Genomic DNA, 208337 nt, shown 5'->3' with positions numbered 1-208337 from the left:
TGAAGACCACCGGACAGACGGCGTCCAGGGGCCGGTTCTGCCATTCGGCCATGCCGTCCATGACCTTGTCGGTGATCGTGGAGATCGTCTGCCGGGAGACGTCGGCGCCGTAGACCTCGGCCAGGTGTGCCTGGACTTCACCGGTCGTCAGGCCCTTCGCGGACAGCGAGATCACCATCTCGCCCACGCCGGTCAGGCGCTTCTGCCGCTTCTTGACGATCTTCGGCTCGAAGCTGCCCTCGCGGTCGCGGGGCACGGCCATCTCGACCGGGCCGACGTCCGTCAGCACGGCCTTGGCCCGGGTCCCGTTGCGGCTGTTGCCGCCGTTCTTCCCGGCCGGGTCGTGCTTGTCATAGCCGAGGTGGTCGGTGATCTCGCCTTCGAGGGCGGACTCCAGGAGCCGCTTGGTCAGCTGCTGGAGCAACCCGCCGTCGCCGGTCAGCCGCAGTCCCTCGGCCTGGGCCCGGACGACCAACTCATCGAGGAGCTGGTCGTCCACACCCCTCGCCGACTGCGGCTCGACGGCCTTGACGGTCTCGGTCACGTTCCCGCTGGTCATCGATGCATCTTCCTTGATCAGGAGTTACACCGAACGTTTTACAGTCCCCCACGACGCCGCTTACCGTGGGGCAGCTCAGCACCGCACTCTGAGCTGAGATCCGACATCGGACCGCATCCGGAGGTCGAGCCCTCGCGCACGCACTCCGCAGCCCCACTGGATTTCCGAATACGTTCCGAATGCCATGGAGCCATGACCATCGCATCAGGCCTCCCCGTGGCGACTCGGCGCTCCTCGGACCTGAGCAAGCACTCCGCCGAGGTCTTCGCCGAGGCCGAGGACCACCCCGTGACGGTGACCCGGCGCGACGGCGAGGCTCTGGTCCTGATGTCGCAGCGCGAGGCCGAGGGCCGTGCCCGCTTGCTGCACTTTGCCGCGCAGCTCATCGCTGTCACCCTCGACGACCGCGGCTCGCTCGCCGAGCGGATGTCCAAGGCCTTTCCCTGGATGCTCGCGCTGTCGCCAGCTGACCGGGAGTCCTGCGCGCAGGACCTCGTCGATGCGGGGCGCGCGTCGTTCTCCACCGACCAGCCGCACCTCGCGATCGCAGAGCTGACCTCCTGGAAGGAGACGGCCACCGCCGTCGCGGCCGGGCTCAGCAGCGGCAGCGCCGGTCTGGCGTGGCTCGACGACGACGAGACCGTGGAGCGTCCGTAGCCGTGGCGGTCGCCAAGAGGGGCGAGCTGGTTCCTCGCCCTCCGAAGGGGATCGAGTACGAGATCCGCTTCGCCACAGCCGACGCGCAGAAGGGATGGCGCGACCTCGTCGCGACGATCCGCAGCCCCATGACGGAGACCTGGGACTTCCTCACGCGGACGTCACTGTCCTCGACGCCGACGAACTATCGGCTCAAGGGTGAGCTCGGCGTCATCGAGCGTGGCGGCGTGACGCATGAGCGGTGGCAGCACCAACCGACCGCGAAGGGCACCGCGCGTCTGGTCCTACGTCCATGAGCGCACGGTCTTCCTGGAGCAGGTGCACACGAGCCACCCGAACGAGACGAAGTAGGCGCGTTTCGCAGCGTCGCACATCACTGCCACCGGCGGTACGTGCGGGGATGCTGCTGTTCCTGGGCGCGGATCAGGCCATTGCGGGACAGCACGTGGTGGACAGTGGCCCGCGACCGCGCCGACTCCAGCCCGCGGCCGGACAGCTCGGGGGAGACCGGGCGGGCACCCCACCGGGGGTGCCGGCGGCGCAGCGCGCAGATCTCGGCCTCGACCTCGGCGGACAGGCGCGTGGGACTGCTCCGTGGCTGACGGGAGCGATCCAGTAGACCGGGCATGCCCTCCTCCTCGAACCGCCGTCAGCTGTGCAGGGTCTGGCGCCAGGTGCCGTGTCGGGCCGCGACCTCACTGATCGCAGACCCGCCGAGCACTTCGCGGACAGCCCGGTAGCGGTACTCGGCCCACTGCTGTATATCCATGACTCCGACGGAAGCACCTCTGCCGCAAAGGCGGTGGGGGGCGCCGCGGCGGCAGGGCCTCCGCGGCGCCGACGTCCCCCGGGGCTGTGCCCCGCGAACCGCGGGGCACAGCGCTGTGCCGTGTTCCGGAACGGCGCGGCTCCGCGCTCCACGTGTGCCCCGCCGTCCACATCTGAGCACCCGCATCGCTCAAGGTCTTGACGGGAAGAACCGCAGACGGTCCCCTTAGAGTTCATGTGTTGGAAGCAGGCTGGCGCCCCATCGTCGTGGCGCGGCCGACGGTCGCGGCCGGCGCGCCGCACCGTCCAGGCGGGAGTGGATCAGTAGTGGAGACACCGGGGTCGCAGTCGTCGCTGCACCGGGCCAACCTGGAGCGCGTGATCAGGGCCGTGAGGATGGCCGGGTCCCTGACTCAGGCGGAGATCGCGCGGGCGACGGGCCTGTCGGCGGCCACCGTCTCCAACATCGTCAGAGAGCTGAAGGACAGCGGCACGGTGGACGTGACCCCCACCTCGGCCGGCGGGCGGCGAGCGCGCAGCGTCTCCCTCTCGGGTGACGCGGGCATCGTCGTGGGGGTCGATTTCGGCCATTCCCACCTGCGGGTCGCGGTGGGCAATCTGGCGCACAAGGTGCTGGCCGAGGAGTCCGAGCCGATCGACGTGGACGCCTCGGCGGCCCAGGGGTTCGACCGGGCCGAGCAACTGGTCGAGCGCCTGATTGTGTCCACCGGTGCCGCGCGCAGCAAGGTCATCGGCGTGGGGCTGGGCGTCCCGGGGCCGATCGACGTGGAGACCGGCGTGCTCGGCTCCACCGCCATCCTGCCGGGGTGGACCGGGACCAACCCGCGCGACGAGCTGACCGCCCGGCTCGGCGTGCCCGTCCACGTCGACAACGACGCCAACCTCGGCGCGCTCGGGGAGCTGGTCTGGGGGAGCGGGCGCGGGGCGTCCGACCTCGCGTACATCAAGGTGGCCAGCGGTGTCGGCGCGGGGCTCGTCATACGCGGGCAGATCTACCGCGGTCCGGGCGGCACCGCGGGGGAGATCGGGCATATCACTCTGGACGAGTCGGGGCCGGTCTGCCGGTGCGGCAACCGCGGCTGCCTGGAGACGTTCACCGCCGCCCGCTACGTGCTGCCGCTGCTGGCGTCCAGCCACGGCCCCGACCTGACCATGCCCGCGATGGTCGCACTGGCCCGGGAGGGCGACCCCGGCTGCCGCCGGGTGGTCGCGGACATCGGGCGCCACATCGGCAGCGGTGTCGCCAACCTGTGCAACCTGCTCAACCCCGGCCGGGTGGTGCTCGGCGGCGACCTCGCCGAGGCCGGCGGACTGGTGCTCGACCCGATCATGGACTCGGTGTCCCGGTACGCCATCCCCAGCGCGGCCCGCCAGCTCTCGGTGCTCCCGGGGGCCCTGGGCGGCAGGGCCGAGGTGCTGGGGGCGCTGGCCCTGGTGCTCAACGAGATGGGGGACGCCCCGTTGCTGGAGTCCACCGCCGGGACGCCGGTGGTGGCGTCCGCCTGAGACCCGGGAAGGCGTTCGGGCGGCCCGAGGCGGTGGCTGTCCGGACGCCCTCCGGGCCCCTCCGGATGCCGGGGTGGCTGTGCCCCGGAGGGGCATGAGAGCGCTCCCGTCGCCGTCGCCTCTTCCGGGCCGGCCGGCGGCGGGTGGGGCCGGACGGGAATCCGGGAAGCCCGCTGCTGGACACTCTGCGTTCAGGTTGTTCACGCATGGCATCGTTGCCATCTCGTTAATGATTTACTTCTTGACGGAATATCGGGGTGCGGGTTGACTTCACGCCACCTCGGCCGCAACGTCGCGGCCTCGTCAGGGAGGTATTCCTTATGAACGCGACTCTGCGTCGTGCCGCCGTTGCACTGGCCGCCACCGCCATGGCCACCTCACTCGCTGCCTGCGGCAGCGCCAAGGAAGCCGGCGGGGGCAGTGACTCCGCGGAAGAGAAGAAGGACGGTCCGCTCTCCGTCGGCCTGCTGCTGCCGGAGGACCAGACTGCCCGCTACGAGAACTTCGACCGCCCCTTGATCGAAGCGAAGATCAAGGAACTCTGCGACGACTGCGACATCACGTACGTCAACGCGAAGCAGGACGCCTCGGTTCAGCAGCAGCAGATGAACTCGATGATCACCAAGGACGTCGACGTCATCATCCTCGACGCGGTGGACGCCAAGTCCATCGCCGGCTCGGTCAAGAAGGCCGACAGCGAGGGCATCCCGGTCGTCGCCTACGACCGGCTCGCCGAAGGCCCGATCTCCGCCTACACCTCCTTCGACAACGAGGAGGTCGGCAAGGTCCAGGGCCAGGCGCTCCTGGACGAGCTGGGCGACAAGGCCGACGAGGGCCAGATCGTCATGATGAACGGCTCGCCGACGGACCCGAACGCCGCGATGTTCAAGAAGGGCGCGCTGTCCGTCCTGGAGGGCGAGGTGGAGGTCGGCAAGTCCTACGACACCACCGAGTGGAAGCCCAGCGAAGCCAACAAGAACATGAACGGCGCCATCTCCTCGATCGGCAAGGACAAGGTCGTCGGCGTCTACTCGGCCAACGACGGCATGGCGGGCGGCATCATCACCGCGCTCAAGGGCGCGGGTTTCGACCCGCTGCCGCCGGTCACCGGCCAGGACGCGGAACTCGCCGGTGTGCAGCGCATCGTCGCCGGTGAGCAGTTCATGAGTGTCTACAAGCCGTACAAGCCCGAGGCGGACGCGGCGGCCGAGATGGCCATCGCCCTGGCCCGCGGCGAGGACGTCAAGGCCGACACCACGATCGACAGCGCCACCACCGAGGGCATCCCGGCCACGCTGATCACCCCGGTCTCGCTGACCGTCGACAACATCGAGGAGACCGTGCTCAAGGACGGCCTCTACGAGCTGAACGACATCTGCACGACCAAGTACCAGGACGCCTGCGAGAAGGCCGGCTTGAAGTAGGCCCGGCCCGGGGCCGGTGCGGTGCGCCGCACCGGCCCCGGCACGGCAGTTGTGGTCCCGCCCCCGTGCCCCGCGGCATCCGCCCGGGGCACGGGCGGTGCCGGATGTTCCTGTGCACATCTTCTAGGAGTTGGTCCCCATGTCCGCTACGCCTGTCCTGGCGTTGCGCGGAATCTCCAAGCGCTTCGGTGCCGTGCAGGCGCTCACCGAAGTCAGCCTGGAGGTCCATGCCGGTGAGGTGGTCGCGCTGGTCGGCGACAACGGCGCCGGCAAGTCCACCCTCGTCAAGGCGATCGCCGGAGTCGGCCCGGCCGACGAAGGGGTCCTGGAGTGGCAGGGCGAGCCCGCCTCGGTCGGGCGCCCGCACGATGCCCAGGACCTCGGAATCGCCACCGTCTACCAGGACCTCGCGCTCTGCGACAACCTGGACGTCGTCGGCAACCTCTTCCTGGGCCGGGAGATCCAGCGAGCCGGTGTGCTCGACGAGGTCCGGATGGAGCAGCGCAGCCGCGAGCTGCTCGACTCCCTCTCGATCCGCATCCCCAGCGTCCGCATCCCCGTCGCCTCGCTCTCCGGCGGCCAGCGCCAGGTGGTCGCCATCGCCCGCTCGATGCTGGGCGAGCCCAAGCTGGTGATCCTGGACGAGCCGACCGCCGCGCTCGGCGTCGAGCAGACCGCCCAGGTACTCGACCTCGTCGAGCGACTGCGCGAGCGCGGTCACGCCGTGATCCTCATCAGCCACAACATGGCCGATGTCAAGGCGGTCGCCGACAAGGTCGCGGTGCTCCGTCTGGGCCGCAACAACGGCATCTTCGACGTCGCCACGACCTCGCAGGAAGAGGTCATCTCCGCCATCACCGGCGCCACGGAGAATGCCGTGACCCGCCGCAAGGCGCGTACCGCGGAGGGAACGCAGTGAGTACCGAACTCTCTCAGAGCCCCGGGGACGGCACCCCGGGCACCGCTTCCGACAGCACGGCAGCCGTGCCCGAGGCCGGCTTCGTCGACCCGCGGCTGCTCGTCCGCCAGCAGGGCTTCAAGGGCTACTGGACCGACTTCACGCGCAGGATGCGCAGCGGGGAACTCGGTTCGGTCCCCGTCGTCGTCGGCCTGATCGTCATCTGGGCGATCTTCCAGTCGATGGAGCCGAACTTCCTGTCCGCGCAGAACCTGAGCAACCTCTCGATCTACGTGGTGGGCACCGGTCTGATCTCGGTCGGCATCGTCTTCGTCCTGCTCCTCGGCGAGATCGACCTCTCGGTCGGCTCCGTCAGCGGGCTCGCCGGCGCGGTGTTCGCCGTGCTGGCCGTGAACCAGGGCATGAACGAGTGGCTCGCGGTGCTCGCCGCGCTGGTCACCGGTGCGCTGGCCGGTGCGGTGCACGGCTTCTTCTTCGCCCGGGTGGGGGTGCCGGCCTTCGTCGTCACCCTGGCCGGCCTGCTGGCCTGGAACGGACTGATGCTCCAGGTGCTCGACAGCACCGGCACCATCAACCTGGACGACCAGGGCCTGGTCGCCACGCTGTCCAGCCACTACTTCAGCGACGTGGCCGCCGGCTACGGACTGGCCCTGGTGGCCACCGCCGGCTACTTCCTCGCCCAGTTCCTGGACAGCCGCCGCCGCAAGGCCGCGGACATCCCGGCCCGCCCGATGAGCGAGATAGGGGTGCGCACCGCGGTGCTCGGCGTGCTCTCCCTCGTTGCGGCGTACATGCTCAACCAGTACCGGGGACTGCCGCTGGCACTGCTGATCTTCCTGGTGGTGCTGGTCGGCTTCGACCTGCTGCTGCGTCGCACGTCCTACGGCCGCAAGGTCTTCGCGCTGGGCGGCAACACCGAGGCGGCACGGCGGGCCGGCATCAACGTCCCGCTGATCCGCATCTCGGTGTTCAGCATCGCGGGCACCATGGCCGCCTTCGGTGGTCTGCTGATCGCCTCCCGGATCGCCGCGGCGAACCAGGGCGCCGGCAGCGGAAACCTGCTGATGGAGGCCATCGCCGCCGCCGTCATCGGCGGTACCAGCCTCTTCGGCGGTCGCGGCAAGATCTGGTCGGCCCTGCTGGGCATGCTGGTCATCGGCTCCATCGCCAACGGCCTGGCGCTCCTCGGCAGCCCGGCGCACGTCCAGTACATGATCACCGGTGGCGTGCTGCTGGCCGCGGTCGTCATCGACTCGGTCTCGCGGCGGACCCAGAAGACCGCCGGCCGCACCTGAGCCGGGGACGCACCCCGCGCCCGTCCCCGCCGTCGCCCCTCGCGGGGAGAGGACGGCGGGGACGGGCGTATTCGTGCCCGCGTACGACCCGGCACTCCCGCGCGTGACGCATCTCGCTGACCCTGCGGACCACCTCGTTCCGGACAGAACATTAGACTCGGCTGATCGGTTCAGGCCTGTACCGGCTCGAAGCAAGGAGGCTCAGTGCCAAAGGCGCCGCGCGATGCACGTCAGCCCGGAGCGGGGGGTGACGGGTGGGCGTTGCTGACCCGCATCAAGGGACCGCGCGACCTCGACGGGCTCGGCCCCGAGCAGCTCGACCGGCTGGCGGCGGAGATCCGGGAGTTCCTGGTGGACGCCGTGGCCAGGACGGGCGGCCATCTCGGCCCGAATTTGGGCGTGGTGGAACTGACCATAGCCCTGCACCGGGTCTTCGACTCGCCACGGGACAGGGTCCTCTTCGACACCGGGCACCAGAGCTACGTGCACAAACTGCTCACCGGGCGGCAGGACTTCGCCCGGCTGCGCGCCAAGGGCGGCCTCTCCGGCTACCCGTCGCGCGCCGAGTCCGAGCACGACGTCATCGAGAACAGCCACGCCTCCACCGTGCTCGGCTGGGCGGACGGCCTCGCCAAGGCCAACGAGGTGCGCGGCACCGGCCACCAGGTCGCCGCCGTCATCGGGGACGGTGCGCTGACGGGCGGCATGGCCTGGGAGGCGCTGAACAACATCGCCGCCGCGCAGGACCGCCCGCTCGTCATCGTCGTCAACGACAACGAGCGCTCCTACGCGCCGACGATCGGAGGCCTCGCCGACCACCTCGCGACGCTGCGGATGACCGACGGCTACGAGCGCTTCCTCGCCCGCGGCAAGGAGGTCCTCAACCGCACCCCGGTGGTGGGCAGGCCGCTGTACGAGACGCTGCACGGCGCCAAGAAGGGCCTCAAGGACCTGGTGGCCCCCCAGGGCCTCTTCGAGGACCTGGGCCTGAAGTACATCGGCCCGATCGACGGCCACGACATCGCCGCCGTCGAATCCGCGCTGCACCGGGCCAAACGCTTCGCCGGGCCGGTCATCGTGCACTGCCTCACCGAGAAGGGCCGCGGCTACCAGCCCGCGCGCCTGGACGAGGCCGACCAGTTCCACGCCGTCGGGGTGATCCACCCCGACACCGGTCTGCCCGTCTCCTCCTCCGGCGCGGACTGGACCTCGGTGTTCGCCGAGGAGATGGTGCGGCTCGGCCGCGAGCGCGAGGAGATCGTGGCCATCACCGCCGCGATGATGCGCCCCACCGGCCTGCACCGGTTCGCCGCGGAGTTCCCCGACCGCGTCTACGACGTCGGGATCGCCGAGCAGCACGCCGTGGTCTCCGCCGCGGGCCTGGCCACCGGCGGCCTGCACCCGGTGTTCGCCGTCTACGCGACCTTCCTCAACCGGGCCTTCGACCAGGTGCTGATGGACGTCGCGCTGCACGGACTCGGCGTGACCTTCGTCCTGGACCGGGCCGGCGTCACCGGCACCGACGGCGCCTCGCACAACGGGATGTGGGACATGTCGCTCCTCCAGGTCGTCCCCGGCCTGCGGATCGCGGCCCCGCGGGACGCCGAGCAGCTGCGGGCCCAGCTTGACGAGGCCGTCCGGGTGGACGACGCGCCGACGGTGGTGCGCTACTCCAAGGGCGCCGTCGGCCCGGCCGTCCCCGCGATCGGCACCGCGGGCGGCATGGACGTCCTGCACCGCGCCGAGGACGCCGAGCGGCCGGACGTGCTGCTGGTCTCGGTCGGCGCGCTGGCCCCGATGTGCCTGGACATCGCCGGGCTGCTGGACCAGCAGGGCATCACCACCACCGTGGTGGACCCCCGCTGGGTCAAGCCGGTCGACGCCGCGCTCGCCCCGCTCGCCGAACGCCACCGGGTGGTGGTCACCGTCGAGGACAACAGCCGGGCGGGCGGTGTGGGCAGCGCGGTCGCACAGGCTCTCCGGGACGCGGGCGTGGACGTGCCGCTGCGGGACTTCGGCATCCCGTCGCGCTTCCTCGACCACGCCACGCGCAAGGAGGTGCTGGCCGAGATCGGTCTGACCGCTCCGGACATCGCACGGCAGGTCACCGGCCTCGTCGCTCGGATCGACGGGTCGCCCGGATCGACGGGCGCTACGAGGAGCCCCGTCCGCGGGTGAACGGGCGGGGGAGCGCCGCCGCGCCCGAGCGGGAGGCGGCACGCGACTGAGGCCGGGGCGGCCTCCGCCCCGGCGGGGTGGCCATCGGCGCCCCACCGGTCGCCGGGGGGCCCGGCGGTGCCCGATAGGTTGGCCCCATGCCATCCCCCGAGCCGCAGCAGGGCAGGCCGCTTCCCCCGCGTCCCCGGTCGCCCGAGGTGGGCGGTGGCCCGCTGCTGCTGCGGCCGGGGGCCGCGCGTCCCCGCGCCGTGCCCGCGGCTCCGGGCCGCCTGCGCTCCACCGTTGCCCGTGGGGTGTCCGCGGTGGCCGAACCCGGCTCCACCGGCTACTGGCTGAGGCTGCTGCCGGTGCTGGCGGTCGTCGCCGTCACCGTCCGGCTGCCGTCCTTCCAGCGGCCCGTCTGGAACCCCGACGAGGGCTTCCTCGCCACCCAGGCCCGGATGCTGGCCGACGGCGGGACCCTCTACGAGACGGTCGTCGACCGCAAACCGCCGCTGATGCCCTGGATCTACCGGGCCGCGTTCGCCGTGTTCGGTGACTCCTCGCTCCTGCCGCTGCGGGTACTCGCGGTGCTCTCCGTCCTGGCCACCGCCGTGCTGCTCGCCTCCCTCGCACGCCGCCTCTGGGGCGACCGGGCGGGAGCCGCCGCGGGACTGCTCTTCCTGGTGGCCTCCATCGGCCTCAACCCGGAGGACGCCCAGGCGGCCGGGTTCGAGGTCTTCATGCTGCCCTTCACCGCCGCCGCGATGTGGTGCGCGGACCGGCGCCACTGGCTGGGTGCCGGGCTGGCCGTGGCGGGCGCGGTGCTGGTCAAGCAGACCGGCGGCGCCGTCCTGCTGCCGGTGCTGTTCGTGCTGTGGCGCGCCGTGCCGTACGGGCCGCTCCGCCGGCAGGCGCTGGCCCGGACGGCCGCCGGGTTCGCCGTGCCGCTGGTGGCCGCGGCGCTCGTCACCGGGGTCGACCGCTGCCTGTTCTGGACGGTCACCGGCTCCGGCTCGTACGCCTCCTTCACCGGCTCGGAGCTGCACGTGCTCGGCCGCGGCATCGTCAACACCCTGGTCTTCGCCGGAGGCGTCGCGGGCCTGCTGCTGCCCCTCCTCGTCGTGCTGCGCCGGCGGCCGGACCACCGCCGGGTGCTCACCGCGGAGCTGTGGGTGTGGCTGGCCGCCTCCGCGCTGGCCGTACTGACCGGCTTCCACTTCTTCGGCCACTACTACCTGCAACTGCTGCCGCCGCTGGCCCTGTTGAGCGCCGGGTCGCTGCACCTGCTCACCGCGGACTGGCTGCGCGCCACGGCCGTCTGCTCCGCCGCGACGGCCGTTCTCTTCCTGGGCTGGGCCGGGAACGCCGACCGGGGGGAACTCGACCACTCCCAGCGGCTGGCCGAGGCCGTCCAGCAGCGCACCGGTCCGGAGGACGAGGTGCTCTTCTGGGGCATGCACCCCGAGAACTACTGGCTGGCCGACCGCAGACCGGGCTCCCGGTACCTCACCGCCGGGCTGCTCACCAACTTCAGTGGTGGCCGCGACGGCCCCACGGTGGGGGAGCGGTACGGCATGGACGGGAGCTGGCCCACCCTGATGGCCGAACTCACCACCGACCCGCCCAGGGTCATCGTCGACGACTCACGCGGGAAGCCCTTCGCGGCGGCGCGGATGCCCCGGCTGCGCCAGGTGCTCGCCGCCCAGTACGAGCAGGTCGCGGTGGTGGACGGTTCCGTCATCCACGTCCTCGCCGACCCGCCCCGCTGACCGCGCCGGGGCCCGCCACGCCGGCTCCCAGCGCCCGGACCCGCTCCCGCAGACCCCGGTCCGCGGTGACCACGGTGCAGCGGCGCCCCCGCGCCTCGGCCGCGACCAGCGCCACCACGGCGTCATCCCCGCTGCCCTCCGCGGCGACCACCCGCACGCCCTCGACCTGCTCCACGCCGCGCGCCGCGCCTTCCACGACGAGCACGCACTCCCACGGGCCGGGCAGCTCCGGCAACCCCTCGGCCGCGTGGCCGGCGAGCCGGTCGCGGAGGCGGGCCGCGGCGCCCCTGCGGTCCCGCCACCAGCCGTCCGGCACCGAGCCGACGACGTTGGCGGCGTCCACGACGAGCAGGAGCGGCGCGGACACCGTCAGCCCTCCGCGGCGGACGGTGCGGCGGTCGCCGCGGACGGGTGGCGCAGCAGCCAGCCCTCCCAGGCCGAGGCGACCATCGCGCGCACGTCGTGCCGGGCCGTCCAGCCCAGGGCCTCCGTGATCCGCTCGGCGGAGGCGACGGTCCGCGCCGGGTCGCCGGGCCGCCGCGGAGCCACCTCGGCCGGCAGGTCGCCGCGGCCGGTCACCTCGACGACGAGGTCCATCATCTCGCGCACCGAGACGCCCTCGCCGCGGCCGATGTTGAACGTGAGTTCGGTGCCCGCCGGAGAGGGGACCAGCGCGCGGGCGGCGGAGACGTGCGCCGCGGCGAGGTCCTCGACGTGGATGTAGTCCCGGACGCAGGTGCCGTCCGGGGTCGGGTAGTCGTCCCCGAAGATCAGCGGCGGCAGGCCGTCGGTGAGCCGCTCGAAGACCATCGGCACCAGGTTGAAGATCCCGGTGTCGGACAGCTCCGGAGTCGCCGAGCCCGCGACGTTGAAGTAGCGCAGGCAGGCGGTGGAGATACCGTGCGCGCGCCCCGCTGCCCGGGCCAGCCACTCCCCGGCGAGCTTGGTCTCGCCGTAGGGGCTGATCGGGACGCACGGGGTGTCCTCGGTGACCAGTTCGGCTTCCGGCATGCCGTACACGGCCGCGGAGGAGGAGAAGACAAGGCGCGCCACCCCGGCTGCGGCCATCGCCGACAGCAGCACCTGGAGGCCCTGCACGTTCTCGCGGTAGTAGCGCAGCGGCTGCTCCACGGACTCGCCGACCTGCTTCTTCGCCGCCAGGTGCACCACGCAGGTCACGCCGTGCTCCGCCAGCGTCCGCTCCAGCAGTGCCTCGTCCAGTGTGGAGCCCGCGACGAAGGGCACCTCGGCCGGGACGCGCTCGCGCACGCCGGTGGACAGGTCGTCCAGCACGACGACGCGCTCTCCGGCCAGGGTGAGGGCCCGGACGACGTGGGCGCCGATGTAGCCGGCGCCGCCGGTGATGAGGTAGGTCATCCGCGAAGTCTACGGGGGCGGGCGGACACGGGTGGCGCCCGTCCGCACCGGGTGCGAACGGGCGCCGCCGACGGGGCCGACCGCGGTCGGCCCCGTCGGGCTACTCCGGGACGGAGGCGACGCCCGGGGCCAGGAAACGGCGCCCGGTCACGCGCTCGCTGACGCCGGCGCGGTCCAGGTACGGGGTGATCCCGCCCAGGTGGAACGGCCAGCCGGCGCCGGTGATCAGGCACAGGTCGATGTCCTGGGCCTCCGCCACCACGCCCTCGTCCAGCATCAGCCGGATCTCCCGGGCGATCGCGTCCAGCGCGCGGTCGCGGACCTGCTCCTCCGTCAGTTCGGTGTCGCCGACCCGGAACAGCCCGGCGACCTCCGGGTCGATCTCCGGCTTCCCCGTGTCGTGCCGGTAGAGGCTGCGCTTGCCCGCCTCCACGACCCGGCCCAGGTTCTCCGAGACGCCGAAGCGCTCCGGGAACGCGCCGTGCAGGGTGCCGGCCACGTGGTGGGCCACCGCGGGGCCGACCAGGTCCAGCAGCATGATGGGCGACATCGGCAGGCCCAGCGGCGCCAGCGCGCGGTCGGCCTTCTCCACCGGCGTGCCCTCGTCGATCGCGCCGAGCACCTCGCCCATGAAGCGGGTGAGCACCCGGTTGACGACGAACGCGGGGGCGTCCTTGACGAGGACGGCCGTCTTCTTCAGCTTCCTGGCCACACCGAAGGCGGTGGCCAGCGAGGCGTCGTCGGTCCGCTCGGCGCGGACGATCTCCAGCAGGGGCAGGACCGCCACCGGGTTGAAGAAGTGGAACCCGACGACCCGCTCCGGGTGCCTGAGCTGCGAGGCCATCTCGGTGACCGACAGCGAGGAAGTGTTGGTGGCCAGGATCGCGTGCTCCGGCACCACCGACTCCAGTTCGGCGAACACCTTCTGCTTGAGGCCCATCTCCTCGAAGACGGCCTCGATCACGAAGTCCGCGTCGGCGAAGACGGAGGCCTTGTCCAGCGAACCGGTGACCAGTGCCTTGAGCCGGTTGGCCTTGTCCTGGTTCACCCGGCCCTTGAGGAGCAGCGTGTCGATCTCCTCGTGGACCCAGCCGACGCCCTTGTCCACCCGCTCCTGGTCGATGTCGGTCAGGACGACCGGCACCTCCAGGCGCCGGGTGAAGAGCAGCGCCAGCTGCGAGGCCATCAGGCCGGCGCCCACCACTCCGACCTTGGTCACCGGGCGGGCCAGGCTCTTGTCGGGGGCGCCTGCCGGGCGCTTGGCGCGCTTCTGCACCAGGTCGAAGGCGTAGAGGCCGCTGCGGAGCTCACCGCCCATGATCAGGTCGGCGAGCGCGCGGTCCTCGGCGTCGAAGCCGGCGTGCAGGTCGCCGTTCTTCGCCGCGGCGATGATGTCCAGGGCCCGGTAGGCCGCCGGAGCGGCACCGTGCACCTTGCCGTCGGCGACCGCCCGGCCGCGGTCGACGGCCTGGTCCCAGGCCTCGCCGCGGTCGATCTCCGGGCGCTCCACCTGGAGTTCGCCGGAGAGGACGGCCGCCGTCCAGTGCAGGGACTGCTCCAGGAAGTCGGCGCCCTCGAAGAGGGCGTCCGCGATGCCGAGTTCGTGGACCTGCGCGCCCTTCAGCTGCCTGTTCTGGTTGAGCGAGTTCTCCACGACGACCTGCACCGCGCGCTCGGGGCCGATCAGGTTCGGCAGCAGGACGCAACCGCCCCAGCCGGGCACCAGACCGAGGAAGACCTCGGGCAGCGAGAACGCCGGGACGGAGGTCGAGACCGTCCGGTGGTTGCAGTGCAGGCCCACCTCGACCCCGCCGCCCATCGCCGCGCCGTTGTAGTAGGCGAAGGTCGGGACCGCCAGGGTGGCCAGCCGTCTGAAGACCTCGTGGCCGCCCTTGCCGATCGCCAGGGCGTCCTCGTGCCGGTTCAGCAGCTCGACGCCCTTGAGGTCGGCGCCGACGGCGAAGACGAAGGGCTTGCCGGTGACGCCGACACCGACGATGTCGCCGGCCTCGGCCTCGGCCTCGACCTGGTCCAGCGCCGCGTCCAGGTTCGCCAGCGACTGGGGGCCGAAGGTGGTCGGCTTGGTGTGGTCGTGGCCGTTGTCCAGGGTGATCAGCGCGAAACGGCCGGTGTCTGCCGGCAGGTCGAGGTGGCGCACGTGCGCCTGGGTCACGACCTCGTCGGGGAAGAGTTCGGCCGCGCCCTTCAGCAGTTCTGCGGTGCTGCTCACTTGCTTCCTCCGTCGAAGTGCGGGTTCTCCCAGATCACGGTGCCGCCCATGCCGAAGCCGACGCACATGGTGGTGACGCCGTAGCGGACGTGCGGCTGCTGCTCGAACTGGCGGGCCAACTGCGTCATGAGGCGCACGCCGGAGGAGGCCAGCGGGTGGCCGAAGGCGATGGCGCCGCCGTACTGGTTGACGCGGGGGTCGTCGTCGGCGATGCCGTAGTGGTCGAGCAGGGCCAGCACCTGGACCGCGAAGGCCTCGTTGACCTCGAACAGGCCGATGTCGTCGATCGAGAGCCCGGCCTTGGCCAGCGCCTTCTCGGTCGCGGGCACCGGGCCGACGCCCATCACCTCGGGCTCCACGCCGGCGAAGGCGTAGGAGACCAGCCGCATCTTGACCGGCAGCTCCAGCTCGCGGGCCACGTCCTCGGCGGCGATCAGCGAGGCGGTCGCGCCGTCGTTCAGGCCCGCGGCGTTGCCCGGGGTGACCCGGCCGTGCGCCCGGAACGGGGTCTTCAGCGCGGCGAGGTTCTCCAGTGTGGTGCCGGGGCGCATCGGCTCGTCGGCGGTGGCCAGGCCCCAGCCGGTCTCACCGGCCTCCGCGTGGGTGCGGCGAACCGAGACGGGCACCAGGTCGGGCTGGATGTCGGCGTTGGCGTAGGCCTTGGCGGCCTTCTCCTGGCTGCGCACCGCGAAGGCGTCGGCGCGCTCCTTGGTCAGGTGCGGGAAGCGGTCGTGCAGGTTCTCCGCGGTCATGCCCATGAACATCGCGGACTCGTCGACGAGCTTTTCCGAGACGAAGCGCGGGTTGGGGTCCACGCCCTCGCCCATCGGGTGCCGCCCCATGTGCTCGACACCGCCGGCGACGACGAGGTCGTAGGCGCCGAACGCCACCGAGCCGGCCGTGCTGGTCACCGCGGTCATCGCGCCCGCGCACATTCGGTCGACGGAGAACCCGGGGACGGACTGCGGCAGGCCCGCGAGGATCCCCGCGGTGCGTCCGAGGGTCAGACCCTGGTCGCCGATCTGGGTGGTCGCGGCGAGGGCGACCTCGTCGATGCGCTCGGGCGGCAGGCCGGGGTTGCGGCGCAGCAGCTCGCGGATGCACTTGACGACCAGATCGTCGGCGCGGGTCTCGTGGTAGATGCCCTTCGGGCCCGCCTTGCCGAACGGGGTGCGGACGCCGTCGACGAAGACGACGTCCCTTGCGGTACGAGGCACGTTGGCTCTCCTCCTGCAGGTGCGGCCGGGAGTTTCCGGGAGTGTCCCCCCGGGAGAATGCCGCCGGTGTGCGGCGCGCTTCCCGGCCTCCATGCTACTTGTCGGTAACCGGGTGACAAGTGCCCACCCGCCGCGGCTGGTGCGGTCCGTGTCACATCCCGCGGCACCGGACCGGCACTCCCGCGCGGCCCGGACGTCCGCCGGGTCGGACGCGTTCCCCCGGGGAGGCCCGGCATGCCCGCCGGGCGGGCCCTGCGCACGGGCCCGCCCGGATTCACTGTTCCTCGGCCGGCCGGGGCGCGTCAGTCCTGCGGCGGGTCCTCCGCCGGTGCCGCGGCGAGCGCCGGGAGCAGCAGGGGCAGGGTCTGCTCGATCTGCCACGGGCGGGCGCCGTGCCCGCGCAGCGCCTCGCCCACCGCGCTCTCGGTCAGCTCGACCGGCGGCTCCCAGCAGACCCGGCGGACGGTGTCCGGGGTGATCAGGTTCTCCTGCGGCAGGTGCAGCCGCTCGGCGTGACCGGTCACCGCGGCGCGTGCGGCGGCCAGCCGGGTGGCCGCCGCCGGGTCCTTCTCCGCCCAGGAGCGGGGCGGCGGCGGACCGTTCGGGGCCTGGCCGGGGGCGGGGAGGTCGCCCTCCGGCAGGACCCGCGCCCGGTCGAGCGCCTCCTGCCACTGCTCCAGCTGACGCCGGCCCATCCGGGAGCCGTAGCCGCTGAGCGCGGTCAGGGAGGCCAGATCGCGCGGCATCGCCAGGGCGGCCTCGACGATCGCGGCGTCGGTCAGCACCTTGCCGGGGGACACGTCCCGGCGCCGGGCGACCTGGTCGCGGGTGTTCCACAGCTCCCGCACCGCTGCCAGCTGCCTCCGCCGGCGGACCTTGTGCATGCCGGAGGTGCGCCGCCACGGGTCCTTCCGCGGCGGAGGGGGCGGAGCGTCCACGATGGCCCGGAACTCCTGCCGGGCCCAGTCGAGCTTGCCCTGCCGGTCCAGCTCCTCCTCCAGCGCGTCGCGGAGGTCGACCAGCAGCTCGACGTCGAGCGCGGCGTAGCGCAGCCAGGGGTCCGGCAGCGGCCTGGTGGACCAGTCCACTGCGGAGTGGCCCTTCTCCAGGGCGTACCCGAGCATCCCTTCCACCATGGCGCCCAGTCCGACCCGTGGGTAGCCGGCGAGCCGGCCGGCCAGCTCGGTGTCGAAGAGGCGGCGCGGATGCATGCCTATCTCGCGCAGGCACGGCAGGTCCTGGGTTGCCGCGTGCAGGACCCACTCGGTGTCCGCCAGCGCCGCGTCGAGGGCCGCGAGGTCGGGGCAGGGCACCGGGTCGACGAGGGCGGTGCCGGCCCCGGCCCGGCGCAGTTGCACCAGGTAGGCGCGCTGCCCGTAGCGGTAGCCGGAGGCCCGCTCGGCGTCGATCGCGACCGGACCGCTTCCGGCGGCGAACGCGGCCACCACCTCGTCCAGTCCGGCGGCGGAGACCGTCACCGGAGGAACACCCTCGCAGGGTTCCAGCAACGGGACCGGCGCCGGACCGGAGTCCTCGGTGGGGGCCTGAGGGGTGCTGTCTGCTGCGGTTTTCTGGGCGTCGGTCACCGGTCAAGGGTATCTGTGTGCACGCAATGCGCAGCGCCTACCGACGGAACGTTACCTCGGCAGGCGCTGCGGGTGTGTCGGGGCCGGAACCGATGGCCGGACCCGGTGCGGGGACCGCCGGGGGCGATCGTCAGTGGATGATGCCGGTGCGCAGGGCCATGGCGACCATGCCCGCCCGGTCGCCGGTGCCCAGCTTGCGGGCGATGCGCGCCAGGTGGCTCTTGACCGTCAGTGCGGACAGCCCCATCGAGACGCCGATGGCCTTGTTCGACTGCCCCTCCGCCACCAGCCTGAGCACCTCGACCTCGCGGCCGGAGAGCTCGCGGTGCCCGCCGGGGTGGCCCGGGGCACCGGGGGCGCCCGGTGGGCGGCGGTGCATACGGGCGGCGGCGGAGCCGATCGGCGCCGCGCCGGGGCGCGGTGGGAGCCCCAGGTTGTTGCGGGTTCCGGTCACGACGTAGCCCCTGACGCCGCCGGCCAGGGCGTGCCGTACGGCGCCGATGTCGTCGGCCGCGGACAGGGCCAGCCCGTTCGGCCAGCCCGCCGCCCGGGTCTCGGACAGCAGGGTCAGGCCGGAGCCGTCGGGGAGATGGACGTCGGCGACGCAGATGTCGCGCGGGTTGCCCACGCGGGGTCGTGCCTCCGCGATCGACGAGGCCTCGATCACGTCGCGCACGCCGAGGGCCCACAGGTGGCGGGTCACGGTGGAGCGGACGCGGGGGTCGGCCACGACGACCATGGCCGTCGGCTTGTTCGGGCGATAGGCGACCGGGCTTGTGGGGTGCTCGAGGAGAACTGACACCGGGCCTCCAGGGAGTGGAGTGCGAGGGCGACGCCCGGACCTCGGGAAAGAGCCGGAAGCGCCCTCTGGGGAAGAGTCTTTGCCTGCTTCGGCAGCTCTCCGGCCCCGCTTTAGAGGAAGATCACGAACGAGTGAGGATAAGTTTCGCAATTCGGACAGGATGTCGAGTCGTGACGTGCGACTGGGCTGTTCAGGGGACTGTCGGCGGCTTTCCCGTCCGGTCTTCCGTCCGGTCTCCCCTCCGGGCCCTGCCGTGGCCGCCCGGCCACCCGGGAGGGCTTCGGTTTTCGTGCGTGCCGCGGGTGCGGAGGCCGTCCAGGGCCAGATCGAGGAGGCGCGCGGTGCGCGGCTGCCAGTCGCCGGTCGGGTCGATCTGCCAGAGCCCGGCGATGGCCAGCATGAGGTCGTCGGAGGTCACGTCGGGACGGATGGTGCCCGCCTCCTGGTTGGCGCGGAGTAGCCGTTCGAGCGCCTCGACCACCGGCTCGTGCGTCGGTTTCGCCGGTCCGCCCGGGCGGTAGGCGGCTCTGTGCAGGGCATCGCCGAGGCCCGCCTTGGCCATGGCGAAACGGGCGAGCTGGTCCATCCACTCCCGGAGTGCCCGGTGCGGCGGCCGGGTCGCGAGCAGCTCCGGCGCGGACTCGGTGAGCTGCTCGATGCCGTTGCGGTAGATCTCCAGGACCAGGGCGTCGCGGTCGGGGAAGTTCCGGTAGAACGTGGCCTGCCCGACGCCGGCCTTCCGTGCGATGGCGCTGAGCGGGACCTCGGCGTCGCGAGTCAGCTCGCCCAGGGCCACTTCCAGGATGCGCTCGCGGTTGCGCCGGGCGTCCGAGCGGCGCACCGGCGCGTCATGCCCGTTCGTCATACGGCCTCCCCTTCGGTCTCGGCTCGGTCCCGGTGCGGTGGGCGGAGGCCAGTGCATCCGTCGCCAACCGCCCGTGCGCGGACGGGCTTCCTTGTTAAACGGACAGCTGTCCGTTAGATTCGGTGGGGACCGGACAACTGTCCAGTTGAGGCCCATCCTAGTGGATGCGCCCTCCGCGCCGTCCGTGTGCCGCCGTCGAGCAGGCACCCGGGCAGCTCCGGTCGGACCTGACCCTCCGACCGCAGCGCCCGCCATTCTTGGTGAAGGAAGGCTGCACATGGCCCGAACGACATCCAGCGCCATCACACTGCACATCAACGGCCGCGACCACGCGGTGTCCGTGGACCACCGCACCACACTGCTCGACGCCCTGCGGGAGCGCGTCGACCTCACCGGCTCCAAGAAGGGCTGCGACCAGGGTCAGTGCGGCGCCTGCACGGTGCTGGTCGACGGCCGGCGCACGGTGTCCTGCCTCCAGCTCGCCGTCGCCTCCGAGGGGCGCTCGGTCACGACGATCGAGGGCGTGGCCGAGGAGGACGCGCTCCATGCCGTGCAGCAGGCTTTCGTCGACCTCGACGGCTTCCAGTGCGGCTACTGCACCCCGGGCCAGATCTGCTCCGCGCTCGGCGTGATCGAGGAGCACGCGGCGGGCTGGCCGAGCGCCGTCACCGCCGACGTGTGTCCCGAGGCCGGGCCACCACCGCTCACACCGGACGAGATCCGGGAACGGATGAGCGGCAACCTGTGCCGCTGCGCGGCCTACGTGACCATCGTCGAGGCGGTCGCCCGGGCCGCGGGCGTGGACGCCGAGGGGCAGCCCCTCGGCGACGCCGAGCGGCAGTCCCGTGAGGACGACAGCACGGAGGAGGCGGCATGAGGGAGTTCGGCTACGAACGCGCCTCCGACGTATCCGGCGCGGTCGCGCTGCTGAGCGCCGATCCGGAGGCATGCTTCCTCGGCGGGGGCACCAACCTTGTCGACCTGATGAAGAGCGGCGTCGAACGCCCCGCGCACCTCGTCGACCTGCGGGACCTCCCCCTCGACACCGTCGAGCCGACTGACGGCGGGCTGCGTCTCGGTGCGACCGTCACCAACAGCGACCTGGCCGCGCACCCCGACGTGCGGCGGAACTACCCGGCGCTCGCCCAGGCCGTACTGGCAGGCGCGTCCGGCCAGTTGCGCAACATGGCCACCGTCGGCGGGAACCTGCTCCAGCGCACCCGCTGCGGCTACTTCAACGACGTCGCACAGCCGTGCAACAAGCGGGTGCCCGGCTCCGGCTGCCCCGCAGTGAAGGGGGAGCACCACAACCACGCCGTGCTCGGCGCCTCCGAGCACTGCGTGGCCACCAGCCCGTCCGACATGGCCGTGGCGCTCGCCGCGTTCGACGCCGTCGTCACGTACGAGTCGGCCGAAGGGCCCGGCGAACTGCCACTGGAGGACTTCCACCTGCCGGTGGGCGACACCCCGCACCGCGAGACCGCGCTGCCCCGCGGCGCGCTGATCACCGGCGTACGGCTGCCGGCTTCCCCGGTGGCCGCCCTCTCCCGCTACCGCAAGGTGCGCGAGCGCGCGTCCTTCGCGTTCGCCCTCGCCTCGGTCGCCGCCGCGCTCGACGTGCGGGACGGCGCCGTGCACGAGGTACGCCTCGCTTTCGGGGCCGTCGCGTCCCGTCCGTGGCGGGCGGTCACGGCCGAGCGGGCGCTGACCGGCGGTCCGGCCACGGCCGAGGCGTTCGCCGCCGCCGCGGACGCCGAGCTGGCCGCCGCCGCGCCGCTGGCGGACAACGCCTACAAGCTGCCGCTGGTGCGCAACCTGGTCGTCGCGGTGCTCACCGAACTCGCCGAGGAGGCCGCCCGATGACCGCGCCGACCACCGCCACGACCACGGCTGCCACCGCCACGGCGGACACCGTCGCCGCCGCGCCGCCCCGCCCGCTCGCCGCGGCGAGCGGCACCGGTCCCCCGCTGGCCCGCATCGAGGGCCCGGAAAAGGTCACCGGGTCCGCGCGCTACGCCGCGGAGGTGCCGTTCGACAACGTCGCCCACGGATGGCTGGTGGGCTCCACCATCGCCCGCGGCCGCGTCACCGCGATCGAGGCGGACACCGTACGGGCGATGCCCGGTGTCGTCGCCGTCGTCCACCGCGCGAACGCCCCGCGGGTCAACACCGACTACCAGAACCTCCTGGGTACGCCGGACCCGATCCTCGGCCTCTTCCAGCAGGACACCGTGCCGCATGTCGGCTGGCCCGTCGCGCTGGTCGTCGCCGAGACCTCCGAGCAGGCCAGGGAGGCCGCGGAGTCGCTGGTCGTGCGGTACGAGGAGGAGCCGCACGACGTCGTCTTCACGGCGGACAGCCCGGACTTCTCCACGCCGGCGGACAACATGATCGGCCCCGCCGACACCGCCAAGGGCGACCTGGACGCCGAACTCGCCGCGTCCGCCGTCGTGGTGGACGAGGAGTACACGACTCCGGAGGAGCACCACAGCGCGATGGAGCCGCACGCCACGACGGCGCGCTGGGACGGTGGACGGCTCGACGTCATCGACTCCAACCAGAGCACGACGTTCGTCGCGGGCGAACTGGCGAACCTCTTCTCCGTCGAGCCCGCGTCCGTACGGGTCCGCGCCGAGCACGTCGGCGGCGGCTTCGGCTCCAAGATGGTCAAGCCCAACCAGATCGCCGCCGTCATGGGCGCCTCCGTCACCGGCCGCCCCGTGCGGGTCTCGCTGACGCGGCGCCAGATGTTCACCATGGTCGGCTACCGCAGCCCCACGTCCCAGCGCGTACGGCTCGGCGCCGACGCCGACGGCAGGCTGCGCGCGCTCGACCACCGGGCGCGGACGCAGACCTCGCGGGTGGCGGAGTTCCTGGAGCCCTGCGCGTCGATCAGCCGTGTGCTGTACGATGCCCCCGCGCACCACACCTCCCACCGGGTGCTGCGCCTGGACGTGCCGACGCCCACCTTCATGCGGGCCCCGGGCGAGGCTCCCGGCGCGTTCGCCCTGGAGTCGGCGATGGACGAGCTGGCCAACCGCAGTGGCATCGACCCGATCGCGCTCCGGGCCCGCAACGAGCCCGACGCGGGCCCCGTCTCGGGGCTGCCGTTCGCCGGCCGCAACCTCACCGCCTGCTTCGAGGACGGCGCCCGCAGGTTCGGCTGGGCGGACCGCGACCCGCGCCCGGGCGTGCGCCGCGAGGGCCGGTGGCTGCTCGGCACCGGCACGGCCGCCGCCACGTTCCACGCGGGCGTCGGCCCGTCCACGGCCTCCGTGACCGCGGAGGCCGACGGCACCTGGACCGTCCGCATCAACGCCACCGACATCGGCACCGGCGCTCGTACGGCCATGGTGCTCGTCGCCGCCGAGACGCTCGGTGTCGACCCGGGACTGTGCCGCGTGCACATCGCGGACAGCGACCTGGGACCCGCGATGTTCGCGGGCGGCTCCATGGGCACCCGCTCCTGGGCCTGGGCCGTCTCCCGGGCGGCGGGCCACCTGCGGGACGCCCTGGGCGAGGGCGGGGAGATCCCGCCGGAGGGCGTCACGGCGCGCTCCGACACCACCGAGGCCGTCGGCTCGCTGGCGAAAAGGGAACGGCACTCCTTCGGCGCCCAGTTCGCCGAGGTGGCCGTCGACACGACCACCGGCGAGGTGCGCGTACGCCGGATGCTCGGTGTCTTCGCCGCGGGGCGCATCGTCAACCCGCTGACCGCGCGCAGCCAGCTCGTCGGCGGAATGATCTGGGGCCTGTCCATGGCGCTGCACGAGGAAGCCGTACGCGACAGGGCCTCGGGTGCGCAGGTCGGCGCCGACTTCGCCGGATACCACGTCAGCGCCCACGCGGACGTGCCGGCGGTCGAGGCCCACTGGGTCGAGGACACGGACCCGGACGACCCGATCGGGATCAAGGGTGTCGGTGAGATCGGGATCGTGGGCGCGGCGGCGGCGATCGCCAACGCCGTCCGGCACGCCACCGGCGTACGCCACCGCCAGCTGCCGATCCGGCCCGACCGCGTCCTTCTCGCGGGCACGGGCACCGAGCGGGCCGGGACCGCCGATGCTTGACATCGCCGGTGAACTGGACCGGTGGGCCCGCGAGGGCCGGGACTTCGCGGTCGCCACCGTCGTCGCCGTCGAGGGCAGCGCGCCGCGCGGTCCCGGCGCGGCGCTCGCCGTCGACAGCGGGGGCACGGCCCTCGGCTCGGTCTCCGGCGGCTGTGTCGAGGGCGCCGTCTACGAGCTGTGCGAGCGGGTACTCCGCGGTGGCACCCCGGTACGCGAACGCTTCGGCTACAGCGACGAGGACGCCTTCGCGGTCGGACTGACCTGCGGCGGTGCCCTCGACGTCCTGGTCACCCCGGTCACGTCCGGCGCACCGGACCGGACGGTGATCGAGGCGGCGCTGTCCGCCGCCGCGCGCGGCGAGGCCGCCGCCCTCGCCCGGGTCACCGCCGGACCGGACGAACTGCTGGGCAGGGCAGTGCTCGTACGGCCCGACGGCACAGTCGGGGGCACTCTCGGCCGCACGACGGAGCTGGACGAGGCCGCGGCGGCCGGCGCCCGCGCCCTGCTGGACGCCGGCCGGACCGGCGCCGTCACCGTCCCGGCCGGTGCCGCCCACGGTGAGTCGCCCGTGACGCTGCTGGTGGAGACGCGGCTGCCGCCGCCCCGCATGATCGTGTTCGGGGCGATCGACTTCGCCGCGGCGCTGGTGCGGGCGGGCGTGTTCCTCGGCTACCGTGTCGCCGTCTGCGACGCCCGTCCGGTCTTCGCCACCCGCGACCGCTTCCCCGAGGCGGACGAGATCGTCGTGGACTGGCCGCACCGCTACCTGCGGAGCACCGATACGGACGCCCGCACGGTGCTGTGCGTGCTCACCCACGACGCGAAGTTCGACGTACCGCTGCTGGAAGTGGCGCTCCGGCTGCCCGTCGCGTACGTCGGGGCGCTCGGCTCCCGGCGTACGCACGAGGTCCGCGCCGGGCGGCTGCGGGAGGCCGGGCTCACCGAGGAGGAACTGGCCCGGCTGCGCTCGCCGATCGGCCTGGACCTCGGCGCCCGTACGCCCGAGGAGACGGCGCTGTCCATCGCCGCCGAGATCGTCGCCCTGCGGCACGGCGGCTCCGGCGTCCCGCTGACCGGATCGGCCGCCCCGATCCACCGCAAACCGACGGACCGGCCACCGAGCGTGCACGCGACGTGACCCGGGCCCCGCCCGGCCGCGGCTCCTCCCGCTCCTCCCGCTCCTCCCGTCCCGATCCGGCCCGACCGGCGGGAGGAGCGCACCCGGGCCCGCGGGCCCCGGTCCCTGTCGGCCCCCGATGCCCCGGTCCTGCTCAGAGCGGCTGCGGGCCCCTGCGAGGCGGCAGCCGGACGACCCCGTCGCCGTACTCCGGCGGCAGACCGGCGCACTGGCACAGCAGCTCGCACCAGGACACCAGGTGCCCGGCCGCGTCCGGCGGGCCGCCCGAGAGGGCCGGGGGAGTCCAGGAGGCCCGGATCTCGATCTCCGCCTGCGGCGGCCGCTCGGCCAGCTCGCCGAAGTAGTGCGAGGACGCCCGGGTCACCGTCCCTCCCGCCTCCCCGTACGGCGTGCCGTGCGCGTCGAGCGCGCCGGTGAGCCAGGACCACGTCACCTCGGGCAGCAGCGGGTCGGCGGCCATCTCCGCCTCCAGCTCCGCCCGGGCCAGCGTCACCACCCGGAACGTGCCCTGCCACGCCTCCTGCCCCTGCGGGTCGTGCAGCAGGACGAACCGGCCGTCGGCCAGCTCCTCGCCGTCCACCTCGATCGCGGCCTCCACCGCGTGCGCGAACGGGGCGAGCCGCCGGGGGGCCGGCATCGGCTCGATCCGCACCTCCCGCCGGGTCCGCGCGCCGTCCAGTGCCGCCACCGCGTGCCGGAACGCCGCAGGCTGCGCATCGCCGTCATCGGGACCTTTCGCCATGTGTGCTCGCGCCGCTGCCATGGGCGGAACAGTAGGCCGAAGGAGGAGCCGCACCCGGTAGGAACACCCCCGATCAGCGGAGCGGGTGCACGACGGCCGGAACGCGCCCCCGTGCGGAACACCCGTGCGACGGCGGCGGGCGCGGGTTTCCGAGCGGCCCCCGGCCCGTGGGAGACTTCCCCGCGTGAGTGCCGATGACCGCCCCACGGGCCCGCCGAGCAAGACGTACGACTCCGCCTTCCTGAAGGCCTGCCGGCGCGAGCCCGTGCCCCACACCCCCGTGTGGTTCATGCGCCAGGCGGGACGCTCGCTGCCCGAGTACCGGGAGCTGCGCCAGGGCATCGCGATGCTCGACTCCTGCATGCGGCCCGACCTCGTCACCGAGATCACCCTGCAGCCGGTCCGGCGGCACGGCGTGGACGCCGCGATCTACTTCAGCGACATCGTGGTGCCCCTCAAGGCGATCGGTGTCGACCTCGATATCAAGCCGGGTGTCGGCCCGGTCGTCGCCCACCCGATCCGCACCCGGGCCGACCTCGCGCAACTGCGCCCGCTGGAGCCCGGCGACGTCCACTACGTCACCGAGGCGATCGGGATGCTGACCGCGGAGCTCGGCGCCACCCCGCTGATCGGTTTCGCCGGAGCGCCGTTCACCCTGGCGAGCTACCTCGTTGAGGGCGGCCCCTCCCGCAACCACGAGCACACCAAGGCGATGATGTACGGCGAGCCCGAGCTCTGGGCGGAGCTGCTGGACCGGCTCGCCGACATCACGGCCGCCTTCCTGCGGGCCCAGATCGAGGCCGGGGCCAGTGCGGTGCAGCTCTTCGACTCCTGGGTGGGCGCGCTCTCGCCCGCCGACTACCGGGCCCGGGTGCTGCCCGCGTCCACCAAGGTCTTCGACGCCGTCGCCGGCTACGGAGTGCCGCGCATCCACTTCGGAGTCGGCACCGGCGAACTGCTGCGGCTGATGGGCGAGGCGGGCGCGGACGTCGTCGGCGCCGACTGGCGGGTGCCGCTCGACGAGGCCGCACGGCGCATCGGGCCGGGCCGTGCGGTGCAGGGCAACCTCGACCCGGCGGTGCTCTTCGCCCCCGCCGAGGTCGTCGGGACCGAGGCGCGCAAGGTGCTGGACGCTGCGCGCGACCTCCCGGGTCACATCTTCAACCTCGGCCACGGGGTGCTCCCCGAGACCGACCCGGACGCGCTCACCCGGCTCGTCGCCGCCGTCCACGAGCACTCGGCGCGCTGAGGCCCGGCATGCACGTGATCGTCATCGGCGGCGGCATCAGCGGACTGGCCGCTGCTCACCGGCTGGTCGGCGCGGGGACCCGCGTCACCCTGCTGGAGGCCTCGCAGCGGCTCGGCGGCAAGCTGCGGGTCGGCAGCGTCGCGGGTACCGCGGTGGACCAGGGCGCCGAGTCGCTGCTCGCCCGGCGTCCGGAGGCGGTCGAACTGGCCGAGGCGGTCGGACTCGGCCCCTCGCTGGTGGCGCCCGCGGTGGCCGGCGGGGCGCTCTGGACGGGCGGCGCCGTCCGGCCCATGCCCACCGGCCACCTGATGGGTGTGCCCGGCGACCCGGACGCCCTCGGCGAGGTGCTCTCCGCCGAGGGGCGGGCCCGCCTCGCCCGGGAGCCCGAACTGCCGCCCACCGCCCTCGGCGAGGACGTCGCCGTCGGCGCCCTGGTCGCCGAGCGGCTCGGCCGCGAGGTCGTCGACCGGCTCGTCGAACCGCTGCTCGGCGGCGTCTACGCGGGTGACGCCTACCGCATCTCGCTGCGGGCCGCGGTGCCGCAGCTCTACGAGGCGGCCAGGTCCGAGCCGTCTCTGCTCGCCGCGGTGCGCGCCGTCCAGCAGCGCGCCGCCGCCGCGCGGGTGCCCGGCGCGCCGGTCTTCCTCGGTATCGAGGGCGGCGTGGGCCGGCTGCCCGGCGCGGTGGCCGACGCCGTCCGCGCGGGCGGCGGCGAGATCGTCCTGGGCGCCGCCGCGACCGGACTGCGGCGGACCGCGCACGGCTGGCAGGTCACCACCCGGGAGCGGGTGCTGGACGCGGACGCCGTGCTGGTGAGCGCGCCCGCCCCGGCCGCGGCCGGGCTGCTCGACGCGGTCGCGCCGTCGGCAGCCGCCGAACTGCGCACCGTCGCGTACGCGTCGATGGCGCTGTGCACCCTCGTCTTCCGCCGCGCCGACCTCGACCGGCTGCCCGGCGGCAGCGGTTTCCTCGTCCCGCCGGTGGAGGGCCGCACGATCAAGGCGGCCACCTTCGCCGGCAACAAGTGGCGCTGGGTCGCCGAGCAGGACCCGGAACTCTTCACCGTGCGCACCTCCGTGGGCCGCATCGGCGAGGAGGCGGTCCTGGAGCGCACCGACGCGGAACTGCTCGACGCCTCCCGACGCGACTTGGCCGCCGCGGTCGGACTCGACGCGGTGCCCGTCGGCACGGCGGTGACCCGCTGGGACGCGGGCCTGCCGCAGTACCCGGTCGGGCACCTGGACCGGGTGGCCCGGATCAGGTCCGTGGTGCACGAGGTCCCCGGGCTCGCCGTGTGCGGCGCGGCCTTCGACGGGGTCGGTGTGCCGGCCTGCGTCGGGGACGCGCGCCGGGCCGCGGAGCGGATTCTCGCCGAGGCGGACCCTGGCGGGGACGGCGCCGGGGCAGGAGCGAGAATGGGCGCATGACTGCTGCACCGGAGAAGGCCCCGAACGCGGGCAAGAAGGCCAAGGACCTGAACGAGGTCATCCGCTACACCATGTGGTCCGTCTTCCGGCTGCGGGAACCGCTGCCGGAGGACCGCACCGGCTGGGCGGACGAGGTGGAGGAGCTGTTCGCGAAGCTCGCCGCCGGGGACGTCGTCGTCCGCGGCACCTACGATGTCTCCGGCCTGCGGGCCGACGCGGACGTGCTGGTCTGGTGGCACGCCGAGACCCCGGACGTCCTCCAGGACGCCTACAACCTCTTCCGCCGCACCCGGCTGGGCCGGTCGCTGGAGCCGGTGTGGTCGAACATGGCGCTGCACCGCCCGGCCGAGTTCAACAAGTCGCACGTCCCGGCCTTCCTGGTCGACGAGCACCCGCGCGAGTACGTGAGCGTGTACCCGTTCGTCCGCAGCTACGAGTGGTACCTGCTGCCCGACGAGGACCGCCGCCGGATGCTGGCCGACCACGGCAAGATGGCCCGCGGCTTCCCCGACGTCCGCGCCAACACCGTGGCCTCCTTCTCGCTCGGCGACTACGAGTGGATGCTCGCCTTCGAAGCGGACGAGCTGCACCGCATCGTGGACCTGATGCGCCACCTGCGCGCCTCCGAGGCGCGCAGGCACGTACGGGAAGAGGTGCCGTTCTACACCGGCCGCCGCCGGGCACCCGCCGACCTGATCGCCGGCCTCGCCTGAGCCCTGCCCGTCCTGTACGCCCCCGTCCGGCCCCGCCACTGGAAGGACCGGACGGGGGCGCGGTGCTCAGTACCTCCCCGGGCAGGCCGTCCCCGCGCCGGGCGCCCGGCCCCCCGGGAAGTGGCTGCCGGATGCCAGGTCGGGCCTGGCGTCCGGGCCGCCCGCAGCACCGTCGGTGCGGCCGTCCCGGCCGGCCACCGGCACCGCCCTGGCCGGCCCTCCCGTCGTCCGTGGGTCCGCCGCGTTGCGGACTCTGTCGGCAGGGCCACTCGTGGTCCTGCTCCGGCGCTCGCTGCGGAGCCCGTCAGCCGTGCACGGCGGTCTCAGCGATGCTTCCTCCGCGGCGGCGGAACTCGAGCGCCCGGTCGAACGGTTGCGTGTCCGAGCGGAGGCCCGGTAGGTGCGGGCGGCTGTGCCTCCTCGACCGGACGGCGGGTGAGTGCTGCTGACCCGCGCGAACTGAGGGTACGTCACCCTGCGTGCAGGGGCCTCGCAGACAGCTCGGCTGCTGCGGTCGGGCCGTCGTGCCGTGTCTGCGGTCACCGGTGTGCCGCGGCACGAGCACCGTGCCTGCCGGTGTCTCCGAGGGAAGGTGATCTGACGAACCGATTTCCGGGTACCGGAGGCCACGGGGGATGTCGCCGACATCCCCCGGGAGAGCGACCGGGTTGCGCCGACTCCCTCTCCTCGCCCCTGTCCCGGACCGGTCGCGGAGGTCGAAGGCGGCAGGTGACACCGCGTGTCGCGGGCCACCCGTCCCTCCTCGGCGGCGTCACTCCGGTGCGGTAGCGTGCGCCGGTGCGGCCGACGCCGCATACAGGGCAGAAACCCACTGAACCACCCCACTCAGGGACGTGCCGATGCTCGACTTTCTGAACCGGTTGCAACGCAGGCTCGGGCTCAGGACCGACCCGGTCATCTTCTTCACGGCAGCCGCACTCACGTTCGTCTTCGTGGCGACGACCATCGCGTTCACCGACACCGTCGACAGCGTGTTCGGCACCGCGTCGGAGTGGCTGAAACGCAACCTCGGCTGGTTCTACATCCTGGGCGTCACGGTCTTCCTGGTCTTCCTGATCTGGATCGCGCTGAGCCGTTACGGCCACGTCCGGCTCGGCGACCAGGACAGCGAACCCGAGTACAGCAACCGGGCGTGGTTCGGGATGCTGTTCGCGGCCGGCATCGGCACCATCCTGATGTTCTGGGGCGTCGCCGAGCCGATCAGCCACTTCGCGGAGCCGCCGCGGTCCGGGGTGGAACCCGAGTCGGTGGAAGCGGCCGAGATGGCGATGGGGTACTCGCTCTACCACTTCGGACTGCACACCTGGACCATCTTCTGCCTGCCGGCGCTCGCCTTCGCCTACTTCGTGCACCGCCGCGGTCTGCCGTTCCGGGTCAGCTCGATCCTCCAACCGATCCTCGGCGACCGCATCCACGGACCGATGGGCAAGATCGTCGACACCACGGCGGTCCTCGGCACGCTGTTCGGCGTCGCCGTCTCCATCGGTCTGGGCACCATGCAGATCAACAGCGGCCTGGCCGAACTCTTCGGTCTGCCGGAGAACCGCCTGGTGCAGATCGGCATCATCACGGTGGTCACCGCGATCGCCACCGTCTCGGTGGCCTCCGGGCTGGACAAGGGCATCAAGCGGCTGTCCAACCTCAACATCGGCATGGCCATCGCCCTGATGCTCTTCGTGTTCGTCACCGGGTCGACGCTCTTCCTCGCCCGCGGGATCATCGAGACCACCGGAACCTATCTGAGCTGGCTGGTGCCGCTGTCGTTCTGGAACGACACCTTCGGGAACACCGGCTGGCAGGGCAACTGGACGGTCTTCTACTGGGCGTGGACCATCAGCTGGTCCCCGTTCGTGGGCATCTTCATCGCCCGCATCTCCAAGGGCCGCACCATCCGCGACTTCGTCTTCGGCGTGCTGGCGCTGCCGACCGCCTTCACCATCGTCTGGTTCAGCATCTTCGGCCTCTCCGCCATCGACCTCCAGATGAACGGGGACGCGGACCTCGTCGGCGAAGTGGTCGAGCAGAACGACATCCCCGGGGCGTTGTTCGCCTTCCTGGAAGCCTTCCCGCTGGCCACCTTCGTGTCGGCGGTCTCGGTCCTGATCGTGGTCATCTTCTTCACCACCTCCTCCGACTCCGCCTCGTTGGTGGTGGACATGCTCTGCGTGGGCAGCGAGGAGCAGGAGAGCCCCACCCGCCAGCGGATCTTCTGGGCGGTCACCGAGGGGGTGGTGGCCGGAACGCTGATCGCGGCGACCGGAACCGGCGGACTCACCGCACTGGAACAGGTGATCATCGTGGTCGGCCTGCCCTTCTTCGTGCTGGCGTTCATGATGATGTACGCGATCCGCAGAGGGCTCCAGGAGGACTTCCCCGAACTGGGTGGGCCGCCGGAGTCGCTGCTGCGGCGCGAGTCGGTGCAGGTCAAGCGCCGGGCCGTCACCCGCAAGGCCGGGCAGACCCGGCAGAAGGCCGCCCAGCTCAGGCGGCGCGCATCCGGCGGCGGCAACGGCGGCAGGGAGAACGGCGCCGACGGGATCGGCGGCGGAGCCGGGGGCACCGGGCAGGGCCCCGCGGAGCGTCAGGACGACTCCTGACGGTCGGGGGCGTAGCCGGGCTCCCCGCGGGGAGCCCGGCTACGCCCCCGACGGAGCGGTCCGCCACCTGCCGCGGTCCGCCACCTGCCGCGGTGCGTCAGGTGGCCGCGTCGGCGATCATCTCGGAGACCCTGACGAAGCGGTAGCCGCGTTCGCGCAGCTCCGGAACGACCGTGCGCAGCGCCTCCACGGTGGCGGGTGCGGCGCTGCGGGTGCAGTGCATCACCACCACCGAGCCGGGCTGCACGCCGGAGAGCACCTCCTGCGCCACGTCGTCCGCGTCCTCGTTGAAGGGATCGCCGCTCATCACGTCCCACTGCACCGCCGTCACACCGGTGGGAGCGACCGCGCGCAGCGCCCGGTCGTCGTAGCAGCCACCGGGGAAGCGGAAGTAGGGGAGCGGGTCGCGCACCCCGGCCGCGCGCAGTGCGGCGAACCCCTTCTCCACGTCGGCCCGCTGCTCCTCAGGGGCCAGCTCCGGCAGTCCGTAGCAGGGCCCGGTGAAGGCGTAGTGGGCGTAGGAGTGGTTGGCGACCTCGAACAGCTCGTCCGCGTCGATCGAGCGAGCCTGGTCCGGGTAGGTGCGGGCCCACATGCCGGTCATGAAGAAGGTGGCGGGCACCCTCGCCTTGCGCAGGGCCTCCACCAGCTCCGGGTTGTCGAAGCGCTCGCCGTCCGCAGCCCGGTCGGCCTGATCCGCGGTCATGTCCGCGTCGAAGCTCAGTGCGACGGTGCGGTCCTCACGGGAGCGCGGACCGTGCGAGAAGACGGCGGTGCGCCCACTGGCGGACATCGGGAGCGTCACCGGATCGTTCGGGGCCGCGGCGGGCTCCGGGGCCGTCGAGGCGTACGACTGCCCGGCGGCGACCGCGCGGTCCTCCGCGGTTCGATCGTCGCCGTCACCTGCGGTGGTGGCGGTGCCACCGGCGCAGGCTGCGGTGGCGGAGAGGGCGAGGACGAGGAGCGCCGTGGCGACGCTGCGTACTGGTGTGGTCACTCCGTGAATATAAGTCGGATGATCGCTCCGCGCATCGTGGCCACCCCTCCCCGCGGGGACGGCCGCCGGCCCGCTCCGGCGCCGCGTCCGCCGCGGTCCCGGCCGCGGAACCCCGGGCCGTCGCCGCTGCCACGTCGTGCGCTTTCCCCAGCGGGACCGCTCTCACGCAGCGGGGCACACGGGTAACCGGGTGCGGGAGATCCAGCGCCTGCCCGTCAAGCAGTCCGGCGGCGGCGACGTGGTGATCGGCGACGGCATCTCCGGCCCGAACACCGAGGACTGGGTGTGCAGCTACCAGTACTACCGTGGTCCCACCTCGGACGGCCTCGTCGGCGTCACCACCCGGCGGGCGCTGCGCCGGTGAGCCGGTCGACGGGGCGGTGAACCGTCCCGTCGGCTGCCTTGCCGGTGCGGGAGGGGCCCGGCGAGGCAGCCGGCGGACGGGGGCGACCGGCTTCCGCCGTTCCGCCCGCAGTCCGCAGGCGCGCGTCAGCGGCCTCCTCGCGCCGCAGGGCGCGGCAGGGCCCTCTCGGCGCGCGGCGCGACGCCTGCGGGCTCAGTGGCCGGCGGATCCGACCGGCCGGCCGGCGTCGCGCGCCAGGGCGGTCAGCCGGGAGATGGCCCGGAAGTACTTCTTGCGGTAGCCGCCGCGCAGCATCTCCTCGTTGAACAGCGCGTCGAACGGGCGGCCGGAGGCGATCACCGGGACCTCCCGGTCGTACAGCCGGTCTGCGAGTACGACCAGCCGCAGGGCGGTGGACTGGTCCGGCACCGCGGTCACCCCGGTCAGGCAGACCGTGCTCAGGCCGTCGCACAGGGCACCGTACCGGCTGGGATGCACCCGCGACAGGTGCTCCAGGAGGGCGGGGAAGTCGTCGAGTGCGGCGCCGGTCGTCCGGTGTGCCGCCCTGACCACCTCCTCGTCGGTGCACGGCGCCGGCGCGGCCGGGAGCCCGCGGTGCCGGTAGTCCTCGCCGTCGATCCGCACCGGGCGGAACCGGGCGGAGAGGCCCTGGATCTCGCGGAGGAAGTCCGCCGCGGCGAAGCGTCCCTCGCCCAGTTTCCCGGGCAGGGTGTTGGAGGTGGCGGCCAGCGCCACACCGGAGTCCACCAGCCGGCCCAGCAGGCTGGAGACGAGCACGGTGTCCCCGGGGTCGTCGAGTTCGAACTCGTCGATGCACAGCAACTGGTGGTCGCTCAGGGTGCGTACGGTCTGCTGGAAGCCGAGGGCGCCCACCAGATGGGTCAGTTCCACGAAGGTGCAGAACGCCTTCCGCTCCGCGGGCGCGGGCGCGGTGTGCCACAGCGAGGCCAGCAGGTGCGTCTTGCCGACGCCGTACCCGCCGTCGAGGTAGATGCCGCGCGGCCCCTCGGGTCGCGCGGGGGCGGCCGGGCGCCGGAACCACCGGCGCAGTCCGCCCGGCGCCGGCGCGGCGTCGCCGAGACCGGCGGCGAAGCCGCGGAGCACGCTCACCGCCTCGGCCTGGCTGGGCTGCCCGGGGTCGGGTATGTACGTGTCGAAACGGACCGAGCCGAAGCGGGGCGGCGGCACCAGCTCGGCGACGAGCCGCTCGGCGGGTACGTGCGGCTCGCGTTCGGACAGTGAGACGGGAGCCCGGTCGGCGGCCTGGGCGGTGGGGTCGGAGGAGTCAGCGGAGGTCGGCACGCCCTTCACTCTACGGCGCCGGGGTGGTCGGGGACGGCGGTCGGTGGTCCGTGCCACACTGCCGAATATGCGACGCCTGTTCCCCTGCACCGACGGACCGACCGGCCCCTCCCGCGAGTGGAGCCTCGACGAGCTCGCCGAGGCGTACGCCCACCCGGCGCCGTCCGAGGGTGCCTGGCTGCGGGGCAACATGGTCTCCTCGCTGGACGGAGCGGCCCACCACGAGGGCCGCTCGCAGCCGCTCTCCGCCCCCGCCGACATGCGGATCTTCGGCGTGCTGCGGGGGCTCGCGGACGCCGTGGTGGTCGGGGCGGAGACGGTGCGCCGCGAGGGCTACGGCCCGGCGAAGGCCAGGGCCGCCTTCGCCGGGCGCCGCGAGGCGGCCGGGCAGTCGCCGGCCCCGGCCGTCGCGGTCGTCAGCGCGAGTCTGGAGCTGGATTTCACGGCTCCGCTGTTCACCGAACCGGTCACGCCGACCCTCGTCGTCACGGGCGCCGACGCCCCTCGGGGCCGGGTCGAGGCAGCCGTACGGGCCGGGGCCGCGGTGCTCGTCGCCGGGGACGGCGCGGTGGTGGCGCCGGGCCGCGTCCCCTCGGTGCTGGCCGCGCACGGTTTCCGGCGGCTGCTGACCGAGGGCGGGCCTCGGCTGCTGGGCGAGTTCGCCGCGGCGGGCGTGCTCGACGAGCTGTGTCTGACGGTGGCTCCGCGGATCGCCGGTGGCGGTGCGCCGCGGGTCGTGAACGGCCCGGCGCTGCCGGTGCCCGAGGACTTCGCGCTGGAGTCGCTGCTGGAGGAGTCCGGATTTCTGTTCACCCGCTACCGAAAGGCCGTGAACTGAGCGGAATGGTAAGTTCCGCTTTCCTTCACTCGGGCAGACTGAGGGAGGCACGCCCCGTGGGAGCACGGGGCAAAATGGTTTCTGTTCGGGGACTCCCGAACCGCGGAAGAAGGGCACCCGCTGTGTTCACGACGGTACTGATGATCGAGAAGCCGCTGGTGGCCACGGACGTGGAACTCGTGACCACGCTGCACGGCGACGAGCCGGTCTCCTTCGTCGTCCTGATGCAGCCGCGCGGCGACCAGGACCGGTTGCTGCGCTCCCTGGACGACGTCGCGCTCGGCGAGCTGGGCGAGGCCGTCCAGGAGGGGGAGGAGCCGGAGGGCGACGAGGCCCGCGCCCCCGCCCGCCTGGCGCTGGACCACTCGCTGAAGGCGCTGCGCGACGCCGGAGCCGAGGCCGTGGGCCGGCTCATCGAGCGCCACCCGCTGCAACTCCTCACCTCGGTGGTGGAGGGGACCGCGGCGGACGAGGTGATCGTGCTGACGGCTCCGCACCTGGTCGAGGAGTTCTTCCACCGGGACTGGGCCTCCCGGGCACGCCACAAGGTGGGCGTCCCCGTGCTCAAGCTGTTCGCCCACTCGGACTGAGCCCGTCCCGCGGGCCTGCTCGGCCCCGACCCCCGCCCCGACCGTCGTGCGGGGGCGGGAGGCGCCGGGCGCGGCGCGGGAGGACGGAGCCGGGCGGCCCGTCCGGGGTGCGAGAATCGTGCACGGACCGGCCGGTGCGTACCGGCCGCGCACGCAGCGAAACGAGGAGCACCGCAGATGGTTTCGGCTTCCCCGCCCGGCATGGACCGACCGCACTTCATCGGCATCGGCGGCGCCGGGATGTCCGGCATCGCGAAGATTCTCGTGCAGCGGGGCGCGCGGGTGACCGGCAGCGACGGCCGGGACTCGGCCACCGTGCAGGCGCTGCGCGAGCTGGGCGCGGAGGTCCATCTCGGGCACGACGCCGCCCACCTGGCCGCGGACCCCACGGCGGTCGTGGTCTCCTCGGCGATCCGGCCGGACAACCCGGAGGTGCTGGCCGCCACCGAGCGGGGCGTCCCGGTGCTGCACCGGGCGGACGCCCTGGCCGCGCTGATGGACGGACTGCGGACGATCGCCGTCGCCGGCACCCACGGCAAGACCACCACCACGTCGATGCTGGCGGTTGCCCTGCGCAGCCTGGGGCTCGACCCGACCTACGCGATCGGCGGCGACCTGGACGGCCCCTGCTCCAACGCCCACCAGGGCGCCGGTGAGCTGTTCGTGGCGGAGGCGGACGAGAGCGACCGCAGCTTCCACAAGTACCGGCCCGAGGTCGCCGTCATCCTCAACGCCGAGCTGGACCACCACGCAAACTACGAGTCCGTCGAGGAGATCTACACCTCCTTCGAGACCTTCGTCGGCCGGATCCGCCCGGGCGGCACCCTGGTGGTCAACGCGGACCAGGCCGGCGCCCGGGAGCTGGCCGGCCGGGTCCGGGGCCGGGACGGTCTGAGCGTGGTGAGCTACGGCGAGTCCCCGGAGGCGGACGTACGGGTGCGGTCCGTCACCCCGTGTGGGCTCACCAGTGAGGTCACGGTGGAGCAGGAGGGCCGGACCGTCGCGTTCACCGTCTCGGTGCCCGGCCGGCACTACGCCCACAACGCCGCTGCGGCGCTGGCGGCGGGGGCGGCGGCAGGGGTTCCGGTGGACCGCCTGGCCCCCGCGCTGGCCTCGTACACCGGCGTGAAGAGGCGGCTCCAGGTACTCGGTGAGGCGGCCGGCGTACGGGTGATCGACTCGTACGCGCACCACCCCACCGAGATGACCGCCGACCTGGCCGCCCTCCGCCCCGCTGCGGAGGGGCACCGGCTGCTGGTGCTCTTCCAGCCGCACCTGTTCAGCCGCACCCAGGAACTCGGCGCGGAGATGGCGCGGGCGCTGAGCGGGGCCGACGAGTCCGTGGTGCTGGACATCTACCCGGCCAGGGAGGACCCGATCCCGGGCGTGTCCAGCGCGCTGATCGTGGACGCGGCGGCGGCCCTCGGCGCGGACGTCGGTACGGCGCCGGGCCGCTCGGAGGCGGTGAAGGCACTCGCCGGAATCGCCGAGCCAGGCGATCTCGTTGTCACCATGGGAGCCGGGGACGTGACCGAACTCGGTCCGCAGATCCTCTCCCACCTGGAGAACGGAGCACACTGATGGCCTACGAGATCGACAAGCCCGACGAGGAGTGGCGCGCCCAGCTCAGCGAGGAGGAGTACCGGGTGCTGCGCCGTGCGGGCACCGAGCCGGCGTTCACCGGTGAGTACACCGACACCAGCACCGAGGGCGTCTACAGTTGCCGCGCCTGCGGAACGGAGCTCTTCCGCTCGAACACCAAGTTCGCCTCGCACTGCGGCTGGCCCTCGTTCTACGACCCGTCCGACAGCGCGGCCGTCGAGCTGATCGAGGACCGCTCGCACGGCATGGTCCGCGTCGAGGTCCGGTGCGCGCGCTGCGGCTCCCACCTCGGCCACGTCTTCGAGGGGGAGGGCTACTCCACCCCGACGGACCAGCGGTACTGCATCAACTCGCTCTCGCTGCGACTGGAGCCCACCAGCGGGCCGAGCAGCACCTGACGCCGCCGGACGGCACCCGGTGGGCGCGGGCCGGCATGCGGGGCCCGGCGGTCGCGGACGCCGGCCGGGCCCGCGGCGGCCGGCACGGCGCCGACGGACACCGCCCCGGAGCCCGCACCGCGGTCGGCGGCGCACCGCCCACCCGGTCGGCCCGTCCGTGGTTGACGGCCGCTCGCCCGCTTCCAAGAATGGTCCGGTGGCCCTCTCCGTCGCACGCCCCCACACCCTGCCGACCGCCACCTACCGGCTCCAGCTCCAGCCCGCGTACCCGTTCGCCGCGGCGGCCCTGGACGTGCCCTACCTGGCCTCCCTCGGCGTCTCGCACCTGCACCTCTCGCCGGTGCTGGAGGCGGTGCCCGGCTCGACCCACGGGTACGACGTCACCGACCCCGGCCGGGTACGGACGGAGCTGGGCGGGGAGGACGGTCTGCGCGCCCTGGCCCGCACCGCACGCGAGCACGGGCTCGGGATGATCACCGACATCGTGCCCAACCACATGGCGCTGCCCGCGGACACCTCGCTGAACCGGCCGCTGTGGCAGGTGCTGCGGGAGGGCCCTTCCTCGCCCGCGGCCCGGTGGTTCGACATCGACTGGGCGGCCGGCGGCGGCCGGATCCTGCTGCCGGTGCTCGGCGCCCGGCTCGGTTCCTGCCTGGACGTGATGGAGGTGCGCGGCGGCGCTCTGCACTGGGGCCCGCACCGCTTCCCGCTGCGCGCGGGCACCGAGGCGCTGCCGCTGCCTGAACTGCTCGACGCCCAGTACTACCGCCTCGCATGGTGGCGGCTGGCCCGGACCGAGCTGAACTACCGGCGGTTCTTCACCGTCTCCGAACTGATCGGAGTCCGGGTGGAGGACCCCGAGGTCTTCACCGCGACCCACGGCACCGTCCTGCGGTTGCTGGCTGAGGGAGTGATCGACGGATTCCGCGTCGACCACCCGGACGGTCTGGCCGACCCCGGCGCCTATCTGCGCGAGCTCGCCCGGCGTTCGGACGGGGCCTGGACGGTGGTGGAGAAGATCCTCGGTGCCGAGGAGCGGCTGCCCACGGACTGGCCGGTCGCCGGGACCACCGGCTACGACTCGCTGCGCCTGCTCGACGGGCTGTTCACCGATCCTCGCGGCCTGACCGGACTCACGGCCCGCTACCGCGAGTCCACCGAGGTGGCCGACGACGCCGGCGGCGACTGGGAGGCCACCGTGCGGCGGGCGGCGCACGAGGTGATCACACATGAACTGGCCGCCGAGGTGGCCCGGCTGGTGCGCGTCGCGCGGCGCTTCTGCGACGAGTCGGCCGACCGCGAACTGCGCGACCACGCCGACTGGGCGCTCGCCGCCGCAGTCCGCGAACTCCTGGTCCGCATCCCCGTCTACCGCGGCTATCCGTCGGACGGGCCCGGCGGCACGGAGCTCCTGGCCGCGGCGGCGTCGGGAGCCCGGAGCGCCTTCACCGTTCCGGAGGAGGCCGCCACCGTGGACCTGGTCGCCGCGCTCGCCGCGGACCACCCCGAGTTCGCGCCGCGGTTCGCCCAGACGAGCGCAGCCCTGCGGGCCAAGTCGGTCGAGGACACCGCCTTCTACCGCTTCCTGCCGCTGCTCGCCCCGAACGAGGTGGGCGGCGATCCGGGCCGACCCACCACGGATGTCGAGGAGTTCCACCGGCACTGCGCGCACCTCCAGCACCACTGGCCGTACGGCGGCACCGTGCTTTCCACCCACGACGCCAAGCGCAGCGCCGAGGTGCGCGCCATCCTGGCGGCGCTCACCGAGGCGCCCGAGGAGTGGGCGGTGGCCGAGGAGCGGAGGGACCGGTCGGCGCCGGACGGGCACGGCCCGGACCGGCACACCCGGTGGCTGGTGCGGCAGACGGCCCTGGGACTCGGCACGGCCGACATCGGGCGACTGGTCGCGGCCCTGCGGAAGTCGGCCAGGGAGGCCGGACTGCACACCACCTGGACCGAGCAGGATCCGGAGTACGAGGCGGCGCTGGAACGCTGCGCCGAGGAGGCGGTCACCGGCCCGGCGGGGGAGGATCTGGCCGCGCTGGGAGCGAGGTTGGCGCCCGCCGCCCGGGTCGGCTCGCTCGGGAGGGTGCTGCTCCAGCTCACGATGCCCGGCGTTCCGGACCTCTACCAGGGCACCGAGGAGCCGTACCGCGCGCTCGTCGACCCCGACAACCGCGCCCCGGTCCGGTTCCCGCCCCCGCTGCCCAAGGGCCCGCTCACCCGCGGCAGCGAGAAGCTGCGGGTCACCGTGACCGCGCTGCGGCTCCGCCGGGACCACCCCGAGTGGTTCTCCGCAGGCGGCGACTGCGTCCCGCTGCGGGCCGAGGGGCCGGCGGCCGAGCACTGCGTCGCCTTCTCCCGCGCGGGCGAGGCGGTCACCGCCGTGACCCGGCTCTCCCACCGGCTCGCACGCTCCGGAGGCTGGTCGGGCACGGTGCTTCCGCTGCCGCCGGGCCGTTGGCGCGACGCTCTGAGCGGCCGGACGGTGCGCGGGCGCTGCCCGGCGGAGGAGCTGTTCGGCGACCTGCCGGTGGCCCTGCTCGTCCGGGACGAGGCCGAAGGCGCCACCGGTTGACGCCCGCCCCGGTGAGGGGCGCCGGGGAAGGCGGAGGTGGTCCGGCCGCGCGCGGTCCACGGTCAGGGGGCGGTGAGCCGGAAGGCGACCTGGCCGAAACGCACCTGGTCGCCGGGGCGGACCGGCACCGACCCGGTGATACGGCGGCCGTTGACCCATGTGCCGTTGGCGGACCCCAGGTCGCGCAGGTGCCAGCCCCCGCCGCTGTTCCGCAACTGCGCGTGGGACCGGGAGACCGTGCCGTCGTTCAGCCGCAGCACCGAGCCGGGCGCCCGCCCGACGGACAGCGGGTACGGCCCCGGTGCGGGCAGCAGCAGCTCGGGCAGCCGTTCGGCGTACCAGGCGGAGCGCAGCCGCGCCGAGAACGAGGACATCCGTCCGACCGCGCGCACCAGCGCGCCGCGGGAGGACTCGGCCGGGCCGAGGTCGTGGAGCACCGCCCGCAACTCGTCCGGTTGCCGGGCGTGCAGGACGACCTCCATCCGCCGCTCGAAGGTGTGCTGTGACACGCGGCCCAGGACGGCGCTCTCGCGCAGGATGCCGAGGGCGTGCTCCCGATCCGCGTCGGACACCCGCGGAGGGTGCGCACTGGACTCGACGGACGACATGGCACCTGATTCTTCCGGCGGTCGGCAGAGCTGTCCAGATGGCTGTGTCCCCGGACGGTCACAGTCCGCGGGCTGCCCCCGGGCGCCGCCACGCCGCCCGCCACCGGGTGGCCGGTCCCGGTCGGACCGGGCCGCGTCTGCTGGCGCGGGAGGGCGCCGACGGGGAGCATGGCGGTCATGCGCTTCGACGTGTGGGCACCGCAGGCAGGCCGGGTCACCCTGCACCTGGACGGCGAGCCGCACGGCCTCCGCCGGGATCGAGCCCGCCCCGGCTGGTGGTCCGCCGACGCCCCGGCCGGCCCCGGCGCACGCTACGGCTTCGCCCTCGACGGCGGAGCGGTGCTCCCCGACCCCCGGTCACGGAGTCAGCCGGACGGCCCCGAGGGGCTGAGCGCTGTCCTCGACCCCGCAGACCTCGCCCCACCGCCGTCCTCCGCCCCGCCCCCATCCCCCGCGGCGCCGGGCGCGGGCGGGCTGCCCGCCGGTGCGGTGCTGTACGAGCTGCACGTGGGCACCTTCACCCCGGAGGGGACCTTCGCCGCCGCTGCGGTCCGGCTCGGGCACCTTGCCCGGCTCGGGATCACCCATGTGGAGCTGATGCCGGTCTGCCCCTTTCCCGGACGGCACGGCTGGGGGTACGACGGGGTGGCTCCCTGGGCGGTGCACGAGCCCTACGGGGGGCCGGCCGGCCTGGCACGCTTCGTCTCCGCGGCGCACGGGCACGGACTCGGCGTCGTGCTCGACGTGGTGCACAACCACCTCGGACCGTCCGGCAACCACCTGCCCGCCTACGGGCCCTACTTCACCGACACCCGGCAGACGCCGTGGGGAGCCGCGGTCAACCTGGACACGCCCGGCTCCGACGAGGTCAGGGACTACTTCACGGGCAGCGCCCTCGCCCTCCTCCGCGACTACCGCCTGGACGGACTGCGCCTGGACGCCGTGCACGCCCTCGCCGACAGCCGGGCCACGCACTTCCTCGCCGAGCTGTCCGCCGCGGTGGACGCACTCGCCGCCGAACTGGGCCGGCCGCTCTTCCTGATCGCCGAGTCCGACCGCAACGACCCGGCCGACACCGACCCGCGCGACCGGAACGGCCGCGGGCTGCACGCCCAGTGGAACGACGACTTCCACCACGCCCTGCACACGGCGCTCACCGGCGAGTCCCAGGGCTACTACGCGGACTTCGCCCGTGCACCGATGGCCGCGCTGGCGAAGACCCTCACCGACGGCTTCTTCCACGACGGCACCTGGTCGACCTTCCGGGGGCGCAGCCACGGACGTCCGTTCGACCCCGCGGGGACGCCCGTGCACCGCCTGGTCCGCTACGCCCAGACCCATGACCAGATCGGCAACCGGGCCACCGGCGACCGGCTCGCCGCGGGCCTGAGCCCCGACCTGGCCGCCTGCGCCGCCGCCCTGGTGCTCTGCGGCCCGGGAACGCCGATGCTGTTCATGGGAGAGGAGTGGGGGGCGGCGACCCCCTGGCAGTACTTCACCGACCACACCGACCCGGAGCTGGCCGAGGCGGTCCGGCGGGGGCGCCGGCGGGAGTTCGCCCCCCACGGCTGGGCCGAGGAGGACGTCCCCGACCCGCAGGACCCGGCCACCAGGGACCGCTCCTGCCTGGACTGGAGCGAGCCCGGGCGGGAACCGCACCGCATGCTGCTCGACTGGCACCGGCGGCTGCTCGCCGTCCGCCGTGAGCACCTGGCACCGGGCGGACTGCTGTCCGAGGTGGGCGTGGACGTCGACGAGGCGGGCCGTCGGCTCACCGTCCGGCACGGCGGTCTGCTGGTCGCGGTGAACCTCGGCGAGCGTCCGGCCCGGGTACGGGCCCCGTCCGGGGCCGCACTGCTGGCCGCCACGCACGCCGGGGACGGCACGCTGCTGCCTGCCCGGTCCGCGGTGGTACTCGGGACCGGCTGACGGCCTCTCAGGACCCGGGGCCCCCGGCGTCCGGACGCTGGAGCACGGTCAGGCTCCGGCCCGCCAGGGCGATCCGTTCGCCCGCTCCGGGGGCGGGACCCTGCCACGGCGGGTGGCCGTCCTCCCGCTGGGTGTCGACGACCGTCCGCCACGTGCGTCCGTGATCGACGGGTACGGTGAACTCCCGCTCCTCGGAACCGGCGTTGAAGAGGAGCAGGAAGGAGTCGTCGGTCACCCGCTCGCCGCGCTGACCCGGTTCGGAGATGGCGCTGCCGTTGAGGAAGACCGTCAGCGAGCGCGCCTGCGCCTGCTGCCAGTCGTTCTGGTTCATCTCCTCGCCCTCCGGGGTGAACCAGGCGATGTCCGAGAGCTCGTCATGGGTGCCCTCGACGGGGCGGCCGTGGAAGAAGCGCCGGCGGCGGAAGACCGGGTGGTCGCTGCGCAGCCGGACCATGGCCCGCAGGAACTCGCACATCGGATGCCGCTCGTCGGCTTCCGGCCAGCGCACCCAGGAGATCTCGTTGTCCTGGCAGTAGGCGTTGTTGTTGCCGCCCTGGGAGCGGGCGAACTCGTCGCCGTGGCTGAGCATCGGCACGCCCTGCGAGAGCATCAGGGTGGCGAGGAAGTTGCGCATCTGCCGCCTGCGGAGCGCCGGTACCCCGGGGTCGTCCGTCTCGCCCTCGGCACCGCAGTTCCAGGACCGGTTGTGGCTCTCGCCGTCCCGGTTGCCCTCGCCGTTGGCCTCGTTGCGCTTGTGGTGGTACGCGACGAGGTCGTGCAGGGTGAAGCCGTCGTGGCAGGTGACGAAGTTGATCGACGCCAGCGGGCGCCGTCCGTCGTCCTGGTACAGGTCGGAGGAACCGGTCAGCCGGGAGCCGAACTCGGCCAGGGTCCGCTGCTCTCCGCGCCACAGGTCGCGCACGGTGTCCCGGTAGCGGCCGTTCCACTCCGTCCACAGCGGGGGGAAGTTGCCGACCTGGTAGCCGCCCTCGCCCACGTCCCAGGGCTCGGCGATGAGCTTGACCTGGCTGACCACCGGGTCCTGCTGCACGAGGTCGAAGAACGAGGACAGCCGGTCCACCTCGTGGAACTGGCGGGCGAGCGTCGCGGCCAGGTCGAAGCGGAAGCCGTCCACGTGCATGTCCGTCACCCAGTAGCGCAGCGAGTCCATGATCAGTTGCAGCACGTGCGGGCTGCGCATGAGCAGCGAGTTCCCGGTACCGGTGGTGTCGGTGTAGTAGCGGGCGTCCTCGGAGAGGCGGTAGTAGGAGGCGTTGTCCAGTCCGCGGAAGGAGAGGGTCGGCCCGAAGTGGTTCCCCTCGGCGGTGTGGTTGTACACCACGTCCAGGATGACCTCGATGCCCGCCTCGTGCAGCGCCCGCACGGCCTGCTTGAACTCCAGCACCTGCTGCCCGCGGTCGCCCCAGGAGGCGTAGGCGTTGTGCGGGGCGAAGAAGCCGATGGTGTTGTAGCCCCAGTAGTTCGTGAGTCCGGCGTCCGCCAGCCGGTGGTCGGTGACGAACTGGTGCACCGGCATCAGCTCCAGGGCGGTGACCCCGAGCGCGGTCAGGTGGCCGATGATCGCCGGGTGGCCCAGCGCGGCGTAGGTGCCGCGCAGCTCCTCGGGCAGCTCGGGGTGGAGCATCGTGAGGCCCTTCACATGGGCCTCGTAGAGGACGGTGCGGTGGTACTCGGTGCGCGGCGGGCGGTCGTCCCCCCAGTCGAAGTACGGGTTGATGACCACCGAGGCCATGGTGTGCGGCGCCGAGTCGAGGTCGTTGCGCTGATCGGGGCGGTCGAAGTGGTACCCGTACACCGCCTCGTCCCAGTCGACGGAGCCGCTCACCGCCTTCGCGTAGGGGTCGAGCAGCAGCTTGGCGCTGTTGCACCGGTGGCCCTGCTCGGGGGTGTACGGGCCGTGGGCCCGGAAGCCGTACCGCTGCCCGGGCATCACCCCGGGGAGGTAGGCGTGCCGGACGAAGGCGTCGGACTCCCGCAGCTCCACCGCGGTCTCCGAGCCGTCGTCGTGCAGGAGGCACAGCTCCACTCGTTCGGCGGCCTCGGAGAAGACGGCGAAGTTCGTACCGGCGCCGTCGTAGGTGGCGCCCAACGGGTACGCCTGTCCCGGCCAGACCTGCATGGGGTCTCTTTCTGTCGCGGTCTCGTCAGCAGCTACAGCTCATTGCGTACCAGGCCCGGAGCCCTCAGGTGGGTGTTCCCGACCTATCTTCCCCCGGATGGATCGGCGGCGAACGGAAGTTGATGGGAGATACTGCTGCCGCGCCGGGAAGGGGCGAAGTACGCTTCCTTGATCGAACATCCGGGGGGCGGAAGGCGGTGCGCAGGTGAGTTCGGGAGGGCTTGAGCTCCCACCCGGTGACGGCGGCGGGGGCGAGGGCACGGCCGCGGGGACGGCCGACGTGTCGTCGAGCACCGTGTCGCTGACCAGGCCGATGGAGATCGGAGCAGGCCTGGACTGGACCCCGGACATCTGGGCCGAGGTGCGCACCCGTGCACAGCGGGCCGGACGCGCCTACGTCTGGCTGAACCTGGTCGAGCAGCGGCTGCGGTCGGTGGTGGCCGCCGTGCTGCAGCCGATCTACGAGCCGGTGCACGGCGACGAGTGGGTGGTCGCCGCGGCGGGTCCCGCCGGACAGGAGTGGGTGCAGCGTGCGGTCGCCGTCAGGGAGGTCAGCCGCCGCAAGGGATACGTCCTGGACCCGGCGGACGACAACCTGCTCTCCTTCCTCACCCTCCCGCAACTGCGGGAGCTGATGGTGCAGCACTGGCCCTGCTACGAGCCGTACCTCGACGAGCGCCGGGAGGTCGAGCTGGCGCTGGACGAGTTGGAGGTCGCCCGCAGCGCCGTTTCCCGCAACCGGGCGCTGTCCACCGCGGTGCTGGCCCAGGTGGAGCGCACCTCCGCCCGGTTGCTGGAACTGCTCGGCGCGGGCGGCGGCGCCCCCTCGGCCGGCCGGCTGCCGGTGGACGCGGTCGAGGAACTGGTCGGGGACCGGTTCGCGGACGTGGTGGGGGTGCACACGGACCGGGTCAGGCTCCAGCGCCAGTTGCCCGCCGAGGACCTGTTCGGCGACGCCCGGCGCATCGACGCGATCGGGATAGGCCTCAACCTGCTTGTGCAGAACTACTCCGGGCGCAGGCTCGCCCGGCTGGCGGACTCGGGCTGCCGGGTGCGGCTGCTGTTCCTCAACCCGGCGAGCAGCGCCGTCAAGCGCAGGGAGCGTGAACTGGGTCTCAAACGGGGGGAACTCAGCCGCGCGGTGGAGACCAACATCCTCCACATGCGGCGGGTGCGGGCCCGGTTGCGGGACACCGGTGCCTTCCAGATCCACGTCTTCGACGAGACGCCGCGCTTCACGGCCTTCCTGGTCGACGGGGACGGCCCGGACGGCCTCGCGGTCGTCCAGTCGTACCTGCGGAGCGGCCGGGGGATGGAGGCCCCGGTGCTGGTGCTGCGCGGTGGCGTCCGGGACCTGGTGCACGGGCGCGCGGACGGGGCCGGCGACCACGGCCTGTTCGCGACCTACCGGGAGGAGTTCGAGTCGGTCTGGACCGACTCGCGCCCGGTGTCCTGATCCGCGCGCGGTACCGGCCCGGGCTCTGCCCGCTCAAACAGGTGCACGATACGTATCGTCTCGTTACGCTGGACGTATGACCACCAGCCCGCTGGAAGCGGCCCGCCGGCGTCGGGAGGGTGGTACTGGTCTCGCTCGGCTCGACCTTCACCCGGCAGCCCGGGTGCTACCGCGACTGCCTGGGGCGGCCTTCGGCGGGCGGCCCGGGATGCACTGAGTCCGACCCGCAGGCCGGGACGTGCGCACGCCGGGTGCTCCAGCGGCCTCTCCCGGAGTGCTGCGCCTCCTCCGGTCCCTCCGGCGGGCGCGAGCACGCGACGGGGAGGCCGGAGCGCGTCGCGTCCCGGGGGTGGGCCCGCGACTGACGGTCCGTCCGCATGCCGGGGCGCCCTGCAGGGCCGGGCTGCCGAAGAGCACTGGTGCGGTGCCCGGACGACGAGTGGAGAAGGCCGAGGGGGTGGGGAATCACGTCGCGGGTTCACAGGCTGCGGTGCGCACGCTGCTTTCGGGGGATCGGGGGATCGGGGGATCGGGGGATCGGGGGATCGGGGGATGAGACGTGTGCGGACCGCGGTTCGCGGGGCCGGACGGAACGCCCGTGCGGTGCGGGGCAGTCGGGGCCCTGTCGGCGGCTCCGGACGCCCCCGGCGCCCTGAGCGCCCACCACCGCGGCCTCCTCGCAGGCCACGTTCCTCCCCGGTTCCCGTACGGGCCCATGAAGATCTCGACCGCAGTGCGCTGACCTGCACTGCGAACCCATGGACAGTGAAGCGTCACGATGGACGTTCTCCAAGGTGCGCCTCAGCATGCGCAAGAAGACCAAGGAGCGGTCCGCGGTCAGCCGCAAGGCCTGGGTCGGTGCACACGCCCGCGAGCAGCACGGGGAGGGCGACGACCCGGTGTTCGCGGAGGACGTCCTCCGCGAGCGGGAGGAGGCCCGGGACGAGGCCGAGGCAGTGGCGGAGGCGCGGGTCGCGCGGTCGCTCGGCACCGACGAGGACCGAGGCGGACGTCCCTCCGCGTCCACCGACGCGGAGGGACGCGCCGTGGACGCGGAGGGGCGTCGGCCGGAGGGCGAGACCCGGCCGAGCCGGCCCGTCGTCGACCTGCACGTGGAGTTCAAGGGACGCTTTCCCTGGTACGGGCGCTTCCGATGGCCGTCTTCATCATCGGCCCCGCGGCCGGCGCGGTGATCCCGGTGACGATCGGAGCGGCCGCGCTGCTGATGCTGTTCGAACTGGCCATCATCTACAAGCTGCTGCTCTCCACCCGGGACTTCGAGCGGACCCTGGCGACCTTCACGATGCCGCCGGAGACGAACCCGCTGGAGTCCGCGCAGCCGGCGTCCGCCGAGGACGGGCCCCGGGAGCCGGCGGGGGGCCGCGACGGCGGGCTGAGGAACCGCAGTCACGGGTGGGGGCGGGGGCCCGCACCCGTGCCGTCCGCTCAGGCGGGCTGTACCGGGTGCCCGGCCGACGGCAACCGGGTGCCCGGCCGGTGCCCGGCCGCGCCGGTCGCAGCCCGGGTGTCGTACCCGGGCCCTAGGGTGCCGTGCATGGAACGCTATGCGGCGCTGCTGCGCGGGATCAACGTGGGCGGTCACCGGAAGATCCCGATGGCCGGGTTGCGGGACGTGATGGGCGAGCTCGGCTGGGAGCGCCCGGAGACCCACCTGCAAAGCGGCAACGCTGTCTTCTCCGCCCCGGAACCGGACCAGTGGCGGCTGGCGGCCGCCCTGGAGGCAGCCGTCGAGCGGCGCTTCGGCTTCCCCGTGCAGGTACTCGTGCGCTCCGGTGCCGAGCTGCGCGACACGGCGGCCCGCTGCCCGTTCACCCCGGACGAACCCGATCCGGCCAAGGTGCACGTCTTCTTCGCCGACCGTGCCCCGGACCCCGAGCGTCTCGCCCGGCTCGACCCGGCGCGGTTCGCACCGGACGCCTATCACTCCTCGGGCCGCGAGGTGTACTGCCACTTCCCGAACGGATCGGGCCGCAGCCGGCTGCCCGGCGCGCTCGCCACGGCGCTGGGCGCGGCCGTCGTCACCGCCCGGAACCGGCGGACGGTGGACGCGCTCGTCGCGCTGACCCGCTGACCCGCTGACCCGCTGACCCGCTGACCCGCTGACCCGCTGACCCGCTGACCCGCTGACCCGCTGACCCGCTGACCCGAGCCCCGGGCGCGGTCAGCCCCGCCGGGAGGCAGCGGGAGTGCCCCGGCCCGGGAGGGAGGCGTACGAGAAGGCCCGCAGCGCGTACTCGACCGGTCCGTACCGGTGGCGGCCGAGCCACCAGCGGCTCCAGAGCAGTTGCACCGCGAAGAGGGCCGCGGCGATGCCGAGTACACCGGCCGGCGGCACCGAGCCGACCAGCCCGGCCCCGGCCCCGGTGAACAGCAGTACGCAGACCAGTGACTGGCTCAGGTAGTTGGTCAGGGCCATCCGCCCGGCGGGCGCCAGGGCGCCGCGGACCCGCTGCCCGGCGCCGCGGCGGAACACTCGCAGCAGGGTGGTCGCGTAGGCCGCGGACAGCAGGGGCGCCGTCACTGAGGCGATCGCGATCGCGGCGAAGGGACGGGAGCCGTCCAGGACGGCGTACGCCATCGCCCCGGTGCCGCCGACCGCGAGGCCGATCCACTGCACGCGGCGCAGCAGGACCGCGTGGCGGGCGGGTTCGGCGAGCACACCGAGCCGCCCCGCGGCGAGGCCGACGAAGAACATCGCGAGGGCGGTCGGCGCCTGCTGGAACAGCAGCGCGACGGCCATGGCGGGAAGGTTCTCCAGGTGTTCCGCGATGATCGAGGCCGGGCCGCCGGCGAGTGCTTCGGTCGTGGCTCGCCCCGCCTCCAGCGCCGCTTTCTCGTCGACGCCGACCGGGGCGGCGAGTGCCAGGAGTGAGAAGATCAGCACGACCCAGCCGACCAGGACGGCGGCGGCGACGAGAGCCGTCCGGGTGCGGACGTGCCGGAAGGCGTACAGCACCAGGCCGAGCACGGCGTACGTGGCCAGGATGTCACCCTGGAAGAGCAGCACGGCGTGCAGGAGGCCGAGGACGAGCAGTCCCGCCGACCGCCGCAGATGGCGCGGGGCGGGGGCCGCGCCCGCCCGCTCGGAGACGGCGGTCTGAAGGGTGAGGCTGTACCCGAAGAGGAACGAGAACAACACGTAGAACTTCATGGTGAACAGCAGGGTCACCGCGCTGCGCACCGCTTCGTCGGCGGTGGAGCGGAAGGCGGGGTCGGCGGTGCCGTGGAAGGTGTAGCCGGAGGCGAAGTACCCGATGTTCACCATCAGGATCCCCAGCAGAGCGAAGCCGCGCAGGGCGTCGACGTCGTGCAGCCGGGCGGGGGACGGCGCCGGCGCGGGCGCGGCTTCGCTGCGGGTGGCCATGCGACGACTCTAAGCGCCCTTCCGCGGCCGCCGGCAGGGGCCGGGGGCCGCCGCGAGCCCGGCAACGACGGTGCCGCCGCGCCGGTTTCACCCCGGGGCGAGCAGGGCCGCCTCCCGCGCGGGAGTCAGACCGGCACCGCCGCCGCCCGGCGGGCGCTTCGGCGACCACGAGGGGTGCGCGGCGAGCCAGCGCCAGGTGTCCCGGACCGTCTCGTCGAGCGGACGGCAGCGCAGGCCCGCGGCGTGCGCCCGCTCCGTGTCGCCCTGGTGCAGCGTGTCGTGCAGCCCGCCCGGCGGCAGCCACACCGGCAGCTCCGTCCACGGTTCGACGCCGGCCGCCGCGACGTCCTTGGGGGTGACCCAGACCGGCTCCGCCGCGGCGCCGGTGGCCCGCAGGCAGCTCTCGACGAGTCCGCCCATTGTTCCGTGCCCGGGCCTGCTCACCGTGTTGTACGCCCCGCCCAGCCCGGCGGAGGCGGCGTCGAGGGCCCAGGCGGCCAGGTCCCGCACATCGATGAACTGCAATCCCGACTCCGGCGGCCCGGGCACCGGCACCCGGCCGCCGCGGGCGAAGCGCCGCAGCCACCACGGAAGTCGGCCCGCGTTCTCGTACCGGCCGAGGATCAGCCCCGCGCGGAGCAGCAGCGCCCGGTCGCCGAACACCTCGGCCACCGCCAGCTCCGCGCCGCGCTTGTTCTCGGCGTAGGGGCCGGGCCCGGCGTCGGCCGAGGCGGCGACCAGCGGCGCCGTCTCGTCGGCGCCCGGTGGCAGCGGCAACCGGTGCACCGAGCGGCTGGAGACGTACGTCCAGTGCCCGACCCGGTCGGCGAGGCTCCGGACGGCCGCCCGCACGACCCGGGGCGCACCGGACCAGGTGTCGACCGCCAGGTCCCAACTGCCGCCTTCGAGTGCGGCGAGCCCGCCGGCGGGGTCCGCCGCCTCCCGGTCGCCGTGCAGGGTGCGCACGCCGTCCCGTGGCCGCCTGGTGCCCCGGTTGAGCAGGGTCACCTCCCAGCCGCGGTGACGGCTTCCTCCGCCACCACCCGTCCGACGAAGTCCGAGCCGCCGAGCACCAGGAGTCTCATGCGGTTCGGCCTGCCCGAGCCCGGGGCGCCGGGAACGGTTGCTCGCTCAGGGCGCAATCGTCGGAGTATCGGGCGGGCACGCACGGTCGGTGCGCATTCCCGATCCGCTCCCGGCCGGATCTCCCGGGCGGCAGCCGCCCCGGCCGGGAGAAACGAACGCCACCGTGCTCGGGGGTGCGCGCCGGGAAAGCGCGGAACGCCCGCTTCTCCGGGCGCCCGGATGAACGCGGAGGCGAAAGCGGCCCGTGACGCGGAACAGGCGGCCGGGTGGAATGACGGTGTGGGAGGCGAAAGCCTCCGCAGTGGCAGTGGCAGTGGCAGTGGCAGTGGCAGCGGCCCGGCGGGAGCCCATCCGGCGCCGCGGGCGTCACCAGCCGGTCGGGGTCTCCGGCAGCATGTTCGGCTCGGGCTCGGGGGCGGGCGCCGGAAGGCAGGTGAAGCCCAGGCGCTTCATCGCCCGGGTCACCTCGAAGGCGCTGAAGTCCCGCCGGTCCTGCTTGGTCACCACGGCTCCGACCTGCTTGACCGGGTACGTGCGGCGACCGATCTTGACCGCCTCGCCCGTGACGGGTTCTGCCTTGATCCCGGACATCGCCCGCTCCACCTCGCTGGCGGTCAGGTCGAAGGGGTAACCGGCGATGATGCAACGCATGGTGCCTCGGCGGGGGAGTAGGAAGTGAAGCTCTGTCCGTTGTCAGCGTCCCACAGGACGCACCCGCTCGGAAGCGGAGCGCGGCGCCCGGGGACGCGCTCCGCCGATCGTGGCCCTCTTGTGATCTGTGGTAACTTGAGGCTCGTTGCAGTTTTTCGGTACCCATGAATTCTGTGTGCGCCTGAATCTGACTCGTCAGCAGGCGCATATTTCTTGTTCTCGCCGGCTCTCTCCGGATTCGGGTCACCACGGTTGCGCGGCGGTTCCCGGACGTGAATTCCCGCAACCACCTACTGAAGGAGACAGCCATGGCGAACGGCACCGTGAAGTGGTTCAACGCGGAAAAGGGATTCGGCTTCATCGAGCAGGAGGGCGGCGGCCCCGACGTCTTCGCCCACTACTCGAACATCGCCGCCCAGGGATTCCGTGAGCTGCAGGAGGGCCAGAAGGTCTCCTTCGACGTCACCCAGGGACAGAAGGGCCCCCAGGCGGAGAACATCGTCCCCGCCTGACCCCCCTCCGCAGCACCAGGCCGGGGCCCGTACCTTTTCGAGGTGCGGGCCCCGGTCTCGTGCCGTGCCGTCCGCAGTCGAAGAGCGGGTGCTGGCCGCCGTACCCCGGTGCGCGCACTGCGCTCCGCCATCCACCGTTCGCTCGTCCCACCGTCCGAGAAGGGCTCCCCGCTTGAACCGCCGCAGCCGTCCCGCACCCCGCAGCTCGTCGCGTTCCGGAGCGCCTCCCCGGCAGCGGTCCGCCGCCGCGCCGTCCGCCGAGTTCGCCGTCCCGGTGAGCACCGTGCCGGCGCTGCCGCCCGCGGCGTCGTTCGAGGAACTCGGGCTCCCCCCGGCGATGCTGGAGACGCTGGTCGCCCAGGGGGTGCGCGAGCCGTTCCCGATCCAGGCGGCCACCCTGCCCAACTCACTGGCCGGCCGCGACCTGCTCGGCAGAGGGCGGACCGGGTCCGGGAAGACCCTGGCCTTCGGTCTCGCCCTGCTGGCCCGTACCGCAGGGCAGCAGGCCCGGCCCAAGCAGCCGCTCGCGCTCGTCCTGGTGCCCACCCGGGAGCTGGCGCAGCAGGTGACGGAGGCGCTGACCCCCTGCGCCCGCGCCGTCGGCCTGCGCTCGGCGACGGTGGTCGGCGGACTGTCCATCGGACGCCAGGCCGGCGCGCTGCGGGACGGGGCGGAGCTCGTCGTCGCCACACCGGGGAGGCTGCGCGACCTGATCGAGCGCGGGGACTGCCGACTCGACCAGGTGCGCATCACCGTGCTGGACGAGGCCGACCAGATGGCGGACATGGGATTCATGCCGCAGGTCACCGTCCTGTTGAAGCAGGTGCCCGCGGACGGGCAGCGGATGCTGTTCTCCGCCACGTTGGACCGGAACGTGGACCGGCTTGTCCGGCAGTTCCTCAGCGACCCGGTGGTGCACTCGGTCGACCCGTCGGCCGGAGCGGTGACGACGATGGAGCACCACCTGCTGCACGTCGCCGTGGGGGACAAGGCCGCCGTCACCACGCGGATCGCCGCTCGGGACGGCCGGGTGCTGCTCTTCCTGGACACCAAGCACGCCGTCGACCGGCTGACCCGCAGGCTGCTCGCCGACGGGGTGCGGGCCGGAGCGCTGCACGGCGGCAAGTCGCAGTCGCAGCGCAACCGGACGCTGGAGCAGTTCAAGACCGGGGTGCTCTCGGTGCTGGTCGCCACCAACGTGGCCGCCCGCGGGATCCACGTGGACAACCTGGACCTGGTGGTCAACGTCGACCCGCCCACGGACCACAAGGACTACCTGCACCGCGGTGGGCGGACCGCGCGGGCGGGCGAGTCCGGCCGGGTGGTCACGCTCGTACTGCCGGAGCAGCGCCGGGAGATGAGCAGGCTGATGGCCGCGGCCGCGATCACCCCGAGCAGCGCGAACGTCCGCTCCTCGGACCCGGAGCTGACCCGGATCACCGGCGCCAGAGAGCCCTCCGGGGTGCCGGTCGTCCTCCCGCCCCCGGTGGTCCAGCAGCCGCGCCGACCCGCCGCAGCCGGCGGCGCCAGGAGCGGGCAGGGCGGCCGCGGAGGGCAGGGCGGCCGGAGCGGGCAGGGCGGCAGCGCCGGCCGGAGCCGGTCCGCCGGTGCCGCGCGCCGCGGTCGCCGTGCCCCCGGTGGCGGCGACGGCCGCTAGACGCCGTCCGACGGACCGGTGTTCAGGCGCTGTACCGGGGCACCTCGCTCTCGCGCCCGTACACGCGGTCGCGCACCGGGGCGTCCCCGGTACGGGCCTCGGTGCGCAGGCCCCGTGCGAGGTAGTCCCGGACGACGGGTTCGACCCCCTCCTGCGGGTTCCTCGTCCCCGAGAGCACCATCGTCTCGATCGCGAGGTCTGCGTCCAGGGTGACGGTGACGTGTTTCATCGAAACCCCTACCCGTTGCCGACACCATGCCCGGACCGACGGCACTCGCACCCCTGAACGGGTGAACGAGCGCCGTCGGTCCGGGGTGAGGCCGCTCAGGCGGAGAGCGGGACGGCCGTCCGTGCGGCTGCCTCGTCGCAGCGCAGCGCGAGCAACTCGGCGATCTCCCGGGCGTCCCCGATGACGGGCGCCAGCAGGTCGGCTCCCGCCTCCGCGGCTCCGGCGGCGATGCGGTCCGGGAGCCGTCCGGGTGCCAGCATGTACGGTGCCACCGCGACGCGCCGCACACCGGCCGCCCGCAGCGCGCGGACGGCGTCCGCGGTGCGGGGCGGCGATGCGGAGGCGAACGCAGGCCGCACGGCGCACCAACCGGTGCTGCGCCGCCACTCCCGCGCGGTTGCAGCGATCACTGCGTTCGCCTCCGGGTCCGATGAGCCCGCCGAGGCGAGCACCACCCCGGTCGAGCAGGGGTCGGCGGCCGGCAGACCGGCCTCGTGCAGCCGCCGCTCCAGCGCCCGCAGCAGCAGCGGGTGCGGTCCCAGGACGTCGGCCCGCCGCAGTCGCAGTCCCGGCAGTCGCGTGGCCGCCTCGTGCAGCACCGCGGGGATGTCGGACTTGGCGTGGAAGGCGCGGCTGAGCAGCAGCGGCAGGGCGAGGACGTCCCGGGCTCCGTCGGCGTGCAGCCGGTGCAGCAGGCGGGGCACCGAGGGCGTCTGGAAGTCGAGGAAGGCCGCCTCGACCCGCAGCTCGGGGCGTAGGGCACCGAGGCGGCGGGTGAGCGCGTGCACGGTGGCGGCGTGCCGTGGATCGCGGCTGCCGTGGGCGATGACGAGAGCGGTGGTCGCGGGCACGTGAGCGGTCCCTTCCGGTCAGGCGGCGGAGCCGGCCAGGCCGCGGCTGTGCAGGACGCGGCGCTCGATCGGGGTGAACAGCGCGGACTCGACCAGCACGCCCACGGCCAGGATCAGGGCTACCGCGGCGAGCACCTGGCTCATCGACTCGGCGGCGTTGCCCTCCGCGAGGAGCCGGCCGATGCCGGGCAGCGGGGTGGCGGTGATCAGTTCGGCGGTCATCAGGGCGCGCCACCCGAAGGTCCAGCCCTGGCGCAGGGCCGCGATCAGGCCGGGCAGCGCCGCGGGGAGCAGCACGTGCCGGGAGCCCGCGAACCCGCCGGCCCCCATCGAGCGGCCGGCCCGCAGCAGCAGCGGGGGGACCTGGTCCACCCCGGCTGCGACGCCCATCGCGATCGAGGGCACCGCGCCGAGCAGCACCACGGTGTAGACCGAGCCCTCCGAGGGGCCGAGGGCGATGACCGCGATCGGAACCAGCGCGGCCGCCGGGAGCGACTGCACGGCGGACAGGATCGGGCCGAGCACGGTGCGCAGCATGTGGACGCGGGTGAGCAGCAGCCCGAGCGGGACGCCGATCAGCGCGGAGGCGCCGAAACCGACGAGGCAGCGCAGGACGCTGTGGCCCAGGGCGGGCGCCAGCGTTCCGCGGCTGTAGGAAGTGTGCAGCTCGTCCCAGACCGCGCCGGGCGCGGGCAGGGCCGCCGACCAGCTCAGGGAGTGCGCGAGCTGCCACAGCAGCAGTACCGCGGCGACGGCGACCAGGGGGGGCGTCGCCTTGGCGAGCATCCGCCGGGAGGTCTCCTTGACGGCGGCCGGTGTCTCCAGGGCGTCGAGCCCGGAGGCCATCTCGTCCGAGTCGTCGGCCGGGCGGCCGGCGGCTTCAGTGGCGGGCATGGCGGACGATCTCCTCGTGCAGGTGGCCGGTGACCTCCCGGGCGAGCGAGGTGACGCCCCCGTCCTCGATGCGGCGTGGGTACGGCAGGTCCACGTCCCACTCCTTGGCTATCCGCCCCGGTCGGGAGGACAGCAGTACGACCCGCTGGCCGAGCCGGACCGCCTCGCGCACGTTGTGCGTGACGAACAGGACGGTCAGCCCGCGCTCCTGCCAGACCCGGGTCAGCTCGTCGTGCAGCAGGTCGCGGGTGATGGCGTCGAGGGCTGCGAACGGCTCGTCCATCAACAGCACCTCACTGCCCTGGGCGAGCGAGCGGGCCAGCGCCACGCGCTGCCGCATCCCGCCGGACAACTGGTGGACGCGCTTGTCGTAGGCGTCCGGGAGCCGGACCAGCCGCAGCAGTTCCGCGGCCTGCGCCGCCCGCCGCGCCCGGGGGACCCCGGCCAGCTTGAGCGCCAGCTCCACGTTGCGGCCCGCGCTGAGCCACGGGAACAGGGCATGGTCCTGGAACATCAGCGCCGGTCGGCCGAACGGCACCTTCGCACTGCCCGACGTTGGCTGGTCCAGCCCCGCCACCAGGTTGAGCAGGGTCGACTTGCCGCAGCCGGAGGCGCCCAGCAGGCAGAGGAACTCCCCCGGAGCGGCCTCCAGCGTGATGTCGTCCAGGACCGGGTTCCGGCTGCCGGGGCTGCCGAAGGACTTGGAGACGTGGTCGAGCCGCACGGCGTAGGAGTGCTCGCCCCGTGCGGCGGCTGCGGTGCCGGGGGTGGCGAGGTCGGTGCGCACGAGACTGTCCTCTCGTCGTCGCCACCCCGGGTGGGCGGCTATGGCAGGTCGGGCCGGTGGCGGTGGGGGCATGCGGTCAACGGCGGCATCGGCCGACTCCGCCCTGGCCGCTGCCCCGCTCACCGCTGCCGATCCGCCCACCGCGTACCCGGAAGGAGGAGAAAACCTCACCCGTCATGGTCAGAAGTCCCAGCCCTCGTCGGACTCCGGGGCCCGCTCCGCCCGCGCGACCTCGGCGAACGCGTCCCCGGCCATGCCGGCCGAGAGGGTGGTGCCGTCCGAGGGGTCCACCAGCAGGAACGATCCCGTGCGCCGGGAGTCCGCGTAGGCGTCGACCGCCAGCGGCTCCGCGGTGCGGATGACGACCCTGCCGATGTCGTTCGCCACCAGCTCGCCCGGCTCCGGGTGCTGCGAGAGGTCGTCGAGCGTGAGACGGGACGGGATCTGCTTGACGATCGCCTTCACGGTGCGGGTGGTGTGCTTCAGGAACACCCGCTCGCCGACCTTCAGCGGCCGGTCGTGCAGGTGGCAGACGGTCGCGGTGAGGTCCTGACTGGTGCCGAGCCCGGTGTCGGCGGGGACGATCATGTCGCCGCGGGAGATGTCGAGGTCGTCGGTGAGCCGCACGGTCACCGACTGGGGGGCCCACGCCGAGGTGACGGAGTCGCCGAGCGCGTCGATGCCCTCGATGACGCTGGACCTGCCGGAGGGCAGTACGGTGACCCGCTGGCCGACGCGGAGCACCCCGCAAGCGACCTGGCCGGCGTAGCCGCGGTAGTCGGGGTGCTCGGCGGTCTGCGGCCGGATCACGTACTGCACCGGGAAGCGGGCCACGTCCCCGGTCGGGTCGTGGTCGATGGAGACCGTCTCCAGGTGCTCCAGGACCGTCGGGCCGCCGTACCAGTCCATGTTCGCCGAGGCGGTCACGACGTTGTCGCCGGCCAGCGCGGAGATCGGGATGGTGGTGATCTCCGGCACGCCGAGGGAGGCGGCGTACCGGGTGAACTCCTCGGCGATCGCGGCGAAGACCGGCTCCGCGTACTCGACCAGGTCCATCTTGTTCACTGCCAGGACCACGTGCGGCACCCGCAGCAGCGCGGCGACCGCGGCGTGCCGCCGGGTCTGCTCCACGACGCCGTTCCGGGCGTCCACGAGCACCACGGCCAGCTCGGCTGTGGAGGCGCCTGTGACCATGTTGCGGGTGTACTGCACGTGCCCGGGAGTGTCGGCGAGGATGAAGCGCCGATTCGGGGTGGCGAAGTAGCGGTAGGCGACGTCGATCGTGATGCCCTGCTCCCGCTCGGCGCGCAGCCCGTCCGTCAGCAGCGCCAGGTCGGGGGTCTCCTGCCCCCGGTTGCGGGAGGCGTGCTCGACAGCCTCCAGCTGGTCGGTCAGCACCGATTTCGAGTCGTGGAGCAGCCTGCCCACCAGGGTCGACTTGCCGTCGTCGACCGACCCGGCGGTGGCGAAGCGCAGCAGCGAGGTGGCCGCGGCCTGCTCGGTGGCGATCCCGGTCATCAGAAGTATCCCTCGCGCTTGCGGTCTTCCATCGCTGCCTCGGACATCTTGTCGTCCGCCCTGGTCGCACCGCGTTCGGTGAGCCGGGAGGCGGCGATCTCGGTGATGACCTTCTCGATGGTGTCGGCGTCGGAGTCCACCGCGCCGGTGCAGGACATGTCGCCGACGGTGCGGTAGCGCACCTGGCGGCTCTCCACCCGCTCGTCGTCCCTGGGCCCGCCCCACTCGCCGGGGGAGAGCCACATGCCGTTGCGGGAGAAGACCTCCCGGGTGTGGGCGTAGTAGATCGCGGGGAGCTCGATCTTCTCCCGGGCGATGTACTGCCACACGTCCAGTTCGGTCCAGTTGGACAGCGGGAAGACCCGGACGTGCTCGCCGGGGGAGTGCCGGCCGTTGTAGAGCTGCCACAGCTCGGGGCGCTGGCGGCGCGGGTTCCATCCGCCGAACTCGTCGCGCAGCGAGAACACCCGCTCCTTGGCCCGGGCCTTCTCCTCGTCGCGGCGGCCGCCGCCGAAGACCGCGTCGAAGCGGCCCTTCTCGATGGCGTCCAGCAGCGGCACCGTCTGCAGCGGGTTGCGGGTGCCGTCCGGCCGCTCCCGCAGCTTCCCGGCGTCGATGAAGTCCTGCACGGACGCGACGTGCAGCCGCAGCCCGTGCTGGGCGGCGACCCGGTCGCGGTAGTCCAGGACCTCGGGGAAGTTGTGACCGGTGTCGACGTGCAGCAGCGCGAACGGCACCGGCGCGGGCGCGAACGCCTTGAGCGCCAGGTGCAGCATCACGATGGAGTCCTTGCCACCGGAGAAAAGGACCACCGGGCGCTCGAACTCTCCGGCGACCTCCCGGAAGATGTGCACCGCCTCGGATTCGAGGGCGTCCAGGTGCGACAGCGTGAAGTAGCTGTCGTCACCCGGCCCGGTGCCGGCGGGTGCGGTACCGCCCGTCCGGGCGGTGGCGGGTTGCGCGTCGCTCACGCGAGTCCCCTCTCGGTCAGCAGCGCGAGCAGCGCGGCTGCGGATTCCTCGACGGTCTGCTCATGCGCCGCGATCCGCAAGTCGGGATCGCCTGGCGCCTCGTACGGGTCGTCCACCCCGGTGAGCCCCGAAAGCTGCCCTGAGGCCTGTTTCGCGTACAGGCCCTTGACGTCCCTGACCGAGCACACCTCGACCGGAGTGGCGACGTGTACTTCAAGATACGCGGTGCCTTCGTTCGCGTGGCGTTTGCGTACCGCTTGCCTGCTGTCCGCGTACGGAGCGATCACCGGTACCAGCGCCGTCACCCCCTGGGAGGCCAGCAGTTCGGCGACGAAGCCGATCCGCTGCACGTTGGTGTCCCGGTCCGTGCGGGAAAAGCCAAGGCCCGCCGAGAGGAACTCTCGGATCTCGTCGCCGTCCAGCACCTCCACCCGGTTGCCGTTCGCGCGCAGTCGATCCGCCAGCGCGTACGCGATGGTGGTCTTGCCCGCGCTCGGCAGACCGGTGAGCCACACCGTGGCGCCCTGGTCCCTGCCGCTCATCTCCCGCTCCCTGCCTGTCCGTAGACGTGTCTAGCCGTGCAGTCCGCATTCCGTCTTGCTCCGCCCGGACCATCGCCCGGCACGGGCATCCTCTCCCGGGACCACCCGCCGCGTACAAGGCGCGCAGCCCACGGACGGGTATCCGTCCGCAAGCAGGGGGTTGGTCAGCACGCCGTGTTCAGCGACGTAGGCGTCGACGTCGTTCTGTGTCCAACGCGCGATGGGTGAAATCTTTACCTTCTCTTTGCTTTCGTCCCAGCCGACCACCGGGGTCCCGGCCCGCCCGGCGGACTCGTCCCGGCGCAGGCCGGTGGCCCAGGCGTCATATCCTGCCAGGCCCTCCTCCAGCGGCCTGACCTTGCGCAGTGCGCAGCAGAGGTCCGGGTCCCGCTCGTGCAGCCTCGGGCCGTACCGGGCGTCCTGCTCGGCCACCGTCTGCCGGGGAGTGAGGGTGAGGACGCGGACGTCCATCACCGCGTCCACGGCGTCCCTGGTGCCGATCGTCTCGGGGAAGTGGTAGCCGGTGTCGAGGAAGACGACGTCCACGCCGGGCCTGACCCGGGAGGCGAGGTGGGCGACCACGGCGTCCTCCATCGAGGAGGTGACGCAGAACCGGTCGCCGAAGGTCTCCACGGCCCAGCGCACCACCTTCAGGGCCGGCGCGTCCTCCAGTGTCCGCCCGGCGTTCTCAGCGAGCGCGCGCAGATCCACCGCGGTGGTCACGGGGTGCCCCCTTCGTCCGGTCCGGTCGCTTCTGCGGCCTGCCGGGTCCCGGCAGGCCGCGGGGCGGCGGGGCCGTCCAGGGTGCCGCCCGCGGCGGCGCCGGGCCGGAACCCCCTGGAGAGCAGCCCGAGGAACTTCAGCCGGAACGCCCGGTTGCAGGAGAAGCACTCCCAGGCTCCGTGGCCCTCCTCGGAAGGGCGCAGGTCCTCGTCGCCGCAGTACGGGCAGTGGAACGGTGCCGCGCGCTCGCTCACTTCAGTGCCTCTTCCCCGGCCCTGGCCGCCCACTGGGCGAACCGCTCCTCGCCCTTGCGCTCGGCCGTGAAGTTCCGCAGCACCCGCTCGACGTAGTCGGGGAGCTCGGTGGCGCTGACCTTCAGCCCGCGCACCTTGCGGCCGAAGCCCGGTTCCAGGCCGAGCGAACCGCCGAGGTGCACCTGGTAGCCCTCGACCTGGTCGCCGTGCTCGTCGGTGACCAACTGCCCCTTGAGACCGATGTCCGCGATCTGGATACGCGCGCAGGAGTTGGGGCAGCCGTTGATGTTGATGGTGATCGGCTCCTCGAACTCCGGCATCCGGCGTTCGAGTTCCTCGATCAGTGACTGGCCGCGGCCCTTGGTCTCCACGATCGCCAGCTTGCAGAACTCGATCCCGGTGCAGGCCATGGTCCCGCGCCGGAAGGGGGACGGGGCCGTGGTGAGCCCGAGCGCGGCCAGCCCCTCGCTGAGCGGTGCCACCTGCTCCTCGGGCACGTCCAGCACCAGCATCTTCTGCTCGACGGTCGTCCGGACCCGGTCCGAGCCGTGCGCCTCGGCCAGGTCCGCGATCCGGGTCAGCGTCGCCCCGTCGACCCGTCCCACGCGCGGGGCGAAGCCGACGTAGAACCGGCCGTCCTTCTGGCGGTGGACGCCGACGTGGTCGCGCCACTGCTGCACCGGCTTCCCCGGGGCCGGGCCGTCCAGCAGCCTGCGGCCGAGGTAGTCCTCCTCCAGCACCCGGCGGAACTCCTCCGGGCCCCAGTCGGCGACGAGGAACTTCATCCGGGCGCGGGTGCGCAGCCGCCGGTACCCGTGGTCGCGGAAGATCGACACCACCCCCTCGTAGGCGTCGGCGACCTCCTCCAGCGGTACCCAGGCGCCCAGCCGGACGCCGATCTTCGGGTTGGTGGACAGCCCGCCGCCCACCCACAGGTCGAACCCGGGGCCGTGCTCGGGGTGCTCCACCCCGACGAAGGAGACGTCGTTGATCTCGTGCGCGACATCGAGCAGCGGGGAGCCGGAGACGGCGCCCTTGAACTTCCGCGGCAGGTTGGAGAAGGAGGGGTTGCCGACCACGCGGCGCTGGATCTCCTCGACGGCAGGTGTGCCGTCGATGATCTCGTCCGCGGCGATCCCGGCGACCGGCGAGCCGAGGATCACCCGCGGGGTGTCGCCGCAGGCCTCGGTGGTGGACAGTCCGACGCCCTCCAGTCGCCGCCAGATCTCCGGCATGTCCTCGATGCGAATCCAGTGGTACTGCACGTTCTGCCGGTCGGTGATGTCCGCGGTGCCGCGGGCGAACTCCTCGGAGACCTCGCCTATCACCCGCAACTGCTCGGTGGTCAGCCGGCCGCCGTCGATGCGGACGCGCAGCATGAAGTACTCGTCGTCCAGCTCCTCGGGCTCCAGGACGGCCGTCTTCCCGCCGTCGATGCCCGGCTTGCGCTGGGTGTACAGGCCCCACCAGCGCATTCGGCCGCGCAGGTCCGCGCCGTCGATCGAGGCGAAGCCGCGCTGCGCGTAGATCGTCTCGATGCGTGTCCGCACATTGAGACCGTCGTCGTCCTTCTTGGTCTGCTCATTGGCGTTCAGCGGGGTGAAGTGCCCCTTCGCCCACTGGCCCTCGCCGCGGTGACGGCCGGTCCTGCGGCGGTTCGGGGCAGCGGCTGGCTTGGGGGTGTCGGCCATGGCGGTATGTCCTTCGGGCTGACGGTGAGAGCGGTGACGGCTGCGCACGCGGGCACGCGCAGGGCGCGGCGGCGGCGACGGCCGGGAAAGTCAGGAAGACGCCTGCCCGCGGCGGTGCGGGCGGCTGGGAAGCGGCGGTGCTGTGACTGTCAGCCCGCGGGACAGATCGCGCTGGACAGGCGGCCGAGGTCGACGTGGCGCCGACTCACCAAGGCAATTCCAGCTCGAGACATGAGGGAAGCGTGGCACGCGGATTTGGACCCAGTCCACCATTGTCCAATATGTGGACAATAACGTATCGGTGGATGGGACGGTGTGTGCTCGGTCACAGTGCCGGGCGAGGTCCTCCCCGCCGGTCACGCGTGCGCTCCCGGCCAGGGGCCCGGCTGCTCGGCGGGCTCTTCGCGGGTCTCTCTGGTGTCGAAGACCCGGAAACCGCGGCGCTCGTAGTTGCGGCGAGCGTGCGGGCCGTCCTTGGAGCAGGTGTGCAGCCAGACGCGTCGTGTCGCCTCCCGTCCGGGCCACCGCTCGGCCAGGTCCCAGGCGCGCTCGGTGCCCGCCGTGAGCAGCAGCCCGCCGAGCCGTCTGCCGCGGAACGCCGGGAGCAGGCCGAGGTACGCGATCTCCACGACGCCGTCCGGCTGAGCCGACAGCTCCGCGAACCCCGCCGGCGTGCCGCGGTCCCAGGCCGTCCAGGTCTCCGTGCCCGGCCGCTCCAGGTGCTCGCGCCAGCGCGTGTACGACCAGCCGAGCCGGTCCGTCCACGCGACGTCCGCCCCGACCGCGGTGTAGAGGAAGCGGCTGTACTCCGGACTCGGCACCTCCGCCCGTACGACCCGGACGGTGCCGTCCGGCTCCGGTCCCGCGGCGGGGCGAAGGTCGGTCCGCGCGGTCTGCTCCAGTGACCAGGTGGTGACGGTCTCGGTGTCGGTGCTCATGCCGTCGATCCCAGCACACCCGTCCGGACGGCCCGCAGCCGGTCCGGCCGGACCGGCTGCGGGCCGTCCGGACGGGTGTGCTGGGATCGTACGGGCGGTCAGCGCGCCGCCGGGCCGGGCAGCTCCCCCGAGCCGCGGGCGATCAGCCGGACCGGGACGGTCCGTGCGGCCGCCGGGGACGGTTCCCCGTCCAGACGGCGCAGGGCCAGCTCCGCGGCGGTGCCGCCGAGCGCGGCCGGGTCCTGCGCGATCACCGTGAGGCCCGGTTCCAGTACCCCGGACAGCGGCAGGTCGTCGAAGCCGACGAGTGCCACGTCGCGGCGGCCGCCCTCGGCGAGCGCGGTGACCACGCCGAGCGAGGCGAGGTTGTTCGCGGCGAAGACGGCGGTGGGCGGATCCGGGGCCGCCAGCAGGCGGCGGACGGCCGCCGCCGCGGCCGCCGGGTCGTGCGCCTCCGCGGTCAGTGCCGCGTCGAAGGCGGCCCCCGCCTCCGCGAGCGCGGCACGGTAGCCGTGCAGCCGCTCGCTGCGGGTGTGCAGGCGCGCGGGCCGGTCGCCGACGAACGCGATCCGCCGGTGGCCGTGCGCCAGCAGGTGGGCCACGCCCGATCGGGCACCCGCCCGGTTCTCACTGAGCACGCTGTCGGCGGTCAGCCCCGAGGCGGGCCGGTCCAGGAAGACCAGGGGCAGGCCGCCCTCCTGCTCCGCGCGGAGTTCCTCGTGCCGGCTCCCGGGCGCCGGCACGACCATCAGCACCGAGACCCGGCGGGCCAGGAAGGAGGCGATCACCGCGCGCTCCTGCTCGGGCGTCTCCGCCGAGGCCCCCACGAGCAGCGTCAGCCCGCGCTCCCGCACCACCCGCTCGACGCCGCCGGCCACCGTGCCGAAGAAGGGGTTGCCCAGCTCCGGAACGACCAGACCGACCGTGGAGTCGGGTGAGCCGACGCGCATGTTCCGGGCCATCAGGTTGGGCCGGAACCCCAGCTCTGCCACGGCGGCCAGCACCCGCTCGCGCGTACCGGGAGCGACCGGGCCGTCGGAGTTGAGGACCCGGGAGACCGTCTTCGCGCTGACGCCCACCCGCCGGGCGACGTCAGTCAGCGTGGGAGGCCGGACCGACACCCGTGCCCCCTTCCCGTACGCCCGCAGGCGGTGCTTTCCGCTCCCGGAGCCGCCCGGAAGCGGGTACGAAGGTACCGCGACCGGGAGGCGGGCCCGACCGCACCCGAGGTGGACGGGGCTGAGCGCGGCAGTCTATGTCAACGTTGACATACCCGGGCGGCGGATGCTGGAATCCCCGCAGCAGGACGCGCCGTCGCAGCACGGTCCGGGGGAGCCGCCCTCGCCGGCCGGCCCGGACCAAGGGAGAGGTCGCGATGACCCCGAGCACCACCACCGCCCCCGTCCTCGTGCTCGGCGAGTGCGTCGCGGACGCCTTCGTCACCCCCGCACCCGCCGACGCCCCGGGCCCGGCCGTGGGGCTGGAGGTGCTGCCGGGCGGCGGCCCCGCCAACACGGCGGTGGCGCTCGGACGGCTGGGCACCCCCACCCGCTTCCTGGGCCGGCTCTCCGGCGACGTCTTCGGCCGGCTCTTCCGCACGCACCTGCGGGACTCGGGCGTCGACCTGGACGCCGTGGTCGCCGCCGCGCAGTCGAGCACCCTCGCGATCGCCGACCTGGACGACGAGGGGCGGGCCGACTACTCCTTCCACGCCGAGGGCGCGGCGGACTGGCAGTGGACCGACGCCGAGCTGGCCGCCGCCGCGGCCGGTGACGCCGCCTGCCTGCACACCGGCTCCCTGGCCCTCGTCCGGCCGCCCGGCCACGACGCCGTGGAGCGCCTGCTGCTCGCCGTCCGCCCGCGTGCCACCGTCTCCATCGACCCCAACGTGCGGCCGCTGCTGGTGGACCCCGCCGAGTACCGGCGCCGGCTGCCCGGCTGGTGCGCGGCGGCCGACATCCTGCGGCTCTCCGACGACGACCTGGCCCACCTGCTTCCCGGCGCCGGACTGGAGGAGGCGGCCGACGCCTTCCACGGGCACGGGACCCGGCTGGTGGTCATCACCCTCGGGGCCGACGGCGTCCTGGCCTCCCTCGACGGCGTACGCACCCGGGTGGACACCCCGCGCACCGAGGTCGTCGACACCGTCGGCGCCGGCGACGCCTTCATGGCCGGGCTCCTGCACGCGCTGCACGGTGCCGGCGCGCTGGGCGGACGGCTGTCGGAGCTGGACGTCCCCGGCTTGGAGGCGGCGCTCCGCTTCGGCACCCGGGTCGCCGCCGCCACCTGCGCCGTCCGCGGCGCCAACCCCCCGTGGGCCGGACAACTCGCCTGACCGCACGACCGTCCGGCCCTGGCACCCGGCACCCGGCCCCCGGCACCGGCCCGGAGCCTCCCGCACCGGGACGGCGGGGCTCGACCGCTCAGCGGCCGGGGTCAACCGATCTGCGGCCTGGCCCGCTCCACGATCCGGGGAAGGTCCGCTCCGCGCGGCAGCGTGCCGAACGCGGCACCCCAGTCGCGGCCCAGCCGGGAGGCGCAGAAGGCGTCGGCGGTCTCCGGCGGGGCGTGGCGGACCAGCAGTGCCCCTTGGAGCACCAGGGCCATCCGCTCGGCCAGCCGCCGAGCCCGCCCCTCCATGCCGTCCAGATCGGCCAGCTCGGTCAGCAGGTCCTTGATCGCCCCGTCCAGGCGGTGGTCGGCCCCCCGCGCGGCACCCACCTCCCTCAGGTAGGCGTCGAGCGCGGCGGGCTCCCGCCGCAGGGCGCGCAGCACGTCCAGCGCCTGCACGTTGCCCGAGCCCTCCCACAGGGAGTTCAGCGGCGATTCGCGCAGCAGCCGCGGCATGCCGGACTCCTCGACGTACCCGTTGCCGCCCAGGCACTCCAGTGCCTCGGCGACGAGCGGGGTGCAGCGCTTGGTCACCCAGTACTTGGCGGCCGGGAGCGCGAGCCGCAGCAGGTCCCGCTCGGTCGCGTCGCCCGCCGCGGCCCGGTCGTGGGCCGCCGCCAGCCGCAGCGACAGCGCGGTCGCCGCCTCCGACTCCAGCGCCAGGTCGGCCAGTACGTTCCGCATCAGCGGCTGCTCGGAGAGCAGCCGGCCGAAGGCACCGCGGTGCGCCGCGTGGTGGGTGGCCTGGGCGACCGCCTGCCGCATCAGCGCCGCGGACCCGGTGACGCAGTCCAGCCGGGTCGCGGCCACCATGCCGATGATCGTGGCGATGCCCCGGCCCTCCTCCCCGATCCGCCGCGCCCAGGTCGAACCGTCGAACTCGACCTCCGCCGAGGCGTTCGAGCGGTTGCCCAGCTTGTCCTTGAGCCGCTGGATGCGGAAGCCGTTGCGGTTGCCGTCCGGGAGGACCCGGGGCACCAGGAAGCAGGTCGGGTCGCCCGGCCCGTCCACGGGCCCCGTCCGGGCCAGGACGAGGAACACGTCGGACATCGGCGCGGAGCAGAACCACTTGTGCCCGGTGAGCGCGTAGCCGCCCTCCTCGGCCAGGGGTTCGGCACGGGTGGTGTTGGCCCGCACGTCCGAGCCGCCCTGCTTCTCGGTCATCCCCATGCCGGCCAGGGCCCCGCCCTTCCCGGCGGCCGGGAGCAGGCCCGGCCGGTACCGGCGGGAGGTGAGCAGCGGCTCCCACTCCCGGGCCGCCGACGGCTCGACCCGCAGCGCGGGCACCGCGGCGTGCGTCATCGACAGCGGGCAGCCGTGCCCCGCCTCCACCTGCGACCAGACGTGGAACGCCGCGGTCCGGCGGAGCTGCCCGTCCGGCCTGGACCACGGGTCCGTCAGCCCGGCCGCGACCCCGTGCTCCAGCAGGCGGTGCCAGGCGGGGTGGAACTCCACCTCGTCGACCCGGTGCCCGAACCGGCCGTGGGTCCGCAGCGCGGGCGGGTTCTCGTTCGCCTGCGCCCCCCACGTCTGCGCCTCCGGCGAGCCGGCGGCACGGCCCAGCGCGACGAGCTCGGCGTGCACCTCCTCGGCCCGCTCGGGGGCGACGTGGCGGCGGACGCCCTCCACGAGTGCCGGGTCCCGGGCGTAGACGTCGTAGTCCGACAGCGGCGGCGGCTGGTTGGTCACGGTGTGCGTGGTGGCCGGCATGCCGCCAGGCTAAGGGCTGCCCCGCACCAGGGGCAGATGCCTGGCCCGCCGCCTGGTGCGGGCGGGCGTCCGCCGTCCCTCCGGGGGAGGTTCGCCGCTGCGGGCGGACCCGCCGCCCGGGGCGACGGGCCCGTCCGCCCCGGTGAGCGGGCGAACATTCTGCCGGGTCACCGGTGAGCACCGCGGCGCCGAACCCCTATACGTTGAGTGGGTGCAAGCTGCGGCATCATTCCCGAACCGGCGTACCGGCCGCCGGCGTCCCAGGACGCGCCTCCTGTACCGGAACATCCCCAAACGCAGGCTCACCTGGCTGCTCCTGAAGGACACCGTCAACTCCTGCATGGAGTACCGCATCCTCGGCCTCGCGGCGGAGGCGGCGTTCTTCACGCTGCTCTCGCTGCCGCCGCTGCTGCTCGGGCTGATCGGACTGCTCGGCTACCTGGACGCCTGGATCGGCACCGACACCATCGACAGCGTGCGCACCAACATCCTGGAGGCGTCCGCCGCCGTGCTGTCCGAGCGCGGGGTGAACGAGATCGCCGCTCCGCTCATCGACGACGTGATCGAGGGCGGCAGGCCCGACATCGTCTCCTTCGGCTTCGCCCTGGCCCTGTGGTCCGGCTCCCGCGCGGTGAACGTCTTCATCGACACCATCACCGTGATGTACGGCCTCGACGGGCACCGCGGCATCATCAGGACCCGGCTGCTGGCCTTCGTGCTGTACATCGTCGCGCTGCTGATCGGGGCCGTGGCGCTGCCGCTGCTGGTGGTCGGGCCGGACACCGTCATCGGCTGGGTGCCGCAGGCGGAGCTGCTGGTGCGGTTCTTCTACTGGCCGACGGTGCTGCTGCTCTCGGTCGCCTTCCTCACCACGCTCTTCCACGTCTCGGTGCCCGTCCGCTCGCCCTGGCAGGAGGACATCCCCGGCGCGCTCGTCTCGCTGGTGATGTGGGTGGCCGGCTGCTTCCTGCTGCGGATCTACCTCACCTCCACGGTGGAGGGCCCGACCATCTACGGCTCGCTGGCCGCTCCGGTCGCGGTGCTGCTGTGGATCTTCATCTCGGCGTTCGCCGTCCTGGTCGGCGCGGCGGTGAACGCGGCGATCGACCGGGTCTGGCCGTCCGTGGCCACCGCGGCGGCCCGCCGGGCCAAGGAGCGCCGGCGCGAGGCCGAGGCCGCGGAGCTCATCGCCGCCGTCGAGGCCCGTCGCTCCGGCCCCGGGGATGCCGTGGGCCCGGGCGCGGGCTCGTCCGGCACGCCGGACGGTGCCGAGGAGCCCGCGGACGCCGAGGCGGACCCGGAGCGGCGCACCGGGCCGGACGAGCCCGACGAGGGGGACGCCGCCGGGCAGCCCGCCGAGTTCCCCGAGCGCTGGGCCCGGTTCCACCCGCCGGAGGACCTCCGCAGCCGGATCAAGGGTCAGCACCGGGAGTAGGACCGCCACCACTGGTTAGGTACTGCTCGTGCCCATCCGACCTCCCGCGTCCCCGGAGACCGCCCGGCCGTCCCGCAGAGCGCGCGCCGTCCACCGCGACGTGCCCGTGCCCACGCTGGCCCGGCTGATCGCCAAGGACACCTTCCGCTCCTGCGCCGAGTACCGGGTGATCGGCATGTCGGCGGAGGCGGCCTTCTTCACGATGCTCTCGCTGCCCGCCCTGCTGCTGGGCCTCACCGGGCTGCTGAGCGCGGTGGACGACTCGGCCGGCACCGGCGTCCTGCCCGCGGTGCGCGAGCACCTGCTGGAGGCCTCCGCCGTGATGCTGTCGGAGCGCGGCGTCCGGGAGCTGGTCACCCCGCTGGTGGACGACCTGGTGAGCGGGGCCCGCCCGGCGCTGCTGTCCTTCGGCTTCGCCTTCGCCCTGTGGTCCGGTTCCCGGGCGATGAACGTCTTCGTCGGCACCATCACCGTGATGTACGGCCTCGACGGGGTGCGGAACCCGGTGATCACCCGGCTGCTGGCCTTCGCCATGTATCTCGCCGGACTGGTGACGGGGGCGGTGGCGGTGCCGATGACGCTGGTCGGGCCGAGTGTGGTGATCGGCTGGTGGCCGCATCTGGAAACCGCGATCCTGCTCTGCTACTGGCCCCTGGTGCTGCTGCTCGCCGTGGCCTTCCTGGCCACCCTCTACCACGTGTCCGTCCCGGTGCGCTCGCCCTGGCGCGAGGACCTGCCCGGTGCGCTGGTGGCGCTGCTGCTGTGGGTGCTGTGCGCCGTCGGGCTCAAGGCCTACCTCCGGAGCGCCGTCGAGGGCCAGAGCATCTACGGCTCGCTGGCCGCTCCGGTCGCGGTGCTGCTGTGGCTGGGCATGTCGGCGTTCGCCGTCCTGGTGGGAGCGGCGCTCAACGCCGCGGTGGACCGGGTCTGGCCGACCGAGGCGATCGCCGCGGCCCGCCGCGAGAACGAACTGACCCGGGAGGCCGCCGTCGCCGAGATGCTGGCCGCGGCGGAGGCCCGCCGCTCCCGGGCCGACACGGACGGCGGGCACGCCGAGGAGGACGCCAGGTCCCCGCTGGACGGCATCGAGCGGATGCTCCCCGGGGTCTCGCCAATACTGCACCGCCTCCGCAGCCGGGGCAAGACCCGCCCCGCCGAGCCGCCCACTCCTCAGCCCACCGCAGAGTCCCCTCGCGCGACGGAGCCGGGCCGGGACGCGCGCCCGGCCCGGAAGCCGGACGGCTCGGCGCGTCCCACCCGCCCACCGCACCGTGCCGACCCGGAGGAGCCCGGATGACCGTCCCACCGCACGTCCCCGGCACCCGGCATCCCGAGCGGCCGCCCGCCTCCCAGCGACCGTCCGCGCCCGGGACCGAGCCGCCCGCGCAGGCCACCGGGGCCGTTTCCGCCAGTGAGCGGGCCGGGGCACCGCCGCCCCCGCCCTTCGACCCGGAGGTGGCGGCGGTGCTTGACACCTTCGACGCGGCCATGCGCAGCCCCGTGCTGCCGGAGACCATCCCCGTGCTGCGCGCCGCCCCGCGTATCCCGCCGCCGACGCTCGACGAACTGAGCCGTGGCGGCGCCTTCCGGGTCGAGGAGCGTGTGGTCCCCGGCCCGGCGGGCGAACCCGGGATCACCCTGTTGATCTGCCGCCCCGCCACGGCCTCCGCCCCGACCGCCGCCGTCTACCACATCCACGGTGGCGGCATGATCATCGGCGATCGGCGCACCGGGATCACCTCGATGCTGGACTGGGCGGAGGAACTGGAGCTGGCCGTGGTGTCGGTCGAGTACCGGCTCGCCCCCGAGCACCCGTACCCCGCTCCGGTGGAGGACTGCTACGCAGGGCTGTGCTGGACGGCGGCCCACGCGGAGGAACTGGGCATCGATCCGGCGCGTGTCGTGCTGGCCGGGGCCAGCGCCGGCGGGGGACTGGCCGCCGGCGTGGCGCTGCTGGCCCGGGACCGCGGAGGTCCGGCGCTCGCCGGGCAGCTGCTGATGGGCCCGATGCTCGACGACCGTGACGACACCCCGTCGAGTCGGCAGATGGCCGGGCTCGGCACCTGGGACCGGACGTCCAACCGGACGGGCTGGGAGGCGCTGCTCGGCGCGCGCAGGGGCGGTCCGGACGTGCCCGCGTACGCGGCTCCGGCCCGGGCCGAGGACCTGGCCGGGCTGCCGCCCGCGTTCATCGACGTCGGGTCCGCCGAGACGTTCCGGGACGAGGACGTCGCCTACGCCGCGAGGCTGTGGCTGGCCGGGGGGTCGGCCGAACTGCACGTCTGGCCCGGCGCGTGCCACGGCTTCGACCTGCTCATGCCGCGGGCGGCCCTCTCCCGGGAGGCCGGGGCCGCCCGCCTGCACTGGCTCCGCCGCCTGCTCCGCCCGTGACCACGGCACGTGCCGGGTCGTCGGCGAGGTGCCGCGGAGGGGCGCGCACGAGGGGCGCGGCACGGGGGCGGAGGCGGGGCGCCGCTGGAAAAGGAGTGGCGGAGGGGCCGCGCTACGGCTAGCGTCCGGACTGTTCCGCGGCGCCACCGTACGCCGCGCCGTCAGGCCGAACGGGAGGTGAGGACATTGACGACCACGACTGCGCCGGGCAGTGCCCGCATCCGCATGCTCCTCGTGTTCTCCACCCCTGTGGCCCCCGGCTGACCGCACGCGTTTCACCGCGCCTGCGAGCGCGCGGCCGGGCCACTCTGTGAAGGGTTCCCCCGTGACTCTCCCGGCATCTTCTTCGCCGTACCCCGCCGACGGAACCCCGCCGGCGTCCGCGACCTCCGCCCGACCGGAGCCCGCTCCCGCTCTCCCGCCCCGGGGGAGCACCTCCCCGTCCTCCGCGCCACCGCCCTCCCCGCCGCCGCGCGGCCACGGCTGGGACGCGGAACGGACCGTCGAGTTCGCGCCGTACGCGGCGCGGGGCCTGGTGCCCGGACGCGTGGTCCGGGTCGATCGCGGCCAGTGCGAGGCGGCCACCGCCACCGGCACGCTCCTCGCCGGCACCGCCCCCGTCGCCTCGGCCGACCCGACGCGGTCGGTGTGCACCGGCGACTGGGTCGTGCTCGATCCGGCGGCCGATCCTCCGCTGGTCCGCGCGCTGCTGACCCGGCGGACCGCGTTCCTGCGCTCCACCTCGTCGAAGCGATCCGACGGGCAGGTGCTTGCCGCCAACATCGACCATGCCGTCATCTGCGTGTCCCTCGCCGAGGAGTTCGACCTCGGGCGGCTGGAGCGCTTCGTCGCACTGGCCTGGGGGAGCGGCGCCCGGCCGGTGGTCGTCCTGACCAAGTCCGACCTGGTGCCCGCCCTCGCCCCGCTGCTCCAGGACGCAGCCCTGGCCGCCCCCGGTGTGCCGGTGCTGGCCGTCAGTTCCCCCACCGAGGACGGTCTGACCGCCCTCACCGCCGAACTGGGCGGTGGGACCGCCGTCCTCCTCGGCCGCTCCGGGGCGGGGAAGTCCACCCTCGTCAACGCACTCCTGGGCACCCCGGCGATGCGGGTGAACGCCGTCCGGGACCAGGACGGCAAGGGCCGGCACACCACAACGACCCGGGAGCTGTTCCCGCTGCCGGGCGGCGGTGCGCTGATCGACACCCCGGGCTTGCGCGGAGTGGGCCTGTGGGAGGCCGAGGATGGACTGGAGCGCACCTTCGCCGACGTCGAGGACCTCGCGGCGCGTTGCCGGTTCCCCGACTGCGGGCACCGCAGCGAACCGGGCTGCGCCGTCCTCGCGGCGCTGGACGAGGGCACGCTGCCGCACCGGCGGCTGGAGAGCTACCGCAAGCTCCAGCGGGAGAGCGAACGGCTCGCCGCCCGCACCGACGCCCGGCTTCGGGCGGAACGCAGGAAGGAGTTCGCGCAGCGCCAGGCGCTCGGGCGCCACATGGCCGAGCGGAAACGCGGCCGACCCGGACGGTCCTGAGGGCTGCCCCGCCCTCCCCGGCGGGCGCACGGCGTCAGCTACGGTGGCTCGCCGCGTTCGGAATCGTCCCCTCTACGACGCGTAGGCGGAGGTCCCGCCGTCCGCGGCGCACCGCATCCGAAGCCCGGTGGCCCTCCCGCGGGGGCGGCGGGACAGCCCGTAGGCTGGCCCGGTGCCGCACACCTGCTCCGTCCCGCGCCGGGCGGCCCGGTGGTGACCGCACCGCTCGACGCGCTGGACTTCCAACTGGTGCTGCTGCGCCGGATGGCGGACTTCCAGCCCGACCTGGTGGCCGACGCGCTGCGCCGGCTGGGCACCGACCGGGCCCGGATGCGCGAGTCCAACCGGCGCTGGCAGGCGGCGGTCCGCTCGCCGCGGGGCCGTGGGACCCTCGCCCGCTACCGGTCCGTGCTCGGGCCACCGGTGGCCGTCCTGCCGCGGACCATCGGCGACCTGGAGTGCGAGGCGCTGTGCTGGTCGGTGCCGCTGTGGCCGACCCTGTGGTTCGAGGCGCTGGCCGCCCCGGGCGGTGCGGTGTGGAACGAGTGGCTGATCCGGGCTCCCGGCGCGCCGGGCCCGCGGCTGCGTACCGTCGGGGACCTGCGCCCGTGGTCCTGCACGGTGGACGAGGTCGGCCGCGCCTTTCCTCCGGCCCGTCCGCTGGAGGGCTCTGCCCCCACCCGGTGGCGGCTCGCCTTCACGGCTCCGGACGCCTCCGGAACACCGCGACCGGTGGTTGCCGAGTTCGGCGGGGGCCTGCTCCAGCGGCTGCCGCAGAGCTGAACTCCTTCGCGCACTCCCGGCATGGTCCCGGGAGTGCGCGAAGGAGCCGCGGCGGCGGGGAAGTCCGTTCCCCGGGGCAAGGGAGCGGCGTACGATGCCCGTATGAACCGACGACATTGACCCGGCCCGGGGCCCCTTCCAGCCTGTTCGCTCACCCGCAGGCTGTGCCTGTGCGCGTGGTGCGAGGACTTCGTCCTTCTCCACCCGGTCTACGCGGTCCTGTTCACCGAAACGGGACTGTCGGCGGCAGAGACCTCGTCGCTCTTCGTCCTCTGGTCCGTCAGCACCTTCGCCCTACCTGCTGATCGCGGCGTCCGAATCCCGCCAGTGACCGTCCCCGGGCAGGGCGCACACTGGACCCCATGACGGAAGCGGCGCAGGACGACGAGAGCCGGTACCAGGCGGTGCGCAGCCGGGACGGCCGTTTCGACGGCGTGTTCTTCACCGCGGTGCTCACCACCGGCATCTACTGCCGGCCGAGCTGCCCCGCCCGTACGCCGCACCGCCCCCACGTGCGGTTCTTCCGCTCCGCGGCGGCCGCTCAGGGCGCCGGCTTCCGGGCGTGCCGCCGCTGCCGCCCGGACGCGGCGCCCGGCTCGGCCGAGTGGAACGTCCGGGCGGATGCGGTCGGCCGGGCGATGCGGTTGATCGGGGACGGTGTGGTGGACCGCGAGGGGGTCGCCGGACTCGCCCGGCGGCTCGGGTACAGCGCCCGGCAGGTGCAGCGGCAGCTCCGCGCCGAATTGGGCGCCGGACCGGTCGCCCTGGCCCGGGCCCAGCGTGCGCACACCGCCTGCGTACTGCTGCGGAGCACCCGGCTGCCGGTGACCGAGATCGCCTTCGCCGCCGGGTTCGCCAGCGTCCGGCAGTTCAACGACACCGTCCGCGAGGTCTACGCGCTCACCCCGACCGTCCTGCGCGGCAGTGCGCCGAACGCCCCAGCGGGCCCCTCCGCCCGCGGGCGGAGGCCGGACGGGACGACGGGAGCGGGCGAGTCGGAGGGCGGGATCGTGCTGCGGCTGGCCTGCCGCCGTCCCTACGACGCCGCGCAGGTCTTCGGCTTCCTCGCCCGGCGCGCCGTCGCGGGCGTCGAGGAGGTGACCGGTCCGCCGGGAGACCGCCGGTACCGTCGCACGATGCGCCTGCCGTACGGGCACGCCGTCGCCGAGGTCGGCGAGCGGGGCGGGCCCGGGCGGCTCGACTGCCGGCTCCGCCTCACCGACCTGCGCGACCTCACCACCGCCGTGCAGCGGCTGCGCCGGCTGTTCGACCTGGACGCCGACCCCTGCGCGGTGACCGAGCGGCTCGCGGCGGACCCGTTGCTGGCACCCTCGGTGGCGGCCCGCCCCGGACTGCGCTCCCCGGGCAGCACCGACGGACACGAGTCGGCCGTCCGCACGGTACTGGGCCAGCAGGTCACCGTCTCCGCCGCACGCGCGCTGGCCGGCCGCCTCGTCGCCGTGTACGGGAAGCCCCTGCCGCACCCCGACGGCGGTCTCACCCACCTCTTCCCGGAGGCGGACACCCTGGCCGGTGCCGCTTTGGACGAGCTGGGCATGCCCGGTTCCCGACGTGCCGCCCTGCGTACCGTCGCCACCGCGCTGGCCGACGGCACGGTCGTCCTCGACCCCGGTGCGGAGCGGGACGCGGCCGAGGCCGGGCTGCTCGCGCTGCGCGGCGTGGGCCCCTGGACCGCCGGCTGCATCCGGATGCGGGCGCTCGGCGACCCCGACGTCTTCCTGCCCGGCGACGCCGGGGTGCGTCAGGGACTCCGCCTGCTCGGTACGGAGGTCCGGCGTGCGGAACGCTGGCGCCCCTGGCGCAGTTACGCCCTGCACCACCTGTGGAACACCGCCTGCCCCGAGGAGAGCTGACGATGCTGTACACCCGATGCGCGAGCCCGCTGGGCGAGCTGCTGTTCGCGGGCCCGAAGCCGGACGTCCTCGCCTCGGTGAGCATGCCGCGGCAGCGCGGCGCCCTCGCCGCCGGCCCGGACTGGGTCAGGGAGGATGCCGCGTTCGCGGAGGCGGTACGCCAGTTCGAGGCGTACTTCGCGGGCCGGCTGCGGCGGTTCGAGCTGGCGCTGCTCCCGGAGGGCACCGACTTCCGGCGCCGCGTCTGGGCCGCCCTGGACGAGGTGCCGTACGGGGAGACGGTGGCCTACGGGGAACTGGCCCGGCTCGCCGGAGCGCCGACGACCGCCGTCCGCGCGGTCGGCGGAGCGGTCGGCGCCAATCCGCTGCTCGTGGTGCGGCCCTGCCATCGGGTCATCGGCGCGAACGGCACACTGACCGGCTTCGCCGGCGGCCTGGCGGCGAAGCGCACGCTATTGGAGCTGGAGGGCGTCCTGCCCGCGGAGCAACCGGGGCTCTTCGCCGCGGGGGCCTGAACCGCCCCGCGCCACGTCGGGCCCGGACGCTCCCGGGCCGCTCGCACCCCCTGCGGCCGTTCCCCGGCCCGGCCGCCCGGGCTCGGGAACGGCCGCAGGGAGGGGTCAGCCCTCGTCCAGTCCCCAGCTCCGTATCCAGCGGGGGTGGATACGGATGACCTCCTCGCTGAAGTGCGGTCCCAGCTCGTGCGCGCCGACCAGCAGTTCGGCCGTACCGCGGATCTCCACCCCGCGGACCTGCCACGGCGACTCGCTTACCAGGTCGTCCACGACGAGGGCCAGCCGGGGGTTCCCCCGCAGGTTGCGCCACTTCTTCGTGCGGCCCATGGCGAAACCGCCGACCAGGACCGTCCCGTCCTCCTGCGGGAAGAAGCCGACCGGATTGGCCTGCGGCTGTCCGCCGGGGTCCACGGTCGCCAGCCTGCCCAGTCGCCGGCCCGCCAGGTAGGCGCGCTCCGTCTGGCTGAACGGGATGTCCTGGCTCGTATCCGTCATGGCCACAGGGTCACACATCGTGTCGTCGTCTGCGCGGGCCGCCGAAGGCCGCCGCCCGCGCCCGGCCCACCCGCGCCCGGTCGCCGGGCCGCCGCGCGTCCGCCGCGATCCGCGTCCGCGCCGGTGCGTGGCGCCCGGTCGCGGGCTGGCTCGGGGATCACCCGTTGCGGAGGGCGACCACCGCCCACATCCCGGCCACCAGCAGGCAGCCGTAGAGGGCGATCGCCATGTGCAGGCCGCCCGCCCGCAGTGTCGTCCTGGCGGAGGTCGCGGCGGCGCCGTGCGACCCCAGCCGGATCCGCTCGGGGGCGTACAGCCCGGCCAGGGACCCCGGCAGCATGCCCAGCACCGGGAGGAGGCAGAAGCCGGCGATGCCTCCGCAGGCGGCCGACAGCAGGTTCCGCCGCCTGACCGGTGTGCGCGGGAAGGCCCGCTGCGGCAGCAGCCACTGGACGGCCCGGCCGGTGACCAGTACCGCGGTCGCGGCCAGCAGTACCCACCAGCCCGGGGCGTCGGGGTCGGCCGCGGCCCACCAGAACACCGCCGCCCAGACGACCAGCGGGCCGGGGACCCCCGGGATCGCGGTGCCCAGCAGCCCGAGCAGCATCACCAGGGCCATCGGTACGAAGTGCCAGTCCGCCATCGGCCCCTCGTCGGGGAAGGAGCCGCACGGCGCGCGCCGTGCGGCTCCTTCCGGGCAACGGCGGGCGCGAGGCGAGGCTTCCCGGAGCGGTGCACGTGGGGGCGGCGCGGGAAGGGGGCGGCGCGCGTCCGTCGTGCACTCCGGAGTGCACGACGTGCTGGGAGTCCGTTGGCCGCCACGGGGGGGTGATTCCGTCAGCACCACGTTGACGTGCACGGCCCTTCGTCGCCGGCCTGGCGCGGGCCGCCGGCCGCGGAGGGCCGGGGTGATCACGTCCGGGGCCACCCGGGGGTGTGCCCCGTCACGGGCGGCGGGAACAATGAAGGGCATGACAGGTCAGGGCGAACGGGCCGAGCCGCCCGACTGGTGGAGCCAGCTCTATGCCGAGAGCGCCCCCGACACCGGCAGCGCACCGACGGGGGACACCATCGACGACCGCTTCGACTCGGCTTCGCGCACCGTCGGGAGCGGAGGCGGCAACGGCCCCGCCTCCGCTCCCGCGCCGCCCGCCGCCCCCGGGCACACCGGTGCCGTGCCCGGCGGGCGCGCGATCGTGCCCGCGCCGCCGGCGCCGCGCAGGCCGGCGCCGGGCGGCCGGGCGTACGGTGCGGGGCCGGGCGGCTCCGGGCAGCAGGGCCGCCGGGAGCCCGGTACCGCACCGGTTCCGGCGCCCGCTCCGGTCGGGCCCGCGCCGGGCGGGCCCGAGTTCCTGGGGGACCGGCCGCCCACCTACGAGGCCGAGCCGACGGCCCTGCCGACGGCGCACCCCGGCCGGCTCGACGAGCTGGTTCCGGACACGGTCCTGGAGGGCGCCCGGTACGGTCCGCTCACGGCCCGGGCGGTGTCGATGCGCGGCGACTCCGCGCGCTACCGGGGACGCCCTCGCGGGGACGCCCTGCTCGTCGCCCGCTTCGGAACAGGTGACGCGGCGCTGTTGCTGATCGCCGTAGCCTGCGGCGACCGTGCCGCCGAGGACGGGCACCTGGCCGCGCGCGACGCCTGCGAGTGGATCGGCGGAGCCGTCGGCCGCAGCCACGCCCGTCTCGCGGAGGACATCGCCGCGGACCGGCGCGAGGCCCTCAAGTCCGGCCTTGGACGACTCACCGGGCGCAGCATGGGCAAACTCCGGGCGCGGGCCGCCGAGACCGGGCGCGGACCGGAGGAGTACGCCGCCGAACTGCGGTGCCTGCTCCTGCCGGTGGATCCGCGCTGCCGCACCCGGATCCACTTCGGGGTGGGGGAGGGCGGCCTTTTCCGACTGCGCGACGGCGTCTGGGAGAACCTCGATCCGTCCGGCGGCTACCCCTCCGGCCGGGACGGCGGCTCCGGCGCGGACGAGAGGGAAGGCGCTGTCGGCGCCGGGCCGGGTTCCCTGCCGGACCCTCGCTCCGGCGGGGCCCTTGCCGCGCCGGAGCGAGGGCGTCCGGGCGCCTCCACCGGTGCCGGGGCCGAGGGCTTCCCCGGCACCGGCGCGCGCACCGCACCGGACGGGGCGGGCGGGCAGCTGGTCGGTGTCCCGTTCCGGTTCCGGGCCTCGGTCGCCCGGCCGGGGGACGCGCTGGTGCTGTGCAGCCCCGGCTTCGGCGAACCGCTCCGGACCGAGGCGGCCCTCGCCGAGCACCTGGCGGAGCGGTGGTCGGGTCCGGAGGCGCCGGGCCTGGCCGGATTCCTGACGGACGTGCAGACCCGGGTGAAGGGCCATGCCGACGACCGCACCTGCGCGACCGTCTGGGAGAGCTGAACCGACCGCGTGCCCGCGGTCCCCTCCCGGTATTGGTCCCGGCACCGGGAGGGGACCGGCCGACGGATCATCCGCCGTCCCGGCCCCCTTCCCGCTGCCCGGCCGTCCGTGCCGGCTGCGCCGTGCGGCGCGCAGCCGATCCTCAGCCGAACTGCCGCTCGATGGCGGCCAGTTTCTCCTCCAAGGAGTCCAGCCGCGGGCTGGCCTGGCTGGTCTCGTCGCCGAGCGAGTCGGGCTTGGCCGACGAATCGGCCTTCGCCGGTCCGTCGCCGCCCGCGTCCATCACCGCCTGCAACGCGGGACGCCGGCTGACCGGGAGCTGCCCCGGCTCGACGGTCGCGGTGCCGAGTTCCACCTCCAGCGCGGGCTGCGCCGTGCGGTTGCGCGGCCAGCCCCGGTGCTGCCGGTTGAGCGCCTTGATACGCGCGCGCTCCAACTTCCCCTGCTCCTTGCGGCGCTGGCGTTCCTGCTCCTGCTCCCGGCGGTCCTCCCGCACCTCGTCGACCGCCTCGTCCAGGGTGCGCACGCCCTCCAGCAGCATCAGCGACCAGGCGCGGAAGGTCTCCCGCGGTGCGCGCAACCAGCGCACCACCCTGATCTGCGGCAGCGGACGCGGTACCAGGCCCTGCTCGCGCAGCGCGGCCTTCCGGGTCTGCTTCAGCGCCCGGTCGAAGAGGATGGCTGCGGAGAGCGACATCCCGGCGAAGAAGTGCGGTGCCCCGGCGTGGGCCATGCCGCGCGGAGCGTGCACCCAGTTGAACCAGGCCGCGGCCCCCGCGAACGTCCAGACCAGCAGGCGGGAGCCGAGCGACGCGTCCCCGTGGCTGGCCTCCCGGACGGCGATCACCGCGGAGAACATCGCCGCGCCGTCCAACCCGAACGGCACCAGGTACTCCCAGCCGCCCGAGAGATTGAGGTTCTCCCGGCCGAAGCCGACCAGCCCGTGGAAGGAGAGGGCTGCGGCGACCCCTGCGCAGCAGAACAGCAGCAGGTAGGAGGCCGTGGCGTAGACCGTCTCCTTTCGACGGCGGCGGTCCTCCATGCGTTCCCAGGAATCGGCCTGGGCCGGGTCCTCGGGGCGCTTGCGTCCTCGTGCCATCACCACCACCGCGCCGAGGAAGCCGACGAGCATCACCACGCCTGCCAGCACCCAGTTAAGCGATATGTCCGTCAGTCTCATCGGTGCCCCTTGTTCGGCTCTCGGCCGTGGCTTCCCTTTCGGGGAGCATCTTGGCGGAGTTTCGACGCTCCGCAGGGGTTTCCGGGTAAGAGCCCGCCGAACGGGGCACGGGGGGCCGTTCAGGGGGCCCGGGAGTCGAACAGACTAGCTGCGGCCGGTCAGGCGCTCGATTCGGGAGCTGTCGCAGGTGCGTGGGCAGGTGACGCAGGTGTCTTCGGGGCGCAGGGTGTAGAAGAGGCAGCAGCTCGACCGGTCGCGGGTGGTCAGTACCTGGCCACCGGGCGCGGTCAGCTCCCGGAAGGCGGCGCCGCCCGGGTAGCGTTTCGTCGCTCCGGGGAGCAGCCGGGAGGTCTCCGCCACGGCCCGCTCCTCCTCGCCGAGCAGCCGCCCGACGTACCAGAGGCCCTCGACGATCTCGTCCGCGGCAGCGCCCCACAGCGCCCTCGGCCCGCGCCGCATCCGGGGCCGGAAGGCGTCCAGCACCGGCCCGAGGTGGGCGGCGACCGCCTCCCGGACCTCGGCGCGCAGGGCCTCCTCACCCGCGACCACCCGGGCCTGCGGCCGCTGCGCGGCCGGGTCGTCGGGCAGGCAGGCGAACGATTCGGCACGCGCCCGGATACGACCGGTGTCGCGGTGGAAGGAGACGTCACCGGGGCCGAACCTGGGGACCCGGCGCAGCAGGAACCAGGGCGCGGTGATCAGGAGCGTGGCCGGCCAGGCATAGCGGTGCAGGCTGAAGGAGGCGACCACGTCGGGGCGGGCCGTGCGGGCGTAGTCGCGCTCCATCTGCGCGCCGTCCTGGGCGAGGAAGCGGTCCAGGACGGCGGGATCGGAGGCGAGCGCCTCCGCGCTGACCCAGCCCTCACCGCCGGGCAGTGCGCCCGGTTCCGTCACCTCGGTGATCCGCAGCATCGGCAGCACCGACATGAGCCGGGTGTAGGCGGCGGACAGCGGCGGTTCCGCGGTCGACGCGGCGGGCGCGTGAGCGAGGGTGGTGGCGGCCATACGACGTTCCCGTTTCCACGATCATCGAGCAGGTAAGCCTAACCTTATCCGATCGTGGGCGGGTTTGATCTCCGGCACTCTGGGCCTATCGTGCTCTTCGACACCCGGAGGGGACAGGAGCGGACAGATGGAGCGGACCCGAGCAGAGCCGGTCATAGGCGTCGGCGGGGACGGCGCGGCCCTACCCGTCCAGCAGTCCCGATCGGCCCCGTCGCGGAAGCCCTCCGCCGAGCGGCCCCGGCCTGCGGGGCCGGCCCCTTCCGACGGCGGCCCGGGCTCCGCCCGTGGCGAGCACACCCACGGTGAAACCCCCGCACCGCGGATGCCGCAGCGCCACTCGGTGCGTGGCCAGGTGCTGGCGGCCCTGCGTGAGGCGCTGCTCTCCGGCGAGCTGCGCTCCGGGGTCGTCTACTCCGCACCGGCACTCGCCGAGCGCTGGGACGTCTCGCCCACCCCGGTGCGCGAGGCGATGCAGCAGTTGGCCAGCGAGGGCGCGGTGGAGACGGTGCCGAACCGCGGCTTCCGGGTCGCCGAGCACAGCGCTGACGACCTGGCCGAGCTCGCCGAGGTGCGCATCCTGCTGGAGCTCCCGGTGCTGCTGCGGCTGCTGGAGGAGATGCCGTCCGCGCACTGGCAGCGGCTCCGCCCGCTCGCGGAGGCATCCGCCGCGCAGGCCGCGCGCGGCGACCGGGCCGGTTGCGCGGAGGCCGACCGGGAGTTCCACCGGGCGCTGCTCGATCCGGCCGGGAACCGGCAGCTCGTGGCGGTGGCCGAGGATCTGTGGCGCCGCACCTGCCGCCCGGCCGCCCGGCCGGACGACACCGGGGCGGCGGAGCGCGCCCCGGACCTCGCGACACGGGCCGCGGAGCACCAGGCGCTGGTCGAGGCGCTGGTGGCGGGGGACGCGTCCGCCGTCCGCGAGGTTCTGACCCGGCACCTCTCTGCCTGACCGCTGCCTCCCGGGAGCGGAGCCGGGCCGCGGCGCGGCCCGAGGGGGCCGGAGCGTCCGGGACTCAGGCGGCTGCGAGCCGGTCGGCCAGCCAGGTGGGCACCCCGCCCAGCAACCGGAACAGGCGCTCCGCCTCCGCCCGCAGCCGGGCCGCCCGCGGGCCGGTCTCCACGTCCGCCAGTGCCACCAGGGCCGGCGCCATCCCGACCAGAAAGCCGAGCTCCTCGCGCAACCGGAGCGACTCGGTGAAGCCGTGCCGGGCCTCGGTCAGCTCGCCCTCGCGCAGCGCCAGACCGGCCAGGTGGCGCCAGGTGAAGGACTGCAGCAGCGGGTTGCCGTGCGCGGTGGCCCCGGCGTGGGCGCGCCGGTAGGCGGCGCGCGCGGCCTGCGCGTTCTCGGAGATGTGCTCGGCGAGGAGTCCCCGCCGGAAGTCCAGCAGCGCCCGGTGCGGTGCGCCGGGCGGCAGCAGCGCGGCGGCCCGGCCGAGGGCTGCGCGGGCCTCGTCGGTGCGGTCCCGCACCGACAGGACGGTGGAGGCGTACGCGAGGTGGCCGCGTTCGCATGCCGCGACGCCGCGCACGTCGTCCGCGACCGCCAGCGCCTCCGCGTTGCGCAGGGCGTCCTCGGCGGCGGCCCAGCCGCCGGCCGTGAACATGCAGCGTTCCACGAGCAGTGCGGCCCGTCGCACGGCGGCCTCCGGGTCTGTCCCTGCGGTGGGGGCCAGCAGCGCCGCCGCGTCGTCCCAGCACCCCCGGGACCGCAGCCGCCACACCGCCCGTTCGAGCGGATCGTCCCCCTCGCCGTTGTCCAGCCGTACCGAACGAGACATGGCGGATTCCGCCACAGTGCCCTCCCCAAGCGCGCCGTCGAGCCGGATGTGCTCGCATCTCAGCACGGATCGGCCCCCCGGCCAAGGGAAAGGTGTGAATTGCTTCACAATCTTGGTCGGCCGCTCCAGGCACGCTCGCGGAGCATCCGCAGTCCGTTCAGACCGACCAGCACCGTGGAGCCCTCGTGGCCGGCCACGCCCAGCGGAAGGGGCAGGTGGCCGAGCAGGTCCCACGCCACCAGCAGGACGATCGCCGTCCCCGCGATCACGAGGTTCTGCACCACCAGCCGCCGCGCCTGCCGGGACAGCCGCACCACTGACGGCACCGCACCCAGGTCGTCCCGCACCAGGACGGCATCGGCGGTCTCCAGCGTCAGATCGGAGCCGGTCCGGCCCATCGCGACGCCGCAATGGGCACCGGCCAGCGCGGGGGCGTCGTTGACACCGTCGCCGATCGCGAGCACCCGGCGTCCGCTCCGCTCCAGCTCTGTCACCGCGGCCACCTTGTCCTGCGGAAGCAGCGCGCAGTGCACGGCGTCGGCGGCGATACCGCTCTCCGCGGCGAGCCGGGCCGCGGCCGGGCCGCGGTCGCCGGTCAGCAGCAGAGGCGGGCGTCCGGTGAGTCCCTCCAACCGTGCGACGGCGTCCGCCGCGCCGTCGCGGAGCCGGTCGCTCAGCCCGAGCAGCCCGGCCGGTACGCCGTCCAGCCGCACCTCCACCACGGTGAGTCCGCGGTCGTCCAGCTCCGCGGCCTCGGGCCGGGCTTCCGCACCCGGTGCTCCGATCTCGACCCGCCGGCCGTCGACGGTCGCCGCCACCCCGCGGCCCGGCGTCGCCGAGAAGCCGTCGACCACCAGCCCGTGCGGCTCCGCCGGGGCCGCGGCCACCGCCCGGCCGAGCGGGTGTTCGCTGCCCTCCTCCGCGGCGGCCGCCAGTCGCAGCAGACGCTCCCGACCGGGGCTGCCGGCCAGTTCACGGACCTCCACGAGGGCGGGCGTGCCGGTCGTCAGTGTCCCCGTCTTGTCCAGCACGACCTGGTCGACCGCGCCCAGCCGCTCCATGGCGGCGGCCGACCTGACCAGGACGCCGTGCCGGCCCGCGGTGGCGATGGCGGCGAGCAGCGGCGGCATGGTGGCCAGGACGACCGCGCAGGGCGAGGCAACGATCATGAAGGTCATGGCGCGCAGCAGCGCGGACTGCGTGGGATCGCCGAGCAGCAGCGGGACGAGGAAGACGCCCAGGGTGGCGGCCACCATCCCCGCCGCGTAGCGCTGCTCGATTCGTTCGATGAACAGCTGCCGCGGTGCCTTGGTCCGGCTCGCCTCCTCGACGAGTTCCGCCATCCGGGCGATCACGGACTCCGCGGCCGGGCGCCCGACCCGGACCCGCAGCATCCCGCGGGCGTTGAACGTGCCGGCGAACACCTCGTCACCGACCGCCTTGGCCACCGGCAGCGGTTCGCCGGTGATGGACGCCTGGTCGACCTCGCTCGCACCGCTCACGACGCGCCCGTCGGCGCCCACGCGCTCCCCGGGGCGCACCAGGACCAGCTCGCCCACCGACAGTTCCCCGACGCCGACGGACTCCTCCCGGCCGTCCGGACGGAGCCTGCGGGCCTGCTGCGGCGCCAGGTCGAGCAGGCTGCGCACGGAGTCCGCCGTGCAGCGGGTGGCGTACGCCTCCAGGGCTCCGGAGACCGCGAAGATCACGATGAGGAGCCCGCCCTCCAGCGGCTGCCCGAGGGCCGCGGCGGCCAGCGCGGCGACCACCATCAGCAGGTCAACGTCCAGAGTGCGCTCGCGGAGCGCGGCCACTCCCGAGCGGGCGGGCTCCCAGCCGCCGGCCGCGTAGCAGGCGGCCCAGCACGGCCAGACGGCCCATGCCGGGGCGGGCGCGAGGTGCAGCACGAGCCCGCACAGAAAGAGGCCCGCGGCGAGCGTCGCCCAGCGGGCCTCGGGCAGCCGGAGCAGCGGGGTGCGCCCGGTCGGGGCGGGGGACGGGTGCACGGCGCCACCTCGGCAGGAGAGAATGTACATGTGAAGAGTTATTCATGTAATCTGGGGACCGTAGCATGCTCGGCATGGGACACGGAGCCGACGGGCACGGAGCACCGGCCGCCGCACTGGACGCGGAGAGCGCCGCCTCGGTCGCGGCGACACTACAGGCCCTCGCGACCCCGTCCCGGCTGCTGATCCTCTCCCGGCTGAGGAAGAGCCCGATGCCGGTCACCGAACTCGCCGAGTCCGTCGGCATGGAGCAGTCGGCGGTCTCCCACCAGTTGCGCCTGCTGCGGGCGCTGGGCCTGGTCAGCGGAGCACGCGAGGGCCGCCGGATCGTGTACAGCCTGCACGACAGCCATGTCGCCCAACTGCTCGACGAGGCCTTCTACCACGTGGAGCACCTGCGCCTGGGTGACGGCGGGGCCCTTCCGAAGGACGCCCGCTGAGGCGACCGCTTACGGACACCGCCACCCGTTCCGCCCGGCCGACGGGCCGTCCAGCGGACCGGGAGCGGCCCGGTCACCGGCTCCGCACTCCGGTGGTCGGCCCCCGGCGGCTCGTGGCAGGATGCCCGGAGGACCGGCGGGGGCCGGTCCGACATATTCGAGAAGACGGGGTCGAGGGGCGGTGCACGACATGGCAGCCGGGGGCGAAGGACACGACAGGCCGACGGGCAGCCCGCTTTCCGAGCGGCTGGCCTACCTGTTCGCGAACATGCACCCGCCGGGAGCGCCGTACACGAACGCCCACGTGGCGGACGAGATCAGCCGCAACGCGGGGGAGTACGGCGGCGTGCGGCTGACGGAGCAGTACCTGTCCATGCTCCGCAACGGCAAGCGGGCCAACCCGAGCCCGGACCTGCTGCGGGCGCTGGCGAAGTTCTTCGGCGTCCAGGCCGGCTACCTGCTGGGAGACCTCTCCGCCTCCCAGACGCTGCGGCTGGAGGAGGAGGTCCAGTTCCTGGTGGCCATGCGCGACCAGCGGGTGCGGGCGATCGCCCTGCGCTCGGTCGGGCTGCCTCCGGAGGTGCAGGACAGCCTCACGGCCATCATCGGCCAGTTCCGGCAGCAGATGAACCTGCCGCCGGAACCGCCCGAGCCCCCGGGGCCCCCGGGGCCCGCCACGGGCCGGGCCCGCCCGGCACCCGCAGTGAGCGGTGGGGGCGGCGGAACCACGGCCCGGGGGGCCGGAGCCGAGGCACCCCGCCGGGAGGGCTGAGCCCCGCTGCCGGCCGCCGACGGCGACAGGGCACGAACACCGTGGAGGAGTGCGGGGCATGCGGACGAGACGGATGCGGCGGCGGTGCAACCGGCTCATCGCCGAACTCGGCCCCTCTCCCGGCACGGACCCGACCGGCCTGTGCGCACGGGCCGAGCAGCGGCTGGGCCGCCCGGTGCGCCTCGTGCCGATGGACCTCGACGGAGTGGTGTCCGGGGTGACGGCGACCACCGACGAGGCGTACTGGATCTTCCACGAGCGGCGTACCTCCCCGTGGCACCAGGTGCACATCGGCCTCCGCGAAATCGGTCACCTGCTGCTCGGCCACGAACAGCGGGCAGCCGTGACCGAACACGCGCTGGAGGCCTGCGCCCCCACCTGGACGCCGCCACTGCGATGCGCCGGATGGGGCTCACTCCCGACTTCGCCCGGCACAACCGCTACGGCGACCTCGCCGAGCAGGAGCCCGAGATCCTCGGCACGCTCCTGACGGCCCGGGTCGTCCCGCCGCCCGCCGCCGGGAAACCGCGATCGTCCGAGCGTGCCGCCGAACTCGCCGCCGCGCTCCGCCCGGCCCTGGCCCACGTCCGGTGCCGGGGCGGGACGCGGGCCCCGGTCCCGTCCCGGACGGCGACTCCAGCCCCGTCCGGCAGCGGCCGCGGTGTTCGACCTGCTGCACCTGGTCTGCTGCGCCCTCGCCTGGCTGCCCGCCGGGGTCAAGATCCGCGCATGGCTCCGGGACCGCGGCAACACCGACCTCGGACTCACCGCAGGCATGTGCGCCGGAGCGGCCCTCGTCTTCCTCCTCTCCGCCCCAGCGTCCACACCGCGTCCGACCGGGCTCACCGGCGTGGCCAACCTGGCCCTCGCCGTCCTCTGCACCGCCGTGGTCGGCTTCGTGGTCGGCGCGCTGTTGCTGCTGCCGCGCTGGACCGGACACGCGGACCGCTGGAGCCGACCGGTGCTCGGTGGCGCCGCCGCGCTGCGCCACGGCGCGGCGGCGGGCATGACCGAGCGGCGGACGGCCGCACTGGCCGAGGCGGCCGCGCTGCGCCGGGGGCTGAGCAACCGGGCCGCCGGTCACCTCCCGGGCCCTGTCGCCGACACGGTCGTGCTCGGCCGCCGCGGAGGACCCGGCGGCCGAGCACGAGCACCTCGCGCTGGTGGCCGTCTTCTCCCGGATGCCGGTGGTCGAGCGGATACTCGCGTCGGTTCCGCCGAAGCGGGGGTGACCGCGCGGCGGGCCACCGGGACTGCGTGCGAATCCAGCCGAACTCGGCGCCCGCCTGCGGACGGCCGTTGACCGTGAGTCGGGGCGGGTCGGAAACACTCCAGCGGGCTTCCCGGACCCTCGGAGCGGGGGCGGTGTTGTCCGCGAGGCGCGGAGGCGCGGCCCGTCCGTGCCCCGGCGCATTGCCTCGGCGAACCTCCGTCTCCCTCCTCGATCCGGCGTCCGACGGGCCCGCGGTGCTGACCGCAACCCGGAACACGGCGCACGCTGGCCGGGAATCCGTGCCGCGTGGCGACTTTCCGGCTGTGAACGGGAAAGTCGCCCTCAGGGCAATCGGCGGCGCCGCCCCCCGTGCTCACGCGGTCACCGGCCTCCGGCTGGTGGAGCTGCCATGGAACCGGTGGTGCGGCTCCGTGGCTTGATTTCACTGCCGTTCGCCGACGGACGGAAATGCGAACAGGTATCTGATGCATATCCGTTGCCGCATGAGGTACAAAGGTGTTGTGCCCGTCCGGTGTGCATCCCCCGTCGCACCGGGCGGGCCTTCGTCTTGCCGAATGCGGCCACACCCGTCTTCGCTGCTGCTTTGCCCCCGCGATTCCCACTCCGGATAAGCCGCAGCGTGCGGCACCCCTGCAATTGCACGACCCGCTCGGCGGCTCCGCGCAGAGCCCGTGAGCGCCTGCGCCCGCGGGCCCGGGAGATCAGGTCATGCGCAGGGCCAGGAAGAAGTCGAGCTTGTCCTCCAGCCGCGCCAGGTCCCGTCCGGTGAGCTGCTCGATCCGTCCGATCCGGTAGCGCAGGGTGTTCACGTGCAGGTGGAGCCGTCCGGCGCAGCGGGTCCAGGAGCCGTCCGCCTCCAGGAAGGCCTCCAGGGTGGCGACGAGTTCCGCGCGGTGCCGCGAGTCGTACGCGCGCAGCGGGTCCAGCAACCGTGCGGTGAACGCCCGTCGTACGTCGTCGGGGACGAAGGGCAGCAGCAGGACGTGCGAGGCCAGTTCCTCGTGCCCGGCGGCGCACACCCGTCCGGGCCGTGCGGCCGCGACCCGGCGGGCGTGCCGAGCCTCCTCCAGCGCCCCGTGCAGCCCCTCGGCCGAGCGGACCACCGCACTCACTCCGAGGGTCAGCCGCCCGTCCGCGCCCAGCCCGCCCGCCATCGCCTCCCGCACCGAGGCGAGCAGGGCGTCCGCGTGCAGGGCGTCCGCCGTCCCCGCCCCAACGGCCGCGCCCCCGCCCGCCGGCGCCCCGGCCGCGTCGGTCCGGGCGCGAGCGGCGGGGAAGAGCGGCACGAGCGCGACCGCCTCGCCGCCGGTGAGTGCGACGGAGACCCGGTCCGGCGGGCCGCCGCCGGTGCCGCCGGAGCCGCCGGGGTCGACGAGGATCTCCTCCAGTAGCGTCTGCGCGGCCGGACCGCCCGGGGAACCGTCGGCCTCCCACTCCACCGCGGCGACCACCACCTGCCACTGCGGGGCCGCCTCCGCGCCGGGCAGCAGCACCGGAGCAGCCCCCCGCAACCGGGCGGCGACCTCCCCCGGAGCGGCGCCCGACTGGACCAGCTCCAGCACCTCCTGGGCGAGCCTGCGGCGGACGGCGCGGGACGCGTCGGTGCGCTCCCGTTCGACGGCGATCAGTTGTGCCACCCCGTGCAGCAGGTCCAGCCGTTCGTCCGGCCAGTCGCCGGCGTCCGCCTCCACCACCAGCAGCCAGTCGGACAGCACGGTCTCGCGCAGGTCCCGAGCGGCGTCGCGGACCGGGAACAGCGAGTACGCCACCGCCCCCGCGCCCCGGCCCGCCGCGGCCCGGTGGGGGCCGCGCCGGCCGCCGCGGGAGGCGGCGAGGTGCGCGGCGGCCAACTGGGCGCGCACGTCCGCCGGCAGCTCCGGGCCACCGGGGCCGGGGCCCGCGATCCGCCGCCCGGTGGGCGAGAGCACCCAGGCTCGCAGGTCCAGGTCGTTGCCGAGCAGATCGAGCACCACGTCGGGGCCCCCGCCGGCTGGTCCGGCCGACATCATCCGGCGGTGCCGGTCGACGACGGCGGCGAGGTCGCCGGCCCGTTCACCGGATACCTGCCGCACCACGTGCTCGGTGATCGTCGCGAAGGCCACCCTCTCGTCCACGGCGAAGAGCGGCAGCCGGTGCCGGGCGCACGCCTCGACCAGGTCCTCCGGGACGGCGCCCAGCTCGGCCTCGCCCGCGGCGAGTCCGGCCACCGAGGCCGCCGTCAGCGTGCGGACGAACGGCTCGGAGTCCGCGGGCCCTCGGCGCCAGGCGAGCCCGGTGAGGACCAGCTCGCCGCCGGAGAGGTAGCGGCTGGGGTCCCGGAGGTCGGTGGTCATCACGCCGCGGACGGTGCGGTCCAGTTCGCCGTTCCCGCCGAGCATGCGCAGACCCAGCGAGTCGTTCTCCAGCAGTGCGCGCAGCCGCATGTCGTCGATCACCGTTCTGTCGGAAGCGGGGAGGGAGGGGCGTGAGCAGGTGAGGCGGAGGAAGACGTTCCGCGGGTGCGGGGCACCGGAAGGGCCGGCGGGCGGGAGACGGGCGCCGGAGGAGAGCGGGGACCGGGCCCCGGACCGGGAGGCGCCACTCGCCCTCGCCCGCGCCCCGTCCGCCGTTCGTCCGAACCTACAAGACCGGATGCCCGCTCAGCCAGTCGCTTCGTGCCATCGGTGACTGCACGCCCACTGCCCCGGACGGTCTACTGGGGCCACACCGGACGAACCGTTCGCGCCCGTGTCCCGGGGAGCCTCCGGGACCGCCGAGCACCGCTCGGCGACCCTCGGCGGACGGGCCGGAGGCGGCCGGAGCACCCGGACGCCGTCCAGCGCCACGCCGTAACGCAACCCTCGCAGCTCCCGTCCGCACTCCGAGCGCCCCCTCTCCCGGCCGCCCGAGCGTCCCCGTTCCCCGACCGCCCGAGCGTTCCACCGACCTCCGCACGCACGAGTCGACCGCCGCAGCAGCCGTGCGGGGCCCGCCCCGCACCGCGACCGATCCGAGAAGGGGTCCCATGGAGTTCCTGCGTCCCGCCCGCTGGGAGGAGGCGCTCGCCGCGAAGGCCGAGCATTCCGCGGCGGTGCCCCTCGCCGGCGGCACCGACGTGATGGTCGAGATCAACTTCGACCACCGTCGGCCCGCCCACCTGCTGGACCTCAGCCGGGTCGATCTCCTGCACCAGTGGGAGGTCGGCGCGGAGACCGTCCGACTGGGCGCCTCCGTCCCCTACTCCCGCATCATCGACCACCTGCGCGGCGAGCTGCCCGGGCTCGCCCTGGCCGCGCACACCGTCGGCTCCCCGCAGATCCGGAACCGGGGCAGCGTCGGGGGCAACCTGGGAGCCGCCTCGCCCGCCGGGGACGCACACCCCGCCCTGCTGTCCGCCGGTGCCGAGGTCGAGGTCGAGTCGGTGCGCGGCGCGCGTCTCCTGCCGGTCGACGACTTCTTCACCGGGGTCAAGCGCAACGCGCTCGCCCCGGACGAGCTGATCAAGTGGGTGCACATCAGAAGGGCCGCGGGCCCGCAGCAGTTCTCCAAGGTCGGTACGCGCAACGCGATGGTGATCGCGGTCTGCGCCTTCGGCCTCGCCCTCCACCCGGACACCGGGACGGTGCGGACGGGCATCGGCTCCGCCGCGCCCACCCCTGTGCGGGCGAGGGCGGCGGAGGACTTCCTGAACGCCGCACTGGCCGAGGGCGGATTCTGGGAGAGCGGCCGGTCCCTGCCCCCCTCTGTAGCCCGGGAGTTCTCCCAACTCGCCGCCGCGGCCTGCAACCCGATCGACGACGTGCGCGGCAGCGCGCGGTACCGCCGCCACGCGGTGGCCGTGATGGCCCGCCGCACCCTCGGCTGGACCTGGGACGCCTACCGCGGCGCGGGTCCGGCCGGTGACACCGAAGGGGGCACCCAGTGCGCGTGAACCTCACGGTCAACGGCCGTCCGCAGGAGGCCGACGACGTATGGGAGGGCGAGAGCCTGCTCTACGTCCTCCGCGAGCGGATGGGGCTGCCGGGCTCCAAGAACGCCTGCGAGCAGGGGGAGTGCGGTTCCTGCACGGTACGGCTGGACGGTGTGCCGGTGTGCGCCTGCCTGGTCGCTGCCGGCCAGGCCGAGGGACGGGAGGTGGTCACCGTCGAGGGGCTGGCCGACTTCGCCCGGCAGCGAGCCCGGGACTGTGCCTCCGGTGCCTGCGGCACCGACCCCGACGCGGCACGGCGGTGGCAGGCCCGCCCGGAGAACGCCGACGACCCGGACAGCGACCGGCCGGCTGCCGCCGAGCAGCCCCCGGCGCCCCCGCTCTCCCCGGTGCAGCAGGCCTTCATCGACGCCGGCGCCGTGCAGTGCGGGTTCTGCACCCCGGGACTGCTGGTCGCCGCCGACGAACTGATCGAGCGCAACCCGCAGCCCAGCGACGCGGACATCCGCGAGGCGCTGTCCGGCAACCTGTGCCGTTGCACGGGGTACGAGAAGATCCTCGACGCGGTACGGCTGACGGCCGCCCGCGGCGGGACCGACCCCGCGAGTGCGGGAACAGGAGCCTGACCATGGCCGAAGTCACCCGCACACCCACCGACCTGGTGCAGGGCAGCGGCGCCAAGGGCGGCATCGGCGAGTCCACGCTGCGCCCGGACGGCACCCTGAAGGTGACCGGCGAGTTCGCCTACGCGTCGGACATGTGGCACGAGGACATGCTGTGGGGACACACTCTCCGCAGCCCGCACGCGCACGCCGGGATCGTCTCGATCGACACCGCGGCGGCGCTCGCCCAGCCCGGTGTGCGCGCGGTGCTCACCTACGACGACCTGCCCACCGATGTCCGCACCTACGGTCTGGAGATCCAGGACACGCCCGTCCTGGCGCACGGCCGGGTGCGGCACCACGGGGAGCCGGTCGCGATCGTCGCCGCCGACCACCCGGAGACGGCCCGGCGCGCCGCCGAGAAGATCCGGGTCGAGTACGCCGAACTGCCCGTCGTCCACGACGAGGAGTCCGCGACCGCCGCGGACGCGCCGGTGCTGCACCCCGGCCGGGACGACCACCACGCCGCCCATGTCGCGCATCCCAACATCGTGCACCGGCAGCCGATCGTCCGCGGCGACGCGGCGGCGGCCGCCGCCCGGGCGGACGTGGTCGTCACCGGCGCCTACGAGGTCGGCATGCAGGACCAGGCCTTCCTCGGCCCGGAGTCCGGACTCGCGGTGCCGGCCGAGGACGGCGGCGTCGACCTGTACGTGGCCACCCAGTGGCTGCATTCCGACCTGCGGCAGATCGCGCCCGTCCTGGGACTGCCGGCGGAGAAGGTGCGGATGACGCTCTCCGGGGTCGGCGGAGCCTTCGGCGGCCGGGAGGACCTCTCGATGCAGGTCCATGCCTGCCTGCTCGCCCTGCGGACCGGCCGGCCCGTCAAGATGGTCTACAACCGCTTCGAGTCGTTCTTCGGGCACGTCCACCGGCACCCGGCCCGGCTGACCTACGAGCACGGCGCCACCCGGGACGGCCGGCTCACCCACGTGCGGTGCCGGATCGTGCTGGACGGCGGCGCCTACGCGTCCGCCTCCCCGGCGGTCGTCGGCAACGCCTCCTCACTGTCGGTGGGCCCGTACGTGGTCGAGGACGTCGAGATCGAGGCGCTGGCGCTCTACACCAACAACCCGCCGTGCGGAGCGATGCGCGGTTTCGGTGCCGTCCAGGCCTGCTTCGCCTACGAGTCGCAGATGGACCGGCTGGCGGCGGAACTGGACATGGACCCCGTGGAGTTCCGCCGGGTGAACGCCATGTCCCAGGGCACGCGGCTGCCGACCGGGCAGGAGGTGGACTCGCCGGCCCCGGTCGCGGAGATCCTGCGACGGGTCAAGGCGATGCCGATGCCCCCCGAGCGGCAGTGGCAGACCGGCACCGAGGAGCAGGGCACCACGGCCGACGTCCGGGCGCTGCCCGGCGGGCTCTCCAACACCACCCACGGCGAGGGCGTGGTCCGCGGGGTCGGCTACGCGGTCGGCATCAAGAACGTGGGCTTCTCCGAGGGCTTCGACGACTACTCCACCGCCAAGGTGCGGCTGGAGGTGATCGCCGGCGAGCCGGTGGCCCTGGTGCACACCGCGATGGCCGAGGTCGGCCAGGGCGGCGTCACGGTGCACGCCCAGATCGCCCGCACCGAGCTGGGCGTCACCCAGGTGGCCGTCCAGCCCGCCGACACGCGGGTCGGTTCGGCCGGCTCCACCTCCGCGTCCCGGCAGACCTACGTCACCGGCGGCGCCGTCAAGCACTCCTGCGAGCTGGTCCGCGAGCGGGTGCTGGCACGGGGCCGTGACCGGTTCGGCACCCACCACCCGGCCTGGGCGCAGGCGGAACTGCGCTTGGAGGGCGGCACGGTGGTCACCGAGGGCGGCGAGGTGCTGGCCTCCCTCGCGGACGTCCTTGAGGGCGGGGCGATCGAGGTCGAGCAGGAGTGGCGGCACCGGCCGACCGAGGCCTTCGACCTGCGCACCGGCCAGGGCCGGGGCCACGTCCAGTACTCCTTCGCCGCACACCGCGCGGTGGTGGAGGTCGACACCGAGCTGGGCCTCGTCAAGGTGGTCGAGCTCGCCTGCGCGCAGGACGTCGGCAAGGCGCTCAACCCGCAGTCGGTCGTCGGCCAGATCCAGGGCGGCACCACCCAGGGTCTGGGGCTGGCCGTGATGGAGGAGATCGTCGTCGACCCGAGGGCGAAGGTCCGCAACCCCTCCTTCACCGACTACCTGATCCCCACCATCCTCGACACCCCGACGATCCCCGTCGACGTTCTCGAACTGGCCGATCCGCACGCGCCCTACGGAGTGCGGGGCGTGGGCGAGGCGCCGACACTCTCGTCCACCCCGGCGGTGGTGGCCGCCATCCGCCAGGCCACAGGCCTGGCTCTGTCCCGGGTGCCGGTCAGGCCCGAGCACCTCACCGGCACCTGAGAACCGGGGCGGTCCGCCGCCCGCCCCTGCCACGGCCGGGAGGGCCCCGGCCGGGACCGGGCTCCGGTCCGCCCGCTCCGTGCGCCCACCGTGAGGCGCACACGTCCGTCCCTCGTTCGTCACGGGCCGACTCCCCGCGTCGTGCATCCCCAATCCCGTACCGGCGAACGTCGGACGGGTGTCCCTGTGAACCGTGGGAGTTGGCACACATGGCGCAGTCACAACGGGACCCCGGGTCCCCGGCGGGCGCCCCGCCCGCCGCCCCCGGAACCGCCGCGGGCAGAAGCCGGCTCGCCCGCTCTCCACATCTCCGCGCGCGGTTCGACCGTGGGCCGCGAGGTGCGCGGCGGCGTCACGACCTTCATGGCGATGGCGTACATCCTGCTGCTGCGCCCGCTGCTGCTCAGCGTCGAGGACGTCAACGGCGACACCCTCGCCGCCGGAGCGGTGGTGGCCGCGACGGTGTTCGCCGCGGCCGTCACCACCCTCCTGACGGGGTGGTGGGCAAGGCGCCGCTCGCGCTGGCGGCCGGACTCGGCGTCTCCGGCGTCCCGGCCACCCAGGTCGTCCCCGGCATGGCTTGGCCGCGGGCCATGGGGATGTGCGTGATCTACGGCGCCGCCGTCATGCTGCTGGTGATCACCGGCCTCCGGGAGCGGATCACGAACGCGATCCCGAGAGGCCTCAAGCACGCCATCACCATCGGGACCGGCCTCTTCGTCGCGATGATCGGGCTGGAGAAGGCGGGGTTCGTGGGGCGCGGCCCGGAGGGCGGCCCTCCGGCCACCCTGGGCACCGACGGGCAGCTCACCGGTTGGCCGGTGCCGGCGTTCCGCCTCACGCTGCTGGCCGGGCGGGTACCCGGAGCCATCCTGATCGGCATCGGCCTCGGCACGGTGTTCTCGCTCGCCGTCACCGCCCTGGTCGGCGCGGGGCACGTGGACTGGGGGCTCGCCAGCCCGTCGATCCCGGACAGTGTCGTGGACCCGCCGGACTTCAGCCTCTTCGGGCAGATCGAGCCCGGCGGGTTCGCGGCGCTCGGCGCCACCACCGTCACCATGATCGTCTTCACTCTGGTGCTGGCCGGGTTCTTCGGCGCGATGGCGACCATCATCGCCGTCGGGCAGGAGGCCGAGTTCGCCGACGACAAGGGACGGATGCCCGGCCTGAACCGGGCGCTGCTGACCGACGGCGTCGGCGGCGCCACCGGCGGGATGTCCAGCGCCTCGGGCCCGACCGTGTTCATCGAGTCGGCCAGCGGGGTCGGCCAGCGGGGCCGGGACGGGCCTCTCCGCCGTGGTCGCCGGGCTGATCTTCGCCGCGATGCCGCTGTTCACCCCGCTGGCGCAGGTGGTGCCCGGCCAGGTCGCCACCGCCACGCTGGTGGTGATCGGCGCCATGATGATGCAAAGCGCCCGGCACGTGGACTGGCAGGACCGGTCCGTGGCGATCCCGGTCTTCCTCACCGTGATCCTGATGCCGTTCACCTTCTCCCTCCTCAACGGCGTCGCGGCCGGTGTGATCGCCTACTCCGCGATCAAGCTGGCCGAGAGGAAATGGCGGGAGCCGGGCCTCTTCATGTGGCTGCTGACCGCGCTCTTCGTCTTCGACTTCGCCTTCAACCGCATCGGACACTGGCCCCGGCCGGTACCGGTTCCGCGGCTTCGAGAGGAGACCCCGTGCTGGACATCGCCGCAGAACTGGACCGGTGGTGCGCGCAGGGGCGCGACTTCGCCGTCGCCACCGTGGTGGGCACCGACGGCAGCGCCCCGCGGGGGATCGGTGCGGCGCTCGCCGTCGACGCGGACGGCACCGCCATCGGCTCGGTCTCCGGCGGATGCGTGGAGGGTGCGGTGTACGAGCTGTGCCGGGAGGCCCTGGCGACCGGTGAGCCGGTCACCGAGCGCTTCGGCTACAGCGACGAGGACGCCTTCGCCGTCGGCCTCACCTGCGGCGGCACCCTGGACGTGCTGGTCGACCCGGTGCGCGGTGGCGCCACCGGATCGGCGGGCGCCACCGGCACGGCCCGGGCCGGTGGCGCGGGTACGCGGCGCGCCGCGCTCGTCGGAGCGCTGGCCGCCGCGGCCGGGGGAGGGGCGGCGGCGCTGGTCCGGACGGTCTCCGGCCCGCCCGAGCTGCTGGGGCGGTCCCTGCACGTGCGCCCGGACGGCACCGTCGACGGGTCGCTCGGCGGCGCGGGCCTGGACCGGACCGCCGCCGCCGAGGCACGGGCGCTGCTCGACGCGGGCCGCTCGACCACCGTGGAGACCGACGCGGACGGCGGCCGGTGCGGCACCCCTGTGGTGCTGCTCGTCGAGGTGTCGGTGCCACCGCCGCGGATGCTGGTCTTCGGAGCGATCGACTTCGCCGCCGCCCTGGTGCGGGCGGGGGTGTTCCTCGGCTTCCGGGTCACCGTGTGCGACGCCCGTCCGGTCTTCGCCACGGCCGCCCGCTTCCCGGAGGCGGACGAGGTGGTGGCACAGTGGCCGCACCGCTATCTGGAGTCCTGCACGCTCGACGGCCGGTCGGTGCTCTGCGTCCTGACGCACGACGCCAAGTTCGACGTGCCCCTCCTGGAACGCGCGCTGCGGCTCCCGGTCGCCTACGTGGGCGCGATGGGGTCCCGGCGCACCCACCTCGACCGGCTCGCCCGGCTGCGCGAGGCCGGTCTCACGGAGGGGGAGCTGTCCCGGCTCCGCTCGCCCGTCGGGCTGGACCCGGGAGCACGGACGCCGCAGGAGACCGCGCTGTCCATCGCCGCGGAGATCGTCGCCGCCCGGCACGGAGGGTCCGGGCTCCCGCTGACGGGTGTGCACACGCCCATCCACCACGACGGTGCGGCGCCCCTGCGGGGGCGGCTCGGCACGTCGGCGTGAGCCGGGCACCGGACCGAAGCGCTCCGGTCCGGCCCGCAATTGGTCTGGACATGTCGAACGGTCGGCGCTAACTTCTGAGTTGGTCCGGACCACGCGCGCTCTCCGAACTCCCCACGTTCTTCAGGCAGGAGCGAAGCATGCGCAAGAAGCTCACCGCAGCGGCAATCGCCTTGGGTATCGCCGGCGCGACCGCGGTCGCCACCGGCGGTACCGCCTCGGCCCACGGCTACACCACCTCGCCCGTCAGCCGGCAGATGCACTGCAACCAGGGCACCGTCAGCAACTGCGGCGGCATCCAATGGGAGCCGCAGAGCGTCGAGGGGCCCAAGGGCTTCCCCGGCGGCGGTCCCGCCGACGGGCAGATCTGTTCCGGAGGCAACGGCCGATTCGGGCAGCTCGACGACCCCCGGGGCGGGAACTGGCCCACCACACAGCTCAGCGCCGGTCAGAACCACACGTTCAGCTGGAAGAACACGGCGATGCACCGCACCACCGACTACCGGTACTACATCACCAGGAACGGCTGGAACCAGAACCGGGCGCTGACCCGGGCCGACCTGGAACCGGCGCCGTTCCTCACCGTGTCGATGGGCGGACGGCAGCCCGGCACCACGGAGAGCCACACCGGCAGGCTGCCCAGCGGCAAGTCCGGTGACCACGTCATCCTGGCCGTGTGGAACGTGCACGACACCGCGAACGCGTTCTACGCCTGCTCCGACGTGCGGTTCTGAGGCGCAGCACTCCGGCCGGTGAGAGCCGGTGGGGCCGACCGGCGGTTCCGCGGGGACCGCCGGCCGGCCGCGTTCAGAGCGCGGAGCGGTTACCGGTGTCCACCGGCTCGGTGGACGCGTTCCCCTGCTCGGCGGCCTCCCGCACCTGCTCCGCGGTGAGCGCGTAACCCGTGCCCGGGTCGGTGGCCGACCGGGCGAAGACGACGCCGTACACCTGGCCCTCCGGGGTGAGCAGCGGCCCGCCCGAGTTGCCGGGGCGGACCGTGGTGCGCAGCGAGTGGATCTCCCGCGTCACCATGCTCGAACCGTAGATGTCCTGCCCGCGCGCGTCGGTGCGGCCCGCGACGGTCGCCGCCCGCAGGTCCAGCCCGCCGTTCTCCGGGTACCCGGCCACCACGGCGGGCGACCCCCGGGACGGTCCGGAGGCGAACGCCAGAGCCGGAGCCGCCAGCTCGGGGACCCGCAGCACGGCGACGTCCGTGTCGGAGTCGAAGTGCACCACTGTCGCGGACAGCCGGGGACCCGTTCCGCCGACCTGCACCGTCGGTTCGTCGACTCCGGCCACCACGTGCGCGTTGGTCATCACCCGCTTCTCGGCGTAGACGAAGCCGCTGCCCTCCTGGCCCTGCCGGCCGCCGTCCACCTCGGCGATGCCCTGGACCTTGACCGAGCTGCGCCGCGCCGCCTGCGTGGCGGCCTCGGTCACCGAGTCCCCGGACGGCTCGGCCACCCCGGTGACCGGTTCGTTCTCGAAGGGGTTGAAGACCTGCGGGAAGCCGGCGGTGGTGAGCGCGCCCGTCGCCCGGCTGAACCAGGTCGGCGCCTGCTCCGGCATCCGCTCGTGGACGCCCCGCAGCACGGTGGAGTCCCGGATGGCCTGGTTGAAGCCGAGTGAGGGTGAGGTCACCAGCGCACTCGCCGCCACCCAGGAGACGAGCAGCACCGCGACGGCGTTGGCCAGCGCACCGCCGACGCCGTCCACCCAGCGCACCGGGGTCCAGGTCAGCGAGCTGCGCAGCCGCCACGCCAGCCGTGCCGCGAAGGCCTGGCCCGCCGCGGCGGGCAGCAGCACCGTGAGCAGTCCCACCAGGGTCGCACCGGTGGTGCCCCGCTCGACGGAGTCCAGGGTGAACGGCAGCAGCCACACCCCGATCACCGCGCCGCCGACGAAACCGGCCAGCGAGACCAGCCCGGCCACCAGCCCGCGGCGGTAGCCGGACACCGCGAAGGCCAGTACCGCGAGCAGCAGCAAGGCGTCGAGCAGATTCACCCAGGTCCCCTTTCACCGGTCGTTCCCACGGGCCCGTTTCGCGGAGCCTCGGCTGTAGGAGAACGCACCCGGACCGCCACCTGGTTCCCCGTACGACCGGAGGCATGCATGATCGCCCGTCCGGGCGGGTGTCCGGCGGCGGCGGCCCGCGCACCGCTGCGGCGGAGGGGAGCCCGTGCCACGCCCGCGGAGGCGCCCGGGCCGCCCCGGGTCAGTACACCCGGATGTCCGCCAGCAGACCGCGGTGGTCGGTGTCCGCCAGGTCGACGAAGCGCAGCCCGACCGGCACCAGCGAACCGCTCACCAGGATGTGGTCGATCTGGGCGCCCAGCGAGGGAGCGGTACGGGCCGGCCAGGTCGGGGTCCGGGAGTGGCCGAGCAGCCGGGCGGTGTCCCGCAGGCCGGTGTCGAGCACGTCCCGGAAGGCCGCGTGGTCCTGCCCGGCGTTGAAGTCTCCGGCGAACACCGTCCGCATCCCGCCGCGGCTGCGGGCCACCTCCCGCAGTTCCGCCAGTTCCGCCCGCCACACCGGGAGCGAGTCAGGCATCGGAGGCATCGGGTGCACCACCTGCACCCGCAGGTCCACCCCGCCGAGATCGGCCACCGCACTCGGCATCGCCAGCGTCGCCGGGATCTCCCGCTCGTCCCGCAGCGGGTACACGCTCAGCAGCGCGGACCCCTCGGCCGGATCACTGCCGGCCAGCACCCGGTGGGGGTAGGCCCGCTGCACCTCGGCGCCGGAGAGCGCCGAGGCGCAGCGGCGGTCGCACTCCTGGACGGAGACCAGGTGCGGCCGTTCCCTGCGCAGGGTCTCCAGCAGTCCCTCGGTCGCGTTGCCGAATTCCAGGTTCACGCTCAGCACCCGCACCTGGGCCTGCGGCTCGTCCCCCGGGATGGTCAGCGGGGGCCCGTACGGCTGGAGGAACCAGCCGGTGCAGGCCAGCGCGGCCAGTGCCCAGCCGACCAGCAGCAGTCGGCGGGCCAGGGCCGCCGCCGCCAGGGCAAGCCAGCCGGGCACCATCAGCCACGGCAGGAACGCCAGCAGCTGCGGCAGTGGCGGCGGGCCGTCCACGTCCAGCGCCCTGGCCAGCAGCGGCGGGCTGACCACCAGGAGGAGGAGCACGGCGACGCGGGTCGCGAGCGGACGCCGCCGCCGTCCGGCCGACGGGCCGACGGCGTACGGCGGGGCGGGCCGTTCCGGGCCCGTGGTGAGTCGCGTCTGCCCCGTGTGCACCCCATGATGATGCCGTACCCCCGTCCTCCCCCGCGGGAGGCCCCTCCGGGGGAGCGCGCCGGTGCCGTCGCCCCGCGGCTCCGCGTCGTGCGCGCCACACGCCGCGCACGACGGTTGACGGGGGCCGGTCAGCCGGGGATCCCGAGGGCGGTGGGGACATGGCCCGGCTCGGTGGCCAGCTCCTCGCACTCCTGCACCGTGTCGATGCCGCCGCTCATCGCGATGTCGGTGATCCGTTCCAGGATGACCTCCACGACGACCGGGACGCGCCGCTTGGCCGCCAGCTCCCGGGCCTCCTCGAAGGCGGGCAGCAGCCGGTCGGGCTCGGTGACCCGGAGCGCCCGGCAGCCCGGGCCCTCGGCGACCCGGACGTGGTCCACCCCGTAACCGTTCAGCTCGGGGGCGTTGAGGTTCTCGAAGGGCAGGTCGACCTGGTAGTCCATGTCGAAGGTGCGCTGCGCCTGCCGGACCAGCCCCAGACAGGAGTCGTTCACCAGGACGTGCACGCAGGGGATGCGGAACCGGGCCGCCACGGCCAGCTCCTCGATCATGACCTGGAAGTCGTGGTCGCCGGACTGCGCCACCACGGTGGCCTCCGGCTCCGCGATGGCCACGCCCAGTGCCGCCGGGACGGTCCATCCCAGCGGGCCGGCCTGGCCGCAGCTGATCCAGTGCCGCGGCCGGTGGACGTGGAGGAACTGGGCGCCGGCGATCCGGGACAGGCCGATGGTCGACACGTACGGGTTCCTGGCCCGAAGGCCCGGTTCATCTCCTCGTAGACGCGCCGCGGTCTGAGCGGCACGTCGTCGAAGTGGGTGCGCCGCAGCATGTCCGCCTTCCGTCGCCGGGTGGCGGAAGCCCATGCCGGGCGGTCCGGCAGCCTCCCGGCGTCCCGCAGCTCCCCGCCCACCTCGACGAACAGCTCCAGCGCCGCGCCCGCGTCCGAGCCGGCCCCGGTTGCGGCCGGCTCAGGCCCCGGTTGCGGCCGGCTCAGGCCCCGGTGCGCAGCAGGGTGTCGGCGGCCGGATTGACCGGCTGGGGCGTACCGGTGAGGTCCAGGACGAACAGGGGCAGCGCCAACGCGTCCGCTCTGGCCCGCGCCTCGCCCGTGAAGCCCGCCAGCGCGAAGCACACCGGCGCCGAGGACTCGTTGAGCCCGTTCAGCCACAGCGTCTCGATGGCCCGCAGTCCGCTGTGCGCGGTGGTCGGATCGACCAGCGCGACGACGCCCGTGCCGCGCAGATCGACCCCCGACGCCGGGCGGGCGTCGGCCGCGCGCACGTCGGTGAAACCGAGCCAGCGCAGGAAGTGCCCAGCCGCCAGCACCACGTCCCGCGCGGTCCTGATCGTCATCGGACGAAACTCCGGCCGGGTGTCCGGCGGGTCAGCGGGACGGCTCTCCGGAGAGGGCTCCGGGCGGGGCGCCGCCCCTGCCTCGCCGGTCGCGCTGCCCGCGGGAGCGGGCGGCCCCGGCTCTCCGGACCGCCCGCAGTCCTCGGGCGGCCAGGACGGGTCGGTGGGCCCTCCCGGCCGGCTGCGGGCCGCGGAACGGCCGCCGCCGTGCGCGGTGCGCCGGCGCGGGGAGCGGGTCGCCGGATGCCCCTCGTACCCCGCGCCTGCGGCGGGGTCCTCCGCCGGGCCGGGGGACGGGTCGGAGCCCGCGCCGTCGGCAACCGGCAGGCGCAGCAGGGCCCCGCAGTCGCAGCCGAGTTCGGGATGCGGCCAGTCCTCCTGCCGTCCGCACGCCTCGCAGCGCACCGAGACCCAGGAGTCCGCCCAGGTACGCCGCCGCACTTCGGTCGGGGTGGCGTGCGGAACCAGCAGCGGACGCACCGGCGCACCGCACGGGCAGGGGTAGGCCGGTGGTGTGTAGGCGTGCTCGCGCTCGCATGCCGGACAGTGCACCGGCACGTTCTCCGTCATCTGTGCCCTTCTCGCCGCTCGCCCTGCTGTCCCCGATGGCGGCCGGACGGGCAAGCGGCCCCACCGGCTGCTTCCCATGTTCCCCGAAACGGGCGTACGCCACGTCGACTGAGGCACATTTCGCCGTGCGGGTTCTGTGCAGGCGGGCCCGAGGGCGGCGGAGGGTTCCGGGTGGCGGCGCCCGGGCGCGACAGGAGTTGTCGGCGCCGCCACCCGGAAGTGCGGGTCCGGGGCGCGGCGGGGCTGCGCGGGGTCTGTGGGGCGGGCCTCCGCCGACCTTGCTGCCGGAGAGGCTGCCAAGGGGAGCGGGGACGGGTGTCCGCGACGGAGTGCGTGCGCGGCCCGGCGGTGCGGACGGTGTACGGGTTCGGGGGGTGGCGCCGGCGGGGCGCCGGGGTACTTTTGGCCCGTGCGATTGAATGTGGAGTTCACGACCGAGCCGTTCGACCTGGACGAGGCCCCGCCGCACGCCGTGGTGGCGCGGGAGGTCGTCCAGGGTGCCGCGCTGGACACCATGGACGTCGGCCCCTTCGGCAACAGCGCCGAGGGCCCGGCCCCTGCCGTGCTCGCCGCGGTGGGCGAGATGCTCCGCAGGTCGCTGGAGGCCGGTGCCACCCGGGTCTCCGTCCAGGTCAACGTCCTCCCCGACGCGCCGGGGCCCGGGGCTGTGCCGGGTGGGTCCGGGGCCGCGGCTGACGCGGGCGCCGCGCCCGGGCCGGGTGACCGGGGGGTGGCGGGGGCATGACGGGGCCGGTGCCGCACCCCTTCGCCGCGGCCGTGCAGCCGCTGGTGGACGCCCTGGGCGGCCGCGTCGTGCCGCCGGAGCAGGCGGAGGGGGACGATGTCGTTCTCAGGTGGGAGGGCGAGGAGGTGCTGGCCGTCCGGCTGCCGCACCTCTCGGACTCCCTGGACCATCTCCTGCTGGACCTGGAGCGGCGGCACGGGAAGCCCCTGCGGGACCTGGACCGCCGGACGAAGCAGTCCGTGGTGCGGGTGCTGGAGACGCGCGGCGCCTTCTCGGTCCGGCACGGCGTGGAGACGGTCGCGGGTGCCCTCGGGGTCAGCCGTTTCACCGTCTACAACTACCTGAACAGGGAGAACGCGGCGAAGGGGCAGTCCTGAGCGCCGGTTCGCCCCGGCCCGCCTGCCTCGCCGTCGTCCGGATGTCGGGCGGAGCTCTTTTCCCCGACAGACTTTCAACAAACTGTTGACGTCGTGTTCCCGGGCGGTTTAGCTGTTCCCGTCGGCAGCGCACCACAGCCCGAAAGGATCCCGTGAACACGTCGTCCGCCCCGGGCCCGGCCCGGCTCAACGTCGCCGGCGCGCACGAAGCCCGCGCGCTGCTCCGGGAGGTGTGCGCCTCCACTGCCTGGGCGGACGGGCTGCTCACCCGGCGCCCGTTCGCCGACGAGGCGGCGCTGCTCGCCGCGAGCGACGCCGCGACTGCGGAACTCGACCCGGCAGGTCTCGCCGAGGCCATGTCCGGCCATCCCCCCATCGGCCGCCCGCAGCCGGGCGACCCGGCCTCCTCCCGGGAACAGCGCGGCATGGCGGACGCCGACGCCGGACTCCGGGAGGAGATGCTCGCACTCAACCTGGCCTACCAGGAGAAGTTCGGTCATGTCTTCCTGGTCTGCGCGACCGGCCTGACCGCCGAGCAACTGCGTGACGCGGCCCGCGCCAGGCTCGGCAACACACCGGACCGGGAGCGGGAGACCGTCCGCGCCGAACTGGGGAGGATCAACCGCATCCGCCTCGCCCGCCTCTCCGAAGGAGACCGTCGATGAGCGCCGCATCCGCCCCCGCCGTCTCGGTGTCGACGCACATCCTGGACACCAGCCTCGGCCGCCCCGCCGGCGGGGTCGCCGTCACGCTGGAGGTGCGCGGCCCGCGCGAGGAGCGGGGCGGCGGGAACCAGACCGGCGGCGAGCCCGTCTGGACGGCGCACGCCGCCTCGCGGACGGACGCCGACGGACGTTGCAAGGACCTGCCGGCGCTACCGGCGGGCACCGCCGAGGCACGGCTGCACTTCGCGGTGGAGCCGTACCTCTCCGACAAACGAGCCGAGGAACAGCAGGACGCCCCCCGCTCAAGGGACAGCGGCGCGTTCTTCCCGGAGGTGGCGGTCGTCTTCGCCGTCGAACCCGGGGAGCACTACCACGTGCCGCTGCTGCTCAACCCGTTCGGCTACTCCGTGTACCGAGGGAGCTGACACCCCGATGACAGAACGCACCGGTCCTGCCCGTCCCGCCACGCTCGGCCGGAACCAGTACGGCAAAGCGGAGAACCGCGTCGTCCGGATCACCCGCGACGGCGCCACCCACCACATCAAGGACCTCAACGTCTCGGTCGCGCTCTCCGGCGACATGGACGAGGTGCACTACTCCGGGTCCAACGCCAACGTGCTGCCGACGGACACCACCAAGAACACGGTGTTCGCCTTCGCCAAGGAGTACGGCGTCGAGTCCGCCGAGCAGTTCGCCCTCCACCTGGCCCGCCACTTCGTCGCCTCACAGGAGCCCCTCACCCGGGCCCGCATCCGCGTCGAGGAGTACGCCTGGGACCGGATAGCGAGGTCGTCCGAGGGCGGGAGCCCCGCCAGCGGTCCCGAGCAGCCCGCTCACTCGTTCGTGCGCAGCGGCCGGGAGACCCGAACAGCGCAGGTCACCCACGACGGCGAGGGCTGGGAGGTGCTCTCCGGGCTGACCGGACTCACCGTGCTGAACTCCACCGACTCGGAGTTCTGGGGCTACGTCAAGGACCGCTACACCACGCTCCGGGAGACCTACGACCGGATTCTGGCCACCTCGGTCACCGCCGTGTGGCGCCACCGCTGGGACGGTGCCGGATCGGAGGCGCCGGACTGGGAGGACAGCTACGCGCAGACCCGCCGGCACATCCTGGAGGCCTTCGCCGAGAGCTACTCGCTCTCGCTCCAGCAGACCTTGTACCAGATGGGTTCCCGGGTGATCGAGAACCGCCCCGAGACGGACGAGATCCGTTTCTCGCTGCCCAACAAGCACCACTTCCCGGTCGACCTGGAGCCCTTCGGGCTCGACAACGACGTGGCGGACGGTGCCGTCTACCTCGCCGCCGACCGCCCGTACGGGCTGATCGAGGCCACTGTCCTGCGGGACGGCGCCGAGGCGCGTATCCCGGCCGACCTGACCGACCCGTGACGCCTCGGGCCCCGCTCCGGCCCCGGAGCGCCATCGCCCCCAGCGCCATCGCCCCCGACGTCCAGCCGTCCGCCGCCCCCGCGGGCGGGACCCGCACCCCGCGGGCGGAAACCGAGAGGTAGCCCCATGGCCGGTACGCCAGTACGGCGCATCGTCATCGAGAACTGCGCGATCGCCACCGTGGACGGACGCGGCACCGAGTACGACGAGGGCCACCTGGTCGTCGTCGGCAACCTCATCGAGGTGGTCGGGGCGGGTCCGGCGCCGGAGGGCCTGACCGGCGTGGTCCGCCGGGTGGACGGCGCCGGGCACCTGGCCACCCCCGGCCTGGTCAACACCCATCACCACTTCTACCAGTGGCTCACCCGGGGGCTCGCCCAGGACGCCAACCTCTTCGACTGGCTCGTCGCCCTCTATCCCACCTGGGCCCGCATCGACGAGCCCATGGTGCGCGCGGCGGCCCGCGCCTCGCTGGCGATGATGGCCCGGGGCGGTGTCACCACCGCGATGGACCACCACTACGTCTTCCCGCGCGGGGCAGGCGACCTGCTGGGCGCGGAGATAGGCGCGGCCGCCGAACTGGGAGTCCGGTTCACCGCGGCCCGCGGCTCGATGGATCGCGGCTCTTCGGACGGCGGCCTGCCGCCCGACTTCGCCGTGGAGAGCACCGAGGACGCCTTGCTGGCGACCGAGGAGGCGGTGGACACCCACCACGACCCCTCCTTCGGCTCGATGCTGCACATCGCGGTCGCCCCCTGCTCACCGTTCTCTGTCTCCACCGAACTGCTGCGCCGGGGCGCGGAACTGGCCCGCCGCAAGGGGGTCAGACTGCACACGCACGGTTCCGAGACAGCCGAGGAGGAACGCTTCTGCCGTGAACTCTTCGGCATGGGCCCGACCGGGTACTTCGAGTCCACCGGCTGGCTCGGCGAGGACGTGTGGATGGCGCACTGCGTCCACATGGACGACTCCGACCTCGCCGCCTTCGCCCGCAGCGGCACCGGTGTCGCCCACTGCCCGTCCTCCAACGCCCGGCTCGCCGCGGGCACGGCCCGGGTGCCCGACATGCTCGCCGCCGGAGTGCCGGTCGGCCTCGGCGTGGACGGAACCGCGTCCAACGAGTCCGGCGAACTGCACACCGAACTGCGCAACGCCCTGCTGCTCAACCGGTTGGGCAGGCACCGGGAGAAGGCCCTTGACGTCCGGCAGGCCCTGCGGCTCGGCACCCTCGGAGGTGCGCGGGTCCTCGGCCGGGCGGCGGAGATCGGTTCCCTGGAGCCCGGCAAGCTCGCCGACCTGGTGCTGTGGAAGCTGGACGGCCTCGGCCACTCCACCATCGCCGACCCGGTGGCGGCGCTCGTGCTCGGCGCCGCCGCACAGGTGACCCTGTCGCTGGTGAACGGCCGCCCGGTGGTGGAGGACGGCCGCCTGACCACGGTCGACGAGGAGTCCGTGGCCCGCGAGGCCCGGACCGAGGCCCGCCGGCTGGCTCGGACGGCCGCCGGGGACTGAGACCGGAGGCCGCGACCTGGCACCGGCGCCGCCCGCCGGCGGCGGGCCGAAGAGGTGCCTGCCTCAGCCCTCCAGCAGGTCGTAGGCGGGCAGGGTGAGGAACTCCGCGTAGTCCGCGTCGAGCGCCACGCGCAGCAGGAGATCGTGCGCCTGCTGCCAGCGCCCGGCGGCGAAGGCCTCGCCACCCAGCTCGGCGCGGAGCGCCGCCAGGTCCTCGGCCGCGATGCGGCGGACCAGTTCGGCGGTCGCGGTGGTGTCCGGCTGCCCGGAGTCCTGAAGGGCGACCCCGGCGTTCACCCACTGCCAGATCTGCGAGCGGGAGATCTCCGCGGTCGCCGTGTCCTCCATCAGCCCGAAGATGGCCACCGCACCCTGCCCGCGCAACCACGCCTCGGTGTAGCGGATGCCGACCTGCACGGCGTCGACCAGGCCCCGGCGGGTGGGCACCGCGTCCAGCGAGTCGAGGGCGAGCAGGTCGGCCGCCGCCACCCGCACGTCCTCGCGCAGCCGCTCCTTCTGGTGCGGACGGTCGCCGAGGACGGCGTCGAAGGAGGCGCGTGCCACCGGCACCAGGTCGGGGTGCGCCACCCACGATCCGTCGAAGCCGTCCCCCGCCTCCCGGTCCTTGTCCTCCCGCACCTTCGCGAGCGCCTTCCCGTTGGCCTCCGGGTCGCGGCGGTCGGGGATGAAGGCGGCCATGCCGCCGATGGCGTGGGCGCCGCGCCGGTGGCAGGTGCGCACGAGCAGCTCGGTGTAGGCGCGCATGAAGGGAGCGGTCATGGTCACCGCGTTGCGGTCCGGCAGCACGAACCGCTCACCGGCCTCGCGGAAGTTCTTGACCAGGGAGAAGAGGTAGTCCCAGCGCCCCGCGTTCAGCCCCGAGGCGTGCTCGTGGAGTTCGTGGAGGATCTCGTCCATCTCGTAGGCGGCGTTGATCGTCTCGATCAGCACGGTGGCCCGCACCGATCCCCGAGGGATGCCGAGGTAGTCCTGGGCGAAGACGAACACCTCGTTCCACAGCCGGGCTTCGAGGTGCGATTCGGTCTTCGGGAGGTAGAAGTACGGGCCCTTGCCCGACTCCAGCAGCCGTCGGGCGTTGCGGAAGAAGTACAGCCCGAAGTCGACGAGGGCGCCCGGCAGCGGCACCCCGTCGGCCGTCAGATGACGCTCGTCGAGATGCCAGCCGCGCGGCCGCACCACCACGGTGGCCAGCTCCTCGGCGGGCCGCAGGGCGTACGACTTGCCGCGCGCGTCGGTGAAGTCGATCCGGTTCTCGAACGCGTCGGTCAGGTTGAGCTGCCCGCCGATCACGTTCTCCCAGGTGGGAGCGGAGGCATCCTCGAAGTCAGCGAGCCACACCCGGGCACCTGAGTTGAGCGCGTTCACGGTCGTCTTCCGGTCTGTGGGCCCGGTGATCTCCACCCGGCGGTCCTGGAGCGCGGCGGGTGCGGGGGCGACCTGCCAGTCGCCTTCGCGGACGTGTGCCGTCCCGGGCAGGAAGTCCAGGGTGGCGGTCCGGGCGATCTCGGCGCGGCGCTCCGCCCGTCGGGCGAGCAGTTCGTCCCGCCGGGGGGTGAAGTGCGCGTGCAGCGCGGCCAGGAACGCGAGCGCGGGCTCGGTGAGGACCTCGTCCTGCCGGGCAGGCGCCCGGTCCGGGCCGACGTCGACGAGGGCCAGCGGAGACGGCGCTGGTGCGGACATGGGCGGTCACTCCTTCGGCGGCGCGGCCCGGGGCTGCCGGGGACCGCTGCGCTCACGTGCTCGGGGCAAGGCCGTACGCGTCACCCGGTGCCAGGTGACTTCTGCTCAACGGACACTAGTTTTCTTATAGCGGAAATTCAACGGTTTGTTGATGCCAGGAGCGTCGAGAGGGTCGTCCCGGTCGACCTCCGCTCCGGTCCCCCGACCGCCTCCGCGCGCCCGCCGGCGCCCCCGGTCAGCCCGCCGGTGCCCTCCCCGCGGGCTCTCCCGTGCGCGTGCGCTCCGTGCGTTCAGCGGAGCCGGTCGAGGTCCTGCGGGGTGTCGATGTCCGCGGGGTCGGCGACGTCCCCGCACTCGACCGGGACCACCTTCGCCGCACGCGACCGCAGGTAGTCCCGGGCGCCCAGGTCGCCTTCCGCAGCTGAGGCGACGCCGGGCCAGTGCGCCGCGCCGAGCAGGACCGGGTGCCCCCGCCGGCCGTCGTAGGAGGCCGCCGCCAGTGAGCCGGGGGAGCGGTACGCCGCCCGGAGGCGGGCGACCGCCGCTCCGCCGATGCCCGGCTGGTCGACCAGGACCACCAGTGCGGCGCCCGCTCCGGGGGCGGCCGCGGCGAGCGCCCGGAGCCCCGTGCGCAGGGAACTGCCCATGCCCTGCTCCCAGTCGGGGTTGTCGACCACGGTGCAGCCGTCCAGCCCGCCGCCGGTGCCGCCCGCCACGCGCCGCACCTCGGCGGCCCCGGCGCCCAGGACGACCGCGACGGAGTGGCAGCCTCCCGCGTGCAGACCCCGGACGGCGTGCACGACGAGCGGCCGGCCCGCGTGTCGGAGCAGCGCCTTCGGGCGTCCGCCCAGCCGCCGCCCGCCCCCGGCGGCCAGCAGCAGTCCGGCGACGGGCGGGGCGTCCGGGGGCTCCGGGGGGCGCGTCATCCGGCCGAGGGTACGGTCCGTGGCACCGGCCCGCCAGCCGAACGGGCGGCGACCCGCGGGGAAACCCTCCGTTGAATTTCGCCCTCCGTGTAGCGCGGAGCGCGCAGAGTGGCGTTTACTGGGCCGATCCCCGCGCCTGACCGACGCGAGGATCGGGGTGAAGCACGGCGCACGGGGCGAGGGCAGCCGGAAACGGGAAGCTTCTGTGTGGGGGAGAACCGCGTTGCGAGGAAAGCGAACAGAACAGACGGTGGTCCGCCCGCGGCGCTCGGCGGGAGGCGCGCGGGCGGCGGACACGCGGTCGGCGGAGAGACGCGCGGCGGAACTGCGCACCGCCGTAGCGGAGTTGCGTCGCGCCCTGGCCGGATATCCGGCCAGGTTGCCGGATCGGCAGGTGGCGGAGGAGGAACTCGTGGCCCTGGCGGGCCTGGTGGCCGGTGGGATGCCCGAAGCGGCCCGTCTGCAGGGCTCGTTGCTCGTGGTCGTCGGAGCCCTGGGTTCGGTGAGCGCGCTGGCGGGGCCGCTGGCCCAGGTACGCACGGCCGTCGGCTCCTTCGGGGACCCCCCGGTGCGCACCTGACCCGTGTGCGGAGCGGGACGGGTCGTCGGCGCCGCAGCCGGACCCGCTCTGCCCGCCCGCGCCGGGCCGGTCGGGGTCCCGCCCGTTCCGGCCCGGCTGCAGGCGGGCAGCGGTCGTCCGCGCCGTCGGACCGTCAGCCGGCCACCGGATCGGCCAGCGCCCCCGACAGGTCGCGGGCGACCTCCTGGAGCAGCGGCACGATCCTCTCGGTCGCGGCGTCGGTGACCCGGCCCGCCGGTCCCGAGATCGAAACGGCCGTTGCGGTGGGGGAGTCGGGCACCGGCACCGCGAGGCAGCGCACGCCGACCTCCTGCTCGTTGTCGTCCAGGGCCCAGCCGCGTTCCCGGGTCGCCTCCAGTGCCTCCAGGAATGCCTCCGGAGTGGTGAGCGTGCGCTCGGTGGCGGCCGGCATGCCGGTGCGTCCGAGCAGTGCGCGCACCTCCTCGGCCGGGTGGTGGGCGAGCAGCGCCTTGCCCACGCCGGTGGAGTGCGGCAGTACCCGGCGGCCGACCTCGGTGAACATCCGCATCGAGTGCTTCGACGGGACCTGGGCGACGTAGACGACCTCGTCCCCGTCGAGCAGGGCCATGTTCGCCGTCTCCCCGGTCTCCTCCACGAGGCGGGCCAGGTAGGGGCGGGCCCACGTGCCCAGCAGCCGGGCCGAGCTCTCGCCGAGCCGGATGAGCCGAGGACCCAGCGCGTACCGGCGGTTGGGCTGCTGGCGGACGTACCCGCAGGCGACCAGCGTGCGCATCAGCCGGTGGATGGTGGGCAGCGGGAGCCCGCTGCTCTGCGCGAGTTCGCTCAGCCCGACCTCGCCCCCGGCGTCCGCCATCCGCTCCAGCAGGTCGAACGCGCGCTCCAGGGACTGGACGCCCCCGGCGGCCGGGCTGGCGGTATCGGTCTTGGACTCGGACGGCGGCACGTGGGAGTTCCCTTCGGACGGATGGGGCGCATGCTACCGGTCCGCGCCGGGGCGGCGGCGTTCCGCCCGCGCGCTGCGCGGGAGGGCGGCGCCGCAGGAAGGCCGCCGACGAGAACCGCCTGATTTTCTGCTGTCCGGAAGTCTGTTTTCGTATCGAGGAACTCATGATCGGAGGGATGTGCCGCTCCCGCCCGGCGGGGGAGGGCTTGACGGGGTGCGCTGCGGCGGGCAAAACTCATTCAACAGAACGTTGAATTCCGTAGCGCGGAAGCCGCCCGGAGCAACCGCTCCGCGGCGCCCGCCGACGAGGAGGCCCGGTTGACCGTCACCCAGTCCGGCGCCGGGAACCCGCCCGGTACCGAGCTCGTTCTGCGTTCCGCCCGCGTCGTGACCCCGGACGGAGAGCGTCCCGCGGACGTCGCCGTCGCCGCGGGCGCCATCACGGCCGTCCTGCCCCACGGCACCGAGCCACCCGCCACCGCGACGCTCGTCGACCTCGGCACGGACGCGCTGTTGCCCGGCCTCGTCGACACCCACGTCCACGTCAACGACCCCGGCCGCAGCGAGTGGGAGGGCTTCCGCACCGCCACCGCGGCCGCCGCGGGGGGCGGCGTCACCACGCTGATCGACATGCCGCTCAACAGCCTGCCGCCGACGACCACGTCCGGCGGGCTCACCGCCAAACGGGAGGCGGCAGCCGACCGGCTGTACGTGGACACCGGCTTCTGGGGCGGCGCCGTCCCCGGCAACACCGGCGAACTCCGCCCGCTCCACGACGCGGGGGTGTTCGGATTCAAGTGCTTCCTCTCCCCGTCCGGGGTGGAGGAGTTCCCGCCGCTCGACCCTGCGGAACTGGAGACCGCCGCAGCGCGGATCGCCGAGTTCGACGGGCTCCTCATCGTGCACGCCGAGGACCCCGGGCAGTTGGGCCGGGCGCCGCGGGCCGCCGGCCCGCGCTACGCCGACTTCCTCGCCTCCCGCCCCGGAGGCGCCGAGGACGACGCCGTCGCCCGGCTGATCGACCTCGCCGAACGGCTGTGCAGCCGGGTGCACGTCCTTCACCTGTCCTCGGCCGACGCCCTCCCGCGCCTCGCCCGGGCGAGGGCCGCGGGCGTGCGGGTGACGGCGGAGACCTGCCCGCACTTCCTCACCCTGACGGCAGAGGACGTCCCCGACGGCGCGACGGAGTTCAAGTGCTGCCCGCCGATCAGGGAGCGGACCAACCAGGACGCCCTGTGGGCCGGGCTCGCGGACGGCACGATCGACTGCGTGGTCTCCGACCACTCCCCGTGCACCCCGGACCTCAAGACCCCCGACTTCGGGGGGGCCTGGGGCGGCATCTCGTCGCTCCAGCTCGGGCTGCCCGCCGTCTGGACGGAGGCCCGCCGCCGCGGCCACGGCCTCACCGACGTGGCCCGCTGGATGTCCGCGGGCCCGGCCCGGCTCGCCGGTCTCACCCGCAAGGGCGCCATCGCGCCCGGCCGCGACGCGGACTTCGCCGTCCTCGCACCGGAGGAGGCCTTCACCGTCGACCCCGCCGCACTGCACCACCGCAACCCGGTCACCGCCTACGCCGGCCGCACCCTGCACGGCGTGGTCCGGTCGAGCTGGTTGCGCGGCACCCGGGTCACCGACCACGGCCGAACCGTCGAACGGATCGGCCGGATCATCGAGAGGAACGAGGCATGACGGCGGAGAACACCACAGCCCTGCACTTCACCGGCGACGCCGCACCGTACGGCGGCGGCGACCCGTACGCAGACCACCGCACCGCCGACCACGCGTTCACCGCCCGCACCGACCTCGCGGACCGTCGGCTCGGGGCCGGGGTCATGGCCGCCAACGACGAGTTCTTCGCCGAGCGCGAGAACCTGCTGCTGCCCGGCCCGGCCGTCTTCGACCCGGAGCGATTCGGGCACAAGGGCAAGATCATGGACGGCTGGGAGACCCGCCGCAGGCGCGGCACCGGGGCCGACCGGCCGCACCCCGGGCAGGAGGACCACGACTGGGCCCTCGTCCGGCTCGGCGTCCCCGGCGTGGTGCGCGGCATCGTCGTCGACACCGCCCACTTCCGCGGCAACTACCCGCAGGCGGTCTCGATCGAGGCCACCGCGGCCCCCGCCACCGCGTCCCCCGGCGAGCTGCTGGCCGAGGACACGTCGTGGACGGTGCTCGTCCCCCGCACCCCCGTCGGCGGCCACGCCGCCAACGGCTTCCCGGTGGACGTCCCCCGGCGCTTTACCCACCTGCGGGTCAACCAGCACCCCGACGGCGGCATCGCCCGCCTGCGGGTGCACGGCGAGGCCGTCCCCGACCCGGAGTGGCTGGCGGCGCTGGGCACCTTCGACGTGGTCGCGTTGGAGAACGGCGGCGCTGTGCTGGACGCCTCCGACCGCTTCTACTCGCCCGCCGGCAACACCATCATGCCCGGTCGCTCCCGGCAGATGGACGACGGCTGGGAGACCCGCCGCCGCCGCGACCGCGGCCACGACTGGATCCACTATGTCCTCACCGCCCAGTCCCTGCTCCGGGCGGTGGAGATCGACACCGCGTATCTCAAGGGCAACGCGGCCGGCTGGGCCGCGCTATCCGGCCGCGACGGCGCCTCGGGCGAGTGGGTGGAGCTGCTGCCCCGCACCCGGATGCAACCCGACACCGTGCACCGCTTCCTGCTCGCCGACGCCCCGCCGATCAGCGAGGCCAGGATCGACATCTTCCCGGACGGCGGCATCTCCCGGCTCCGGCTGCTGGGATCGCCCACCGGGGCGGGCGCCGCCCGGCTCGCCGCCCGCCACCGCGAACTGTCCGGATGAGAAAACGCGTTCGCGGTCCCGAGGGCCCCGGTGCACCGTCTTCTGAGGCCCGGGTGCGCCGTCGCCCGGGCGGTGCGGCCGGGGTTGCCCGGGGGAGTGGTGGCACGCAGGCCCGGGCGCCGGTCACGGCACGTCCAGCTCCGCCCAGACCGTCTTGCCCGGTGTCTCCTCGTGCGCACGCAGGCCCCAGCGGCTGGCGAAGTGCGCCACGAGGAGCAGTCCACGTCCGGACTCCCGCTCCGGCGGCGGCTCGGTGGCCGCAGCGGAGGGGAGCCCGCCGGTACGGGAGTCGCTCAGCTCGATCCGCAGCGACCCGGGACGTTCGGTGAGCCGCAGCCCGAAGTCCCGTCCGTCCGTGTGAGCGTGGCGCACGGCGTTGGCGGTGAGCTCGGCGGCGAGCAGCACCATCGTCTCGTTCGGCGCGGACGGATAAGGGTAGTGCCAGTCGTGCAGCCGGTGCGAGACCAGCCTGCGGGCGAGTCGGGCCCCGCGGGTGGTGGAGCTGAAGCGCATGGCGAACTCCCGGCGCGGCGGACCGAGGTGGCCGTCCGCGGTGTCGTCCGCGTTCCGGGCCCCGCGCCGGTCCGTCGCCCCGATCAGTGCCGCGAGGTGTGGGTTCTTGCTGTTCATGACGTCAGGTTCGCCCCCGCGCGTGGGCGGCGACCAGCAGGAACGCGCCTACTCCGGGAAGCCGTACGCACCTTCGGGCGCCGTGTACGAGCCGCGCGCCGTGACCTCCTCCGGCCTCGCCCCGTCGCCCGCTGCGGAGGTGGCGCCGGTGCCGGAGCTACGGACCGAGAGCGGAGCACAGTGCCCCTGCGGCTCAGGAGTCGCGGACTGCTTCCCGTACGGCTCGGAACCTGACCCCGTCCCGGGACACGAGGGGCACCGGCGGCCGTCAGGTGACGTGGTCGGTGAGGCGGACGGGGAGGCCGGTGTGCCGGGATTCCTCGCAGGCCTCGGCGACCCGGAGCGCGTGCAGGGCCTCCCGCCCGTCGCACGGGTTGGCGATCTCGCCGCGGGCCACCGCGAGGAAGGCCTCCAGCTCCGCGCGGTAGGCCGTGGCGAAGCGCTCCGTGAAGTCCGGCCAGGGCGCACCCGGCTGCGGCACGGCTGCCGGCTCCACCGATGTCAGAGGGGTGCGGGCGTCCACACCCACGGCGATCTGCTCGCGTTCCCCGGCCAGCTCCAGCCGGATGTCGTACCCGGCGCCGTTCATCCTGGTGGCCGTCGCCGTGACCAGGGTGCCGTCGTCCAGGGTGAGCAGTACGGCGGCGGTGTCCACGTCCCCCGCCTCGCGGAACATCGCCGGTCCGGCGTCCGAGCCGACGGCGTGCACGGTGACCACCTCGCGGCCGGTGACCCAGCGGACGATGTCGAAGTCGTGGACGAGGCAGTCCCGGATCAGTCCGCCCGAGAGCGGCAGGAACGCGGCCGGGGGCGGCGCGGCGTCGGAGGTCACGGCCCGGACGGTGTGCAGCCGGCCGAGCCGTCCGGAGCGGACGGCCTCGCGGGCCGCCGCGTACCCGGGGTCGAAGCGGCGCATGAAGCCGATCTGGAGGGTGGCGCTGGCCGATTCCACCGCCTCCAGGACCGCGAGGGTGCCCGCCAGGTCGAGGGCGATCGGCTTCTCGCAGAAGGCGGGCAGCCCGGCTTGGGCCGCAGCGGTGATCAGCTCGGGGTGCGAGGCGGTGGCGGAGGCGATGACCACCGCGTCCGGTGCGGACTCCAGCAGCGCCGTCGGCGAGTCGGCGACGGTGGCGCCCACGGCGTCGGCGGTCCCGGCGGCCCGGGCGCGGTCCGCGTCCGAGACGAGCAGCTCCGTGACGTCCGGCAGCGCGCGGAGGGTGCGGGCGTGGAAGGAGCCGATACGGCCCGTGCCGATGAGTCCGATGCGCATGGCCTCACGCTCGGCCGTGCGAAGCATCCTGTCAACATTTTGTCCGGACATTTTGATGTCCGGCTTCCCCGGACCCGGACCAGGAACTAGGCTCACCGCGTGGCGAAGAACGAAGCGGCCGACCTCCAGCTCAGCGTGGACCGCAGCAGCCCGGTGCCGTTGTACTTCCAGCTCTCCCAGCAGCTCGAATCCGCCGTCGAGAAGGGCAAGCTCGCGCCCGGCAGCCTGCTGGGCAACGAGATCGACCTGGCGGGCCGGCTCGGACTGTCCCGGCCCACGGTGCGCCAGGCGATCCAGGTGCTCGTCGACAAGGGCCTGCTGGTGCGACGCCGGGGGATCGGCACGCAGGTGGTGCACAGCCAGGTCAAGCGCCCGCTCGAGCTCAGCAGCCTCTACGACGACCTGGAGAGCGCCGGGCAGCGGCCGGCGACCAGGCTGCTACGTCTGGAGACCGAGCGGGCCACCGCCGAGGTGGCCGCGGCCCTGGGTGTCGCAGAGGGCACCGACGTCCGGCTGGTGGAGCGGTTGCGGCTCGCCCACGGGGAGCCGATGGCCTATCTCCGCAACCACATCCCGTGCGAGCTGCTCCGCCTGGACGAGGGCGAGTTGGAGACGACCGGCCTCTACCGGCTGATGCGGACGGCCGGCGTCATCCTGCACAGCGCCCGCCAGTCGGTCGGGGCCCGCGCCGCCGAGGCGGCCGAGGGTGAACTGCTCGGCGAGCCCGTCGGTGCCCCCCTGCTGACCATGCGGCGGACGACCTCCGACGACACCGGGCGGACGGTCGAGTACGGCTCCCACATGTACCGGGCCTCCCGGTATTCCTTCGACTTCCAGCTTCTCGTCCGCAGCTGACCCCGCCCGCGCCGGGGGCTCCCGGTCCCGTCGGCGCAGCTTTCCGTCCGGTCCGGTACCCCGCCGCATCCGGGCCCGCCCCGCCCCCGCTCCCCGCTCCGCCTGCCGCCCCCTCGGCGGCCTCCTGGTGGAGGTGACGGATACTGGTCCGTCGGGCGCCGGCGACAGGGCCGTCGGCCCGCGGCAAGCGAGCAGCGAACGAGAGGGACGTGTGGCCGGCGTGGTGTGGTTTCGCAGGAGGCGACGGACGAGGGCCGCGGTGGCCGCGGCAGTGCTCGCCCTGGCGGTACCGCTGGCCGGGTGCAGCAGCACCGGGGGCAAGCGGGCGGAGGAGGAGCGCGCGAAGGGCGCCGGGGGCAGCGCCGCGGTGGACACCCCGCGCTGGAAGGTGGCCATGGTCACCCACTCGGGGGACGGCGACACCTTCTGGGACATCGTGAAGAGCGGCGCCGAGCAGGCCGCGGTCAAGGACAACATCGACTTCCTCTACTCGCACGACAAGGAAGCCGGTCAGCAGGCGCAGCTCGTCCAGGCCAGGATCGACCAGAAGGTGGACGGTCTGATCGTCACGCTGGCCAAGCCCGAGGCGATGCGCGCGGTGGTCGAGAAGGCGGTCGATGCGGGCATCCCCGTGTTGACCATCAACTCCGGGCAGGACCTCTCCGCGGACTTCGGCGCTCTGGCGCACATCGGCCAGGACGAGGCGACCGCCGGCGAGGCGGTCGGCGAGGAGCTGAACGAGCGCGGCCGGAAGAAGGCCGTCTGCCTCCTGCACGAGCAGGGCAACGTCGGCCACGAGGAGCGCTGCGACGGCGTCCGCAGCACCTTCGAGGGCACGGTGGAGAACCTGTACGTGGACGGCACCAACATGCCCGGCGTCCAGTCCTCACTGGAGGCCGAGCTCCAGACGGACCGCGAGGTGGACTCCGTGGTCACCCTCGGCGCGCCGTTCGCCCCGACGGCGATCAAGGCCGCCGAACAGGCCGGCTCGGACGCGGAGATCAGCACGTTCGACCTCAACCCCCAGGTAGCGCGGGGCCTTGAGGACGGCAGCATCGGCTTCGCCGTCGACCAGCAGCCCTACCTTCAGGGGTACGAGGCCATCGACCTGCTGTGGCTGTACCGGTACAACGCCGACATGCTCGGCGGCGGGCAGCCCGTCCTGACCGGTCCGCAGATCCTGCGCAAGAAAGACGCCGCCGCGCTGGAGGAGTACACCGAGCGGGGCACCCGGTGACCGCCGGCACCCCGCGCACCCCCTCCGCGAAGGGCGCCCCGGCCTCAGCCCCCGAGGCGGCTGAGGGCTGCGCGCCCTCCGCGCCCTCCGCGGACGCCGGGTCCGGCGACGGCAGACTTGAGCGGCGCTCGCTGCCGCGTCGCGCGCTGAGCCGGCCGGAGCTGGGCGCCGTGGTCGGGGCGGTCGCGGTGTTCGTCTTCTTCGCGTTCACCGCCGACAGCTTCCTCCGGGCCGCCGGCGTCTCCACGGTGCTCTACGCGGCCTCCACCCTCGGCATCATGGCCGTCCCGGTGGCACTGCTGATGATCGGCGGTGAGTTCGACCTCTCCACCGGCGTCATGGTCACCAGCTCCGCGCTGTTCTCCTCGATGTTCAGTTACCAGATGACCGCCAACGTCTGGGCGGGGGTCGGGGTCTCGCTGCTGTTCACGCTCGCCCTGGGCTTCTTCAACGGCTGGCTGCTCACCCGCACCGGTCTGCCGAGCTTCATCATCACGCTCGGCACCTTCCTCATGCTCACCGGGCTCAACCTCGGTCTCACCAAGGTGGTCAGCGGCACCGTCTCCACCAGGAGCATCGGCGACATGGAGGGCTTCTCCTCCGCCCGCGCCCTCTTCGCCTCCCAGCTGTCGCTCGGCGGATTCACCCTCCAGATCACCGTCCTGTGGTGGCTGGGGCTCGTCGCGTTGGCGACCTGGATCCTGCTGCGCACCCGCGTCGGCAACTGGATCTTCGCAGTGGGCGGCGGCGCGGACGCCGCCCGCGCGGTCGGCGTGCCGGTCGGCCGCACCAAGATCGGGCTCTACCTCGGGGTCGCGGTCGGGGCGTGGATCTCCGGCCAGCACCTGCTCTTCAACTACGACGTGGTGCAGTCCGGCGAGGGCGTGGGCAACGAGCTGATCTACATCGCCGCGGCGGTGATCGGCGGCTGCCTGCTCACCGGCGGTTACGGGTCCGCGGTCGGCGCCGCGGTCGGCGCGCTGATCTTCGGCATGACGAGCAAGGGCATCGTCTACGCCCAGTGGGACCCGGACTGGTTCAAGTTCTTCCTGGGGGCGATGCTGCTGCTCGCCACCCTGCTCAACCTGTGGATTCGCAAGCGGGCGGAGGCCAGCAGATGAACCGTGCACCCGAGGAACCCGGCCCGGCCGGGAGCGGCCGGCCCCCCGGTACCGATCCCGGCGCCGACCCGCGCCCCGCGGCCGCCGACGCCGACCCGCGCCCCGCGGCCGACTCCGGCTCCGACGCCGCTGCCGAGACGGGCGCCGCCTCGGCGGGCGAGCCGCTGCTGGCGCTGAGCGGGGTGAGCAAGTCCTACGGCAACGTCCGGGCCCTCACCGACGTCTCGCTCCGGGTGGACGCCGGGAGCGTCACCTGCGTGCTCGGCGACAACGGCGCCGGAAAGTCCACCCTCATCAAGATCATCGCCGGGCTGCACCGGCACGACACCGGCAGCTACCGGGTCACGGGGGAGGAGACCCGGCTCGGTTCCCCGCGCGAGGCCCTCGACCGCGGCCTCGCCACCGTCTACCAGGACCTCGCCGTCGTCCCCCTGATGCCGGTGTGGCGCAACTTCTTCCTGGGTTCCGAACCGCGTGTCGGCCGCGGACCGCTGCGCCGGATGGACGTGGGCCTGATGCGGCGGACCACCCATGAGCAACTGCTGCGGATGGGCATCGACCTGCGCGACGTGGACCAGCCGATCGGCACCCTGTCCGGCGGCGAGCGCCAGTGCGTGGCCATCGCCCGCGCCCTGCACTTCGGCGCCCGGGTCCTCGTCCTCGACGAGCCCACCGCCGCGCTCGGCGTCAAGCAGTCCGGGGTGGTGCTCAAGTACGTGGCGGCCGCCCGGGACGCCGGGCTCGGCGTCGTGCTGATCACCCACAACCCCCACCACGCGTACCTGGTCGGCGACCGTTTCGTCCTCCTCAAGCGGGGCGCGATGGCCGGGAGCCACGAGCGGGCGGAGATCTCCCTGGATGCCCTGACCCGGGAGATGGCCGGGGGCAGCGAGCTGGAGCAACTGAGTCACGAGTTGGCTGCAACCGGGGGCACGGCCCGTCCCGGCGCCGGTGCCGGGGCCCCAGAGTAGGGCACAATCGAGCAGATGAGTACGTACCGCGACCGCCCGCAGCGCACCTCCGCACGCGCCACCGTGCTGCGCACCGTCGCAACCCGTGAGCGCAGCTCCCACCTGTCCGCGCCGCGTGTGCCCACCGTGGGCATCGACATCGGCGGTACGAAGGTGATGGCCGGCGTGGTCGGCGCCGACGGCACGATCCTGGAGCAGGCCAGGGCCGAGACCCCGGACAAGTCCAAGAGCCCCAAGGTCGTCGAGGACACCATCACGGAGCTGGTGCTCGACCTCTCCGACCGGCACGACGTGCACGCGGTGGGGATCGGCGCAGCCGGCTGGGTCGACGCACAGCGCTCCCGCGTCCTGTTCGCCCCCCACCTGTCCTGGCGGGACGAGCCGCTGCGGGAGTCCCTCCAGGCGCGGCTGGCCGTCCCGGTACTCATCGACAACGACGCCAACGCGGCGGCCTGGGGCGAGTGGCGGTTCGGCGCGGGGAAGGGCGAGGACCACCTCGTCATGATCACGCTGGGTACCGGCATCGGCGGCGCCATCCTGGAGGACGGCAAGGTCAAGCGGGGCAAGTACGGGGTGGCCGGCGAGTTCGGCCACATGCAGGTGGTGCCCGGCGGGCACCGCTGCCCCTGCGGTAACCGCGGCTGCTGGGAGCAGTACAGCTCGGGCAACGCGCTGGTGCGCGAGGCCAGGGAACTGGCCGCGGCCGAGTCCCCCGTCGCCTACAGCATCATCGACCGGGTGGGCGGCGACATCTCGGAGATCACCGGCCCGCTGATCACCCAACTCGCCCGCGAGGGCGATGCCATGTGCGTGGAACTGCTCCAGGACATCGGGCAGTGGCTCGGTACCGGCATCGCCAACCTCGCCGCCGCGCTGGACCCGTCCTGCTTCGTCATCGGCGGCGGGGTCAGCGCCGCCGACGAGTTGCTGATCAACCCGGCCACCGACTCCTTCCGGCGCCACCTCACCGGCCGCGGCTATCGGCCCGAGGCCCGGATCGTCCGCGCCGAACTCGGCCCCGAGGCCGGGATGGTGGGAGCCGCCGACCTCGCCCGACTGGTCGCCCGGCGGTTCCGGCGCGCGAACCGACGCAGACTCGAACGCTACGAGCGCTACGAGCGGGCCGCCGCCAACCTGCGCCTCGCCCCCCGCAACCGGGTGGCGGACCGGTGACCATGACCCGGCCACCCGGCACCGGCACCATGCCCCGGCTCCCGTCCCGGCGCACCCCGGGGCACTGGATCACCCTGGTCGTCGTGGTCCTGCTGATCGCGATTCCGGCCGGCTACCTGCTGCTCTCCGCCCACCAGAGCCGCACCAGCGGCCGGGACAAGCAGCAGACGGCGTCCGCCACCGGCCTCGTCTGGGAATGGCCGAGCAAGGCCACCCGGCGGATCTACGACGTGCCGATCCCCTCGAAGTCGACCTACGTCGGCTACTTCGAGACCAACACGTGGGAACGCAGCCGCCTGTACGTGCAGTTCCGCACCTCGCCGGAGAAGCTCGGCCGCTTCCTCGACGAGATCGGCAGCAGCCGCGCGGAGCTGCGCCCGGGAGAGCGGACCGTCAGCGAGGGTTTGGCCGACGTGGTCGGCTGGGATCTCCGCGTCCCCGGCCACCGCTACGCGGGCACCTCGGTCCAGCAGCGCGACTACCGGCCCGACCTCTCCGTGATGGTGGACTGGCACAAGGCCGACCGACCCCAGGTCTACGTCGTCTCCGAAGCCGATTTCTGACCGGTTCCGGCCGTCCCTCCCGTCGCGGGGCTGCCACCGGTGCGTCCGGCGACGGACGTCCGGTCCGCCTGCGGGCCTCCGGCCACGGCGGCGATCGAGCGGCCCGCCCAGTCGGGAGCCGGTTCGGTCAGTTCCGTGAAGCGCTGCCGGACCGCTTCCGGGAACGCGGCGGCCCGGCCCTCCTGCTGGTCGACGTGGACCGCGAGCAGTTCCGTCGTCGCCACCGGTGCGGCGTCCTCCGCCGGTCCTGAACCCGGTGCGGACACCGCGTACATCTCGTGCGACAGACGCATTTTGCGCGCCGCTGTCCCCAGGACACGCGTACGGATGGCCAGATGGGCGCCCTCGGGGACGTCCCGGAGGAAGCGGGTGTGGGACTCGACCGTGTAGAGGGAGCAGCCGGTGGACTCGCGGTAGCCGGGGCCCAGACCCGTCCCGCTCATCAGCGCGTCCGTGGCGTGGCCGAAGACCAGGACGTAGAAGGCCTCGCTCATGTGCCCGTTGTAGTCGATCCACTCCGGCCTCACCGTGCTGCGGAACAGCGGAAACACCCTCATCGGGGACCCTCCTCGCGGTCCAGGCGGCCGGTGGCGCGCAGCACCTCGACGACGCCGCGGTCGCGTTCGGCCACCAGGTCCGCGAGGGAGCGGCCGTCCGCCGCCTCGTCGCAGCCCGCCACCACGGCGTCGTACAACTCCCGGTCCAGCTCCGGCGCTTCCAGGCGTGTCCACGGCGACTTCAGGGACGGGCCGAAGTGGTCCAGCATGTGCGCCATGCCGCCCTCGCCTCCGGCGAGGGCGAACGTCAGCATCGGCCCCATCACCGCCCAGCGCAGCCCGGGTCCCTCCGTGATCGACCGGTCGATGTCCCTGACCGTCGCCTCGCCGTTGGCGACCATGTGCAGCGCCTCGCGCCACAGGGCCTCCTGGAGCCGGTTCGCGATGAAGCCGGGTACCTCGTCGTCCATCGTGATCACGGACTTGCCCGCGACCTCGTAGAAGCGGGAGGCCCAGGCGGTCGCCGCCGCGTCGGTGCGCTCGCCGCCGACGACCTCGACGAGCGGGACGAGATAGGGCGGGTTGAAGGGATGGCCGACGACCAGGCGCGACGGGTCCGCCGCGGTCGTCTGCATGGCGGTCATCGGATAGCCGGAGGTGGAGGAGGCGATGACGACGCCGGGGGGTGTCGCCGCGTCCAGGCGGGCCAGCAGGTCCCGCTTGAGATCGAGCTTCTCGGGCGCACTCTCCTGGACGAACTCGGCGTTCCCCACCGCCTGTTCGAGTGTGTCGGTGACGGTGAGCCGGTCGGCCGAGGCGCCCTCGGCGAGGCCGAGCAGGGCGAGCGTCGGCCACGCCGCGTCGACCAGGCGCCGCAGCTTCCGTCCGGCGTCGGGCGCCGGGTCCCAGGCGGTCACGTCGTAGCCGCGTGCCAGGAAGTGGGCGACCCAACCGCCGCCGATGACTCCGGCGCCGGCGCAGGCGACGCGGCGGACGTGCTCCGGCGAGGTGTTCTCGGGTGAGGTCACGAGGGGAGATCCTGTCGTCGTCGGGAGGGGACGCGGGGCTACGGACGAGATCTGAGGCCGAGCACGGCACGGGCCTCGTCCGGTGTCGCGACGCGTGCGCCGAGCGACTCGGTGAGGGTCACGGCCCGCTCGACGAGCTGCGCGTTGGTCGCCTTGTTGCCCTTGCCGAGGTACAGGTTGTCCTCCAGGCCCACACGGACGTGCCCACCGAGCAGGATCGACTGCGCGACCCACGGCATCTGCATCCGGCCGAGCGCGAAGCTGGCCCAGCGGGCGCCGTCCGGCAGCATGTTGACCATCGACTGGAGCACACCGGGGTCCGCGGGCGCGCCCCACGGAATGCCCATGCAGAGCTGGAAGACGGTCGGGTCGTCCAGCAGGCCCTCGGCGAGCAACTGCTTGGCGAACCAGAGCTGCCCCGTGTCGAAGATCTCCAGCTCGGGCCGCACGCCCAGCTCCTGGATGCGCCGCGCGCCCGCGCGCAGCATGTCGGGCGTCGAGACGTAGAGGTTCGAGCCGTCGCCGAAGTTGAGCGAACCGCAGTCCAGCGTGCAGATGTCGGGGAGCAGGTCCTCGACGTGCGGAAGGCGCTCGGGACCACTGACGAGGTCGGTGCCCGGCAGGTGGGTGAGTGGGTCGCCCGGGTCGATGACCAGGTCGCCGCCCATCCCGGCGGTGAGGTTGATGACGACGTCGGCGCCGGTCTCCTTGACGCGCTCGACGACCTCCCGGTACAGCTTCGGGTCGCGTGAGGGAGCGCCGGTCTCCGGGTCGCGTACGTGGATGTGGACGACGGCCGCTCCGGCGGCGGCCGCCGCCACGGCGTTCCCGGCGATCTGCTCCGGGGTGACGGGGACGTGGGGGCTCTTGCGGACGGTGTCACCGGCGCCCGTGAGCGCGCAGGTGATGATGACGTTCTCGGTCACGGACATGCGGGAACCTCCCGAGGTCGTGCCGCTCCGGCGGGAGCGGGGCGGGATGCGGGGCAAGGGACCGGAGTTCCGCGGCATGCGGGCTACGGAGCCAGGATCGAGTGGGTGACGTGGGTGGTCAGCGCGGAGTGCATCTCGTCCGCGGCCGTCGCGGCCGCCAGCCCGCTCACCGAGAGGACGTGCGTCGCGAGGCCGTCGATCAGCGCGGTCAGCGTCAGTGCCGCCGCCTGCGGGTCGAGCCCGGCGCGGAACACGCCTTCCGCGACACCTCGGCGTACCACGTCGGCGACGGTCTCCCGCCACTGCCGGTAGTACTCGGAGTGCAGTCGGCCGACCGTCGTGGAGCGCGCGGCCTCGGCCCACAGGTCGAGCCACACCGCCCACTGGCGGCGTTGTTGTGCGGTGCGCGGCGTCTGCAGCGCGATGAGTCGGCGCAGCTCCGACGCCGCGTCGTCCGCCTCGGCGAGACGGACGGCACGGCGCGCGGTGTCCTCGTCCATGCACCAGCGCACGGCCGCCTCCAGCAGTTCGGCGCGGCCGGGGAAGTGGTAGTGGATCGCGGCGCTGCTGGTGGCGCAGGCGCGGGCGATGTCGGCGACCCGCACCGCGTGGAAGCCGTACTCCGCGATCAGCCGGACCGTCTCGCGGACGATCTGCAACGGTCGCCCGCCCTCGATGCCGACAGCCGGCGCGGTGTGCTCCCCGCGCGGCCGGGTGCCGAGGAGCCGGCCGGCGTCGACCCGGCCCTCGTCGGCGATCCGCGCCAGCTCCGCTGCCGTGAAGCGGCGGGTGCCGCTCAGTGAACGCGAGAGCTTGGACGGGTCCATGACGACACGGCGCGCGAACTCGCGCTGGCTGACGCCCGCGTCCGCGATGACCTCGCGGACGCGGGCGGCGGTGTCGGCGGTCGGTGCGCCGTCGAGGACGTCGTCGGTTTCCACGAGATGCGACCCTAGGACAATGTTGCGATTAACTCAACAAGCACAGCATATAAGTGCAGGTGGAAACGGTGTTGTGCTACTGACTGACATGCTGGTCAGTTGCGTTCGTCCCGGCCGCCCGAGGGAGTACGCGGCGCGTTCCCGGCCCGGACACGGGGGCGGGACGGCGGCCTGAGCGGTGACGGCCGCGCCGCGTCAGCCGCCACCAGGCCGCCCTCGGGCTCTGCCTCCGCCGAGGGCATCATGCCGGAACGGGGGGCCGGCCGCCGACGCTGGTCAGCGCCGGAACCGTGGCGACACTGCTCGACGAGAAGCCGTACGGACAGGGCGGCGGCCCCTGCCTCCAGGCGCTGCGCTCCGGCAAGGAGGTCGTGGTCCACGACATGTTCGAGGAGACGCGATGGGGCGACTGCCCGTCCTGTGCCGCGGCCTGCGGCATCCGCGCCTCGTTCTCGCTGCCGACTGCCGACTGCCGACTGCCGACTGCCGACTGCCGACTGCCGACTGCCGACTGCCGACCGCACCCGCACCGCCAGCGCCCTGAACCTCTACGCGGCCCCGGCCGGAGCCTTCGAGCACGTGGATGAAGGCCGCCATGCAGCCCCGCAGTGTCGTCGACCAGGCCCTCGGCGTGATCATGGGGAAGCGGCGGTGTTCGGCAGACGAGGCCTTCGGTGTCCTGCGTTCCGCGTCGCAGAACCGGAACATGAAGCTCCGCGACCTGTGCGCCGAACTGACCACCAGCATCTCCGGCGGCCCTCCGAAGGAGCCCGAACTGGCCTTCCGCCCCTGACGGGCGCCGGAAGGAGCACGGCCACCGGCCTTCCCCCAGCGGTGTGCGATCCCGTGGGACGTGAGAGGGTCTGACGGGTGAGTGAGACACCGGCGAACCTCCTGCAGTACCGCCTCGAAGGGCCGGAACGCGCCCCGCTGCTCGTCCTGGGCCCCGCGCTCGGCACCACATGGCACATGTGGGACCGGCAGCTCCCCGAACTCACCCGCAACTGGCGGGTGCTGCGCTACGACCTGCCGGGCCACGGCGGCTCGCCCGCCTACCCGGGCTCCTCCGTGCCCGAGCTCGCCGCCCGGCTGCTCGCCACGCTGGACTCCGTGGGCGCGGACCGGTTCGGCTACGCCGGCTGCTCGCTGGGCGGCGCGATCGGCTCCCAACTCGCCCTCACCCAGCCGCACCGGCTGACCTCGCTCGCCCTGATCTCCTCCTCGCCACGCTACGGCACCGCGGACGACTGGCGGCAGCGCGGCGTGGTGGTGCGGACCAACGGCCTGGACCCGATCGCCCGCGCCACCCCGGAACGCTGGTTCACCGACACCTTCCGGCAGGTGCAGACGGCCATCGTCGACTGGGCCGTGCAGATGGTGCGCACCACCGACCCCGGCTGCTACATCGCCGCCTGCGAGGCCCTCGCCGCCTTCGACATCCGCGACGCGCTGCCGCGGATGACGGTGCCCACGCTGGTCGTCGCCGGTGCGGAGGACCAGGCGACGCCTCCCGCGGACGCGCGGGCGCTCGTCGCCGGGATACCGGACGCCCGGCTCGCGATGGTGCCCGCCGCCGCGCACCTCACTCCCGTCGAGCGGCCCGGCGAGGTGTCGGAGCTGCTGCTGAAGCACTTCTCCACCGTCTGGCAGGACGGTTCGGCCAGCGGTGCGCACACCGCAGCGCCCGCGCCCGTCCTGGACCCGGCGCCCCCGCACAGCGCGGCCATAGCCGAACTCACCGCGGCCGACGCCCCCACCGGACGGCCCGACCCGTACGACAGCGGGATGCGAGTGCGCCGCGAGGTGCTGGGCGACGCCCATGTGGACGGCGCCGCCGCCGGCGCCGACGAGTTCACCGCGGACTTCCAGGACTTCCTCACCCGCTACGCCTGGGGCGAGGTCTGGTCCCGGCCCGGACTGGACCGCCGCACGCGCTCGGTGATCACGCTGACCTCCCTCGTCGCTCGCGGGCACCTGGACGAGCTCGCCTTCCACACCCGCGCCGCGCTGCGCAACGGCCTCACCCCGACCGAGATCCGCGAGGTGCTGATGCACACCGCCGTGTACTGCGGCGTCCCCGCAGCGAACGCGGCCTTCGCGGTGGCCCAACGCGTGGTCCGGGAGGAAACCACCCACCGCCAGTAGGACAATGGGGACCATGCGGCTGACGAAACACACCCACGCCTGCGTCCGCCTGGAGAAGGACGGACGCGTACTCGTCATCGACCCCGGCGGTTTCACCGAGGAGGAGGCCGCCGCGGGTGCCGACGCGATCCTGGTCACGCACGAGCACCCCGACCACTTCGACGAGAGGCGGCTGCGCGCCGCCCTGGAGGCCCGCCCCGGGACGGAGCTGTGGACCCTGCACAGCGTGGCGGAGCAGCTCGCGCCGGCCTTTCCGGGGCGGGTGCACACCGTCGGACACGGCGACACCTTCCGCGCGGCCGGGTTCGAGGTGGAGGCCCACGGCGAGCTGCACGCCGTGATCCACCCGGACATCCCGCGGATCTCCAACGTCGGTTACCTCGTCGGCGGCGGGGCCGTCTTCCACCCGGGTGACGCCTTCACCGTGCCGGACCGGACGGTGGACACCCTGCTGCTGCCCTTGCAGGCACCGTGGAGCAAGTTCGCCGAGGTGGTCGAGTACCTGCGCGAGGTCGGCGCCCGCCAGGCGATCGACGTGCACGACGGCCTGCTGTCCGACCTCGCCCGGCCGGTGTACGGGCGGATGCTGTCGTCGGCCGGTCCGGGCATCGGCGGCACCGAGCACCGGAGGCTGGCCCCGGGGGAGTCCGCCGACCTGTGACCCGGGTGCGGCGGGCCCCGGGCCCGCCGCGGGGAAGCCCGCCGACCGCGCCGCCGGGAGGGGCCGCAGCGGGTAGGTTGGGACCATGGGCCTGCGCATCGCCACCTGGAACATCAACGGCATCAACCCCCGGCTGGACCGGCTGCTGGACTGGACGGAGGCCACGGGCGCCGACGTGCTCTGCCTCCAGGAGCTGAAGTGCACCGCGGAGCAGTTCCCGGCGGAGCGACTGCGCGAACGCGGTTACGAGGCCGCGGTCAACGCCTCCGGTCGCTGGAACGGAGTCGCCGTGCTCTCCCGGGTCGGCGTCGAGGACCCCGTCCTCGGACTCCCGGGCGGCCCGTCCTTCGAGGACGTCGAGGAACCGCGCGCGGTCAGCGCCACCTGCGCCGGGGTCCGGGTGTGGTCGGTGTACGTGCCGAACGGGCGCGAGGTGGGCCACCCGCACTACGCCTACAAGCTGCGCTGGCTGGCCGCGCTGAGGGAGGCGGTGGACGGCGAGGCCCGCGGCGACGCGCCCTTCGCTGTGCTGGGTGACTTCAACGTGGCCCCCGCGGACGAGGACGTCTGGGACATCTCCCTCTTCGAGGGCGCCACTCACGTCAGCACGGCGGAGCGGGACGCCCTGGCCGCGCTCGGCGGGGCCGGACTCGCCGAGGTCCGCCCCCGGGCGCTCAAGTACGACGTCCCGTTCACCTTCTGGGACTACCGGATGCTCGGTTTCCCGAAGAACAAGGGCATGCGGATCGACCACGTCTACGGCAACGAACCGTTCCGCACGGCAGTCGCGGACGCCTATGTCGACCGCGAGGCTCGGAAGGGCAAGGGCGCCTCGGACCACGCGCCGCTCGTCGTCGACCTGGACGTCTGAGGATGCCTCGGCCCACCGCCGCCCTCCTCGCCGTTCCGTTCGCCGTTCCGTTCGCCGCATCGGGCGACCGCTCGTCCCCGGTCCGCGGCCTGCACCGGGTGGAACCGCCCTGACCGTAGGCGGCCCCGGGCGCACGCCCTCCGTACCCGGCTCCGCTCCCGTGGCTGGGGCCAGAGGCGTCCCGCGCCCGGGGCGGGGAGCCGAGCCCGCCGGACGTCAGCCGCCGGGGAAGGCCGCTCCGGGTGGGGCGCCGCCGGGGAAGAGCACGTCCGGATCGACCGACTCGCCCAGTGCCCGCAGCCCCGCGTCCCCCGGGTGGAGCCGGTCGCCGCTGTCGAAGCGCGGCAGCAGCCGGTCCGGGTGGTCCGGGTCGCGCAGCACCGTGTCGAAGTCGAGCACGGCATCGAACACGCCGCCGCTGTCCCGGACGAAGGCGTTGACGGAGCGCCGCCGGGCGTCGAGCGCCGGTGTGCACTCGGGCCGCCCTCCGCACGGTGCCAGCGTCGCGCCGACCACCCGCAGTCCCCGTCGGTGCGCCTGGTCCGCCAGCGACCGCATCCCCGCGACCACCTCCGCGGCCGGATGGCCCCAGCGCAGGTCGTTGATGCCCTCGAAGAGCACCAGGGTGCGCACCCCGGTCTGCGCGAGCACGTCCCGCTCCAGCCGGTGCCGGGCGGCCACGCCCGCCGTGTCCGCAGTGGTGCCGTCCCCGTCGTAGCGGTCGGTGATGATCCGGTTGGCCGCGATGCCGTGGTTGAGCACTCCGCGGGCCTCGGCGCCGTCGTGCCGCGCCTCGGACAGCCGGCGGGCCAGCACGTCCGTCCAGCGCCGGTCCGTCCCCGATGTGGACCCGACGCCGTCGGTGACGGAGTCGCCGAGCACCGCCACCGCACCGGCGCCGCCGTCGGTGTCCACCCCGGTCAGGAAGGGCCAGAACCCGAGGGCGGGCCGGAAGCCGCCGCCGAGCCGCTGCGCGCTGCGGTCGCCGGCGCCGTCGGCGGTGCTGTAGGAGCGGGTCAGGGCCACCGCGTGCACCGGGGCCGCCGTCACCGTCCCCGGCAGATGCAGGCTGACCAGCAGTTCGGCGCCGTCCGGCACCGGGAGCCGCACTGGATCGCTGCGGACCAGTGCCCCCGCCGGCACCCGCGGGGAGCCGGCTCCGCCGAAGGTCAGCGGCACCGGCGGTCCGGCGGCGGCGGCGCCCGCGCGGCGGACGGCGACGGACGCCGCCCCCAGGCGCAGCGGCTCGTCCGCGAAGGTGTTCGCCAGCCGGACACGGACCCGTGTCCCGCCGGTGCTCAGCCGCACCACCAGGCGCAGCGTCCGGTCGGTCCACGGTCCGACGGCGGTGTATCCGCCGGTGCTCGCCGCCCAACTGCCCGTCCACCCCGGCTCGGGCCGGTGCACCGCGAGTGCGAAGACGTGCAGGTCGGCCCCGGGCCCCGGGTCGCGGGGGAGCGTGACCGAGGCGAGCGGGCGGCCGGGTTCCACCGGCACGCTCACCGCGTAGAGGCGGGGCCGGCCGCCCGGGCCGCCGTGCGCGCTGTTGATTCGGGGAAGGGTGACGGCGGCGGTGGCCTCCGGGCCGTGGAGCCAGTCGCCCGCGGTGAGCCGGAACGCGGACCGTCCGCCGTCCCGGTAGTGCACCGTGCCGTGGCCGCTCCGCGTCACCGGGTAGCCCCGGTGGCGCGGTGCGGAGGCGGAGTGCGGGGAGGTGCTCGCGGTGAGGAAGGTCAGGGCCCGTCCGGCGCCGGAGAGCAGCACCCGCTGGCCGTCCGCCCGGACGTTGTCGGGATGGCCAGGCCGGGTGGCGGGCAGCCGCAGTGTGCCCGTGTCGAGCCGTACGGCGGTGCCCGGCGTCCAGCCGGCGTCCGCCAGCGCGCCGGCGGGCAGCGAGCTGCCGGCACCGTCGAAGTCGGCCTCGCCGGGACGTTCCCGGGAGCTGATCGCCCGGTTGTCGAAATGCCGCCCCAGCGGCAGTACCGGACGGGCCGCCCCCTGCCGTCCGGCCCGGCCCGCCGGCCCGGGCTCCGCCGGGCCCGTGACCGTGACCGGCCGGGCGTCCACCGGACGGGCTTCCGCGGCCGGGGCGGTCTGAAGCACCGCGAGCAGGGTCAGGGCCGCCGCCACGGCGGCACCGCGAGGACGTGAGGGCACCCGCCACCCCTTCACCGGAGGGACCGGACACGGACGGACAGCGCGGAGCGGTGGAGCTCGGAAAGCGGAAAAGCTCGGAAAGTGGAGAAAACGGGCAGGGATTCGATCCCGCCACGGTAGCGCCGGTACCCGGTGCACCGCTCGTCGGCGCCCTGGACGAGGGTCCGGCGACCCCGTCCGGCCGTCCCCGCCTCCGGCCGCGAGGGGCACGGAACGGCGTGCCTGTGGTGCTCCGTTGCCGGCGGATGCGACCCTGAGGGGTATGAACATCTCCTTCCTGGACAACTGGCGCAAGCGCCACGGTCCCGCGCACGGTACGGCGGTGACGGCCACGGCCCGGGAGGACGGCGCGGGTATCGGCCAGCTCCTGTCCGAGTGCGAGCTGCTGCGCGACCTCGCGGCGGACAGTGGCTTCGCGCTCGACGATTCGCCCGCCTCCCTGGAGGCACTGGACCAGCTGCTGCCGCGCTGGCGCGAGGACCCGGACGTGCAGCCCTGGCTCGGCAACGACGCCGGGCTCTACCTGGGCACGGTGGTGGTGCGCACCCTGGCGGGTGCCCGCTGGCAGGTCTGGCCGAACGGGCACCCGGTCGTCCTCCTCGCCTCGGGCCGGGAGGTGGACGTGGCGGCAGAGGGCCGCTCCTGGGCGGACAGCGGGAGTCCGGAGCTGTCCCAGGTCTACGCCGAGGCCTCCGAGGCCTGACGGAGGCGCTCACCGTGGCCGGTGAGGTCGATCCGGTACTCCAGACGCCACTGGTCGGCCCGGATCACCAGGTCCGAGGTCTCCACCGGGCGGTCGTCCGCGTCGAAGTGCGTGCGCTCCACCACCGTGACGCACTGCCCCGCCGCGCACCCCAGGGCGCCCGCCTCCGGCGTGGTCGCCGGACGCGCGCCGACGAGTTCGGCGGCGCGCACCACCTGGACGCCGATCGCCGCGAACCGCCCCCGCACCCCGCGCCGCGCGTACGGCCCGCGTTCGGGGTGGACCACGTCGGTGTCCGCGGTCACCGCAAGCGGCTCCCAGCTCGTGCAGAGTTGGAGCGGCCGCCGGTTCGCGGTGAACTCGTAGCGGGTGCACATCACCGGCGCCCCGGTCTCGACGCCGAGCCGCGCGGCGATCCGCGGCGGTGCGACGGTGCTGCTGGACCCGGCGTCCCACTGGGTGGCGGGCACGGTGGCCGACTGCCCGCCGGCCCGGATGCGGGCGGCGAACGGGGAGTCGACGGTGCTGGTGTCCCGCAGCAGCGTGCCCAGCGGCGCCCGGTCCGCGACGTACACCCCGCGGCCGAACTGCCCGTCCGCGTAGCCCGCGGCCTTGAGTACCCGGACGGCCCGGTCCACCGTCTGGTCGCTTGCGGCGTACTCCGCCTTGAGTTCCGTCCTGGAGGGGATGCGGGCGCCGACCGGGAGGACGCCCTCGTCGATGCGGCGGCGCAGGTCGTCCGCGATGCGCTGGTAGACCGGCCTGGTGTCGTCCATGCGGGGCCCTCTCCACGAGTGTTCACGGCTCTCCACGGTCCCGGGCGGGCCCGGGGCGCTGCGGTAAGCCTTCCCGCCCGGGCGGGGAATCAGCTCGCCCGCCGCACTTCCGGTCCGCTCACTTCGCGCGGTGGGCGCCTTTGCTGTCGCCGCTCGGTACCGGGGTCGGCGGCGGCATGGTCGCGGTCTTGGTGACGTCGCCCACCAACTCGACCACGTCCGGTCCGTACGCCTGTGAGTTCACCACCTTGAGCAGCAGGCAGAAGCTGCCGTTGACGCCGTGCTTGCGGGCGAGTCGCCGGTGGTTGCGTGCGAGGTAGCGGGTGGCGGCCTGGCTGGTGATGGAGCGCTGGCCGCAGACGAGGAAGACGGGACGGGCGTCCTGACCCGCCGTCAGCCGGGCCAGCAGCACGTGCTCGGCGGTGCCGCTCGCCAGCCGGTAGCGCTCGCTGCCGATGCTGAACGAGCCCCGGTCGGGTCCCTGTCCGGTCTCGGTGTCCACCCGCACGCCCGGCAGGAGCGACTGGAGGTGGGCGGCGGTGCGCCGATTCGACACCGGGCCCCCGACGCAGAACTCCGTCCGCTCCCCGAAACCCTGCTGAGCGGTGTCCGCCGACAGCACCTGCACGTGTGCCTGGCAGTCCTTCACCAGCGCGGACAGCTCCAGCATCGCGAAGGCGTCGTTGCGGGCGATCGCGCCGTCCCCACCGGACTCGCGGTTGACCACCAGCAGGCACTCGGAGTTGTCCGGGAGACCCAGGAAGCGCTGGGTGCGGCGCAGCCCGCGCCGCCAGGTATACGTGCGTATGCACCAGCCCGTGCCGGCGCCGAGCGCGGCGCCGAGCAGGGCGGCACCGAGGAGAAGCAACGTGTCGTCCATGGGGCGGGAGCCTAAGCCCTGTACGGCGGTTTCCGCCCGGCCCGGACCTCCGGGGGCGGCCGGCGGTGGCCCGGGACGGCCGGGTGTGCGCCCCCGCGCGCTCCCGGGGAAAACTCCCTGTTGCCTGTTCGTAACCGGGAACATCACACGCGTGGTGTCGGATGCCCCCATGACGGACGGGCGCAACGGCCACCGACTTCCCGACGCCGTGGTCGGCTTCGCGAGGGAGCTGCGCGCGGTCATCGCGCTGCTCGACTCCTCCGCGGGCTGGTACGGGGTCTTCGTGCAGCGGGACGCGCAGGGGATCGCAGCCTGCCTGGACGGTCGGGAGATACCGCCCTGGGACGTCGTCGACGCCCTGCTCCAGGACGTGGCCGAGCGGCACGGCGCCGACACGGCGGAGCGGACCGCCGCCCGGGTGCGGCCCCGCTGGGCGGAGGCGGTGACCGCGCACGACCGGCAGTTCAGCGGACGAGCCGGACTGCGGGAGCGTCTCACCGCCATGGAGGAGGCGCGCGACCACGCCCGGCGCCGGGTGGGGGAGCTGACGGCGGCCCTCGCCGGGGCCAGGTCCGGCGACGGCACCGCCGAGGCCGACCGGTGCGCCGCCGACCTCGCCTGGACGAGGGACGATCTCCGGCGCGCCGAGGCCCGGTGCACCGAACTCCGGGACCGTCTCGCCGCGTTGCCCGCTGCCGCGAGCACTCCCGCCCGCAGTCCCGCCCCCGGGCCGGCGCCCCCCGGGGCAGACGGGGGGCAGGCGCTGATCCGGCCCCGGGCCCGGCCGCGCGGAGCCCGGTTCGCCGGGCTCGACCCCGCTGAGCCGAAGGGCGCCCCGCGGTCCGTACCGGCCGACGCGGGCGAGCGGCGGACGGGCATGCCGGGCTCCGCCGCAGACAGGCGTCACGGAGCCGCGACGGAACCCGGGACCGCGTCCGCCGCCCCGGAGCCGTACGCCCCCGCACCGCCGCTCGCGGGGCGGGCGCCCCGCGGCGCGCGCTTCGCCGGCGCGGCACCGGCCCAGGACGGCGCCGCCCGTACCGGGACCGCTCCGCCTCCGGTGTCCGAGGAGGCCCGACGCGCGGTCGAGGAGGCCGTGACGCGACTCGCCGGGCTGCGCGCGGCGGGGCGGAGCGGGGAGGCGCACGCGCTGCTGTGCACGGCGGCGCTGTGGCCGGCCGGACGGGTGCCGCTGCTCGCGGCGGCGCTGGAACGGGCCGGACTGGCCCCGGACGTCGCCGCGCTGCTGTGGGAGACCGCCTGTCTGCCGCCGCAGCCGCTGGCCGCCGCCGCGGCGGCGCTCGCGGCGGCGGGACGGCACCGGGACTGCGGCCGGCTGCTGCGGCAGAGCGTGGCCAGGCCGGTGGACGAGGTGGCCGGCACGGCGCTCGCGCTGGACGCCGGCGGGCACCGGGCGGAGGCGACGGAACTGCTCGCGGCGCTGCTGCGGGCCCGTCCCGCGCAGGAGGCCGTCGCGGTGGCGGAGCCGGACCGCCGTGTCCTCGGGCCGCTGCTGCTGGCCGCGGCCGAGTCGGTCGCACCCCAGCACGCCAGGGACGTCGAGGGCCTGCTGTCCCGGGAAACCTGAACGACCCGTGATCGACACGGTGACGTTGCAGCGATGGTCTTGCCACCGAGGGTGACGAGGAATACGGTCGCATCCCCGCGCGGGTCTACCCGCGTAAAGCCTGGCTGACGCCCCGACATAGGAGCAGCTCATGGCCGACGTAGTGCGCGCCGCGCTGGTGCAGGCGAGCTGGACCGGCGACACCGAGTCGATGATTGCCAAACACGAGGAGCACGCCCGGGAGGCGGCCCGCCGGGGTGCCCGGGTGATCGGGTTCCAGGAGGTCTTCAACGCCCCCTACTTCTGCCAGGTGCAGGACCCCGAGCACTACCGCTGGGCGGAGCCGGTACCGGACGGGCCGACCGTCACCCGGATGCGGGAGCTGGCACGGGAGACCGGGATGGTCCTCGTGGTGCCGGTCTTCGAGCGCGAGAGCTCCGGCTTCCACTACAACACCGCCGTCGTCGTCGACGCCGACGGCAGCGTGCTCGGCAGCTACCGGAAGCACCACATCCCGCAGGTGAAGGGGTTCTGGGAGAAGTTCTACTTCAGGCCGGGCAACCTCGGCTGGCCCGTCTTCGACACCGCGGTCGGCCGCGTCGGCGTCTACATCTGCTACGACCGGCACTTCCCCGAGGGCTGGCGCGCGCTCGGCCTGGCCGGAGCCCACCTGGTGTACAACCCGTCCGCCACCTCCCGCGGCCTCTCGGCCCACCTGTGGCAACTGGAGCAGCCCGCCGCCGCCGTCGCGAACGAGTACTTCGTCGCCGCCATCAACCGGGTCGGGTCGGAGCCCTACGGCGACAACGACTTCTACGGCACCAGCTACTTCGTCGATCCGCGCGGTCAGTTCGTCGGAGAGCCGGCCTCCGACAAGGAGGAGGAACTCGTCGTGCGCGACCTGGACTTCGGTTTGATCGACGAGGTCAGACAGCAGTGGGCCTTCTACCGCGACCGACGGCCCGACGCGTACGGGGAGCTGGTGCAGCCGTGAGCGAGCCGCAGCCCCCGCACGACGCCCTGCACGCCCGGCACCGCGCTGTCCTCCCCGAGTGGCTCGCGCTGTATTACGACCGCCCGATCGAGCTCACGCACGGTGAGGGCCGCCACGTGTGGGACGCCGAGGGCCGCCGCTACCTGGACTTCTTCGGCGGCATCCTCACGACCATGACGGCGCACGCGCTGCCCGAGGTGACGAAGGCGGTCGCCGAGCAGGCCGGCCGTCTCGTCCACAGTTCCACGCTCTACCTGAACCGGCAGATGGTCGAACTCGCCGAGCGGATCGCCGCGCTCTCCGGCATCCCGGACGCCCGGGTCTTCTTCACCACCTCCGGCACCGAGGCGAACGACGCCGCCCTGCTGCTCGCCACCGCGCACCGCCGGTCGAACCAGATCCTGGCGATGCGCAACAGCTACCACGGCCGCTCGTTCAGCACCGTCGGCATCACCGGCAACCGCTCCTGGTCGCCGACCAGCCTCTCGCCCCTCCAGACCCTCTGGGTGCACGGCGGGGTCCGCGGCAGCGGACCCTTCGCCCACCTCGACGACGCCGCGTTCATCGAGGCGTGCGTGGCGGACCTGGAGGACCTGCTGGGCCAGACCTCCCGTGGGGTGGCCGCCCTGATCGCCGAACCCGTGCAGGGCGTCGGCGGCTTCACCGCCCCGCCGGACGGACTGTTCGCGGCCTTCCGCACGGTCCTGCGCGACCACGGCATCCTGTGGATCAGCGACGAGGTGCAGACGGGCTGGGGACGCACCGGCGACCACTTCTGGGGCTGGCAGGCGCACGGCGCCAACGGCGCCCCCGATATGCTCACCTTCGCCAAGGGTATCGGGAACGGCATGTCCATCGGCGGTGTCGTCGCCCGTGCCGAGGTGATGAACAGCCTGGACGCCCACTCCATCTCGACCTTCGGCGGCAGCCCCGTCACCATGGCCGCGGGCAACGCCAACCTCGCCCACCTGCTGGAGCACGATCTCCAGGGCAACGCCCGGCGGGTCGGCGGGCTGCTCCTGGAACGGCTCCGCGCCGTCACCGCCGGGCTCGACGACGTCCGGGACGTCCGCGGCCGCGGGCTGATGATCGGCGTGGAACTCGCCGACGCTCACGCCGCCTCGGCGGTGCTGGAGGCCGCCCGCGACCGCGGACTGCTCATCGGCAAGGGCGGCTTGTCCGGCTCGGTGCTGCGCATCGCACCACCGCTGTCCCTGACGGTCGCCGAGGCCGAGGAGGGCGCCCGGCTGCTGGAGGACGCCCTGCACCACGCACTGCCCCGCGCCCGGCCTGAGCAGCCCACCGAGAGGGAGCCGACATGCCCCGCACCGTGATCCGCGGCGGACTGGTGATCACCGCCGCGGAGGAACTTCACGCCGACGTCCTGATCGAGGGCGAGCGGATCGCCGCCCTCGCCGCGCACGGCAGCGCCTACGCCGAGAGCTGGACGGCGGACCGCACCGTCGAGGCCGACGGCAGGTACGTCGTCCCCGGCGGGGTGGACGCCCACACCCACATGGACTTCCCCTTCGGCGGCACCTTCTCCTCGGACACCTTCGAGACCGGCACCCGGGCGGCCGCCTGGGGCGGCACCACCACGCTCGTCGACTTCGCGGTGCAGACCCGCGGCCACGCGCTGCGCGAGGGGCTCGACGCCTGGTACGCCAAGGCCGAGGGCCAGTGCGCTGTGGACTACGGCTTCCACATGATCCTCTCCGACGTGAACGACGACACCCTCAAGGAGATGGACCAGCTGGTGGGGGAGGGGGTGACCTCCTTCAAGATGTTCATGGCCTACCCGGGCGTCTTCTACAGCGACGACGGCCGGATTCTGCGGGCGATGCAGCGCGGCGCCGACAATGGCGGGCTGATCATGATGCACGCGGAGAACGGCCTCGCCATCGACGTGCTCGTGGAGCAGGCGCTCGCCGTCGGCCGCACCGACCCGCGCCACCACGGCGAGGTCCGCCGCGCGCTGCTGGAGGCGGAGGCCACCCACCGGGCCATCCAGCTCGCCCGGGTCGCCGGGGCCCCGCTCTACGTGGTGCACGTCTCGGCCGAGGAAGCCGTGGCGGAACTCGCCCGGGCGCGGGACCTCGGGCTCCCGGTCTTCGGCGAGACCTGCCCGCAGTACCTTTTCCTGTCCACCGACAACCTTGCCGAGCCGGACTTCGAGGGCGCCAAGTACGTCTGCTCCACGCCGCTGCGCCCGAAGGAGCACCAGGCGGCGCTCTGGCGGGGCCTGCGCACCGACGACCTCCAAGTGGTCTCCACCGACCACTGCCCGTTCTGCTTCACCGGCCAGAAGGAGCTGGGCCGTGGCGACTTCTCGAAGATCCCGAACGGGATGCCCGGGGTCGAGCACCGGATGGACCTGCTGCATCAGGGTGTGGTCGACGGCCACCTCTCACGCCGGCGCTGGATCGACGTCGCCTGCGCCACCCCGGCGCGGATGTTCGGCCTCGCCGGCCGCAAGGGGACCCTCGCCCCCGGCGCGGACGCCGACGTGGTGATCTACGACCCGCACGCCCGGCAGACCCTCTCGGCGGCGACCCACCACATGAACGTGGACTACTCCGCCTACGAGGGCAAGCAGATCACCGGGCAGGTGCAGACGGTGTTCTCCCGCGGGGAGCGAATCCTCGACCGCGGCACCTGGACGGGACGCAGCGGCCACGGCCGGTACGTCAAGCGGTCGACCTGCCAGTACCTCGACTAGGCACGAGACGGAGTGAGGGGATCGACCATGGACTTCGGACTCGTCCTGCAGACCGACCCGCCCGGCGTCGCCACCGTCGCGCTGATGCGCCGGGCGGAGGCGAACGGTTTCCGCTACGGCTGGACCTTCGACTCCGCGGTGCTGTGGCAGGAGCCGTACGTCATCCACAGCCGCATCCTGGAGCACACCGAGCGGCTGATCGTCGGTCCGATGGTGACCAACCCGGGCACCCGCACCTGGGAGGTCACCGCCTCCACCTTCGCCACCCTCAACGAGATGTACGGCAACCGCACGGTCTGCGGCATCGGCCGCGGCGACTCCGCGATGCGGGTGGCGGGGCGGCCACCGAACACGCTCGCCCGGCTCGGCGAGGCGATCACCGCGATCCGCGACCTCGCCGAGGGCCGCGAGGCCGTCGTCGACGGGACGGCGCTGACCCTGCCCTGGGTCGAGAACGGACGGCTGCCCGTCTGGATGGCCGCCTACGGGCCCAAGGCCCTGACGATGGCCGGACGGCTGGCCGACGGCTTCATCCTCCAACTCGCCGACCCCTTCCTCACCGAGTGGATGGTCAGAACCGTCCGGGACGCCGCCGCCGACGCCGGCCGTGACCCGGACGGCCTCACCGTCTGCGTGGCCGCCCCCGCGTACGTGGGGGACGACCCGGTGCACGCCCGCGAGCAGTGCCGGTGGTTCGGCGGGATGGTCGGCAACCACGTGGCGGACCTCGTCTCCCGCTACGGCGAGCACTCCGGCCTGGTGCCCGAGGCGCTGACCTCCTACATCAAGGCACGCACCGGCTACGACTACGCGCACCACGGCCGCGCCGACAACCCGGACACCGCTTTCGTGCCCGACGAGATCGTGGACCGGTTCTGCCTGCTGGGTCCGCCCGAGGCGCACCTGGACAAGCTGCGCCTCCTGCGCGACCTCGGCGTCGACCAGTTCGCCGTCTACGCCATGCACGACGCCAAGGAGGCGACCGTCGACGCCTACGGCACCCGGATCATCCCGGCCCTGGCGAACTGACCCGGCCCGCAGCTCCCGGCCCACCCCCGAACCCTCCCACCGAACCCCCCGCAACGCGGCACCGGCACCGGCACCGGCGCCGCGCTGCCGCGGAGGGCCGCGCCGCGACGACCAGACGAGGTGTGCCGATGCCCGGGACCGCTCCCCCCGACCGCAACGAACCCGATCCCGCCGGCGCACCCGCGCCCGAGGACCCGGTCATATCCGCCGAGGGCCGCTTCGCCAACGCCGACCTCCTCCCCGTACCCCTCGCCGAACGCCGCTGGACCACGTACAACTTCGCGGCGCTGTGGATCGGGATGGCCGTCAACATCCCGTCGTGGACGCTCGCCTCCGGGCTCGTGGTGCTGGGCATGGACTGGAAGCAGGCGGTGCTCACCATCGCCCTGGGCAACGTCGTCGTGCTGCTGCCGATGTTGCTGACCGGCCACGCGGGCCCCAAGTACGGGATTCCCTTCCCGGTGCTGGCCCGGGCCTCCTTCGGCGTCCTCGGGGCGAACCTGCCCGCCCTGCTGCGCGGGCTCGTGGCCTGCGCCTGGTTCGGGATCCAGACCTGGATCGGCGGCCAGGCGATCTTCTTCCTCGGCGGCCGGGCCTTCGGCGGCTGGTGGGCGGACGCCGGCCAGTTCCTCTCCTGTCCCTGGACCCGGTGGCTGTGCTTCCTGGCCTTCCTCGCGGTGGAGATCCTGGTGATCGTCCGCGGCATGGAAGCCGTCCGCCGCCTGGAGAACTGGGCGGCGCCGCTGATGCTGCTGGGGGCGGGCACGCTGCTGGTCTGGATCACCGACAAGGCCGGCGGCCTCGGCCCGCTCCTGGACCAGCCCTCGGCGCTCGGTTGGGGGCCCGACTTCTGGAAGGTCTTCTTCCCCGCGCTGATGGGCATGATCGGCTTCTGGTCCACCCTCTCGCTCAACATTCCCGACTTCACCCGGTTCGGCGTCGGCCAACGGGCCCAGGTGTGGGGCCAGACGCTCGGACTGCCCACCACCATGGCCGTGTTCGCGCTGCTCTCGGTGCTCGTCACCTCGGGTTCGCAGGCCGTGTACGGCGAGCCGATCTGGGATCCCAGCCAACTGGCGGCCAGGATGGAGAGCACCCCCGGCGTCCTCTTCGCCCTCTTCGTCGTGCTGATGGCCACCCTCTCCACCAACATCGCCGCCAACCTCGTCAGCCCGGCCTACGACCTCTCCAACCTGGCGCCCCGACTGATCGACTTCCGCACCGGCGCGCTGATCACCTGCGCGATCAGCGTGGTCATCTTCCCCTGGAAGCTGATCGAGAACCCGAGCTTCTACGTCCTCACCTGGCTCGGCACCGTCGGCGGCCTCCTCGGCACCGTCGCCGGCATCCTGATCGCCGACTACTGGGTGCTGCGCCGCACCCGCCTCGACGTGGCCGCCCTCTACCGCAGCAACGGCACCTACTGGTACGCAGGCGGCTGGAACCCGGCGGCGCTGACCGCCTTCGCCGTCGGCGGCCTGCTCGCCGTCGGCGGTTCGTACTCCGCACCAGGCGAGGGCCCGTTCCCGGCGGACGGGCTGATCCCCTTCCTCAGACCGCTGGCCGACTACAGCTGGGCCGTCGGCCTCGGCAGTTCCCTGCTGCTCTACTCCCTGCTGATGCGCGGCCGCATCGAGGGCCGGGGGCCGCGGAGCGCCCCGGCCCGCCGGGGGAGCGGCTGACCCGCCTGCGGCCCCCGGAGCCGTACGGTCCCGGCCCGGGCGCCGACCCTGCGACGTCGTGACGTGTCAGGGGCCGCCCGCGGGCCTGAGCCGGTCCAGGAGCGGGGGCAGCGCGGTGCGAATGGGCTCCCTGACCACCTCGTCGGCGAGCGCGTCGTACGGTGTCGGCTCGGCGTTGACGATCACCAGCCGCGCACCGTGCTCGGCGGCCAGCCCGGCGAGCGAGGCGGCCGGCTGCACCTGGAGGCTGGTGCCGACCGCGAGGAAGACCGAGCACGCCTTGGCGACCGTGAGGGCCTCCGCGAGCACCCGGCGGTCGAGGGACTGCCCGAACATGACGGTGGCGGACTTCAGGATGCCGCCGCAGTCGGTGCAGCGCGGATCGGCCTCGCCCGCCGCGACCCGTTCGAGCGCCTCGGCCATCGCGCCGCGCCACGCGCAGTCGGTGCACTCCGCCGTCCGCGAGTTCCCGTGCAGTTCCAGCACCTTGCGCGCGGGCACCCCCGCCTGCTGGTGCAGCCCGTCCACGTTCTGGGTGATGACCCGCACCGGCGTGCCGGACCGCTCCAGTTCCGCCACCGCCAGGTGCCCCGCGCTGGGCCGGGCCGCCCACACCGGGCTCTCCCGGCGGACCTGCCAGGCCCGCTGCCGCACCTGCGCATCGGACATGTACCAGTCGTAGGTGACGAGCTTCTCGGCCTCCGGGTCGCGCCGCCACACGCCCTGCGGGCCGCGGTAGTCCGGGATGCCCGAGTCGGTCGACACCCCGGCGCCGGTGAGGATGCCCACCAGCGGTCGCCGGTTCTCCGGGTCGCTGTCCATGCGGTCGAGCGTACGCACCCACCGGCCCCGGCGGCGCGCGGGAAGCGCGTGCTCACGGGGGCAGGTCGTCGAGGAGTACCCGGAACGCCTTGTACCGGCCGAGCGGCCGCACGGTGCGGAAGCCCCGGCGGTCGAGGGTGAGCACGGCGTCCATGTGTGGAGCCGGGAGCAGGGACCGTTCCGGGCGCTGGGCCCCCGGGGGCCCAGCGCCGCGGTGGCGGCGGACGGGCGACGCACGCCGGGGGCCCGGGGCGTGCTTCCATGTCCGTATGATCGATGACGCGCTGGTGGCGGCTGTGACCGAGGCGATGCGGAAGGCCGCGGCCGAGGAGATCGTGCCCCGCTGGCGGCAGCTCGCCGCCCACGAGGTGACGCAGAAGTCCGGACCGCACGACCTGGTCACGGTGGCCGACCGGCGGGCCGAGGAGCACCTCACCGCCGCACTGACCGCCTTGCTCCCCGGCTCGGTGGTGGTCGGCGAGGAGGCGGTGCACGCCGACCCCGGCTCCTACCGGGCGCTGCACGGCGACGCGCCGGTGTGGATCGTCGACCCGGTGGACGGCACCCGCCAGTTCGTGCGGGGAGACGACGGCTTCTGCACCCTGGTGGCACTCGCCCGGCACGGCGAACTGCTCGGGTCCTGGACCTACGCCCCCGTCCGCGAGCAGCTTGCCACCGCCCGGCTCGGCGGCGGCGCGCTGCTGAACGGCGAACCGCTGCGCGCGGGCTCGCCGGAGCCCGGCAAGCGCCTGGAGGTGCTCAGCTCGCACCCGGACTTCACCAGCCCCAAGGAGAAGCGGGCGCTGCTCGCACTGCGGGACGGCACCGTCGACGCCCGGCCGTGCGGCTCGGCGGGGCTCGGCTACCTCGCCGTCGCGCGGGGCGAGGTCGACGCGACCGCCTTCTCCTGGGAGCACGCCTGGGACCACGCGGCCGGGCTGCTGCTGGTGACGGAGGCGGGCGGAGCCCAGGCGACCGTCGGAGGGGTGCCGTTCCGGATCGGCGGCGGCAACGAACTCCCCTTCACCGCGGCCAGGGACGCGGAGACGGTCCGGCGTATCCTCGCCTTGCTGGCAGGCGGTGCCGGCTGAGAGTCAGCGGCGAGGGAGATCCTTGATGCGGTCGAAGTCGGCGATCTGCGACGCGGTCGTGGTGGGCGGTGGGCCGAACGGGCTGACGGCGGCGGTGGAGCTGGCCCGGCGCGGCCTGCGGGTGGAGCTGTTCGAGGCGCACGACACCGTCGGCGGCGGTGCCAGGACGGAAGAGCTCACTCTCCCCGGCTTCCGGCACGACCCCTGCTCGGCCGTGCACCCGCTCGGGATCGGCTCGCCCGCCTTCAGCCGGATGCCGCTCGACCGCTACGGCCTGGAGTGGCTCCACCCCGAGCTGCCGATGGCCCACCCCTTCCCGGACGGCAGCGCCGTGACGCTCGCCCGCACCGTGGGCGAGACCGCGATGTCCCTCGGGCCGCGCGACGCGGGCACCTACCGGCGGCTGATGGAGCCCTGGACCGGGCACTGGGACACCCTCGTCGCGGACTTCCTCAAGGTGCCCTGGGACGGACTGCCCAGGGACCCGATCCGGCTCGCCCGGTTCGGGGTCCTCGGCATCCGACCGGTGAGCTGGCTCAACCGCCGCTTCGCGGAGGACAGGGCCCGTGCGCTCTTCGCCGGGCTGGCCGGGCATGTGATGGCGCCGCTCGGCACGGTCGCCACGACCGGCATCGCCCTGGTCTTCGCCCTGGCCGCCCACGCGCGCGGCTGGCCGGTGGCGCGAGGCGGCTCGCAGGCGGTGTCGGACGCGCTCGCCGGCTACCTGCGTGACCTGGGCGGCGTCGTCCACACCGGCGTCGAGGTGCGGCGACTGGACGAGCTGCCGCCCGCCCGGGCCTACGTGTTCGACACCTCGCCCACCGCGCTCGCCCGCATCGCCGGACTCGGGAACGCCTACCGGGGCTTCCGCTACGGCGCCGCCGCCTTCAAGATCGACTATGCGCTGGACGGTCCGATGCCCTGGACCGCCGAGCCGGCCCACCGGGCAGGCACCGTCCATCTCGGTCCGACGAGCGGGGAGATCGGCCGCGCACTGCGTGCGGCCTCCGTCGAGGGCCGGGCGCCCGACCCTCCGTTCCTCATCACCTCCCAGCCCACGACCGTCGATCCGAGCCGGGCGCCCGAGGGCAGACACGTGCTGTGGGCCTACGGCCATGTGCCGCACGGCTGGCGGGGCGACCTGACCGAGGCCGTCGAGCGCCAGCTCGACCGGTTCGCCCCGGGGTTCCGGGACCGGGTCCTGGCCCGGGCCACCGCGGGACCGCCCGAACTCGCCGCCCGCAACGCGAACTACGTCGGCGGGGACATCGCGTGCGGTGCCTTCACCGGCCTCCAGGCGATGCTGCGGCCCAAGCTCGCCCGGGTGCCGCACGGAACCGCGCACCCGGCCGTGTTCCTGTGCTCCGCGGCGAGCTGGCCTGGCCCCGGCGTTCACGGTATGGCGGGGCAGAACGCCGCCAAGGCCGTCTGGCGGCGGCTGCGCGACGCCGGCTGACGGACTCGGGTCCGCCGGGAGCCGCGGCTGCGGCCGCCGATCCGATCCGACCCGGTCCGGACCGCTGTCGCCCGGACACCGGTCCGGATAGGGTCGGATCGGCGCGACTGCCCGCTCGCACGCAAGGGACGACCCGAGATGACACAAGCAGCGCGCGTGCTGATCGCTGCGGACAAGTTCAAAGGATCGCTCACGGCCGTCGAGGTCGCCGACCACGTGGCCGCCGGAATCCGGCGCGCCCGGCCCGGGACGCCCGTCGCGTCGCTGCCGGTGGCGGACGGCGGCGACGGTACCGTCGCCGCCGCGGTCGCCGGCGGCTTCGAGCGCCGCGAAGCCGCGGTGACCGGACCGCTGGGCACCCCGGTGACTGCCGTCTGGGCGTTGCGGGGGGACACCGCGGTGGTGGAGATGGCCGAGGCCTCCGGTCTCCAGCTCCTGCCCCCCGGGACCTTCGCGCCGCTGACCGCCACCACCCGCGGCACCGGGGAACTGCTGCGCGCCGCGCTGGACGCCGGTGCGCGGCGGATCGTCCTCGGCGTGGGCGGCTCGGCCACCACGGACGGCGGGGCAGGCATGCTCGGCGCGCTGGGGGCCCGCTTCCTGGACGGCTCGGGCGCGCCCTCGGCGCCGGGCGGGGGTGCGCTCCGGGAACTGGCCGAGGCCGACCTGTCCGGGCTCGACCCGCGGCTCGCCACCACTGCGATCGTGCTGGCCAGTGACGTGGACAACCCGCTGACCGGCCCCAAGGGCGCCGCCGCCGTCTACGGCCCGCAGAAGGGAGCGGACGCCTCCGACGTGGCCGCCCTCGACGCCGGGCTGGCCCAGCTCGTCCGGGTCCTGGAGCGGACCGAAGGCCCGTCCGCGGCGGAGGCCGCCCTGGCGCCGGGGGCCGGCGCCGCGGGCGGCGTCGGGTTCGGCGCCCTTGTCGGTCTGCGGGCCGCCTTCCGGCCCGGCATCGAGGTGCTCCTCGACGTCCTGGGCTTCGCCCCGGCCCTGGAGCGCGCCGACCTGGTGGTCACCGGTGAGGGTTCGCTGGACGCCCAGACCCTGCACGGCAAGGCGCCCGCCGGTGTCGCGGCGGCCGGACGCGCCGCGGGCAAGCGGGTGGTCGCCGTCTGCGGCCGACTGGCCATCGACGAGGCGGCGCTGCGCTCCGTCGGGATCACCGCCGCGTACCCGCTCACCGACGTGGAGGCGGACGAGTCCGTCTGCGTCGCCGAGGCGGGCCGCCTGTTGGAGCAGGTCGCCGCGCGCCTGGCCCGGGAACATCTCCCCGCCTGATCGCCCGCCCCCGCCCTTGCCGCGCATCCGCTGCCGGCCCTCGGTGGCGATGCGGCTGCGGGGCGTGGGCGGACCCTGAACGTGTTGCGGCCCCCGAGTGCGCTCGCACTCGGGGGCCGCAACACGTGCGTGGCGGGCCGGCTCAGCTCTGGGCCGCCGCCCGGGCCTCCCGGCGGTTGTCGCGGAAGGTGTTCACCCGGCGGGCCGTGGCGAAGAGCGGGATCACCGCGCCCAGTACCAGTTGCAGCGCGCACCCGGTCTGCATGAGCAGCTCGCCGCCGGGGGAGTTGAAGGCCCAGGCGGCCAGCATGCCGATGGCGAGGACGATCCAGCCGAGCATCGCCACTGCGAGCAGCCCCCGGGGCTTGGGGTATTCCACCCGGCTCACCATGAGCCAGGCGACCCCGACGATCGCCAGCAGCGTCGGCACGAAGGGCAGCTCCAGCAGCACGATGGAGACGACCGACAGCGCCCCGAAGGGGCCCGGCATGCCCTGGAAGATGCCGTCGCGCACGGTGACGCAGGAGAACCGGGCGAGCCGCAGCACCACCGCCAGCAGCACCACGATGGCGGCCAGTGCCGAGACGTGCTGGTGGGCGTCCGTGGCGACCATGCCCCAGACCAGGACGAAGTAGGCGGGCGCCAGGCCGAAGCTGATCAGGTCCGAGAGGTTGTCCAGCTCGGCGCCCATCGCGGAACTGCGCAGCTTGCGGGCCACGATCCCGTCGAACAGGTCGAAGATCGAGGCGAGGAGCATCAGCATCACCGCGGTCGCCGCGCTGTGCCGGGCCATGCCGCTGTCCTCGGCCCCGGTGAGATGCGGGATGAGCACCCCGGTGGTGGTGAAGTACACCGCCATGAAACCGCAGGTCGCGTTGCCCAGGGTGAGGGTGTCCGCTATCGACAGCCTCGTCGAGAGCGGCATCTCGTCCTCGTCGTCGCCCTCGTCGTCCAGGCTCCAGGCGGATGTGGTGTCGGAATCACTCACGGTCAAGTCGGGTCACCCCCGCTGTGGTCGTCTGGCCCACCTCGACGTCGACCTCGATGCCTTCCGGGAGGTAGAGGTCCACCCGGGAACCGAAGCGGATCAGCCCGATCCGCTCCCCCTGCTCGACCTTGCTGCCCGTCGGCAGGTACGGAACGATCCGCCGCGCCACGGCACCGGCGATCTGCACCATCTCGATGTCGCCGAGTTCGGTGTCGAAGTGCCACACCACGCGCTCGTTGTGCTCGCTCTCCTTGTTGAACGCCGGGACGAAACCGCCGGGGATGTGCTCGACGTCCGTCACCGTGCCCGCCAGCGGGGCGCGGTTGACGTGCACGTTCAACGGGCTCATGAAGATGGCGACCCGGGTGCGTCCGTCCTTCCACGGCATGATGCTCTGCACCACGCCGTCGGCCGGCGAGATGACTCTGCCGGGAGTGATCTCCCGCTCCGGGTCGCGGAAGAACCAGAGCATGCCGGCGGCGAGCGCCGTGGCGGGCACGGCGAGGGCGGCCGCCTTGCGGGAGCGCCGCGCACGGGCGAGGCTCAGGGCGGCGGTCGCCACCGTCGGCAGGAGCCACGGCGACGCACCGCGCGCGAGGCGGACGCTGCCGCGGGGAGTGGAAGAGGGGCTGTCGGGCATGGATGACCTTCGTAGCGGAGGGTGCCGCGCAGATACGAGTGGACCACGGCTTTACCGAATGGTATCGGCATCCGGTGGCAACTGGGCAAGCCAGAGCCGGGGTCGGCGATGTCGGCCCCGGCTTCCGGTATGAACTTCTGTACGAATCCTTCCCGGCAACGGGCCGGGGAACCGGATCGAAAGCGGGCAATCGCCCCGACCGCGTCGGGCCGGTGGCTTCACGGCCGAATGTAGCCCGTCCGCCCCGGCACGTGCAGGGCTCAGTCCTGCCGGTACTCCTCCAGCAACCGCCGCCCGATGATCATTTTCTGGATCTCGGCCGTACCCTCGCCGATGAGCAGCATCGGGGCCTCCCGGTAGAGCCGCTCGATCTCGTACTCCTTGGAGAAGCCGTAGCCGCCGTGGATGCGGAAGGCGTCCTCCACGACCTCCTTGCAGTACTCGGAGGCGAGGTACTTCGCCATCCCGGCCTCCAGGTCGTTGCGCTGCCCGGAGTCCTTCTTGCGCGCCGCGCCCACCATCAGGGCGTGGGCGGCCTCGACCTTGGTGGCCATCTCGGCCAGTTTGAACTGGATCGCCTGGTGCTGGGCGATCGGCTTCCCGAACGTGTTGCGCTGCTGGGCGTAGGCGACTCCCAGCTCGAACGCGCGCTGGGCGACTCCGCAGCCGCGGGCGGCGACGTTCACCCGGCCGACCTCGACCCCGTCCATCATCTGGTAGAAGCCGCGGCCGGTGGTGCCGCCGAGCACCCGGTCGGCCGGGACCCGCAGTCCGTCCATGATCATCTCGGTGGTGTCGACGCCCTTGTAGCCCATCTTGTCGATCTTGCCGGGGATGGTCAGCCCCGGCCTCACCTCGCCGAAGCCGGGTTCCTTCTCGACCAGGAAGGTGGTCATCGACCGGTGCGGAGGGCTCTCCTCGGGCAGGCCCTCGTCGGTGCGGCAGAGCACCGCCACCAGGTTCGAGGTGCCACCGTTGGTGAGCCACATCTTCTGGCCGGTGAGCAGGTGGCCGCCCTCCGGCCCACCCTCCCGGACCCCTCTGGAGGTGATGGCGGCCACGTCGGAGCCCAGCGCCGGCTCGGACATCGAGAAGGCGCCCCGCACGTCGCCGGTCGCCATCCGCGGCAGGAAGTGCCGCCGCTGCTCCTCGGTGCCGTGCTGTTCGAGCATGTAGGCGACGATGAAGTGGGTGTTGACGATGCCCGACACGCTCATCCAGCCGCGGGCGATCTCCTCCACGCACAGCGCGTACGTCAGCAGCGACTCACCGAGGCCGCCGTACCCCTCCGGGATCATCAGGCCGAAGAGACCGAGTTCCTTGAGCCCCTCGACGATCTCCGCCGGGTACTCGTCCTTGTGTTCCAGCTCGGTCGCGACCGGGATGATCTCCTTGTCGACGAAACCGCGGACGGTGGCGAGGATCTCCCGCTGGATCTCGGTCAGGCCGTCGGTCTGCGCGAGGCGTCCCATGTCACCGGGCTCCGTTCTCGGGGGAGGTGCGGGGTTCCGGGCGGCCGGGCTGCTCGCCGCCGCGCTGCTCGACGTGGGCCGCCGTCGGCACCATCACCTTGCGGCGGAAGAGACACACCACGGTGCCGTCCTGCTTGTAGCCGGTGGTCTCGACGTGGACGATCCCGCGGTCGGACTTCGAGCGGGACGGTGTCTTGCCGAGCACGGTCGTCTCGCCGTAGAGGGTGTCGCCGTGGAAGGTCGGCGCGACGTGCCGCAGCGACTCGATCTCCAGGTTGGCGATCGCCTTGCCCGAGACGTCGGGCACCGACATGCCGAGCAGCAGCGAGTACACGTAGTTGCCCACCACCACGTTGCGCCCGAAGTCGGTGGTGTGCTCGGCGTAGTTGCCGTCGAGGTGCAGCGGATGGTGGTTCATGGTCAGGAGGCAGAACAGGTGGTCGTCGTACTCGGTGACCGTCTTGCCGGGCCAGTGCTTGTACACGGCGCCGACCTCGAACTCCTCGTAGGTGCGGCCGAACTGCATGGGGACTCTCCGGATCCGGTGGGCCCGGGCCCACCAGGGGCCCGGGAGGGGCGGCGCTTCAGCTCTCGGCGGGCGGTTCGAAGCGGGAGGTGCGCCGCATGCCCGCCGCGCGTCCCTTGCCCGCGACCACGAGCGCCATCTTGCGGCTGGCCTCATCGATCATCTCGTCGCCGAGCATCGCCGAGCCCTTGCGGCCGCCCTCCTCGGAGGTGAAGTACTCGTAGGCGTCCAGGATCAGCTCGGCGTGGTCGTAGTCGTCCTGGGACGGCGAGAAGATCTCGTTCGACGCCTCCACCTGGCCCGGGTGCAGCACCCACTTGCCGTCGAAACCGAGCGCGGCGGCCCGGCCGGCCACCTCGCGGTAGCCGTCGAGGTCGCGGATCTGGAGGTAGGGGCCGTCGATGGCCTGGAGGTCGTTGGCGCGGGCGGCCATCAGGATGCGCATCAGGATGTAGTGGTAGGCGTCCGCCGGATAGCCGGGCGGCTGCTCGCCCACCACCAGCGACTTCATGTTGATCGAGGCCATGAAGTCGGCCGGGCCGAAGATGACCGTCTCCAGCCGGGGCGAGGCGGCGGCGATGTCGTCGACGTTCACCAGGCCCTTGGCGTTCTCGATCTGCGCCTCGATGCCGATGCGGCCCTGCTCGAAGCCCATGGTCTTCTCGATCTGGGTGAGCAGCAGGTCGAGCGCCTGCACCTGCTGGGCGTCCTGCACCTTCGGCAGCATCAGGCAGTCCAGGTTCGGCCCGGCGCCCTCGACCACGGTGATCACGTCGCGGTACGTCCAGTGGGTGGTCCAGTCGTTGACCCGGACCACCCGGGTCTTGCCCGTCCAGTCGCCCTCGTTGAGCGCCTTGACGACGGTGTGCCGGGCGCCCTCCTTGGCGAGCGGGGCGCAGGCGTCCTCCAGGTCGAGGAAGACCTGGTCGGCCGGGAGCTGCTGGGCCTTCTCCAGGAAGCGCGGATTGCTGCCGGGTACCGCCAGGCAGGAGCGGCGGGGACGCAGCCGGTTGACCGCGGGGGCGGCGGGGGCAGTCATGCGGTGACCTCCAGGGAGTCGAGCCTGTGCGCGGAGCGGATCTCGTCGACGATACGGCCGATGATCTCCGTGATGCCGAAGTCCTTCGGCGTGAAGACGGCGGCGACACCGGCGGCGCGCAGCGCCTCGGCGTCCGCCGCGGGGATGATGCCGCCGACGACCACAGGCACGTCCTCGGCGCCGGCGCGGCGGAGCCGGGACAGGACGTCCGGCACCAACGCGGCGTGCGAGCCGGAGAGGATCGACAGCCCGACGCAGTGCACGTCCTCGGCCACCGCCGCCGACACGATCTGCTCGGGTGTCAGCCGGATGCCCTGGTAGACGACCTCGAACCCGGCGTCGCGGGCCCGTACCGCGATCTGCTCGGCGCCGTTGCTGTGCCCGTCGAGTCCCGGTTTGCCGACGAGGAGCCGGAGCCTGCCCCCGCCCAGCTCGCGGGCGGTGGCGTCCACCTTGGCGCGGACCCGGGCCAGAGGGGAGTCCGATGCGCCCCCGACCGCGAGCGGGGCGCCGCCGACTCCGGTGGGGGCGCGGAACTCACCGAAGACGTCGCGCAGGGCCCAGGCCCACTCCCCGGTCGTGACGCCCGCCCTGGCGCACGCGACGGTGGCCTCCATCAGGTTGGCGTCCCCGGCCGCGGCCTTCTTCAGCGCGGCCAGCGCGTCCTGCGCCGGCCCCTCGTCCCGCCGGTCGCGCCACGTGTCGAGCGCGGCGACCACGCCCGCCTCGCCGGCCGGGTCGATCGTCAGGACGGCGGTGTCCAGGTCCGCGGTGAGCGGGCTCGGCTCCGTCGTCTCGAAGCAGTTGACGCCGACGATGCGCTCCTCGCCGGACTCGATGCGCGCCCGGCGCTCGGCGTGCGCCGAGACCAGCCGCGACTTCAGGTAGCCGGACTCGACCGCGGCCATCACCCCGCCCATCTCCTCGATCCGCGCCATCTCCTCGCGCGACTCGGCGACCAGCGACGCCACTTCGGCCTCGACCACATGGCTGCCGTCGAAGAGGTCCGCGTACTCCAGCAGATCGCTCTCCTCAGCGAGTACCTGCTGGATGCGCAGCGACCACTGCTGGTCCCAGGGCCTGGGCAGGCCCAGCGCCTCGTTCCAGGCGGGCAGTTGCACGGCGCGGGCCCGGGCGTCCCTGGAGAGGGTGACGGCCAGCATCTCCAGCACGATGCGCTGGACGTTGTTCTCCGGCTGCGACTCGGTGAGACCCAGGGAGTTGACCTGGACGCCGTACCGGAAACGCCGCTGCTTCGGGTCCTCGACGCCGTACCGCTCACGGGTGATCTCGTCCCAGAGGCGGGTGAAGGCCCGCATCTTGCACATCTCCTCGACGAACCGGACCCCGGCGTTGACGAAGAACGACATCCGGGCCACCACGTCGCCCATCCGCTCCGGCGGCACCTGGCCGGAGTCCCGCACCGCGTCCAGGACGGCGATCGCGGTCGACATGGCGTACGAGACCTCCTGGACCGGGGTGGCCCCCGCCTCCTGGAGGTGGTAGCTGCAGATGTTGATGGGGTTCCACTTGGGGAGGCGGTTCACCGTGTAGGTGATCATGTCCGTGGTCAGCCGCAGCGACGGCACCGGCGGGAAGACGTGCGTCCCGCGGGAGAGGTACTCCTTCACGATGTCGTTCTGCGTCGTGCCCTGGAGCTCGCCGATGTCGGCGCCCTGCTCCTCGGCGACCACCTGGTACAGCGCCAGTAGCCACATGGCGGTGGCGTTGATGGTCATCGAGGTGTTCATCCGCTCCAGCGGGATGTCCTGGAACAGCCGGCGCATGTCGCCCAGGTGCGACACCGGCACGCCCACCCGGCCGACCTCGCCGCGGGCCAGCACGTGGTCGGGGTCGTAGCCGGTCTGTGTCGGCAGGTCGAAGGCGACGGACAGCCCGGTCTGGCCCTTGGCGAGGTTGCCGCGGTACAGCGCGTTGGACGCCTCGGCGGTGGAGTGCCCGGCGTACGTCCGCATCAGCCACGGGCGGTCCTTGGGGCGCTTGGTCATGGCACCCGCTCCTCAGAGGTCCCGGCCGGCGGCCGCGGCGGGTGCCGGGGCGTCGTCGCGGAAGCGGTTGATGGCGTCGAGGTGCTCGGCCCGCAGCTTGGGGTCGCGCACCCCCATGCCCTCCTCGGGGGCGAGGCAGAGCACGCCCACCTTGCCCTGGTGGACGTTGCGGTGCACGTCGTGGGCGGCCTGGCCGGTCTCCTCCAGGCGGTAGGTCTTCGACAGGGTGGGGTGGATCAGCCCCTTGCCGACCAGCCGGTTCGCCTCCCACGCCTCGCGGTAGTTGGCGAAGTGTGAGCCGACGATCCGCTTGAGCGACATCCACAGGTAGCGGTTGTCGTACTCGTGGGTGTAACCGGAGGTGGAGGCGCAGGTGACGACGGTGCCGCCCTTGCGGGTGACGTAGACGGAGGCGCCGAAGGTCTCCCGGCCGGGGTGCTCGAAGACGATGTCCACGTCCTCGCCGCCGGTCAGTTCGCGGATCCGCTTGCCGAAGCGCTTCCATTCCCGCGGGTCCTGCTCCTGCTCGTTCCGCCAGAACCGGTAGTCCTCGGCGCTGCGGTCGATGACGGCCCTCGCCCCCATGCGCCGGCACAGCTCGGCCTTCCGCTCGCTGGAGACGACGCAGATCGGATTGGCCCCGCCGGCCAGGGCGAGCTGGGTCGCGTAGGAGCCCAGGCCGCCGCTGGCGCCCCACACGAGGACGTTGTCGCCCTGCTTCATCCCGGCGCCGTTGCCCGAGACGAGCTGGCGGTAGGCGGTGGAGTTGACCAGTCCGGGAGCGGCGGCCTCCTCCCAGCTGAGGTGCCGCGGCTTGGGCATCAGCTGGTTGGACTTCACCAGGGCGATCTCCGCCAGTCCGCCGAAGTTGGTCTCGAAGCCCCAGATGCGCTGCTCCGGGTCGAGCATCGTGTCGTTGTGGCCGTCGGAGGACTCCAACTCGACGGAGAGGCAGTGGGCGACGACCTCGTCGCCCGGGTGCCAGCTGTTCACGCCGGGCCCCGTCCGCAGCACCACGCCGGCGAGGTCGGAACCGATGACGTGGTACGGCAGGTCGTGCCGGGCGGCCAGCGGCGACATCCGGCCGTAGCGCTCCAGGAATCCGAACGTCGGCATCGGCTCGAAGATAGAGGTCCACACCGAGTTGTAGTTCACCGAACTGGCCATCACGGCCACCAGGGCCTCGCCCGGGCCCAGCTCGGGGACGGGCACCTCGTCGAGGTGCAGTGACGTGCGGGGGTCCTTCTCCCGGCTCGGCAGGCCCTGGAACATGTCGGCCTCGTCCTTCCGGACGGTGACCGCCCGGTAGGACTCCGGGACGGGCAGGGAGGCGAAGTCCTCCGCTGTGCTGTCCGGCGCGAGGATCGCGTCAAGAATGGGGTTCACGGTATGCCTCCGGCGAAGCGTGGTGCGGGAAACGCTTGAGGGACGTCGGGTCGAGGCAGTGCCGTCGGTTCGGCGCGGGGTGTTCGGCGGCGCGGGTGAGCGCTCGGGTGCCTGTGACGCAGGCGTCCGGGTGCACGGGCTGACCGTGGGGACACGGCCCGGACTCCGACCAACGTATGACACCCAGTGCCAGCACACAAGACACTCGGTGCCAAAAACTTCTCTCATGTGTCGCGCGGTGTGCACGGATGAGCGGAGAAGGGGGATGCGGACGTACGGACGGGCGGACGTACGGGGCGGGGAGAGGGGCCGCGGGGCAGGGACGCCCGTGGGGGTGCGTGGCGTGACGCGGGGCGCGGGCGCCGCGGGTGGCCCGTCGCGAATCCGCGCCGGCCGTCAGTGCCGGTGGAGGGTGTGCTCGATGCTGCGCATGATGTCCTCGAGCGGGGTGTCGGTGCGGGCGACCGTCACCAGGACCTCGCCGCGGGCCGAGGTGCGGGCCGCCTCGCCCCGGCGAGCGGGCTCCGTGCGGTTGGCGCCGAACCCGGTGCCGAAGGTCTGCCGGACGATGGCGAACGCCCGGTCCAGCTGCCCCTCCACGTCGCCCGCACCGCCGCCGCGCAGCCAGCGCCGGAGCACGTGGTTGTGCGCCGTGACGACGGCGGACGCGGCCACCTCGGCGAGCAGCGGGTCGTTGTCGCCGTCGTGGTGCGCCGACTCGTCGAAGTGGCCCAGGAGGTAGCGGGTGAACAGCCGTTCGTAGCGGGCCACCGAGGCGATCTCCCGCTCGCGCAGCGCGGGCACCTCGCGGGTGAGCTTGTAGCGCTCGACGCTGCCGGCGGGGGAGGCGGCGTACATCCGCATGACCTCCTTGATCCCGCGGCACACCGTGTCCAGCGGGTGCTCGTGCGCGGGGGCGGCGTCCAGCACGGCCCTGGCCCGCTCCAGCGTGTCGTCGTGGTCGGGGAAGATCGCCTCCTCCTTGGCACGGAAGTGCCGGAAGAAGGTGCGCCGGGCCACCCCGGCCGCCGCCGCGATCTCGTCGACGGTGGTCTCCTCGTACCCCTTGGTCGCGAACAGCTCCATTGCCGCGGCGGCCAGCTCCCGCCGCATCCGGAGGCGCTGCTGCGAGGCGGCGGAACGGGCGGGCGTGGCGGGCTGCGACATGCCGCGAACGTTACACGGGAGCGCGTGCTCCGCGGGCGGGCCGCCCGTTCCCGGCTCCAGCAGCCCGCCCCAGCCGGCGGCCGCGTTCACCGACCGGCGTACTCGCGGAAGCCGCGCCCCGTCTTGCGTCCCAGGCAGCCCGCCGCCACCAGGTGCTCCAGCAGCGGAGCCGGGGCCAGACCCGGTTCGCGGAACTCGCGGTGAAGCACTCGCTCGATGGCCAGGGAGACGTCCAGGCCCACCACGTCCAGTAGTTCGAACGGGCCCATCGGGTAGCCGCCGCCGAGCCTCATGGCCGCGTCGATGTCGTCGAGGGTCGCGTAGTGCTCCTCGACCATCCGCACCGCGTTGTTGAGGTAGGGGAACAGCAGGGCGTTCACGATGAACCCGGCCCGGTCCCCGCAGTCCACCGAGACCTTGCGCGTCCGGCGGCAGACCTCGTGCGCGGTGGCGTGCGCCGCGTCGGAGGTGAGGACCGTGCGCACCACCTCGACCAGCTTCATCGCCGGGGCCGGGTTGAAGAAGTGCAGCCCGATCACGTCCTGCGGACGGGCGGTGGCCTTCGCGCACGCGACCACCGGCAGCGAGGACGTGGTGGTGGCCAGCACCGCACCGGGACGGCACACCCGGTCCAGCTCGGCGAAGAGACGCAGCTTGGCCTCCAGGTCCTCCGCGACCGCCTCCACGACCAGATCGACCCCGGCCAGGGCCTCCAGCGAGCCCGCCGGGGTGATCAGGGCGAGTGCGGCCGTCCGGTCCTCCTCGCTCATCCGGCCCCGGTGCACCGAGCGGCCCAGTGAGCCGCCCACCGCTTCCTTGGCGGCGGCCGCCTTCTCCTCGCTGCGTCCGGCCAGCACCACCCGGTAGCCCGCCTTGGCGAAGACCTCGGCGATCCCGGCGGCCATGGTCCCCGACCCGGCGATCCCGACCTGGTGCACCGGCAGCGCCCGGTCGGCGTGGGACGGCTCGGCGGGGGTGAGGGCGTCGGCGATGGTCCCGGTGCTGCCCGGGGCGGCGTAGGTGTAGAAGCCGCGCCCCGCCTTGCGGCCGGTCAGTCCGGCGCGGGTGAGCTGGCCCAGAATCGGGGCCGGGGCGTGCAGCCGGTCGTGTGACTGGGCGTACATGGCCTCCAGCACGGTCCTGGCAGTGTCCACGCCGATCAGGTCCAGCAGGGCGAGCGGTCCCATCGGCAGACCGCAGCCGAGCCGCATCGCGGTGTCGATGTCCTCACGGCCGGCGTAGCGCGACTCGTACATGGCCGCGGCCTGGTTGAGATAGCCGAAGAGCAGGCCGTCGGCGACGAATCCCGGCCGGTCGCCCACCGCGATCGGCTCCTTGCCCAGCTCGACGGCGAGCGCGGTGACCGCGTCCACCGCCTCCGGCGCGGTGAGCACCGAGGAAACCACCTCGACGAGCCTCATGGCCGGCACAGGGGTGAAGAAGTGCATGCCCAGCAGCCGCTCGGGATGGGCGGATTCGGCGGCGAGCCGGGTCACCGAGAGGGCGTTGGTGCCGGTGGCCAGGATCGCCGTCGGCTTCACGATGCCGTCCAGGGCCCGGAAGACCCCCTGCTTCGTCGGGTAGTCCTCGGGGACCACCTCGATCACCAGGTCCGCCTCGGCGGCCGCCTGCAGGTCGGTGCAGGTGCGGAAGCGGGCCAGCAGGTCCTGGCGCTGCCGCCCGGTGAGCCGGTCGCGGTCCACCGACCGGGCGGTGGCGGCCTCCAGGGCGCGCACCGCCCGCTGGGCGGCCGCCTCGCTGATGTCGATGCCGATGACGTCGCGGCCGGCGCGGGCGAGGACTTCGGAGATACCGGTGCCCATGGTGCCGAGGCCGACGACGGCGACGGTGCTGAGAGGGGGACGGTCCATCACGCAACTCCAGGGTGACGACTCGGACGAGGGTGCCCTCGCCGCGGCGGGCGCGCATCGCGGGGTGTTGCCGCCGTGGACCGGCCGCAGGGCGAGGGGGCCGGGCCGGCCCTGTCCCGGGGCCGGGCACCGTACTGATGTGCGCTGAACCGACTGACCTGCGCGGCGGCTGCGTCACCAGGCCGCCTGAGCGGGGGTACCGCTCTGATGAGCAGAGTAACCGGCTGGTAACAAGAATGCCAGGGGCCCGGCCGCCCGATGATGTATGGCACGGGCCACACCGGGAGAGAACTCAACCCATGGGTGAGGACGAGTACTCGGCCCCCGAGACCGGGACCGCCCCCCGCGCGCCGGGGGCGGCCGCACGGCGTGCCGCGACCCCCGGGCGCAGGGGGCAGCGGGTGGGGCGTGCACCGGGTGGCGCCCGCCGCCCCGGAGCCGCCGACGACCTCAAGGTGCTCGCCGAGCGCGCTCGGCGCGCGCCGGATCGGGCGGAGGCCCGCCGCCTGCTGGCGCTGGCCGACGACGGCGGCAGGCCGGCCCGCGACGAGCTCGCCCGCGTCCTGGTGGAGCCGGGCCGCGAGCTGTGGGCCCGCGAACTCGCCGCATGCGCCCTGGGGTTCCGCCGGGACAGCCGGTCCTTCGAGACGCTGGTCTTCCTCCTCAACTACCGGGACCCGGCCAGCGGTGCCCTGGCCGCCCGAGCCCTGGCCCGGCTCGGCGACCCGAGGACGGCCCGGGCCGCCGCGGCCCTGGCCGCCAACGCCCTGCGCACCGCGTACGCCCTGCACCCGGTGCGGCTGCTGGCCCGGCTGAACACCCCGGAGACGGTGCCCGTCCTCGTCTCCACCCTGGACCGGTTGCTGACCGGTCCCGAACGGCACTGGCCGGTGGCCCTGGCGTGCGTGGAGGAGCTGGGCCGGCTCGGTGACGAGCGGGCCGCCCAGGTGCTCATCAGGGCGCGGGACTTCTCCCAGCTCCGCGCGGCCGCCGGTGCCGCCGTCCAGCGGCTGCCGGCCGGCACGGACGGCAGCCGCTGGACGGACGGGGACGGCGGCCGCTGAACCGGGACCCGACGGGCGGACCTCGCCGGCGTGGTGCCGTCCGACTGCGGGAGGCGCGCGGGCGACGCCCCCTTGCCGGAGGCTGCCGGAGGACGTCCCATGGAGAGCGACCGGTGCCGACGGGCGGCACGGGCGACGGCGGACGGAGACGGAGTGAGCGGGCGTACGGTCACCTTCGTGGTCGGCACCGGGCGCAGCGGGTCCAGCGCCCTCTCCCGGGTGCTGCGGGCACATCCGGGCGTCCTCAGCCTCAATGAGATGCTCGCCTCGCTCGGCGGCTCCCCCGGCCGCGACCCGCTGCCGCCGGACCCGCTCGACGGGGCGGAGTTCTGGCGCCTGCTCGCCGAGCCGAACGAGGTCTTCGACCGGATGAGCCGCAGCGGCAGCCCGCTGCCGGAGTTTCTCCACCCCCGCAGCCACGACCCGGCCGCGCTCCGCTTCCGCGGAGTCCCCGCGCTGTCCCTGATGGTGCTCCCGCACCTGACCGACGAGCCCGACGCACTCCTCGACGCCTTGGCGCCGCGGGTGAGCGGCTGGCCCCGTCGCGCGGTGGCGGAGCACTACCTGGCCCTGTTCGACCTGCTGGGCGCCCAGTTCGGTGGTCCTGCGGTGGTCGAACGGTCCGGATACTCGCTCGGGTGGGTGCCGCGGCTGCACGAGACCTTCCCCGAGGCGCGCTTCGTCCATCTCCACCGGGACGGCCCCGACTGCGCGCTGTCGATGAGCCGCCATCCGGGATACCGGATGATCATGCAGCTGCGGGAGATCGAGTACCTCACCGGTGCCGGCTCGCCGGCCGAACTGACCCCGGGCCAGCGGGCGGCCCTGCCCCCGGCACTCGCCGGACTGCTCGCCGAGCGCTTCGATCCCGCCCTGCTGTGGGAGCGTCCCCTGCCGCCGGCCCGCTTCGGCGCGCTGTGGTCCCGCCTCGTCACCGAGGGGGCCGCCGCGCTCGACCGGATTCCCGAGCACCTGCGGACGACCCTGGCCTACGAGGACCTGCTGGACGACCCGGAGGGCGAGCTGGCACGGCTGGCCGCATTCACCCGCGCCGAACCCCTCCCGGAGTGGCTGGCGGCCGGTGCTGCCCATCTGGACGGCAGTCGTCGTGGTGGCGCCGCCGCGCTGCCCGACGCGGAGCGTGCCGCGCTCCGCGCCGCCTGCGCCGAGGGAACCGCGGCCCTGAGGGCCCGCCACCCGGCGCACTGACCTCTTCCGGCCACGCCGCCCCTGCCCGCGCTGCGTCGCCCGTCGTCCGCCAGGGCCGCACGTGTCGGGCGCCCGCCGCCCCGCACCGCTCGCCCCCGCGTCACCGTGCCCGGGCGGGCCGGGAGCGGTCACGACTCGCCGTCAACTGTCACGGGGCGGTAGAGTTCGCTGCCGTCCCGGAACGGTACGGACCCCGCACCGGTCCTGCCGCGGCCTCCGGAGGCCGCGGCAGGACCGGCGGCGGCGCCACCCCCGCCGGGGGAGCGTGCCGCGGCCCTCCTCGCCCGGAGCCGGGCGCGGTCCGGCCACGTGGTCCGGAGGCCGTCCGCGGAGGCGTACCGTCGTGATCCGGCGCTCGTTCGGCGGCGGTCGTGCCGCTGAGGGGGACGGCGCTCCGCGGCGGCACGCGGCCGCCGCAGGTGTCCAGCACGACGACGAACGACTGGTGAAGTGAATTGCGCAGGTTGTGGCAGGACCCAGAGGTGAGGCCCGGGTGCTCCCCGGTCGGCGGGCCGGCGTGTGCGGTCGGCCGCCCGGCGGCGCTCCGCGACGCGGTGACGACGGCGGGCCGGTGGGTGCGATGACCGGCAAGCCGGCCGAGGAGGCCGCCCGTCGCCGCACCTTCGCCGTCATCAGCCACCCGGACGCGGGCAAGTCGACGCTGACCGAGGCGTTGGCCCTGCACGCCCAGGCCATCACGGAGGCGGGCGCCGTGCACGGCAAGGGTGGCCGCCGCGGTGTCGCCTCGGACTGGATGGAGATGGAGCAGGCGCGCGGCATCTCCGTCACCTCCGCGGTGATGCAGTTCGAGCACCGCGGCCAGGTGCTGAACCTCCTGGACACCCCCGGGCACGCCGACTTCTCGGAGGACACCTACCGGGTGCTCGCCGCCGTGGACTGCGCGATCATGCTGATCGACGCGGCCAAGGGCCTGGAGGAGCAGACCCGCAAGCTGTTCGACGTCTGCCGGCACCGCGAGATCCCCGTCATCACCTTCATCAACAAGTGGGACCGGCCCGGTCAGGAGGCGCTCGAACTACTCGACGAGATCGAGCGGGAGTTCCGCCTCGCACCGACCCCGATCACCTGGCCGGTCGGCATCTCCGGCGACCTGCGCGGGCTGATCGACGTCCGCGACACCGAGCGGATGCTCCGCTACGCCCGAATGCCCGGCGGTTCCAAGGAGGCGGCCGAGACGACCGTCGACGCCGACCGGGCGGCGTCGGAGGAGGGCGAGGACTGGACCCGTGCGGTCGAGGAGCTCGCCCTGCTGCGGGAGACGGGCGCCGTTCACGAGCGGGAGACCTTCGAGGCCGGCTACACCACCCCGGTCTTCTTCGGCGCGGCGCTGAGCAACATCGGCGTCCGGCTGCTGCTCGACGCGGTGGTGGACCTCGCGCCGTCCCCGCACGCCCGTCCGCTGGAGGGCGGCGGCGACCGCCCGGTCGGCGCCCCCTTCTCCGGCCTGGTCTTCAAGGTCCAGGCGAACATGGACCGGGCGCACCGGGACCGGATCGCCTTCATGCGGGTGTGCTCCGGAGTCTTCGAGCGCGGGATGACCGTCACCCGGGCCGCCACCGGGCGCCCGTTCGCCACCAAGTACGCGCACAGCGTCTTCGGCCAGGACCGCTCGTCGGTGGAGCGGGCCTACCCCGGGGACGTGGTCGGCCTGGTCAACGCGGCGGCGCTGCGGGTGGGGGACACGCTCTGGGCCGGGAAGGCCGCGGTGTTCCCGCCGATGCCCACGTTCGCCCCCGAGCACTTCGCGGCGGTGCGCCCGGTCGACATCGGCCGCTCCAAGCAGTTCCGGCGCGGCATCGCGCAGTTGGACGAGGAGGGCGTCGTCCAGGTGCTCGTCTCGGACCGGCGCGGTGAGCAGGCCCCGGTGCTTGCGGCGGTCGGGCCGATGCAGTTCGACGTGGTGCGGCACCGGATGGAGTTCGAGTTCGGCGCCGCGGTGCGGTTGGAGCCGCTGCCGTACAGCCACGCGCGGGCCACTGACAAGGCGGGCGCGGAGGCGCTGAACCGGTCCCGGCTGGTGCACGGCGAGTCGATGATCAGGACCCGGGACGGGGTGCACCTCGGTCTCTTCCCCAACCGCTGGCACATCGGGTCCTTCGAGCGGGAGTTCCCCGACCTGCGGCTGGACCCGCTGATCGCCGCCCACGAGTGACGACCCGTCGGCCTCTCGGCCGTCCCGCGCGCCGGGGCGGCGCCGGGGGGCCGACGGCGCCCGCCGGGCCGGATCAGCCCCGTGCCCCCCGGCGGCGCAGCGTCTGGGCGAAGTCCTCCGCCGCGAGGAGCTGCGCCCGCAGGGTCTCGCACCGGGCCTCGGCCACCTTGCGGTAGGCGTCCAGCCGCTCGTGCAGCCGGTCGCGTTCCGCTGCCGGCAGCGGCTCCTCGGAGCCGAGCCGGTCGGTGATCTCCAGCAGGTCGCGCATCTCCTCCAGGGTGAAGTCGAGCGGCTTCATCCGCCGCACCACCATGAAGCGCTCCACGTCCGACTCGGTGTAGAGCCGGAACCCGCCCTTGCTCCGGGTGTGGGGCACGATCAGGCCGACGTCCTCGTAGTGCCGGATGGTGCGCAGCGACAGGCCGGTCCGCTCGGCCACCTCGCCGATCTGCATCTGCCGCAGGGTCATCGCCGCCTGTTCTCCTCGTGGTCCTCGTGGTGGCGCCCCGGGCAGCCCGTCGGCCGCCGGCGCGGTGGTCGTCGCCCCGCGCGGTGCGCGGTGGCGCGTGGGAGCGGTGACCGGGCGGTGTCACGGATCACAGGCCGCTGCGGCCTGTTCACCTGTGATTCACAGATCACTTGTCGCTTTCGTCTCTCACGTCAGGGTAGAGTAGCGCTCCGGGCGGGATGCCCGCCCTGCCGCCTCGCAGGCCCCGAGCGGGCTCGGCGGCACCTCGGACCTTCCGGGCAATGATGCCCGACAGCCGGCCCCGCGGGGGCCACCGGCTCCCGGTTGCTGCCCGCCGTGCGGCGGCGGACCCGTCCGGGCCCTCCTCGTCAGTCGCGCACGATGCGTGCAGTCCCCGCTGCGCGCCCGAACAGGAACGGATGCATGTCCGCCGAAGCTCCCGCGGTCCACAGGCCGCGTATGTCCCGCCCCGACTTCCTCGCCTCGCCGAAGGTGTTCCGCACGGAGGTGCTGGCGGGCCTGGTGGTCGCGCTGGCGCTGATCCCGGAGGCGATCTCGTTCTCCATCATCGCCGGGGTGGATCCGGCGGTGGGCCTGTTCGCCTCCTTCACGATGGCCGTGGTCATCTCGGTCGTGGGCGGCCGCAAGGCGATGATCTCCGCCGCCACCGGTGCCATCGCCCTGGTGATCGCACCGCTGAACCAGGAGTACGGCCTGGGCTACCTGATCGGCGCGGTCGTGCTGGGCGGGATGATGCAGATCGTGATGGGCGCGCTGGGCGTGGCGAAGCTGATGCGGTTCGTGCCGCGCTCGGTCATGGTCGGTTTCGTCAACGCGCTCGCGGTGCTCATCTTCATGGCGCAGGTCCCCGAGCTGCGTGACGTGCCGTGGATCGTGTACCCGCTGGTGGTGGGCGGCCTGGCGCTGATGGTGCTCTTCCCGAGGGTCACCACCGTGGTGCCGGCTCCGCTGGTGTCGATCGTGATCCTGACCCTGATCACGGTGGGCGCGGGCCTGGCGGTGCCCACCGTGGGCGACAAGGGCGAGCTGCCCTCGTCGCTGCCCGTCCCGGGCCTGCCCGACATGCCGCTGACCCCGGACGCCCTGGTGGTCATCGCGCCGTACGCCTTCGCCTTCGCGCTGGTGGGCCTGATGGAGTCGCTGATGACCGCCAAGCTCGTCGACGACCTCACCGACACCCACTCCAACAAGACCCGCGAGTCCATCGGCCAGGGTGTGGCCAACATCGTCACCGGCCTCTTCGGCGGCATGGGCGGCTGCGCCATGATCGGCCAGACCATGATCAACGTGAAGACCTCCGGGGCCCGCACCCGGCTGTCCACATTCCTGGCCGGGGTGTTCCTGATGGTCCTCGTGGTGGTGTTCGGCCCGGTGGTGTCCGCGATCCCGATGGCCGCGCTCGTCGCGGTGATGATCCTGGTCGCCTTCGCCACCTTCGACTGGCACTCCGTCCACCCCGGCACCCTTCGGCGGATGCCGCTCGGCGAGACCACCGTCATGGCCGTCACGGTCGGCGTGGTGGTCGCCACCCACAACCTCGCCATCGGGGTCGTGGCCGGCGTCATCACCGCCATGGTGATCTTCGCCCGCCGCGTCGCGCACCTGGCGGAGGTGTCCGGGGTGGTCGACCCGGACGGCAACCAGGTGGTCTACGCGGTCACCGGCGAACTGTTCTTCGCCTCCTCCAACGACCTCGTCTACCAGTTCAACTACCGCGACGATCCCGATGACGTCGTCATCGACCTCACCGATGCCCACATCTGGGACGCGTCCTCCGTCGCCGCGCTCGACGCCATCGAGACCAAGTACGCCGCCCGCGGCAAGAAGACCACCATCATCGGGCTCAACAAGCCCAGCGCCGCGATGCACGACAAGCTCGCCGGCCAGTTCACCGCGGGACACTGACCCGCCGTGTCCGGACACCCCGTCCGGGCACGCGTCCTCTCCGGTCCGCCGCCGGGGCGAGACGGCCCGGCGGCGGACCGCGCAGCCGCAGGAGGTCACGCTGAACGCGTCCACCGGCTCCCCGGCCGCCGCGGGCCGACCGTCCCGGCAGCCGGGCGCCGGTCCGTCGGAGCCCGGCTTCGCCGGGTGGCGCATGGTCGGACTGAGCGCCGTCGCGATGGCGCTGACCGCGCCGGGCCAGACCGCCGGCGTCTCGGTGCTGATCGATCCGATGATCGCCGAACTGGACGTCGGTCGCACACAGATCTCCACCGCCTACCTCACCGGCACGCTCCTGGGCGCCTGCGCGATGCCGGCCCTGGGACGCGCGGTGGACCGGTGGGGGCCGCGTGCGGTGATGGCGCTGGTCGGCCTCTGCTTCGGCGGCGTCCTGCTCGGACTGTCGGCCGTCTCCGGCGTCGTCGGGCTGACGGCCGGTTTCGTCGGCATCCGGATGGCCGGGCAGGGCGCGCTCACCCTCGTCGCGACGACCACCGTCGCGTACTGGTTCGACCGCCGCCGGGGGCTGGCCCTCGGCCTCACCGGAGCACTGGGTACGGCCGGCATCTCGTTCGCGCCGGTACTCATCGGACGGCTGGTCTCCACCACGGGCTGGCGCGAGGCATGGGCGGTCCAGGGACTCGTGGTCTGGGCCGTGGTGATCCCGGTGGCCCTGCTCGGCATCCGCAACCGGCCGGCGGACCTCGGCCAGCAGGTCGACGGCGCCGCGGCACCGGCGGACGGCGCGCTGCCCGACGAGCCGGCCGGCCCGCCCCCGCGCGAGGTGCTGCGCACCGGCATGTTCTGGGCGATCGCCGGGTGCCTCGCCGCCAGCAGCATGCTCGTCACCGGACTCAACTTCCACCAGGTCGGGCTGCTCGGCGAGCGCGGACTCAGCCCGGTGGCCGCCGCCGCGAACTTCCTCCCGCAGACCGGGGCCGCGCTGCTGGGCGGGTTCGCCGCCGGCGCCCTCCTGGACCGGGTGCCCCCGAAGGCCGTGCTCTGCGGGGCGATGGCGGTGCTGGCGGGCGCGGTGCTCAGCGTGCGGTTCGTCGAGCCCGGCTGGTCGGCGCTCGCCTTCGGTTTCCTGCTCGGCGGGAGCGGCGGCATCCTGCGTTCCGTCGAGTCCGCCGCCTTTCCGCGGTACTTCGGCACCGCGCATCTGGGCGCGATCCGGGGCAGCGCGCACACCGTCACCGTGGGAGCCAGCGCCTTCGGCCCGCTCGCGGTCTCGTACGGGCGGGACCTCACCGGCGCGTACACGCCGGCGCTGCTGGCGCTGGCCGCGCTGCCCGCGGTGGCCGTCGTCCTGGTGCTGCTGGTGCGGGAGCCGGCCGCGCCGCCCGTCGGGGGCGGCGTACCGCCCGGAGCCCGTGGGCCGGAGGCCCGGGCGGAGTCAGAGGGCGCGGTGCATGATGTGCAGGCCGACCAGGCCGCGGGTCGGGTGCCGGAAGGCTTCGGGGACCGTCGTCAGAATCCGGAAGCCCAGTGACCGCCAGAGTGCGACCGCCCGGGTGTTGGTCTCCACCACGGCGTTGAACTGCACCGCGAGGAAGCCCGTCGTACGTGCCCACGCGACGACGTGCTCGCCCAGCGCCCGGCCGACCCCGCGGCCGGCCGCCGCCGGGGCGACCATGAAGCTCGCGGTCGCCACGTGCGCGCCGCCGCCCCCGTGGTTGGCGTGCGTCTTCGCGGTGCCGAGCACCGTCCCGTCCTCGTCCACCGCGACCACCGTCCGGCCGGGCGGCGGGACCAGCCACAGGCCCCTGGCCTGCTCCTCGCCGGTGCCCCGGTCGTAGGTGTAGGTCTCGCCTGCGGCGACGATCTCGCGCATGAACGCCCAGATCGCGGGCCAGTCCGTCGCGGTGGCTTCTCGGATGATCACCTCGCAGACGGTAACCGCGGGCCACGGGCCGCGCCAGTCGGTTTCCGTGGGATGAGCCGGCGCGGCACGTGGTGTCGGCCGCGTACCGCGCCGGTGCGCTGTCCGGTCTGTCGCCGGTGGTGGTGCTCTCCGGCTGCGCCCGCCGGTGCGTCAGTCGAACGGGACGGTGACGACCGACAGGTTGCCGATGCCCACGGTGCTCGACCCGTTGCCGATCGCGTTCCAGACCTCGACCCTGACCCGGCCGTTGTCCATGTCCCCGTGGCTGCCCGTCGAGGACGTCAGGCCCCGGGCCTGGGTGTAGTGCTCGTAGCCGTTCACCGGGTCGGTGGCGAAGTAGTGGTACGTCTCCGTGCGCTCCCAGCTGCCGTCGCCGGTGCGGTCGTAGGAGATCCGCACCTGCTGGCCGTTGCCCACCGAGGTGCCCGCGTCCACGAACAGGTCGAACGCGGTGGCGCCGCCGTCGTAGTCACCGCTCACCCCGGAGGCGGTGAAGGTCTGCGGCTGGTGCGGCGTGCCGTCGTGGTTGCCGCCGCCGGCCGAGGCCAGGGAGGCTGTTCCGGGCCCTGACGCCTGGTCGCCGAGGGTGCCCCCGCCGCGCAGGTGCAGGGAGCTGGAGCTGGGCGGGTCGGTCGGGTCCGTCGGGTTTGGGCCGCCGCCCCGGGTCCACACGGCGACGTAGTCCACCAGCATCGAGTGGCCGGGCCGGGTGGCTGCGACCGGGGTGGCGTGGCCCGCGACGCCGTCCGGGAAGGCTCCGCCCATGGCGACGTTGAGGAGCAGGAAGTAGCCCGCGTGCTCGGTCATGTTCGACCAGGTGGTCGCGTCGAACCGGTCCTGGCTCAGGCTGTGGTAGAGCTGGTCGTCGACGTACCAGCGCAGTTCGTTCGGGCTGGAGCTGCGGTCCCACTCGAAGCGGTAGGTGTGGAACGCCGACTGGCAACTGGCGCCCGGGCACGAGCGGCTGGCGCCCAGGCCCTGGGTCTCGTTGCACGGGCCGCCGGGGTTGACCCCGCAGTGCAAGACGGCCCACACCGAGTTGACGCCGTTGACGTTCTCCATGATGTCGAACTCGCCGATGGCCGGCCAGTTCCAGTAGTTGCCCCGGTAGGGGGCGCCGAGGGCCCAGAACGCCGGCCAGTAGCCGGTCGCCGCCTCACCGGTGACGTTCGGCATCTGAAGGCGGCTCTCGATGCGCAGCACCCCGTCGGCCGGGGCCTTGAAGTCCGCCCGCTTCGTCTCGACGCGGCCGGAGGTCCACTCGCCCGAGCCGCTCCGCAGCGGGGTGATCCGCAGGTTGCCGTTGCCGTCGAGGCTGATGTTGTCGGGGGAGTCGGTGTAGCGCTGGATCTCGCCGGTGCCCCAGTTGGCGGGGCCGCCGGAGTAGCCGTGGCCGGTGTCGATCTGCCACTTGTCCGCGGACGGGAGGGCGCGGTTCGGTCCGTCGAAGTCGTCGCTCCACTGGAGGTCCCAGTCGGGGGCGGAGGGCACGGCACCGCCGGCCGGGGCGGCGGCCAGTACGGAGGCCACCAGCCCGATGATCACGGCGACGGTTCCCATCAGGACTGCGGTGGTGCGGCGTCTGCGACGTCCGGTCGGTGGCGCAACGGCAACTGTGCTCATGCGGGGAGCACCTCCTGCGAGTAGGGGAGTGGGCAGCGCGCACCGCCACCGGTGCCGGTGCGATGCGGGTGGGGACAGCTCGATCCGCCTGGTCTGAGAGCGCTCTCAGAGTCTTATAGGCCCGTGCGGAGCGGTCGTCAACGCTTTCGACGTGTTCGGTACGCGTCACCTTTCCCGGCCCGGTGCCGGCGCCCCCGCGCCGTGGTGGCGCGTCAGAGCAGCGTCAACTGGGTGTGGTCCGGTTCCGGGGCCGGGTCCGGCTCCGGCTCGACGATGCGGCGGGCGGTGCCGCGGTCGGCGGGGCCGATCCCGTATTCGGCCGCCAGCTCGTGCACCTGCCGGGTGATCCGCCGCTGGTACCAGGTCGGGGCGTAGGCCCCTTCCGCGTAGAGGCCCTCGTAGTGCCGGACGAGACCGGGGTGGTGCCGGTGCAGCCAGGCCATGAACCACTCGCGCGCGCCGGGGCGCAGGTGCAGGGCCAGTGGCGTCACGGAGGTGGCGCCGGCGGCGGCCACGGCACGGACGGTCTCGCGCAGCCGCTCGGGGGAGTCCCCGAGGAAGGGGATGACCGGCGCCATCAGCACCCCGCAGTCGATGCCGTGGTTGCTCAGGGTGCGCACCACGTCCAGTCGGCGCTCCGGCGCCGGGGTGCCCGGCTCCACCGTGCGCCACAGCTCCTCGTCCAGGAAGCCGACGGACACCGAGACGCCGACGTCGGTGACCGCCGCGGCCGAGCGGAGCAGTTCCAGGTCGCGCAGCACCAGGGTGCCCTTGGTGAGCAGGGAGAACGGGTTGGCGTGGTCCCGCAGGGCGGTGAGGATGCCCGGCATCAGCCGGTAGCGTCCCTCGGCCCGCTGGTAGCAGTCCACGTTGGTCCCCATCGCGATGTGCTGCCCCCGCCAACTGCGGGAGGCGAGCTCCCGGCGGAGCAGTGCCGGCGCGTTGGTCTTCACGACGATCTGGGTGTCGAAACCGGTCCCGGTGTCCAGGTCGAGGTAGCCGTGCGTGCGGCGGGCGAAGCAGTAGACGCAGGCGTGGGTGCAGCCCCGGTAGGGGTTGACCGTCCACTCGAACGGCATCCGGGAGGCGCCCGGTACCCGGTTCACCAGGGAGCGCGCCTGCACCTCGTGGAAGGTGACACCGCGGAACTCCGGGGTGTCGATCGTGCGGGTGACGACCTCGCTGCCGAACAGTGCGGCGGGGCTGTTGTCGCGCAGGTTGTCCCAGCGCATGGTGCCTCCTCGGGTTGGCCGTCCAGTAAATAGAACACCTGTTCGTACTTCGACTGTCAAGCCGGTTCCTCCCCCACGTCCCGGCCGGCGTCGCCGGACGGGTGGCGCCGCCCCGCAGGGCGGGGTGATGGAATGGGCGGCGCAACCGCGGCGACGTGCCGCGGACCGGTTCAGGAGGACGCATGGCGCAGGTCGAGGCCACCACCCAGCGGGAGATCGCGGCGCAGCCGGAGGAGGTGTTCCGGGCGCTCTCGGACTACACCGGCACCCGCGGGAAGCTGCTGCCCGAGCAGTACAGCGAGTACGAGGTGTGCGAGGGCGGCGACGGTGCCGGCACCGTCGTGCACTGGAAGCTCCAGGCGACCAGCAAGCGGATCCGCGACTGCCTCCTCGATGTCGAGGAGCCCACCGCGGGGCAGTTGGTCGAGACGGACCGCAACTCCTCCATGGTCACCACCTGGACCGTCACCCCGGGAGCGGGGGAGGGGGCGGCGCGCGTGACGGCGAACACCGTCTGGAACGGGGCCGGCGGTGTCGGCGGCTTCTTCGAGAAGACTTTCGCCCCCAGGGGGCTGGCCCGCATCCACGACCAGTTCCTCGCCCGCCTCGCGGCGGAGACCGAGCAGCGCCCCTGACGCGGCCCGTCCGGCCGGAACGTCCGGACCGTTCCCCGAGGGTGATTCGCAGGGCGATTCGAGGGGTGTGAGGGGTGTGAGGGGTGCACGGTTGCGCGACCTCTTGTGTCATTCACCCGCGCAGCCGCAGGCATGCCCGTACTGTGGTAGTGGCCGCCCCGGAAGGAGAGCCGGATTCCATGGAGCAGCAACAGCCCCGTGGCCGCACCGCGTTCCGTGACACCCCGATGCCGGGACGGATACCGCTGGCGGTCGTGGTGGTCGACGAGCGGGGCGCGGTCTCGCACTGGAGCACCGGCGCGCGCAGGCTCTTCGGCTGGAGCCGCGAGGAGGCCGTCGGCAGCCCCGCTCCGGAAGTGATGCCTGTGGGCGGAGCGTTCGGCGACGGCGGCTGGGACGCCGGGGTCCGGCAGGCTCCCTCCTTCGCGACCACGGGCCGGGCCAGGACGTCCGGTCCTCGCGGCACCGGCTTCGACGTGCTCTGGTGGGCCTACCCGCTGGTCGGGCCCGGGCCCGGGAGGCTGCTGGTGCTGGCCTCCGGAGCCGAGGCGCTCCGCCCGGAGCCCGCGGAGGAGACCAAGCGCGTCGCACCCGGCCTGGCGCTGCACACCGACTTCCCCGGCGCGGGGGAGCTCGCGGACCGCCTGCCGGAGATCCTCCCCAGCATGAGCCCGCAGGAGAGCGCGCGGATCGTCTCCCAGGTGCTCGAACTGGGCTACCCCGTCCTGGAGGTGAGCCAGTGCGAGCGGGTTCCCGTCACCCCGGACTGGGGAGTGCCGCGCCGGGTGGAGCGGCGCGCCAGGCTGCTGAGCGCCGTGGCGACGGCGCCCGACCCCGGGACCGCGTCCGCCGCCGCGGCCGAACTGCAGTCGGATCTCGAGTACGCCGCGGTGCGGGAGCGCCTGGAGTTCCTCAACGAGGTCAGCGGCCGCATCGGCACCTCCCTGGACCTCGCCACCACCATCAACGAGGTGAGCGCGGCCGTGGTGCCGCGTTTCACCGACGTCGCCGGCACCTACCTCCGCGAGCAGGTCGTCGCGGGCGAGGGTTTCCCCGACGGACCGCCGGACGCCACCACGATGTGGCACCGGGTGGCGGTGGAGCACAACGACGAGCCCGGCCGCTGGGACGACGTCATCCCGGTCGGGGAGTCGATGCCCTTCCCCGTCCACACGCCGTTCTTCCAGTGCATGACCTCCGGCGATCCGGTGCTGGTGCCCCGGATCAGCGAGGAGATGGGCAACGCCATCGCCGCCCAGTTCGACAAGCGGGACATCAGCCCGCTGATCAATCACCGGTCCATGCTGGTGGTGCCGCTGAAGGCCCGGAACGTCGTACTGGGATTCATGGTCCTCCTGCGGCACCGCGAGCGCGCCGAGTTCAACGACATGGATCGCGTCACCGGGGCGGAACTCGCCGCCCGTGCCGGCCTGGTGCTCGACAACGCCCGGATGTACACCTTCCAGGAGAACGTCGCCGACACCCTCCAGGACAGCATGCTGCCGCGCATCGCCTCCCGGATGACGGGCTGCGACACCGCGACCCGCTACCTCCCCGGCACCCGCCTCGGCCGGGTCGGCGGCGACTGGTTCGACACCATCCAGCTCCCCGGCTCGCGGACGGCGCTGGTGGTCGGCGACGTGATGGGCCACGGCCTGAACTCCGCCGCCATGATGGGCCAGTTGCGCACCGCGGTGCAGACCATGGCCGGACTCGACATGCAGCCCGCCCACCTGCTGCGCAGCCTCGACGACCTGGCGCAGCGCCTCGGCGACAACTACCTGGCGACCTGCCTCTACGCTGTCTACGACCCGGTCAGGGCGGAGCTCCACCTGTCCAATGCCGGGCACATCCCGCCCGTCCTGGTGCGTGCCGCGGACGGCCGCAGCGAACTGCTGGAACTCCCCACCGGCGCGCCGATCGGAGTCGGCGGAGTCGCCTTCGAGGCGACCGTGGTCCCGGTGGCGCCCGGCGACCGGCTCGTGATGTGCACCGACGGACTGGTCGAGGTGCGCGGCCAGGACATCGGCACCGGCCTCGCCGCGCTCTGCGAGTCCGCCGCGCACCCCGCCGCGTCGATGGACGACGCCTGCGACACCGTCATCCGGTCGCTGGCCGCCGCCGCCAGCAGCGGCCGCGGCGACCGCAAGGACGACGTGGCGCTCCTGATGGCGCGGTTGAACGGCATCGCCGACGAGGACGTCGCCGTCTGGCGCCTGACGCTCGACCCGCGGGAGGCGGGCCGGGCCCGGCGGCTGGTGCGCGGGCAACTGGACCGCTGGGGCCTCTCCTCCGCGTCCGCCACCACCGAGCTGCTGGTCAGCGAGATCGTCACCAACGCGCTCCAGCACGCCCACACCGGCACCGTCGAGGTGCGCCTGGTGCGGACGGACGCCCTCCTGTGCGAGGTCTTCGACGACGACCACGAGATGCCGCAACTGCTGAACGTCTCCGGGGCCGAGGACGCGGGCCGCGGCCTGCGGGTGGTCAGCCGGCTGGCGAAGCGGTGGGGCACGAGCCGTACCGCGCGGGGCAAGACCGTATGGTTCGAACAGACACTTGATCGGGCGGCGGTCCGCCGCTGACAGCTGAACTGGGGGCAGGCATGCGGATGTCCGAGGAACACGCCAGGCACGCGCGGCCCTGGGAGACTTTCTGGAAGGAAGCCCCGGCCGAACCGGAGGCGGTCTTCTGGGATTCCGCTCCCGAGCACACCGCGGTCCTGCACCTGCCGCTGCTGCGCCCGCACTTCACCGGCGGCCTGCCGCTGGTGGACCTCGGCTGCGGCAACGGCACCCAGACCGTCTTCCTGGCCGGGCACTACACGCCGGCTCTCGGCCTGGACCTCTCCGCGGAGGCGATAAGCCGCGCCGGACGGCTCCCAGGCGCCGACCGCGTCGACTTTCGGCAGGGCGACGCCACCGACCCCGAAGCGGCCCGGCGCCTGCACGACGAACTCGGCGACGCCCATGTCTACGTGCGCGGGGTCCTGCACCAGAGCGGCCCCGAGGACCGCCCGCAGATCGCGCGGACCCTTGCCGCCCTGCTCGGCGACCGCGGCCGCGCCTTCGTCGTGGAGCCCGCCGAGGCGGCCAAGGGCGTGCTGAAGGGGCTGATGACCCGCCCGGAGGGGCCGCCGGCCCGGGTGGCGGCGGTGTTCGGCCACGGGATAGCGCCGATGGAGATGCCCGACGCCTCGCTGGCCGAACTGTTCACCGCAGCCGGCCTGGACGTGTTCGACGAGGGCCTGCTGCCCCTGGCGACCACCGAGACGGCGGCCGACGGCTCACGGGTCGAGCTGCCGTCGAACTGGCTGGTCGTTGGGCGGAACGGCTGACGCGGGCCGCCGGCCCGGGGCGCCCCCGCGAGGGGCGGCCCGGGCCGGCGTGCCGACGCGTAACGTAGGTGGGCATGAAGCTGCTCATCAGCGCCGACATGGAGGGCGCCACCGGCGTCACCTGGCCCGGTGACGTCTTGCCGGGCACGCCGCAGTGGGAGCGCCACCGGCCGCTGTTCACCGGCGACGTCAACGCGGCGGTCGCCGGGTTGCTGAACGGCGGCGCCGACGAGGTCCTTGTCAACGAGGCGCACTGGACGATGCGGAACCTGCTCCTGGAGCGGCTGGACGACCGCGCGAGCCTGCTGACCGGCAAGCACAAGGCGCTGAGCATGGTCGAGGGCGTCCAGCACGGCGACGTCGACGGAGTGGTCTTCCTCGGCTACCACACCGGAGCGGGCACCGAGGGCGTCCTGGCCCACACCTACCTCGCCAACTCGCTCACCGGCGTCTGGCTGGACGGCGTCCGAGCGAGCGAGGGCCGGCTGAACGCGGTGGTGGCGGCCGAGTACGGGGTCCCGGTGGTGCTGGTGACCGGCGACGACCGCACCTGCCTGGACGCCGCCGAGTACGCGCCGCAGGCCCGCGCTTACGCCGTCAAGGACTACGTCTCCCGGTACGCCGCGGTGTGCCGCGCCCCGGCCCGCACTGCGGCCGGGATCCGGGCCGCCGCCGAGGACGCGGTGCGCCTCGCCGGGCGCCGGGAGCCTGCGGTGCGCGCGCACGAGGTGGAGCTGGAGTTCGACGCCGAGCACCTCGCGGGGGCCGCGACGGTGGTTCCCGGGGTCAGCAGGACCGGTGAACGGCGTGTCGCGTACCGTTCCCCCGACATGTACGAGGGCATCCGCTGCTTCAAGGCGGTCACCACCGTCGTCGGGGCAGCGGTGGAGGAGAGTTATGGCTGACCGGAGCAGTTCTGTCGACGCCGCGGCGCTGGACGAGGCGGTGGCCTTCACCAGTGACCTGATCAGGATCGACACCACCAACCGGGGCGGCGGTGACGGCGAGGAGCGCCGTGCCGCGGAGTACGTCGCCGAGCGGCTCGCCGGGGCAGGCCTGGAGCCGCGCCTCCTGGAGAAGGCACCCGGCCGTACCAACGTCGTCGCCCGGCTCGCCGGCAGCGACCCGTCCGCTGACGCGCTGCTGGTCCACGGCCACCTGGACGTCGTCCCCGCCGACCCGGCAGAGTGGACCGTGCACCCGTTCTCCGGCGAGATCCGGGACGGGGTCGTGTGGGGCCGCGGCGCGGTGGACATGAAGAACATGGACGCGATGGTGCTGGCACTGGTCCGGTCCTGGGCCCGCACCGGCACCCGGCCGCGTCGGGACATCGTGCTGGCCTTCACCGCCGACGAGGAGGACAGCGCCGACTACGGTTCCGGCTTCCTCGCCGACCACCACGCCGAACTGTTCGAAGGCTGCACCGAGGGACTCAGCGAGTCCGGCGCCTTCACCTTCCACACCGGCGACGGCAAGCGCCTGTACCCGCTCGCGGCCGGCGAGCGCGGCACCGCCTGGCTGCGGCTGGCCGCCCGCGGCCGGGCCGGGCACGGCTCCAAGGTCAACCGGGCCAACGCCGTCAACCGGCTGGCGGGAGCCGTCCACCGGATCGGCGAGCACCGCTGGCCGGTGCGGCTCATTCCCACCGTCCGCGCCGCGCTCACCGAACTCGCCGCCGTACAGGGCCTGGAGGAGCCGCGGTTCGACGACCCCGACTTCGACGTGGAAGCGCTGCTCGCCCGGCTCGGCGGCGCCGCGGCCCTGGTGGAGAACACGCTGCGCAACAGCGCCAACCCGACGATGCTGGAAGCCGGCTACAAGGTGAACGTCATCCCGGGCAGCGCCTCCGCCCGGGTCGACGGCCGGATGCTCCCCGGCGCGCAGGAGGAGTTCGCCCGCACGATGGACGAGCTCACCGGTTCCGAGGTCGGCTGGGAGTTCGACCACCGGGAACGCCCGCTGGAGGCCCCGGTGGACGTGCCGACCTACGCCGTGCTGCGCGAGGCGCTGGAGCACTTCGACCCCGAGGCCCACGTGGTGCCCTACTGCATGTCGGGCGGCACCGACGCGAAGCAGTTCTCCCGGCTGGGCATCACCGGATACGGCTACTCCCCGCTCCGGCTGCCCGAAGGCTTCGACTACCAGGCGATGTTCCACGGGGTCGACGAGCGGGTACCGGTGGACGCCCTGCACTTCGGCGTCCGGGTCCTCGACCGCGCCCTGTCCACCCTCTAGGAGGCCGCGACCGCATGGCCGTCGAACAAGCCCCGTACGGGAGCTGGCCGTCCCCGATCGACGCGGCGACGGTGGCCGCGCACGACGGCCGCCCGGAGAGCACCGGCTCGGTGGGCGGCGAGACCTGGTGGACCTCGCCGCGGCCGGCCGAGGGCGGTCGGCGCGCCCTCCTGCGGCTGCGGCCGGGTGATCGCGAGCCCCGGTCCCCGCTGCCGGCGCCCTGGGACGTGCGCAGCCGGGTCATGGAGTACGGCGGCCTGCCCTGGGCCGGGGCGGCCCGGCCGGGCGCGGGGCCGCTGCTGGTCTTCGTCGAGCGGACCGACCAGCGGCTGTACGCCTTCGAACCCGACGTGGACCCCGCCTCCGACGCCTGCTGGCCGCGTCCGCTGACCCCGCTCTCCGCGGTCGGCGGCGGGCTGCGCTGGGCCGACCCGGTGGTGCTGCCGGAGCGCGGCGAGGCCTGGTGCGTGCTGGAGGAGTTCACCGGGGACTCCCCCACCGACGTCCGACGCGTCCCCGTCGCCGTGCCCCTGGACGGCTCGGCCGCCGAAACCCGCGGCGCGGTGCGCGAACTGGTCCCCGCGGAGCACGACTTCGTCACCGGCCCGCGCCTCTCGCCGGACGGCCGCCGGGTGGCGTGGCTGGCCTGGGACCACCCCCGGATGCCCTGGGACGGTACGGAGCTCAAGCTCGCCGACGTCGCCCCGAACGGCGAGGTGTCCGCACCCCGTACGGTCCTCGGCGGTCCCCGTGAGTCCGTCGCCCAGGTGGACTGGGCGGCTGACGGCTCGCTGCTCGCCGTGACCGACCGCACCGGCTGGTGGAACCTGCACCGGGTCGATCCGGAGGATGGCGACCCGGTGAACCTGTGCCCCCGGGCGGAGGAGTTCGGCGACGCGCTGTGGAAGCTCGGACAGCGCTGGTTCGTTCCCCTGGAGACCGGACCGGTGGCGGTGCTGCACGGACGCGGCGCCAAGGTGCTCGGCATCCTCGACCCGGAGACCGGCGAGCTGGTCGACGCTCCCGGCCCCTGGACCGAGTGGTCCGCCGCGCTCGCTGCGGACGGCACCCGGGTCGTCGGCGTGGCCGCCGGTCCCCGCAGCGGGTACGAACTGGTGGAGCTCGACACCTGCACCGGCCACAGCCGGGTGCTCGCCGAGGGGCACCAGGACCCGGTCGACCCGGCGTACTACCCCGAACCGCTGTCCCGCACCTTCCCCGCGCCGGACGGCGGCGAGATCCCAGCCCACCTCCGCCCTCCGCACCATCCGTACCGGACCGCGCCCGCCGACGCCCGGCCGCCCTGGATCGTCCGGGCGCACGGCGGGCCGACGGGCCGCTGGTCGCCGGTGCTCGATCTGGAGGCGGCGTACTTCACGTCCCGCGGCATCGGGGTCGTGGACGTCGACTACGGAGGCTCCACCGGTCATGGCCGCGCCTACCGCGAGCGGCTCCGCGAGCAGTGGGGCGTGGTGGACGTGGCGGACTGCGCGGCCGTCGCCCGCGCGCTGGTCGACGAGGGGGCCGCCGACCCCGACCGGCTGGCGATCAGCGGCGGCAGCGCGGGCGGCTGGACGGCGGCGGCGTCCCTGACGTCCGCTCCGGCCGCGGGCCTCTACGCCTGCGCGTCGATCAGCTATCCCGTGTTGGACGCGCTGGCCTGGGCGACGGGGGAGACGCACGACTTCGAGTCCCGCTACCCCGAGTCCCTCATCGGCCCGCTCGGCAGCAACGCGGCCCGGTACCGGGAGCGTTCGCCGGTGCACCGGGTGGCCCGACTGGATCGGCCGTTCCTGCTGCTCCAGGGCCTCGACGACGTCATCTGCCCGCCTGCCCAGTGCGAGGCCCTGCTCGCCGCGCTGGACGGGCGGGTGCCGCACGCCTACCTCACCTTTCCGGGCGAGGGGCACGGCTTCCGCGGCGCCGCGACCATCGTCCGCGCCATCGAGGCCGAACTCTCCCTCTACGCACAGGTGTTCGGTCTCTCCCGAGAGGACATCCCCCACCTGTCCCTGCACCGCTGACCGCGCGTCAGTGGTCGGCGAGGGCGGCGGTGGTACGGGCCAGGGCCATCGCCGCCGCGGCGACCGCGGGCCGCCCCCGCGAGTCGGCCCAGAGCGCCTGCTCCATCGAGCGGGCCGCGGCACGGGACAGCATCCGGGGTGCGCTGAGCCGGTGCGGTCGGCGACCCGGGGGGGACCGCTCCGCGAGCGGTGTCAGCCCGGGGAACTGCTGGGCCAGGGGCCACGGGTCGTAGGCCGGGTCGCCGACCGTCGGCTTCGGATCGATGGCCGGCCGGGGCGTGCCGTGGCCAGGATGTTGCCGGGACCGGCGTCACCGTGCAGGAGTACCCACCGGTCCGCCCCGGTGGGCAGCCCGGTCAGCAACTGCGCAGCCGAGGCCACCAGCCCGGGGTCGTGGGCCGGTCGGCAGCCGCGCCGGCGGTCCCGTGCGAGTGCCGGGCCGCCGCACGGGACGGGGGACGCCGGCGCCCGGCGGACGGGTCTGCGAAGGTGCCGCCGACCGGCTGTGTCGGTTGGCCAGGAGGCGGCGGAGTCTGGTGGGGTAAGGCCATGAGAGCGATGACGATGCAGAGCTACGGAGACCCCGAGTCCCTTGAGCTGACGGAGCTCCCCGAACCCAAGGTCGGCCCGGACACCGTGCTGGTCTCGGTCAGGGCCGCCGGGGTGAACCCGGTGGACTGGAAGGTGGCCGCCGGGTACCTCGATCCGATGCTGTACGCCCACTTCCCGCTCGTCCCCGGCTGGGACGTCGCGGGCGTCGTGGAGCGGGTCGGTGCGGACGTCGGCGAGTTCGCCGCCGGCGACGAGGTGATCGGCTACGTGCGGCGCGACGAGGTACAGCACGGCACGTACGCCGAACTGGTGCCGGCGCCGGTGCGGGCGCTGGCGCGCAAGCCCGCCGCCCTCGACTGGCACCAGGCCGCCGGACTGCCGCTGGCGGGCCTGACGGCGCTCCAGTGCCTCGACCGGCTCGCGGTGGGGTCCGGGGACACCGTGCTCGTCCACGCCGCGTCCGGCGGGGTCGGATCGATGGCCGTGCAGATCGCGGTGGCCCGCGGCGCCCGGGTGATCGGCACCGCCAGCGCGCGCAACCACGCGTTCCTGCGCGGGCTCGGCGCCGAGCCGGTCGCCTACGGCGAGGGCCTGGCCGACCGCGTCCGGGAGATCGCGCCGGGCGGCGTCGGCGCGGCGCTGGACTTCGTCGGCGGCGGCGCGGTCGAGACCTCGCGGGAGGTGCTGGTCGAGCGGGACCGGGTGGTCTCGGTCGTCGACCACGAAGCGGTGGCCAAGGGCGGGCACTACCTCTTCGTCCGCCCCGACCCGGCCGACCTCGTCACGCTGGCCGACCTCGCGGACGCGGGCCGGCTGACCGTCAACGTCGACCGCGCGCTGCCGCTGGCCCAGGCCGCCGAGGCGTGGCGGCTCGGGCAGGAGGGGCGCACCCGGGGCAAGCTCGTCCTCGACGTGACCTGAGCGCCCCCGTCGCCCCGACCGGGGCCGCCCGGGGCGGCGGGCCGCACCACGCCCGTCGCCCCGGGCCGCCGGTCGCCGGACCGCCCGGCCTATCCGGCGCCGGGGCGGTCGACGTACTCGAAGATCGCGCCGTCCGGGTGCCGGGCGACGACGCTGCGTCCCACCGGGGTGGGCTGCGGCCCGGTGATCACCTCGGCACCCACTGCCGTGAGTTCCGCCACGGCAGCCTCGACGTCCCGGACGGCGAGGGTGGCCGTGATCTTCCGAAGCACTTCCAGGTGTCCGGCCGGGCCGGTCATCAGGATGAACGGCCCGACGGCGGCGGCGGACACCGGACCGCTGCTGAAGCGCATGGCCTCCGCTCCGGTCAGACGCTCGTACACCGGGATGGCCGCGTCCAGGTCGGTGACGCACACACGCAGCGAAGTACCAAGAATCTCCATGGGCACGAGGCTAGTTGGGGATCACTCGCGCTGTCAGGCCCGGCAGCGGATCTCCCCGTGCAGGACCGCGAACCAGGCGTCCGGCCGCGCGCCCCAGTCCCGCCACGCTGCCGCGATGCGGTCGAGTTCGGCGCGGTCGGTGTGTCCGCCCGCAACCGCGCGCTCCGCGTAGTCCGAGGCCACGGTGCGGTCCGCCCACAGCCCGCTCCACCAGGCCCGGTCGCGCTCCTCCGCGAAGCACCAGACGCTCGCCGAGGAGCGTACGTCGGTCATTCCGGCGGCCTGCGCCCAGCTCAGCAGCCGCCGGCCCGCGTCCGGTTCACCCCCGTGCGCGGCGGCCACCCGCCGGTACAGCGCCCGCCACGCGTCCAGGCCGGGGAGGCGCGGGTACCAGGTCATGGCGGCGTAGTCCGCGTCGCGCACCGCGACCACGCCGCCGGGTCGGCACACCCGCCGCAACTCCCGCAGCGCGCCGACGGGGTCGGCGACGTGCTGGAGCACCTGGTGGGCGTGGACCACGCCGAAGCTGTCGTCGGGGAAGTCCCTCGCGTGGATCTCGCCGCGAGTGAACTCGACGCCCTCCACTCGGTATGTGAGCAGTGGTGCTCCCGTGCGGACCGCCCGCGCGAAGGCACCCCCAGGTGACCGCACCGGTCAGGCGCCGGTCAGCGGGCAGTAGACGGTGAGTGCCTCCGGGTCCTTCTCGATCAGCAGCGACTCCGGCGCGCCGCCGATCTCGCCGTCGTAGGCGAGCTGGGTCCCGGGCTGCACCCAGTCGACCCGCAGCCGGCGCAGCCGCGATCCGGCGTGCACCGGGGAGTGCTCCAGGGTTCCGGCCGCCGCAGCGGCGAGCAGCCGGGTCCGCGCCCAGCTCCCGGCGCGCACCACCCGGACGTCCAGCAGCCCGTCGGAGAGGTCGGTGCGGCGCTGCGGGGCCGGCCCGAGCCCGTCGTAGCGGCAGTTCCCGGCGAACAGCAGCCATACCTGGTGCCGCTCACCGCCCACTCCGACGGTGATCGGACGGTAGTCCCGCAGCACCCGCCAGGCGGCCAGTACCCCCGCCGGCCAGCCGCCGATCCGCGGCGCCCAGTGCTCCCGTATCCGGACCAGCTCCGGATAGGCGCCCAGCGCGAAGGTGTTGAGGAACATCCCGTCGGTGCCGAACCTGGCCAGATCGACCCTCACCGCCTCGCCGCGCCGGAGCGCTCCGGCGGTGTCGTCCACCGTCTCGACGCCCAGGTCGAGCGCGAAGTGGTTCAGGGTGCCGCCCGGCAGGACCGCGAGCGGAATCCGGTGCCGGGACGCGATCCGGGCCGCCGCGTTCACCGTGCCGTCCCCGCCGCAGACCCCGAGGGCCCCGCGCAGTTCGGTCGCCCGGCGGGCGGCGCTCTCCAGCTCGTCGATGAGGTTGCCGCCGTCCGCGCGGTCGAAGCGGACCATCTCCGCGCCCGGGAGAGCGGCCTCCGCGAGGTTCGCGGTCGCGGCCGCGGTCCCGGAGCCGGTGTTGGCCACCACGACCAGCCCTTTGCCGCCGTTCAGCCGCGGCACGTCCACCGCGGCCCTGGCGCGGGGCGCCGCCAGCCTGCGGACGGGGAACAGCCGGCGCACCCCGTACGCGGCGCCGACGCCCAGCGCCGCACCCGCCAGCACGTCACTGGGGTAGTGCACCCCGGTGTACACCCGGGAGAAGGCGACCCCGGCGGCCAGCGGCGCCAGCGCGGCACCGAAGCCCCGTGACTCCATCGCCACGCCGGTCACGAAGGCCGCGGCCGAGGCCGCGTGGCCGGAGGGGAACGAGGTGCTGGTGGGCTGCCGCTTGAGCTGCCGTATCACCGGCACGGCGTCCAGCAGCGGGCGGGAGCGCCGCACCGACCACTTGGCCACCGTGTTCGTGGTGGCGGACGCCAGCGCCAGCGAGGCGGTGCCCCGCAGGGCGGCCCGGCGGCCCCGCGGGCTCCTGCTGTGGGACCAGGCGGCGATGGCCGCCCCTGCCGCGAGCCAGAGGATTCCGTGGTTGGCGCTGCGGCTCAGCGCCGGCAGTACCCGGTCCGCGGTCGGCAGATGCCGGCGGGCGACCGTGTGGAACACGGCGTTGTCCAGGCTGCTCAACGTGCTCGTCATCCCGCTCTGCTACCCGGGCGGCACGCCGTCACGCCTGGCGCACCGGACCACCGGTCCAGTGCGCCCCGACCCTCCGCGGTCGCGCGCCGGGCGACGGACCTGCGGCCCGTCGCCCGGCGCGACCGCCACGGTCACTGCCCGACATCCGCGGAGTTCAGCTCCTCCGCGTCGGCTCCGTACGGCCAGCGGAGCAGGGCACCCAGTCCGCCGACCGGCAGGCCCGGCGGCTGCTCGGGCTCGGCGTCGAGCGGCTCGACGAACAGGGCCCGGCCGCCGGTCGCGGCCACCGCCCGCAGCAGCGCGTCGTCGGCGCGTGCGGAGCGCGGGCCGCTCTCGCCCAGCTCGCGTGCGTCGGTCCGGCGCAGGGCCACCTGCTCGGGCTTGTCGCCGACCCACACCTCGCGGTACCGGTCGGCGCCGTCGGGACGGACGAGCAGCGTCGCTATCCGGTGCTCCTGGGCCGCTTCGACGAGCGCGGGCACGCCCTCGGCGGAGTCGATCCGCCCGTCGTCGTCCGGGACCCGGCCGGCCCGGAACTGCTCCATCTGCCGGGCGACCCTCTCCCGGGTCCTGGCGGTACGGGCGGCCGAGACCTCCTCGTCGAGCAGCCGCTGCCCGGCTGCCTCGTTGCCGCCGGGGTCACGGGTGCCGTGCTCCGCGACGACGGTGAGGTCCCGCAACGACTGCGGCAGCCGGTCCCGCACGGTGAGGCACTGCCGGTGCTCACCGCTGAGGACGATCAGGTCGGCCCCGGTCCGGCTCTGCTGCTCGCGGAGGTCCTCGGCCACGGCAGCGGCGTTCCGCTCCCAGGTCTCCTCCACCGCGTTCTGGAAGTGCCGTTCCGACCAGTCGACGGTCGGAGTCCGGCGGAGCGGCCAGTCCTGGCCGTCCGTCCGTCCGGCCGAGTCGACCGCCGCGGCGTGACGGAACTCGTAGTCGGCGCCGCGCCGGTCGATGTGCGCGACCAGGCACGGGGGCCCGGGGTCGGCGAGTTCGAGCAGGGGAGTGATGTGCGGGAGCGCGGACCAGGTGGCGTGCGAGCCCTCGTCGGCCGGGGCAACGGTCAGCTCCACGTCGAGGACCACCTCGCCCCCGGTGGCGAACATCGCCCGGCCCGGCGCCCCGCTGGACCGGTCCAGACCGGTCAGCGCGGTGTACAGGGCCTGGCAGGTGCTCTCGTCCGCGCCCTGCTCCGCGAGCCGGTCGGTGGCCGCCCGGGCGTGCAGTTCCTGGACGGTGGCGGCGTCCTCGGTGGTGAACTCCGTGCCGAAGTACACCGAGGCCCACGGTCCGGGCCGGTCGAGGAGCGGGTTGAGGAATCCGAGATCCATGGTTCCCTCCTGGTAGACGGTCTGGGGCGGGTACCCGGGCCGGACCGCGTCACACTGGTTCGGCGGCGTCGATCGGTGCCCGTCCGTCGCGAGTGGTTTCGCCTGCGCAAAGCCCTGAAGACGGCCGAGGCCCGGGTGGCCTCCCGGGCCCGGACACACCGGTGGCCGGCGAGGGACCTCGCCGGCCACCGAGCGCTCCCGGGGGACGTCACCGCTCGTCACGCTCCCGGGGCGTCTGGGAGGTTTGTCTTCAGCTCCTTGTCGGGTTCCCACACCCCCGACATCACACCTGATCATCGCACCACGCGACTCCGGTCGGCGGCGCCAAGTCAAGTATCCGGAGGAACCGATTCGGAAACGTTGTTTTGGAGTCGGGTGCCCGGGTAATCGAACCTACGTGCTTCGGACTGGAGGCACAGCCGCGGAGGCGAACGACTGCTTCCGGCGCTGACTGCTCGGTCCGAGCTCTCTCAGCTTCTGCGGCGTTCACCGCCAGTGCAATCCAATCCGCGGGAGTGATCAACAGTGGCACCCGTACAAACACGTGCTCGGCACGCTCGGCACTCGCACCATGACGCGCCGGACACCGCCGAGGACTTCCAGCGCCTCGTCGACATGCCGGAGGGCCCCGAGCGCGAGGTGCTCCGGCAGGAGCTGATCAAGGCCTGGGTCCCGATGGCCCGTCGACTCGCGCGTAACTTCCGCAATCGCGGCGAGTCGCTGGAGGACCTTGAGCAGGTCGCCTCCCTCGGCCTCGTGAAGGCCGTGTCCCGGTACGATCCGGCGCGCGGTTGCGCCTTCGAGAGCTACGCCGTCCCGACCATCGTGGGCGAGATCAAGCGGCACTTCCGCGACCACCTGTGGGGGCTGCACGTGCCCCGCCGGGTGCAGGAGCTCCGCAACCGGGTCCGCACCGCCTACCGCGAGCTGAGCAGCGGCCTGGACGACCACGGTCCCCGGGTCGAGGCACTGGCGGAGCACACCGGGCTGACCGAGGAGGAGGTCCGGGTCGGGCTGGAGGCGCTGGAGAGCTACAGCACCCTCTCGCTCGACGCCGAGCTCCCGGGTGCCGACGACGGCTACTCCCTGGTCGACGCGCTGGGGGCCAGCGAGCCGGGCTTCGACCTGGTGCTCGCCCGGGAGTCCGCGGGCCCCCGTCTGCGGGCCTTGCCGGAGCGGGAGCGGGAGATCCTCTACCTGCGCTTCTTCTGCGACATGACCCAGAGTCGGATCGCCGAGCACCTGGGAATATCACAGATGCACGTGTCCCGGCTCATCAGCCGCACCTGCGACCGGCTGCACGACCAGATCGAGGCGGAGGGCCCCCGCGCCCACCAGCGGCGGGCGGCTTCACAGGCGGCCTAGGGCCAGCGCCACGTGGCGGCTGATCCGTCCCGTCACGGATGCCTCGCCCAGCTCGAACGCCCGGCTTGCTCCGCAGCGGAGCAGGGTCAGGACTCCGAGCACCGAGCTCTCCTCGCCCTCCCGCAGCGGCACGCAGAGCGCCGAGCCCACCTCGGCCGCCGTCAGCAGGGAGGAGCCCTCGCCGTCACGGCCCAGCAGTTCCGGATCCTCCGGGGAGACGTGCAGCGCCTCCGTCCCCTGGCTCAGGGCCGCGGCCACCAGCGGCGACCGTTCCGGGAGCTGAGCGAGAATCCTGTCGCGCAACGAGGCGCGGTCGTCGACGACCGCCGCCCGCTCCGCCGTGCCGTCGGAGCGGGCCCAGTCGACGATGACGCAGTCGGCGAATCCCGGGTGGAGCACCCGTCCGAGGGACCGGGCGAGCTCCGCCCGGGATTCCGCCCGCAGCAGGGCGGCGGTGGTCCCGTCGACCAGGTCCATCAGCTCGGTGTACCGGGCGACCGCCCCGAGGTCGAGCGGTCGCCCGGCCCGGGCGGCCGCTCCCCGGTCGCCGCGCGGAGCGGGTGGCGCGGTGGCCTGCTGGAACACCGCCAGCACCACCGAGTCCGGCTCTTTCGCCAACCGGAGCGGGACGAGCGTGCTACGCAGCGCCCCTCCCGTCCAGCCCCCCTGCTCCGGTGGCCGCAGCAGTTCGACCAGCAGGCTGCGCCCGCCCCCGCCGCCGGCCACCGCAGCCACGGAGGCGCGGAAGTCCTCGCGCGCCGAGTGCGCGAGCGTCCCGGACAGGCCCCGGCCCACGGCGGGGCCGTTCCGGGCGCCGAACAGCTCGGTCGCCGCCTGGTTCAGTCGTTTGACGACGGTGTCCTGCTCCAGGAGCGCGAGCGGAAGCGGTAGCTGCTGGAACACCGACTTGAGCAGTTCGTTCTGTGCGGGAGCATCACGTTCGCTGTGCCGACGCTTCGCGGCGGAGTCCGTCGAGGGGGCCATGGCGTCAATGTAGCCCGAACGGGTGAAGCCGTTGACAGTTTTCGACCCCGGGTGATCGGGAAGACGCACTGATGTTCAGCGTGTCAACTGAGCCCTAAGGAAACCGACGCGATGCCCGCCCCCTGCGAGAACACCCCCTTCGAGACGGCCCCCGGGGGCTCCGCTCCGGAGCCCGAGGGCGGATCGACCGCCCGCAGTCTGGCGCGACTCGCCGTGCGGGTGAGCCGCGCCCGGCACGACTGCAGCGGGGTCGTCGTGACAGCATCCGCCACCGATCTGGTGCCGGACTGGTCGCAGGCGGAGTTCGCGCTCACCCACCCCGACCTCTCCTCGCTGGTGGACATCGACCGCGAGGACGGCCAGGGCCCGATAACCGCCGCACTGCGCAGCGGAACCACGAGCGGCTCGGAGGACCTGCTGCACGAGAGCCGCTGGCCGCGGTACCGGGCGCTGGCCCTGGACGCCGGCCTCCGGTCCGTCGCGACCGTGCCCAGCGCCCGGGACGGCCTGACGATCACCCTGACCGTCCACGGCTTCCGGCCGCGCAAGCCGGAGCAGGCCGTGGACGGCGTGACCGCCGTGCTGGGCGACCTCGTCGCCGGCGAGATCGTCAGAGACGGCCGGTACCGGGAGAAGCTGCTGGAGGCCGACCAGCTCGACCAGGCGCTGCGTTCCCGTCCCGTCGTGGACCAGGCCTGCGGCATCCTCATGCACGTCCTGGGCTGCGACAGCGAGGAGGCCTTCACGCTCCTGCGCAAACTCTCCCAGCAGTCCAACCGCAAGCTCTCCGTCCTGGCCGACCGTGTGGTGCACTCCCGCGGCCGGGGCATCGAGCAGCAGCTGCGCCGCCTGCGCCGGGAATCCTGAGCGAGCGGCCCGGGGCCCGGCCGGTCCGGACGGGGCGGAACACGGAACCGGAGGAGGCGCGCCGGAGCAGTCCTTCTGCGATGCTGAACGGGACCCCCACGGGACCCGGCGGCAGGCGGTGGAGGAACGATGCACGGTCAGCACCCGGAGGAGCGGGTCGCGGAGGCGGCCTGCGGCTACTGGCACCGCCGCGGCCTGCCCACCGAGCCCGACCAGGTGCTCGTGGCGCCCGGCGCGCCGCTCCTGCTCCTCTCCCTGCTCGCCGCCACCGGCGGCGGCCGCGACGTGCTGCTCCCGCGCCCCTGCGCCGACTGGTACGGACCGCAGGCGCGGCTGCTCGGCTCCCCGGTCCACCGCGTCCCGGTGCCGGCCGAGTGCGGCGGGGTCCCGGACCCCTTCGCCCTGCTGGAGACCGTGCACCGGGCCCGTGCCGCGGGCGGAGCTCCGGGCGTCCTCGTGCTCTCCGTCGCCGACGAGCCGACGGGAACCGCCGTTCCTCCCGAGCTGCTGCACGAGGTCTGCGAGGCCGCCGCCGGCGAGCACCTGCTGCTCGTCAGCGACGAGAGCTGGCGCGACACCTCGCACCGTCTGCACGACACGATCACCGTCAGCCCGGCCGAGATGCTGCACACGGCCACCGGCGACACCGACTGCGTCGTCGTGCTGCTCCGGCTCGACGCCGCTCTGCTCGCCCCGGACCTGCCGGTCGGCATCGCCCGGCTGCCCGCGGCCGGGCAGGGGCGCACGCTCGCCGGAACGGCGCGTGCCGCACTGGAGGCACTGAACGCACGGCTCCCCGAAGTTGCGGCCCGTGCCGCGACCGAGGCACTCGGGGAACCGGCCTCTCTCCGGGAGCGAGCGGCGCGGGTGGCCCGCGAGCACGGTCGCCGAGCGGCGGTGGTGCAGCGGGCGGTGACGGCGGCCGGCGGCCTCTGCCGCCCGCCCCACCTGAGCCGGAGCCTCTACCTCGACCTGGAACCGCTGCGTCCCGTGCTCGCCGCACGCGGGATCGGCGACTCCGCCACGCTGGAGGCCGCACTCGTCCTGCGGCTCGGCGCCGCGGCACGCGGCGGGCACCGCTTCGGTGACGACCCCGGCGCGCTCCGTGCGGCCCTGTCCACCGAAGCCCGGCACCCGGCCGCCGCAGAGGTCGACGGGACCGTGCCATCGGGCCGCCCCGGGTCCGACGACCCGTCCGGAGCGCAGCAGGCGGCGGCGTTGACCGACCTGCTCGCCCCGGGCGCCGGGGAGGCGGCCCACGGGTTCGCCGGGGACGCGGGAAGCGGCGCGGGGGTCTGAACCGTAGTGCGGGCGCCCGGCTCCGGAGGGGCCCCGCCTCACGCAGCGGTGCCGCGGCTACGCGGCGCCGGTCCGGGGCGGCCGGGTGGAATCCGACCCGCGCACCCGGCGTTGCAGGACGGGCACCGCGCCGACCAGCAGGGTGAGTGCCACCGCGGCCAGCACGCCCTGCCAGGGCTCGGGGAACAGCGAACCGCCGACGATCCCGATCAGTGCGTAGGTGACCGTCCACGCGGCGGCCGCGGGCGCCGCGCCGCGTGCGAACTGCCGCAGCGGCATCCCCGAGAGCAGGCACGCCAGCATGACCGGGATCCGGCCGGCGGGTACCAGCCGGGAGACGACCAGCACCAGGACGCCGTGCTCCCGGAGCCGGTGCATCGCCACCTCCAGCCGCTCGGGCGCCGACCGCGCCCGCAACGCGTCCAGCCAGCGGACGCCGCGGCCCGCACCGCGGCGGCCTGCGGAGCCCAGCCCGTACAGGGCGAGGTCGCCGGTGAGGGCAGCGAGAGCGGAGACGGCGAACACCCCGGCCAGCGAGGTGACCGGCGCCTCCGAGTGGTACGCCACCACCGCGGCGCCGCTCACCAGCGCACCCGTGGGCACCACCGGGACCAGCGCTCCCAGCACCACCAGGAGGAACAGCGCGGGATACCCGGCGGCCTGCTGCGCAGGGGAGGTCGACAGACCGGGCAGCGCGGGCAGTTCCGAGAGGCCCGGCAGTTCCGAGAGGCCCGGCAGCGCCGACAGCACCGGGGACGTCTGGTCGCCGCTCACTCCGCGCCCGCCAGCAGGACGCGTTCGCCGTGGGAGAGCGGCACCACCCGGACGCCGGGAGCCAACCGGCCGGCCCAGCGGACGAACTCGTCGCCCGGGGAGTGGAACTCGTGCGGGCGGATCGCGTCCAGCCCGACCGGCCAGTACGTGCCGTAGTGCACCGGCACTGCGCTCGACGGACACAGCTCCGCCAGCACTCCGGCCGCCCGTTCGGGATCGAGGTGGCCCTCGCCGAGGAACGGACCCCAGCCGCCGACCGGCAGCAGCGCCACGTCCACCGGCCCCACCTCCTCCGCCAGGGCGGAGAACCGGCCGGTGTCACCTGCGAAGTAGGTGGTCGACTCGCCCTCGACGACGTAGCCCAGCGCGGGCGACCGGTGCCGCCCCAGTGGCAGCCGGCGGCCGTCGTGCGCGGCGGGGACCGCCCGGATTGCCAGCGGGCCGGCCTCGACCCGATCGCCCGGGCCGACCTCCTGCACCGCCAGGTGCCGGGTGGCCCGGCGCAGTCCGGGCACCACCGCGCACGCACCGCGCGGCAGCAGCAGCATCGTCCCCGGCGCGAGCCGGGCCAGCGACGGGGGGTGCAGGTGGTCGGCGTGCAGGTGCGAGACGGCCACCGCGTCGGCCGCGACCGTCTCCGGCGCGGGCAGTGGGCCCCGACGGCGCCGCAGGTGTGCGAGCCGCCGGGCGAACAGCGGGTCCGTGAGTACGCGCGTGCCCGAGTCGCGGATCATGGCGGTCGCGTGCCCCCACCAGGTGATCTCGACGGGCACGTGACTCCTCCGCTCCTCGTTCCGGGACGAACGGCCCGGGGCCCCGCCGCGACACCCGGCCGCTCCTCGCGCGTCCGCACCGAGCTTACGGGCTCGACGCCGGCCGCGTGCCCTCCACCACCACCCGCGCCCCGCGCGAGCCGCGCTCCGGCGGGGCTCGATGCCGGGCTTCGCACCCCCGCCGCCCATGGTGTGGAATGTCCGGCAGGGCCCCCGATCGTCCCGGGGCCGCCGACGCCGGTCGGCGGCGGCGAGGGGAGCCCGGTGACGGGGGGAGGGAGACCGGTGCCGCCTCGGATGCAGTCCTGGCGGAGGCTGGGTGCCGGGGTGCTGCGGATGCTGGCCGTCTGGTCGGTCTCCACGGCCACGCTGGTGCTGCTGGCGGCCGGGCTGCCGGACTTCGCGCTGCGCTCGGACGCCGACGCGAGCCTCACCCGGTCCGGGCTGACCGCCGCCCTGGGCGCCGGCGTCTTCGGACTGCTCGGCGCTCTGGTGTGGCCGGTGGTCGTCCGGGCCCTGCTGCTGGTGCCGGCGCTGGTCCTGGGGCTGCTGGTGTTCTTCCTGAACGGCTCGCTGCTCTGGGTGGCCCTGAGTGTGGTGCCGGGCCGGGCGGCTCCGGACGCCGGTGTGACCGTGCTGGTCGCCGCCGCCATGTCCGCGGCCTCCTCGGCGACCAGCACCTTCCTGGCCGTCCGCGACGACGAGGCCTACCAGCGCCGCCTGGCGAGGCTGGCCGACCGGCGGCGCCGCCGGTCGGGAAGGGACGCGCCCCCGCAGGGGCCCGGCACGCTCTTCCTCCAGCTCGACGGTGTGGGCCACGGCGTGCTGCGGGACGCGATGTCCGGCGAGGAGCCGCTGATGCCCACCCTGGCGGCGATGTGCCGCGACACCCACCGGGTCGTTCCGTGGCGCACGGACTGGAGCAGCCAGACCGGTGCCAGCCAATTGGGCATCCTGCACGGCAGTTGCGAGAACGTGCCCGCCTTCCGCTGGTACGAGAAGGAGTCCGGCGACGTACTGGTCAGCAACCGGCCCTCGGGCGCGGCCGAGTTGCAGCGACGGGCACAGGAACGCACCCGCGATCGCGGACTGCTGGCCCGGGACGGCGCCAGCCGCGGCAACCTGTTCAGCGGAGGGGCGGCCGAAGTGGCGCTGGTGCTGTCGGTCGCCGCTCGCAGGCAGCGCCACCAGCGCTCCCGCGCCGGGTACTTCGCCTACTTCCGGGACCCGGCCAACGCCACCCGCACCGCGGTCTCCTTCGTGGCCGAGGTCTTCCGTGAACTCGGCCAGGCGCTGCGGTCCGCGGTGCGCCGGGAGATGCCGCGGGTCGGGCGGGCCGGGCTGTACCCGCTGCTGAGAGCGTTCGCCACGGTGGTGGAGCGGGACGTGGTGGTGGCCGCGGTGGTGGGCGACATGCTCTCCGGGCGCACCGCCGTCTACGCCGACCTGGTGGCCTATGACGAGGTGGCGCACCACTCCGGCCCGCGGGGGCGCGACACCGACCAGGTGCTGCGGCGCATCGACCGGTCGGTGGCGCTCGTCATCGGTGCCGCCGCCAGGGCGCCGCGCCCGTACCGGGTTGTCCTACTGTCCGACCACGGGCAGAGCGCGGGCACCCCCTTCGCGGCCCGCTACGGGCTGGGTCTGGAGGACCTCGTGCGGGCGGCCTGCGGGCTGCCGGTACGGCGCAGCGCGCGCCGTTCGGCCAGCGGTGCCGAGGCCCGCGCCTCGGCCCGGGCCGCTCTGCACCGCCCCGAGGAGGGGCCGGGCGAGGAGCCGAGCCGGCCGGCCGGACCGGGGCCGGTCGTGCTGGCCTCGGGCAACCTGGGCCTGGTCTCGTTCCCCGGCACCCCGGGCCGCGCCTGCCGCGAGGAGATCGAGGACCGCCATCCGGCGCTGCTCGCGGCGCTGGCCGGCCACCCCGGTATCGGGTTCGTCCTGGTGCACAGCGCGGAGCACGGCCCAGTGGTGCTGGGGTCGCACGGCGCGGAGCACCGACTCGACTCGGGCAAGGTCGTCGGGGCGGACCCGCTGGAGCCGTTCGGCCCGCACGCGGCCGCCGTCGTCCGTCGGACGAGCGGCTTCGCGAACGCCGCCGACATCATGGTCAACTCGGTGGTGGACCCCGCCACCGGGGACGTGCTGCCCTTCGAGGAGCAGACGGGCTCGCACGGCGGCTTGGGCGGCGAGCAGTCGCTGGCGTTCCTGATGCACCCGCGGGAGCTCTCCCCGCCGGTTCCGCCGGGCGAGACCCTGGCCGGAGCCGAGGCGGTGCACGCGGTCTTCCGACGATGGCTGTCCGAGCCGTCCTGACCTCCGGGCCACGGACCCGGGCGTCGCGGAGCGGGGTGGCGGGGCGTCCAGCGGGCGGGTTGCGGGGCGTTCGGGGGCGGCAGCGCCGAGGGCCGTCCCGTAATCCCCGGCGGGCGCACGGCGCCGGCTACCGCACCTCGCCGCGTTGTCGGAACACCCACAGACGACCAGTAGGCGGATGTCCCTCCGCCTTGCGATGCACCGCATCTGACGCCGTGCGCTCATCCACCGGGGATTACGGGACAGCCCTTAGGCTGGTGATCCCGATGCACCCTCGTCCCCAGGAGCGCCGTATGCCCCCCGAGCCGTTGGCCCAGGAAGAGATCGAGTCGGCACTGGCCGAGCTGACCGGGTGGCGGGCCGTCGGGGACGGGCTCGCCCGGACCTACGCCTTCGACGGGCATCTGAAGGCGGCCGCGATGGTGCTGCACATCGCGGTGATCCAGGAGGAGTTGAACCACCACTCCGAGGTCTCGCTGGGCTACCGCGAGGTGTCCGTCGAGGTGACCACGCACAGTGCGGGCAGCCGGATCACGGAGTCGGACCTGCGGCTGGCCCGGCGGATCGAGGCCGTCGCCGCGGGCCACGGCGGAGCCTGACCGGCCCGGAACGCACTGGCTCCGCGTCGGCCGGGTGACGGGGGGTCCCCGGGCCGGCGCGGAACCGGCGGGCTCGATCGTTCCGCCTTCCGCTCCGTCGGCCTGTCGACGGCCTTGCGCTCTGTCGGCCTGTGGTGCGGTCGGGTCAGCCGGTCACGAGGCTGAGCCCGTAGGCCGAAAGGATGGGGTTGACGGGCTGGTAGCAGGTCGTGGAACCGGAGCGGCACACCGAGGAGCCGACCGGGGCCTGGGTGGAGCCGGCGACGGTGGACCCGGTGCCCTGGACGCGCGCGGTCGGCGTCCAGCTGCTGTTCACCGCGACCCAGGCCATGTCCCGGCCGGGGAACGAGGAGGCCTGGAAGGTGCCCTGGCTGACCCGGTTGTGGCCCTGGGCGGAGTCGCCGGGCCGGCCGCAGTGGCCCGCGGTGACGAACCCGGGGGTGGAGCCGCGGCGGACCGCGAAACCGATCGAGCACCGGCCGGAGTTGTTGATGTAGTAGGCCTGCCCGCCGATCAGGTCGTAGAGGGTGCGCAGTTTCTCGTCGGACTCGACGATGCGGACCGCGTCGGCGTCGACCCCGCTCTTCTCGACCAGTTTCGCGGCCTCGGCGGGCTTCGCCGTCCGGACGACCACGCTGTTGGCCCGGACATCGACGTACCGGACGGACGCGGAGCGGGAGTTGTGCTCGGCCGCGGTCCGGTCCAGCTTCGCGACCGCCGCGTCGAGTGACTTCAGGCTGTGCGTGACGACCTTCGCCTCGGCGCCAGCCGCGGTGATCGCGGCGGCCCGGGCGCGGTCGGTGATGGCGACGACGAGTTCGGCCGTCGGCCCGCTGACCCAGGACCCGGCGTACCGGGCGGTTCCGAGGTCCCGGGCGAGTGCCGGGGCCCGTTCACCGGCCTCCGCCTCGTTCGCGACCCGCCGCTCGGCCTGGGCGGACATGAGGCCCAGGTCGCGTTCCATGGCGGCGAGCATCGCCGCGGGTGCCTTGCTGGCGGCATCGGCCGCCGGAGCGCCGGCGGCCTCCTGGGCTCCCGCGGTCGACGGGAGGACGGAGATGCCGAGGGCCGTGATCGCTGCGGCTGCTGCGGCGACCGCGCTGCGTCTGTGGAGCACGGGGGTCTCTCCTCGGTGCAGGGGGTGCAGACAGCAAGCCAGCCGCGGGGTCATGTTGGCGTGAACCTGCCATTGAATCCCTCTCGTGGCGTGATGGATCTCCGCTCGCCCCCGGAACCGCCCTGCTCCGAGCCCGCTTTCGCGCTCCCGCTCCGGCCCCCCCGAGCGCCGGCCACCGCCCGCGACCCACGGGCCTGGTGCGCGTGCCGCGCCACCGCGGGGGCGCCACCGGCGGCCGGCGAGTCCGGGTGGTGCGCCACGACAGGTGCCGCCAGCTCAGCGGGATGCCGAGCAGCGGCACGGTCACGATGCCGGGAGTCGGGAGGAAGGTGGCCCGGCACAGCCCGACCGTCCGGCCGACCTGCACCAGGTGGGCGCAGGAGGAGGTGTCCGTCTCGTAGACGGTCAGCGGAGCGAACCCGGCCCGGGTGCAGGCGGCCGTGAAGCAGTCGCCGAAGCAGCCGTCGCCCGGCGCGTTCGCCCAGCGCTCACCCGCGAGCTTGCCCAGGTCGAGTTCGCTCTCGGTCGCGCGCGGATGGTCCTCGGAGAGCATCACGAAGACCGGGTCGGTGCCCACCCGGTGCCACCGCAGTGCGTCGGCAGCGGGCGGCACGCTGTCGCCGCAGACCCCGATCAGGGCGAAGTCCAGGCGGTCGGCGAGGACGAGGTCGCAGATCTCCTGAACGGACCAGGAGGGAAGGTGGTCACCGGCGCGTCGGGCTGCATCGACGTCAGCCGGTCCACCAGGCCGCCGAGCAGCGGTCCGTGGGTACCGCCGAGGCGGAAGCGCGGCACGTCGTTCCAGGAGTGGGCGAAGCGCTGGGCGTCCTCCTGCAACTGCCGCATGGCCGGGAGCAGCACCCGGGCTCGGTCCAGAACGAGTTCGCCCGGCGGCGTGGGCCGCGCGCCGGCGCGGTCGCGCACGAACAGCGCACCTCCCAGCCCGCGTTCGATGCGCTTGAGCTGACCGCTGAGGGCGGACTGGGCCAGCCCGAGCGAGGTGGCCGCGCGGGTGAGACTGCCGGCCTCGTCGATCGCCCTGATGACCTTCAGATGCCGCAACTCCAGGTCCATGTCCCGAAATTACGGTGCGGAACGGTGCGCGGCAATATGCCCCAGGGGCCCGGCCCCGCCCGTGCGGCCCGCGGCCTTCCGCCCGGCGCCCCGCGCGGGCCGGAGCGGAGCGGACGCGCGGAGGCGCCGCGCCCGGACGAACCGGGGCGGCGCCTTCGCGCGTGCCGTGCCGCGAGCGACCGGGAGGCAGGGGCACCGGCCCCGCACTTCCCGGCCACGGGGTGCGGATCAGGACTTCGGCATCAGCACGGTGTCCACGATGTAGACGGTGGCGTTCGCGGTCTGGACGTTGCCGCAGGCCACGTTCGACTCGTCGTTGACCTGGTACTCCTCACCCGAACCGGCGGTGGTCAGGTTGCTGGTCTCCAGGGTCTCGAAGTCGCCCTCCTCCAGGTCCTCCGGCGCCAGGCGCTCGCCGACCACGTGGTAGGTCAGGACCTTGGTGAGCTGCTCCTTGTCCTTGAGCAGCGCGTCCAGGTCGCCCTCGGGGATCTTGTCGAAGGCGCTGTTGGCCGGCGCGAAGACGGTGATGTCCTCGGCGCTGTTCAGCGTGTCGACCAGGTCCGCCTCCTGAACGGCGGAGACCAGCGTGGACAGTTCGGGGTTGTTCGAGGCGGCGGTGGCGACCGGGGCCTGCGCCATGCCGTCGAAGCTGCCGTCGCCCTCCTCCGGTACGGCCTCGCAGGCGGCGCCGAACGGCTCGGTGCCGGCCTGGTCCGCGCCCGCGTCCTCTTCCCCGGTCTCCTCGGTGGCGTCCGACTCGTTGTTCGCCGGAGCCGAGGACTCGGCGGCGGCGGTGTCCTCGGAGTCGTCGGAGGAGCAGGCGGTGATGCCCAGCGGGAGGATGGCGGCGGCGGCGATCGCGATCGCGCTGCGACGGATGCGGTGGCTGTTCATGGGTTTTCTCCTGGGTGGGTGGGGAGCTCCGCCTGTCGGAGCCCCCGGGGACACGGGTACGAGTGCGCATGCGGGTCGGTGGTCACTTCACGTTGACCACCACCGAATGCCGCCCGGTCGCGCCGTCGGGGACGGTCCCGACGCGCTCTGCGGTCTGTGTGCGGCCGTCGCCGTCGGTCGCCCGGACTTCCAGCCGGTGGCGCCCCGACTCGGCGGGCCAGTCCCACGTCCACTGCCGCCAGGTGTCGGCGGTGTGCTCCGCGGCCAGCCGGGCTTCGGTCCACGGGCCCTCGTCGACCCGCACCTCCACCCGGTCGATGCCGCGGTGCTGGGCCCAGGCGACGCCCGCGACCCGCACGGTGCCGGACTCCGGGGAGGCCAGTGGCTTGGGAGTGTCGATGCGCGACTGGGTCTTGATCGGCGCGCGTCGCGCCCAGCTCCGCTTGACCCAGTACACGTCGTAGTCGTCGAAGGTCGTCAGCTCCAGCTCGGTCAGCCACTTGCAGGCCGACACGTAGCCGTACAGGCCGGGCACGACCATCCGGACGGGGAATCCGTTCCGCAGCGGCAGCGGCTCCCCGTTCATGCCCAGCGCGAGCATGGCGTCCCGGCCGTCCAGCACCGTCTCGACCGGGGAGCCCAGCGTGATGCCGTCCACCGACCGGGCGACCAGCTGATCCGCCGGGCCGCCGGCGGAGGGGGCGCGTACGCCGGCCTCCCGCAGCAGGTCCGCCAGCGGTACGCCGATCCAGCGCGCGTTCCCGGCGTACGGGCCGCCGACCTGGTTGGACACGCAGGTCAGCGTGATGTCGCGCTCGATCAGGTCGCGGCGCAGCAGGTCCTGGTAGTCCAGGACCAGTTCGCGCCGGACGCCCCGGCCGTGGATGCGCAGCTTCCAGGTCGTGGCGTCCACCTTCGGCACCACCAGGGCGGTGTCGACCCGGTAGAAGTCCTTGTTCGGGGTGACGAACGGGGCGACCCCGTCGATGCCGAGGTCGGCACCGCCCGGGATCGGCGCCGCGGGGGACGCCGGCTCCGGGAGCCGGACGTCCGCCCGGGACGCGGTTGCCTCGGCCCCGCTGGACTCGTTCAGACGCCGACCCAGAACGCCTGCGCCCGCCGAGGCAGCCGCTGCGGCAGTGGCCGCGACCACGAATCCACGCCGGTCGAAACCGGCGGCGGCCCGCTGCCCGTCGGAGGTACCCGGGGACCGGGTACGGCTGTGCAGCCGGTCGATCAGCAGCCGGAGCACCACGGCCCCGGCCGCCGCACCGGCGAGCGAGGGGAGCGCGTCGAGCGGACCCCCGTCCGGGCGGCTCGCGGCCGCCGCGGCGCCGACGGCGCCGAACGCCAGCACGGCGGCCGTCCCCGCCCAGCGGTACCGCAGGGCCACGAGCCCGACGGCCAGGGCGAAGAGGGCGAGGACCGCCAGGATCCCCGCCTGGAGAACCAGCTTGTCGGAGCTGCCGAAACTGCGGATGGCCCAGTCCTTGACCGCGCTGGGCGTGCGGTCGATCGCCGCGCTCCCCACCGCCGTCACCGGACTCGCCTGCGGCCGGATCGCGGCGGAGAACAACTCGGCGGCCCCGAGGGAGGCCCCGCCGGCGAGGAGCCCGCTCAGTGCGGCCGCACCCGCCCGCAGTGCTCGCGGGCCGCGTCGCGAACCGGCCCCGGAGGCTCGCTGCGTCGTCGCTGCTTCTTCTTCCGTCACACCCCGCATTCGGCGCAGGGCCGTCTGCGGATTGGCCGTTCACCCGAAAGAATTCAATCCGCCGCCGCTCCGAAGAAAATGCCGGACCGGACCCATCCAAACGGCCGTCGGCGCCGAAGACCTGGTAACAGGCTTTTTCCGGGCCTGCTGAGAGAGGAGCGGAATGGCAGGGCAGCAGCGGCGGACAGCGGTGATCGGGAGCGGGGTCGCGGGCCTCACGGCCGGTTACGTACTGCGACGCCGGGACCGGGTCACGCTCTACGAGGCCGACGACCGGCTGGGCGGCCACGCCCACACCCAGGACGTCGTGTCGGCCGACGGGCGGGTGCGGGGGATCGACACCGGGTTCATCGTGCACAACGAGCGGACCTACCCGAACCTGCTCAGACTGTTCGAAGAGCTCGGGGTCGCCACCCAGAGGTCGGAGATGAGCATGTCCGTGCGCTGCGAGGGCTGCGGGCTGGAGTACGCCGGTGCCCGGGGCCCCGCGGGGCTGCTCGCCAGCCCGCGCCACGTGCTGCGCCCGCGCTACCTGCGGATGCTCGCCGAGGTGCCGGCCTTCCACCGGCAGGCCCGCCGGGTCCTCGCGGACGGCAGCGCCGCGGGGCTCACACTCGGCGAGTTCCTGGCGCGCGGCCGCTTCTCCCCGTACTTCGTCACCCATTTCATGACGCCGGTGGTCTCGGCGGTGTGGTCCTGCACCCCGCGGACGGCGCTGCGCTACCCCGCCCGCTACCTGTTCCGCTTCCTGGACCACCACGGCATGCTCAGCGTCACCGGGTCGCCCACCTGGCGCACGGTCAGCGGCGGGTCCCGCGAGTACGTGGGGCGGATCGCCGAGCGCCTCCACCGGGTGCGCACGTCCACCCCGGTGCACCGCGTGCGGCGGACCGCCGACGGCGTGCGGATCACCACCGCGGACGGGGACGCCGAGGACTTCGACGCGGTGGTCGTCGCGGTGCACCCGAACCAGGCGCTCCGGTTGCTCGCCGACCCCACCGACGAGGAGCGGGACGTGCTCGGTGCCTTCCGGTACTCCCGCAACCCCACCCTGCTGCACACGGACACCGCCCTGCTGCCGCGCAGCCGCGGCGCCCGCGCCTCCTGGAACTACCTGATGCCGTCCTGCGACACCTCCGCAGACGGGGTCAGGGTGAGCTACGACATGAACCGGCTCCAGCGGCTGCCCGAGTCGGGCGGCGGCGGGCCGGACCGGGGCACCCGGTACGTCGTCACGCTCAACGGCACCGAACGCGTCGACCCGGCCCGGGTGCTGTCCCGGATGGTCTATGAACATCCCGTCTACACACCGGAGTCGGTGGCGGCGCAGCGCAGGCTGCCGTCGCTCGCCACCGCCGTCACGGCCTACGCGGGCGCCTACCACGGGTGGGGGTTCCACGAAGACGGCTGCCGGTCGGGGGCCGCCGCCGCCCGCGCGCTGGGGGTGGACTGGTGACCCCCGCCCCGTACCCGCGCGGCACGGGCCCCGTCGCGCCCGCGGCGGAACCGTCGGAGGGCGCCGCGTCCGCCGGGGCCGTCCCGCCCGTGCCCGGGCCCGGCCTGTACTCCGCCGAGGTGGTGCACGTACGGACCGGCCCGGTGCGGCACGTGGTGCGGCACCGCACGTACATGTGGCTGGTCGATCCGGACCGGCCGCCGCGGCTGCCCCGGCTGCTGCGACCGCTGGCCCGGTTCGAGGCCCGCGACCACTTCGGCGGCACCGCACCGACGATCAGGGCGGGGCTCGACAGGTTCCTTGCCGCCCGCGGAGTGGACCTGGACGGCGGACCGGTCCGGATGCTGGCCAACGCCCGCGTCCTGGGCCACGTCTTCAACCCGCTCACCCTCTACTGGTGCCACCGGCCGGACGGAGTCCAGGAGTGCGTGGTCGCCGAGGTGCACAACACCTACGGCGAGCGCCACTGCTACCTGCTGCGTCCCGACGCGGCGCACCGGGCCCGGGTGCCCAAGGAGTTCTACGTCTCGCCGTTCTTCCCGGTCGACGGCGGCTACCGGATGCGGCTGCCGGTGCCCCGGGAGCGGCTCGACGTCACCGTCCGGCTGGAGCGGGAGGGCGGTCGTCCGTTCACCGCGACCCTGCGCGGGAGCCGTCGCCCCGCCACCGCCCCCGCGCTGCTGCGGGCGGCGGGCCGGCACCCCTGGCCGACCCTCGCGGTGTCGGCCGCCATCCGGGCGCACGGCGTCCGGTTGTACCTGCGCGGCCTGTCCGTGCGTCCCCGTCCCCGACACAGCCCCCAGGAGGGTGTGGAGTGAGCGTGCCCGTGTACACAGAGCCCACGGCGGTCGACGCCGCCCGTTGGCCCGATGTGGCAGTCGTGCCGCGCGCCTCGCGGGCGCGCGTGCTGGTCACCGAGCGGTTGGTGCGCCGGATGCTCTCCCGGCTGCCCCTGCGGGTACGGTTCCCCGACGGCAGCTCGCTCGGCCGCGGCGGTCCGCTGGTGGAGCTGCGCGACCCGGAGGCGTTCTACCGCAGGGTCGGGACCGGCGGGCTGATCGGGTTCGGCGAGTCCTACATGGCGGGCGAGTGGGACGCGCCTGACCTGGTCGGGGCACTCACCGTCTTCGCCGAGAACCTCGGCACCCTGGTGCCGCCCGCCCTCCAGCGGCTGCGCCGTCTCTGGGCGCTGCGGCAGCCCGGCTCCCAGCGCAACACCCCGGAGGGCTCGCGGGAGAACATCCAGCGGCACTACGACCTCTCCAACGAGCTGTTCGCGCTGTTCCTCGACGAGACGATGTCCTACTCGGCTGCCGTCTTCCGCGGTCTGCCCGCGGAGTACGACCGGCTCGCCGCGGCCCAGCACCGCAAGATCGACCGGCTGCTGGACCTGGCCGGGGTCGGCCCGGGTACCAGACTGCTGGAAATCGGGACGGGCTGGGGGGAGCTGGCACTGCGCGCGGCCGGACGCGGCGCCGAGGTGGTGACCGTCACCCTCTCGGCCGAGCAGCGCGAGCTGGCCCTCCGCCGGGTCGAGGAGGCCGGGCACGCGGACGCGGTCACCGTGCTGCTGTCCGACTACCGCGAGGTGACCGGCGCATTCGACGCGGTCGTCAGCGTGGAGATGATCGAGGCGGTCGGCCACGAGTTCTGGCCGGCGTACTTCCGGACCCTGGACGGGCTCCTCGCCCCGGGCGGCCGGATCGCCCTCCAGGCCATCACCATGCCCCACGACCGGATGACGGCTTCCCGGGACACCTTCACCTGGATTCAGAAGTACATCTTCCCCGGCGGCCTCGTGCCCTCCGTCGAGGCGGTCGAGGAGATCACCGCCCACGAGACCGGGTTGCGGGTGGCCCGCCGGGACAGCTTCGGTCCGCACTACGCCGAGACGCTCCGGCTGTGGCGGGAGCGGTTCACCGCCCGGGCGGCCGAGGTCTCCCGGCTGGGCTTCGACGAGACCTTCCAGCGGATGTGGACCCTCTACCTGGCCTATTCGGAGGCCGGGTTCCACGGCCGCTACCTGGACGTCCAGCAGTTCGTGCTCACCCACCGCGCACCCGCCACGGCACACCGCGCGGCCCGGGGCGTGCCGCGTACCCCCGACCCCGTACGGAACAAGGAGAAGAGCACCTCGTGAGCCAGGCAGCACCCCGACTCGCCCGGTTGCTGAGCCGGCTGACCGGCGGCCCGCTGCCGGTCGGCGTCCGGGCCTGGGACGGCAGCCGGGCCGGGCCCGCCTCCGGCCCGGTGGTCGTGATCCGGTCCCGGCGCGCCCTGCGCAGACTGCTGTGGCAACCGGGCGAGCTGGGGCTCGCGCAGGCGTACGTCACGGGTGAGATCGACGTGGAAGGCGACCTCACCGAGGGCTTCCGCACCCTGTGGGGCGCCGTGCGGGAGGGCCGGGTCCGCCCGCCCCGGCTCGGGCCGGGCGACTGGCGGCTGCTCGCGACCGCGGCCGGCACCGCTCTGCGGCTCGGTGCGGTCGGGCCCCGTCCGCCCGCACCCGCCGCCCAGGCGCGGCTCCGGGGCGATCTGCACAGCAAGGCGCGGGACCGGGACGCGATCAGCCACCACTACGACCTCTCCAACGACTTCTACCGGCTGCTGCTGGACGACTCGATGGCCTACTCCTGCGGGTACTGGACGGCCGACCCCGCGGACCCCGGCTACGGACCGGCCGACGCCCAGCGCGACAAGCTGGAACTGGTCTGCCGCAAGCTGGCGCTGCGGCCGGGCAGCCGGCTGCTGGACGTCGGCTGCGGCTGGGGGTCGCTGAGCCTCCACGCCGCCGAGCACCACGGGGCCGAGGTCACCGCCGTCACCCTCGCGGCCGAGCAGGCGGACTTCGTCCGCGCCCGGGCGCGGGAACGCGGGCTGGAGGACCGGGTGGACGTCCAGCTCTGCGACTACCGGGACATCGGGGCGGGACGCTTCGACGCGGTCTCCACCATCGAGATGGGCGAACACGTCGGTGACGCCGAGTACCCGGGCTTCGCCGGGATGCTGCACGGCCGGCTCCTCCCGCGCGGCCGGGTGCTCGTCCAGCAGATGTCCCGCGGGGCGGATGCACCGGGCGGCGGCGCGTTCATCGAGTCCTACATCGCGCCCGACATGCACATGAGGCCGCTCGGCGAGACCGTGGCCCTGCTGGAGGGCGCGGGACTGGAGGTTCGCTCGGTCCAGGCGATGCGGGAGGACTACGTGCACACGGTGCGTGCCTGGCACCGCACTCTGGAGGAGCGCTGGGACGAGTTCGCGGCCCTCGTGGGCGTGCAAACGGCCCGGGTGTGGCGGCTGTACCTCGTCGGCGGGGCCCTCGCCTTCGAGGAGGGGCGGATGGGCCTCGACCAGATCCTCGCCGTCCGGCCCTCCGCGCAGGGCGACAGCGGCATGTCCGGCAGCCCGTCGCACTGGTACGCCGGGGAGACACGCGCCGGGGCCGGTGCGCCGGCCCCGCAGGAGGGTGCACGATGAACGGATTCGACTGGGGCGCCTTCGGCGTCAACCTCGCCGTGGCGCTCGGGGCGGCGCTCGCCGTGCTGCTGCTGACTTTCTGTGTGGCGCTGGTCAAGGGCCTGCACCGGATCGTGGACGTCGCCTGGGGGCTGGGGTTCGCGGTGGTGGCGCTGGTCACCCTCGCGCTCTCCGCCGGACACGCGGACGATACCCGGCGCGTGGTGCTGACCGTGCTCACCGCGGCCTGGGGCGTCCGGCTCGCGGTGCACATCGGCCGGCGCGGCCGCGGCCACGGCGAGGACCCGCGGTACGAGCGGATGCTCGACAAGGCGCCGGGCAGCCGGAACGCCTACGCGCTGCGCAAGGTGTACCTGCTCCAGGGCGTGCTGGTCTGGCTGGTCTCGCTGCCCGTCCAGGCCGGCCAGTACGCCCCCGGGCGGTTCGGCGTGCTCGCCGGAGCCGGGGTGCTGCTGTGGCTGGTGGGCCTGTTCTTCGAGGCGGTCGGCGACCACCAGCTGGCCCGGTTCAAGGCGGACCCCGCGAACCGCGGACAGGTGATGGACCGCGGCCTGTGGCGGTACACCCGGCACCCGAACTACTTCGGCGACTTCCTCGTCTGGTGGGGTCTCTTCCTGGTCGCGCTCGGTGACTGGCCGGTGCTGCTCACGGTGGTGTCACCCCTGGTGATGACCTACCTGCTGACGAAGGGCAGCGGCAAGCCGATGCTGGAGCGGCACATGGCCGAGCGGCCGGGCTATGCCGAGTACGTCGCCCGGACCAGCGGGTTCTTCCCGCTGCCGCCGAAGCCGAAGGGGCCGGCCGCGGGGGAGCGCGGCACCTCCTGAACCGCCCCGTCCCCCGCCGCGCGAGTCCGGGCCCCGCGGGCCCGGGAGGGCTCCGGAGCCGGACGGGGGCGGGGCGGGACGGAGGGGCGAGGCGCCGGGGCCGCTCAGTCGACGCCGCGGGCCTGCTTGAAGCGGGTCAGCCCGTCGGCCAGCGCGATGATCGGGTCCGGGTAGTCCAACCGGGCCCGGTCGAGTCCGGTCAGCTTCCAGGGCTCGTGAATCCGCCCGCCAGGGACGTCGGCCAGCTCCGGCACCCAGCGGCGTACGTAGCAACCGTCCGGGTCGAAGCGCTTGGCCTGCGTCACCGGGTTCAGCACCCGGTTCGGCCGGGTGTCGGTGCCGGTGCCGGCCATCCACTGCCAGTTCATCTGGTTGTTCGCCACATCGCCGTCCACCAGCAGGTCGAGGAAGTGGCGGGCGCCGATCCGCCAGTCCACGTACAGCGTCTTCGTCAGGAAGCCGGCCGTCAGCAGCCGGGTCCGGTTGTGCATCCATCCCTCGTGCCGCAGTTGCCGCATGCCCGCGTCCACGAGCGGGTAGCCCGTCGCCCCGTCCTGCCAGGCCTCGATGTCCGAGGCCGCCTCGGACGCGTCCCGCCAGTGGTCGTGCTTGCCGCGGTAGTCGGCCTGGGAGGTGTGCGGGCGCGCGGCCAGCACCTGGTGGTGGAAGTCCCGCCAGGCGAGCTGCCGCACGAAGGCCTCGGCACCCGGGCCGCCGCGCTCACCGGACCGCCGCACCAGCTCCACCGGGGAGAGGCAGCCGAAGTGCAGGTACGGGGAGAGCCGGGACGTCGCGTCGCCGGGCAGGTCGTCGTGCCGCTCCCCGTACTCCCGCAGACCGCCGCGCAGCCACCGCTCGAACCGCCGCCGGCCCTCCGCCTCGCCGCCGGCCGCCAGACCCGGTGAGGTGCCCGGCACCTCCATGCTCGGCAGCGCCGCCGAACGGACCTCGGGGACCCGCACCGCGCGGGGGGCCGGCAGCGTCCCGCGGACCCCGGTCGCCGCCCACCGGCGGAAGTACGGGGTGAAGACGGCGAAGTGGTCGTTGCCGGCGGGGGTGACGGCGCCGGGCGGCAGAGCCGTCACGACCGCGTCGTGCACCCGCAGCCCGCAGCCCGTCCCGTCCAGTGCCTCCTCCAGCCGCTGCTCGCGCCGCCGGGCGAAACCGCTCACCCCCGCGGCGAGGTGCACCCGGTCCGCCCCGGTGGCGTCGACCACCGCCCGCACCTCCCGGTCCACCGGACCCGAGCGGACCACCAACCGGCCGCCGCGCGCCCGCAACGCGCGGTCCAGCGCGGCCAGGCTCTCGGCGAGGAACCGGCGCCTGTTCGGTACCGCGAAACCGGCCGCCTCGACGTCGGGATCGACGACGAACAGCGGCACCACCTCGTCCGCCTCCTGCAGCGCGGACCGCAGCGGCGGGTGGTCGTGCACCCGCAGGTCCGACGTGAACAGCACCACGGACACACTCACCGAATCACTCCCGAAACTCGTTCGCCGCGTTTGCGCGCTTTCCCCGGCCGGCCGCCCGTGGCCCTGCGCCCCACCGCCGAGGGTGGGGCGCAGGGCCACGGACGCGAGGAGCCGACGGGGGCCGCGGCGGCCTCAGGCCGCCGGGAACTCCATCTCGGCCAGCGGGTCGGAGGTGGGCTCCGGTGACCCGCCGTCCGGCTCCACGGTGATGCCCATGCCGGAGGCGTCGCCCACGTCCCCTTCCATCAGCACCGCGCCGGTGGATGCACTCTGCGGCATCAGACCCGCGGACCGCATGGTGCCGTTGTCGTTGAACCAGAGCTGGTAGACCTTGCCGCTGGGAGCCTCGGGCATCCCGGAGGCCAGGAACACCGCCCGGTCCCGGCTCTCGGAGACGACCACGCTGCCGGTCGCTCCGCCCGGCAGTTCACCCGAAAGAGACTTCGCGTCCGGGGCGGCCAGCACCCGCGCCAGCTCCTCGGAACGCTCCTCGACCTGCTGCGCCCGCTGCCTGGCGTCCTCGGCGGCCTGGTACTGCCAGACCGCAATTCCACCGAAGGCGGCCGCGCCCGCCAGGCACGCGGCCAGCACCAGCCGGGACAGCGCCCGCGCCCTGCGCACCGTCCGCACCGGAGCCGAACCCGCTCCGGGAACCTTGGGCGGGTCCTGGCGCACGGTGGTGATCCGCCGCAGCACCCGCGACCTCATCTCCGCGGACGGGGTCACGGCCACCGCCCGTCCGAGCCGCTCGGCGGTCTCGGCGAGCTCGGCCACCTCGCGGGCGCACGACTCGCAGGCGGCCAGATGCCGCTCGAACTGCTCCTCCTCGGTGGCCGACAGCGCGTGGAGTGCGTAGGCACCCGTCAGCGTGTGCAGATCGGCGCTCGTCATGCGCTCACCCCCAGGCAGTCGCGAAGCCGGATGAGCCCGTCACGGAGCCGCGTCTTGACGGTGCCCAGCGGGAGCGCCAGCAGATCGGCGACCTCGCGGTAGGTGAGTCCGCGGTAGTACGCCAGCGTCACCGACTGGCGCTGGCGTTCGGTGAGGTTGCGCAGGCACCGGCGGACCTGCTCCCGCTCCAGGCGCGCCTCCACCTGCTCCGTGACCTCGTCGAACGCGGGCGTGCGGTCCAGCAGCGCCGCCCGGTGCTCGCGGTCGGTCGCGGCCTGGGCGGAGCGCACCCGGTCCACCGCCCGGCGGTGGGCCAGTGTCATGACCCAGGCCATCGCGGTGCCCCGGTCCGGCTGGAAGTGCACGGCGCACCGCCACACCTCCACCAGGACCTCCTGGGCGACCTCCTCGGCCTGGGCGGGGTCGCGCAGCACACTGCGCACCAGCCCGAGCACCGGGCCGGAGACCCGGTCGTACACCGCGGCGAACGCCTCGGTGTCGCCGCGTGCCACGTCGGCCATCAGCGCGTGAAGATCCGGCCCGGACTCCGCGGTGCCGGCCAGGTGGACGGACTCCCTCATACGGCCCGCCTTCCGGCCCGTGACGGGGCCGCGGGGCTACCGCGGTCCGCTGGCGTGCTGGACACCATCTGACTCCTCCTCTTGCCGGCTTCGTGCGGTATTCGTCGCAGCCGGTGCCGAGGATTGGTCCGCAGCACCACTGTGCCCCGTGTCACGGTGCGCCGTATTCGGCAGGGACGCGGCGCACGGCGGCACGGGGCACGTCGCGGCCCCGGGGGCCAGGAGCGCGGGGCCGCGTCAGCGGGTGTCCTCCTTGTCCGGGTCGGCGCCCAGACGGGTCTCGGTGTTCAGCGAGGCGAGGGCGTTCATCTCGGTGGTGTCCAGCTCGAAGCCGAAGACGTCGATGTTGGCCCGGATGCGCTCGGGGGTGACGGACTTGGGGATCACCACGTTGCCCAGCTGGAGGTGCCACCGGAGGATGACCTGCGCCGCCGTCCGTCCGTGCTTCTCGGCGACCGCCGCGATCTGCGGATCGTCGAGGATCGCCTTGCCCTGACCCAGCGGGGACCAGGCCTCGGTGGCGATGTCGTGCGCGGAGTGGAAGGTGCGGGCCTGCTCCTGCTGGAGGCTGGGGTGCAGCTCGATCTGGTTGACGGCGGGTACCACCGTCGTCTCGTCCAGCAGCCGCTGGAGGTGGTGGGGCTGGAAGTTGGAGACGCCGACGGCCCGGGCCCGCCCCTCGGCGTGGAGCCGCTCGAAGGCGCGCCAGGTGTCCACGAAGCTGTCGAACATCGGCAGCGGCCAGTGGATCAGGTACAGGTCCACGTACTCCAGCCCGAGCCGGTCCAGCGAGGCGTCGAAGGCCCGCAGCGCGTTGTCCTGGCCGTGGTCGCTGTTCCAGAGCTTGGTGGTGACGAACAGCTCGTCGCGCGGCACGTCCGAGGCGGTGACGGCTCTGCCGACACCCCGCTCGTTCCCGTACACCGCCGCGGTGTCGATGCTCCGGTAGCCGGACTCCAGCGCGCGGCCGACCGCGACCTCCGCTTCGCCGTCCGGGACCTGCCAGACGCCGAAGCCGAGCTGCGGCATGGCGACACCGTTGTTCAAAGTGATGGTCGGAAGAGTGCTCACGTGCGGGCGGTCCTCATCTCGATGGCGTGTGTACGTACACCTCACGGGAACCCCGAAACACCCCGTCGCATTCCTGTACGGGCCGCGCAACCGCAGTTCATCATGGTCCGGCGCGGGCACCCCGGCAGCCGGCCCGGCACCGCCTTCGTGCCCGGTCCTTCGGGACCGGGTCACGTCGACCGCTGGTAGAGGGCCTCGATCTCGCCCGCGTAGGCCTGCTCGATCGCCCCGCGCCGCAGCTTCAGGGAGGGGGTCAGCATGCCCTGCTCCTCGGTGAACCGGGTGCCCAGTATCCGGAAGGTGCGGATCGCCTCCGCCTGGGAGACCCGGGTGTTCGCGGCGATCACCGCCCGGCGGATCTCGGCCTCCAGCTCGGTGTCCCTGACCAGCTCGGCCGCCGGAAGCTCGGGCTTGCGCCGCATCGCCAGCCAGTGCGACACGGCCTCGGGATCCAGGGTGATCAGCGCCGCCACGAACGGGCGGTCGTTGCCGACGACCACGCACCGGTCGACCAGCGGATGCGTGCGCACCCGGTCCTCCAGCACGGACGGCGAGACGCTCTTGCCGCTCGCCGTCACCAGCAGCTCCTTCTTCCGTCCGGTGAGGGTGAGGTACCCCTCGCCGTCGAGGCGCCCCAGGTCCCCGGTCGCCAGCCAGCCCCGGTGCAACGCGGCGGCGGTCGACTTGGGCAGGTTGTGGTACCCCCGGAACACGTGGTCGCCGTGCAGCCACACCTCGCCGTCGTGCGCGAGGTGCACGGTGGTTCCCGGCAGCGGACGGCCGACGCTCCCGAAGCGCACCCGCTCCGGGGGGTTCGAGACCGCGGCGGCGGCGGTCTCGGTCAGCCCGTACCCCTCGAAGATCCGCAGGCCGGCGCCGTCGAAGTACAGGCCGAGCCGCCGGTCCATCGCCGAGCCGCCGGACATCGCGTGGCGGCAGCGACCGCCGAGCGCCTGCCGGAGTCTGGAATACACCATCCGGTCGTACATCTGGTGCTGCACCCGCAGCGCCGCCCCCGGGCCCGGCCCGTCACCGAAGGCCCTCAGCTCCACTGCCTCCGCGTAGCGCACCGCCACCTCCTCGGCCTTGTCGAAGACCGCCTCCCTGCCCTCCCGCTCGGCCTTGCGCCGCGCCGCCCGGTGCACCCGTTCGAAGAGGTGCGGCACGGCCACCAGAAAGGTGGGCCGGAACGCGGCGAGGTCCGGCAGCAGCGCGTCGGCGGACATCTCCGACTGGTGCCCGAGTTTCACCCGGTGCCGCACGGCGGCGACCTGGGCCATCCGTCCGAACACGTGGGCCAGCGGGAGGAACAGCAGGGTGGACGCCCGATCGTCGCCGTCCGGGCCGGACCGGAACACGTGCTCGTACCGCTCCAGGACGGCGTCGCACTCGGTCATGAAGTTGGCGTGCGTGAGCACGCACCCCTTGGGACGGCCCGAGGTGCCCGAGGTGTAGACGACGGTGGCAACGCTGTCAGGGGTCAGCGCCATCCGGTGCCGTCGGACGACCTCGTCCTCCAAGGCGGCTCCGGCCGCCCGCAGTTCCTTCTCGGCCCCCGCGTCCAACTGCCACATCCGCTGGAGCAGCGGCAGCCGGTGCACCACCGAACCGATCGTCATCGCGTGGTCCTCGTGTTCCACGAGGATCGCCGAGACCTGGGCGTCGTGCAGGATCCAGTACACCTGCTCCGTCGCCGCCGTCGGATACACCGGAACCGACTGGGCCCCCACCGACCAGAGCGCGAAGTCGAACAGCGTCCACTCGTAGCGGGTGCGGGACATCAGGGCCACCCGGTCGCCGAACCGCACTCCCTGGGCCAGCAGCCCCTTGGCGAGGCCGAGCACCTGGTCGCGGAACTCGGCCGCGGTCACGTCCTGCCACTGCCCGGAGGGGTCCTTGCGGGCCAGTGCGACGCGCTCCGGGTCGGTGCCCGCGTACTCGAAGACGGTGTCCGCCAGCCCGCCGACCTTCGGCGCGGTGGCCTGGGCGGGAACGGTGAACTCGCGCAATGGCTGCTCTCCTCGGTGTCCTGCGCCGAAGCGCCCGAGCGCCCAGCTTCGTGACGCTATCGGACTCCCGGCTCTCACGTGAAGAAAACGCCGCAGGCCCCCGCGAGGAGGGCGTTGCGGAGACGGGCGCCGCCTCCCGGCCCGGGAAGCCGGGAGGCGTGGAGGGCGGTGGCGGGGAGGTGGGGAGGCGGGGAGGACCCGAGGGGGAGTCAGGCCGGGCCGGCGGCCGCGCCCAGCGCGAGCCGGTGCTCGCCCGTGTACACGTTCATGGAGGTGCCGCGCAGGAAGCCGACGAGGGTCAGGCCCGCCTCGGCGGCGAGGTCCACCGCCAGCGAGGACGGTGCGGACACCGCGGCCAGCACCGGGATGCCCGCCATCACGGCCTTCTGGGCCAGTTCGAACGAAGCCCGTCCGGAGACCAGCAGCACCTGCTCGGCCAGCGGCAGCCGGCCCTGTTGCAGGGCGCGGCCGACCAGCTTGTCGACCGCGTTGTGCCGACCGACGTCCTCCCGCACGTCGAGCAGCTCGCCGTCCGGGGCGAACAGCGCCGCCGCGTGCAGCCCCCCGGTCCGGTCGAAGACCCGCTGCGCCTCCCGGAGCCGGTCGGGCAGCGCGTACAGCAGCTCGGGACCGACCCGGAACGCCGCGTCGCCGATCGGCCAGCGGGTCGTGGTGCGCACGGCGTCCAGGCTGGCCTTGCCGCACAGTCCGCAGGAGGAGGTGGTGTAGACGTTGCGTTCCAGGGCGATGTCGGGCACCGGCACCCCGGGGGCCAGCCGCACGTCCACCACGTTGTAGGAGTTGGACCCGTCCTCGGTGGCCCCCGCGCAGTAGACGATGTTCGCCAGTTCCGCGTCCCCGGCGAGCACGCCCTCGCTCACGAGGAACCCGGCCGCCAGTGCGAAGTCGTCCCCCGGGGTGCGCATGGTCACGGCCAGCGGCTTGCCGTTGAGCCGGATCTCCAGTGGTTCCTCGGCGACCAGCGTGTCCGGTCGGGTGCTGACCGCACCGTCGCGGACCCGCACGACGCGGCGGCGTTCGGTGACCCGTCCCATGCCTTCACTCCCGGAATCGTCCGTGTGCGTTGCCGAACCGGCCCGACGCGGCGGTCCGTGTGCGGGTCCGCCGCGCGCCGAGCAGGCCCGCTCCATCCTCGCGCACCCGCCCGCCGGTACGCGGCCGGCGCCACCGTGCCGGCAGGCGGGTGCCGCCGGCCCGGCGCGGCCGGTGCGGCCGGTGCGGCCGGTGCGGCCGGTGCGGCCGGTGCGGCCGGTGCGGCCGG

179 protein-coding genes and 9 pseudogenes are annotated in these 208337 nt (G+C 73.9%); 101 read left to right on the top strand and 87 right to left on the bottom strand.

What is annotated here, in order from left to right; translation table 11 throughout:
• The coding region (locus H300_RS0109145) for an IS256 family transposase (RefSeq protein ID WP_028427194.1) at nucleotides 1–559 on the bottom strand (559 nt) is incomplete at its 3' end.
• Nucleotides 560–751: 192 nt separating this feature from the next.
• Between H300_RS0109145 and H300_RS0109140 the strand changes: the two genes are divergently transcribed.
• Nucleotides 752–1216 carry a type II toxin-antitoxin system Phd/YefM family antitoxin gene (locus H300_RS0109140; RefSeq protein WP_028427193.1) on the top strand — a complete coding sequence of 155 codons (465 nt, stop codon included), beginning with the start codon at nucleotides 752–754 and terminating at the stop codon, nucleotides 1214–1216.
• Nucleotides 1217–1218: 2 nt separating this feature from the next.
• Nucleotides 1219–1512 (top strand): hypothetical protein, encoded by a 294-nt coding sequence (locus H300_RS25885; RefSeq protein WP_486583670.1) that lies wholly within the window; start codon nucleotides 1219–1221, stop codon nucleotides 1510–1512.
• Nucleotides 1513–1589: 77 nt separating this feature from the next.
• Here the strand turns inward: H300_RS25885 and H300_RS29950 are convergent.
• A pseudogene (locus H300_RS29950) lies at nucleotides 1590–1853 on the bottom strand (helix-turn-helix domain-containing protein); the annotation flags it as partial.
• A 458-nt stretch (nucleotides 1854–2311) separates the two neighbouring features.
• Here H300_RS29950 and H300_RS0109120 point away from each other — a divergent pair.
• The 6 genes from H300_RS0109120 to H300_RS0109095 all read left to right on the top strand — a co-directional run bounded on the left by H300_RS0109120 (nucleotide 2312) and on the right by H300_RS0109095 (nucleotide 11078).
• Nucleotides 2312–3511, top strand: coding sequence for an ROK family transcriptional regulator (locus H300_RS0109120; RefSeq protein ID WP_028427191.1), 1200 nt, complete (start codon nucleotides 2312–2314; stop codon nucleotides 3509–3511).
• A 320-nt stretch (nucleotides 3512–3831) separates the two neighbouring features.
• Nucleotides 3832–4935: an ABC transporter substrate-binding protein gene (locus tag H300_RS0109115; RefSeq protein WP_028427190.1), complete on the top strand. Its 1104-nt coding sequence runs from the start codon at nucleotides 3832–3834 to the stop codon at nucleotides 4933–4935.
• 139 nt (nucleotides 4936–5074) lie between these two features.
• A complete protein-coding gene (locus H300_RS0109110) occupies nucleotides 5075–5854 on the top strand; it encodes an ATP-binding cassette domain-containing protein (protein ID WP_028427189.1) in 780 nt (259 codons plus the stop codon).
• On the top strand, nucleotides 5851–7149 hold the full coding sequence (locus H300_RS0109105; protein ID WP_028427188.1) for an ABC transporter permease subunit: 1299 nt from the start codon (nucleotides 5851–5853) through the stop codon (nucleotides 7147–7149). The genes H300_RS0109110 and H300_RS0109105 overlap by 4 nt, the downstream gene beginning before the upstream one ends.
• Before the next feature lie 204 nt (nucleotides 7150–7353).
• The gene (gene dxs, locus H300_RS0109100; protein WP_078515830.1) at nucleotides 7354–9327 is read left to right on the top strand and encodes a 1-deoxy-D-xylulose-5-phosphate synthase; all 1974 of its coding nucleotides are present in this window, start codon (nucleotides 7354–7356) and stop codon (nucleotides 9325–9327) included.
• Nucleotides 9328–9464: 137 nt separating this feature from the next.
• Nucleotides 9465–11078: a glycosyltransferase family 39 protein gene (locus H300_RS0109095; RefSeq protein ID WP_078515829.1), complete on the top strand. Its 1614-nt coding sequence runs from the start codon at nucleotides 9465–9467 to the stop codon at nucleotides 11076–11078.
• Here the strand turns inward: H300_RS0109095 and H300_RS0109090 are convergent.
• From H300_RS0109090 to H300_RS25880, 7 genes are all read right to left on the bottom strand, one after another.
• Nucleotides 11047–11451 carry a hypothetical protein gene (locus H300_RS0109090; protein WP_037979682.1) on the bottom strand — a complete coding sequence of 135 codons (405 nt, stop codon included), beginning with the start codon at nucleotides 11449–11451 and terminating at the stop codon, nucleotides 11047–11049. The two genes, H300_RS0109095 and H300_RS0109090, sit on opposite strands and share 32 nt — an antisense overlap.
• On the bottom strand, nucleotides 11448–12455 hold the full coding sequence (galE, locus tag H300_RS0109085) for a UDP-glucose 4-epimerase GalE (protein WP_028427184.1): 1008 nt from the start codon (nucleotides 12453–12455) through the stop codon (nucleotides 11448–11450). The genes H300_RS0109090 and galE overlap by 4 nt, the downstream gene beginning before the upstream one ends.
• Before the next feature lie 100 nt (nucleotides 12456–12555).
• Nucleotides 12556–14685 (bottom strand): 3-hydroxyacyl-CoA dehydrogenase NAD-binding domain-containing protein, encoded by a 2130-nt coding sequence (locus tag H300_RS0109080; protein WP_028427183.1) that lies wholly within the window; start codon nucleotides 14683–14685, stop codon nucleotides 12556–12558.
• Nucleotides 14682–15902, bottom strand: a complete 1221-nt coding sequence (locus H300_RS0109075; RefSeq protein ID WP_028427182.1) for an acetyl-CoA C-acyltransferase — start codon at nucleotides 15900–15902, stop codon at nucleotides 14682–14684. The genes H300_RS0109080 and H300_RS0109075 overlap by 4 nt, the downstream gene beginning before the upstream one ends.
• Nucleotides 15903–16204: 302 nt before the next feature.
• On the bottom strand, nucleotides 16205–17488 hold the full coding sequence (locus H300_RS0109070; protein ID WP_078515828.1) for a ribonuclease D: 1284 nt from the start codon (nucleotides 17486–17488) through the stop codon (nucleotides 16205–16207).
• 130 nt (nucleotides 17489–17618) lie between these two features.
• Nucleotides 17619–18290, bottom strand: a complete 672-nt coding sequence (locus tag H300_RS0109065) for a response regulator transcription factor (RefSeq protein ID WP_028427180.1) — start codon at nucleotides 18288–18290, stop codon at nucleotides 17619–17621.
• A 190-nt stretch (nucleotides 18291–18480) separates the two neighbouring features.
• A complete protein-coding gene (locus tag H300_RS25880; RefSeq protein WP_078515827.1) occupies nucleotides 18481–19155 on the bottom strand; it encodes a TetR/AcrR family transcriptional regulator in 675 nt (224 codons plus the stop codon).
• Nucleotides 19156–19432: 277 nt separating this feature from the next.
• On the opposite strand from H300_RS25880, the gene H300_RS0109055 reads away from it, so the two are divergent.
• From H300_RS0109055 to H300_RS0109040, 4 genes are read left to right on the top strand one after another with little or no spacing between them, the layout of a single operon-like run.
• Complete coding sequence (locus tag H300_RS0109055; RefSeq protein WP_028427179.1) at nucleotides 19433–20032, top strand: 2Fe-2S iron-sulfur cluster-binding protein; 600 nt, start codon at nucleotides 19433–19435, stop codon at nucleotides 20030–20032.
• Complete coding sequence (locus H300_RS0109050) at nucleotides 20029–21018, top strand: FAD binding domain-containing protein (RefSeq protein ID WP_028427178.1); 990 nt, start codon at nucleotides 20029–20031, stop codon at nucleotides 21016–21018. The genes H300_RS0109055 and H300_RS0109050 overlap by 4 nt, the downstream gene beginning before the upstream one ends.
• Nucleotides 21015–23225, top strand: a complete 2211-nt coding sequence (locus tag H300_RS0109045) for a xanthine dehydrogenase family protein molybdopterin-binding subunit (protein ID WP_028427177.1) — start codon at nucleotides 21015–21017, stop codon at nucleotides 23223–23225. The genes H300_RS0109050 and H300_RS0109045 overlap by 4 nt, the downstream gene beginning before the upstream one ends.
• On the top strand, nucleotides 23218–24363 hold the full coding sequence (locus H300_RS0109040; RefSeq protein ID WP_028427176.1) for an XdhC/CoxI family protein: 1146 nt from the start codon (nucleotides 23218–23220) through the stop codon (nucleotides 24361–24363). Before H300_RS0109045 ends, H300_RS0109040 begins: the two co-directional genes overlap by 8 nt.
• Nucleotides 24364–24496: 133 nt before the next feature.
• Here H300_RS0109040 and H300_RS0109035 read toward each other — a convergent pair whose 3' ends face one another.
• Complete coding sequence (locus H300_RS0109035) at nucleotides 24497–25126, bottom strand: DUF3000 domain-containing protein (protein ID WP_028427175.1); 630 nt, start codon at nucleotides 25124–25126, stop codon at nucleotides 24497–24499.
• A gap of 163 nt (nucleotides 25127–25289) precedes the next feature.
• Here H300_RS0109035 and hemE point away from each other — a divergent pair, with 163 nt between their 5' ends.
• The 4 genes from hemE to H300_RS25870 all read left to right on the top strand — a co-directional run bounded on the left by hemE (nucleotide 25290) and on the right by H300_RS25870 (nucleotide 31112).
• Nucleotides 25290–26354 carry a uroporphyrinogen decarboxylase gene (gene hemE, locus H300_RS0109030; protein ID WP_028427174.1) on the top strand — a complete coding sequence of 355 codons (1065 nt, stop codon included), beginning with the start codon at nucleotides 25290–25292 and terminating at the stop codon, nucleotides 26352–26354.
• 8 nt (nucleotides 26355–26362) lie between these two features.
• On the top strand, nucleotides 26363–27781 hold the full coding sequence (gene hemG / locus H300_RS25875) for a protoporphyrinogen oxidase (protein WP_051269808.1): 1419 nt from the start codon (nucleotides 26363–26365) through the stop codon (nucleotides 27779–27781).
• Complete coding sequence (gene hemQ / locus H300_RS0109020; RefSeq protein WP_028427173.1) at nucleotides 27778–28494, top strand: hydrogen peroxide-dependent heme synthase; 717 nt, start codon at nucleotides 27778–27780, stop codon at nucleotides 28492–28494. The genes hemG and hemQ overlap by 4 nt, the downstream gene beginning before the upstream one ends.
• Nucleotides 28495–29354: 860 nt before the next feature.
• Nucleotides 29355–31112: a BCCT family transporter gene (locus H300_RS25870; RefSeq protein WP_051269806.1), complete on the top strand. Its 1758-nt coding sequence runs from the start codon at nucleotides 29355–29357 to the stop codon at nucleotides 31110–31112.
• Nucleotides 31113–31209: 97 nt separating this feature from the next.
• On the opposite strand, the gene H300_RS0109010 is transcribed toward H300_RS25870, so the two are convergent.
• Complete coding sequence (locus tag H300_RS0109010) at nucleotides 31210–32109, bottom strand: polysaccharide deacetylase family protein (RefSeq protein WP_028427172.1); 900 nt, start codon at nucleotides 32107–32109, stop codon at nucleotides 31210–31212.
• 190 nt (nucleotides 32110–32299) lie between these two features.
• On the opposite strand from H300_RS0109010, the gene H300_RS31435 reads away from it, so the two are divergent.
• Nucleotides 32300–32473 carry a peptidoglycan-binding protein gene (locus H300_RS31435; RefSeq protein WP_158678339.1) on the top strand — a complete coding sequence of 58 codons (174 nt, stop codon included), beginning with the start codon at nucleotides 32300–32302 and terminating at the stop codon, nucleotides 32471–32473.
• Nucleotides 32474–32665: 192 nt separating this feature from the next.
• On the opposite strand, the gene zapE is transcribed toward H300_RS31435, so the two are convergent.
• Entirely contained in the window at nucleotides 32666–33775 is a 1110-nt protein-coding gene (zapE, locus tag H300_RS0109000; protein WP_028427171.1) for a cell division protein ZapE, read from the bottom strand.
• A gap of 67 nt (nucleotides 33776–33842) precedes the next feature.
• Between zapE and H300_RS0108995 the strand changes: the two genes are divergently transcribed.
• The 5 genes from H300_RS0108995 (at nucleotide 33843) to treY (ending at nucleotide 39781) form a co-directional block, all read left to right on the top strand.
• Nucleotides 33843–34613 (top strand): pyrimidine reductase family protein, encoded by a 771-nt coding sequence (locus tag H300_RS0108995; RefSeq protein WP_028427170.1) that lies wholly within the window; start codon nucleotides 33843–33845, stop codon nucleotides 34611–34613.
• Between the two features lie 122 nt (nucleotides 34614–34735).
• Complete coding sequence (locus tag H300_RS0108990) at nucleotides 34736–35203, top strand: hypothetical protein (RefSeq protein ID WP_028427169.1); 468 nt, start codon at nucleotides 34736–34738, stop codon at nucleotides 35201–35203.
• A 177-nt stretch (nucleotides 35204–35380) separates the two neighbouring features.
• On the top strand, nucleotides 35381–36784 hold the full coding sequence (murC, locus tag H300_RS0108985) for a UDP-N-acetylmuramate--L-alanine ligase (protein ID WP_028427168.1): 1404 nt from the start codon (nucleotides 35381–35383) through the stop codon (nucleotides 36782–36784).
• Nucleotides 36784–37203 (top strand): peptide-methionine (R)-S-oxide reductase MsrB, encoded by a 420-nt coding sequence (gene msrB, locus H300_RS0108980; protein ID WP_028427167.1) that lies wholly within the window; start codon nucleotides 36784–36786, stop codon nucleotides 37201–37203. Before murC ends, msrB begins: the two co-directional genes overlap by 1 nt.
• A gap of 196 nt (nucleotides 37204–37399) precedes the next feature.
• Nucleotides 37400–39781 (top strand): malto-oligosyltrehalose synthase, encoded by a 2382-nt coding sequence (gene treY, locus H300_RS0108975; protein WP_028427166.1) that lies wholly within the window; start codon nucleotides 37400–37402, stop codon nucleotides 39779–39781.
• 62 nt (nucleotides 39782–39843) lie between these two features.
• Here treY and H300_RS0108970 read toward each other — a convergent pair whose 3' ends face one another.
• A complete protein-coding gene (locus tag H300_RS0108970) occupies nucleotides 39844–40353 on the bottom strand; it encodes an FHA domain-containing protein (protein WP_486583669.1) in 510 nt (169 codons plus the stop codon).
• 213 nt (nucleotides 40354–40566) lie between these two features.
• On the opposite strand from H300_RS0108970, the gene treZ reads away from it, so the two are divergent.
• Entirely contained in the window at nucleotides 40567–42318 is a 1752-nt protein-coding gene (treZ, locus tag H300_RS0108965; RefSeq protein WP_028427164.1) for a malto-oligosyltrehalose trehalohydrolase, read from the top strand.
• A gap of 7 nt (nucleotides 42319–42325) precedes the next feature.
• Here the strand turns inward: treZ and glgX are convergent, their stop codons facing one another.
• Entirely contained in the window at nucleotides 42326–44458 is a 2133-nt protein-coding gene (gene glgX / locus H300_RS0108960) for a glycogen debranching protein GlgX (protein ID WP_028427163.1), read from the bottom strand.
• Nucleotides 44459–44663: 205 nt separating this feature from the next.
• On the opposite strand from glgX, the gene H300_RS0108955 reads away from it, so the two are divergent.
• The 4 genes and pseudogenes from H300_RS0108955 (at nucleotide 44664) to H300_RS32295 (ending at nucleotide 48006) form a co-directional block, all read left to right on the top strand.
• Nucleotides 44664–45914 (top strand): SAV2148 family HEPN domain-containing protein, encoded by a 1251-nt coding sequence (locus tag H300_RS0108955; RefSeq protein ID WP_028427162.1) that lies wholly within the window; start codon nucleotides 44664–44666, stop codon nucleotides 45912–45914.
• 92 nt (nucleotides 45915–46006) lie between these two features.
• Nucleotides 46007–46128 (top strand): annotated as a pseudogene (locus H300_RS32300) (glycosyl transferase); the annotation flags it as partial.
• A gap of 544 nt (nucleotides 46129–46672) precedes the next feature.
• A complete protein-coding gene (locus H300_RS25865) occupies nucleotides 46673–47107 on the top strand; it encodes a hypothetical protein (protein WP_158678338.1) in 435 nt (144 codons plus the stop codon).
• Nucleotides 47068–48006 (top strand): DUF1697 domain-containing protein, encoded by a 939-nt coding sequence (locus tag H300_RS32295; protein WP_486583668.1) that lies wholly within the window; start codon nucleotides 47068–47070, stop codon nucleotides 48004–48006. Before H300_RS25865 ends, H300_RS32295 begins: the two co-directional genes overlap by 40 nt.
• Before the next feature lie 90 nt (nucleotides 48007–48096).
• On the opposite strand, the gene H300_RS0108940 is transcribed toward H300_RS32295, so the two are convergent.
• The 3 genes and pseudogenes from H300_RS0108940 to H300_RS0108930 form a co-directional block, all read right to left on the bottom strand.
• The gene (locus tag H300_RS0108940) at nucleotides 48097–49299 is read right to left on the bottom strand and encodes a DUF418 domain-containing protein (protein WP_028427159.1); all 1203 of its coding nucleotides are present in this window, start codon (nucleotides 49297–49299) and stop codon (nucleotides 48097–48099) included.
• Nucleotides 49300–49386: 87 nt separating this feature from the next.
• Nucleotides 49387–50372: pseudogene (locus H300_RS25860) on the bottom strand (Rossmann-fold NAD(P)-binding domain-containing protein).
• Nucleotides 50373–50751: 379 nt separating this feature from the next.
• Nucleotides 50752–51036 (bottom strand): SCO5918 family protein, encoded by a 285-nt coding sequence (locus tag H300_RS0108930; protein WP_028427158.1) that lies wholly within the window; start codon nucleotides 51034–51036, stop codon nucleotides 50752–50754.
• 308 nt (nucleotides 51037–51344) lie between these two features.
• On the opposite strand from H300_RS0108930, the gene H300_RS25855 reads away from it, so the two are divergent.
• A complete protein-coding gene (locus tag H300_RS25855) occupies nucleotides 51345–51548 on the top strand; it encodes a cold-shock protein (RefSeq protein WP_037979584.1) in 204 nt (67 codons plus the stop codon).
• A gap of 172 nt (nucleotides 51549–51720) precedes the next feature.
• The gene (locus H300_RS25850; RefSeq protein WP_051269804.1) at nucleotides 51721–53205 is read left to right on the top strand and encodes a DEAD/DEAH box helicase; all 1485 of its coding nucleotides are present in this window, start codon (nucleotides 51721–51723) and stop codon (nucleotides 53203–53205) included.
• A 22-nt stretch (nucleotides 53206–53227) separates the two neighbouring features.
• Here the strand turns inward: H300_RS25850 and H300_RS0108915 are convergent, their stop codons facing one another.
• The 13 genes from H300_RS0108915 to H300_RS0108860 all read right to left on the bottom strand — a co-directional run bounded on the left by H300_RS0108915 (nucleotide 53228) and on the right by H300_RS0108860 (nucleotide 63724).
• Nucleotides 53228–53434 (bottom strand): hypothetical protein, encoded by a 207-nt coding sequence (locus H300_RS0108915; protein WP_028427157.1) that lies wholly within the window; start codon nucleotides 53432–53434, stop codon nucleotides 53228–53230.
• A gap of 95 nt (nucleotides 53435–53529) precedes the next feature.
• On the bottom strand, nucleotides 53530–54285 hold the full coding sequence (locus tag H300_RS0108910; protein ID WP_028427156.1) for a sirohydrochlorin chelatase: 756 nt from the start codon (nucleotides 54283–54285) through the stop codon (nucleotides 53530–53532).
• Nucleotides 54286–54303: 18 nt separating this feature from the next.
• Nucleotides 54304–55179 (bottom strand): ABC transporter permease, encoded by an 876-nt coding sequence (locus H300_RS0108905; protein WP_028427155.1) that lies wholly within the window; start codon nucleotides 55177–55179, stop codon nucleotides 54304–54306.
• The gene (locus tag H300_RS0108900; RefSeq protein ID WP_028427154.1) at nucleotides 55166–55966 is read right to left on the bottom strand and encodes an ABC transporter ATP-binding protein; all 801 of its coding nucleotides are present in this window, start codon (nucleotides 55964–55966) and stop codon (nucleotides 55166–55168) included. Before H300_RS0108900 ends, H300_RS0108905 begins: the two co-directional genes overlap by 14 nt.
• A gap of 180 nt (nucleotides 55967–56146) precedes the next feature.
• Nucleotides 56147–57484, bottom strand: a complete 1338-nt coding sequence (locus H300_RS0108895; protein ID WP_028427153.1) for a GTP-binding protein — start codon at nucleotides 57482–57484, stop codon at nucleotides 56147–56149.
• The gene (gene cysD, locus H300_RS0108890; RefSeq protein ID WP_106966785.1) at nucleotides 57484–58371 is read right to left on the bottom strand and encodes a sulfate adenylyltransferase subunit CysD; all 888 of its coding nucleotides are present in this window, start codon (nucleotides 58369–58371) and stop codon (nucleotides 57484–57486) included. Before cysD ends, H300_RS0108895 begins: the two co-directional genes overlap by 1 nt.
• Before the next feature lie 80 nt (nucleotides 58372–58451).
• Nucleotides 58452–58997 (bottom strand): adenylyl-sulfate kinase, encoded by a 546-nt coding sequence (gene cysC / locus H300_RS0108885; protein WP_028427151.1) that lies wholly within the window; start codon nucleotides 58995–58997, stop codon nucleotides 58452–58454.
• Nucleotides 58998–59027: 30 nt separating this feature from the next.
• Nucleotides 59028–59720: a phosphoadenylyl-sulfate reductase gene (locus H300_RS0108880; RefSeq protein ID WP_028427150.1), complete on the bottom strand. Its 693-nt coding sequence runs from the start codon at nucleotides 59718–59720 to the stop codon at nucleotides 59028–59030.
• On the bottom strand, nucleotides 59717–59974 hold the full coding sequence (locus H300_RS25845; RefSeq protein ID WP_037979582.1) for a hypothetical protein: 258 nt from the start codon (nucleotides 59972–59974) through the stop codon (nucleotides 59717–59719). Before H300_RS25845 ends, H300_RS0108880 begins: the two co-directional genes overlap by 4 nt.
• On the bottom strand, nucleotides 59971–61665 hold the full coding sequence (locus tag H300_RS0108870) for a nitrite/sulfite reductase (RefSeq protein WP_028427149.1): 1695 nt from the start codon (nucleotides 61663–61665) through the stop codon (nucleotides 59971–59973). Before H300_RS0108870 ends, H300_RS25845 begins: the two co-directional genes overlap by 4 nt.
• A gap of 149 nt (nucleotides 61666–61814) precedes the next feature.
• A complete protein-coding gene (locus H300_RS32290; RefSeq protein ID WP_342671247.1) occupies nucleotides 61815–61898 on the bottom strand; it encodes a putative leader peptide in 84 nt (27 codons plus the stop codon).
• A 123-nt stretch (nucleotides 61899–62021) separates the two neighbouring features.
• The gene (locus H300_RS0108865; protein WP_037979580.1) at nucleotides 62022–62603 is read right to left on the bottom strand and encodes a GNAT family N-acetyltransferase; all 582 of its coding nucleotides are present in this window, start codon (nucleotides 62601–62603) and stop codon (nucleotides 62022–62024) included.
• 98 nt (nucleotides 62604–62701) lie between these two features.
• Nucleotides 62702–63724, bottom strand: a complete 1023-nt coding sequence (locus tag H300_RS0108860) for a LacI family DNA-binding transcriptional regulator (protein WP_037979578.1) — start codon at nucleotides 63722–63724, stop codon at nucleotides 62702–62704.
• 254 nt (nucleotides 63725–63978) lie between these two features.
• Here H300_RS0108860 and H300_RS0108855 point away from each other — a divergent pair, with 254 nt between their 5' ends.
• Nucleotides 63979–64938, top strand: a complete 960-nt coding sequence (locus H300_RS0108855) for a carbohydrate kinase family protein (RefSeq protein WP_028427146.1) — start codon at nucleotides 63979–63981, stop codon at nucleotides 64936–64938.
• Between the two features lie 101 nt (nucleotides 64939–65039).
• Here the strand turns inward: H300_RS0108855 and H300_RS0108850 are convergent, their stop codons facing one another.
• On the bottom strand, nucleotides 65040–66704 hold the full coding sequence (locus H300_RS0108850) for an acyl-CoA dehydrogenase family protein (protein WP_028427145.1): 1665 nt from the start codon (nucleotides 66702–66704) through the stop codon (nucleotides 65040–65042).
• Between the two features lie 211 nt (nucleotides 66705–66915).
• On the opposite strand from H300_RS0108850, the gene H300_RS0108845 reads away from it, so the two are divergent.
• The 7 genes from H300_RS0108845 (at nucleotide 66916) to H300_RS25830 (ending at nucleotide 75233) form a co-directional block, all read left to right on the top strand.
• Nucleotides 66916–68139: a YihY/virulence factor BrkB family protein gene (locus tag H300_RS0108845; RefSeq protein ID WP_051269801.1), complete on the top strand. Its 1224-nt coding sequence runs from the start codon at nucleotides 66916–66918 to the stop codon at nucleotides 68137–68139.
• A gap of 28 nt (nucleotides 68140–68167) precedes the next feature.
• Nucleotides 68168–69436 (top strand): YhjD/YihY/BrkB family envelope integrity protein, encoded by a 1269-nt coding sequence (locus tag H300_RS25840; RefSeq protein WP_051269799.1) that lies wholly within the window; start codon nucleotides 68168–68170, stop codon nucleotides 69434–69436.
• Nucleotides 69433–70530 (top strand): alpha/beta hydrolase, encoded by a 1098-nt coding sequence (locus H300_RS0108835; protein ID WP_028427143.1) that lies wholly within the window; start codon nucleotides 69433–69435, stop codon nucleotides 70528–70530. The genes H300_RS25840 and H300_RS0108835 overlap by 4 nt, the downstream gene beginning before the upstream one ends.
• 325 nt (nucleotides 70531–70855) lie before the next feature.
• Entirely contained in the window at nucleotides 70856–72061 is a 1206-nt protein-coding gene (gene rsgA / locus H300_RS25835) for a ribosome small subunit-dependent GTPase A (protein ID WP_078515824.1), read from the top strand.
• A gap of 264 nt (nucleotides 72062–72325) precedes the next feature.
• Nucleotides 72326–72844, top strand: coding sequence for a hypothetical protein (locus H300_RS0108825; RefSeq protein WP_486583672.1), 519 nt, complete (start codon nucleotides 72326–72328; stop codon nucleotides 72842–72844).
• 362 nt (nucleotides 72845–73206) lie between these two features.
• A complete protein-coding gene (locus H300_RS0108820) occupies nucleotides 73207–74718 on the top strand; it encodes an AlkA N-terminal domain-containing protein (RefSeq protein ID WP_037979574.1) in 1512 nt (503 codons plus the stop codon).
• Between the two features lie 2 nt (nucleotides 74719–74720).
• Nucleotides 74721–75233, top strand: a complete 513-nt coding sequence (locus H300_RS25830) for a methylated-DNA--[protein]-cysteine S-methyltransferase (RefSeq protein ID WP_037979572.1) — start codon at nucleotides 74721–74723, stop codon at nucleotides 75231–75233.
• Nucleotides 75234–75338: 105 nt separating this feature from the next.
• Here H300_RS25830 and H300_RS0108810 read toward each other — a convergent pair whose 3' ends face one another.
• Entirely contained in the window at nucleotides 75339–75728 is a 390-nt protein-coding gene (locus tag H300_RS0108810; protein WP_028427140.1) for a PPOX class F420-dependent oxidoreductase, read from the bottom strand.
• A 157-nt stretch (nucleotides 75729–75885) separates the two neighbouring features.
• Entirely contained in the window at nucleotides 75886–76371 is a 486-nt protein-coding gene (locus tag H300_RS0108805; RefSeq protein ID WP_028427139.1) for a DUF456 domain-containing protein, read from the bottom strand.
• 328 nt (nucleotides 76372–76699) lie between these two features.
• On the opposite strand from H300_RS0108805, the gene H300_RS0108800 reads away from it, so the two are divergent.
• Nucleotides 76700–78112, top strand: coding sequence for a protein phosphatase 2C domain-containing protein (locus tag H300_RS0108800; protein ID WP_028427138.1), 1413 nt, complete (start codon nucleotides 76700–76702; stop codon nucleotides 78110–78112).
• 142 nt (nucleotides 78113–78254) lie between these two features.
• Here the strand turns inward: H300_RS0108800 and H300_RS0108795 are convergent, their stop codons facing one another.
• Both H300_RS0108795 and H300_RS0108790 read right to left on the bottom strand, forming a co-directional pair.
• Entirely contained in the window at nucleotides 78255–79292 is a 1038-nt protein-coding gene (locus H300_RS0108795; RefSeq protein ID WP_028427137.1) for a DUF2637 domain-containing protein, read from the bottom strand.
• A 144-nt stretch (nucleotides 79293–79436) separates the two neighbouring features.
• The gene (locus H300_RS0108790) at nucleotides 79437–80297 is read right to left on the bottom strand and encodes a (2Fe-2S)-binding protein (protein WP_028427136.1); all 861 of its coding nucleotides are present in this window, start codon (nucleotides 80295–80297) and stop codon (nucleotides 79437–79439) included.
• A gap of 322 nt (nucleotides 80298–80619) precedes the next feature.
• Between H300_RS0108790 and H300_RS25825 the strand changes: the two genes are divergently transcribed.
• A complete protein-coding gene (locus H300_RS25825; RefSeq protein WP_486583667.1) occupies nucleotides 80620–81246 on the top strand; it encodes a GntR family transcriptional regulator in 627 nt (208 codons plus the stop codon).
• Between the two features lie 64 nt (nucleotides 81247–81310).
• Here the strand turns inward: H300_RS25825 and H300_RS0108780 are convergent, their stop codons facing one another.
• Nucleotides 81311–82075: a hypothetical protein gene (locus H300_RS0108780; protein ID WP_028427135.1), complete on the bottom strand. Its 765-nt coding sequence runs from the start codon at nucleotides 82073–82075 to the stop codon at nucleotides 81311–81313.
• A gap of 104 nt (nucleotides 82076–82179) precedes the next feature.
• The gene (locus H300_RS0108775; protein WP_037979567.1) at nucleotides 82180–84111 is read right to left on the bottom strand and encodes a heavy metal translocating P-type ATPase; all 1932 of its coding nucleotides are present in this window, start codon (nucleotides 84109–84111) and stop codon (nucleotides 82180–82182) included.
• Between the two features lie 44 nt (nucleotides 84112–84155).
• Here H300_RS0108775 and H300_RS0108770 point away from each other — a divergent pair, with 44 nt between their 5' ends.
• From H300_RS0108770 to H300_RS31805, 4 genes are all read left to right on the top strand, one after another.
• Nucleotides 84156–84521: a metalloregulator ArsR/SmtB family transcription factor gene (locus H300_RS0108770; protein WP_028427133.1), complete on the top strand. Its 366-nt coding sequence runs from the start codon at nucleotides 84156–84158 to the stop codon at nucleotides 84519–84521.
• A gap of 190 nt (nucleotides 84522–84711) precedes the next feature.
• The gene (locus tag H300_RS25820; RefSeq protein ID WP_106966779.1) at nucleotides 84712–85293 is read left to right on the top strand and encodes a helix-turn-helix domain-containing protein; all 582 of its coding nucleotides are present in this window, start codon (nucleotides 84712–84714) and stop codon (nucleotides 85291–85293) included.
• 58 nt (nucleotides 85294–85351) lie between these two features.
• Nucleotides 85352–85783 (top strand): hypothetical protein, encoded by a 432-nt coding sequence (locus H300_RS29185; protein WP_199779153.1) that lies wholly within the window; start codon nucleotides 85352–85354, stop codon nucleotides 85781–85783.
• 171 nt (nucleotides 85784–85954) lie between these two features.
• Nucleotides 85955–86596, top strand: a complete 642-nt coding sequence (locus tag H300_RS31805; protein ID WP_037979564.1) for a hypothetical protein — start codon at nucleotides 85955–85957, stop codon at nucleotides 86594–86596.
• A 632-nt stretch (nucleotides 86597–87228) separates the two neighbouring features.
• Here H300_RS31805 and H300_RS0108755 read toward each other — a convergent pair.
• Nucleotides 87229–88950 carry a PucR family transcriptional regulator gene (locus tag H300_RS0108755; RefSeq protein WP_028427132.1) on the bottom strand — a complete coding sequence of 574 codons (1722 nt, stop codon included), beginning with the start codon at nucleotides 88948–88950 and terminating at the stop codon, nucleotides 87229–87231.
• A 581-nt stretch (nucleotides 88951–89531) separates the two neighbouring features.
• On the opposite strand from H300_RS0108755, the gene H300_RS0108750 reads away from it, so the two are divergent.
• The 6 genes and pseudogenes from H300_RS0108750 (at nucleotide 89532) to H300_RS0108725 (ending at nucleotide 97066) form a co-directional block, all read left to right on the top strand.
• Nucleotides 89532–90437, top strand: coding sequence for an FAD binding domain-containing protein (locus H300_RS0108750; protein ID WP_028427131.1), 906 nt, complete (start codon nucleotides 89532–89534; stop codon nucleotides 90435–90437).
• Complete coding sequence (locus H300_RS0108745) at nucleotides 90428–91060, top strand: (2Fe-2S)-binding protein (RefSeq protein WP_028427130.1); 633 nt, start codon at nucleotides 90428–90430, stop codon at nucleotides 91058–91060. The genes H300_RS0108750 and H300_RS0108745 overlap by 10 nt, the downstream gene beginning before the upstream one ends.
• 2 nt (nucleotides 91061–91062) lie before the next feature.
• Entirely contained in the window at nucleotides 91063–93459 is a 2397-nt protein-coding gene (locus H300_RS0108740; protein ID WP_028427129.1) for a molybdopterin cofactor-binding domain-containing protein, read from the top strand.
• Nucleotides 93460–93668: 209 nt separating this feature from the next.
• Nucleotides 93669–95097 (top strand): annotated as a pseudogene (locus H300_RS29945) (NCS2 family permease); the annotation flags it as partial.
• Nucleotides 95098–95138: 41 nt separating this feature from the next.
• A complete protein-coding gene (locus H300_RS0108730) occupies nucleotides 95139–96335 on the top strand; it encodes an XdhC/CoxI family protein (RefSeq protein WP_028427127.1) in 1197 nt (398 codons plus the stop codon).
• A gap of 137 nt (nucleotides 96336–96472) precedes the next feature.
• Nucleotides 96473–97066, top strand: a complete 594-nt coding sequence (locus H300_RS0108725; RefSeq protein WP_028427126.1) for a lytic polysaccharide monooxygenase — start codon at nucleotides 96473–96475, stop codon at nucleotides 97064–97066.
• 73 nt (nucleotides 97067–97139) lie between these two features.
• Here the strand turns inward: H300_RS0108725 and H300_RS0108720 are convergent, their stop codons facing one another.
• From H300_RS0108720 to H300_RS0108705, 4 genes and pseudogenes are all read right to left on the bottom strand, one after another.
• On the bottom strand, nucleotides 97140–98336 hold the full coding sequence (locus tag H300_RS0108720; RefSeq protein ID WP_028427125.1) for a MarP family serine protease: 1197 nt from the start codon (nucleotides 98334–98336) through the stop codon (nucleotides 97140–97142).
• A gap of 211 nt (nucleotides 98337–98547) precedes the next feature.
• Nucleotides 98548–99570, bottom strand: a complete 1023-nt coding sequence (locus tag H300_RS25805) for an endonuclease/exonuclease/phosphatase family protein (protein ID WP_078515822.1) — start codon at nucleotides 99568–99570, stop codon at nucleotides 98548–98550.
• A gap of 128 nt (nucleotides 99571–99698) precedes the next feature.
• Nucleotides 99699–100525, bottom strand: a pseudogene (locus H300_RS25800) (thiamine pyrophosphate-dependent enzyme); the annotation flags it as partial.
• A 35-nt stretch (nucleotides 100526–100560) separates the two neighbouring features.
• Nucleotides 100561–101493 (bottom strand): hypothetical protein, encoded by a 933-nt coding sequence (locus tag H300_RS0108705; protein ID WP_028427123.1) that lies wholly within the window; start codon nucleotides 101491–101493, stop codon nucleotides 100561–100563.
• Between the two features lie 409 nt (nucleotides 101494–101902).
• On the opposite strand from H300_RS0108705, the gene H300_RS25795 reads away from it, so the two are divergent.
• From H300_RS25795 to H300_RS0108675, 6 genes are all read left to right on the top strand, one after another.
• Nucleotides 101903–102238: a YkoF family thiamine-binding protein gene (locus tag H300_RS25795; protein ID WP_486583666.1), complete on the top strand. Its 336-nt coding sequence runs from the start codon at nucleotides 101903–101905 to the stop codon at nucleotides 102236–102238.
• The gene (locus tag H300_RS0108695; protein ID WP_028427122.1) at nucleotides 102235–102615 is read left to right on the top strand and encodes a helix-turn-helix domain-containing protein; all 381 of its coding nucleotides are present in this window, start codon (nucleotides 102235–102237) and stop codon (nucleotides 102613–102615) included. Before H300_RS25795 ends, H300_RS0108695 begins: the two co-directional genes overlap by 4 nt.
• Nucleotides 102616–102767: 152 nt before the next feature.
• Complete coding sequence (gene uraD, locus H300_RS0108690) at nucleotides 102768–103280, top strand: 2-oxo-4-hydroxy-4-carboxy-5-ureidoimidazoline decarboxylase (protein ID WP_028427121.1); 513 nt, start codon at nucleotides 102768–102770, stop codon at nucleotides 103278–103280.
• Nucleotides 103277–103705, top strand: coding sequence for a hydroxyisourate hydrolase (gene uraH, locus H300_RS0108685; RefSeq protein WP_028427120.1), 429 nt, complete (start codon nucleotides 103277–103279; stop codon nucleotides 103703–103705). Before uraD ends, uraH begins: the two co-directional genes overlap by 4 nt.
• A gap of 7 nt (nucleotides 103706–103712) precedes the next feature.
• Nucleotides 103713–104672 carry a factor-independent urate hydroxylase gene (pucL, locus tag H300_RS0108680; RefSeq protein ID WP_028427119.1) on the top strand — a complete coding sequence of 320 codons (960 nt, stop codon included), beginning with the start codon at nucleotides 103713–103715 and terminating at the stop codon, nucleotides 104670–104672.
• Nucleotides 104673–104798: 126 nt separating this feature from the next.
• A complete protein-coding gene (locus H300_RS0108675; protein ID WP_028427118.1) occupies nucleotides 104799–106184 on the top strand; it encodes an 8-oxoguanine deaminase in 1386 nt (461 codons plus the stop codon).
• A gap of 63 nt (nucleotides 106185–106247) precedes the next feature.
• On the opposite strand, the gene aceB is transcribed toward H300_RS0108675, so the two are convergent.
• The gene (gene aceB, locus H300_RS0108670) at nucleotides 106248–107885 is read right to left on the bottom strand and encodes a malate synthase A (RefSeq protein ID WP_028427117.1); all 1638 of its coding nucleotides are present in this window, start codon (nucleotides 107883–107885) and stop codon (nucleotides 106248–106250) included.
• A 290-nt stretch (nucleotides 107886–108175) separates the two neighbouring features.
• Nucleotides 108176–108811, bottom strand: coding sequence for an NTP transferase domain-containing protein (locus H300_RS0108665; RefSeq protein ID WP_028427116.1), 636 nt, complete (start codon nucleotides 108809–108811; stop codon nucleotides 108176–108178).
• 19 nt (nucleotides 108812–108830) lie between these two features.
• Between H300_RS0108665 and H300_RS32285 the strand changes: the two genes are divergently transcribed.
• Nucleotides 108831–109391, top strand: a complete 561-nt coding sequence (locus H300_RS32285) for a DUF5955 family protein (RefSeq protein WP_486583665.1) — start codon at nucleotides 108831–108833, stop codon at nucleotides 109389–109391.
• 133 nt (nucleotides 109392–109524) lie between these two features.
• Here the strand turns inward: H300_RS32285 and H300_RS0108655 are convergent, their stop codons facing one another.
• The gene (locus H300_RS0108655) at nucleotides 109525–110316 is read right to left on the bottom strand and encodes an IclR family transcriptional regulator (protein ID WP_028427114.1); all 792 of its coding nucleotides are present in this window, start codon (nucleotides 110314–110316) and stop codon (nucleotides 109525–109527) included.
• Nucleotides 110317–110634: 318 nt separating this feature from the next.
• Between H300_RS0108655 and allB the strand changes: the two genes are divergently transcribed.
• Complete coding sequence (gene allB, locus H300_RS0108650) at nucleotides 110635–112005, top strand: allantoinase AllB (protein ID WP_051269794.1); 1371 nt, start codon at nucleotides 110635–110637, stop codon at nucleotides 112003–112005.
• A complete protein-coding gene (gene alc, locus H300_RS0108645) occupies nucleotides 112002–113129 on the top strand; it encodes an allantoicase (RefSeq protein ID WP_028427112.1) in 1128 nt (375 codons plus the stop codon). The genes allB and alc overlap by 4 nt, the downstream gene beginning before the upstream one ends.
• A 123-nt stretch (nucleotides 113130–113252) precedes the next feature.
• On the opposite strand, the gene H300_RS25790 is transcribed toward alc, so the two are convergent.
• Nucleotides 113253–113759: an ATP-binding protein gene (locus H300_RS25790; RefSeq protein ID WP_486583662.1), complete on the bottom strand. Its 507-nt coding sequence runs from the start codon at nucleotides 113757–113759 to the stop codon at nucleotides 113253–113255.
• 268 nt (nucleotides 113760–114027) lie between these two features.
• On the bottom strand, nucleotides 114028–115029 hold the full coding sequence (locus H300_RS0108635; protein ID WP_028427111.1) for a Gfo/Idh/MocA family protein: 1002 nt from the start codon (nucleotides 115027–115029) through the stop codon (nucleotides 114028–114030).
• A 135-nt stretch (nucleotides 115030–115164) separates the two neighbouring features.
• On the opposite strand from H300_RS0108635, the gene H300_RS0108630 reads away from it, so the two are divergent.
• From H300_RS0108630 to H300_RS0108605, 6 genes are all read left to right on the top strand, one after another.
• Nucleotides 115165–115884, top strand: coding sequence for a GntR family transcriptional regulator (locus tag H300_RS0108630; RefSeq protein ID WP_028427110.1), 720 nt, complete (start codon nucleotides 115165–115167; stop codon nucleotides 115882–115884).
• 259 nt (nucleotides 115885–116143) lie between these two features.
• A complete protein-coding gene (locus H300_RS0108625) occupies nucleotides 116144–117121 on the top strand; it encodes a sugar ABC transporter substrate-binding protein (protein WP_028427109.1) in 978 nt (325 codons plus the stop codon).
• On the top strand, nucleotides 117118–118242 hold the full coding sequence (locus tag H300_RS0108620; protein WP_028427108.1) for an ABC transporter permease: 1125 nt from the start codon (nucleotides 117118–117120) through the stop codon (nucleotides 118240–118242). The genes H300_RS0108625 and H300_RS0108620 overlap by 4 nt, the downstream gene beginning before the upstream one ends.
• The gene (locus H300_RS25785) at nucleotides 118239–119213 is read left to right on the top strand and encodes an ATP-binding cassette domain-containing protein (RefSeq protein WP_078515820.1); all 975 of its coding nucleotides are present in this window, start codon (nucleotides 118239–118241) and stop codon (nucleotides 119211–119213) included. Before H300_RS0108620 ends, H300_RS25785 begins: the two co-directional genes overlap by 4 nt.
• A gap of 15 nt (nucleotides 119214–119228) precedes the next feature.
• On the top strand, nucleotides 119229–120386 hold the full coding sequence (locus tag H300_RS0108610) for an ROK family glucokinase (RefSeq protein ID WP_028427107.1): 1158 nt from the start codon (nucleotides 119229–119231) through the stop codon (nucleotides 120384–120386).
• A 2-nt stretch (nucleotides 120387–120388) separates the two neighbouring features.
• Nucleotides 120389–120949: a hypothetical protein gene (locus H300_RS0108605; protein ID WP_106966777.1), complete on the top strand. Its 561-nt coding sequence runs from the start codon at nucleotides 120389–120391 to the stop codon at nucleotides 120947–120949.
• A gap of 80 nt (nucleotides 120950–121029) precedes the next feature.
• On the opposite strand, the pseudogene H300_RS25780 reads toward H300_RS0108605, so the two are convergent.
• From H300_RS25780 to H300_RS0108585, 4 genes and pseudogenes are all read right to left on the bottom strand, one after another.
• Nucleotides 121030–121506 (bottom strand): annotated as a pseudogene (locus tag H300_RS25780) (thioesterase family protein); the annotation flags it as partial.
• Nucleotides 121503–122474, bottom strand: a complete 972-nt coding sequence (locus H300_RS0108595; RefSeq protein WP_028427105.1) for a 3-hydroxyacyl-CoA dehydrogenase NAD-binding domain-containing protein — start codon at nucleotides 122472–122474, stop codon at nucleotides 121503–121505. The gene H300_RS0108595 and the pseudogene H300_RS25780, both read right to left, overlap by 4 nt.
• A 38-nt stretch (nucleotides 122475–122512) precedes the next feature.
• On the bottom strand, nucleotides 122513–123406 hold the full coding sequence (locus H300_RS0108590; RefSeq protein ID WP_028427104.1) for a beta-keto acid cleavage family enzyme: 894 nt from the start codon (nucleotides 123404–123406) through the stop codon (nucleotides 122513–122515).
• Between the two features lie 83 nt (nucleotides 123407–123489).
• Complete coding sequence (locus tag H300_RS0108585; protein WP_028427103.1) at nucleotides 123490–124347, bottom strand: TetR family transcriptional regulator C-terminal domain-containing protein; 858 nt, start codon at nucleotides 124345–124347, stop codon at nucleotides 123490–123492.
• Between the two features lie 290 nt (nucleotides 124348–124637).
• Between H300_RS0108585 and H300_RS31800 the strand changes: the two genes are divergently transcribed.
• The 5 genes from H300_RS31800 to H300_RS0108565 all read left to right on the top strand — a co-directional run bounded on the left by H300_RS31800 (nucleotide 124638) and on the right by H300_RS0108565 (nucleotide 128024).
• Nucleotides 124638–124934 carry a GAF domain-containing protein gene (locus tag H300_RS31800; RefSeq protein ID WP_199779152.1) on the top strand — a complete coding sequence of 99 codons (297 nt, stop codon included), beginning with the start codon at nucleotides 124638–124640 and terminating at the stop codon, nucleotides 124932–124934.
• Between the two features lie 8 nt (nucleotides 124935–124942).
• On the top strand, nucleotides 124943–125140 hold the full coding sequence (locus H300_RS30980) for an ANTAR domain-containing protein (RefSeq protein WP_486583661.1): 198 nt from the start codon (nucleotides 124943–124945) through the stop codon (nucleotides 125138–125140).
• Between the two features lie 77 nt (nucleotides 125141–125217).
• Nucleotides 125218–126492 (top strand): bifunctional 3-oxoadipate enol-lactonase/4-carboxymuconolactone decarboxylase PcaDC, encoded by a 1275-nt coding sequence (gene pcaDC / locus H300_RS0108575; RefSeq protein ID WP_028427101.1) that lies wholly within the window; start codon nucleotides 125218–125220, stop codon nucleotides 126490–126492.
• Between the two features lie 13 nt (nucleotides 126493–126505).
• On the top strand, nucleotides 126506–127153 hold the full coding sequence (locus tag H300_RS0108570) for an MBL fold metallo-hydrolase (RefSeq protein WP_028427100.1): 648 nt from the start codon (nucleotides 126506–126508) through the stop codon (nucleotides 127151–127153).
• Nucleotides 127154–127244: 91 nt separating this feature from the next.
• The gene (locus tag H300_RS0108565; RefSeq protein WP_028427099.1) at nucleotides 127245–128024 is read left to right on the top strand and encodes an exodeoxyribonuclease III; all 780 of its coding nucleotides are present in this window, start codon (nucleotides 127245–127247) and stop codon (nucleotides 128022–128024) included.
• Nucleotides 128025–128240: 216 nt separating this feature from the next.
• On the opposite strand, the gene H300_RS25770 is transcribed toward H300_RS0108565, so the two are convergent.
• Nucleotides 128241–130181: a GDSL-type esterase/lipase family protein gene (locus H300_RS25770; RefSeq protein WP_486583660.1), complete on the bottom strand. Its 1941-nt coding sequence runs from the start codon at nucleotides 130179–130181 to the stop codon at nucleotides 128241–128243.
• Nucleotides 130182–130443: 262 nt separating this feature from the next.
• Between H300_RS25770 and H300_RS0108550 the strand changes: the two genes are divergently transcribed.
• Nucleotides 130444–130884 (top strand): DUF6278 family protein, encoded by a 441-nt coding sequence (locus H300_RS0108550; RefSeq protein ID WP_028427098.1) that lies wholly within the window; start codon nucleotides 130444–130446, stop codon nucleotides 130882–130884.
• Here the strand turns inward: H300_RS0108550 and H300_RS25765 are convergent.
• Nucleotides 130860–131660, bottom strand: coding sequence for a GntR family transcriptional regulator (locus H300_RS25765; RefSeq protein ID WP_051269792.1), 801 nt, complete (start codon nucleotides 131658–131660; stop codon nucleotides 130860–130862). The genes H300_RS0108550 and H300_RS25765 overlap by 25 nt on opposite strands.
• Before the next feature lie 118 nt (nucleotides 131661–131778).
• Nucleotides 131779–132540 carry a hypothetical protein gene (locus tag H300_RS0108540; protein ID WP_028427097.1) on the bottom strand — a complete coding sequence of 254 codons (762 nt, stop codon included), beginning with the start codon at nucleotides 132538–132540 and terminating at the stop codon, nucleotides 131779–131781.
• A gap of 169 nt (nucleotides 132541–132709) precedes the next feature.
• On the opposite strand from H300_RS0108540, the gene H300_RS0108535 reads away from it, so the two are divergent.
• From H300_RS0108535 to H300_RS25755, 6 genes are all read left to right on the top strand, one after another.
• On the top strand, nucleotides 132710–134128 hold the full coding sequence (locus H300_RS0108535) for a hypothetical protein (RefSeq protein WP_037979559.1): 1419 nt from the start codon (nucleotides 132710–132712) through the stop codon (nucleotides 134126–134128).
• Between the two features lie 130 nt (nucleotides 134129–134258).
• Nucleotides 134259–135101, top strand: a complete 843-nt coding sequence (locus H300_RS0108530; protein WP_028427095.1) for a nitrilase-related carbon-nitrogen hydrolase — start codon at nucleotides 134259–134261, stop codon at nucleotides 135099–135101.
• The gene (locus H300_RS25760; protein ID WP_051269789.1) at nucleotides 135098–136435 is read left to right on the top strand and encodes a class-III pyridoxal-phosphate-dependent aminotransferase; all 1338 of its coding nucleotides are present in this window, start codon (nucleotides 135098–135100) and stop codon (nucleotides 136433–136435) included. Before H300_RS0108530 ends, H300_RS25760 begins: the two co-directional genes overlap by 4 nt.
• Entirely contained in the window at nucleotides 136420–137820 is a 1401-nt protein-coding gene (gene hydA, locus H300_RS0108520) for a dihydropyrimidinase (protein ID WP_028427094.1), read from the top strand. The genes H300_RS25760 and hydA overlap by 16 nt, the downstream gene beginning before the upstream one ends.
• A 27-nt stretch (nucleotides 137821–137847) precedes the next feature.
• Complete coding sequence (locus H300_RS0108515; protein WP_028427093.1) at nucleotides 137848–138849, top strand: TIGR03842 family LLM class F420-dependent oxidoreductase; 1002 nt, start codon at nucleotides 137848–137850, stop codon at nucleotides 138847–138849.
• 128 nt (nucleotides 138850–138977) lie between these two features.
• Nucleotides 138978–140531 carry an NCS1 family nucleobase:cation symporter-1 gene (locus H300_RS25755; protein WP_051269786.1) on the top strand — a complete coding sequence of 518 codons (1554 nt, stop codon included), beginning with the start codon at nucleotides 138978–138980 and terminating at the stop codon, nucleotides 140529–140531.
• Between the two features lie 66 nt (nucleotides 140532–140597).
• Here H300_RS25755 and H300_RS0108505 read toward each other — a convergent pair whose 3' ends face one another.
• Both H300_RS0108505 and H300_RS29935 read right to left on the bottom strand, forming a co-directional pair.
• A complete protein-coding gene (locus tag H300_RS0108505; RefSeq protein WP_028427092.1) occupies nucleotides 140598–141353 on the bottom strand; it encodes a Sir2 family NAD-dependent protein deacetylase in 756 nt (251 codons plus the stop codon).
• A gap of 52 nt (nucleotides 141354–141405) precedes the next feature.
• Nucleotides 141406–141504 (bottom strand): annotated as a pseudogene (locus tag H300_RS29935) (VapC toxin family PIN domain ribonuclease); the annotation flags it as partial.
• Between the two features lie 118 nt (nucleotides 141505–141622).
• On the opposite strand from H300_RS29935, the gene H300_RS0108495 reads away from it, so the two are divergent.
• The 3 genes from H300_RS0108495 to H300_RS0108485 all read left to right on the top strand — a co-directional run bounded on the left by H300_RS0108495 (nucleotide 141623) and on the right by H300_RS0108485 (nucleotide 145181).
• Nucleotides 141623–142444: an inositol monophosphatase family protein gene (locus tag H300_RS0108495; RefSeq protein ID WP_028427091.1), complete on the top strand. Its 822-nt coding sequence runs from the start codon at nucleotides 141623–141625 to the stop codon at nucleotides 142442–142444.
• A 25-nt stretch (nucleotides 142445–142469) separates the two neighbouring features.
• The gene (locus tag H300_RS0108490) at nucleotides 142470–143900 is read left to right on the top strand and encodes a phytoene desaturase family protein (RefSeq protein ID WP_037979556.1); all 1431 of its coding nucleotides are present in this window, start codon (nucleotides 142470–142472) and stop codon (nucleotides 143898–143900) included.
• 138 nt (nucleotides 143901–144038) lie between these two features.
• Nucleotides 144039–145181: a glycerate kinase family protein gene (locus H300_RS0108485; protein WP_028427089.1), complete on the top strand. Its 1143-nt coding sequence runs from the start codon at nucleotides 144039–144041 to the stop codon at nucleotides 145179–145181.
• Between the two features lie 142 nt (nucleotides 145182–145323).
• Here the strand turns inward: H300_RS0108485 and pssA are convergent, their stop codons facing one another.
• The 9 genes from pssA to H300_RS0108440 form a co-directional block, all read right to left on the bottom strand.
• A complete protein-coding gene (pssA, locus tag H300_RS0108480) occupies nucleotides 145324–146175 on the bottom strand; it encodes a CDP-diacylglycerol--serine O-phosphatidyltransferase (RefSeq protein WP_028427088.1) in 852 nt (283 codons plus the stop codon).
• Nucleotides 146162–146809: a phosphatidylserine decarboxylase gene (locus tag H300_RS0108475; protein ID WP_028427087.1), complete on the bottom strand. Its 648-nt coding sequence runs from the start codon at nucleotides 146807–146809 to the stop codon at nucleotides 146162–146164. The genes pssA and H300_RS0108475 overlap by 14 nt, the downstream gene beginning before the upstream one ends.
• A gap of 260 nt (nucleotides 146810–147069) precedes the next feature.
• Nucleotides 147070–148281: an acyl-CoA dehydrogenase family protein gene (locus H300_RS0108470; RefSeq protein ID WP_028427086.1), complete on the bottom strand. Its 1212-nt coding sequence runs from the start codon at nucleotides 148279–148281 to the stop codon at nucleotides 147070–147072.
• A gap of 1 nt (nucleotide 148282) precedes the next feature.
• The gene (locus H300_RS0108465) at nucleotides 148283–148807 is read right to left on the bottom strand and encodes a MaoC family dehydratase (protein WP_028427085.1); all 525 of its coding nucleotides are present in this window, start codon (nucleotides 148805–148807) and stop codon (nucleotides 148283–148285) included.
• A 58-nt stretch (nucleotides 148808–148865) separates the two neighbouring features.
• Nucleotides 148866–149846 carry an HpcH/HpaI aldolase/citrate lyase family protein gene (locus H300_RS0108460; RefSeq protein ID WP_028427084.1) on the bottom strand — a complete coding sequence of 327 codons (981 nt, stop codon included), beginning with the start codon at nucleotides 149844–149846 and terminating at the stop codon, nucleotides 148866–148868.
• Complete coding sequence (locus H300_RS0108455; protein ID WP_028427083.1) at nucleotides 149843–151855, bottom strand: protein meaA; 2013 nt, start codon at nucleotides 151853–151855, stop codon at nucleotides 149843–149845. Before H300_RS0108455 ends, H300_RS0108460 begins: the two co-directional genes overlap by 4 nt.
• Before the next feature lie 12 nt (nucleotides 151856–151867).
• Nucleotides 151868–153241: a crotonyl-CoA carboxylase/reductase gene (ccrA, locus tag H300_RS0108450; RefSeq protein ID WP_028427082.1), complete on the bottom strand. Its 1374-nt coding sequence runs from the start codon at nucleotides 153239–153241 to the stop codon at nucleotides 151868–151870.
• A 396-nt stretch (nucleotides 153242–153637) separates the two neighbouring features.
• Complete coding sequence (locus H300_RS0108445) at nucleotides 153638–154408, bottom strand: TetR family transcriptional regulator (RefSeq protein WP_037979624.1); 771 nt, start codon at nucleotides 154406–154408, stop codon at nucleotides 153638–153640.
• A gap of 86 nt (nucleotides 154409–154494) precedes the next feature.
• Nucleotides 154495–156279 (bottom strand): 3-hydroxyacyl-CoA dehydrogenase, encoded by a 1785-nt coding sequence (locus tag H300_RS0108440; RefSeq protein ID WP_028427080.1) that lies wholly within the window; start codon nucleotides 156277–156279, stop codon nucleotides 154495–154497.
• Between the two features lie 299 nt (nucleotides 156280–156578).
• On the opposite strand from H300_RS0108440, the gene H300_RS0108435 reads away from it, so the two are divergent.
• The 3 genes from H300_RS0108435 to H300_RS0108420 all read left to right on the top strand — a co-directional run bounded on the left by H300_RS0108435 (nucleotide 156579) and on the right by H300_RS0108420 (nucleotide 160725).
• Nucleotides 156579–157343 carry a HEAT repeat domain-containing protein gene (locus H300_RS0108435; protein WP_078515817.1) on the top strand — a complete coding sequence of 255 codons (765 nt, stop codon included), beginning with the start codon at nucleotides 156579–156581 and terminating at the stop codon, nucleotides 157341–157343.
• A 153-nt stretch (nucleotides 157344–157496) separates the two neighbouring features.
• Nucleotides 157497–158552 (top strand): sulfotransferase family protein, encoded by a 1056-nt coding sequence (locus tag H300_RS25750; protein WP_037979621.1) that lies wholly within the window; start codon nucleotides 157497–157499, stop codon nucleotides 158550–158552.
• A 580-nt stretch (nucleotides 158553–159132) separates the two neighbouring features.
• Nucleotides 159133–160725: a peptide chain release factor 3 gene (locus H300_RS0108420; RefSeq protein WP_028427078.1), complete on the top strand. Its 1593-nt coding sequence runs from the start codon at nucleotides 159133–159135 to the stop codon at nucleotides 160723–160725.
• A 73-nt stretch (nucleotides 160726–160798) separates the two neighbouring features.
• Here the strand turns inward: H300_RS0108420 and H300_RS0108415 are convergent, their stop codons facing one another.
• Nucleotides 160799–161194: a MerR family transcriptional regulator gene (locus H300_RS0108415; RefSeq protein WP_028427077.1), complete on the bottom strand. Its 396-nt coding sequence runs from the start codon at nucleotides 161192–161194 to the stop codon at nucleotides 160799–160801.
• Between the two features lie 423 nt (nucleotides 161195–161617).
• On the opposite strand from H300_RS0108415, the gene H300_RS0108410 reads away from it, so the two are divergent.
• Nucleotides 161618–163120, top strand: a complete 1503-nt coding sequence (locus H300_RS0108410) for a SulP family inorganic anion transporter (RefSeq protein ID WP_028427076.1) — start codon at nucleotides 161618–161620, stop codon at nucleotides 163118–163120.
• Nucleotides 163121–163313: 193 nt separating this feature from the next.
• Complete coding sequence (locus H300_RS25745) at nucleotides 163314–164651, top strand: MFS transporter (RefSeq protein WP_078515815.1); 1338 nt, start codon at nucleotides 163314–163316, stop codon at nucleotides 164649–164651.
• Here the strand turns inward: H300_RS25745 and H300_RS0108400 are convergent.
• From H300_RS0108400 to H300_RS0108390, 3 genes are all read right to left on the bottom strand, one after another.
• Nucleotides 164556–165044: a GNAT family N-acetyltransferase gene (locus tag H300_RS0108400; protein ID WP_028427075.1), complete on the bottom strand. Its 489-nt coding sequence runs from the start codon at nucleotides 165042–165044 to the stop codon at nucleotides 164556–164558. The genes H300_RS25745 and H300_RS0108400 overlap by 96 nt on opposite strands.
• A 150-nt stretch (nucleotides 165045–165194) precedes the next feature.
• Nucleotides 165195–166604, bottom strand: coding sequence for a glycoside hydrolase family 16 protein (locus H300_RS0108395; protein ID WP_486583671.1), 1410 nt, complete (start codon nucleotides 166602–166604; stop codon nucleotides 165195–165197).
• A gap of 275 nt (nucleotides 166605–166879) precedes the next feature.
• Entirely contained in the window at nucleotides 166880–167899 is a 1020-nt protein-coding gene (locus tag H300_RS0108390) for an Rv2578c family radical SAM protein (RefSeq protein ID WP_028427073.1), read from the bottom strand.
• 182 nt (nucleotides 167900–168081) lie between these two features.
• Between H300_RS0108390 and H300_RS0108385 the strand changes: the two genes are divergently transcribed.
• From H300_RS0108385 to H300_RS0108360, 6 genes are all read left to right on the top strand, one after another.
• Nucleotides 168082–168534, top strand: coding sequence for an SRPBCC family protein (locus tag H300_RS0108385; RefSeq protein WP_028427072.1), 453 nt, complete (start codon nucleotides 168082–168084; stop codon nucleotides 168532–168534).
• A gap of 179 nt (nucleotides 168535–168713) precedes the next feature.
• Nucleotides 168714–171119 carry a SpoIIE family protein phosphatase gene (locus tag H300_RS0108380; RefSeq protein WP_028427071.1) on the top strand — a complete coding sequence of 802 codons (2406 nt, stop codon included), beginning with the start codon at nucleotides 168714–168716 and terminating at the stop codon, nucleotides 171117–171119.
• A 26-nt stretch (nucleotides 171120–171145) separates the two neighbouring features.
• Nucleotides 171146–171871 (top strand): class I SAM-dependent methyltransferase, encoded by a 726-nt coding sequence (locus tag H300_RS0108375; protein WP_037979616.1) that lies wholly within the window; start codon nucleotides 171146–171148, stop codon nucleotides 171869–171871.
• 74 nt (nucleotides 171872–171945) lie between these two features.
• Nucleotides 171946–172776 (top strand): M55 family metallopeptidase, encoded by an 831-nt coding sequence (locus H300_RS0108370; protein ID WP_028427069.1) that lies wholly within the window; start codon nucleotides 171946–171948, stop codon nucleotides 172774–172776.
• Nucleotides 172769–174106, top strand: coding sequence for a M20/M25/M40 family metallo-hydrolase (locus H300_RS0108365; RefSeq protein WP_028427068.1), 1338 nt, complete (start codon nucleotides 172769–172771; stop codon nucleotides 174104–174106). The genes H300_RS0108370 and H300_RS0108365 overlap by 8 nt, the downstream gene beginning before the upstream one ends.
• A 14-nt stretch (nucleotides 174107–174120) precedes the next feature.
• The gene (locus tag H300_RS0108360) at nucleotides 174121–176130 is read left to right on the top strand and encodes a prolyl oligopeptidase family serine peptidase (RefSeq protein ID WP_028427067.1); all 2010 of its coding nucleotides are present in this window, start codon (nucleotides 174121–174123) and stop codon (nucleotides 176128–176130) included.
• A gap of 7 nt (nucleotides 176131–176137) precedes the next feature.
• Here the strand turns inward: H300_RS0108360 and H300_RS32280 are convergent, their stop codons facing one another.
• Complete coding sequence (locus H300_RS32280; protein ID WP_486583659.1) at nucleotides 176138–176263, bottom strand: hypothetical protein; 126 nt, start codon at nucleotides 176261–176263, stop codon at nucleotides 176138–176140.
• 416 nt (nucleotides 176264–176679) lie between these two features.
• On the opposite strand from H300_RS32280, the gene H300_RS0108350 reads away from it, so the two are divergent.
• A complete protein-coding gene (locus H300_RS0108350) occupies nucleotides 176680–177603 on the top strand; it encodes an NADP-dependent oxidoreductase (RefSeq protein WP_028427066.1) in 924 nt (307 codons plus the stop codon).
• Nucleotides 177604–177692: 89 nt separating this feature from the next.
• Here the strand turns inward: H300_RS0108350 and H300_RS0108345 are convergent, their stop codons facing one another.
• The 4 genes and pseudogenes from H300_RS0108345 to H300_RS25735 form a co-directional block, all read right to left on the bottom strand.
• Nucleotides 177693–178046 carry a VOC family protein gene (locus H300_RS0108345; RefSeq protein WP_028427065.1) on the bottom strand — a complete coding sequence of 118 codons (354 nt, stop codon included), beginning with the start codon at nucleotides 178044–178046 and terminating at the stop codon, nucleotides 177693–177695.
• A gap of 33 nt (nucleotides 178047–178079) precedes the next feature.
• Nucleotides 178080–178622: pseudogene (locus tag H300_RS25740) on the bottom strand (methyltransferase domain-containing protein); the annotation flags it as partial.
• A gap of 78 nt (nucleotides 178623–178700) precedes the next feature.
• Complete coding sequence (locus H300_RS0108335; RefSeq protein ID WP_028427064.1) at nucleotides 178701–180167, bottom strand: bifunctional phosphatase PAP2/diacylglycerol kinase family protein; 1467 nt, start codon at nucleotides 180165–180167, stop codon at nucleotides 178701–178703.
• Between the two features lie 131 nt (nucleotides 180168–180298).
• Complete coding sequence (locus H300_RS25735; protein ID WP_051269784.1) at nucleotides 180299–181498, bottom strand: baeRF2 domain-containing protein; 1200 nt, start codon at nucleotides 181496–181498, stop codon at nucleotides 180299–180301.
• A 525-nt stretch (nucleotides 181499–182023) separates the two neighbouring features.
• Between H300_RS25735 and H300_RS0108325 the strand changes: the two genes are divergently transcribed.
• Nucleotides 182024–182863 (top strand): SigB/SigF/SigG family RNA polymerase sigma factor, encoded by an 840-nt coding sequence (locus H300_RS0108325; protein WP_028427063.1) that lies wholly within the window; start codon nucleotides 182024–182026, stop codon nucleotides 182861–182863.
• Here the strand turns inward: H300_RS0108325 and H300_RS25730 are convergent.
• Nucleotides 182849–183847 carry a PAS domain-containing protein gene (locus H300_RS25730; protein WP_051269782.1) on the bottom strand — a complete coding sequence of 333 codons (999 nt, stop codon included), beginning with the start codon at nucleotides 183845–183847 and terminating at the stop codon, nucleotides 182849–182851. The genes H300_RS0108325 and H300_RS25730 overlap by 15 nt on opposite strands.
• Before the next feature lie 111 nt (nucleotides 183848–183958).
• Here H300_RS25730 and H300_RS25725 point away from each other — a divergent pair, with 111 nt between their 5' ends.
• Nucleotides 183959–184714, top strand: a complete 756-nt coding sequence (locus tag H300_RS25725) for an ANTAR domain-containing protein (RefSeq protein ID WP_051269779.1) — start codon at nucleotides 183959–183961, stop codon at nucleotides 184712–184714.
• Nucleotides 184715–184843: 129 nt separating this feature from the next.
• Entirely contained in the window at nucleotides 184844–186013 is a 1170-nt protein-coding gene (locus H300_RS25720) for an aminotransferase class I/II-fold pyridoxal phosphate-dependent enzyme (protein WP_051269777.1), read from the top strand.
• Between the two features lie 57 nt (nucleotides 186014–186070).
• Here the strand turns inward: H300_RS25720 and H300_RS0108305 are convergent, their stop codons facing one another.
• Both H300_RS0108305 and H300_RS0108300 read right to left on the bottom strand, forming a co-directional pair.
• Complete coding sequence (locus tag H300_RS0108305) at nucleotides 186071–186733, bottom strand: VTT domain-containing protein (RefSeq protein WP_037979601.1); 663 nt, start codon at nucleotides 186731–186733, stop codon at nucleotides 186071–186073.
• 50 nt (nucleotides 186734–186783) lie between these two features.
• Nucleotides 186784–187560, bottom strand: coding sequence for an MBL fold metallo-hydrolase (locus tag H300_RS0108300; RefSeq protein ID WP_028427061.1), 777 nt, complete (start codon nucleotides 187558–187560; stop codon nucleotides 186784–186786).
• Nucleotides 187561–187857: 297 nt separating this feature from the next.
• Here H300_RS0108300 and H300_RS25715 point away from each other — a divergent pair, with 297 nt between their 5' ends.
• Both H300_RS25715 and H300_RS0108290 read left to right on the top strand, forming a co-directional pair.
• The gene (locus H300_RS25715; RefSeq protein ID WP_037979599.1) at nucleotides 187858–189873 is read left to right on the top strand and encodes a phage holin family protein; all 2016 of its coding nucleotides are present in this window, start codon (nucleotides 187858–187860) and stop codon (nucleotides 189871–189873) included.
• Nucleotides 189874–190166: 293 nt separating this feature from the next.
• Nucleotides 190167–190472 (top strand): 4a-hydroxytetrahydrobiopterin dehydratase, encoded by a 306-nt coding sequence (locus H300_RS0108290; RefSeq protein ID WP_028427060.1) that lies wholly within the window; start codon nucleotides 190167–190169, stop codon nucleotides 190470–190472.
• Nucleotides 190473–190617: 145 nt separating this feature from the next.
• Here the strand turns inward: H300_RS0108290 and H300_RS25710 are convergent, their stop codons facing one another.
• The 4 genes and pseudogenes from H300_RS25710 to H300_RS0108270 all read right to left on the bottom strand — a co-directional run bounded on the left by H300_RS25710 (nucleotide 190618) and on the right by H300_RS0108270 (nucleotide 195280).
• Nucleotides 190618–191589: a S1 family peptidase gene (locus tag H300_RS25710; RefSeq protein ID WP_051269774.1), complete on the bottom strand. Its 972-nt coding sequence runs from the start codon at nucleotides 191587–191589 to the stop codon at nucleotides 190618–190620.
• A gap of 50 nt (nucleotides 191590–191639) precedes the next feature.
• Nucleotides 191640–192663: pseudogene (locus H300_RS29930) on the bottom strand (LysR family transcriptional regulator).
• A 228-nt stretch (nucleotides 192664–192891) separates the two neighbouring features.
• Nucleotides 192892–193560 carry a fasciclin domain-containing protein gene (locus H300_RS0108275; RefSeq protein WP_028427059.1) on the bottom strand — a complete coding sequence of 223 codons (669 nt, stop codon included), beginning with the start codon at nucleotides 193558–193560 and terminating at the stop codon, nucleotides 192892–192894.
• An 82-nt stretch (nucleotides 193561–193642) separates the two neighbouring features.
• Entirely contained in the window at nucleotides 193643–195280 is a 1638-nt protein-coding gene (locus tag H300_RS0108270) for a molybdopterin-dependent oxidoreductase (protein WP_078515811.1), read from the bottom strand.
• A gap of 154 nt (nucleotides 195281–195434) precedes the next feature.
• Here H300_RS0108270 and H300_RS0108265 point away from each other — a divergent pair, with 154 nt between their 5' ends.
• The 5 genes from H300_RS0108265 to H300_RS0108250 all read left to right on the top strand — a co-directional run bounded on the left by H300_RS0108265 (nucleotide 195435) and on the right by H300_RS0108250 (nucleotide 201031).
• On the top strand, nucleotides 195435–196727 hold the full coding sequence (locus H300_RS0108265; RefSeq protein ID WP_028427057.1) for an FAD-dependent oxidoreductase: 1293 nt from the start codon (nucleotides 195435–195437) through the stop codon (nucleotides 196725–196727).
• A gap of 89 nt (nucleotides 196728–196816) precedes the next feature.
• Nucleotides 196817–197545: a DUF1365 domain-containing protein gene (locus H300_RS25700; RefSeq protein ID WP_037979594.1), complete on the top strand. Its 729-nt coding sequence runs from the start codon at nucleotides 196817–196819 to the stop codon at nucleotides 197543–197545.
• The gene (locus H300_RS25695) at nucleotides 197542–198867 is read left to right on the top strand and encodes a class I SAM-dependent methyltransferase (protein WP_486583658.1); all 1326 of its coding nucleotides are present in this window, start codon (nucleotides 197542–197544) and stop codon (nucleotides 198865–198867) included. The genes H300_RS25700 and H300_RS25695 overlap by 4 nt, the downstream gene beginning before the upstream one ends.
• Nucleotides 198864–200204 carry an SAM-dependent methyltransferase gene (locus H300_RS0108255; protein WP_028427056.1) on the top strand — a complete coding sequence of 447 codons (1341 nt, stop codon included), beginning with the start codon at nucleotides 198864–198866 and terminating at the stop codon, nucleotides 200202–200204. The genes H300_RS25695 and H300_RS0108255 overlap by 4 nt, the downstream gene beginning before the upstream one ends.
• The gene (locus tag H300_RS0108250) at nucleotides 200201–201031 is read left to right on the top strand and encodes a DUF1295 domain-containing protein (protein WP_028427055.1); all 831 of its coding nucleotides are present in this window, start codon (nucleotides 200201–200203) and stop codon (nucleotides 201029–201031) included. The genes H300_RS0108255 and H300_RS0108250 overlap by 4 nt, the downstream gene beginning before the upstream one ends.
• Before the next feature lie 104 nt (nucleotides 201032–201135).
• On the opposite strand, the gene H300_RS0108245 is transcribed toward H300_RS0108250, so the two are convergent.
• The 6 genes from H300_RS0108245 to fdhD all read right to left on the bottom strand — a co-directional run bounded on the left by H300_RS0108245 (nucleotide 201136) and on the right by fdhD (nucleotide 208110).
• On the bottom strand, nucleotides 201136–202503 hold the full coding sequence (locus H300_RS0108245) for a cryptochrome/photolyase family protein (RefSeq protein WP_028427054.1): 1368 nt from the start codon (nucleotides 202501–202503) through the stop codon (nucleotides 201136–201138).
• Nucleotides 202504–202635: 132 nt separating this feature from the next.
• Complete coding sequence (locus tag H300_RS0108240) at nucleotides 202636–203394, bottom strand: anti-sigma factor (protein WP_028427053.1); 759 nt, start codon at nucleotides 203392–203394, stop codon at nucleotides 202636–202638.
• The gene (locus H300_RS0108235; RefSeq protein ID WP_028427052.1) at nucleotides 203391–203975 is read right to left on the bottom strand and encodes a sigma-70 family RNA polymerase sigma factor; all 585 of its coding nucleotides are present in this window, start codon (nucleotides 203973–203975) and stop codon (nucleotides 203391–203393) included. Before H300_RS0108235 ends, H300_RS0108240 begins: the two co-directional genes overlap by 4 nt.
• Before the next feature lie 237 nt (nucleotides 203976–204212).
• Nucleotides 204213–205046 carry an aldo/keto reductase gene (locus H300_RS0108230; RefSeq protein ID WP_028427051.1) on the bottom strand — a complete coding sequence of 278 codons (834 nt, stop codon included), beginning with the start codon at nucleotides 205044–205046 and terminating at the stop codon, nucleotides 204213–204215.
• A 170-nt stretch (nucleotides 205047–205216) separates the two neighbouring features.
• A complete protein-coding gene (locus tag H300_RS0108225; RefSeq protein ID WP_028427050.1) occupies nucleotides 205217–207055 on the bottom strand; it encodes a long-chain fatty acid--CoA ligase in 1839 nt (612 codons plus the stop codon).
• Nucleotides 207056–207264: 209 nt separating this feature from the next.
• Complete coding sequence (gene fdhD, locus H300_RS0108220) at nucleotides 207265–208110, bottom strand: formate dehydrogenase accessory sulfurtransferase FdhD (protein ID WP_028427049.1); 846 nt, start codon at nucleotides 208108–208110, stop codon at nucleotides 207265–207267.
• Between the last annotated feature and the right edge of the window lie 227 nt (nucleotides 208111–208337).

Source organism: Streptomyces sp. TAA040 (assembly GCF_000424845.1).
Note: the sequence above shows the minus strand (reverse complement) of the source record. Positions and strands in the feature narration are given on the sequence as shown.

Excerpts from the sequence above, each read along its gene's own strand:
- H300_RS0108550 (WP_028427098.1), top strand. The coding sequence starts at position 130,444 with ATGAACATCTCCTTCCTGGACAACTGGCGCAAGCGCCACGGTCCCGCG.
- H300_RS25745 (WP_078515815.1), top strand. The coding sequence starts at position 163,314 with ATGGTCGGACTGAGCGCCGTCGCGATGGCGCTGACCGCGCCGGGCCAG.
- H300_RS0108780 (WP_028427135.1), bottom strand. The coding sequence starts at position 82,075 with ATGTCTCGTTCGGTACGGCTGGACAACGGCGAGGGGGACGATCCGCTC.
- H300_RS0108705 (WP_028427123.1), bottom strand. The coding sequence starts at position 101,493 with ATGACGGAGAACGTGCCGGTGCACTGTCCGGCATGCGAGCGCGAGCAC.
- H300_RS0108770 (WP_028427133.1), top strand. The coding sequence starts at position 84,156 with ATGGGACACGGAGCCGACGGGCACGGAGCACCGGCCGCCGCACTGGAC.
- H300_RS0108440 (WP_028427080.1), bottom strand. The coding sequence starts at position 156,279 with ATGGACCGTCCCCCTCTCAGCACCGTCGCCGTCGTCGGCCTCGGCACC.
- H300_RS0108795 (WP_028427137.1), bottom strand. The coding sequence starts at position 79,292 with ATGAGACTGACGGACATATCGCTTAACTGGGTGCTGGCAGGCGTGGTG.
- H300_RS0108740 (WP_028427129.1), top strand. The coding sequence starts at position 91,063 with ATGGCCGAAGTCACCCGCACACCCACCGACCTGGTGCAGGGCAGCGGC.
- H300_RS0108805 (WP_028427139.1), bottom strand. The coding sequence starts at position 76,371 with ATGGCGGACTGGCACTTCGTACCGATGGCCCTGGTGATGCTGCTCGGG.
- galE (WP_028427184.1), bottom strand. The coding sequence starts at position 12,455 with ATGACCTACCTCATCACCGGCGGCGCCGGCTACATCGGCGCCCACGTC.
- H300_RS0109115 (WP_028427190.1), top strand. The coding sequence starts at position 3,832 with ATGAACGCGACTCTGCGTCGTGCCGCCGTTGCACTGGCCGCCACCGCC.
- H300_RS0108825 (WP_486583672.1), top strand. The coding sequence starts at position 72,326 with ATGGCGGACTTCCAGCCCGACCTGGTGGCCGACGCGCTGCGCCGGCTG.
- H300_RS0108240 (WP_028427053.1), bottom strand. The coding sequence starts at position 203,394 with ATGACGAGCGCCGATCTGCACACGCTGACGGGTGCCTACGCACTCCAC.
- H300_RS0108415 (WP_028427077.1), bottom strand. The coding sequence starts at position 161,194 with ATGACCCTGCGGCAGATGCAGATCGGCGAGGTGGCCGAGCGGACCGGC.
- H300_RS0109095 (WP_078515829.1), top strand. The coding sequence starts at position 9,465 with ATGCCATCCCCCGAGCCGCAGCAGGGCAGGCCGCTTCCCCCGCGTCCC.
- H300_RS0108475 (WP_028427087.1), bottom strand. The coding sequence starts at position 146,809 with ATGCCCGACAGCCCCTCTTCCACTCCCCGCGGCAGCGTCCGCCTCGCG.
- H300_RS25880 (WP_078515827.1), bottom strand. The coding sequence starts at position 19,155 with ATGACGAACGGGCATGACGCGCCGGTGCGCCGCTCGGACGCCCGGCGC.
- H300_RS0108515 (WP_028427093.1), top strand. The coding sequence starts at position 137,848 with ATGGACTTCGGACTCGTCCTGCAGACCGACCCGCCCGGCGTCGCCACC.
- H300_RS0108445 (WP_037979624.1), bottom strand. The coding sequence starts at position 154,408 with ATGTCGCAGCCCGCCACGCCCGCCCGTTCCGCCGCCTCGCAGCAGCGC.
- H300_RS0108530 (WP_028427095.1), top strand. The coding sequence starts at position 134,259 with ATGGCCGACGTAGTGCGCGCCGCGCTGGTGCAGGCGAGCTGGACCGGC.
- H300_RS32290 (WP_342671247.1), bottom strand. The coding sequence starts at position 61,898 with ATGTCTCGAGCTGGAATTGCCTTGGTGAGTCGGCGCCACGTCGACCTC.
- H300_RS0108695 (WP_028427122.1), top strand. The coding sequence starts at position 102,235 with ATGACGGGGCCGGTGCCGCACCCCTTCGCCGCGGCCGTGCAGCCGCTG.
- H300_RS0109040 (WP_028427176.1), top strand. The coding sequence starts at position 23,218 with ATGCTTGACATCGCCGGTGAACTGGACCGGTGGGCCCGCGAGGGCCGG.
- H300_RS25830 (WP_037979572.1), top strand. The coding sequence starts at position 74,721 with ATGCTGTACACCCGATGCGCGAGCCCGCTGGGCGAGCTGCTGTTCGCG.
- H300_RS0108995 (WP_028427170.1), top strand. The coding sequence starts at position 33,843 with ATGCGACGCCTGTTCCCCTGCACCGACGGACCGACCGGCCCCTCCCGC.
- H300_RS0108360 (WP_028427067.1), top strand. The coding sequence starts at position 174,121 with ATGGCCGTCGAACAAGCCCCGTACGGGAGCTGGCCGTCCCCGATCGAC.
- hydA (WP_028427094.1), top strand. The coding sequence starts at position 136,420 with ATGCCCCGCACCGTGATCCGCGGCGGACTGGTGATCACCGCCGCGGAG.
- H300_RS25725 (WP_051269779.1), top strand. The coding sequence starts at position 183,959 with ATGCCCGCCCCCTGCGAGAACACCCCCTTCGAGACGGCCCCCGGGGGC.
- H300_RS0108610 (WP_028427107.1), top strand. The coding sequence starts at position 119,229 with ATGAGTACGTACCGCGACCGCCCGCAGCGCACCTCCGCACGCGCCACC.
- H300_RS0109045 (WP_028427177.1), top strand. The coding sequence starts at position 21,015 with ATGACCGCGCCGACCACCGCCACGACCACGGCTGCCACCGCCACGGCG.
- H300_RS25825 (WP_486583667.1), top strand. The coding sequence starts at position 80,620 with ATGCCGCAGCGCCACTCGGTGCGTGGCCAGGTGCTGGCGGCCCTGCGT.
- H300_RS0108350 (WP_028427066.1), top strand. The coding sequence starts at position 176,680 with ATGAGAGCGATGACGATGCAGAGCTACGGAGACCCCGAGTCCCTTGAG.
- H300_RS0109050 (WP_028427178.1), top strand. The coding sequence starts at position 20,029 with ATGAGGGAGTTCGGCTACGAACGCGCCTCCGACGTATCCGGCGCGGTC.
- H300_RS0108635 (WP_028427111.1), bottom strand. The coding sequence starts at position 115,029 with ATGCGCATCGGACTCATCGGCACGGGCCGTATCGGCTCCTTCCACGCC.
- cysC (WP_028427151.1), bottom strand. The coding sequence starts at position 58,997 with ATGAGCGGCAGGGACCAGGGCGCCACGGTGTGGCTCACCGGTCTGCCG.
- H300_RS25765 (WP_051269792.1), bottom strand. The coding sequence starts at position 131,660 with ATGGACGACACCAGGCCGGTCTACCAGCGCATCGCGGACGACCTGCGC.
- H300_RS0108485 (WP_028427089.1), top strand. The coding sequence starts at position 144,039 with ATGACACAAGCAGCGCGCGTGCTGATCGCTGCGGACAAGTTCAAAGGA.
- H300_RS25785 (WP_078515820.1), top strand. The coding sequence starts at position 118,239 with ATGAACCGTGCACCCGAGGAACCCGGCCCGGCCGGGAGCGGCCGGCCC.
- H300_RS0108235 (WP_028427052.1), bottom strand. The coding sequence starts at position 203,975 with ATGAGGGAGTCCGTCCACCTGGCCGGCACCGCGGAGTCCGGGCCGGAT.
- H300_RS0108265 (WP_028427057.1), top strand. The coding sequence starts at position 195,435 with ATGGCAGGGCAGCAGCGGCGGACAGCGGTGATCGGGAGCGGGGTCGCG.
- H300_RS25735 (WP_051269784.1), bottom strand. The coding sequence starts at position 181,498 with ATGGATCTCGGATTCCTCAACCCGCTCCTCGACCGGCCCGGACCGTGG.
- H300_RS0108675 (WP_028427118.1), top strand. The coding sequence starts at position 104,799 with ATGGCCGGTACGCCAGTACGGCGCATCGTCATCGAGAACTGCGCGATC.
- H300_RS25820 (WP_106966779.1), top strand. The coding sequence starts at position 84,712 with ATGGCAGCCGGGGGCGAAGGACACGACAGGCCGACGGGCAGCCCGCTT.
- H300_RS0108275 (WP_028427059.1), bottom strand. The coding sequence starts at position 193,560 with ATGAACAGCCACCGCATCCGTCGCAGCGCGATCGCGATCGCCGCCGCC.
- H300_RS0109035 (WP_028427175.1), bottom strand. The coding sequence starts at position 25,126 with ATGGCAGCGGCGCGAGCACACATGGCGAAAGGTCCCGATGACGGCGAT.
- H300_RS0108495 (WP_028427091.1), top strand. The coding sequence starts at position 141,623 with ATGATCGATGACGCGCTGGTGGCGGCTGTGACCGAGGCGATGCGGAAG.
- H300_RS0108570 (WP_028427100.1), top strand. The coding sequence starts at position 126,506 with ATGCGGCTGACGAAACACACCCACGCCTGCGTCCGCCTGGAGAAGGAC.
- H300_RS0109140 (WP_028427193.1), top strand. The coding sequence starts at position 752 with ATGACCATCGCATCAGGCCTCCCCGTGGCGACTCGGCGCTCCTCGGAC.
- aceB (WP_028427117.1), bottom strand. The coding sequence starts at position 107,885 with ATGTCCGCACCAGCGCCGTCTCCGCTGGCCCTCGTCGACGTCGGCCCG.
- alc (WP_028427112.1), top strand. The coding sequence starts at position 112,002 with ATGACGGCGGAGAACACCACAGCCCTGCACTTCACCGGCGACGCCGCA.
- H300_RS25755 (WP_051269786.1), top strand. The coding sequence starts at position 138,978 with ATGCCCGGGACCGCTCCCCCCGACCGCAACGAACCCGATCCCGCCGGC.
- H300_RS0108605 (WP_106966777.1), top strand. The coding sequence starts at position 120,389 with ATGACCCGGCCACCCGGCACCGGCACCATGCCCCGGCTCCCGTCCCGG.
- H300_RS0108470 (WP_028427086.1), bottom strand. The coding sequence starts at position 148,281 with ATGGGACGCCTCGCGCAGACCGACGGCCTGACCGAGATCCAGCGGGAG.
- glgX (WP_028427163.1), bottom strand. The coding sequence starts at position 44,458 with ATGCAGGTCTGGCCGGGACAGGCGTACCCGTTGGGCGCCACCTACGAC.
- H300_RS0108335 (WP_028427064.1), bottom strand. The coding sequence starts at position 180,167 with ATGACGAGCACGTTGAGCAGCCTGGACAACGCCGTGTTCCACACGGTC.
- H300_RS0108540 (WP_028427097.1), bottom strand. The coding sequence starts at position 132,540 with ATGGACGACACGTTGCTTCTCCTCGGTGCCGCCCTGCTCGGCGCCGCG.
- H300_RS0108365 (WP_028427068.1), top strand. The coding sequence starts at position 172,769 with ATGGCTGACCGGAGCAGTTCTGTCGACGCCGCGGCGCTGGACGAGGCG.
- H300_RS0108895 (WP_028427153.1), bottom strand. The coding sequence starts at position 57,484 with ATGACCGGGATCGCCACCGAGCAGGCCGCGGCCACCTCGCTGCTGCGC.
- H300_RS0108905 (WP_028427155.1), bottom strand. The coding sequence starts at position 55,179 with ATGCCCGCCACTGAAGCCGCCGGCCGCCCGGCCGACGACTCGGACGAG.
- H300_RS0108460 (WP_028427084.1), bottom strand. The coding sequence starts at position 149,846 with ATGACTGCCCCCGCCGCCCCCGCGGTCAACCGGCTGCGTCCCCGCCGC.
- hemQ (WP_028427173.1), top strand. The coding sequence starts at position 27,778 with ATGACTGCTGCACCGGAGAAGGCCCCGAACGCGGGCAAGAAGGCCAAG.
- H300_RS0108835 (WP_028427143.1), top strand. The coding sequence starts at position 69,433 with ATGACCGTCCCACCGCACGTCCCCGGCACCCGGCATCCCGAGCGGCCG.
- H300_RS0108535 (WP_037979559.1), top strand. The coding sequence starts at position 132,710 with ATGACGGACGGGCGCAACGGCCACCGACTTCCCGACGCCGTGGTCGGC.
- H300_RS0108750 (WP_028427131.1), top strand. The coding sequence starts at position 89,532 with ATGGAGTTCCTGCGTCCCGCCCGCTGGGAGGAGGCGCTCGCCGCGAAG.
- msrB (WP_028427167.1), top strand. The coding sequence starts at position 36,784 with ATGGCCTACGAGATCGACAAGCCCGACGAGGAGTGGCGCGCCCAGCTC.
- H300_RS0108590 (WP_028427104.1), bottom strand. The coding sequence starts at position 123,406 with ATGTCCGTGACCGAGAACGTCATCATCACCTGCGCGCTCACGGGCGCC.
- H300_RS0108345 (WP_028427065.1), bottom strand. The coding sequence starts at position 178,046 with ATGGAGATTCTTGGTACTTCGCTGCGTGTGTGCGTCACCGACCTGGAC.
- H300_RS0108455 (WP_028427083.1), bottom strand. The coding sequence starts at position 151,855 with ATGACCAAGCGCCCCAAGGACCGCCCGTGGCTGATGCGGACGTACGCC.
- treZ (WP_028427164.1), top strand. The coding sequence starts at position 40,567 with ATGCGCTTCGACGTGTGGGCACCGCAGGCAGGCCGGGTCACCCTGCAC.
- H300_RS0108435 (WP_078515817.1), top strand. The coding sequence starts at position 156,579 with ATGGGTGAGGACGAGTACTCGGCCCCCGAGACCGGGACCGCCCCCCGC.
- H300_RS25865 (WP_158678338.1), top strand. The coding sequence starts at position 46,673 with ATGGACAGTGAAGCGTCACGATGGACGTTCTCCAAGGTGCGCCTCAGC.
- H300_RS32280 (WP_486583659.1), bottom strand. The coding sequence starts at position 176,263 with ATGCTGTCCCGTGCCGCGGCCCGCTCGATGGAGCAGGCGCTCTGGGCC.
- H300_RS0108390 (WP_028427073.1), bottom strand. The coding sequence starts at position 167,899 with ATGCGCTGGGACAACCTGCGCGACAACAGCCCCGCCGCACTGTTCGGC.
- H300_RS25855 (WP_037979584.1), top strand. The coding sequence starts at position 51,345 with ATGGCGAACGGCACCGTGAAGTGGTTCAACGCGGAAAAGGGATTCGGC.
- H300_RS0108855 (WP_028427146.1), top strand. The coding sequence starts at position 63,979 with ATGACCCCGAGCACCACCACCGCCCCCGTCCTCGTGCTCGGCGAGTGC.
- H300_RS0108915 (WP_028427157.1), bottom strand. The coding sequence starts at position 53,434 with ATGAAACACGTCACCGTCACCCTGGACGCAGACCTCGCGATCGAGACG.
- H300_RS0108420 (WP_028427078.1), top strand. The coding sequence starts at position 159,133 with ATGACCGGCAAGCCGGCCGAGGAGGCCGCCCGTCGCCGCACCTTCGCC.
- H300_RS0108370 (WP_028427069.1), top strand. The coding sequence starts at position 171,946 with ATGAAGCTGCTCATCAGCGCCGACATGGAGGGCGCCACCGGCGTCACC.
- H300_RS30980 (WP_486583661.1), top strand. The coding sequence starts at position 124,943 with ATGCAGCCCCGCAGTGTCGTCGACCAGGCCCTCGGCGTGATCATGGGG.
- H300_RS0108270 (WP_078515811.1), bottom strand. The coding sequence starts at position 195,280 with ATGCGGGGTGTGACGGAAGAAGAAGCAGCGACGACGCAGCGAGCCTCC.
- H300_RS0108810 (WP_028427140.1), bottom strand. The coding sequence starts at position 75,728 with ATGACGGATACGAGCCAGGACATCCCGTTCAGCCAGACGGAGCGCGCC.
- H300_RS0108850 (WP_028427145.1), bottom strand. The coding sequence starts at position 66,704 with ATGCCGGCCACCACGCACACCGTGACCAACCAGCCGCCGCCGCTGTCG.
- H300_RS0108385 (WP_028427072.1), top strand. The coding sequence starts at position 168,082 with ATGGCGCAGGTCGAGGCCACCACCCAGCGGGAGATCGCGGCGCAGCCG.
- H300_RS0108395 (WP_486583671.1), bottom strand. The coding sequence starts at position 166,604 with ATGGGAACCGTCGCCGTGATCATCGGGCTGGTGGCCTCCGTACTGGCC.
- H300_RS0108755 (WP_028427132.1), bottom strand. The coding sequence starts at position 88,950 with ATGCGGCTGCGCGCACTGCTGGAGAACGACTCGCTGGGTCTGCGCATG.
- H300_RS0108290 (WP_028427060.1), top strand. The coding sequence starts at position 190,167 with ATGCCCCCCGAGCCGTTGGCCCAGGAAGAGATCGAGTCGGCACTGGCC.
- murC (WP_028427168.1), top strand. The coding sequence starts at position 35,381 with ATGGTTTCGGCTTCCCCGCCCGGCATGGACCGACCGCACTTCATCGGC.
- H300_RS32295 (WP_486583668.1), top strand. The coding sequence starts at position 47,068 with ATGGCCGTCTTCATCATCGGCCCCGCGGCCGGCGCGGTGATCCCGGTG.
- pucL (WP_028427119.1), top strand. The coding sequence starts at position 103,713 with ATGACAGAACGCACCGGTCCTGCCCGTCCCGCCACGCTCGGCCGGAAC.
- H300_RS0108505 (WP_028427092.1), bottom strand. The coding sequence starts at position 141,353 with ATGGACAGCGACCCGGAGAACCGGCGACCGCTGGTGGGCATCCTCACC.
- H300_RS0108865 (WP_037979580.1), bottom strand. The coding sequence starts at position 62,603 with ATGAGCACCGACACCGAGACCGTCACCACCTGGTCACTGGAGCAGACC.
- H300_RS0109110 (WP_028427189.1), top strand. The coding sequence starts at position 5,075 with ATGTCCGCTACGCCTGTCCTGGCGTTGCGCGGAATCTCCAAGCGCTTC.
- H300_RS0108940 (WP_028427159.1), bottom strand. The coding sequence starts at position 49,299 with ATGGCCACCCGCAGCGAAGCCGCGCCCGCGCCGGCGCCGTCCCCCGCC.
- H300_RS0108490 (WP_037979556.1), top strand. The coding sequence starts at position 142,470 with ATGCGGTCGAAGTCGGCGATCTGCGACGCGGTCGTGGTGGGCGGTGGG.
- H300_RS0108725 (WP_028427126.1), top strand. The coding sequence starts at position 96,473 with ATGCGCAAGAAGCTCACCGCAGCGGCAATCGCCTTGGGTATCGCCGGC.
- H300_RS0108665 (WP_028427116.1), bottom strand. The coding sequence starts at position 108,811 with ATGACGCGCCCCCCGGAGCCCCCGGACGCCCCGCCCGTCGCCGGACTG.
- H300_RS0108930 (WP_028427158.1), bottom strand. The coding sequence starts at position 51,036 with ATGCGTTGCATCATCGCCGGTTACCCCTTCGACCTGACCGCCAGCGAG.
- H300_RS0108465 (WP_028427085.1), bottom strand. The coding sequence starts at position 148,807 with ATGCAGTTCGGCCGCACCTACGAGGAGTTCGAGGTCGGCGCCGTGTAC.
- uraH (WP_028427120.1), top strand. The coding sequence starts at position 103,277 with ATGAGCGCCGCATCCGCCCCCGCCGTCTCGGTGTCGACGCACATCCTG.
- H300_RS0108410 (WP_028427076.1), top strand. The coding sequence starts at position 161,618 with ATGTCCGCCGAAGCTCCCGCGGTCCACAGGCCGCGTATGTCCCGCCCC.
- H300_RS0108820 (WP_037979574.1), top strand. The coding sequence starts at position 73,207 with ATGACGGAAGCGGCGCAGGACGACGAGAGCCGGTACCAGGCGGTGCGC.
- H300_RS0109055 (WP_028427179.1), top strand. The coding sequence starts at position 19,433 with ATGGCCCGAACGACATCCAGCGCCATCACACTGCACATCAACGGCCGC.
- H300_RS25790 (WP_486583662.1), bottom strand. The coding sequence starts at position 113,759 with ATGAACAGCAAGAACCCACACCTCGCGGCACTGATCGGGGCGACGGAC.
- H300_RS0108380 (WP_028427071.1), top strand. The coding sequence starts at position 168,714 with ATGGAGCAGCAACAGCCCCGTGGCCGCACCGCGTTCCGTGACACCCCG.
- H300_RS0108870 (WP_028427149.1), bottom strand. The coding sequence starts at position 61,665 with ATGGCCGACACCCCCAAGCCAGCCGCTGCCCCGAACCGCCGCAGGACC.
- H300_RS25870 (WP_051269806.1), top strand. The coding sequence starts at position 29,355 with ATGCTCGACTTTCTGAACCGGTTGCAACGCAGGCTCGGGCTCAGGACC.
- H300_RS25715 (WP_037979599.1), top strand. The coding sequence starts at position 187,858 with ATGCAGTCCTGGCGGAGGCTGGGTGCCGGGGTGCTGCGGATGCTGGCC.
- H300_RS25730 (WP_051269782.1), bottom strand. The coding sequence starts at position 183,847 with ATGGCCCCCTCGACGGACTCCGCCGCGAAGCGTCGGCACAGCGAACGT.
- H300_RS0108375 (WP_037979616.1), top strand. The coding sequence starts at position 171,146 with ATGTCCGAGGAACACGCCAGGCACGCGCGGCCCTGGGAGACTTTCTGG.
- H300_RS0108250 (WP_028427055.1), top strand. The coding sequence starts at position 200,201 with ATGAACGGATTCGACTGGGGCGCCTTCGGCGTCAACCTCGCCGTGGCG.
- H300_RS25720 (WP_051269777.1), top strand. The coding sequence starts at position 184,844 with ATGCACGGTCAGCACCCGGAGGAGCGGGTCGCGGAGGCGGCCTGCGGC.
- hemG (WP_051269808.1), top strand. The coding sequence starts at position 26,363 with ATGCACGTGATCGTCATCGGCGGCGGCATCAGCGGACTGGCCGCTGCT.
- H300_RS0108800 (WP_028427138.1), top strand. The coding sequence starts at position 76,700 with ATGACAGGTCAGGGCGAACGGGCCGAGCCGCCCGACTGGTGGAGCCAG.
- H300_RS0108775 (WP_037979567.1), bottom strand. The coding sequence starts at position 84,111 with ATGTACATTCTCTCCTGCCGAGGTGGCGCCGTGCACCCGTCCCCCGCC.
- fdhD (WP_028427049.1), bottom strand. The coding sequence starts at position 208,110 with ATGGGACGGGTCACCGAACGCCGCCGCGTCGTGCGGGTCCGCGACGGT.
- H300_RS0108790 (WP_028427136.1), bottom strand. The coding sequence starts at position 80,297 with ATGGCCGCCACCACCCTCGCTCACGCGCCCGCCGCGTCGACCGCGGAA.
- H300_RS29185 (WP_199779153.1), top strand. The coding sequence starts at position 85,352 with ATGCGGACGAGACGGATGCGGCGGCGGTGCAACCGGCTCATCGCCGAA.